The organism is Labrys sp. 22185 (assembly GCF_052045555.1).
Lineage (GTDB): Bacteria > Pseudomonadota > Alphaproteobacteria > Rhizobiales > Labraceae > Labrys > Labrys neptuniae.
Genome location: NZ_JBQEPH010000007.1, coordinates 56843 through 282417 on the forward strand (window position 1 = coordinate 56843; position 225575 = coordinate 282417).

Sequence of the window (225575 nt, forward strand, 5' to 3'; positions counted from 1 at the left end):
CGCCGGTGATTTCGGGACCGGCCAGCATCATTTCCGAGTGATCGGGGCGAGACAGCACCGAGTAATAGAAGGTGACGTCGCCGACGGTGGCGTCGACACGGCCGGCAGAGAGGTCGAGATCGGCCTCACCCACGGTCTTGTATTCGGTGATGGTGGCCACGTCCTTGAAGTTCTTGGCCAGCCATTCGGCATAGTTGGTGGCAACCTGCACGCCGATGGTCTTGCCCTTCACGGCATCGCGCAGGGCGTCGACCGTCGGCTTGTCATGCGCGGCATCGCCCGTCAGCGTCACGATGGTGCCGGTGCCGGCGAGCTTGGCGAGGTCGTTGGACTTCAGCGTGGCGAAACCGGCGCGTTCGCCGGCATAGGGACGCGAGAAATCGATCTGCTTCTTGCGTTCCTCGGTGATCGACATGCCGTCCATGATCACGTCGAACTTGCCGGCATTGAGGCTCGGGATCATGCCGTCCCAATCCTGGGCAATGAATTTGCACTCGACCTTGATGCGTCCGCAGATATCCTTGGCGAGGTCGATCTCGAAGCCGTCCATGGTGCCGTCGGGCTTGGTCAGGTTCCAGGGCTCATAGGCGCCCTCCAGGCCGATGGTGACGGTCTTCCACTCCTTGGCCTGGGCGGCCGGAACGCTCATCAGCGTCGCCAGCGCCAGGATGGCGGTGGAAATGAGGGTTTTCTTCATCATCAATTCCCCTATGTTGACAGCAACCCGCGCGCCTCAATGGCGGGCCAGGTTTCTGATCGCGGTCTTGAAGGCCGCATTGATGATGTCGTCCTGGTCGTGACGCCCGTTGCGGATACGCCACTGCCCCTCAACCATGACGTCACGCACCGTACGGTCGCCAAGCGCGAACAGCCAGCGATCGACAATAGCGTCATCCTTGGCGCTGTCCATGAAAGCATCGTCGCCGTCGAGGACGACCAGGCTGGCGAGCTTTCCGGGGGCAATGGCGCCGATGGGCTGGCCGAGGGCCTGGGCACCGCCAGCGAGGGCCGCATCGTATATGTCGCGCCCGACCGAGCGATGCGGGCCATTGGCGAGGCGGTTGCGTTTTTCGTCGCGCAGGCGCTGCGAATATTCGAGCGTGCGCAGCTCGTCGACGACGCTGGGGGAGACGTGGCTGTCGGTGCCGATGCCGAAACGGCCATTCTGGGCGCGATAGGCGACTGCGTCGAAGATGCCGTCGCCGAGATTGGCTTCCGTCGCCGGGCAGAGGCCCGCAATGGCGCCGCTCGCCGCCATGCGCTGGAGCTCGGACGGATCGGCATGGGTGGCGTGGATCAGGCACCAGCGTTCGTCCACGGGCATATGGTCGAACAGCCATTGCATCGGGCGCTTGCCGCTCCAGGCCAGGCTGTCGTCGACTTCCTTCTGCTGCTCGGCGATGTGGATGTGCAGCGGCCCGGTCTTGAGCAGGCTCGCCATCAGCGTGTTCATCTCCTCCGGCGTCGCCGCGCGCAGCGAATGGAAGGCGTAGCCGAGCGTTGCACCCTGTGCGGCACAGGCCGGGGCGAGCTCCGCCATCAGGCGCTGGAAGCCGTCGATATCGTGGATGAAGCGGCGCTGGCCTTCATGGGGAGCAACGCCGCCGAAATTGGCATGGGCGTAGAAGACGGGCAGCAGCGTCATGCCGATGCCGCTGGTCCTGGCCGCGGCCAGGATGCGCTTGGCCATCTCGGCGCGGTCGGCGAAGAGGGCGCCGTCCTTGTCGTGATGCAGATAGTGGAATTCGGCGATCGAGCCGAAGCCGGCCTTGAGCAGATCGACATAGAGCCGGGTGGCGATCGCCTCGGCGTCCTCGGGCGTGATCTGGCCGACGGTGCGGTACATTTCCTCGCGCCAGGTCCAGAAGCTGTCGCTGCCCGCGCCGGACACTTCCGCAAGGCCGGACATGGCACGCTGGAAGGCGTGGGAATGCAGGTTGGGCATGGCAGGTAGCACCGGGCCGGCGGCGATCTCGGCGCCATCTGGGGCGACATCGGGGGTTACGGCGCTGATCCGGCCTGAAGCATCGATCTCGATGCGCACATTCCGGGCCCAGCCATCGGGCAGCAGGGCCTGGCTGGCGTACAGGCTGTGGTTGCTCTGGAGTTGTGGGCGGAAATCGGGCATGTTTGTGTACCGACGAGTTCGCAACTTGTATGTATAAGTTTTATACATAATTTTGCGATCGTGGCAAGTGCCGTATGAAGCGGTGAGTCGATTTTTGAGGAATGACGTCGTCATGAGCATGCCGCCGGACAGGAAGCCGGAGCCCGCCATACCCGCCACGCCGCTCTATGCCGAGGTAAAGCAGCACATCCTCGCGCGGGTGCGCAGTGGCGAGTGGCCGCCGGATCATCGCATCCCTTCCGAAAGCGAATTGGTCGAGCAGCTCGGGGTCAGTCGCATGACGGTGAACCGGGCCTTGCGCGAGCTCAGTCTCGAAGGCGTGCTGGTGCGCATGCAGGGCAGGGGCTCCTTCGTCGCGGGCGGCAACAGCCATTCGGACGTGTTCGCCGTCACCAATATCGCCGAGGAGATCCGCGGTCGCGGCCACGACTACAGCGCGCAGGTGCTGCTGCTCGATACGTTGAAGGCGACGCCGGATATCGCCGATTTGCTCGAATTGCCGATCGGAAGCCCGGTTTTTCACTCGATTATCGTGCATTGCGACAATGAAGTGCCGATCCAGCTCGAGGATCGTTTCGTCAATCCCACGGTGGCGCCGGATTATCTCGATCACGATTTTTCCAAGGTGACGCCCAATGAAGTGCTCAGTGCGGTGGTGCCGTGGAGCGAGGCGGAGCATCGCATCGAGGCGGTGCTGCCGCAGGCCTGGGAATGCAAGCTGCTGGCGATCTCGCGGGCTGATCCCTGCCTGCTGATCCGTCGCCGCACCTTCGCGACCGGATGGGTGGGGGCGCCGGCCCCGGAGGCCGGCGGTGACGAGGGGGCCGTGCAGCATGTCGTCACCGCGGTGCGCCTGCTGTTGCCGGGCGGGCGCTATCGCATCGAGAACAGGCGGCATTCCAACCGCGTGGGGTAAATGTTCTGAACGGCTCAGCGGTCCTTGACAGCGGGGCCAATTTGCTGCTAACTTGTATATACAAGCAACAAGAGGTCATGTACATGCTCAGCAATGCCCGTTTCCGCGATGTCGAGATCCGCGCCCCGCGTGGCACCCAGCTCAATGCCAAGAGCTGGTTGACCGAAGCGCCGCTGCGCATGCTCATGAACAATCTCGATCCCGACGTCGCCGAGAACCCCAAGGAACTGGTGGTCTATGGCGGCATCGGCCGCGCCGCGCGCGACTGGGAGTGCTTCGACACCATCGTGCGCGAGTTGAAGAACCTCAACAATGACGAGACGCTGCTGGTGCAGTCCGGCAAGCCGGTCGGCGTGTTCAAGACCCATGCCGACGCCCCGCGCGTCCTCATCGCCAACTCCAACCTGGTGCCGCATTGGGCGACCTGGGAGAAGTTCAACCAGCTCGATGCCGAAGGCCTGATGATGTATGGCCAGATGACGGCCGGCTCCTGGATCTATATCGGCTCGCAGGGCATCGTGCAGGGCACCTATGAGACCTTCGTCGAAGCCGGCCGCCAGCATTATGGCGGCGACCTCGCCGGTCGCTGGGTGCTCACAGCCGGTCTCGGCGGCATGGGCGGCGCCCAGCCGCTGGCCGCGACCCTCGCCGGCGCCGTCTCGCTCAACATCGAATGCCAGCAGCAGAGCATCGATTTCCGCCTGCGCACCCGCTATGTCGACAAGCAGGCCAAGGATCTCGACGACGCGCTTGCGCTGATCAAGCATCATTGCGACCGCAAGGAAGCCGTCTCGATCGCCCTGCTCGGCAATGCCGCCGAGATCCTGCCCGAACTGGTGCGCCGCGGCGTCCGCCCGGACATGGTCACCGACCAGACCTCCGCCCATGACCCGCTGAACGGCTATCTGCCGATCGGCTGGACCTGGGAAGAATACAAGGAGCGCGCCCGCACCGAGCCGGCGCATGTCGTCGCCGAGGCCAAGAAGTCGATGGCGGTGCATGTGCGGGCCATGCTCGACTTCCAGAAGATGGGCGTGCCCACCTTCGACTACGGCAACAATATCCGCCAGATGGCCAAGGAAGTCGGCGTCGACAACGCCTTCGACTTCCCGGGCTTTGTGCCGGCCTATATCCGTCCGCTGTTCTGCCGCGGCATCGGCCCCTTCCGCTGGGCGGCCCTGTCGGGTGATCCGGCCGACATCGCCAAGACCGACGCCAAGGTCAAGGAACTGATCCCGGACGACAAGCACCTGCACAACTGGCTCGACATGGCCGCCGAGCGCATCGCCTTCCAGGGTCTGCCCGCCCGCATCTGCTGGGTCGGCCTCGGCCAGCGCCACCGCCTCGGCCTCGCCTTCAACGAGATGGTGCGCACCGGCGAACTCTCCGCGCCGGTCGTCATCGGCCGCGACCATCTCGATAGCGGCTCGGTCGCCTCGCCCAACCGCGAGACGGAATCCATGCGCGACGGCTCGGACGCCGTGTCCGACTGGCCACTGCTCAACGCCCTGCTCAACTGCGCCTCGGGCGCGACCTGGGTGTCGCTGCATCATGGCGGCGGCGTCGGCATGGGCTATTCGCAGCATTCAGGCATGGTCATCGTCTGCGACGGCAGCGAGGACGCCGACCGGCGTCTGGCTCGCGTGCTGGTCAACGATCCCGGCACCGGCGTGATGCGCCATGCCGACGCCGGCTACGACATTGCCATCGACTGGGCCAAGCAGCAGGGCATGAACCTGCCGATGCTGAACAAGTAAGGCAGCGTGCCGGCATCCTACCGGAAAGCGACCATGGCCAGCCGGTATCGATTGGCTGCAAGGCGGGTCCTCGGGCCCGCCTTTTTCGTGCCCAGAAGGGTGTCTTCCTTTGTTGCGCGGAGACCTCAGTTTACCGTCTGGTGCAAGGCGAGGTTGCATCATGCCGCTGCTGCATTGTGACTTTTCAGTAACAAGGAGGCTAAAAAGCGGCAGTTTTCGGACGTGTGGCAAGAATTTATATTGTCGGTCTGGCCTGGTTGGTTCAGATTCGAACCGTAAATTTTTTAATTTCGTACTTTTGCTTCTGTTGCCGATACGATTTTAATCCGAAGACCTTCTGTCTTTTGTCGAGCGGCAGATGTTTTCTTGGAGGAAATCATGGTGAAAAAATCATTTATTTTAGGGACTGTGGCCGCTCTTACCAGTTTTGCGGCCGCCCACGCGGCGGATCTTCCCATGACCAAGGGCGAGGCCGTCGAATATGTGAAGGTCTGCACGGCCTTTGGACCTGGCTTCTTCTATATTCCCGGCAGCGACACCTGTCTGCGCATCGGCAGCGAGTTCCGCATAGACTATCGCGTCTATGGCGGCGGCAAGTTCAATCGCGACGACAACCGCACCGCCTTCAATGCCCAGGCCCGTGTCTGGTTCGATGCCCGCACCGAGACCGAATATGGCTTGCTGCGCTCCTATTTCCAGATCAACGCGGACAGCAATACCGCCACGCGGGTCAACGGCACGGAGCAGCGCAACCGCTTCACCATCGACAAGGCCTTCATCCAGTTCGGCGGCCTGACGGCCGGTTATGCGCATTCCTTCTTCGGCTTCTACGACAACGACTATGGCAACACCATCTTCGGCCCCTATTACGCCCAGTCGAACACGGTGAACCTCATCGCCTACACGGCACAGTTCGGCGGCGGCTTCTCGGCCACCCTGTCGGTCGAAGATGGCCGCGATCACCGCCAGAACGACGTGTTCGCCTATCAGGGCGGCCAGCAGGTGCCGGATGTCGTCGGCGTCCTCAGGCTCGACCAGGAATGGGGTACGGTGGCGCTCCAGGCGGCGGCCCACCAGTTCCGCAGTGCCTCGCGCTACGACAATGGTACGCCGAACGATCCCACCGATGATGTCGCGCTGCGGCACCAGAACAAATGGGGCTATGCGATCGGCGGCGATGTGCTGATCAAGATCCCGCAGCTCCAGGATGGCCATCTGGTGATCGAAGGCCAATATGCCGATGGCGCGCTGGACTATCTCGGCGCCGACAACCTCTATGCCCTCCGCTCGCAGGACTTCTACTATCGCAATGGCTTTTCGAGGCTCGAAGCCGGCAAGGGCTGGTCTGTTACGGCCGAACTGGGCGGCAATTTCACGCCGCAATGGGGCTTCAACATCGTACCGAGCTATATCGACACACGCTATGACGGCGCCGGCAGCAATGGCCAGGACCTGAAGGCCAAGGAATATGCCATCACCGGCAACCTGACCTACATGATCGTCAAGGGCCTGTCGGTGACGGGCGAGGTCTCCTACATCCGCTCGGAGTTCGATCGCGAGCTCGGCAACGAGACCTTTGCCGACAACCGGCCGAAGGAGAAGCTCAACTCGGTGGTTGGCGGCATCCGCATCAAGCGGATGTTCTGAGGGCGCCGCGGCCCTTCGATGCCGGCTTGGCCCTGTGCGTGAGAGCAGCGAGCAGTGCCTCATCCGGGTGACCTAAGACGGGCAAAACACGCCGTCAGGGGGCGTGCAGCTCGATGACGCTTCGGTGAGCGGCATTAGGCGTCACGGCCCCTTTTTCGTCTATTGCAGGCATGCGCCCCCTGTTCTTCTTGTCCCTGTGGGCTCACAGCGTGTTTCGAAGAACGGGCGAGGACACCCGACTCCTCGCAAGGCACGTGTCCTAGGGGAAGTCGGCCATCGATACGCCAGCATTTTTGGAACGTGGCGTGGGAAGGGGGCATGGTACCGGTCTTTAGTGGCGGACCGGGATGTTGTAGAGCGAGATGTGCTTGCCCGCTCTGGAGCCTTGCCTTGAAGTTCGTCTACTTCTCCCCGCACTTTCCCGACAATGGCGCGGTGTTCTGCAGCCGCCTGGCCAGCGCTGGCGTGACCGTCCTCGGCATCGGCGATGCGTCCTACGAGACGCTACGGCCCGAACTCAAAAGCGCGCTTGCCGAATATTACCGCGTTTCCAGCATGGAGGATGGCGATCAGGTCCTGCGCGCCATGGGCCATTTCATCCATCGCTGGGGACGCATCGATCGCTTCGAATCCCTCAACGAGCATTGGCTCGAGCAGGATGCCGGCATCCGCACCGATTTCAACATTCCCGGCATCAAGCGCGATTTCGTCGACAATCTGAAGCAGAAGTCGAAGATGCGGGCCTTTTTCGACAAGGCGGGCGTCGAGACGATCCGCCAGCGCCCCTATGTCGACCGCGAGGGCGTGGAGGCTTTCATCGGCAAGGTCGGCTATCCCGTCGTGATCAAGCCCGATCAGGGCTCGGGGGCCAGCAACACCGTGAAGATCACCTCGGCCGCCGATCTCGATAGCTTCGAGGCCGGTCGGCGAGCGGGGATCACCTATGTGGTCGAGCAGTTCATCGACGGCATCGTGCTCACCTATGACGGGCTGGTTGATCGCGACGGCCGGATCGTATTCGCCGCCAGTCACCGCTTCGAGCAATCCATCATGGGCGTGGTCAACGCCGACAGCCATCTCAACTACTACTGCCTGCCCTACGTCGACCCGGCGATTGAGCAGGCGGGACGGGCCGCGATCGCCAGTTTCGGCATCCGCGAGAAATTCTTCCATATCGAGTTCTTCCAGACGCGGGCGGACAAACGCATCGTGGCGCTGGAGATCAACATGCGCCCTCCCGGTGCCTGGATGACGGATGCCATCAACTATGCCTATGACATGGACGTCTATCGTGAATGGGCCAGCATGGTGGCGGACAATACGGTCGGCGGCCCGTTCGAGGGGCGCTATTATGTCGGCTATGCCAGCCGCAAGAACCATATCCGCTATGTCAACGACCACCAGGTGGTCTTGAAGGCGCATGGCGACAAGATCGTGCATTTCGCGCCGATCGAGGCAGTCTTCAGCCGGGCCATGGGCAATTTCGCCTATCAGTTCCGTTCGCAGGATTTCGACGAGGTGAAGGCGATCGTGCGTTTCATCCAGGCCGTGGAGGATTGAGACGTTGCAGATCGCCTATCACAAGCGCGGCAGCGCCGAGCTCGGGCGCGAGATGGAATTCAAGGTCTACGGCCATGCCGGCCGGCCAGTCCTGGTCTTCCCCACCTCGAACGGGCGCTTCTATCAATATGAGGATTCGGGCGGCATCGGCGCGCTTGCCGACCGTATCGAGGCCGGCGAACTGCGGGTGTGGACGGTCGATGGCATCGATGGCGAGAGTTTCTTTGCCGAGCACGACGATATCCAGTACCGCATCGGCCGCCACGAGGCCTATTTCCGGTATGTCCGCCACGAATTGCTGCCGGAGATCCTGGACGTCGCGGGAGGCAGGGCGCCCCTGCTGACCGGATGCTCGATGGGGGCCTTCCATGCCAGCAATTTCCTGTTCCGTTTTCCGGAGACGGTGGCGGGCGTGATCGGCTTGAGCGGCGTCTACTCGACCCGGCACTTCTTCGGGAAGGCTCTCGACGGGCAGATCTACTTCAATTCGCCGCTCGCCTATCTCGCGGGCCTGGAAGAAGGCGAGTTGCTGGATCGGATCCGCTCGCGCCGCCTGTTCTTCTGTTGCGGGCGGGGAGCCTGGGAAGAGAGAATGGTCGAGGATACCGGCAATCTGGCACGGTTGCTGTCCGCCAAGCAGATCCCGGCCTGGGTCGATTTCTGGGGTGCCGACGTCAGCCATGACTGGCCCTGGTGGCACCGGCAGATCGTGTATTTCTTCGGCAAATGGCTGGATGCCGACCGCGCCAGCCCGGTGGGATAGCGCGGTGGGCCCTATTGGGATCAGGGGGAGGAGGACAGGGCGGCTGCCTCGTCCGCTTTAGTCCCTTCCGGCGCCGCGCGGCGCCCGAGGAAGACGAAGACCACGATGGCGGTGACCACGGTGATGGCGGCGAGCAGCAGGAGCAGCGTGGCGAACGCATCGCCATAGGCCTGGATCAGGGCGGGGCGGGCAAGCTGCGGCAGCGCGCCGGCAGCGCCGGCAACGTCTCCCGTCACCAGTTTCTGGGCTCCCTCCCTCACCTGCTCGCCGGCGAGGTGGCCGGCAGTCAGGGCCGAGAGCACGGCGCTGACGATGGCGAGCGCCACGCCTTCGCCGGCGACGCGGACCGTCGAGAAGATGCCGGTTGCCATGCCGGCGCGCTCGGCGGGCACCACGGAGACGGCGAGGCCGTCCATCAGGCCCCAGGGCAGGCTGATGCCGATGCCGATCACGGCCATGGGCGCGAGCATGGCCGATACATCGCCGCCAACCGGCATGAAGCTCAGCCAGGCAAGCCCGGCTGCGCAGACCAGCAGGCCGAGGCTTGAGATCACGGCCGGTGCGATCCAGCGCGAGAGCCAGCCCGCCAGGAGTGGGAGAACCAGCAGCGGCGCGGACAGGGCCATCATCATGCGGCCCGCGGCGACCTCGCCGACCCCTTCGATGCCGACGAAGCGGATCGGCAGGAGGATCAGCAACACCACGAAGGCATAGGCCGGCGCGGCTGCCAGCAATTGCACGCCCACGAAGCGCCCATAGCGGAACAGGCCGAGGTCGAGCATCGGGCGGGGCGAGTTGAGTTCGATGCGTACGAACAGCGCCATCAGGGCCGCGGCGCCGATGAGCAGGGTGATGACGAATGGATCGCCCCAACCGCTTTCAGGAGCCTGCAGCATGCCATAGGTGAACAGGGTCAAAGCGAGCGTGAAGCTGATGGCACCCGGCCAATCCAGTCCGCGTGCCTGGGGATCGCGGGATTCCCGCAGCACGAGGATGCCGATCAGGAAGGACACGACCGTCAAGGCGACGACGGCAAGGAAGATGCTGGGCCAGCCGAAGGTCTCGCTCATCAGGCCCGAACTGATCGGGCCGAAGGAGAGGCCGGCGCCGAAGCTCGCCCCGACGACGCTGAAGGCACGCATGCGGGCCGCATCGGAGAATTCCTGGGCCAGGGCCGCCATGCCGCCCGCGAAGGCCGCCGCGGCGGCGATGCCCTGGAGCGCGCGCAGGAAGTCGAAGACCAGGATGGAGCGGGCCCCCACCAGGGCCAGTGAGGCCAGGGCGAAGCCGGCGACTCCGGTGAGGAAGATGCGCTTGCGCCCGAAACTGTCGGCCAGGGCGCCGGCGGCCATCAGTGCGCTGCCGAAGGTCAGCATGAAGGCATTCGTCACCCAGTTCAGGGCGACCGGGCTGCCGCCCAACGTCTCGGCGATGGCGGTCAGCGCCACGGCCGGGCCGGTGAAGGTCAGCGGCATGGCGATGGCGGCCAGGCAGACGGATAGCAGGATGAGCGCCTTGTGGGCCGCGCTCGGAGCCAAGGTTCGGTCTGTCATGAAATCGGTGCTCGAAAATTGGTGGCAGATCGCCGGCCGGATTCAGGGGCCTCCGCCTGGAGACTTACCCTGGAGAAATGGCGCGATCCGTTGCGAGCAATCTATTCTTGCCGCATTATTGGTGAAATATGGGCTTCGTTCCGAAGATAACGGAACGAAATTCCGGAATGGCGAAGAGATTTACCGGACCTTCCCGACGGGACGGTCTCGCGGAGGGCCTATGGACAGGAGCGGCAATCTCACGGCCTTCGTGCGCACGGCGGACCTTGGCAGTTTCGCCGCAGCCGGACGGGTGCTCGGCCTTTCTGCCTCGGCCGTCGGCAAGTCGGTCGGCAAGCTGGAGCAGGATCTCGGCGTCCGGCTGTTCCAGCGCACCACCCGCACCATCCGCCTCACCGAGGAAGGGCGCCTGTTCCACGAACGCTGTCGCCGCATCCTCGACGATCTCGACGACGCCTGGGCCATCGTGGCGGGTTCGCGCGACGCTCCGCGGGGACGGCTGCGGGTGTCGACGCCGGTCGTCACCTACCACATCCTCATGCCCCTGATGCCGGAGTTCACAGCGCTCTATCCGGAGATCGAGCTCGACTTCGATTTCAACGACCGGTTGGTCGACCTGGTGGAGGAAGGGGTCGATGTCGCCATCCGCAGCGGCGATCTGCCGGATTCCCGGCTGATGTCGCGGGTGTTCTGCTCTTTCCGCCAGATGTTGTTCGCTTCGCCGGCCTATCTCGAGCGTCACGGCACGCCGCTGAAGCTGCGCGATCTCGACGGTCACCTTGCCATTCGCTACCGCTTCCTCAACAGCGGCAGGATGCTGGAATGGCCCTTGATCCTGCCACCGGACGAGCCCGAACCGCGCACGCGCATCATCTTCACCTGCAACAATATGGAAGCCATGCGCGGCGCCACGCTCGGCGGGCTCGGCATCGGCGTCATGCCGGACTTCCTGGTGCGCGATGCCGTCGAGGCCGGAACATTGCGGACCGTGCTGCCGGATCACGTCGGCGGGCCGCGAAACTTCAACATGATCTGGCCGTCCAACCGGCATCTCTCGCCGAAGGTTCGCGTCTTCGTGGACTTCATGCAGGCCCGGCTCACCGGCGTATGAGCATGAAGTCGGCAGTTAAATTCGCGACATTGTCGGATTGGCCGACCCTCCCTCGTCCTTGGGGCATCAGGCCGCGATGAGGCCTCAGAGGAGAACGTCATGTCCAAGATTTCGCCGTGCCTGTGGTTTGCGGGAGAGGCCGAGGAGGCCGCCAATTTCTATGTGTCGCTGCTGCCGGATTCGCGCATCGACCATGTGCAGCGCAACGTCGCCGATGGTCCGGGCGGCAAGGCCGGCACGGTGCTGATGGTCCGCTTTACCTTGGCGGGCGAGAGCTATCTCGCCCTCAATGGCGGCGAAAAATGCGACTATAATCACGCCGTCTCCTTCCACATCGACTGCGCCGACCAGGCCGAGATCGACCGGCTGTGGGCGACGCTGGGCGAGAAGGGCGAACTGATCCATTGCGGCTGGCTCAAGGACCGCTATGGCGTGCACTGGCAGATCGTGCCCTCGATCCTGCCCACGCTGCTGGCCGATCCCGACCAGGCCAAGGCTCAGCGCGTCATGGCCGCCGTGCTCGGGGCGATCAAGTTCGACATCGCGGCGCTGCAGAAGGCCTATAAAGGGGTGTGAGACCAGGTGCATAACTCAGGTTGCATGACGGTAACGTTTCCTGGGACCGCCAGCATCTTGCTGACTCTTGGAGGGGCGGCCTGTGCGGGCGAAAAAGCCAGCAGGATGCTGGCGATCCCAGGGGTAGTCCTGAACTCGCCGTGCCGGTCAGCGCCTTGGAGATCTGGTGTTAGCGGGCGGCGATTGCGGTTCCCCGCATGGGCTGGTGCGAAGGTGTCCGGCACGCGGCCGCCTTGCCTGGATTGGAGGCTGCAACACCTGCAACATGGCTGGGTGCCGGTGGCGGCTCCAGCGGCAAATCGGCCAGTTCCCGCAGGGACATGGCCTGCAGGCTGGGATGGTCGAGCGGCTCCAGGCTGCGGGCTGGCGTCAGCGGCTTGTGTGTCCAGTGCTGCTTAAGGGTCTTGAGTATCCTGGCAGTCAGCATGTTGACGATATCCTTGAATTCCTGCTGCCGAATCTCCGATAAAGGGGGCGGAAAAGAAATGGAGTTTTGCGCGGGCATGCTATAGAAAAACTATATGGAAAGCCTGCTGCGATATCAGCTTGGCGCCTTGCGCGCGGTCGAGGCTGCCGGACGCCTGGGCTCGATGGCGAAGGCCGCCGAAGAGCTTGGCGTCACCGTGGGCGCCGTCAGCCAGCAGGTGCTCAAGGCCGAGCAGCGATTGGGCCGGCCGATCTTCACGCGCGGGCCGAAGGGGCTCGTGCCGACACCGCTCGGTCAGTCCCTGCTCGCGGGCCTCACCCGCGGTTTCCGGGAGATCTCGCAGGCATTGACCACGGCCGAGGCCCGGGCCGAGCATGTGCTGACGGTGACGGTCGCGCCGGTTCTCGCCGCCAAATGGCTGGTGCCGCGCCTGCATCGCTTCCATGAGGCGCATCCGGGCCTGCAGCTGCGCATCGATGCCTCGGTCGAGCGGGTGGATTTCGATACCTCGGACGTCGATGTCGGCGTGCGCGTCGGCGCCGGGCCCTGGCCGGGCGTGCGGGCCGATTATCTCATGGATCAGAGCCTGTTCCCGCTCTGCTCGCCCGCACTTGCGGCTGGTATTCGGGACATCGAGGACCTGGTCAGGTTGCCGGCCATCATCGACTATAATTCGCCCGAGAGCTGGCCGATCTGGTTGGCCGCCTATGGCAAGGCGGATCTGTCGCTCGCGGCCGGTCCGGCCTTTTCGGATGCGGCGCTCTGCCTGGATGCCGCGATCGCCGGCCAGGGCGTCTCGATCGGTTGGCAGACCCTGGCCCAGGATGCGCTGCGCGACGGGCGCCTGGTCGCGCCTTTCCCGCGCCCGGTTCAAACCGGCTTGGCCTATTGGCTGGTGAGTTCGGCGCGGCGCAAGCCTTCAGCCAAGGTAAAGGCTTTCGAGACCTGGCTGCGAGCGGAGCTGGCCGATGTCGGGGCCGGGCCTCCTGGAGCAAAGCGTGTTCAGGACTGAACTCTTTTTTGCTCTTGCCCTTTGTTTCGACGCGTCTTTGCGATTCCAGACGACTCCATCAAATCGCAAAACGCTATAGCGAGGCGCCGAGATAGGCCAGCGTCGCCGCTGCGCCGAGAGCGGTGCGGACGGCGTGCAGCCAGCCCCAGCGCAGGATGAGCCGGCGCGTCTGCGCGCCCGCCTCATCGTTCGGCGTTGCCTCCAGGAGCCGGTTGGTCGGCATGATGCCCAAGAGCGTATAGGGCCAGTTCGCCAGCATCAGCACCGCCCCTACCAGCCAGAGCCAACTGCCGGCGAGCCAGGCGGCGGCGATGCCGGCAAGACCGGAGGCAACGGCGAGGCTGGCCTGCATGGCAAGGCCGCGCGCATAGCTCGGTTTCCATTGCGCCAGTAGGGAGGCGTCGTCGAGGGCGAGCCGCGCCGGCTGCTCGGCGATGTTGATATAGAAGGCTGCGCCGGCGAAGAGGGCTGCGAGGATGAGGGCAATCTGATCGATCAGCATGGATCTGCTCCAATTTGACAATATGTTGTCGAATTGGATATATATTGTCAATGAATGTATCGGATCCCGCCCTGGTCGGCGAAGGCGTCACGGCCCTCATCCTCGAAGTCTTCCGCCTGAACGGACGCCTGCTCGCGGCCGGCGACCGGCTGGTGGCCGGGCTGGGCCTGAGCAGTGCGCGCTGGCAGGTGCTGGGCGCCATTGCGCTGGCCGGTACCCCGCAGCCCGTGGCCCATCTTGCCCGTTCCATGGGGCTCAACCGACAGGGCGTGCAGCGTATCGTCAACGAACTGGCGGACGAGGACATTCTCGCCTTCCGCGACAATCCCCATCATCGCCGGGCCAAATTGGTGGTGATGACGGCAAAGGGGAGGGCTGCCTATGAAGCCGCGAACCAACTGCAGAAACCTTGGGTGGACACTCTTGCGCAGGGATTGGCGGCCGAGGATGTGGCGGCCTGCCTGCGTCTGATCGAAACCCTGCGCCGCCGGCTGGAGGTGGAGGCCGATCCGGAGTAGCGGAGGGGCCACGGGACGGTGACGAGAAGTGGCAGGCATCCGATGTCCGTTTCCGGACGATCCCCGACTTTTCAGGCCGGTGGCTCGCGCCTAATCATGATGAAAGCCCTGCCGGCATTCGCCGGAATGAAAACTGGAACGCTGCGGCGACAAGGATGGCGAAACATATGCTCTACCATTGAGCTACGGGCCCAAAGGGCGTGTCGTCGGTTATGGTTTCGGGTTTGACGGAGCGATTTTGACCGAGGAGAAGGAGGGTGAGGACGCAAGCCTTTCGGCTTGCTACGATACCCGACGTGCTCATCGGTCAAAAGCGCTCCGCCGCTGAAGGCGGTGAGGTGAAAAATGGCCATCTGCAGCGTCGCTTCGCTTGCCAAGACGGAAGTCTTGGCAGCGCTAGCTCCTCCCATCTAGCCATTTTTGACCTCATCAGACTCCAAACCATAACCGACGACACGCCCTTTTGGTGGACCCGACGGGACTCGAACCCGCATCACGTGGGGAATAGCCATGTAGTTCCGCCGGCATTCGCCGCAACGTTCCAAATCAGGTCGGGCAGGCGCGGCGACGAAAGGTGATGAAACTTCTACACCCGCGCGGGACCTTTCGGCCTGGCGCAAGGCTCTGGGTTCGAACCAGGAGGACCATGTAGTTCCATCGGCATTCGCCGCTCTGCTCGGTGTCGTCAAAGGGCCACGGCGACGAAGGTGATGAGAACGGGCTCCCGATAACGGTGAGTCGGGTGCAGTTCGCCGCTGCAGCGCCCCGGTGTTGCTGTATTCCCATCGGCATTCGCCGTGACGTGTCGAAATTCCTTTCAGTCGAGTGCGGCGACGAGGTTCGAGGGGGACGATTGCTGAGCTACCGCTTGCGCGGGGCGCCATCGAAAACGCCGACCTCCCCTTCGGATGAAAGGGCGCTCTAACCTGTAGTCCCGCCGGCATTCGCCGCTGATTGCAAAGAGCCATGATCGAGCCACGGCGACGAGAGTGACGAAACATCCTGCTCTATCCACTGAGCTACAGGCCTTGCGGCCTGGCGGGAATTGAACCCGCGACCTGGAGCGTGAAGGCTGTAGTTCCATCGGCATTCGCCGTGTCCGTATGAAATCTCCTGATGATAAGCGCCACGGCAACAAGAATGACGAAACGTTACCGCCTTGCGGCGGTCCGTGCTCTAACCGATTGAGCTATGCAGCTTGCGCTACAGCGGGATTTGAACCCGCAACCCCGGGATTCGCAGTCTGTAGTTCCGTCGGCATTTGCCGTGGCGTCTGAAAAACCTTCAATGAATAGGCCGCAGCGACAAGGCTGTGGGAAATGACGGCCGCCTTGCCCGCCTAAGCGGTCGAGACGGCATCGCGCCTGTTCCGGTCACCTCTGGTCTTGCGGCGAGAGGGCCGGGGGCCAACGATCACCTGAAGCTGTAATTCCCCAGGCATTCGCTGCGGCTTTGGTTCCGGCCGGCAGCATGAAGCCGCCGGCTGGAAATCGTGTCGTATCAGAGCTCGATCTTCTCGATCTCGTCGACCCAATGCTCGGCGCCCATCTCGCCCTTGGTGAAGGCCGCGATGGTGTCGAACACCGCATCCGAGAAGCCGCCGATGTTCATCACATCGGCACGCTCCTGCGCCTGGGTGGTCGTGTAGGGCTGGATGTCCAGGCAGACGAGCTTGGCACCGGGATTGCTGGTCTTCGCCCGCTCCCACTGCTTCATCATCTGCGTGGCCTCGCCGCCCCGGCGCGCATCGATCCAGGACTGGTTGTCCGAGACGAAGATCACCAGATCCACCTTGGCCTTCTCGTTCGCCAGCTTCTCCAGCGGCGCCGAGCAGTTTGTGCCGCCACCACCGATGGAGGCGAGCTTGCGGGCATTGGTCATCACCGTGTCGCGCGGCTCGAGGTCCACGCGGACCACGGTCTGCTCGAACGGGATCACCCGGGCCGACGGATTGGCCCGGAGCACCGAAGCCGCCACCAGGCCGGCCACGTCGATGCAGCGCACCTGCGTGGTCGCGCCCGGACGATAGCCGGTGACCGGCGAGGACATCGAACCCGACACGTCCGGGCAGACGACCACGCGGCCCTCGATCGCGGGCACGTTGGCGACCGCGGTTTCCATCGCATCGTGCAGCGCCTCGCGCACGACGGGCGGGATGTCCTGCCCGGCCTGCGCATAGGCCATCATCAGTTGATACGGGAACACCCGTGCCCGCTTGATGGCCTCGCGGTCGGCAAGCCGCGCGGCAAGCTTCTCGGCGAAACCCTCCACCTCGAACACGCCGTGGCGCGCGAAGGTGGCGAGATTCATCCGCAGCATCTGCCAGCCGGCCTTGTCGGCGATGGCTGCCCAGTGCTGCCGGGTGAGCGGCAGCGCCGTCAGCATCTGGAACGGCACCGCCGGTACCGGCAGCGTCGGATCCTGCTTGAAGGCCTCGAACGCCCGGGCGATCTCCGGCAAAGCCGTCACCTCATAGGGCCGCCCGATCAACCAGGCATAGAGCGCCTCGCGCGCCTTGTCGGCGGGCTTGGGGTGGACCATCTTGATCACATCCGCGAGCGAGGGCGCGTTGCCGACGCTGGCGCGCATGATCTCGATGTCCGAGGCGGTCTCGAGCCAGGCCTGGACCAGCTTCTTCGGCCGGGTCCCCAGGGACTTACGGCCGACAGCGCCCGAACGCATGACCTGCACGAAATTGCGCAGCATCTTGCCATTATCGACCACGCGCGGGAACGCCTTGGCAAAATCGCCCGTCTGCAGCATGGAGAGATAGGCGAGCAGCAAGGCCGGCATATCCTTCATGTGGCCGCGCTGGCGGGCATAGATCGCCGCCTTGGCGATGAACGCGCTCTCCACCTCGCAGACCACCTTGAGCGTCTCGTCGAGCTGCGCCGTGGCGCTCGCATAGAAGGTGCGGTTCAGCGTGCCGGTGACGGCGAGCTGGGCCAGCGCGTGGCGCGGGGTGAACTCATAGGCCGGGGCACCGTGCTTGTTGGCGGCATTGGTCTTCGGCAGCATCTTCCCCACAAAGGAGGCAAACAGCGACTTATTTGCCATGGCAATCATCCTCGTTTGTTACGGGGATCTGATTGCAGGGAGCGTGCCAGGTTGAGGGTGTGTGTGAAATTATTTTATAAGATGTTGATTTTGAACGGTAAAAAAACTCCAGCGAGCCTGGTGGGAATTTCTTGAACGGAAGACTTGAGTTCAGAATTTATATTTTTCGATAATAAAATATCCCATGATATAGGTTGCGGGGCGATGGGTCGTTCCTGGGATCGCAGGCTTCCAGCCTGCTCTTTCCTGAAAACACTGCGTTTCCAAGAGCAGGCTGGAAGCCTGCGATCCCAGGGGAGTCTCTATGAAAAAGCGTGTTGCCATCGGTTTTCTCGGCGTCAGCCTCGACAGTGGCAAGCGCGACAAGCGTTGGGAGCGCTGGCGGCCGACCGTGGCGCTCTGCCAGCAGGGCGATCTGCCGATCGACCGCCTCGAACTGATCCACGACATCAGGGCGACGTCGCTGGCCGAGCGGATCGTGGGCGACATCGCGGTGATCTCGCCGGGCACGCAAGTGGTCAGGCACATCATGAATCTCGCCGATGCCTGGGATTTCCAGGAGGTCTATGGCGCCCTCTACGATTTCGCCAGGGCCTATCCCTTCGATGTCGAGGAAGAGGATTATCTCGTCAACATCACCACCGGCACCCATGTCGCCCAGATCTGCTGGTTCCTCTTGACCGAGGCCCATTACGTGCCCGGCAAACTGATTCAGCTTTCGCCGCCCAAGCGCCAGGGCGAAGGCGTTGCCGGTTCCTATTCGATCGTGGATCTCGATCTCTCGCGCTACGATGCCATCGCCAGCCGTTTCAGGGCGGAGACGCATGAGGCGACCTCCTTCCTCAAATCCGGCATTCCGACCCGCAACACCGCCTTCAATGCCATGATCGACCAGATCGAGCGGGTGGCGATGCGCTCCCGCGCGCCGGTGCTGCTGACCGGGCCGACCGGGGCCGGCAAGTCGCTGCTGGCCCGCCGCATCTTCGAGCTCAAGCAGGCGCGGCGCCAGCTCACGGGCGATTTCGTCGAGGTCAACTGCGCGACCTTGCGCGGCGACCATACGATGTCGGCCCTGTTCGGCCATGTCCGCGGTGCCTTCACCGGCGCTCAGACCGACAGGGCCGGGCTCCTGCGGGCGGCCGATGGCGGATTGCTGTTCATGGACGAGATCGGCGAGCTCGGCCTCGACGAGCAGGCCATGATCCTCCGGGCTATCGAGGAGAAGCGCTTTCTGCCGGTCGGCGCCGACAAGGAGGCGGCCAGCGATTTCCAGCTGATCGCCGGCACCAATCGCGACCTGTCGGTGGATGTGCGTTCGGGCAAGTTCCGCGAGGACCTGCTGGCGCGCCTCAACCTGTGGACTTTCGAATTGCCGGGCCTGGCCGCGCGCCGCGAGGACATCGAGCCCAATCTCGACTTCGAGCTCACCCGCTATGCCGAGCGCGAGGGGGAAAACATCGCCTTCAACCGCGAGGCCCGTGCCCGCTACCTCACCTTCGCCACCGCGCCGGAAGCGCGCTGGACCGCCAATTTCCGCGATCTCTCCGCTTCAGTCACCCGCATGGCGACCCTGGCTCCGGGCGGGCGCATCACCGAGGATGGGGTTGCCGAGGAAATCGCCCGCCTCGTCAGGCACTGGCGAGCCGGCGACGTCGAGGGCGCGGACCGGCTGCTGGCCGATTTCCTCGGCGAGGAGCGTGTTGCCGGCATCGACCGTTTCGACCAGGTGCAGCTGGCCGAGGTGATCCGTGTTTGCCGCGCCAGTTCGTCCCTCAGTGCGGCCGGACGGGTGCTGTTCGCGGCATCGCGCCAAGCCAAGGCCAGCTCGAACGATGCCGATCGCCTGCGCAAATATCTGGCGCGCTTCGAGCTGGATTGGGAGGCGGTGAGGCAGGGCTGAGTGCCGCTGCCATCCGGCAAGCAAAGTACTTATTTGCTGGCTATTAAATTCCGGAACTGCGGTTGCAAAAAGGAATGTCGGATATGCGGAGTGTCAGCCTCCTGGCTGACATCCCGTTTACCGGCAAGCGCTTCTGTCAGCCAGGAGGCTGACACTCCAAATCCCTTCGCGTGAAAAACGCGACTGTCGTGCTAGAGCTTTTTTGCTTTTCGTTGAATCGCAAAAAAGCTCTATCTTTTTGTTTTTACGCGTTTTCTTAATCGAAAAGTCTGTCAACTTTTCTGGAAAACACTCTAGGCCGCTGGGCGCGCGCGCCGGGTTCTGCTTGCGAGAGCGGCGGTGATCAGCGTGGCGGCCGCCTTGCCGGCAGCCTCCATATAGTCGGGGTCGCGATGCAGCAGGACGACGGCAAAGCTGCCGTCGAGCAGCAGCACGACCTGCCGAGCCAGCAGGGCCGCGTCGCCGAGCCCTCCATTTTCCAGTTCGAGCCGCAGCCAGGCTTCGAAGCTCTTCTTATGGGCAGCTCCGATCTTGATGGCGGGGTGCCCCGGCAGGTCGGCAAGTTCGGCGGCGGTGCGCAGGAAGCCACAACCCTTCCAGCGCGGATGGCGGGCTGCCACGGCGAGGTTGCGGAAGATCGCCTCGACCTTGGCCGCGATATCTCCCTGCGCCTCCCCGAACCAGCGCCGGAACAGGGCGAGGTTGGGCTGGTCGCGGGCGGCCAGATAGGCGGCGATCAGGTCGTCCTTGCTGGTGAAATGATAATAGAGCGTACGCTTGGTGACGCCGGCCTTGGCAGCAACCGCGTCGACGCCGACATTGCGGATGCCCTTGTCGTAGAACAGGCGCGCTGCCGCCGAAACGATACGCTCGCGCGTGGTGGTCGCAGGCTCGGACATGGCTTGCCCTCAATGTATACTGACAAGTGAGTATAGTCGTTGCCGCCGGGCATGCTATCCCTTCATGCGGAGTGAGGACTGTCGATGGCGATGGACATGACACCGGCCGCGCCGGTCGAGATCACCTGCGGGGATGGAGTCGTTCTCGCCGGGCATCTCTGGCCGGCGGAAGGCGGAGGGGGAGCGGGCACGGTCGTCATCAATGCCGCGACAGGTGTGCTTGCCCGCTATTATCACCGCTATGCCCGTTTCCTCGCCGAGCAGGGTTTCGATGCCATTACCTATGACTATCGCGGCATCGGCCTGTCACGCCCGGCGAATCTGAGGCGCTGCGGCTATCGCTGGAGCGAGTGGGGAACGCGCGATTTCGAGGCCGTGCTGGGCTTTGCCCGACAGCGCCGGCCCGACGGGGCCCTCTTCGTGGTCGGTCATAGCATCGGTGGTTTCCTGCCGGGACTTGCCGGCAACGCCCACTGGATCGACCGCATGCTGACCGTCGGCGCCCAATATGCCTACTGGCCCGATTATGCGCGCAGTCGTCGCCTCGGGCTGGTCTGGCGCTGGCATGTGCTCATGCCCCTGTTTACGGCGATATTCGGCTATTTCCCGGGCCGGCGGCTGGGCTGGCTGGAGGACCTGCCGGCCGGTGTCGCCCTGGAATGGAGTTTCCGCGGCAGGCATGCCGAGAGCAGCCATCCGCGCCGGGAGCGGGCGGAGATCCTCGCGCGTTTTGCCGCCGTCTCCGCACCGATCCTGGCGGTGACCATGTCCGACGACGAGTTCGGCACGGTGCCAGCCATCCGGCGTGCGCTGGCCTATTACCGATCGAGCTCGGCGACCGCGGTGCGCCTGAAGCCGCAGGACTACGACTTGGCCGAGATCGGTCATTTCAGCCTGTTCCATGACCGGCACCGGGCCGGTTTCTGGCAGGATACGCTCGCCTGGCTGAGGGACGGGGTGAACCCCTGGCCGCACCGCCGTTTCGAGACGGCGGAATGAGTCGGGATCTGTCAGTGTCGCCCCAGCGGCAGAAACCGGCGCCTATTGCGGCGAGGCGGCGCCCTCGCAGGCCAGGCCGATCTGGTCCTTCAGTTCCTGGGCCTCGCGCGGGTCCTCCTTGGCCAACAGGACGCAGGTGGTGAAATTGCCCTGCAGCTTGCCGTCGCGATAATAGCCCCAGTCCCGGATCCGGCTCCTGAGGAAGGTGAGCTGCTGGCCGAACGCCACATTGCCCACCAGTTCCGGGCGGTTGTTGACCTTGCCGGTAAAGCGGTCACCCCGATGGCTGACCTCGTTGAGCCAGAAATATTCGGTCTGTGTGCCCTGTACGATCGGCACCTTTACGACAAAGCCGCTGGCGCCGCTGACCTTGCCGTCCAGGGCGTCGATGAAATCGGGCAGACTGTCCTGGGCCTTGGCGAAGGCGGCCTTCATGGCAGGATCGTCGTCCCTGGCCTTGAAGGTCGCGTCGCGGCCGGCCTTCTGGGTCACGGTTTCGGCACTGGCCGCGGACAGGCCCAGAAAGGCCAGGCTCGTCAGGGCGAGGAGGAGGGCTCTCGTCATCGGCGGCTCCGATTGCTAGAGCAAAACGCGTTCAGGCATGAACGCCTATTTTCTCTAGCTCTTCGTTCCGACGCGTCTTTGCGATTCGAGGCGATTCCGTCAAATCGTAAAACGCTTTAGCGCCATCGTAGCGGCAGGACTGGCTGGATCGCAACGGGGGTGAACTTCCCGGGATCGCAGGCGTCCTCGCCTGCACCTTGAGCCGCGTCGTTTCCNGAGGACGCCTGCGATCCCGGGAAACCAGGCCGTGGTGACGCACTATCTTTGAAACTTGGCCTCAGAAGGCCGCCAGCATTGCTGTGAAACGGCCCAAGGCCGGGGCATCGAAATTGCCCACGCCAGTGAGTTGGAGATCGATGGCGTAAGGCCGCAGCGCGGCGGCGGCCGGTAGGAGCGCGGGCTCCGTCAGCCCGAGAAAGCAGGGCAGGCCAGCCAGTTCGATCATGCGCCGGCAGGCGCTCAGATCATCCCCGCTGCCGACATGCAGATGCAGGGCATCGGCGAGGGAGGCATAGGCCTCCACCAAGACCTCGGCATCCGTGCCTCCAGGATCGATGGACTGGATGATCTTGCGGCCACGGATGATGCGCTTGAGGCCGGGATATTCGCCGGCGGCGATGGGCCTGGCCAGGCGAACGGCGAGCGCCGCCGAGGCGTCGACCTGCTGTGCCACGGTGCCGGCCGTCAGCGCGGGCGTGATCAGGACCGGCGTGACCGCCGGCGGCAGGCCGAGCGCGATCGCCGCCAGCATTTCGCTGCCTTCCGGACCCGCCTGCGGAAAGGCGGTGGGGTCGAGCCCGATGGCATCGGCACCCGCCGCGACCGCCATGCCGGCTTGTTCGCGGGAGGCGATCCCGCTGATCATCAGGCGAAGGCGGGGCACAGGCTCCGTCTCAGTCGATCGCTTCGCCGGGATAGGCGCCCCACAGATTGCTTTCCTGGATCCAGCCGTCGAAGCCCTCGCCCTGGATACGGCACCAGTTCGAGGCGCAATTCTTGATCGAGGCTTGCACGCCGGGCTGCAGCATGGCGACAGCCGTCGCCTTGGCGTCGGCGGTGGCATGGAGCGGCAGCGTCTGCTGCTTGGACCAGGGCGCGATCAGCGCCGTGCGCTTGCCCGAGAGCAGGTTCTGCAGCACCCAGCCTTCGGAGCCGTCGGCGTCGCGGATGCGCCGCCAGTTCTCGAATTCGGCGATCACTTCCACCGGCAGGTTGGACTTCTGGTAGATGAAGGACACGGTCTGGTCGCGCGAGGGGCCCTGGCGCACATTCACCCTGTCGGGCTTCAGGCTGACGAAGCGAGGCATCGGCAGTCCGGAGACCGGGCCGAGCTGGTCCTTGCCGGCCTTGGGGTCCGGCAGCGAACCGGTGACGTCATCGGCAGGCTTGTCCGGGATGGCGGCCTTGCCTGCGCCGGCGATGAAGGCGGCCACGGTGGGATCGGCCAGCGTATCGGCGCTGATGCCATCGCTCGCCGCACCCGTCGGCTGCTTCAGCCGCTTGTGGTGAAGATAGTAGACCCCGCCGGCGACGATGAGGGCGCAGAAGGCACCGGCAAAACCGATCTTGGCAATGGGACTCAAACGGGGCGCTTCTTCTTCGTAATGGGACATGCCGGACCTCGACGCACACACTCGCCCGCAACCTCTCTCTGTTGCTGCGCCTGCCTGTCTGTTAGAGGAAGGACAGTGATGGGCTGCGGGCTTATCGGCGCAGTTTGTCTGAGGGCGGTGAACGCCGTCTTAAAGTTTGCGGGAGGTCGGCATGTCGTTACGAAAAAAACCGCGGGTCGTGGTCACGCGCCGCCTGCCGGACAGCGTGGAAACCCGCATGCGCGAACTGTTCGACGCGCAACTGAACCTGACCGACGAGAAGATGTCGCAGGAGGCCCTGATCGAAGCGGTGAAGACGGCCGACGTGCTGGTGCCCACCATCAATGATCGCGTCGACAAGGCCTTGATCGAGGCGGCCGGCAGCAACCTCAAGCTGATCGCCAATTTCGGCAATGGCGTCGACAATATCGACGTCGAGGCGGCGGTCGCCCGCAAGATCACCGTGACGAATACGCCCCGTGTCCTCACCGAGGACACCGCCGACATGACCATGGCGCTGATTCTCGCCGTGGCCCGGCGCGTGACCGAGGGGGCCAGGGTGATTCCCGAAGGTGACAATGCCTGGCCCGGCTGGTCGCCGACCTGGATGCTCGGGCGCCGCATCACCGGCAAGCGCCTCGGCATCATCGGCATGGGCCGCATCGGCCAGGCCCTGGCGCGCCGGGCCAAGGCCTTCGGCCTGCAGGTGCATTACCACAATCGCCATCATGTCGACCCCGCCGTCGAGGCCGAGCTGGAGGCGACCTATTGGGATTCACTCGACCAGATGCTGGCCCGCATGGACATCATCTCGGTCAATTGTCCGCACACGCCGGCGACCTATCACCTGCTCTCGGCCCGGCGGCTGAAGCTGCTCAAGCGCGAGGCCCTGGTGATCAACACGGCGCGCGGCGAGGTGATCGACGAAACCACGCTTGCCAAGATGCTCGATGCCGGCGAGATCGCCGGCGCCGGGCTCGATGTGTTCGAGCATGAACCGGCGGTCAATCCCCGCCTGGTCAAGCTCGCCAAGAGCGGGCGCGTGGTGCTGCTGCCGCATATGGGCTCGGCCACCATCGAAGGCCGAACCGACATGGGCGAGAAGGTCATCGTCAATATCCGTGCCTTTATGGACGGGCATAGTCCGCCGGACAAGGTCCTGCCGGAGATGCTGTGAAACCAGGTGGGTCGATCTCCAGATCGACCCATGCATGCGAGTTGGGGCGCTGTCATTCCCGGCGCTGCCGAAGGCAGCGGGAAGGGAATCCAGGGGCACGAATGCGTCCCGCCGCTCCTGAATTCCCTTCCCCTCGCTGTGCTCGGCCGGGAATGACAGGTCGGACTTATGTAGATCGGTAAAAAAGGGCACCCCCCAATGCGCGTTTATCTGGCCGGCCCCGAAGTCTTCCTGCCCAACGCCCGCGAGGTGCTCGACGCCAAGATCGAGCTCACCCGGCGCCATGGTTTTATCCCGGTCTCGCCCGGCGACCTGGAAATCCCGGCGCAGCCGACCAAGCGCGATTTCGGCCTCGCCATCAGCGCCGTCAATGAAAGGCTGATGCTGAGTGCCGATGCCATCATCGCCAATCTCACGCCCTTCCGCGGCATCGCCGCCGATACCGGCACGGTCTATGAGCTTGGCTTCATGTGCGCCCGCGGCTGCCCCGCCTTCGCCTTCTCCAATGTGGCCCAATCGCATTTCGAGCGGCTGCAGATCTATTACGACGGCCGGATCGCCGATGATGCGCAGGGCCGGCCGCGCGGCTCGGATGGCCTGGCGGTCGAGGATTTCGACATGGCCGAGAACCTGATGCTCGACGGTGGCATCGAGGCACGCGGCGGCGCCTTCGTCACGCGTACGGCGGCGCCAGGCCGGCTCTTCGAGGATCTTGCCGCCTTCGAGGAATGCCTCGAAATCGCCGCCGGGCGGCTGCTCCGGGACGGCAAGCCGTCTTCTTCGTCATAGGCGATCGACATGGGCAGGCGAGGCCAGTTCGTCGCATGGCGGGGCCGCCTGCCCGGAATGGATGCGGTGATGGCCGAAAGCAGCCATCATTTTCCGCGTCACATGCATGACCAATATGGCATCGGGCTGATTGATCGCGGCAGCCAGAAGTCAGCCAGCGGGCGCGGTCCGGTCGAGGCTGGCGCAGGAGACGTCATCACGGTCAATCCCGGCGAGGTGCATGATGGCAGCCCCATCGGCGATCACGGCCGGGCCTGGCGCATGCTCTATTTCGATCCAGCCCTGATGCGAGAGGCGATCGGGGATATACGTGAAGGCGGGAGCGCAACCTTCGAGATCGCCGAGCCGGTGGTGCGTGACAGCCGGGTCGCCGGCCTCTTCGCCAGCCTGTTCCAAAGCCTTACCGGGGATGCGACAGATGTCGACGGCCTCCGCCGCGAGGAGGCCTTGCTGATGTTGCTGGCACATATTCCGGGGGCGGCCGCGGAGCGTTCCGCCATCCTTCCCGCCATCGGGCTTGCCCGCGAACATATCGACAGCGATCCAATCGCGCCCGTAAGCCTCTCTGATCTGGCCGGGATGACGGGCCTGAGCCGCTTCCAGGTGGTGCGCGGCTTCGCCCGTGCAACCGGCATGACGGCATATGCCTATGTGATGCAACGCCGGCTGCAACTGTCGCGACGCCATATTGCGGGAGGCATGGCGCTCGCCGAAGCCGCTGCGGCGGGCGGCTTTGCCGACCAGAGCCACATGACACGGCTGTTCGTGCGCAGCTACGGCATTTCGCCTGGTGCCTATGCGGCGGCACGGGTCTCCTGAACCGGGCTTCGCTCGCTGCAATTGTGTTCAAGACGGATCTGCCGTCGTCGGGGCATCCCTGTGTTTTTCACGGGAGCCGCTGCATGTCCCTCGACTATCTCGTCACCGCCCTCGTCATCATCCTTCTGCCCGGCACCGGCGTGCTCTACACGCTGGCACTCGGCCTGAGCCAGGGCTGGCGGGCCAGCGCCCTGGCCGCCTTCGGTTGCACGCTCGGCATCCTGCCTCATCTTGCTGTCGCCATTGTCGGCCTGGCGGCCCTGCTGCATGCCAGCGCCGTCGCCTTCCAGGTCCTGAGCTATCTCGGCGCCGCCTATCTTCTCTACATGGCCTGGAGCGTCTGGCGCGACGGCAGTACCCTGCAGTTGTCAGGCGAGCAGCAGCGCCTGCGGCCAGCCCGCATCATCCTGAAAGGCGTGGTCCTGAACATTCTCAATCCCAAATTGTCGCTGTTCTTCCTGGCCTTCCTGCCGCAGTTCGTTCCGCCCGCAGCGGAGTGGCCGATAGCCACCATGACCGAACTTTCCTTCTGGTTCATGGCCCTGACCTTCCTGGTCTTTCTCGGCTATGGCGCCTGCGCCTCGGCCGTCCGCAGCCAGGTGGCGCGGCGGCCGGTCACGCTCATCTGGCTGCGGCGTGGCTTTGCCCTGGTTTTTGCAGGCCTGGGATTGAAGCTGGCTTTCTCGCGGTTGTGATGTCGGAAATACGCCGGCGCCGACGTCCTTGTTGCAGAGGATGCGATGTGCCGGAGGACCTGCCGATGACCGATAAGACCCGAATCGAACTGCTGAACATCAATCACCCCGGCAAGGCCTGGGCGGCGGATGCGGCCATGTACGCGGCGATGAAGGCCGCCATTCTGGCCTTGCTGCCGGATGGCAAGCCGGGCCTGACCGTGGCGCAGATCCAGGCCCGGGTGCCGGCCCTACTGCCGGAGAATCTCTATCCCGGCGGTGCCAAGGCGGGCTGGTGGGTCAAGGCCGTGCAGCTCGACCTCGAGGCGCGGAGTATCATCCGGCGCGAGAAGGTCTCGCCGCTACGTCTTCACAAGGCCTGACTCGTTTGAGAAAGGCCTCCTGGCCCTTCTCAAAAAATACTTCGGCTCTTGTCAGAGCAGTCCGTTTTCCTGGGCCAACACGCGCAGATTGGTCTGCGGGCGGGCTCCGACATGCTGGATCACCTCGGCGGCGGCCAGCGCGCCGAGCTTGAGCGAGGCCAGATGCGGCAGGCCGCGGGCAAGGCCGAACAGGAAGCCTGAGGCGAAGAGGTCGCCGGCGCCGGTGGTATCGACCAGCTTGTCGATCGGGAAGGCCGGCACGGAGACGCGCGTGCCGCCCTCGATCGCCAGCGCCCCGTCTTCCGAGCGGGTCACGATGGCGAGGCGGCAGTCCTTCTCGACCTGGGCGAGCGCCGTCTCGAAATCAGAGGTCTCGTAGAGCGACTTGATCTCCTGGGTGTTGGCGAACACGGTGTCGACCACGCCCGAGCGCATGAGGTGGAGGAACTCGCCGCGGAAACGGTCGACGCAGAAGGAGTCGGACAGGGTGATCGCCACGCGCCGTCCGGCCTTGTGGGCGATATCAGCGGCTTTCAGGAAGGCGTCCTTGGCATCCTGGGGATCCCACAGATAGCCTTCCATATAGGTGATTGCGGCGCCTCGCACGACATCCTCTTCGATGTCGGCCGGGCCGAGCAGATGGCAGGCGCCGAGATAGGTGTTCATCGTGCGCTCGCCATCGGGCGTGATGAAGATGAAACTCTTGGCGGTGGAGGGACCCTCCGTCAGCGGCACCGTCTCGAAATGGGTGCCCTGGGCGCGCAGGTCGTGGGTGAAGACCTTGCCGGCTTCGTCACGCTTCACCTTGCCGAAATAGGCGGTCTTGCCACCCAGGGAGGCGACGCCGACTGCCGTATTGGCGGCCGACCCGCCCGAGATCTCGATGCTCTGGCCCATGGCTGCGTAAAGGTGGTCGGCCCGTTCCTCGCTGGTGAGGATCATGGCGCCCTTGGCGAGGCCTTCGCGGACCAGGAAATCGTCTTCGGTCTGGGCAAAGACATCGACAATGGCGTTGCCGATGGTGAGAACGTCGAAACGAGGTTTCGCGCTGGAAGGGGATTTGGGCATGCAGTATCTCTGTTTTGCGCGCGCGGACTATAGCGATGTGCTGCGTTGCGGCAAGGAAGAGTTGCGACGCAACCAGTGCCGTCGCTGTCGTTCGGAGTTCTGATGGCCTTCCTGCGTAACGCTGCCTCGGTCGGATTCGCGACTCTCGCCTCCCGCATTCTCGGTTTCATCCGTGACACCATGGTGGCGGCGGCGCTCGGGGCCGGGCCTGTGGCCGATGCCTTCGTGGTCGCCTTCCGCCTGCCGAGCCTGATGCGTCGGCTGTTTGCCGAAGGTGCCGTCAACACGGCTTTCGTACCTCTTCATGCCGAGGCCGAACGGCGCGGCGAGGGCGAGGCCTTTTCCGACCAGGTCTTCACGCAGGTCGCCCTGGCGTTCTTTCTGGCCTCGGCCCTGGCCCTCGTGGCGATGCCGCTGCTGATCGAGCTGATTGCACCCGGGTTCGGCAAAGGCGGCGGCCGTGTCGATCTTGCGGTTGCCCTGTCGCGTATCACTTTCACCTATTGCCTGGCGACGGCCGTGATGGTGGTGGCTTCGGCCGTGCTCAACGTGCATGGCCGTTTCACGGTGGCGGCCTATGCACCGGCTCTCGTCAATGTCGTTACCATCGCCGCCCTGCTCGGCGCCCCCTTGCTGGCCCGGCTCGACCAGGAGGCTTTGGCGCGCCTGCTGGCCTGGTCGATCTTCGTCGGAGGCCTCGCCCAGGGTGGACTGGTTTTCTGGGCCCTCCATCGGGCCCGCCTGCGGCTGCGGCTGGTCAAGCCACGTTGGACACCTGCAGTCCGGCGTTTCTTCCTGCTCGCATTGCCGGGGGTGCTGACGGCGGGGGCGACGCAGGTCAACGCCTTCATCGGCCTGATCGTGGCCTCCGCCGATCCCGGTGCCGTCACCTGGCTCTATTATGCCGATCGCCTCTACCAGCTGCCGCTGGGCATCATCGCGGTGGCGCTCGGCAACGCCCTGCTGCCGGAACTCGCCCGGGCCAGCAGCCAGGAAGACCGGCAGGCCGAGAGTGGTACTCTCAGCCGCGCGGTCGAATTCGCGGCCTTTCTCAGCTTACCGGCAGCGCTGGCCCTGATCGTGCTGGCCGGCCCCATTGTCTCCGTCCTGTTTGAGCGTGGCGCCTTCTCCGCCAATGACAGCGCCGCCACGGCGCTGGCGCTGGCGGGGTTTGCCGCCGGCCTGCCGGCCTTTGCCGGGGCCAAGGTGCTGCAGCCTCTCTTTTTCGCGCGCGCCCGCATGCGGCTGCCCTTCATCATCGCGCTGATCGGCGCCGTGGCCGACGTGGCCCTGTCGCTCGCGCTCTTTCCGGCCTGGCGCCAGGTCGGCATTGCCGCCGCCGCCGCGGCCTCCGGCTGGATCAATCTCGTCCTGCTGGCCCTGTTGGCCTGGCAAAGCGGGCTGTTGCAACTCGACAGACCCGCCTGCCGCCGACTGCCCCGGATCGCCGCCGCCGCCGTCCTGATGCTGGCCGCCCTTTATGGAGCGGCGGGGGCCGTGGAGAGCTGGCTGATCGCAGGGCAGCCCCTGGCTGTGCGCGTAGTGACCCTTGCACTCCTCTGCGGCGGCGGGCTGATTTTCTACCTGGGTGCCTGCCTGCTGCTGGGAGCCATCGATCGCAAGGCCGGACTGCGGGCGCTACTGGCACGCCGTGCGCCGGAGGCCGGCGGATAACCATCGGCCTTCATTGCGAATTCGGCTGTCGAAGCGCCCCATCCTGTCACGGCTTGAAGCCGGTGCGGTCGGCCGCAGTGATGGTCCTGATGACCTGGGCTGGAACGCCAGCGGCAATCACGTTCGGCGGGATGTCGCGCGTGACCACGCTGCCCGATCCGACGATGGCATTGTCGCCGATACTCACGCCCGGATTGATATGGACGCCGGCACCAACCCAGACCCGATTGCCGATTCGTACCGGCCTGGCCTGGCAGGCGCCGGCAGCACGCTCGATCGGATCGATGGCATGGTTGGCGGTGTAGATGCCGACCCGCGGTCCGAGCAGCACGTAATCCCCGATCTCGACGCTGGCGCCATCCAGGATTACGCAGTCGAAATTGGCGTAGAAGGAGCGTCCGATGCTGATGTTGAAGCCGAACTCGCAGCGAAAGCTTGGCTCGAACAGGGCGCCGGTGCCGACCGATTTCAACAGGCTGCGCAGAATGGCCTCGCGCGCTTCGGCCGGCTCGCCGATGCTGCGGTGATAGGCGCTGGTGAGTTCGACCGCCCTGGCACGAGCGGCGATCAGTTCAGGGGTAAGGTCGTTATACACGGCGCCGCTGAGCATCAGCGCGCATTGGGCCTCCAGATCCACCGGGACCTCCTGTTTTGAAGCAATGCGGCTCAGCCGAACACCGGGCGCATGAAGCTGCGTTCATAGCGCACGATGCTGCGAACCTGCTTTTCCTCGGCCAGGATGGCCTGGCATTCCGGATCGACGGCCAGGCGCTGGCGATAGTCCTCATAGGCGGCGAGGCTGGGGAAGCTGAACAGCGCATAAGCAAGGTCGCTGGCGCCCTCATGCGGCAGGAAATAGCCGTGATGCGTGCCGCCCATGCGGTTGACCACGGGAATCCAGGCCTTGGCATAGGCTTCGAAGGCATCGAGTTTCCAGGGATCGACAACATATTTCAGATAGCAGGTAATCACGGATGGCCTCGCAGCTATGGCGTTTCGCGATTTGACGGAGTCACCTCGAATCGCAAAGACGCGTCGAACCGAAGAGTTGGAGCAGCAAGCGTTCAGTCATGAACGCGCGTTGCTCTGGAGCATGGTGCCGGAAAGAGGGCGCCCGTTTCCTACAACATCGGATCCGATTCTGGATCAGGCCCGCTGCTGCCGCGCAGGCAGATCAATAGTCGACGCCGGTGAGGTAGAGCCCGTGCGGCGGCGCCAGCGCGGCGCAGCGGGTGCGGTCGCGGGCTTCCAGCACATCGACCAGATCCGCCTTGCTCCAGTCGCCGGAGCCGACCCGGCGCAGCGATCCCACCATGGAGCGGACCTGGTTGTGCAGGAAGGAGCGGGCCGTGGCGATGACATGGATCTCGTCGCCCACGCGCATCACGTCGAGGCGGTCTAGCGTCTTCATCGGGCTCTGGGCTTGGCAATCGGCCGAGCGGAAAGTGGTGAAGTCGTGGTGGCCGATGAGACCCTGCGCCGCATGATGCATGGCTTCGGCGTCCAGGGACTTGCGGATGTGCCAGGCGCGATGGCGCTCCAGCGCCAAGGGCGGGCGGCGGTCGATCAGCCGATAGAGATAGCGCCGGCCCCTGGCGGAGAAGCGCGCGTCGAAACTGTCGGGCATCTTCTCGACGCCGAGGATGGTGACGTAGTCGTCCTGCAGGGTCAGGTGAGCGTTGAGCGCGTCGCGTACCCTGTCGGTGGTCCAGTCCTTGGCCAGCATCACCGAGGCGACCTGCCCTGTGGCATGCACGCCGGCGTCGGTACGGCCGGCACCCTGGATGCGCAGGGTCTGGCCGGTGAAGGCGAGGATCGCCTCCTCGATCGCCTGCTGTGCAGACCGACCATTGGCCTGCGCCTGCCAGCCGACATAGGGCGTGCCGTCATATTCGATCAGGAGCTTGTAACGCGGCATTCGGGTACTTCGTTGCTGAAGTCAGGCCTCTACGCCATCAGGGCGCGGGAGTCACGCAAGCCGCGCGCCCTGCACCAGCGGCGCGCCCTTGAGGAATTCGGCGGCACCCATCGGAGTCTTGCCGGCGCGCTGGACCTGGACGAGGCGGATGGCGCCACTGCCGCAGGCGACCGTCAATTCGTCGTCGAGCAACGTGCCTGCGACGCCATAGCCATCGGCAAGCTGTGCGTGCAACACCTTCACCCGCTGCGGGCCCTGGCCCCAATCGGCTTCGAACCAGGCACCCGGAAAGGGAGATAGACCACAAATGTGGTTATGGATTTCCTGGGCCGGGCGCGACCAGTCGATACGGGCCTCTGCCTTGTCGATCTTGCGGGCGTAGGTCACGCCCTCTTCGCTCTGGGCCGTGAAGGTGAGTGTGCCGCGCGAAAGGGCGCCGAGCGCCCGGGCCATCAGGTCGGCGCCGAGGAGGGAAAGGCGGTCATGCAGCTCGCCCGCCGTCATGTCCGGCTCGATTTCGATGCTGTCGGCCAGCGCGACCGGGCCGGTATCGAGGCCTTCCTCCATGCGCATCACCATCACGCCGGTCTTGGTGTCGCCGGCCATGATGGCGCGCTGGATCGGGGCGGCGCCGCGCCAGCGCGGCAGCAGCGAGGCATGCAGATTGAGGCAGCCTTCCGCCGGGGCCTCCAGGGCCGCCTTGGGCAGGATCAGGCCATAGGCGACCACCACGGCGACATCGGCGCCGAGGCCGGCGAAGGTGGCGATGGTTTCTTCGTCGCGGAAGCTCTTGGGCGTGAACACGGGGATACCGAAGCCTTCGGCCAGTTTATGCACCGGCGAAGGCGCGAGAGTCATGCCGCGGCCAGCCGGTGCCGGCGGGCGCGTATAGACGGCAACGACCTCATGACCCTGGCTGAGGATCTCGGCCAGCACCGGGCGGGCGAACTCCGGCGTACCCATGAAAACGACGCGCAACGCCTCAGCCTTCCGCCGGGCGCGGTGCTTCGCGCTCGCGTTTCTCCCGCTTGAACTGCGGCAGTTCGCCGGTCTTGGCCGCCTTGGTGAATTTGCGGATCACCATGTCGCGCTTGAGTTTGGAGATGTGGTCGATGAACAATTCGCCGTTGAGGTGGTCGATCTCGTGCTGCAGGCAGGTCGCCATCAATCCATCGGCTTCGAGCTCGGCCTGCTTGCCCTCGCGGTCGATATAGGCGACGCGCACCGTGGCCGGCCGCTCGACATCGGCATAGTAGTCGGGGATGGAGAGGCACCCCTCCTCATAGACGCTGCGCTCGTCCGAGGACCACACGATCTCCGGATTGATGAAGACATGCGGCTCCGGCGGCTCGTCTTCCTTGGCGAGGTCGATGACGACAAGGCGGCGCGGCACGGCGATCTGGATCGCCGCCAGGCCGATGCCGGGCGCGTCATACATGGTTTCCAGCATGTCGTCGGCGAGCTGGAGCAGCTCCGCATCGACGCGCTCGATCGGCGCGGAGACGAGGCGGAGCTTGGAGTCGGGCAGGATGATGATCGGTTTGATGGCCATGTCAGGCAGATAGGATGCCGCGCGCGAGGCGTCAATGCGAAAGCGGGTTGGAGACGCTCCTGGGACCGCCGGCATCCTGCCGGCCTTTGGAACCACCGCGCTTGCAGGAGAGGAAGAAGCCGGCAGGATGCCGGCGGTCCCAGGAGAAACGGTACGAAACGCCCTATTCGAGCACGGTCATCACCTGTCCGCGCCGTTCCGGGCTGAAACGGATGACGACGATGATGCAGATGGCGACGACGCCGGCGAACAAGGCCAGGGCATAGCCGTAGCTGCTACCCGGCGCCTCGGCGATATAGGCTTGGATGACGTCACCTTTGGAGGCCGCTAGGTTCCCGGCTTGATAGATGAAGCCGGGTAGTGTTGCCCGGACCGAACCAGGCGAAAGCTCATTGAGATGTACTGGAATGACTCCCCAGGCACCCTGCACGGCTATTTGCATGACGAATGCTCCGGCGGCCAACATCATTGGGGTGGTGCTGTAGGCCCAGAGCGATAGGGAAGGCAGTGCGATCAGGCAGGCAATGGTGATAGCGTTGACGCGACCGATGCGTTCCGACAGCGTGCCAAACGCTAGGCCGCCCACGATGGCGCCGATATTGGCGACAATTGTGATCCAACTAACCGTATGAGCGTCCAGGCCGTGCTGCTTCTTCAGGAAGGTTGGATAGAGATCCTGCGTGCCATGACTGAACAGATTGAAGAACATCATCAGCACCACGGCATAGAGGGCGATGCCCCAATGGCGCTGCAGGGTTTCGCCGAGACTAGGCTTCGCCTGGTCCCGTGCCTCGGTGAAAGCCGGCGATTCCGGCACATGCGACCGGATGAAGAGCACGATCAGGGCGGGCAGGACGCTGAGCAGGAACATGGTGCGCCAGCCGACGACATGGCCGCCGATGGTCTGGCCATAGATCAATCCATAGACGATGGCCGCCAGCAGATAGCCGGCCGGATAGCCTGCCTGGAGCAGGCCCGACACCAGGCCGCGGGCCGATGGCGGGATAGATTCCATCGCAAGCGAGCTGCCAAGGCCCCATTCGCCGCCCATGGCGATGCCGAAGATGGCGCGCAGGATCAGGAATACCATGAGATTGGGCGAGAAGGCGGCCAGGGCGCCGATCACCGAATAGCTGACGATGTTGAGCATCAGGATCGGCTTGCGCCCGAAGCGGTCGGCCAGCCTGCCGAAGATGAAGGCACCGATGAAGCGGGTCGCCAGAGTGAAGAACAAGGCTTCGGAAACGGCGGGAACGCCGACCTGGAATTCGGCCGCGATATCCGTGAGCAGGAAGGTCAGGAGGAAGAAGTCGAAGGCGTCGAGTGTCCAGCCGAGAAAGGAGGCTAGGACGGTCTTCTTCTGTTGTGAACTGAGGGGCAAGCGATTTCTCCCTTATGGCCATCGGCCGGCCACAGGGAAGGGACAGTCATTTCCGTTCCTGCAGCCGCTTTTGCTTGGATCGACGCAATGAACGTCGCCAAGGAAGCCCCCTGCCGGCCATAGAAGTCCTGAAATCGTCGAAGCGCCACAAAAATATGCTGATTCAACTGATGCGTGTATTTGGTTGGGCATGCCCGCCGTCGAAGTTGAAACGCTCGACGATCACGCCGTCGTCTTGTCCTCGAACAGGCAGATGTCACGGATCAGGCAGGTGGGGCAGGCAGGCTTGATCGCCTTGCAGACATAGCGCCCATGCAGGATGAGCCAGTGATGGGCGTGGCGGGCATAGGTCGCCGGCACCACTTTCTCCAGCCCCAGTTCCACTGCCAGCGGCGTCTTGCCGGGCGCGAGGCCGGTGCGGTTGGCGACCCGGAAGAGATGGGTGTCCACGGCGATGGTCGGCAGGCCGAAGGCGATGTTGAGCACGACATTGGCGGTCTTGCGGCCGACGCCCGGCAGCGTTTCGAGGATCTCGCGCGAGCGCGGTACCTCCCCGCCATGGTCTTCCACCAGCAGCCGCGAAAGGGCGATGACGTTCTTGGCCTTGGTGCGGAACAGGCCGATGGTCTTGATGTGACCGATCAGCGCTTCCTCGCCGAGATCGATCATCTTGGCCGGCGTGTCGGCGATGGCGAACAGCGCCTTGGTTGCCTTGTTGACCCCGACATCGGTGGCCTGGGCCGAGAGCACCACCGCCACCAGCAAGGTATAGGCATTGACGTAGTCGAGTTCACCCTTGGGTTCGGGCAGGGCTTGCGAAAAGCGGCGGAAGATCTCGGTGATTTCGGCCTGCGGCAGGGCGGCGCGCTGGGTGCCGGCCGAGGCCGCGGCGGCGTTGGCCTTCGCCTTGGTCCGGCCTGCCGACTTTGTCGCAGGGGAGGCAACGGACAGGGCGGGCATTTGAGTCTGGCGGCGGGGCATGAAAGGCTTATAGTGGGCGACCATGCAAAGCGCCAACCCGAAAACGCCTCAGCAGGCGCCTCAAGAAGCGGTCCAAGAGGCGGCTCAAGAAGCGGTCTTGGAGGAGCCGGTCTTCGATGCCGTGCTCTATCCCCATCGCTCGCTCGGGCCGCGGGGCTTTCGCAACCTCCTCGTCGTGGTCGGCTGTGCCTCGACGCTGCTTTCCATCCCTTTCTACATGATGGGGGCTTGGCCCGTGGTCGGCTTCTTCGGGCTCGATGTCGGCCTGCTCTATGTGATGTTCAAGCTCAATTATCGCGGGGCGAGGCTGCGCGAACATGTGTTGCTTACGCCCATCAGGCTCTTGTTCTCGCGCATCGATCCCAAGGGGCAGCGCCGGGAATGGGTCTTCAACCCGCGCTGGGTGCGGCTGCAGCGCGACGAGCATGAGGAGTTCGGCGTGATGCGCCTGGCCCTGGTCCAGCGCGGCCGCGAGGTTGAAATCGCCCGTTTCCTAGGGGCCTCCGAGAAGGGCGAATTTGCCGATGCCTTTACCCGGGCCCTCAACAAGGCGCGGCGTGTCTGACGGCCTTGTCGTAGCTTTCGGGTGGGAAGCCCGGTGAAGCAGGTCTATCCAGGGCACAAGTGATGATGCCTGGAGACATCCGATGTCGATAACCCTGCCCGATTTTGCCGAAGTGCCGCTGGCTTCGCCGCTCGCCAATTCCCCCGAGGACTATGATCGCATCCGCAAGGCGGTCGCCTATATCACCAGGAAGGCGCAGCACCAGCCTTCGCTCGAGGACATTGCCGGCCATGTCGGCCTGTCGGTCTCGCATTTCCACCATCTCTTCCGGCGCTGGGCCGGCATCACGCCCAAGGATTTCCTGGCGGCGGTGACGCTCGACCGGGCCCGCGACCTCCTGCGCGATTCCGCCTCGATCCTGGATGCCACCTACGAGCTCGGCCTGTCGGGTCCGGCGCGCTTGCACGATCTGTTCGTGACCCACGAGGCAATGACACCAGGCTCGTTCAAGACGGGCGGGGCTGGCCTCACCATTTCCTATGGCTTCCATCCTTCGCCCTTCGGCACGGCGCTGGTGATGGTGGCGCCGCTGGGCCTGGCCGGCGTCGCCTTCGCCGATCCGGGCGAGGAGGCCGTTGCTTTGGCCGACATGCGCAAGCGCTGGCCCAATGCGGAACTGCGCGAGGATTCGATGGTGACGGCCCCCTATGCCGGCCGCATCTTCGATCCGAGCCGGTGGCAGGCCGACAGGCCGCTCAACGTGGTGATGATCGGCACCGATTTCGAAGTGCGGGTCTGGCGCACCTTGCTGAAGATCCCGATGGGGCGGGCCACCACCTATGGCAATATCGCCAGCCATATCGGCAATCCCAAGGCCTCGCGCGCTGTGGGCGCGGCGGTGGGCAAGAACCCGCTGTCCTTCGTGGTGCCCTGCCACCGTGTCATCGGCCGTTCCGGCGAATTGACCGGCTATCACTGGGGCCTCACCCGCAAGCAGGCCATGCTGGGCTGGGAAGGCGGACGGGTGCGCAGCGGGACGGCGTAAGATAAGGAGAGCGCGGACATCTCAGCGACTTGAAGACATGTCGCGATGTCCGCTCTTCCTTTCCGGAAACGTTGCGGTTCCAAGAGCGGACAGGATGTCCGCGCTCCAAGGCTTACGCCAGGCTGCTACGGCCGATCTGGTCGATGCGCTCCACGCCGGTGAGCGTCATCGCCACCCGCATCTCCTTGGCGATGATGTCGAGCAGGTTCTCGACGCCGGCCTGGCCGGCGCTCGCCAGCGCATAGGCGAAGGCACGGCCGAGCATGACGCCCTTGGCCCCCAGGGCCAGCATGCGCACCACGTCGAGGCCGGAGCGCACGCCGGAATCGGCGAGCACAGTCAGCTTGTCGCCGACGGCGTCAGCGATCGCCGGCAAGGCCCTCGCGCTGGAGAGCACGCCGTCGAGCTGGCGTCCGCCATGGTTGGAGACCACGATGCCGTCGGCGCCGAAGGCGACGGCATCACGCGCATCCTCGGGGTCGAGAATGCCCTTGATGATCATCGGTCCCTTCCAGAATTCGCGGATCCATTCGAGATCCGACCAACTGATCGAGGGATCGAAATTCTTGGCGAGCCAGCCGATATAGTCGGCCAGGCCTGTGGGCTTGCCGAGATAGCGCGAGACATTGCCGAGGTCGTGCGGCTTGCCCATCAGCCCGACATCGAGGGCCCATTGCGGCTTGAACATCGACTGCAGGATGCGGCGCTGCGGGCCGAACGGGCCCGACATGCCCGAATGCGGATCGCGATAGCGGGCGCCCGGGGTGGGCATGTCGACGGTGAAGACCAGCGTGGTGATGCCGGCGGCCTGGGCGCGCTCCAGGGCGTTCTTCATGAAGCCGCGGTCGCGTAGCACGTAGAGCTGGAACCAGATCGGGGCGGGGCTGGCCGGCACCACCTCCTCGATCGGGCAGATCGAGACGGTGGAGAGCGTCATAGCGATGCCTTTGGCAGCCGCGGCCTTGGCTACCTGCACCTCGCCGCGGCGGGCCAGCATGCCGGTGATGCCGACGGGGGCGAGGATCACCGGCATGGCGAATTTGCGCCCGAAGATCTCGGTTTCCAGGCTCAGCTTGTCGACATTCTTGAGAATGCGCTGCCTGAGGCTGATCCCTTCGAGATCGCTGACATTGGCCCGCAGCGTGTGCTCGGCATAGGCGCCGCCATCGACATAGTCGAACATGAAGCGCGGCAGCTTGCGCATGGCGGCGGCGCGATAGTCGGAGGGGGAGGCAATGATCATGGGAACGCAGGAAGCCGTAAGGAGATCGTTTCTCTCCGTTTAAGCATTATTGGAGGGGATGGCTATGCCTTCCCCTTCATTTTGTAAGACAAGTGCGCCGGAGCGCGCTTGCTTGCTGGAACCTCAGCCCTTCAGTTCCTGCTTGCTGGCGATGGTGGTATCCGGATTCAGGCGGTAGACGATCGGCACGCCGGTATCGAGCTCGCGCTTGACGATCTCCTCGCCCGTCAGGCCTTCGAGCGCCATGATCAAGGCGCGCAGCGAATTGCCATGGGCGCCGACCAGCACGGTCTTGCCGGCCATCACCTGGGGTTGGATACGGTAGATGTAATAGGGCAGCACGCGCGCGGCCGTATCCTTCAGACTCTCGCCGCCGGGCGGCGGCACATCGTAGGAGCGGCGCCAGATATGCACCTGTTCCTCGCCGAACTTCACCCGCGCCTCGTCCTTGTTGAGGCCGGAGAGATCGCCATAGTCGCGCTCGTTGAGGGCCTGGTCGCGGATGGTCTCGAGGTCTTCCTGGCCGAGTTCGCCGAGAATGATCTTGGTGGTATGCTGGGCGCGCGACAGCACGGAGGTGAAGGCGATGTCGGCCTTGAGCCCGAGCGCCTTGAGGCGACGCCCCGCCTCATGCGCTTCGGCCACGCCCTTCTCCGTCAGGCCGGGATCGCGCCAGCCCGTGAACAGGTTCTTAAGGTTCCAGTCGCTTTGGCCGTGGCGGCAGAGCACGAGAGTGGCGGTCATCAAAGGGGTCCCGTTTCAGGTCGCAATAGGGCTGACATAACCGGGATTGCAATTAATTGCACTGGCCGAATGCGCCGATGACTGGCAAAACGGTCGATGTCGCCGCCTCTGTTTTTCGTCGGGCCCGGTTTCAGGCGATGGCCCGATTGACGATCTTGTCCGGTTCTTCGCGTGCGTGATCAATCATCCCCTCTTCGCTATGGCTGGACCACGGGCGCCTGCGCCGCGGCGGCTGCGAAGGCTGCCTATGCGGCGTTGCTGGGCGAGGATTTTCCCGATCCCGTCGTCATTACCCTGCCGCGGGGCGAGCAGCCGGCCTTTGCCCTGGCCAGGCACGAGAGAGGCGAGGACTGTGCCAGCGCCACCATCGTCAAGGATGCCGGCGATGATCCCGACGTGACCCATGGCGCCCTGGTCTCCTCGACGGTCCGCCTGGGCGAGCCGGGCGCGGGCGTGACCTTCCGGGCGGGAGAGGGCGTGGGCACCGTCACGCGGCCGGGCCTGCCCTTGCCGGTGGGTGAGCCGGCCATCAATCCGGGGCCAAGGGGCATGATCGCCGCCGCCATCGCCGAGGTCGCGGCCGCGCATGGCGTTGCCGGGGATGTCGAGGTCACCGTCGCCATCGCCGATGGCGAGGCGATCGCGCGCAAGACCCTGAACGGCCGGCTCGGCATCGTCGGCGGCCTCTCTGTGCTGGGCACGACTGGCATCGTCGTGCCCTTCTCCTGCTCGGCCTGGATCCATTCGATCCATCGCGGCATCGACGTGGCACGCGGGGCCGGGCTTGATCATGTCGCTGGCGCTACCGGTGCCGCTTCGGAAGAGGCCGTGGCCAGGCTCTATGGCCTTCCGGAGATCGCACTGATCGACATGGGGGATTTCGTCGGCGGCATGCTGAAATATCTCAGGGTGCATCCGGTGCCGCGCGTCACCGTGGCCGGCGGCTTTGCCAAGATCACCAAGTTGGGCCAGGGCCTCCTGGACCTCCATTCGCGCGCCGGCCCGGTGGATTTCCGCTGGCTGGCGGAGCGGGTGGAGGAACTGGGCGGCAATGGCGAGACGGCCTCTCGCGTCTCGCAGGCCAATACCGCGATCGAGGCTCTGGAGATCGCCGGGGAGGCGGGGCTCGATCTGCCGCCCCTGGTGGCGCGATATGCCTTGAAGACGGCGAAGGCGGTGATGCGCGATGCGGAGATCAGCCTCGACATCGCCATTTTCGATCGTGACGGCCGGCTGTTGGCGCGTGCGGATTGAAATCCGGGTGCGCGGGCATCTTGCCCATGCTGTCTACCCACAACCGCTGCGCTTCCAAGAACGGGTAAGATGCCCGTGCACCCGGAAATATCGCCTTGCTCAGCCGTGGCCGGTATTGGTGATGATGCAGTTGAGGAACTTCACATAGGAGCCCAGGCCGGTGCGCGGAGCGGGCTGGTTGCGGGCAAAGCAGCGGTCCTGCACCTCGGCGGCGGGCGGCGCGCGCCAGATTCGGCGCAACTGGTTGTAGGACATGATTTCCTGCGTTTCGCAGTTCTGGACCATCACGGCATTTCCCTTGCCGAGCTGCTGGCAGAACAGCTTGTACTGGTAGACCGGCAAGGTGGTGGCCTGGGCGGGCTGGGCCCCCGCGCAGAAGGCGGACAGGCAGAGCAAGAGAGCGGCGAAACCGGACGCCGGACGCTTCATGATGGTATTCCTCGACCAAAAGGGCGTTGCCAAAAGGGCATCGCTCGGTCTGCTTACCGTGCCGGTGTTAAAAAAACGTCGCCGGGCGCCATGTAGCGTCCTCTTGATCAAGCCGCAGGCTCGAGCAAGAGGAAGCTACGAGATTTCAAATATTCTGCTTGCCGGGCAAGGTCGGGAATTGGGCATTCGCCGGCCGCGCCTGCCTTCTGAATAGGCTTGCCTAGTCGGCAGGCATGTCGCTACGCTGTGCATGTTTCTTGATCGGGGGTCCCATCTTGTCGATCGTTGCCGCCCTCTATCACCGCACGACCTATGACTACGACCGTCCGGTGATCCTGTCTCCCCAGATCATCCGGCTCCGGCCCGCTCCTCATTCCCGAACGCGTATCGTCAGCTATGCGCTGAAGGTCGAGCCTGCTCAACATTTCATCAACTGGCAGCAGGATCCGCACGGCAATTGGCTCGCCCGCTTCGTGTTTCCGGAACCGGCGACCCGTTTCCAGATCGAGGTCGACCTCGTTGCCGATTTTTCGGTGATCAATCCCTTCGATTTCTTCGTGGAGGAGTACGCCACCCATCTGCCCTTCGCCTATCCGGCCGAGCTGGCGCATGAACTGGCGCCCTATCTGGAGATCGAGCCGGCAGGAGAGGGGCTCGCTGCCTTCATGGCCTCGATCGACATGGGTGGCCAGCAGGTCGTCGATTTCCTCGTCGGGCTCAACCAGCGCCTGCAGAGCGAAGTCGCCTATACGATCCGTATGGAGCCGGGCGTGCAAAGCCCGGAGGAGACGCTGGCGTTGCGCTCGGGCTCCTGCCGCGACAGCGCCTGGCTGCTGGTGCAGGTCCTGCGCCGGCTCGGCCTCGCCGCGCGTTTCGTCTCCGGCTATTCGATCCAGCTCACCCATGATCTCAAGGCGCTCGACGGCCCGCGCGGCGTCGATGCCGATTTCGCCGACCTGCATGCCTGGGCCGAGGTCTATCTGCCGGGTGCGGGCTGGATCGGCATGGATGCCACCTCCGGGCTGCTCACCGGCGAAGGTCACATCCCGCTGGCGGCGACGCCTCATTATGTCTCGGCGGCCCCGATCAGCGGCTCGCTGAGCGCGGCCGGGCCCGTCAAGACCGAATTCTCCTTCGAGATGCCGGTGCGGCGCATCGCCGAATCCCCGCGCGTGACCTTCCCCTTCTCCGATGAGAGCTGGCGCGAGCTCGATGCGCTGGGCCAGGAGGTCGAGGCCGATCTCGTCAGCCAGGACGTGCGCCTGACGCTGGGCGGTGAGCCCACTTTCGTCTCCATCGACGACTATCAGGGTGAGGAGTGGAACACCGGTGCGGTCGGCCCGACCAAGCGCGGCCTTGCCGACAGTTTGATCCGCCGCCTGCGCGCGGCCTTCGCGCCCGGCGGGTTCCTGCATTACGGCCAGGGCAAATGGTATCCCGGCGAATCCCTGCCGCGCTGGGCCTTCGCGCTCTACTGGCGCAAGGACGGCCAGCCGATCTGGCGCAACGCCGAGCTGATCGCCCGCGAACCGAAGCCGGCGGGCGGGCCGAACGGCAAGCATCCGATCCGCAAGGTCTTCGATCCCGAGCCGATGCGCATCCTGGCCGAGGGCGTGGCGGAGCGCCTGGGCATCGAGCCCGACTTTGCCGTGCCGGCCTATGAGGATGCTGCCCACTGGATTCTGCAGGAGGGCCAGCTACCCGACAATGTCGATCCGATGGAGTCGAAGCTCGCCAATCCCGAGGACCGCGCCCGCATCGCCCGTGTCTTCGATCGCGGGCTCGACCAGCCGGCTGCCTATGTCCTGCCCGTGCAGCGCTGGAACGCGGAGCGGCGCGATGGCTGGGTCAGCGAACTCTGGCGCATGCGCAGGGGGCACCTGTTCCTGGTACCTGGCGATTCGCCGGCTGGCTACCGGCTGCCGCTGTCGAGCCTGCCCCACGTCCCGCCCGCCGCCTTTCCGCATGTGCATGCAGCCGATCCGATCGTGCCGCGTGGCCAGTTGCCGGACCGATCGGAGCTGTCGCGCCAATTCCGGCGCATCGACGCCAACAAGGAGGGCAGCCTCAAGCAGCAGACGCAGGTCGGCCAGGAGTTCGGCACCGGCGTGGTGCGCACGGCGATGACCTTCGAAATTCGCGACGGCGTTTTATGCGTGTTCATGCCGCCGGTGGCCGGCGTCCAGGATTATCTCGAATTGCTCGCCGCCGTCGAGGAGACGGCCGAGGCCAGCGGCCTGACCGTACATATCGAAGGCTACCCCCCGCCTTATGATCCACGCATCCAGGTGATCAAGGTCACGCCCGATCCCGGCGTGATCGAGGTCAATATCCAGCCTGGCGCCTCCTGGGCCGAGACCGTGGCAATCACCTCGACCATCTATGAGGAGGCCAGGCTCAGCCGGCTCGGCGCGGACAAGTTCATGATCGACGGTCGCCATGTCGGCACCGGCGGCGGCAACCATGTCGTGCTCGGCGGAGTCACGCCCGCCGATAGCCCCTTCCTCCGCCGGCCGGACCTGCTCAAGAGCATCGTGCTCTACTGGCAGCGCCATCCTTCGCTGTCCTATCTGTTCTCGGGGCTGTTCATCGGACCGACCAGCCAGGCGCCGCGCATCGACGAGGCCCGGCATGACAGCCTCTACGAACTCGAGATCGCCATGGAGCAAGTCAGGGGGCCGCATATCGGCAGGCCCGCCGGTGGTTCAGGTGACAACTTGCCGCCGCCCTGGCTGGTCGATCGCCTCTTCCGCAACCTCCTGGTCGACGTCTCCGGCAACACCCATCGTGCCGAGATCTGCATCGACAAGCTCTATTCGCCGGATTCGGCCACGGGCCGTCTCGGCCTGATCGAGTTCCGCTCCTTCGAGATGCCGCCGGACTATCGCATGTCGCTGGCCCAGCAGCTTCTGCTGCGGGCCCTGATCGCCTGGTTCTGGCGCGAGCCGCAGGAGGGCTCCTTCGTGCGCTGGGGCAGCCAGCTGCATGACCGCTTCATGCTGCCCCATTTCGTCTGGGCCGATTTCCAGGACGTACTCGCCGACCTCGCCCGGGCCGGCTATGCCTTCGATCCGGTGTGGTACCAGGCTCAGCTCGAATTCCGCTTCCCGTTCTACGGCAAGGTCGATTATGAAGGGGTGAGCCTGGAAGTGCGCCAGGCCCTCGAACCATGGCATGTGCTGGGCGAGGAGGGCTTTGCCGGGGGAACGGTGCGATACGTGGATAGTTCAACCGAGCGGCTGCAGGTCAAGGTCGAGGGCTTCAATCCCGCCCGCCATGTCATCGCCTGCAATGGCCGGCGCCTGCCGATGAACGCCACCGGCCGGGCCGGGGAGGCCGTTGCCGGCGTGCGCTTCAAGGCCTGGCAGCCCGCCTCCGGCCTGCATCCGACCATCCCGGCGCATGCACCGTTGACCTTCGATGTCATCGACACCTGGTCGAACCGCTCGCTAGGCGGCTGCACCTATCATGTCGCCCATCCGGGCGGGCGCAATTACGAGACCTTCCCGGTCAACGCCTATGAGGCACAGGCCCGGCGCCTCGCCCGCTTCCAGCCCATCGGCCATACGCCGGGCTGGCCGGCGGTTCCGTCCGAGGAAAGCAATGGGGAGTTTCCCTTCACCCTCGACCTGCGCAGGGCGGCTCGATGAGGGGGAGAAAGACAGCGGATGTTTTTCTTGGCGGATTGGATGCATTCACCCTTCTTCCCTTGTGGGAGAAGGGATCTTGTTCTGACAGGCTGGTCTTCCTGAGCCGCATTCACTGTGCTGGGCTGCCCTGATGCTCGCCCGGTCCCGCAATCCCGGTCTGCGTTCCCTGCTCGCGGACTATCGGCCCTTGCCCGGTGTTGCCGACGAGTTGATGACCGCGGCGGGGGAGGTGCGTCCGCACTGGCTGCCGGTGCTCAACGAAATGGCACGCTACCGGCCCGCCGTCGTCTCGCAGCGCTTTGCGGTTGCCGATCGCCAGATCAAGAATTCCGGCGTCTATTACCGCGTCTACGACACGCCGGACGGGCGCGACCGGCCCTGGCCCCTCGCCCATGTGCCGCTGGTGATCCCCGATGCCGAATGGCGCGGCATCGAGGCGGGCATCGCGCAGCGGGCCCAGCTGCTCGAAACCGTGCTGTCGGACCTCTACGGGCCGGCCACGCTGGTGCGGGATGGTGCGCTGCCGGCTGCGGTGATCGCCGGCAATCCCGATTTCCAGCGTGCCGTGGCCGGCAGCACGCCGCTCGGCGGCGAGCACCTGGTCATCTATGCCGCCGATCTCGGGCGGGGACCCGATGGTCGCTGGTGGGTGCTCAAGGACCGCGCCCAGGCTCCTTCCGGCATGGGGTACGCGCTGGAGAACCGACTCGCCATCTCGGCCGCATTGCCGGCTCTCTACCGCGACATGCAGGTCGAGCGGCTGGCAGGCTTCTTCCAGGCCATGCGCTCCACCCTTGCCGCAAAGGCCGGGCGGGAGGGATCGCGCATCGGCCTGCTGACGCCGGGGCCCGCCAACGAGACCTATTTCGAGCACGCCTATCTCGCCCGCTATCTCGGTCTGCTGCTGGTGGAGGGCGCCGATCTCACCGTGCAGGACGGCACGGTCTATGTCCGCACCATCGAGGGACTGAAACGCATCGATGCCCTGGTGCGGCGCCTCGATGCCGACTTTGCCGATCCGCTCGAACTCAATGCCGGTTCGCGGCTCGGCGTGCCTGGCCTGGTCCAGGCCGTCCGGCAGGGTTCGGTTGCCCTGGCCAACAGCCTGGGGGCCGGCCTGGTCGAGGCGCCGGCCATGCTGGCTTTCATGCCGGCTCTGGCGCGCCGGCTCACCGGCAGCGATCTCATCCTCCCGAATGTCGCCACCTGGTGGTGCGGCGAGGCCGGGGCACGCGAGGAGGTCCTGCGCGATTTCGAACGGTTGGCAGTCCTGCCGGCTTTCACGCGCGAGGTCGCCGGCCTGACGCGCGGCGGTGCGAGCGCCGTGGCCGACCTGGATAAAAAGGGCCAGGCACGCCTGCGCGAAGTCGTGAAGGCCCATCCCCTCGAGGTGGTGGCCCAGGAAGTCGTCAGGCTCTCGACCATGCCGGTCTGGAACGGCAAGCGCCTGGAACCGCACCCCTTCACGCTGCGGGTCTACGCCGTCGCGACGCCGGAGGGCTGGAAGGTGATGCGCGGCGGCTTCTGCCGTGTCGGCGACAGCAATGACCCGCGTGCCCTGTCGATGCAGTTTGGCGGGCGTTCCGCCGATGCCTGGGTGACGTCGGAACGGCCTGTCGATCATGTCAGCCTGTTGCCGGCGCCCGGCAAGGTGGCAATCAAGCGCAGCCTCGGCCATCTGCCGAGCCGGGCGGCCGACAATCTGTTCTGGCTCGGGCGCTATCTCGAGCGCGCCGAGGCGACCCTGCGCGTCGTGCGGGCCGTGGGCGAGATCGCGGCGGAAGCCGACGAGGAGGTCGTCGCCGCCACGCAGCGCCTCACCGACCTGCTGGTCGCCTGGGGAGCGGCCAAGAATTCGGGAGCTGCCAAGAGCGAGAAGGCGGAGCCTGCCGCCTCCCGCAGAGCCGCCAAGGCACCGGTCGAGCCGGTTGCGATCGCCGAAGGCATCCTGCGCGACGTGCTCGACGGTGAGGAATATGGCGGCATGCCCGCTTTGATCGGCGCGGCGGCGCGCACCGCTTCCGCCATTCGCGAAAGGCTGTCGCGTGATGCGACACAGGCCATCGCCGATCTCGGCGCCATGGTGGTTGGCGATCGCAACCTGCCGTCGGCCGATAGGGCGGATCGCTATCTGCACACGCTGGCGGCGCTGTCAGGCCTTGCCCATGAGAACATGAACCAGCTCTCGGGCTGGCGTTTCCTGCGCATCGGGCATCATATCGAACGCTCCATCCAGACCTGCCGCCTTGCCCGCCGCCTGGCCGACGAGAGCGCCAGCGCCGACATGCTCGACGCCCTGCTGCGCGTGACGGACAGCCGCATCACCTATCGGGCCCGCTATCTGATGGGAACGCTGCGCCTGCCGGTACTCGATCTCGTCCTGCTCGACGACGGCAATCCCCGCTCGGTCGCCTATCAGATCATTCACGCTGCCGAGCATCTTGCGGCCCTGCCTCGTACGTCTAGGGACGGCGAAGTGGACGCGCTCACCCGCGCCATCCGGCTGATGCGGGCGGAGATCGAGACGACGCAGGCCGCCGACGTCGACGACCGCCTGATTCTCGGTTTGGAAAACCGGCTGCTCGCTTTGTCCTCGGAGTTGTCGGCCCGCTATTTCAACCAAGACGAAGCCATGGCCGAGATCGCCGAGGGGCTGGGGTGATGTCGTCCACACCATCATGCGTGAGATGTTTCACAACGCTATAATTCCGAAACTTTTAGGCTGAAGCGGAACGACCGGTGCTCTATCTCATCCGCCACACCACGACCTATCTCTACCGCACCGAAGTCGCGGCGGCTCGCTGTACGTTGCACCTCCAGCCTGAGACTGGTGGCAATCAGCGGGTATTCTCGGCCCAGCTCACCATCGCCCCCAAGCCGCTGGAGCAGACCGAGGCGGTCGACTTCTTCGGCAACCGCACCACCCATGTCCGCTTTGCCGGCACGGCTACCCGGCATCGCTTCGAGTCGCGCGTGCGCATCGAGGTCCAGCCTCGCGAGACGCCCCATGCCCTGCTGACCCCGTCCTGGGGCGAGGTCACCCAGAGCGCGCTGCTGGTGCCCGACCTCTGCGGTTCGGCGCCGGCACATTATCTGTTCGCCAGCCGTTTCGTACCGCTGCTCGCCGAGGCGCGCGACTATGCGCTTGCCTCCTTCGAACCGGGACGCCCGGTACTTGACGGGGCGATCGAGATGATGAAGCGCATCCATCGCGATTTCGTCTATGATCCCAACGCCACCGATATTTCGACCCCGCTCGACGTGGTGGCCCGCACGCGCCACGGTGTCTGCCAGGACTTCGCGCATTGGATGTTGGCGGGACTGCGTGCGATCGGTATTCCCGCCGCCTATGTTTCGGGTTATCTGCGAACCCATCCGCCGCCCGGCCAGGAACGGCTGGTGGGAGCGGATGCCAGCCATGCATGGGTTTCGGTATGGTGCGGTGCCGGGCTCGGCTGGGTCGATCTCGATCCGACCAATGCGGTGCCCGCGAATGAGGACCATGTGCGCGTCGCGGTCGGGCGCGACTATGCCGATGTCGCCCCGGTGGACGGCGTCGTCGTCGCTTCGGCCGGCCACAGCCTGCGCGTCTCCGTGGATGTCGCGCCGTTAGGATGATCGAAATGACTGCCAGGATCGGAATTCTGACCATCTCGGATCGCGCCAGCGCCGGGATCTACGAGGACAAGAGCGGCCCGGCCATCGCCGGCTTCATGCAACGTGTGCTGACCTCGCCCTGGGAGCCGGTGGCGCGGGTCATCGCCGACGAGCAGGACCTGATCGAGCGGACGCTGATCGAACTCGCCGACGAGGCGGGTTGTTGCCTCGTCTGCACCACCGGTGGCACGGGCCCGGCCCGGCGCGACGTTACGCCGGAAGCCACCGAGGCGGTGTGTGCCAAGATGATGCCGGGCTTCGGCGAACTGATGCGCCAGGAAAGCCTGAAATATGTGCCGACCGCCATCCTGTCGCGCCAGACGGCGGGCATTCGCGGCCGGAGCCTGATCGTCAACCTGCCGGGCAAGCCGGCCTCGATCGAGCAATGCCTGATGGCGGTCTTCCCCGCCATCCCCTATTGCATCGACCTGATCGAAGGTCCGCGGCTGGAGACGGATCCGGCTCTCTGCAAGGCGTTCAGGCCCGGTGGCTGATCGGCAGGCCGGACCCAGCAAGGAGCAAGGCCATGTTCAGCCATGTCACGGTCGGCGTCGGCGACCTCGAGCGCGCTGCTCGCTTCTACGATGCCCTGCTGGCGCCGCTCGGGCTGCGCCAGCGCCCCGTCACGCCCGATGATGGCCCGGACGCCCGCTGCTGGGTCGACCCCACCAGGCCGTTACCGCGTTTTTATGCCTACAATCCCTTCAACCGGCATCCCGCCACGGTCGGCAATGGCAGCATGGTCGCCTTCCAGGCCGCTTCGCCCGAGGCGGTCGACGCCGCCTATGCCGCGGGCATGGCGGTAGGCGGCGCCGACGAGGGGCGGCCAGGCGAAAGGCCACATTACGGCAAGGGCTATTACGGTGCCTATCTGCGCGATCCCGATGGCAACAAGATCCATATTGTCTATCGTGGCGACTTGATTGCGCCATAGAGAAAATTGCGATTCGAAGAGATCGAGATTTTCTCTAATCCTTTGTTTTGACGCATTTTCTTAATCGAAAAGTCGATCAACTTTTCTCGAAAGTGCTTTGACCGCCCGGAGCCAATAGTCGTGTTCAAGCCGCATGCGGGGCCGGGGCCTATCCGGATCGATTTCCTGCTGGTGCCGCAATTCTCGATGATGGCGTTCTCGGCTGCCGTCGAGCCTTTGCGCGTCGCCAACCGCATGGCCAGGCGGCAGGTCTTCGACTGGCGGGCCTGGTCGATGGATGGCGAGCCGGTCAAGGCTTCCAATGGCTGGCCGATCCCAGTGGGAGGCGCTCTGCCCTCCAGCGGCGACATTCCTACCTTGATCGTCTGCTCCAGCTTCGAGCCGGAGCACTATGCCAGCAAGGCGATGCTGGCTCGCTTGCGCCATCTCGCGCGCCGCGGCACCGAGATCGGCGCACTCGATACCGGGGCTTGGATCCTCGCTGCAGCCGGTCTGCTCAGTGGCGGCAAGGTCACCATGCATTGGGAGGCGGCGCCCGGCTTCGCCGAAGCCTTTCCGGACATCGAGATCAGCGAGGCCCTGTTCGAGGTGTCGGCCAAGCATTTCACCTGTGCCGGCGGCACGGCGGCGCTCGACCTGATGCTCGACATGATCGCCCGCCAATATGGGCAGGCCCTGGCGGTGGCCGTGTCCGAGCAGTTCATCCACGACAGGCTGCGCCCGCGCCACGACCGCCAGCGCATGAGCCTGCCCAAGCGGCTGGGGGTCGCCAATGGCAAGCTGATCCGCGTGGTGGCGGCGATGGAGGCCAATCTGGAGACGCCGCTCGACGCCGAGGCCCTTGCCGCCCTGTCCGGTGTCTCCGCCCGGCAGCTCGAACGCCTGTTCCGGGCCGAGCTCAAGGATTCACCGGCCAATTACTATCTGCAGCTCAGGCTGCAGCGCGCCCGCCTGCTTTTGCGCCAGACCGACATGAGCGTGATGGAGATCGCTATGGCCTGCGGCTATTCCTCCGCATCATGTCTTTCGCGATCCTATCGCGCGCATTTTGCGATAACGCCGCGCGAAGATCGGCGGGAAGGCGAAAATCCCGGCGTTCAAAAGCGCTGACCATGCCGGGACGGGCATGTTGCCGGCCGCCCCCTGGCCTGCCGAGTCAGGGCTTGAGCAACTTCCCGATGACCTTTGCGGTATAATCGACCATCGGCACCACGCGGGCATAGTTCAGCCGCGTCGGCCCGATCACGCCGAGCACGCCCACGATCTTCTGGTTGGCATCGCGGAAGGGCGCGGCGATCATCGAGGAGCCCGAGAGCGAGAACAGCTTGTTCTCCGAGCCGATGAAGATGCGCACGCCGTCGCCGCCCTCGGCACGGCCGAGCAGGTCGATCAGGTCCTTCTTGGCCTCGATGTCGGCAAAGAGCAGGCGGATGCGCTCCAGGTCTTCGCCGGCATGCAGGTCTTCCAGGAGATTGGCCTGGCCGCGCACGATGAGCTGCTGCGGCATGTCGGAAGGGCCGCCGCTCCAGCTTGCCAGGCCGGTATTGATCAGCTTGGTGGTGAGATCGTCGAGTTCGGCGCGCCCGGCATCGAGGGCGCTGCTCATCTCGCGCTTGAGGTCCTCGATCGTCTTGCCGCGAGCGCGGGCGTTGAGATAGTTGGAGGCCTCCACCAGCGCCGATGTCGGCAGCCCGACCGGCACGGTGATGACCCGGTTTTCCACCGCGCCTTCCTCGGAGACCAGGATGACCAGGGCCTGGGTGGGTTCGAGGCGTACGAATTCGATATGCTTCAGCCGCTGGTCGCGCTTGCCGGTGACGACCACGCCGGCACCGCGCGACAGGCCGGACAGGGTGGCCGAAGCCTCGATCAGCACGTCCTCGAGGGAGCGCGAGGATGTCCTTGCCCGGATCTGCGCGTCGATCTGGGCGCGGTCCTGCGCGGCGAGGTCGCCGAATTCCAGCATGGCGTCGACGAAGAAGCGCAAGCCGAGTTCGGTCGGCAGCCGCCCGGCGCTGGTATGCGGCGCCTGGATCAGGCCGAGCACTTCCAGGTCCTGCATGACATTGCGCACCGACGCGGGCGACAGCGAGGTGGGCAGCAGGCGCGAAATGTTGCGGGAGCCGACGGGCTCCCCGGTCGCAAGATAGGAATCGACGATCTGACGGAATATCTCGCGCGAGCGTTCGTTCAGCTGGGCAAGTTCACTCGAAGGAATGGTCGGCGTCACAGCGGACAAGGTCTGTCTCCTCGACGCTAATGTGACGAGCATTCGGCGATTGTTCAATGGTGGAATTGTAGTTTCCGCAGCGCTATGCAGATTCCTCCCTCGTTCAAGTTTCGCCTCTAGTCTCGTCAGCGCAAGGAGAACATGGTCATGGTCGATTCGGTTCCACCTTCCGCGAGCGCCGTCGTCGATTTCTGGGTCGCGGCGGGTCCCGAACGCTGGTTCGAGAAGGATGAAGGGTTCGATCGCGATTTTCGCACACGTTTCCTAACCCTGCATCAGGCTGCCATGCGTGGCGAACTCGCGGACTGGGAGGCGACGGCGCCCGGTGCGCTCGCGCTGGTGCTGCTGCTCGACCAGTTTCCGCGCAATGCCTTTCGCGATACGCCGGCGATGTATGCCGGCGATCCCCTGGCACGACAGGTCGCCGCCGCGGCTCTGGCTCATGGCCATGACCGCCGCATTGCGCCGGAGCTGCGTATCTTCTTCTATCTGCCCTTCATGCATTCGGAGGAGCTCGCCGACCAGGAGCGCTGCCTCGCTCTGTGCCGGACGCTGGAAGGCGACTATCTGAAGTATGCCGAGGAGCATCGCGACATCATCGCCCGCTTCGGCCGCTTTCCTCATCGCAATGATATTCTTGGCCGCATCTGCACGCCGGAAGAACGCCGTTTTCTCGACGAGGGCGGCTTTGCGGGCTGAAGCCCTCCGTCATTGCGAGCGCAGCGAAGCAATCCAGGAGCCACGTGTTTTACCAAGACTGGATAGCTTCGCTGCGCTCGCAATGACGCAGGCGCGGTCTCTCTGCCAAATCACGACTGTGGAGTTAGGCCCTGTCGATCACATGGAAGAAGGAGCCGGTGACCCGGCCGCGATGGCTGCCGAGGGCCCCCAGGGAGGTGCCGTTGGCATCGCTGACCTCGAAGAGCGGCGTGTCGCCGGAGCGCAAGGTGGTCGAGTAGTGAAACTCATGGCCGCGCACCAGGCTGCCACGGTTGCCGAGCGGGCAATCCTGCTTCAGTTCGGCGAGACGATAGCCCAGATTCATCTTGCGCTTGGCGAAGCTGGTTTCGAGGTCGAGCAGGCCGGTCATGCGGTGGGCCGTGCCTTCCGCATCCGTCAGGACCTGGCCGAGCACCATGTAGCCCCCGCATTCGCCATGCACGGGACGGGTCTGCGCGAACTGGCGCAGGGCTCGCTGGAAACGGGTGGCGGTGGCGAGCCGCGCGCCGTGGAGTTCGGGATAGCCGCCCGGCAGCCAGGCGATATCGGCATCCTCCGCCGGCCCCTCATCGGCCAGCGGCGAGAAGGGGATGATCTCGGCGCCCTGGCGGCGCCAGCCGGCGATCAGATGCGGATAGACGAAGGAGAAGGCGGCGTCGCGGGCCAGCGCGATGCGCTGGCCGGGCGGGCGTAAGCCCGCATCCTTGATATCGGCCGGCGGAAGACCTGCCTGGTCCAGCCCCGTCGGCAGTTTGGTCGGCCCGGCGAGGGACCGGATGGCCTCGATGCTGCAATGGGCCTCGACGAAATCCGCCAAAGCTTCCAGCCGCTGGTCGAGTTCGGCGGTCTCGTCGGCCTGGACCAGGCCGAGATGGCGTTCGGGCAGCACGAGGTCGGCATTGCGGGGCAGGACGCCGACCACGGGCAGGCCGGCCTCCTCGATGCCCTTGCGTGCCAAAGCCTCGTGCCGGGAGCTGGCGGCCTTGTTGAGCACCACGCCGGCAATGCGCACATCGGGGCGGAAACTGGCAAAGCCCTTGGCGACGGCACCGGCAGACTGGGACTGGCCGGAAATGTCGAGAACCAGCAGCACTGGCCAGCCCTGCCGCGCCGCGAGGCCGGAGGAGGAGCCGTCCCCGCTGGCACCGTCGCTGACAACGCCGTCGAACAGCCCCATCAGCGCCTCGCCGATGAAGAGCTCGGCATCGCTGCCGGCCTGGTGGATCAGGCTGTCGAGGAGGGCTGGGCGCATCGCCCAGCTGTCGAGATTGTAGCTCACCCGCGCGGCGGCCGCGGCATGAAAGCCGGGATCGATATAGTCGGGGCCGCATTTCATCGGCTGTACGGCAATGCCGCTGCGGGCGAGGGCGCGCAGCAGGCCGAGCACCAGAGTGGTCTTGCCGGAGCCGGAGCGGGGCGCGGCAATGAGAAGGCCGGGAGGGATCATCTGCCGTTCCTGCCTCGCCCGGGAGCGGCGCGCAAGAGCGTTTTGCGATTGGGCGTAACGCGGAGAATGGCAAAGGCAGCTCGGACCAAGGAGTTCGAGCAAAAGGGCGTTTTCATCAAAAGGCCGCCTTGCTTCAGAAGGCTTTGTCTGGAAATCCTCACCCCATTTCGGGGGGCCCCTTGAAACCCCCTTGGGCTTGCCCATATTGAGATTGTTCCGGAGTTGCCGGAACGGGGATGCCGTCAGGGTCCCACTTCAAAGTCGCTTCCTGCGAGGGCTTTGCAATGTCGCGCGTACCAACCTTGAACTCGCCCTTCCTGCTCGGTTTCGATGAGATCGAACGAGCGCTGGACAGGGTCGCCAAAGCCGCCAATGACGGCTATCCGCCCTATAATATCGAGCGGGTCGGTTCCTGTGATCGACCACCCGAGCGGTTGAGAATCACCCTCGCCGTCGCTGGCTTCAGCCGCGAGGAGCTTGACGTCTCGATCGAGGAAAACCAGCTCGTCATCCGCGGGCGCCAGGTGGACGACAAATCCCGCGTCTTCCTGCATCGCGGCATCGCAGCCCGCCAGTTCCAGCGCACTTTCCTCCTCGCCGATGGCATGGAGGTGATGGGTGCGGATTTGAAGAACGGGCTGCTTTCCGTCGATCTGATCCGCCCGGAGCCCGAGCGCGTCGCCAAGCGCATCGACATCGCGGTGCGGGACTGACGAACCGCTTGCTTTTTTTCCATTGTATTCAACGTTCAGGAGGGTCCCATGATCCGGAACGATAAGACTGCTGTGCCTACTCCCGAGATGCTGGCCGCCCTGGGCGCCGGGCATGTCGCCTATGTCAAGCCGATCATGTCGGAGGATGCCATGCGGCTCTATCCGCAGCTCGGCGAAATCCGTCCCGGCTTGAAGCTGTTCACCCTCAATGCCGCCGACGGCACGCCGATCATGATCGCCGACTCGGCCGAGGGCGCGGTGGCCAATGCCTGGGAACAGGAACTGGTGCCGGTTTCCCTGCACTGAGCAGCTCACGAGAAGTGCATCCGCCAGGAGCGGATCCAGGGCGGCGAAGCGCAAGCTTCGTCGCCTTTTTTACGCCGAGACCAACCGGCGAAGCGCAAGCTTCGTCGCCTTTCTTATGTTGAGGCCAACCGGCGAAGTGCGGGCTTCGTCGCCTTCTCTATCGAGATATGCCCCGGCTTCGTCGCGCTTCAGGCGAGCGGGGGTGATGCGGCGGGCATCTCGATCTGGCCGGTGGTGGCCGGTGCGCTCGCCTGAGGGCGCTTGTACAGGAAGTACCAGGCGAGGCCGCCGACGACCAGGATGGCGATGATGAGATAGAGCCAGGTCATACTGCCGCTCGATTGTGGTGGCGGCGGGGGAGCGGCCTGGTGCTGGACCTGAGGGCTGGGAGACGGCTTGGTGTCGAGAGTCGAGCGGCTGGCTGGTGCTGCCGTTTCGCCGGATCCGAGGGTCGACGTGCCCGCCTGAGGTCCCGGTGCGGCCGAACCCAGCGTGGATTGCGGCGGCGTGGTCCGGAAGGCGCCGCTGACCGCCGTGTCCAGGCCTTGCAGAAAGCCACTATCGGCAAGTCCCGCCGCGAGGCTGGCCGGGAGTGCCGCCGTGATCGCCTGTTTTTCGCCCGCAAAGAGCGTGGCCACCGCATTGCCGTCCGCCCAATTCTCCGGCGACTGGTTGCCGAGGGCGCCGACGACGGCCGGGCCGACAAGACCGAGCACGGAAGCGGCGGCCTGCGGTGGGGCGCCGGTGGCCTGGCCGAGGACATTGGCCAACTGGTTGACGCCTTCGGCGCCGAGCAGGGAGGTCAGCACGTTGCCGCCGCTGGCCAGGGCATTGGCATCGCCGCTGGTCACGCCGGCAGACAGCGTGTCGAACAGGCCTGGATCCTGGCTGGAGATCAGGTCGGAAATGCCCTTGGCCCCGTCGGGAGAAGAGGCTTCGCTGGCGAAGGCCCCGAGCACGGAGGGAATCGCGGCACCGACCAGTTTTCCGGCCAGGGCCGGGTCGATGCCGATGATTGCAGCGGCGCGCTCGATGAGATCAGGGGTGATCAATTGGGAGACGAGGCTGGGAAGATTGATGGCCATTTCATTCCTCGTGTCAGAAAATTTATGGATACCTTAGTACCCAATCGTCTCCGTTGCAAAATTCAATGGCGTGGGGCCGGCTGTTCTTGCCGTCCGCCCAGTGCCCGGCGGAATGGCGTTTCACGAAGATTCAAATTCCTTTACGGAATAGGAAAGATTTGAATTTCGTATGTCGCGCCGAACCTCGTTTCGAGGATTGCCGCTTGGCTGATCGCCCGGCCAGGCGGTGCGCCATCATGGCCGAGCGAAGATTATCCTGCTCTTCGAGCGGTCAGGCCGAGCGGCTGGCACCTACCGGCAGCACGATCACCTTGGTGCCGACGGGAACGCGCTTGTAGAGATCGATGATGTCCTGGTTGGTCAGCCGGATGCAGCCGGACGAGACCTTGGTGCCGATGGCGGATGGGTTGGTGGTCCCATGCAGGCGATACAGCGTGTCGCGGCCGCCGCTATAGAGATAGAGCGCGCGGGCGCCCAGCGGGTTGCTGGGGCCGCCGGCCATGCCGGACCGATAGCGGCCATATTGCTTGGGATTGCGGGCGATCATGGTGGGGGTCGGGGTCCAGCGCGGCCAGGTGGCCTTGCGCGCGATGATCGCCTCGCCCTGGAAATTGTACTCCGCGACCTTGCCGACGCCGACCCCGTAGCGCAGCGCCTTGCCGTTGCCCTGGATCAGATAGAGGAAACGCTTGTTGGGGTCGACGACGATGGTGCCGGTCTTTTCCGATGATTGATAGGAAACCTCGCGGCGCCAGAAACGGGGCGCCACGCTGGCCAGATCCACGGCCTTGATCGGGTAGGCGCCATCCCTGGAGCCGGCATAGAGGGCGGCATAATGGGGGTCGAGCGCCTCGGCCGTTTCCGATGTGGCGGCGGGGGCGTTCCGGGCCTCCTCGGGCTTGACGATGGGCAGGGCGGCGAGCTGTGTGCTCGCGCCCGCCTGCGGGGCAACGGCCGGGGTTGCCAGAGAGGTGTCGATCTTCGCGCTCGTCGTGACGCAGCTTGCAAGCATCAGCGGCAAGGCCAGAAGGATAATGCTTCGTGCCAGTATCATTTTAGTCCAGATATGTGCTGTTCTTATTCGTCCGCGCCTGCCGGAGCTCGGAAGCTGCGGCGGCGTCTCGGTGAGACTGGGGCGTAGGCAGCCATTGCGGCAGGATTGTGCGCCCGCGGCGAGCTTGTCGGCGGCGGATGCAAAAGCGCCCGAGGGTGTGTTCTTCCGGCAACAAGATTGTCGTACCGCTTGCTCTAGCTGGTTCGGCCTTCCCCGAGGGGCCAGGTCACGCTGAAGCTGAAAGGCGCGAAGCGCGCATGGGGCAGGCCGGCGGCTGCGAGGGCCTCGGCCACCCATTGATTGCAGGTGTTGAACGGTCCGTAGCGCCCCCTGGCGAGATAGAAGGCTTCGAGCCCCGTGCCGCCGGGGCGCTGCTGGGCCTTGCCGGCGGTGTCCGGCTGCAGGCTCGCACGAATATGGGCGATCAGGGCCTGCCGGCCTTCCCTGTCAACCGCAAGCGGCAGGCAGTCGGGATTGGCAACCGGCGGATTGACGGCGACCACCCTGAGGGCGGTGTCGTGCCGGCCGGCAAGGGCCGCCAGGGCCGTCGATATCCTGGTGTCGGCCCAGGTCGGCGTGTCCTGGAAAAAGACGAGGTCGCCCCAACCGAAGGCCAGATAGGCCTCGCTGGGCAGGTCGGCGGGCGTGACGGCCGGAAACAGCCCCGCCCAATCGACCAGCGCGTCCCGGCTCGGCATCACGATGTCGGTATGGGCGAGGGAGGCGCACAGATAGAGGGGCGGCTCGCTGTCGGCCTGCTGGGCTCGCCCAGGCGCAGGCAGGAGTGCGAAGCCGATGGCGGCAAGCAAGAAGCCGAGAAGGGCGAGGAACGGCAGGGCGGCGATTGCGGACAGGAGGCGCAGGCTCTGCGAGAGCCGCGTGCGCCCCATCGTTCCGGCCACAACCCCGCTGGCGGGATCAGGCATGCTGCGAAGACGCCTGCAAGGCTCCCCCCATGATGGTCGAACGCTTTTTCGCGATTCGAGATGATTCCGCCGAATCGCAAAACGCCTCGTGCGCGCAAACCAACTGAACCGGTTCGATCATAAGGCTCGGATGGGAGAAAGACGAGGGCCGTCGCGAGACGGAGGTGTTCTCAGGCCTTGTCGGTCAGGCCGCGGTAGACCTTGGCTGGCCAGGTCAGGGCATCGGGAAGCGCTCGGGCGATGCTGCTGGCAAAATCGGAGGCCGAGCCGCTGCTCCACTGCCCTTGGACCACCGGGGCCAGTTGGACGCCCACCCCGATCAGATAGACGATGATCAACAAGGATAGAATGGCACGCATGGTGAACTCTCCCCAGACGGCCACACCCGACATGGCCCTGCATTCGGCCGGAGTGTCGCGGAACTTCGTGGCGGCAGCGTGATCGCCGGCACAATCCCGTAACGCAGCGGTTTGCGGGGACGGACCTTGTCGAGGCCGTCGTTCAATCGGGCCCTCGGCCGTTGCGCTCGGCCTCAATTGCCTTCAGGCGATCATGCACGCGCACCATGGCCTTGCGGACGGCGAGCTTGGCCTTCAGGGCAGCGATACCGCTCGTCGCGCAATTCGGAGAAGCAAAGTCGAGACAGGGAATGCCACGCTCCAGCCGCTCGGCGGAGAGAACACCGCAATCCTCGAACAACAGGCACGGCTCCTGGCCACTGCTCGGACCGGTCAGATGCATTCCCATCGTTACTCTCCCCTGGTTCTGTTTGTAAGCTAACAATCTCCCAGGGGCGTGATAGGGGCGTGACCGGGCTTTTCGGGACGTGCCGTCGCAGGCCTTGCGCAAAGCCGTCTGTCCCGGAGATAATCGCGAGCCTTGTAACGTGGCGGTCACACGCGATAAGCCAGTGCTCTCCAGAGCAAAGCGCGTTTAGACGGAAACGCTTGTTTGCTCTCACTCTTTGGTTCGATGCGTTTTGCGATTCTTGGCGTCACCGCTAAATCGCAAGACGCTCTGGCGCGCGGCTGAACGCAATTTGCCAGGCCTGCAACATCGCGACGGGGCTGCGGTATATGGCATTTCGACCCTTGGACTATGACGAGCACCCGACCGTTCTCGCGGCCGAGTATCAGCGTATCAAGGCGAGCCTGTCCGACAACGAGGCGATGCTGCTCGCCTGCCTCACCAATGTGCTGAACGAATTGCCGGATTGGCTGGACGGGGACTATGCCGCCGGCAGCGCGCTCGACCATGCCAACACGGCGATCGAGGCGATGCTGCGGGGCTCCGGCTTGCTGCCGATTCCCCCTGAAGCCCGCGAACGGGCCGAGAGGCTGCGCGACGACAGCTGAAACCCGAGACGATAGCTGAAACCTGGAGCAAAGCGCGTTCAAGCGTGAACGCTTATTTGCTCCCACTCTTTGTTTCCAAGCCAATCCAAAGGATTGGCTAAGGCGTTTTGCGATTCTTGGTGATTCCACCAAATCGCAGAACGCCTTAGGGCTCGGGCGTGAGCGATGCTCTGCGTCTCGAGGCCCCGAAATGCAAAAGGCTCGACGGGCCGTTAGCCACGTCGAGCCTTTCCGAAATTGGTGCCCAGAAGAGGACTCGAACCTCCACACCTTGCAGTACACGGACCTGAACCGTGCGCGTCTACCAATTCCGCCATCTGGGCGCGGGGGTCTTCTAGGGGGGCGGAGAGCCGATGTCAACGCCCATTTGCAGTTCTTGCGACAGCTTGATGAAACCGCCGCAAAACCGGCGTTCTGCCTTGCGTTTGACACCTTGCTGGGCTTGTCTGCGGCGGAGTTCGAATGGAGTGAATGCCTTGGCCGCAGCGATTCTCGACGAGGCCCTGCTTTATGATGGCTGGAACCGCCTGCTGATGGTCAAGGCCCGCACGCCCGGTGGCGCGGTGATTCACCGCAGCGTCGAGGATCACGGCGATGCGGTGACGGTTCTGCCCTTCGATCCCGAGCGCCGGCTGGCGTTGCTGGTGCGCCAGTTGCGCGTTGCGATTCTCAAGGGACATGGCGTGGAGGCCTCGCTCGAGGCACCGGCCGGTATCCTGGACGAGGACGATCCGGCCGATTGCGCCCGGCGCGAGGCGATGGAGGAGGCAGGGCTGGAACTGAAGGCCCTGGTCCCGCTCGGGGCGGCCTTCGTGATGCCGGGCATCTCGACCGAGAAGATGCACATGTTCCTGGCCGAATATGCGGCGGCGAGCCGCGTGGGCGCCGGCGGCGGCCTGGCGGAGGAGAACGAAGAGATCGAAGTGATCGAGATCGGGCTGAAGGATCTAGCCGCCATGGCCGACCGCGGCGAGCTTTCCGATCTCAAGACCTACGCCCTGGTGCAGACGCTCCGGCTGAAGCGGCCGGAGCTGTTCTGACCATCACGTCATCCCGTGCGCGATGCGCCACGCAGTGCTGCTTCGCAGACATGGGATCGCGTTAGGAGAAAGGCTCTTTATTCTGCTCGCGGTCCCGGATCTGCGCCGCATCACTGTGTGCTGCGGCTTGTCCGGGATGACGGTGAGCTTACTTCTTGACGCTGCGGGCGCCCTTGGCGATGTCGCCGACCAGCGCCAGCACGGCCGGCACCGTCTTCTCCGTCGCCTTGTTGTCGGCATCGAGGCTGCTGCGTACCGCTTCCACTAGGGCCGAACCCACTACCACGCCGTCGGCGCCCTCGGCGATGGCCCGGGCGTGCTCGGCGGTCTTGACGCCGAAGCCGACGCAGACCGGCAGGTCGGTGTGCTGCTTGATGCGGCCGACGGCGCCGGCCACCACGCCGAAATCGGGCGTGGCCGAGCCGGTGATACCGGTGATCGAGACATAATAGACGAAGCCCGAGGTGTTCTGCAGCACCTTGGGCAGGCGCTTGTCGTCGGTGGTCGGCGTCGCCAGGCGGATGAAGGCGATGCCGGCCTTCAGCGCCGGCAGGCAGAGCTCGTCATCCTCTTCCGGCGGCAGATCGACCACGATCAGGCCGTCGACCCCGGCGGCCTTGGCATCGACCAGGAAGCGTTCGACGCCATAGATGTAGATCGGGTTGAAATAGCCCATCAGGATGATCGGCGTGGCATCGTCGTTTTTGCGGAATTCGCGGATGACGCCGAGCGTCTTGGTCAGCGTCATGCCGGCCTTGAGGGCCCGCAGGCCCGCAGCCTGGATCGCCGGGCCGTCGGCCATTGGATCGGTGAAGGGCATGCCGAATTCGATGATGTCGGCGCCGGCAGCCGGCAGGCCGGCAAGGATCTTGGCGGAAGTCTCGATATCGGGATCGCCGGCGGTGACGAAGGTCACCAGGGCGGCGCGCTTTTCGGCGGCCAGGGTGGCGAAGCGGGCGGTGAGGCGGCTGGTCATGGGGTCACAGGCTCGGAGCAGGGGGCGGCAGGATGGGATGGCGCGAGGTCATAGCGACGTTCCCAAAATCTCGGCAACCTGCGGTACGTCCTTGTCGCCGCGGCCGGAGAGGCTGACCACCATCAGGTGATCCTTGGGCCGCTTCGGTGCGAGCTCGGCCACCCGCGCGAGGGCGTGGGCCGATTCGAGCGCGGGAATGATGCCCTCCAGGCGCGACAGTAGCTGGAAGGCGTCGAGCGCCTCCTGGTCCGTCGCGGACATGTAGGTGGCGCGGCCGACCTCGTGCAGCCAGGAATGTTCCGGCCCGATGCCGGGATAGTCGAGGCCGGCGGAGATGGAATGGGCTTCCTCGATCTGGCCGTCGGCATCCATCAACAGATAGGTGCGGTTGCCGTGCAGCACGCCGGGGCGGCCGCCGGCGATCGAGGCGGCGTGCAGGCTGGTGAGGCCGTGCCCGGCCGCTTCCACCCCGATGATCTCGACGGAGGGCTCGTCGAGGAAGGGATGGAACAGGCCCATGGCGTTGGAGCCGCCGCCGATGCAGGCGATCACGCTGTCGGGCAGGCGACCCTCGGTCTCCATCATCTGCTCGCGCGTCTCGCGGCCGATGATCGACTGGAAATCGCGCACCATGCCCGGATAGGGATGGGGCCCGGCCACGGTGCCGATGCAGTAGAAGGTGTCGTGCACATTGGTGACCCAGTCGCGCAGCGCCTCGTTCATGGCGTCCTTGAGCGTCTTGGCGCCGGACTGCACGGGAATGACCTCGGCGCCGAGCATCTTCATGCGGAAGACGTTGGGAGCCTGGCGGGCGACGTCGACGGCGCCCATATAGACCACGCATTTCAGGCCGAAGCGGGCGCAGAGCGTGGCGGTGGCGACGCCGTGCTGGCCGGCGCCGGTCTCGGCGATGATGCGCGGCTTGCCCATGCGGCGCGCCAGCATGATCTGGCCGAGCACATTGTTGACCTTGTGGGAGCCGGTGTGGTTCAGCTCCTCGCGCTTCAAATAGATCTTAGCGCCGCCGAAATGCTCGGTCAGCCGCTCGGCGAAATAGAGCGGGGAGGGGCGGCCGACATAGGTGGACAGGTGTCCCGCCATCTCCTTGTGGAAGGCAGGGTCCGCCTTGGCCTGCTTGTAGGCCTCCTCCAGCGACAGGATCAGCGGCATCAGCGTCTCGGCGACGAAGCGCCCGCCGAACTGCCCGAAATGACCGCGCTCATCGGGTCCGTTGCGGAAGGAATTGAGCTTGGGGGTCTCGGTCATCGTTGCGGCCTGTTGTCAGCGGGATGACGTGAAGGAGGCGCGCGCCCTCTCCACGAAAGCCCTGATCTTGTCGGGGTTCTTCACGCCGGGCCGGTCTTCGACGCCCGACGAGACGTCGACCCCGTCGGGGGTGCTGATGCGGATGGCTTCGGCAACATTGGCGGGATCGAGCCCGCCCGATAGCATGAAGGGCAGGGTGCGGTCGAGATGCTTGAGCAGCGTCCAGTCGAATGTCACGCCGTTGCCGCCGGGATGGGCGGCGTCCTTCGGGGGCTTGGCGTCGAGCAACAGCCAGTCGGCCACGCCGCGATAGGCGGCTGCCCCTTCGAGATCGGCGGCGCTGGAGACACCGATCGCCTTCAGGACCGGCAGGCCGTAGCGGGCCTTGACGGCCGCCACACGCTCGGGACTTTCCTTGCCATGCAGCTGCAGCCCGTCGGGGGCGAGGGCGGCTACGATGGCGTCGAGCCTGGCATCGTCGGCATCGACGGAGAGGGCAGTTTTGCGCGCACGGCCCGAGACCTGCGCGCCCAGCTGGGCCGCCAGATCATAGCCGATATGGCGGGGCGATTTCTCGAAGAACACGAAGCCGACCATGTCGGCGCCGGCGGCCAGAGCCGCTTCCAGCGTGTCGGGGGTGGAGAGACCGCAGATCTTGATCAATGCCATAATGGCGTCGAGATAGTTGCATCCGGCGCGCATTGCCAGTGAAATCAGGATGGAGCAGGGGAGAGAGTGCGAATGTTCCCGAAAGGGTGGTTCGTCGGCGGGGTCGCGGTGATGGCCGGGCTGGTGGTGATGGCGGGGCCGGCCGAGGCGTCGCTGTGCTATGCCCGCGACTACGATACCGCCCATCTCGTCAAGCATGTCGACCAGCGCGTGACCCGTATCACCGTGCGTCTCCTGGCCGACAATGGCTCGGGCATCGGTGTCGGCCTGTGGTTCCGGGGCGACAAGCGCCAATGGTGGGCGGGCGGCGGCTGCCGCCAGCAGGGAGCCGTGTTCGCCTGCACCCTGGACGGTGACGGCGGCAAGCTCACCGCGACGCAGAATGCCAAGGGCATCCGCCTCGACGTTCCCGCTGCGGGCATGCAGGTGGAGCATCCCGATGCGCAGGGCAACGCCACCTTCCAGGCCGTCGACGGGCCGGAACACCGGATCTTCCTGCTCTGGCCGGCGCCGGAGGCCACATGCGAGCCGCAGAATTGAGGGCTAGCCGCCACCCCTCATCCCCCTGCCGGGACCTTCTCCCGCAAGGGGAGAAGGGGATCTATCCTGCGGGTCCCGAGCGAAATGAACTCCATTCGACCAACGCGAGGTCTTACGACGTCTTGGCCCCTTCTCCCCTTGCGGGAGAAGGTCCCGGCAGGGGGATGAGGGGAGAATCGGCGCCCTTGCTTTTTCTGCTCGGGCTCGTTGCCACAACCCTTCTCCCTACCCCCGCCCTTGCCGCCGACCTGCCCCCAGGCTTCGTCCGCCTGGCCGAGGTCGCGCCCGGCATCCGGCAGGACATGCGCTATGCCGGTTCGCACAATTTCATCGGCCGGCCTGTCGCCGGCTATGACAGCCCGGCTTGCTGGCTCAAGCGCGAGGCGGCGCAGGCGCTGGCCGCGGCGGCCCGCGACCTCGAGAAGCGCCAGTGGCGGCTCGTCGTCCATGATTGCTACCGGCCCAGGCGTGCCGTTGCCGATTTCGTCGCCTGGGCCAGGGATGCCGCGGACCAGCGGACCAAGGCCGAATTCTATCCCCGCACACCCAAATCGCGATTGTTCGCGCTCGGCTATGTCGCCCGCGCTTCATCCCATTCCAAGGGCATTGCCGTCGATGTCGGGGCGGAACGGGTCGATGCGGCCGGGCAGGTCTCGCCTCTCGATTTCGGCGGCGGCTTCGACCTGTTCGACGAGATGTCGTGGACCGCGAGCAAGGCGGTTTCGACTGAGGCCGCCGCCAATCGCAAGGCCCTCGTCGCCGCCTTCGCCGCGCATGGCCTTGCCAATTATGCGCGGGAATGGTGGCATTTCAGCCTGCCCGGCGCCGTGGCGGCGCCGGCCTATGACGTGGTGATCAGGGAACCCTGAACGCTATTTCTTCGGGCGCTTGGCGCCCTGGGTGTTCAGATACACCGCATAGAGCGACGTGGTGCCGCAAATATAGAGGCGGTTGCGCTTGGGGCCGCCGAATTCGACATTGGCGACGACTTCGGGGATGAGCACCTTGCCGATCAGCGTGCCGTCGGGGGCGTAGCAGATCACGCCTTCGCCGGACGAGGTCCAGACATTGCCGTGGATGTCGACGCGCAGTCCGTCGAACAGGCCGGCCGGTGAGGTGGCGAAGACCTTGCCGCCCGAGAGCGTGATGCCGTCCTCGCCGACGTCGAAGACGCGGATGTGGCGCGGGCCGTCCTCGACATGGGTGGCGCCGGTGTCGACGATGTAGAGCCTGGATTCGTCGGGGGAGAAGGCAAGGCCGTTGGGCTTGACGAAATCGGTGGCCACGGCCGTGAGCTTCCCGCCGCGCGGGGGGATGCGATAGACATAGGAGGCGCCGATTTCTGAGGGCGCCGCGTCGCCCTCATATTCGGAATCGATGCCATAGGTCGGGTCGGTGAACCAGATCGAGCCGTCCGACTTCACCACCGCGTCATTGGGCGAGTTCAGGCGCTTGCCTTCATATTTGTCGGCCAGGATGGTGCGGCTGCCGTCATGCTCGATGCGGCTGACGCAGCGCCCGCGATGCTCGCAGGCGATCAGGCGGCCTTCGCGGTCGACGGTGTGGCCGTTCTGGTTGCGGCTGTCATGGTCGTAGACCGAGACCGAGCCGTCGGTCTCGTCATAGCGCATCAGCCGGTTGTTCGGGATATCCGACCAGATCAGATATTTGCCGGCCGGAAAATAGGCCGGACCCTCTGCCCAGCGCGTGCCGGTATAGAGCTTGTCGAGCTGGGAATTGCCGAAGATGAGCGCCTTGAAGCGCGGATCGACGACCACGAATTCCTTGGGGAGCATGTCGGTTCCTCGTTGTTTCATACCAAGCCTCGAGAATGCATCGGCATTTTCGAGGCTTGGTATTGGTTGGCCGCATGGAACGACAATTGCCCGGCAAAATCAATTCATCGGACAAAAGAAAACGGCGCGGAAACCGCGCCGTGGAGTGGATATTTTTCGGAGCGCGGACATCTTGTCCGCCCTTGGGAGCGCCGAACTTGACGGTGAAGCAAGAGGCGGACTGGAAGCCCGCGCTCCAAGACGCCCTCACTGGCCCGTCTTGACCCGGGTCCAGGTGCGGGTGACCAGCGTCTGCACCTTGGCCGCGTAGGGCTGCACGGTATAGGTCTTGGCCAGCATGTCGTCGTTGAGATAGATCTGCGGATTGTCGGTGATCGCCTTGTCGACCAAGGGCTTGGCCGCCAGCACGCCCGAGGCGAACTTGGTGGCATCGGCGTTCTTGGCCGCGACATCGGGACGGATCATGTAGTTGATGAAGGCATGAGCCGCATCGACATGCTTGGCGTCCTTGGGAATGGCCATGGTGTCCATCGACATCAGCGTACCTTCCTGGGGCACGACATAATCGACCTTCACGCCGTTCTTGGCTTCCTCGGCACGCGCCTTGGCCTGATAGGTGTCGCCGGCCCAGCCGATGGCGAGGCAGATGTCGCCATTGGCGAGCGCATTGATATATTCGGACGAGTGGAACTTCTTCACATAGGGGCGGACACCCTCGAGCAGCTTGCCGGCTGCCTCGATGTCCTTCTTGTCGGTCGAGCCCGGTTCCTTGCCGAGATATTTCAGGGCGGCGGTGAGGACGTCCTCAGGGCTGTCGAGGAAATAGACGCCGCAATCCTTGAACTTGGCGAGGTTCTCGGGCTTGAACACCACGTCCCAGCTGTTCATCGGTTTGTCGCCGTACACGGCCTTGGCCTTGTCGACATTGTAGGCGATGCCGGTGGTGAACCAGGTGTAATCGACGAGATACTCATTTCCAGGATCGTAGACCGCAAGATTTTCCATGATCTTGGGCCACAATTCCTTGTAGTTCGACAATTTGGACTTGTCTATTTTCTGGAATACGCCTGCCTTGATCTGGCGCGATGCGAAGGTCGCGGAGGGGAAGACGACGTCATAGCCGGAATTGCCGGCGAACAATTTGGTTTCCAGCACTTCGTTGGAATCCATGGTGTCGTAGACCACCTTGATTCCGGTTTCCTTGGTGAAATCTTCGAGCACAGTCGGGCCAATGTAATCCGACCAGTTATAGACGTTGACGACCTTGTCCTCGGCCATGGCCTGGCCCGCGAGCAACGCCACGGCCGTGGCCGCGAGAGCCAGTTTCTTGAAGGCTGACATCGGGAACACCTCCTCTGGGTGAGCGCCGCGCATTCCCGGACGCGACGCTGGCGTGCGAAAGCTAGAACCCCTGCTGAACTTGCTCAAGCCTTCCGAAGGGTTTTTGGTGACGTTTTATATAGCAAGTCCGTTACCGGTCAGGAGTGGGGCTGCGAAACTACAGATAGGTCTCATATTCCAGGCTCGAGATGCGGCGCTCGAACTCGGCGCATTCGAGTTCCTTCATCACCGCATAGACTTCGGCGAAGTGCTCGCCGAAATGCCGGCGGGCGAACTCCGAGGCCCGGAACAGGGTGACGGCCTCCTGCATCGAGCCCGACAGCCTGGGAGCGCCGAGATCATAGGCATTGCCGATGATCGGTTCGGGGGCCGGCATCTTCTTCTCCATGCCTTCATGCATGGCGGCCAGGATGGCGGCGAGGACGAGATAGGGATTGGCGTCGGCGCCGGCGATGCGGTGCTCGATGCGGGTGGCGGCCGGGCTGCCATTGGGGATGCGCACCGCCACCGAGCGGTTGTCATAGCCCCAGGTCAGCGAAACCGGCGCGTAGGAGCCCGGCATCAGGCGGCGGAAGCCATTATAGCTCGACACGAACAGCAGCGCCGTCTCGGGGATATGGGTCAGCATGCCGCCGACGGCATGGCGCAGGGTGTCGGCGCCGGTATCCGGTTTGGCGAAGACATTGGCACCCTCGGCATCGAGGAGGCTGGCATGGATGTGCATGCCCGAGCCGGCAGTGTCGAGATAGGGTTTGGGCATGAAGCTGGCGACGAGGCCGTGCTTGCGTGCCACGCCTTGGATCATGCGGCGCAGCAGCACGGCATCGTCGGCCGCCGCCATGGCATCGTCGCGATGGTAGAGATTGATCTCGAACTGGCCGGGCGCCGCCTCGGAAATCACCGAATCGGCCGGCAGGCCCTGGATCTTGGCGGCCTCACGCATCTCCTGGATCACCGGCGCGAAGGTGTCGAGATCGGAGATCGAATACATGTTCTGGCGAGCGGGGCCCGTATCGCGGTGGAATACCGTCTTGGGCGTCTCGCCTGGCTTGCTGCCGCCTTGCAGCAGATAGAATTCGAGCTCGAAGGCCACCACGGGCTTGAGGCCGAGGGCGGTGAGCTTGTCGAGCTGGGCCTTGAGGATATGGCGCGGATCGAGCATCCAGGGCCGGCCATCCGGCAGATACATCGAGATCAGCGCCTGCATGGCGGGCTGGGAGGACCAGGGCACCGGCTTGAGCGTACCAGGAATCAGGCGGCACAGGCCGTCCTTGTCGCCGGTCTCGATATGAATGCCGGTTTCCTCGACCTCGCGTCCCCAGACGTCGAGGCCGAACATGGATTGCGGCATCGCCACCCCGTCCTTGAGGACCTTGTCGATCGCCGAGCCGGGCAGCCATTTGCCGCGGAGAATGCCGTTGGTGTCGGGAAGCAGCACTTCGATGACGTCGACTTGCGGGGCCGAAGACAAGCCAGCCGCGTCGCCGGCGAGTTTGTTCACGCCGTGCGTTTGGAATCCCATGGTACACCGGGGTTGTGAATGCGTCGTATCTTGACGCATCCTTCATCTGCACTAATTGTGATCACAAATTTGTGCGGTGTCAAATGGAGTCCGTTTTGCCCATGCCGAGTTCGCCCAAGTCGAGCAGCAGCGAGCCCGCCAGCAAACTGGCACCCGTGCATGACAAGGTCTATGCGGCGATCCGCAGTGGCCTTGTCGGCGGGCAGTTCGTCCCAGGCAGGGCCGTGACCCTGCGGGGGCTGGCCGAGATGCTCGGCGTCAGTCCGATGCCCGTCCGGGCCGCGGTGACGCGATTGGTCACCGAGGGCGCCCTGACCCTGACCGCGACGCGCCGGGTCAGCGTTCCCCTGATGACGCCGGCCCGCTTCGAGGAACTGGTGCGCGTGCGCATGCTGCTGGAAGGAGAGGCGGCCGAAAGGGCGCTACCCGCCATCGACGCCGAACGCCTCGCCGCCATCCGGATGCATGACGACGAGGTCGAGCGTTGCCTCGCCGAAGACGATGCCGAAGGCTATATGCGGGCCAACCATGCCTTCCATTTCGCCATCTACACGGCGGTGCCCTCGTCGGTGCTGTTGCCGCTGATCGAGACGCTCTGGCTGCAATTCGGCCCGTTCATGCGCCTCGTCTATGAGGACCTCGACATGAGCGGCCTCGTCGACCAGCATCATCGCGCCATCACCGCCATCGAGCGGGGCGACGCCAAGGGGCTGCGCGATGCCATCGAGGCCGATATCGGCGACGGCATGCGCATCATCGGCAAGATGGCGTTGGGCTAGAAAGAAGGAGGGCGGGATGCGCGGAATGTCAGCCGAAAGCTGACACCCCTAGGCACGGTTCTTGCTAGCGTCCCTGCGATAAGAAAGGCCGCGAGGGGCCAAAGCGCGCTGCTAGGACGCAGCATTTTGTCCTCAAACTGTCGCAATCGCGGAGAAATATGCTCCAGCTTCCAAAGTGCATCGAACGGTGAAGCGCATGCGTTTGAACAAAATTCTCTATTTTGGCGATTTTGTACTCTGCCCTGCTGCGGCCTTCGGCCTGCTTGTCTTGACTCTTCTGCAGCATGACGCCACTGCCGTCGGCATCTGGGCGATGGCTTTCGTGCTGGGCTGCATCGGTTGGACTTTCGTGGAATATGCGGTGCATCGCTGGGTCTACCACGCGGTTCCCTTCTTCGACCGCATGCACGATGCCCATCACCAGGAGCCCAAGGGCATGATCGGCGCGCCCTCCTTCCTGAGCGTGGGCGTGATTTTCCTGGTGTTCTACGTGCCGCTTTATTTCGCCAATCATGCCTTTGCCGGCGGCTTCACCAGCGGGATCCTACTCGGCTATGTCGCCTATATGCTGGTGCACCACGCCTCGCATCACTGGCCGTCGAAGCCGGGAAGCCTGCTCTATCGCCTGCGTCTGGCCCATATGGTGCATCATTATCGCGGCGAGGAAGGCAATTACGGCGTGGTCACTTCCTTCTGGGACCACATCTTCTCCACCTATGTCGAGCCCCAGCGGCGGCGGGCATCCTGATCGAGCAAACGATTGGCTCGATGCCCCTCATTCGGGCATTGATCGCGCGTGCGCCCGTCGCGTAGGGTCGGAGCATCATGCCCGATCTCGTCCACGACATTGTCCGCTATCAGAACAAGCGCGGTGGCGCCCACCGAGCCGGTACCCTCACGACCGGGCCGCTCGAGCGCATGGAATATTATCTGAGGGATCATTTCAAAGGACAGCCGCTCCGCACCGTCGAGACGGGGTGCGGCGCCTCGACGATCCTGTTCTCCCATTACGCGCAGGCGCACACCGCCTATTGCTACGACGATACCGCAGAGGCGAATTCTAGCGTCAACTTCGCCCGCGGCTTTCCGGGGCTGAAGAGCAATGTGGAGTGGGTCTTTGGGCCGACGCAGCGCACGATCTTTGCGAACCCGCTCACGCATGACGTCGACATCATCCTGATCGACGGTCCCCACGGCTATCCGTTTCCGGAGCTGGAATATTTCGCCTTCTACGAACGCCTCAAGCCTGGCGGCATCCTGATCGTCGACGACATCCACATACCCACGATCAACAATCTCTATCGCTTCCTGATGCAGGACGATGGCTTCCACCCGCATGGGATCACGGGCGCGACGGCCTATTTCCAGCGCAGCGATCGCCCCGCCTTCAACATGGAAGGCGATGATTGGTGGCTGCAGCGCTACAATGTGCAAAAATTCCCCGCGCGCCGCTTCGATCGCATCGAGGAAAACTTCAAGCTCCCGATCAAGATCGACTTCCAGGGCAAGCTCAACGAATCGCTACCCCAGCTGGTACGCGGCTTTTCTCTTCAGAACGGGCGGCCGGTGACGGAAGGCTACACGTCGCTGGCCCAGCTGAAACTCGGTCTGAAGGCACCGACGAAGCTGACTTTCGATATCGAGCTGAGGCCGGTCGGTGTCGACGAGCGGCGCAAACGCCTGTCGGACTCTCCGGGCTTCAGCGTGGTCGTCGACAACAGAGAGATCGGCTCCTACGATTTCGAGGGCGCAGGCCGGCGCCGAATACGCTTCGAGGCGCAAACCCGCGGCAGCGATGTCGTCGATCTCGAATTCCGGCATCGCGGCCTCATGTCGGGCAATGCTCTGCCCGATTGGGAGAAGTCGGAATCCTTCGACAATCGCTATCCGAATTTCTGGCTCGATTCGATCGCCGTCGCTTCAGACGACGGGCTCGATGCCAGGCCCAATCACATCAGCCGGGTCGATGGCAGTGTGATTTCGTTTGATTACCAGGCCGAGCGCGTGAGCTTCCTCGTCAACGACGAGGCGGATTCGGTGCAGGCCTTCCATGCGAGCGGCCAGTTCTACGAAGCCGAGGAGCTGGAACGCATTCGGGCGCGCCTTCCTGAGAAGGCCAGCATCCTCGATGTCGGCGCGCATCTCGGCAATCACACGGTCTTCCTCGGCAAATTCGCCGATGCGGGCGTGATCGTGCCGATCGAGCCGCAGTCGGGGGCCGCTGCCTGCCTGCGCATCAATTGCGCCTTGAACCGCCTGGCCAATGTCGACTTCGCCTATCTTGGGGTCGCCCTGAGCGACCAGGCCGGTGCCGGCCAGACTTTCACCCACAGCAAACACAACACGGGCGGCACGGTGATCCAGCAGGCCGAGGAAGGCCCGGTGCAGATCGCCAAGGGGGACGACCTCTTCGCCGGGCACAGCTTCGATTTCATCAAGATCGATGTCGAGGGCATGGAGCTGAAGGTGCTGGGCGGGCTTGCAGCCACCATAGAGCGCTGCCGCCCGCTTCTTTTCGTCGAGGTCACCGACGCCAACGAAGCGCGGTTCCGCCGTCTCATGCGGGACTGGAACTATGCGATCCTATGGTCCGGCCAAACCTATCCCAAGCTCACCAATTTTCTGCTGGAGCCCGGCAAGCCGACCAAGCCAGCCAGGCGGTGGTTCTGGCGGTAATTTCCTGGGAAGAGCAGGCGTCCTCGCCTGCTCTTCCCATCGGCTTGCCGGAGCGCTTCCAAGATCAGGCGAGGACGCCTGCGATCCCAGGACGAGTGGCCTCAGGTCATGAAGGCAAAGCGGTTGGGGTCGTCGGCTTCCTCGGCCAGGGCCTTGCGATAGTCGGTGATGACGGCATGCGTCTGGCCATCGGCCCGGAGGCGGCCGCGGTCGATCCAGATCGTGCGCTCGCATAATTCCGCGACCTGGTCGAGGTCGTGCGAGACGAACAGGATGGTGCCGCGCTGGCGGAAGGCGCGGATCAGGGTCCGGCAGCGCTCGCGGAAGGCATCGTCGCCCACGGCGAGGGCCTCGTCGACGATCAGCACGTCGCCGTCGGCATGGGCGCAGATGGCGAAGGCGAGGCGGGCGCCCATGCCGCTGGAATAGAGCTTCACCGGCTGCTCGAAGAAATCGCCGAGGCCGCAGAGTTCCTGGATGGCGCCGAGCCTCTCGGTGACCTGCGTACGCTTGAGGCCGAGAATGGCGCCCGACAGATAGCAGTTCTCGCGCCCCGTCAGCTCGTAGTCGAAGGCGGCCCCGAGCGCCAGCACCGGGGCGATGCGGCCCTTGACGGTGAGCGAGCCGATGGTGGGCGCGGTGATGCCGCACAGAATCTGCAGGAGGGTCGACTTGCCCGAGCCGTTGCGTCCGACGATGCCGACCGCCGCGCCCTTGGGAATGGCGAAACCGATCTCCTTCAGCGCCCAATATTCGTCGTAATAGCGTTTCCTGCCGCCAAACAGCACCTGCTTCACCTGGTCGATCGGGCGCCGGTAGAACTGATAGGCCTTGCCGAGGTCGCGGCATTCGACCGCAACGTCCAAGGGACGATCCGGGGCGTGATCTCGGGCACGGCCCTGGGTGGGATCCTGGGCTGGATCTTGCGCGAGCGTCTGTTCAGATGATGTCGACAAGGATCGTCTTCTTTCGCATGAACAGGGTCTGGCCAGCATAGAATACCGCAAGCGAGGCCGCGAGGCAGGCCAGATAGAGCAGGCTGTCCGGCCAGGTGCCACGCAGGATGGCGGTGCGCATCATCTCGATGATGCCGGTGAGGGGATTGAGATAGGCAAGCCAGCGCCAGTTTTCCGGCACCTGCGCCGCCTCGTAGAACACCGGCGTCGCGAACATCGCCACCGGAATGATCGAGATGATCAGATGGTTGAGGTCGCTGGTCAGCGCGCCGATGGTGGAGAGGATCCAGACGATGCCGAGCAGGCAGAGGACGAGCGGCAGGAGGATGAAGGGCAACGCGAGCCAGGACCAGTGGATCGACTGGTCGATCAGGATCTGGCCGGTCAGCAGCACGCCGAGCGCGATCAGCATGTAGACGCCGCCACGTGCCACCGCGATCCAGGCCAGGATCTGCGGCGGGAAGATCGAACGGCGGATGATGTGCTTGTGCTCGGCCAGCAGCAGCGGGGCGCGATAGGCGATCTCGGCGAAGTAGTTGAAGACGATCAGGCCGACGAAGATCGAGAAGGCATAGCCGAAGCGCCCGCCGCTGTCCTGCGCGACGCCGACCTTGAGCGCGCCGGAGAAGACCAGCGTATAGATCGACAGCATCACCAGGGGCGCCAGCACGGCCCACGCCCAGCCGAACACCGAGCCGCGAAAGCGTACCTGCAGTTCGCGGGTCAGGATGGCGCGAAACAGTTCGCGCTGGCGCCAGATATCGGCAAAGGGCTGTAGCAAGACGAAATTCCAGATAGTCGAGGCTTCTTCCGCCCCTTCCTAGAGCAAAACGCGTTCAAGTGTGAACGCTTATTTGCTCTAACTCTTTGTTTAGACGCGTCTTTGCGATTCTTGGCGATTCCAGGAAATCACAAAACGCTATAGAGCAAAGTGCGTTTGAGTGTAAACGCTTCGCTGCCTGCGCCCGATTCCTGCGTGGGGACGGCAGCAGGCCGGCGCCTGCCGCCTGCCGCCATTCTCGTCATTTCCAGCGGCCGGTGCCGCCCCCGGTTCCGCCGACCGTGCTGACGCCGCCCGACATGAAGTTGCCCAGCAGGGCGTGGCCCTTGCTGAAGAAGTTCACATTCAGCATGACGGGGCTGGCGTTGAACTGGAAGCTCACGGTTTCCGCATAGAGGCGGTTGAGGTCCTTGGTGAATACCGTGCCGAACATCACGCCACCGCCGGGACTGGAAACGCCACCGGCATTGCCGGTGAAGGTCTTGAGGACATGGCCATATCCTCTGTCGGTCGTGACTTCGATCGTGAAGCGCAGATAGAAGATGGCGCTGATGATGGTGCATTTGGCCGGATATTGGTCGGCTGCCGCCGTGCCCATGATGTCGGCCGCGATGGCCTTGATCTGGTCCTGCTCGAGCAGCCCTGCCATTGAGTTTGCAAACTCGCGGGCGGCAAGGTCGGGGTCGTAGTTCAACTTGACGTCGTCCATGGAACTCTCCTGATCTTGATCCAAAGTTCAGGCGCGTAGGCGCTCTTTTTCTCGGTTCTCTCGCCAGGGGCTGCGGTCGGTGACGACAGGCCCTGGAACGGGACGGCAAGTCTCGCCATGGCGTTTTGATCGGCGGCCTCACGCGCGGAACGGGCATCATGGGCGAGGCTCAGGGGGCGGTCTCTGACTATTAAAATAGACCTGAATACCTCGAAGGTGGTAGGATAAGCGTCTCGATATATTTGGATAAACGTCTCTTCTGGATGAATTAATCTACAAAAATACAGGAAAGTGTAGTCTGAATATGGAAGTATTATTTATATATCTGTTTTTCGTTTTGCTAACGTTCAAGCATGGGTGAGGTGGTCTTTAGTTTTATTGAGGTGAATGTCGTAGCGGTGTTCCGTAAATGAAAATTCCATCACGGAATTCGAAGTAGGCGGCCGTTAAGCTGCTGATATTCGAATTTTGAAGAATGTGTTGTTATATTGTGATTGTCACTCACCCGTTCTTTGCCCAAGCACGTGCGGGCTGCCCTTGCAGCAGCATCGGAAGATGTTATTCGTTGCTGGATGTGAGGCCGTGCGGCAGGGCACGAGCCAACCCTGTTCGGGAGACATGCGTGAAGCGATCCACTGTCGACTGGAGCAAGGATGCGTGGAACTGGCGTCCCGGCGAGGGGCGGTGGTCGATGAGGCGCCATGGTCTGCCCAAGGCGGCCGTCTATGCGCGTCTCGATACTCGCGACCATCGCCCGCACGAGCGCTATGATTTCTGGCGCGAAGCCGCCCTCTACGAGATCGACGCGGACCGGCGCAGTGACCCCTCGCCGTTTCTGGCGGAGGGGGCAGGCGTGATCGGGCCGGGGGGCTCGATCTTCACCACGCGTTCCCATGCTTTGGCAGGAGGACGGCGCCGGGGGCAGAGCGAGCGGGACGGTGGTGACGATATCGCCATCGGCTTGGTTCTCTCTGGAAAGCGCCGGCACGAGGAAGGGGATGAGCGCAGCCTGGCCACGGCCGGACAATTTTTCGCCTTCGATGCCAGATCCGAGAGCCGGCTGTCCTGGACCGCCTTCGAAGCGGTGCATCTGGCGATGAGGCGCGAACGTGCTGAAGCGATCCTGGGGCCGCAGCTTCCGTCCTCGGCCGCGCTTGCCCGCTGGCTGGGGGCCTCGCCCGCCGGCCGCATCCTCGCCGCCCAGATGCGGGCGCTGGCCGGCGAGATCGACAATCTCCACCCCGACGAGCGCAGCAGCCTGCTCAAGATCACGCTCGATCTGGCCGATCTCGCCTTGCGCGACGTGGCGGGGCGGACAGAGGACGAGGATCTCGATGTCGCCGGCAGTGTCTTCACCGCGGCGATGCGGTTGATCGACGTCAATCTCGCCAACCCCGCTTTCGATCCCGACATGCTGGCAGGGCTGCTCGGCTGCTCGCGCGCCACGCTCTATCGCTGCTTTGCCGAGCAGGACATCGCCATTGCCGAGGCCATTCGCGCGCGGCGGCTGGCGCGTGCACGCGACATGCTGCTCCGCGCGCCGCGCAGCGTGTCGATTGCCGAGATCGCCATGCGCTGCGGCTATCTGGATCCGGCCCATTTCAGCCGATTGTTCCGCCAGGAATTCGGCGTCAGTCCGACGGATGCCCGCGGCTGAGCCGCTCTTGCCCGCCAGCCGTTGCCTTTCCCGTCCGAACTTGACAGAAGGGCGGCATGCAAGTCACCGTCCGTCCCGTCTCCTCCAAGCGCGAGCTCAAGCAATTTCTCGCTTTGCCGCGGCGGATCTATGCCTGTTACAGCGATTATGTCGCGCCGCTCGATCATGACCGGGCGCAATTGATCGATCCGGCCAGGAGTGCCTTCTGGACCCATGGCGAAGCCGCGTATTGGCTTGCCTATGACGGGGAGGGCCGCGCCGTCGGCCGCATCTCGGCGCAGATCGATCACCTCGCCACCGGCGCCCAGCATGAGGGCATCGGCTTCTTCGGCTGCCTCGATGCGGTGGATGACGAAGGGGTGGTGGTCGAGCTGGTACGCATTGCCGCTGCCTATCTCGCCGGCAAGGGCAGCAAGGTGATGCGCGGCCCCTTCACCTTGTCGATCAATGCCGAATCCGGCCTGCTGATCGACGGTTTCACCGCACCGCCCATGGTGCTGATGCCCTGGCACCCGCCCTATCTGCGCGCCCATCTGGAGGCTGCCGGCCTCAAGCTGGCGAAGACGCTGCATTCCTATGGCTTCGACCGGCGCCGCAGCGATCTTGCCGACAGGCTCGAAAAGCTCGGCATGGAGCGCCGCCGCAAGGGGTTCGACATCCGCGCCATGCGCATGGACAGGCTGGCCGAGGATGCCGAACTCGGGCGGTGCCTGTTCAATGGCTCCTGGGCAGCGAACTGGGGCTTCGTCCCGGTCTCGCAGGCCGAGATGGCGGCGATGATCAAGGCCTTCAAGCCGTTGCTGAAGGCGGAATATGGCGTTTTCGTCGAAAGGCAGGGGGAACTGGTCGGCTTCGCACTGTTCCTGCCCAATGTCTTCGAGATCACCGGCGATCTGGGAGGTTCGCCTTCTCCCTGGGGCTGGCTGAAACTGGCGTGGCGTGGCCTGACGCGGCGCTTCACCGGCGGCCGCGCCGTGCTGTTCGGCGTGGCGCCGCGCCTGGTCGGCTCGGTCTCCGGGGCCAGTGTCGCGCTCATCCTGGTGGATGAATTGATGCGCCGGGCGGCCATCACCGGTGTGCAAGATTTGGAATGCGGTTGGATTCTTGACGATAACTATGCCATGACGAGCGTAGTTGAATGGCTCGGGGCCCGGTCGACACGCCGTTTCGGCGTTTTTGAAGCATCGATTCAGTCCCATGACGCCCATAGTGTTTTGTGATTTGACGGCATTGCCTAGAATCGCAAAGCGCGTTGAAACAAAAAAGCTTGAGCAATCGAGCGGTTAGCTACAGCGCGCTTTGCTCAAGCGACGTGTCCAGGAAGAAGATGTCGACCGAAACCAAAGATAACATCCTGTCCGATCCGCAGCGTGTCTATGACGAGGTCGTCAACCTGATCGTATCCGAGGGCATGGTGGATCGCGAGAAGGTAACGCCTGACGCGACCTTCGAGACACTCGGCCTCAAATCCATCGATATCGTGATGATCCTCACGGCCGTGGAAGAAAAGTTCGACGTCTATATTCCGATGGACGGCTCGATCGCCGAAGCCAAGGATCTCAAATCCTTCATCGACGGCGTGCTGGCCCGCATTGCCAGTGAAAAGTCCTGATTTGAAGAGACGCGTTTATATTACCGGCATGGGGGCGGCGACGGCGGCGGGACTTGGGGTTCCGGCGCTGTGGGAGGCCGCGCGCGAGGGCCGAAGTGCCATCGGCCCGCTCGAGGTGGCACGGGAACTGCGCCACAACATCCGCATCGCCGGGCAGTTGCGTGGCTTCGATCCGGCCGATCATATCGAGCCCGATGTGCTGGCCTTCTGCGACCGCTTCACCCAGCTCGCCATCGTGGCCGGCGACGAGGCCCTGGCGCAGGCCGGCTTTGAACGCGGCGCGCGGCAGGGCGAACGCACGGCCACCATCGTCGGCACCGGCATCGGCGGCGGTGAAACCATCGAGATCGGCATCCACAACGCCTATGTCACCGGCCAGCGCCTCGATCCCTGGAGCGTGCCGCGCCTGATGCCCAATGGCGCCGCCTCGCAGCTGAGCGCCCGCTATGGCGCGCGCGGCCCGTCCTTCGCGATTGCCAGCGCCTGTGCCTCCGGCGCCCAGGCCATCGGCCTCGGTGCCCATTTCATCCGTGCCGGCATCGTCGATCGCACCGTGGTCGGCGGGGCCGAGGCCTGCATCACCGCCTCGGGCATGAAGGGCTGGGAAGCCCTGCGCGTGCTTTCTCCCAATGCCTGTCGTCCCTTCTCCAAGGATCGCAACGGCATGGTACTCGGAGAAGGTGCCGCCATTTTCGTACTGGAGAGCGAGGAGAGCGCTAGGGACAGGGGCGTGACTCCGCTGGCTGAGCTCTGCGGCTACGGCACCTCCAGCGATGCCGGCGACATCGTGCGCCCGGATGCCGGCGGTGCCGCTGCCGCGATGCGCCAGGCCCTGGCTGATGCCGGGCTCGGGCCGGAGGCGATCGACTATGTCAACGCCCACGGCACCGGCACGCTCGCCAATGATGCCACCGAGGCGGCCGCGCTGGCCGCTGTCTTCGACGCGCGCCTGCCCGGCCTGCCCGTCTCCTCCACCAAGCCGGTGCACGGCCATGCCCTCGGGGCGGCCGGCGCCATCGAGCTGGCGATCACGGTGATGGCTCTGCGCGAAGGCGTGGTACCGCCAACGCTCAACTGGACAACGCCCGATCCCCGATGCGATCTTGACTGCGTGCCGGGGCAGAAGAGGGCGGTGACGATGCGCCATGCCATGACGAATTCCTTCGCGTTTGGCGGCATCAATGCGGTGCTGATCGTCGGGCAGGCATGAGCGCGCCGCCGCCTCTCTCCATCGGCCCCATTGCGGCCCGGGTCGAGGCGGATGCCGTGCGGCGCTACCGCGAGGCGACGGCCTTCGACGGCAAGATGAGCCAAGGATTGACGGGCGATGGCGACGAGGTTCCCGCGACCTTTCCGGCGATCTGGCTGTGGCATCCGGCCGCCAAGGCTGCCTTCGACGATCTTGCCGGTGAGGAACATCTCATTCCCGTGCTGATCGCTCAGCGCTTCAGCTATCGGCGCGCCTTGCGCATCGGCGAGGAGATTCGCTTCGTGATCACCCGGCGGGCGGATGCCGCCATGCCCGACGATGTGCAGATCGAGGCGCATATCGAAGGCCGGGATGGCGAGGTCATCGCCGATTTCGCCGCGACCTACCGGTTGTTCCAGCCGGAGCTGGCGCAATGAGCGCCTCGATGCCGCCGCTCACCATCGGCCCGATCGGCGCGGCCGAGGTCGAGGCGTTCGCTCGGGCCTCGGGCGACACCAACCCCCTGCATGTCAGCGCGGCCATCGCCCGCACCATCGGCCTGGAGGCCGCGCCGGTGCATGGCATGCTGCTGGTCGCCTATCTCAATGAGGCGGTGCGGCGTTTCCTGCCGCAGGCTGTGATCGCAGGCCTGTCCACCCGCTTCATGGCACCGGTACCCGTCGGGGCCGAGGTCGAGATTTCCGGGCGAACGGTCAAGCGTCACGATAACGGCGAGCCGGCCGTGCTGCGCCTCTTCGTCAAGACGAGCGGCGGCGTCGTCGCCTGCATGGCGGAAGCGACTCTGTCGCGTGCGATGGAGGGTGGGTCATGAGCCGCAGGACCGTGCTGATCACCGGGGCCAGCAGCGGTATCGGCAGGGCCCTCGCCCTCGAATATGCCACGTCCGAAAATGCTCTCCTCCTCGTCGGCCGAGACGAGGCGCGGCTGGCCGACATCGCCGAACTCTGCCGGGCACGCGCGGCTGCGGTCGCCACTGGCCGCATCGATGTCCGTGATCGCGAGGCGCTTGCCGCCTGGATCGCAGCCCGGGACGGCGAGGCGCCGATCGACCTCGCCATCGCCTGTGCCGGCATCGTCTCGGGCACCAGCGCGCAAAGGCCGCTCGACCCCGCTGAGGCGATGCGGGCGGTGCTCGCCGTCGACCTGATGGGAGCGGTCAACACCATCGAGCCGGCGCTGGAAGCGATGCGTCGCCGAGGCCGCGGTCACATCGCTTTGGTCGGCTCGCTGGCCGGTTTACGCGGCTTTCCGTCCTCGCCGGCCTATTCCATGGCCAAGGCTGCCATTCACGCCTATGCCGAAGGCATCCGGCCGGCCCTGAAGCGCGAAGGCATCGCCGTCAGCCTGATCGCGCCGGGCTTCGTCACCACGCCGCTGAATGCCGAGCTCGTCGCGCCGCAGCCGTTCAAGCTCACCGCCACCAGAGCAGCCCGCATCATCCGCAGCGGCCTCGACCGCCGCAAGCCGGTGATCGCCTTTCCCTTCATCCTCTATGCGGGATTGCGCCTGCTCACTTTGCTGCCCGCGCGTTTCGGGGACTGGCTGCTCGATCGTCCCGGTGTCGATGTGCCGTTGACGAAGGAGCGGGAGACAAGCGGGCCATGACGCTCCTCGCGGCCCTGGCAGGCCTGTGGTGGGTCGCTCTCGTCTGCCTGCTGCTCGGCTCCACGCTGCTCGCTTTGCTCCAGCCGGCGCTCGCGGCACGCCGGGCTGTCGCCGGCGAACGCAGGCCCGTCTCGGTGCTGGTGCCGCTGCGGCAGGTTGAGGAAGCGGAGAGCGAAGCGAATCAGGCGCTCCTGCGGCTGGATCATCCCGGCCTCGAAATCCTGTTCTCGGTGAGCGACGCAGAGCCTTCTCCACGAAGTGGGGAAGGTGGCGTTGCGAAGCAACGACGGATGGGGTGCGGCCCGCTGCCAGTGTCCTATCCGGATGAAGCTGTGCAAGCCGACCACACCCCATCCGACCCTACTTCGTCGGGCCACCTTCCCCACTTCGTGGAGAAGGCTTTGACGATCAGCGTCCATGTCACCACGCCCATTCCCGGTGCCAATCCGAAGATCGCCAATCTGATCGAACCGGTGGAAGCGGCTGAGCACGATCTCCTGCTGATCAAGGATGCCGCCACCATTCTGCCGCCCGGCGCCCTGGCCGCGATGATGGCGAGCCTCACGCCCGGCGTCGGACTGGTCTCCTGTGTGCCGGTGGCGCGCAGGCCCGGCAATTTCCCGGCCCTGGTCGAGGCGAGCCTCGTCAACTCCTATGGCGGGCGGCTGTTGCTGGCGCTCTCCGCGCTCGGGGGCGGTGCCGGTATCGGCGCGGCTATGCTGCTGCGGCGTGGCGATCTCGAGGCCGCCGGCGGCATCTCCACGATCCTCCGTGCGGTCGCCGACGACCATGCCCTGGCCAAGCTTCTGCAGGCGAAGGGGCTGCGACCGGTCTTCGCCGCGGCCACCGTCGACCAGGACCTTGGCGCCCGCCGGCCCGGCGAGATCTGGCAGCGCCATCTGCGCTGGGCGATCTGCCGGCGCCTGGAAGAATCCCTGGCCTTCGCCGCCGAGCCCTTGACCGGCCTGCCCGCCGCCTGTCTTGCGGCGCTCGCCGGTGCCACTCTCCTCGGCCTGCCTGCCATTGCCCTGCTGGTGCTGACGATCCTCCTCTGGCCCGCGGCAGAATGCGCCCTCGCCTGGCGCAAGGGCTGGCCTCTCTCGCCAGCCATGCCGCTGGCTGTGCTGGCCAGGGAGGCGATCATGCCGGTGCTATGGCTAAACGCCCTCGCGGCGCGCCGCCTTGCCTGGGGCACGGCCACGATAGCGCTGTCGGGGCGGCACTGATGCTGCTGGTGATCGATGTCATCGGCCTTGTTGCCGGCCTTTTCCTTGTCGTGCTGCTGGGCCAGCATCTGCGCCTGGCCTGGCGCGCGCGCCGCTACCGGCCGCCGCCGATGCAGCCGGATGCCGAGTGCCCGCCTATTCTCCTGCAGATCCCGCTCTACAACGAGGCCGGTTCGGTCGAGGGGGCCCTGGCCTCGGCCCTGGCGCTGGACTGGCCGGCCGACCGGCTGACCATCCAGCTCCTCGATGACTCCACCGACGAGACGGCGGTCCTGGCCGCTGCCGCCATCACCGGCCTGCCGCCGGGAGGCCCGCTGGTGCAGCAGGTCAGGCGAGTGAACCGGGACGGCTTCAAGGCCGGCGCCCTGGCCGAAGGCATGCAGCGCTGCGATGCGCCCTTGATTGCCATTCTCGATGCCGATTTCAGGGCACCGCGCCAATGGCTGAGGCAAGCGGCAGCGGTACTGGCGGCCGACCAGGGGGCGGCCTTCGTGCAGTTCCGCTTCGAGTTCGGCAATCGCGACCAGAACTGGATGACTTTGGGCCAGCAATTCTCGGTCGATGCGCATTTCCTCGCCGAACAGGCGGGAAGGCAGGTCGGCGGCGACCTGTTCCAGTTCAACGGCACCGGTGCAGTCTGGCGCCGCGCCGCCATCGAGGCGGCCGGCGGCTGGTCCGCCGATACGCTGGCCGAGGATCTCGATCTGACGCTGCGCAGCTATGCCGCCGGCTGGCACGGCCAGCTGACGCTCGAGCCTCCGCTGACCTGCGAGGCGCCGGCCGACCTCGCCAGCTGGCGCGTACAGCAGGCCCGCTGGTCGACCGGCTTCGTCCAGGTCGCACGCAAGGGGCTGCCGCTGGTCTGGCATTCGAACTGGAACCTTGCTGCCAAATTCGGCACCAGCCTGCTCCTCGGCCTGCAGCTCGGCCTGCCCTGCCTCGTGCTGGCGGTCGCCGCCTTCGTCCTCGATGGCCTGCTGCGTGGTTTCGGCAGCGGACATGCCGTCCTGGCGACGGCAGCCGCCCTTTATGCCGGGACGTCGGCCCTTCTCATCACCCTGCCGCCATTTCTGCGCTTGCGCCGGGGTGGTATCATCCGCTACGGGGCAACCCTGATCGCAATTCCGGTCCTGCTCGTCTTTCTGGCTTTGGCCAATTCGGCGGGCGTGGTGACGGCGCCCTTCGCGGCAAGGCACGATTTCGTGCGCACGCCGAAACAGGGAGACCGGTAGCGGCGACAGGCTGGAACGGGGCTGAGAGACGGAGTTTGACGGGTTTGTGGGAGAGTTTGTGGGCGGTCGCCGGCTGGCTGGCGGTGATCTTGGCCGTGATATCGTTGCTCGGCTGGTCGGTCACCTTCGGCTCGACCCTGGCAACCTTCTATCTCGTCTTCAAGCATTGGCGCCTGCGCAAGGCCGGTGTCGAGGCCGAGCGCCTTCTGCTGGCGCGGGGCCTGCCTGACCGGCCCGACCTGCCGGATGTGGTGGTGCAGATCCCCACCTTCAATGAAGGCGCCATGGTCGCCCGTGCGCTCGACGCCGCCACCGCCCTCGACTGGCCGCGCGAGCGCCTGCATATCCAGATCCTCGACGATTCCACCGACGGCTCCACCGTCTTCGCCAATGAAGAGGTGGCGCGGCGCCGGGCGCGGGGCTTCGACGTGGTGCTGATCCATCGCAAGGATCGCACCGAATACAAGGCCGGCGCGCTTGCCAATGCGATGACGCTGACGCCGCATGGCTTTTTCGCCATTCTCGACGTCGATTACGTGCCCGACCCCGATTTCCTCAAGAAGACCATGACCTGCCTGTTGGCGGATCCCAAGCTCGCCTTCATCCAGGCCCGCTTCGACTATCTGAACCGGGATGCCAACCCGCTGACCCGCACCCAGGCGGTGCTGCTCGACGCCCATCTCGCCATCGAGCAGGGCACGCGCTGCTGGGCCGGCCATCCCCTGCCGTTCAACGGCACCTGCGGCGTCTGGCGCCGGGAGGCGATCGAGGCGGCCGGCGGCTGGCGCGGCGGCACCTTGGCCGAGGATCTCGACCTGTCCTACCGGGCCTGGCGCATCGGCCGGCGCGGCTCGTTCCTGATGAGCGTGCCTGTGCCCGGCGAACTTCCCGAGACGATGAAGGCCTGGATGACCCAGCAGCAGCGCTGGACCAAGGGTTTCGGCGAGGTGATGCTGCGCCTGCTCTGCCCGATCCTCGGCGACGGTTCGCTCTCGCTCACCGATCGCCTCAAGGCGGCGATGCATCTGGGGGTGTGGTGGTCGGGCCTGGCCTGGGCCGTGGCCCTGCCGGCCGGCATCGGCGCGATCGTGCTGGGCGCGCCTCTGCGCTGGGAGTTGGCCGGTGTCCTGGTCGGCCAGCTCTTGATCGGCTATATCGCGCTCTTCGTGTTCCTCAGGGCCGGCAACCTGTCCCTGCGGCCGGGGCAGACCAGCCTTTCCGATTTCCTGCGTGAATTCGTGCAGGTCTCCCGCGATCTCTTCCGGATCGGGGCCGTCATCGGCCCCGCCCAGCGCGAAGTGATCTTCGGAAAACGCAGCGAGTTCGTGCGCACCCCGAAATCCACCGCGGCGCCAAAGGTCGTCTGAGACTGGTCCGTTGTCTCAGGCCGCCGGCCTGAGCACGCCGGTCTGACGGCCGGCGGCGGCGATGATGTCGAGCGCACGCTCGATATCGGCGGCGCTGTGGGCGGCCGAGACCGAATAGCGCAGCACCACCTCGCCATTGGGCGTGGCCGGTGGGATCAGCATGTTGACGTAGAGCCCGGCGCGAAGCAGGGCGGTCCAGGTGTCGAGCCCTGCCTTGATGCCCGGCATGCGCACGGCGCCGACCGGGCCGGGCGGGGCCAGAGGCGGCAGGCCGAGGCTGGTCAGGCCGCGATGCAGGGCTTCGGCATGGCTGAACACGGTTGCGCGGCGCTCGTTGTCACGGGCGATGATCGAGAGCGCCTGACGGGCGGCGGCCACCACCGGCGGCGGCAGGGAGGCGGTATAGAGATAGCTGCGTGCGGCAAAACGCAGGGCCCGGAAGGCCGGATCATTGGTGACGCAATAGCCGCCGACCACGCCGACGCTCTTGGAGAAGGTGCCGACGATGACGTCGACCTTGTCTTCCACGCCCTGCGCTTCGGCGACGCCGCGCCCCCTGGCGCCGTAGAGCCCGAGCGAATGGGCTTCGTCGACCAGCAGCACGGCGCCGGTCTCGGACGTCACGGCGCTGATCGCCTCGAGCGTGGCGACATCGCCGAGTACGCTGTAGAGGCCCTCGACGATGACGAGCAGTCGGCTCGGCGCGATCTCGCTTGCCGCGATGACACGAGCGAGATCGGCGGCGTCATTGTGTTTGAAGGTGAGGATTTTCGCGCCCGAGAGCCGGCAGGCATCGAAGATCGAGGCATGGCAATGGGCATCGAGCACCACGGCGTCGCCTTCGCGCACCAGCCCGCCGATGGCACCGAGATTGGCCATGAAGCCGGTGGAGAACACCACGGCATCGCGCCGGCCGTAGAGCTCGGCGATGGCCTTTTCGAGCTCGACATGCAGGGCCTGGTTGCCGCTGGCGACGCGCGAGGCGGTCGAGCCCGTGCCGAAGCTCGCCAGCGCCATGCTGGCTGCCTCGATGCAGGTGGGATCGAAATTGAGGCCGAGATAGGAGTTGGTACCGAACATCAGGGTTTCGCGCCCCTCGATCACGGCCCGAACCGGGCTCAGTACTCGCTCGATCACCACGCTGAGCGGGGTGAGGGCGCCCCCGGTGGAGCGGTCGAATATATCGGCGAATCCCTGCGATCGTGCTCTGATGCCCGGCGGCCGTGCCATCGTTACTCCTTGTTTCCAAGCCAATCCCACGGATCGGCTGGAGTCTTTTTATGATTCCCGGCGATTTCGCCAGATCATGAAACTCAATCGCCCGGCAAGAGTTTCCACTGCTGCCGGCTCGTCTCGGTCATACCTTATTTTTTCGTATCGTCCATCCGGACCGGGGCGAATCTACTGCCTGAAGGGAGTTCGTGCCTTGAAACGCCTGATCGTCAGCCATCGCACGACCTATCGCTATGCCGAATCGGTCAGCTTTGGGCCGCACCGTATGATGCTGCGCCCACGCGACAGTCACGAGATGCGGCTGATCTCGGCTACCCTTACCACCTCGCTGCCGGCCGAGTTTGCCTGGACATACGATGTCTTCGGCAACGAGGTCTGTACCGGCGTGTTCACGGGGCGAGCCAGCGAATTGTCGATCGAGAGCCGGCTCGAGATCGAGCGCTTCGCCTCGGCGGCGCCGACCAACCACCTGACCGGCGGCGAGGCGCCTTTCCCGGTGACCTATTCGGCCGACGAGACCATCGATCTCGGTGCTGCCATGCTCGCCTCGGCCGACGACTATCCCGACGATCTCAGGCTCTGGATCGCCGGGGCGCCGAAGCGCCATCCGGGCGGTGCGCGGGATCTTCTCACCGGCCTGTGCCAGGAGATCCATGGCGAGTTCGCCTATGTCACCCGCTTCGAGCAATCGACCCAGGATCCGGCCGTCACCTTCGCAAACCGGAGCGGCGCCTGCCGTGACTTCGCGGCTCTGTTCATCGCCGCGGCCCGGCTGCTCGGCTTTGGAGCCCGCTTCGTCTCGGGCTATCTGTTCGACCCGCCGCCCGAGGGAGGGGCGCCGATCCTGCAGGGCGCCGGTGCGAGCCATGCCTGGGCCGACGTCTATCTGCCGGATATTGGCTGGATCGAGTTCGATCCTACCAATGGCCTGGTGGCGTCCGACCGCCTGATTCGCATCGCGGCGGTGCGCGAGCCGCATCAGGCGATACCGATCGCCGGCTCGTTCATCGGCACGCCCACCGCCTTCATCGGACTGTGGGTCGGCGTGGACGTCGAGGAGGTCGAGGTGGGGAGGCGGTCGTCGTAGAGGTGATTTTCGGCCCTGTTTAAAGGCCAATATTCTTTCCGAGCGGGGACCTTCGGGGCTAGAATGTCGACTATTCTCTCCGAATCGGAAGCAGTCCATGGAACGGCTCGAATGCGACCGCATGTTCGTGGCAGTATTGGAAGCCGGAAGCTTCTCCCGCGCGGCAGCCCGGCTCGGTACCAGCTCCGGCCAGGCTTCCAAGCTGGTGTCGCGACTGGAAGCCGATCTCGGCGTGCAATTGCTCAAGCGCACCACACGGGCCTTGTCGCCGACTGAGATCGGCCGCGCTTATTACGATCGCATCAAGGCCGTGCTGGAGGAGTTCGATGCCCTCGATGCCTCCGTGCGCAGCGCCTCGGGCCTCGCGGCGGGACGCATCAAACTCTCCGTGCCCCTCAGCTTCGGCACTATGCATCTGGCGCCGGCTTTCGTCGCCTTCGCCAAGCTGTATCCCGATATCCAGCTCGATGTCGGCTTCACCGACCGCGTGGTCAGCCTGGTCGACGAAGGCTTCGACATGGCAGTTCGCATCGGCAATCCCGGCGATTCCAGCCTGATCGCCCGCAAACTCTGCGAGGTCAGCATGGTGACGGTGGCGGCACCCGTCTATCTCGCCGAACATGGCGAGCCCCTGCACCCCCGCGAATTGGCGCGCCATGAATGCATCATCGATACCAATTACAGCGATCCGCTGAGCTGGCGTTTCCAGACGGATGGCGCGTCGCTGCAGGTGGCGGTCAGGGGACGGCTGCAATTCTCGAACGGGGAGGCGAGCTTCAAGGCGGCGGAGGCAGGGCTCGGCATTGCCTGTGGGCCGAGCTTCCTGGGCGGCGAGGCGCTGCGGGCGGGCCGCCTCAAGCCCGTGCTGCGCAGCTTCGAGGACAGGCCGCTCGGCGCCTATGCCCTCTATCCGCCCGGCCGGCATCTCGCGGCCAAGATCCGCGTTCTCGTCGATTTCCTGGCCGAACGCTATCGCGGCAGGCCGCCCTGGGAGCAGGGATGGTCCTGACATAAGTTCCACAATGGAATTAATGTTCTGTCTTGAGCCAGGATAATCGCCAGAACGGAAATGGTGCAATGTACAGGCAGCAATCCTGCCCCTGGAGACGATCATGTTCGACACCCGCACCGCCCCCTATGCCGCCCTGTTGCTGCGCCTGGCGCTCGGCGTTCTCTTCCTGGCCCATGCCGGGCTGAAGATCTTCGTGTTCACGCCGGCCGGCACCGCCCAGTTCTTCGGCTCGCTCGGCCTGCCGCCGGCGCTGGCCTATGTGACCATTGCCTGGGAGGTCATCGGCGCGCTTGCGCTCATTCTCGGCGTCTGGCCGCGCCTGGCTGCCCTGGCACTGATTCCGGTGCTGGCAGGCGCCATCGCCACTGTGCACGGCCCGGCCGGCTTCTTCTTCACCAATCCCAATGGCGGCTGGGAATTCCTGGCGCTGTGGATCGCCGGCCTTCTCGCGCTTGCCCTGATCGGCGACGGTGCCCTGGCGCTGAGGCCGACCCCTTCGCGCGCCGCCGCCAACTGACGCAATGCTTGGCGCGTTAACCCGCCCTCGTCCGGAGGATATCATGTCAGCCAGTGACGCTCCCCTCAGCATCGGCACGGTCGGCCTGACCGTGCACGACCTCGATGCGACAAGCCATTTCTACGAACAGGCGATCGGCCTGCAGGTGGTGTCGTCGGAGGCGGGCCTGCGCCGGCTCGGAACCGGCGAGACGGTGCTCCTGGAACTGCGGCATGATCCCAAGGCCCGGCAGCGTTCGCCCCGGGAGGCCGGCCTGTTCCACACGGCCTTCCTGCTGCCTGACAGGGCCGATCTCGGCCGCTGGCTCAAGCATGCCGTCGAGGCGCGGCTGCCGCTTCAGGGCGCTTCGGATCACCTGGTCAGCGAGGCGATCTATCTGTCCGATCCCGAAGGCAACGGCATCGAAGTCTATGCCGATCGCCCGCGCAGTGCCTGGACCGTCGACGGCGGCACGGTGACGATGTCGACCGAACGCCTGGACGTGCAGGACGTGATCGCCGCTGCCGGCACGACGCGCTGGCAAGGCTATCCGGCAGGCGGTATCGTCGGCCATGTGCATCTCCAGGTCGGCGCCACCGAGCCGGCGGATGCCTTCTTCGGCGGTGCGCTCGGCTTCGATCTCACCGCCCGCTATCCGGGCGCCAGCTTTTATGCGACGGGCGGCTATCACCATCATCTGGCCGCCAATATCTGGAACAGCCGAGGGGCGGGCCCGCGCGATTTCCCTTCGACGGGCCTGGCCGAGGTCGCGATGATCGCAGCCGATGAAGACATCCTTGCCGCCTTGCGGAACCGTGTACGGGCTGCCGGCGTTGCCACTACGGAAAAGCAAGGCGGTTTCGCCCTGCACGATCCCTGGGGAACCTCGTTCTCCATCGTCACCCGCAAAGGCTGAGTCATGCTGGTCAACGGAAAATGGAGCGCCGACTGGCACCCGGTGCAGGCGACCGACAAGCAGGGCGGTTTCGTGCGCCAGGTCTCGAAGTTCCGCAACTGGGTCACGCCCGACGGCAGTGCCGGGCCGACGGGCGAGGCCGGCTTCAAGGCCGAAACCGGACGCTATCATCTCTATGTCGCACTGATCTGCCCCTGGGCCTCGCGCACCCTGATCGGCCGCAGGCTCAAGGGGCTCGATGACGCCATCTCCGTCAGCGTGGTCGAACCTTCAACCACCGAACAGGGCTGGCGCTTCGGCACCTACCCCGGCGCGACGCCCGACACGGTGAACGGCGCCACCTATATCCACGAGATCTATACCCGGGCCGATCCCAACTATACCGGCCGCGCCACGGTGCCGGTCTTGTGGGACAAGCAGCGCGGCACGATCGTCAACAACGAGTCCGCCGATATCCTGCGCATGCTCAATGATGGTTTCGGCGCCCTCGCCCGCAATGACATCGACCTCTACCCCGCGGATCTGCGCCCGGAGATCGACGCCCTGAACGAGGCCATCTATCCCAGCCTCAACAACGGCGTCTATCGCGCCGGCTTCGCCACCACGCAAGAGGCCTATGAGGCCGCCTTCTGGGGCATTTTCGCCATGCTCGACCGGATCGAGCAGCGTCTTGCGGCCGGCGGCCCCTTCCTGTTCGGCACCCGCCTGACCGAAGCCGATATCCGCCTGTTCGTGACGCTGGTGCGCTTCGATGCCGCCTATCACGGGCTGTTCAAATGCAATCTCAGGCGGATTGCCGACTATCCGGCGCTCTCGGCCTATCTCGCCGCGATATTGGCAGTGCCCGGGATCCGCGAGACCGTCAGCATCGATCACATCAAGCGCGGCTATTATTCGATCAAGGCGCTCAATCCCAATGGCATCGTGCCTATCGGCCCCGACCTGCCGGGATTGACCACGGTCGAGGCCAAGGCGGCATGACGGAGAGCCTGATCATCCTCCTGCATGGTGTCGGCAGCAATGGCGGTGACCTCATGCATCTGGGTGACATCTGGCGCGAAATGTTGCCGGGCGCCACCTTGGCAGCGCCGGACGCGCCCTTCGTCTTCGAGGGCGGCCGGGGCCGGCAATGGTTCAGCGTCGCCGGTGTGAACGCGCAGAATCGCGGCGGGCGCATTGTCGCCGCCCGGGCCGCCTTCGACGCCACCGTTCAGGAGGCCATCGACAGGCACGGCTTTTCGCAGGCGCCCGAACGCGTGGCATTGGCGGGCTTTTCGCAGGGCGGGATCATGGCGCTCGATGCACTCGCTTCCGGCCGCTGGCCGCTGGCGGTCGTCGCCTTTTCCGCGAGGCTGGCGACACCGGACCCCCTGGCACCGGCGGCGGGAAGCGCCGCCTTGCTGGTCCATGGCGAGGCCGACAGGATCATTCCCGCGTGCGAAAGCGAGGCGGCGGCCGAGCGGCTCGATCGTGCAGGTGTCCACACCGAGCTCTTCATCGAGCCCGGCCTCGATCACACCATCTCATCGGAAGGCGCCATGAAGGCGGTGGATTTCCTGGCTCGGCGCCTGGGCACCCGAGCGCATGCCTAGCGTTGGCCCGGCACGTCTCTGAGATGTTTGCGCAGCCCCTCATCCTTACCCTCGCCCGTTCTTACGGGGAGAGGGTAAGGATGAGGGGCTGCGCGACGGTACATACGGTACTCATTCACGCCAGCGGCAGTTCCACCACGAAACGGCTGCCGCCGCCTTCGCGGCTTTCGCAGCGCACCGAGCCGCGGTGGCGTCCGGCAATCTGGCGCACCAGGGCCAGGCCCAGGCCCCAGCCGCCGGAGGTCTCGCTGCGGCCGGCGGGCCGGTAGAACGGCTCGAACAGATGATCTCGCTCTTTCTCGGCAATGCCGGGGCCGCGGTCGCACACCTCGATGCGGGCCCGCCCCTTATCGCTGGCAATGGTGATTTCCACCGGGGGCCGGCCATGCTTACCGGCATTCTCCAGGAGGTTGCGCATCAGCCGGCGCAGCAGCGTGGCATCGCCACGGATTTCAACAGGCTCGCCATCGGCCGCGGCGCCAGTACGGGCGGCCTCCTCCGCCGCCAGGCCCAACAGGTCGACCGGCGCCCCTTCGAGCGGCGTGGCGGTGGCATAGTCAAGCCGGCTGGCGAGCAGGATCTCGTCCACCAGTTGGTCGATCTCCTGCAGGTCCCGGTTGATCTCCTCGCGTACAGCCGGGCTGGGCTTGTCTGCACCGATTTCCACCGCCATGCGCAGCCTTGCCAGGGGCGAGCGCAATTCGTGGCTGGCATTGGCGAGCAGCGCCTTCTGGGAATTGACCAGGGCCTCGATCCGGCTGGCGGCGCCATTGAAGCTGCGGGCCACCATGGCGACCTCGTCGGTTCCCTGTTCCGCCACACGCCGGTTCAGGGCCCCGCTACCCCAGCTTTCGACACCGGCACGCAGCGTTTCAAGGCGGCGGGTCAGCCGGGCCGTGGCCGGCCAGGCCGCGATGCCGACGCCGCCGGCAACCAACAGGACCAGGAAGAGGACGCGCAGTCCCGGTTTCGGCGGTCTCGGCAATTGGGCCAGCACGGTGCGTCCCCCCGGCAGGTCGAGGCGGACGACATGGTCGAGCCAGCGCTGTGGCACATCGTCGTCTCCGGCCGGCAGGGCGATGGGAAAGCCGCGCGAGGCGATCAGCACGCGTTCCTTGCTGTAGACGGAGATCGAGGCGCCCATTTCCTCGCTGAGCTTGCGGATCTCGTTGGGCAGGTCCTCCGGCGTACGTTCCTGGAAACGCACCAACTCGTCGGTCAGCCGGACGCGCAGCGCGCCCCAGCGCTCCCCGGCCGTGTCGCCGGCTATGCGCCAGAGCGTACCGACCAGCAGCGCCAGCACCACCAGGCAGGCGAGCAGGGTGAGGTAGACCTGCCAGAACAGACGCTTGCGAAAGAATATCAGCATGGGCGCTGGCTCTTGGTCCCGATCAGGCTAGAGCGTTTTCCAAAAAGTTGATAGGCTTTCGATTAAGAAAACGCGTCAGAACAAAAGGTTAGAGAGAAAGTGCGATTCAGCGAAATCGCACTTTGCTCTAGTCCGCATCCTGCCGCTTGGCGAAGACATAGCCGGCACCGCGCACGGTGAGAATGCGGCGCGGATGCTTGGCATCGTCCTCGATGGCGGCGCGGATGCGGGAGATGTGCACGTCGATCGAACGATCGAAGACCTCGAGCTCCTCGCCCTTCACCAGATCCATCAATCTTTCGCGGTTGAGCACCCGGCCGGCATTATCGGCCAGCGCCAGGAGCAGATCGAACTGATGGCTGGTGAGCGGGCGTTCCTCGCCATCGATGCGGGCGCTGCGCGAACCGCGATCGATGGTGAGACGCCCGAAACGCAGGGTCTGGTTGTCGAGTTCGGCCGGCGCCGTGCGCCGGCGCAGCACGGCGCGCAGGCGGGCGAGCAGTTCACGCGGGTTGAAGGGCTTGGGCAGGTAGTCGTCGGCGCCGATCTCGAGCCCGACGATGCGATCGGTGTCGTCGCCCCTTGCAGTCAGCATCACCACGGGAATGTTGGAGCGCATGCGCAGGCGACGGCAGACCTCGAAGCCGTCGAAGTCCGGGAGCATGATGTCGAGTACCACGGCATCGTAGCCGTCGCGCTCGATGGCGCCGAGGCCTTCCGTGCCCGACGGCCTGTGGTCGACGTCGAAACCGGCCGCCGCCAGATAATCGCCGAGCATGGCGGCCAGCCTGGTGTCGTCGTCGATGATCAGGATGCGTTCCACGCCCACTGCCTGCTCCGCACGAATGCATTTTCTGGAAAAGACGGTCGGCTTTTCAATTGAGAAAATGCGTCAAAACAAAGAGTTGAAGAAAAATCCATTCGGCCGCTCCCCGGGAGGAGCGGCCGTCATTCTGTATCGATCCTAGAGCGTTTCGCGACTTGATGGAATTGCCATGTATCGCGAAGGCACACTCGCCAATCCGTTGGATTGGCCTGGCAACAGCGAGTTGGAGCAAAGCGTTGGTCTCCAAGCGCGCTCTGCTCCAGGGGCCTCAATTGTCGCCGTTCTCGCCGTCCTGGCCGCCATCATCCGGCCGTTCGGGGCGGCCTTGTCCGTCAGGGTGTCCGCGATGGCCGCCCATCATCGGGCCGTGCGGGCGCCAAAGATCGGCATGATCGGCCAGCTTGGCGCGCTGCTCGGGCGTCAGCACGTCGGCGGTAGCGAGCACGGCTTCGACGAAGCGTTTCGACTTGGCGTCCGTCCGCGCTACGAAGTCGCTGCGCAGTTTCTCGACCGCCGCCTTGTCGATCGTGGGCGCGCGCAGGAGATCGATGGCCTGTTTGCGGAAGGCGGCCCTGTCTTCCGGCTTGGGGGCGAGGTCGGTATAGGCGGCGGCGACGATGTCGTGCACCTTGGCCTCCTGCTCGGAGGTGGCCGCGACCGAATCCAGCGACATCCGCACGAAATTCTGGATGCGCTCGAGCCGGGGGCCGTGATGCCAGCCACCACCGCCCATTACGGCGGCAGCAGCCAATCCGCCGGCGCCGAGGGCGATGCCGGCCGCCATGGCGCTGCCGAGCACCAGCACGCGTGGCCAGCGGCGGGCGGGGACGGAAGCGTTCGGGCTTTCACTCATGTCAGTCTCCATCAAGGGCAGTGCCGCACGGCAAGGGCCGCGCCGGGCATTGCGGGATGACGAAGCCTAGCCGGGGGAGGTTTCGCGCCGTCCGGGCATTTGTAAAGTTAGATGAAGCACATAAGGAAAAACCGCGTCCCGCCGGAGCGGGAGCGCGGTTGGATGGAAAGGGCGTCGCTCGGATCGAGCCGGTCCTCAGAAGGTGACCACCGAGCGGATCGACTTGCCTTCATGCATCAGGTCGAAGGCGGTGTTGATCTCGTCGAGCGGCATGGTGTGGGTGATCAGGCTGTCGATCTCGATCTTGCCCTCCATGTACCAGTCGACGATCTTCGGCACGTCGGTGCGGCCGCGCGCGCCGCCGAAGGCGGTGCCCTTCCACACGCGCCCGGTGACGAGCTGGAACGGACGGGTGGAGATTTCCTGGCCCGAGGCCGCCACGCCGATGATGATCGATTCGCCCCAGCCGCGATGGCAGCATTCCAGGGCCTGGCGCATGGTCACCGGCAGGCCGATGCATTCGAAGGAGAAGTCGGCGCCGCCGCCGGTGAGATCGACGATGGCCTCAACCACCTTGTCATGGCCGACTTCCGCCGGATTGACGAAATGGGTCATGCCGAACTTCTTGGCCATCTCGACCTTGGCCGGATTGAGATCGACGCCGATGATCTTGTCGGCCCCGACCATGCGGGCGCCCTGGATCACGTTGAGGCCGATGCCGCCGAGGCCGAACACCACGACATTGGCGCCGGGCCAGACCTTGCCCGTATTGATCACCGCGCCGATGCCGGTGGTGACGCCGCAGCCGATGTAGCAGATCTTGTCGAAGGGAGCGTCCTCGCGCACCTTGGCCAGCGCGATCTCCGGCAGCACCGTGAAGTTCGAGAAGGTCGAGCAGCCCATATAGTGGAAGACTTCGCCGCCGTCACAGGCGAAGCGGCTGGTGCCGTCGGGCATCACGCCCTTGCCCTGGGTGCTGCGGATGGCGGTGCACAGGTTCGATCGCTGCGACAGGCAGGTTTTGCACTGGCGGCATTCGGGCGTGTACAGCGGAATGACGTGGTCGCCCGGCTTCAGGCTGGTGACACCGGCACCCACCTCGCGCACGATGCCCGCACCCTCATGGCCCAGAATGGCAGGGAACAGGCCTTCCGGATCGGCGCCGGACAGCGTGTAGGCATCGGTATGGCACACGCCCGTGGCCATGATCTCGACCAGCACCTCGCCCGCCTTGGGGCCGCCGATCTCGATGGTCTCGACCGTCAGGGGCGCACCCGCCTTCCATGCCACAGCCGCTCTCGTCTTCATGATTCACTCCCTCAAGCGTTTTGCGATGTGCCGGGATCGGCAAGATCCGCAAAGACGCGCCGAACCTAAGAGCCGGAACAGATGAGCATTCTTGCTTGAATGCGTCCTGCTCCGGAATTCGCCAAAGGGCTAGCCGGATGCGGCATGAAGCGCAAGCATCGCGGGAGTGCGATGTTTCCCTCGCGGCTTAGAAGTGTCTTATGGCCGGTGAAAGTACGACAAACTATCGTGGCGCGCGCTTGGCCAGGATGCGCTGCAGGGTGCGCCGGTGCATGGCCAGGCGTCGCGCGGTCTCGGAGACGTTGCGGCCGCAGAGCTCATAGACACGCTGGATGTGCTCCCAGCGCACCCTGTCGGCGGACATCGGGTTCTCGGGCAGCTCCGGCTTGTGGCTGGGATCGGCCATCAGCGCCGCATGGATGTCGTCGGCATCGGCCGGTTTGGCGATATAGTCGAAGGCACCCAGCTTCACCGCCGTGACGGCGGTGGCAATGTTGCCGTAACCGGTGAGGATGATGCCGCGCGCATCGGGGCGCTTCACCTTCAGGCGCGAGATCACGTCGAGGCCGGAGCCGTCGGTGAGTTTCATGTCGATCACGGCGAAGGCGGGCGGCGAGCCTTCCACCTGCGCCAGTCCCTCGGCGACCGTGTCGGCCGTGGTGACGGTGTAGCCCCTGGCTTCCATGGCTCGGCCCAAACGCTGCAGGAACGCCTTGTCGTCATCGACGAGAAGGAGTGAACGATCGGGAAATTCAGGGGCAACCATAATGCGGACTCACCTATCCTTGGTTCGAGCGAAGGGGCTCCGTTTCGCGTGAAGGGAAAGCATCTCGCCAATTCAGCGCGAGACCCCCGCTCCCTCCGGACCTTATCGTCGGCAACGCATCGCAGACCGACCCGTTGCTGACGATATGGTCAAGTGATCGAAGACCCCGATCGCCTCCTTTGGCGCGACAGTTCGCCACAGTGGGGACTATAGCGGCAAAGTGAAGAAATTTCACTGGCGACAGCCAGCTATCGTTTATTCGGTTATGCGCCGATTGCAATCCCCAGAGATTATTATGGGGCGTGGCCGGGGTAACGATGCATGCGATCAGGGCCTGCGGAAAGAATTCGAGCAGCGAAGCCCGCGCGTTGCTGTCGGGCGCGACCTGCATACCAGCTGCATATCCTTGCCGCCGCACGGCACCGAGAAGACCGGCACAAGTCCTGGCAGTACTCGCTGTTCCCGCTTGGTTGATCGCGGCCTCCACCAGTTTTTTCTCGCGGCTCGACGAGCAGTCTTGGAGGCATTGTAACGCAAATTTTCCTTAAGTCTTTGTTTTGATGCATTTTCTTGAATGAAAGGTCTTACAAATAATCTGGAGAATGCAATCGCTTAGGGGTATCGGAGGCGATTTGTCCATGTCCGAGCGAAGCCCTGCGAGCCCTTAGCGCTCGAAGACGTCGCGCGGCCATTCCAGCCTGACGACGGCGCCGCTGTCCGGCCAGGAGCGGTTCGCCAGGGCGATCGCGGCGCCGGAACGCTCGAGCAGCGTCTTGGCGATGAAGAAGCCGAGGCCGAGGCCGCCGCCCGGCTGGCCCGGCAGGCGTGGGCGACGCTGGGTGACATAGGGATCGCCGAGGCGTCCCATGATTTCGGAAGGAAAGCCGGGGCCGTCGTCACCGACGATCAGCGTCACCGTCTTGGCATCCCAGCTGGCGGTGATGCTCACCTTGGATTTGGCGAAATCGACAGCGTTCTCGACGATATTGCCGAGACCGTAGAGCATGCCGGGATTGCGTGGGGCGGAGGGAGCATCCTCCTCCAGGCCTTGGAATTCGGCCGAGATGGCAATGCCGAAATCGCGATGCGGCGCGGACACTTCCTCGATCAGCAGCGGCAGGGGCAGGCGGGCGAAGGGCGTGCCGCCATCGTCGCCCAGCGAGGCGAGCTTGCCCAGAATCTCGCGGCAGCGCTCGACCTGGCTGCGCAGCAGGCGGATGTCGTCGACGAAATCGCCTTCCGGCGGGGCGGCAACCTCCAGCTCCTTGGCCACCAGCGCGATGGTGGCGAGCGGCGTACCCAGTTCATGTGCAGCGGCGGCGGCCATGCCGTCGAGCTGGGACAGATGCTGCTCGCGCGCCAGCACCAGTTCGGTGGCGGCCAGGGCATTGGAGAGCAGGCGGGCTTCCTCGGCCACCCGCCAGGCATAGACGCCGATGAAAGCCAGGCCTAGCAGCACCGAGAACCACATGCCGATGACATAGAGCATCGGCATGTCGAACTCTTTCCCCTCGAACCAGGGCAGGGGCAGGTGCCAGGCCGTGAGCAGGGAGGCGCAGCCGATGGCCAGGAGCCCGAGCGCGAGGGTCATCAGGGGCGGCAGCGAGGTCGCCGAGATCATCACCGGCGCAAGGAACAGGAAGGAGAAGGGGTTCTGCAGGCCGCCGGTGAGGAAGAGCAGTGCCGCAAGCTGCACGATATCGAATCCGAGCAGGGTAGCGGCGCGGGCCGGGTCGACACGCTCGGTCGCCGGATAGCGCAGCCGCAAGGCGACATTGACCAGGATGGAGACGCCGATCAGCGGCAGGCAGGCCTGCAGAGGCACGGGGAAGCCGAGACCGTAGCGTACGCCGAGAACCGCGACCAGCTGGCCGGCGATCGCCATCCAGCGCAGCCGGATCAGGGTTTCCAGGCGCAGCGTATCGAGGCCGAGGCCATCATGGGGCATCACAGAGGCGGTCATCTGCTCACGGGTCGCTCGACGGAATGCTCTTTGGTGGGCGGATGAAACGGCGAAGTCATCCTTCAGGGTTGCGCCGCAATGCCAGCTCCTCCCTGATTCCAGCCGATCTTCTGCGAGAGCCGGCTTCGGAGCAAGCCTCCCTTAGGGCCTGCGGGCGTCGCTGCTAAAGGTTCAAGCCTCGGGAGGTGGTTCGCCCCATGGCCGCCCGATCAAAATGAGAGGCGTGGTGAGGCGGCTGCCGAAAGAGACCAGTGCCTGTTCGAGTGCCACCATCGCTAGGCGCGCAGCCGCTCCGGCCTGTTGCATGAATTGGCTCATCCACAGGCGGATGGCGCCTATGAGACTGGTTGTTATCTTGCCGACGTTCTGTTTGATGTCTTCGAACGTCACAGGCATCTGGCGAAGCGCTTCCATGGTGCGCTGAGCCAGTGGGTGTGCCCGTGGCAGCAGCGTCGCATCCACGCCCTGCCTGAGTTGGGATTGAAGCGCTGGAGTCTTCAATTGTTCCGACGGCAACGACGATAGGGTGCGCGCCACATTGCCGCCGGGGCCGCCCTCGAAAAATTGCACGCCCTGAAAGCGCGTCCCGTTGCTCACCTTGAGTTCGGCGGCCAGCGTCTCGGTCTCGGTAATGGCAGCACGCAGCTGGCCCGTCCTGTTGAACAAGTTGTCGTCGAGAATCCTGCTAAGACGGGCCGAGACCTGCGGACTTTGAAATCCTATGATGTCCACGATCTTACGAATGCCTTGCTCGGTGTTCACCAGCATCGCGCGCGCGTCGGTCAGTTCCTTCAGGTGATTTCCCGTAGAGCCGCCGACCCAAGTCGCTCCTTGGGCTTCAACCAATGCCGCCTCGAAGGTTCCGCGCAAAAACTGGCCTCGCGCAAGCTGATTGAGCAGCGCGCTGATGCTGTCGAACAGCTTCATGAAATCGACGATCGGCACTTCCGTCATCTGGATATATCGCGGTTCTGGCGAAGTCGGTCGATCCGCACGATGTTCAGCTCGCTCGTTGGCAGAACGAGGTTCTCATATTCCAGCGGAATAACGGTTGTCGGGATGCCGAGGGAAATGAAACCAAGCGCCTCGTTGACATAGGGTGCGGCGAACTCTCTCAAGGCCCGATGTGCCCTGCCGCCTGGGTCAACGCGCCCATCGACCCATTTCGTGACATCGTGTTGGAACTTCTCGATTGCTGCGATTGTCTCGGGACCGACGATCCCATCTTCGCGGATCTCTCTCAGCTCCTTGCTCGCGCGCCAGACATTGAGCAGCAGTTGCACGCAAAAGACGTCACATTTCGCGTTGGTTCCGCCGCTTCCAACCGACTGCGCGATATCCATTGGGCGTCTCCATGGATAAAGTATGCGAGAAATTGTGAGATGCGGCGGATTAAAAGTAAAGCGGATGCTTCCGGCCCACTCTGCGTTGCCCGATGTTTCGTCTGCGTGGCGGGAGGCAACCCAGGGGGCGCTTATTGCTCTATACAGTCCCGGCCTGCCGCGCTAAGGAAAACCCAATCGTCCATTCTCGAAGGTTTCTAGCAAATGGCGCCAGTCAGCGATCGCTTGGTCACGGTTTTCGGTGGATCGGGATTTGTGGGCCGCAATCTCGTGCGCTCGCTCGCCAAGCGCGGCTTTCGCGTGCGCGTGGCCGTGCGCCGCCCGGATCTCGCCCAATATCTGATGACCGCGGGCGCCGTCGGCCAGATCCACGGCGTGCAGGCGAACCTGCGTTATCCGGCGTCGGTTGCCGCCGCCGTCGAGGGTGCCGAAGCGGTGGTCAATCTGGTCGGCGTCATGCATGAGCACGGCGCCAACAGTTTCGACGCGGTGCAGGCTTTCGGCCCCGGCGCGATCGCCCGCGCTGCCAAGGCCGCCGGCGTGCAGCGCTTCGTGCATGTCTCGGCCCTCGGCCTGCATGCGGGCTCCGATTCGCTCTATGCCAAGAGCAAGCTCAAGGGCGAGGAAGCGGCCCGTACCGCTTTCGAGGACACCATCATCCTCAGGCCTTCGGTGATGTTCGGGCCGGATGATGATTTCTTCAACAAGTTCGCCGGTCTGGCGCGGATGTCGCCGGTGCTGCCCTTGATCGGCGGTGGCGAGACCAAGTTCCAGCCGGTTTTCGTCGGCGATGTCGCCGAAGTGCTGGCCCGCGGCGCCGAGGGGGCCCTGAAGCCGTGCGCGACCTACGAACTCGGCGGCCAGGAAGTGCTGACCCTGCGCCAGATCTTCGAATATGTGCTCAAGACCACCAACCGCAAGCGCCTGCTGGTGCCGATGCCTTTCGCCATCGCCAATGTGCAGGCGACCGTGTTCGAGCTGCTGGGGACCTTGTCGCTCGGCCTGTTCACGCCGCCCTTGACGCGCGATCAGGTCACGCTGCTGCGCCACGACAATGTCGTGACGGAGGACGCCAGCAAGGCCGGCCTGACGCTGGAAGGACTGGGCATCCAGCCGGCGACGGTGGAAGCGATCGCGCCGAGCTATCTGTGGCGCTTTCGCAAGGCTGGCCAGTTCGAGAACAAGGTGGCCTGACGACCGGAAACGGCAGTCGGAACGGAAAAGGGCCGGTCCATGGACCGGCCCTTTGCATTGGAGCTCGTCTTCAGCCCATCGTGTAGTAGGCTGCGAGGCCGAGGACGCCGACCACGATGCGCCACCATCCGAACAGGGCGAGACCGCGCTTGGATACGAAATCCAGCAAAGTCTTCACCACGAACCAGCCCGAGATGAAGGCCGTGACGAAGCCGATGGCGGTCAGGCCGAGATTGTCGGTCGTCATCGTCTTGTAGGATTTGGCGAATTCATAGACGAAGGCGCCGACCATGGTCGGCATCGCCAGGAAGAAGGAGAATTCCGCCGCCGAGCGCTTGTCGAGGCCGAGCAGCATGCCGCCGACGATGGTGGAGCCCGAGCGCGAAACACCGGGGATCATCGACAGGCACTGGAACAGGCCGATCTTCAGATAGACCGGCAGGGGCAGCACATAGCAATTGGAGAAGCGCTTCTCGATCTTGAACTGTTCGATGGCAAGCAGGACCAGGCCGCCGGCGATCAGGGCGTAGCAGACCACCGGCACATTGAAGAGATATTGCTTCATCTTGTGCTCGAGCAGCACGCCGAGGACGACGGCCGGCAGGAAGGCAACCAGCACGCCGAGGACGAAATGCTGGGCCTCCCGGTCCTTGGGCAGGGCGGTGGCGATGCGCCACAGCCTCTCGGCATAGACGGCGAGCAAGGCCAGGATCGCGCCGAGCTGGATGAGGATCACGAAAGAATCGTCGCCCTCGAATTTCAGGTAACGCGCCGCAAGCAGGAGATGGCCGGTCGAGGAGACCGGAATGAATTCGGTCAGGCCTTCGACCACGCCTAGGATGATCGCTTCCAGAATATTGGCCAGGGTCATGGGATGCCTTCGCGAGAATCGGGCGCCGATGCGGCCACAGGTCGCCCGTGCGGATGATGGGAGCGGCCCGCGCCTCGCTGGTGCGAGGCGGAAGCCGGAATCGCGGTGATTCTAGGCGCGAGTTATAACCAAACAGTAACCATGACGCAGCGGTGCGGGCATCCCTGCGACGAGAAGCGGGCGGTTCGCGATGCGGTCGTGGCCTTCGCAGCGTCTAAGTCAGGGGGATGCCGTTATTCTCATGCGTCCCAACCTCGCCAAGGCTCTCGCGGCAGGCATTTCGAGAGAATGACGTCGACATGCCGTTTGGGAATGAATTAGGAAGAGCGCGGAAATGTTGCAAAGTAATAGATTAGGTCGGATATAATCCTATGTTTGGATATGATTTTGTCCAAGTAAATTTTATTTAGACATTATTTTGTCTTGGTGGGGGCGGGGCGCTCTGGAAGAAAGATTTCCCGTTCCGAAGCTCGTTTTCGGTTTACGTCAAATTTAGTACTTAAGTAGTATATTTACCACTTAGTTAGGTGTAGGTGGCAATGAAAATTCATTAGGTATTGTAATCGATATCGTAGGGTAAAATTTTCTTTTAAATTTTCACCGACATGATAGGAACTGTGGAGCTGCAATGATGTTGTTGCAGTGGGAGTGAACGCCCGGCCGATCCGGGCCGTCTTCTTACTTGTCCTCAGTTGTTACACCACAAGCCCATGCAAAAAGAGGCGGTGATTGACCGAGTTGTCTTGGAGAAGCGCAGGGTCTCTATCGGAGTGCGCCAAGATTCATACGACCGACCATTTCGGTTTGCAGAACCCGCTCAACGTTCCGTTGCCGAATTACCAGTCAGCTGTGATTGCACAAGCCCAGGCCCTGAGAGCGCATAGCGGCTTCAAAGCTGCGCGGACCCTCTTCGCGCGCCGTTATGTCGCCATTCTCAAGACCCATCTGCCGCTGATCCATATGGCGACGGATGAGATCCGCTTGATCGTGGGCGCCTATGTGCTGAGCCGTCATTTCGCGGCCTCGCCCCATGATCCGCCGGCCGGTGTCACGGTAGCGGATGTTCAGACCTTCTGTACCGTGCATGCCCTGGCCGGGCACAACCGCATCGGGGCCATGTTGAACCTGCTGCGCCAGGCCGGCTATCTGCGCCAGATCAAGGATCTGCGCGACAAGCGCATCAAACGCCTGGAGGCGACGCGCGCCGGCATCACCATCGCCAAGCAGGTCATCACGCCCTATCTGCAGGCGCTGGCGCAATTGCAGCATGTCGACTACGCCGTTCGGCGGGTGGAGATCGACGATGCCTTTCTCGGCACGCTGGCGCGTTATTGCAGCAATTACTTCCTGATGCACGGCACCCTGGTCGACCTGGTGCCCGAGATGCGCCTTTTCATGGCGCGCGATGCCGGTTTCGAGATCCTGCTCAGGCTGATTGCAACGGAAATGCCGGGCGAAATCCTGAAGGATCGTACCGTCCATTTTCACTATGGCGCCGTCGCCGATTGCTTTGGCGTTTCGCGTGTCCATGTCCGCCGTTTACTCGAGGACGCGGCCGAAGAGGGCTATGTCACCCTGCACGCTCCGGGGGGACGGGCGATCGAGATCCATGCGAGCTTGTTCGAACTCGTCGACACCTTCATCGCCCTGCAGATGTCATTGCTGCTGCAGGCGGTCCTCCATGCCGGCGGCAAGGCCTGAGCGGCGAGGGGCACCCCGGCGCAAGCCTTGATGGCTGGAATGCGCCCTGGTCCGGAACGCCTTGTCATGCCGTTCGAATAAAAGGCGGGCCGGGACTGTAATACGGTTCACTTAAGCAGGGACCGTTCCGAATTTGTCATAGCCGGGCTTGACCCGGCTACCCAGAAGCCCCACGGACGAACCGTCGGGGAGCCGGATTGCCGGGTCAAGCCCGGCAATGACAAAGGTCGAGCCCCCCGAAACGCTTAAGTGAACCGCAATAGGGTCCGGTCCGCCTCTTTCTTCCCGACAGCACAGGCGCGCGCCAAGGGCGGCGGCCTGTCTTATCCGCGCAGCGTCGCTCCGGTCTTCTTGCCGACTTCGGCGACGATCTTGGCGGCAACGGCATCGATTTCGACATCGGTCAGCGTGCGGTCCTGCGGTTGCAGCACCACTTCGACGGCGACCGATTTCTGATCTTCGCCGATGCCCTTGCCTTCATAGATGTCGAAGATCGACACGCCCGAGATCAGTTTCTTGTCGACGCCCTGCGCGGCCTTGATGATGTCGGCGGCCCTGACTTTGCGCGCGACCAGGAAGGCGAAGTCGCGGGTGACCGGCTGGAAGGGCGAGAGGGCCAGCACGCCGCGCGTCTTGGTTGCCTTGGGCTTGGGCACCGGGATGGCGTCGAGGATGATCTCGAAGCCGACCACCGGTCCACCGGCATCCAGCGCTTCCAGGGCCAAGGGATGCAGTTCGCCGAACCAGCCGATGATGTTCTGCGGGCCGAGCTGGATCGTGCCGGAGCGGCCGGGGTGATACCAGGAAGGCGCCCCTGAGACGATCTGGAAGCTGGCGACCGGTGCGCCGAGCGCGGCCAGCAGCGTGAGGGCATCTTCCTTTGCGTCGAACACGTCAACGGGACTTGCCGGCGCCGACCAATGACGGCCGAAGCCGCCGGGGCGCGCCTGGCCGCGGCGGATGCCGCTTGCGGCGATCTTCTGGTCCTCGGGCCGGTCGCCGCGGAAGATCTGGCCGACCTCGAATAGGGCGACGTCACCGGTGCCGCGATCGGCATTGCGCTGGCCGGCCGCGATCAGCCCCGGCAGCAGGCTGGGGCGCATGTCGGAAAGATCGGCGGCGATCGGATTGGCGAGCGACAGTGTCGGCTGGCCGCCGCCGAAGCGCTCGGCCTCACCCTTGGCGATGAAGGACCAGGTCACCGCTTCCATCAGGCCGCGGGCGGCGAGGCTGCGCTTGGCCAGGCGGGTGCGCTTCTGCAGCACGGTGAGTACCGGCAGCGGCACATGGGCCTCGCGTGGCAGAGGCGTCACCGGAATGGCGTCGACGCCGACGATGCGCATCACTTCCTCGACGAGATCGGCCTTGCCCTCGATATCGGGGCGCCAGCTCGGCGCCGTCACCGCCAGCGAATCGGGTTTGCGGATGACCCCGAAGCCGAGGCGCTCGAGGATGTCGGCGCTTTCGGAGAGGCTGGTCGACAGGCCCGTCAGGCGTGCAACCTCGTGGGCCGGCAGGTCCAGGACCTCGGGCGCGGCGGTGACGCCGCCCACCACGAAGGTCTCGCTCGGCTTGCCGCCGCACAGTTCCGTCACCAACTGGGTGGCGAGGTCGACGCCCGGCACCATGAAGGCGGGATCGACGCCGCGCTCGAACCGGTAGCGGGCATCGGTGTTGATGCCGAGCGCACGTCCGGTGCGGGCAATGTTCAGCGGCTCCCACAGCGCCGATTCGATCAGCACGTCGGTGGTATCGTCGTCACAGCCCGAATGCTCGCCGCCCATGATGCCGGCGATCGATTCCAGGCCCTTGCCGTCTGCGATCACGCAGATGCTGTCGTTGAGCGCATAGGTCTTGCCGTCGAGCGCCACGATGCTCTCGCCCTCGCGGGCGCGCCGGACGGTGAGATTGCCCACGATCTTGGCAGCGTCGAAGACATGCAACGGCCGGCCGCGATCGAAGGTGACGTAATTGGTGATGTCGACCAGCGCATTGATCGGGCGCAGCCCGATGGCGCTGAGGCGGCGCTGCATCCAGGTGGGCGAGGGACCGTTCTTGACGCCACGCACCAGGCGAAGCGCGAAACCCGGGCAGAGCGAGGGCGTGTCACCAAAATCGAGCGTCACCGTGACCGGGCAGGGGCCTTCGCCGGCGACGGAGGGCACGGCGGGCGTCTTCAGCCGGCCGAGACCGGCGGCGGCGAGGTCGCGGGCAATGCCGGCGACGCCGGTGCAGTCGGGCCGGTTCGGCGTGAGGTTCACGTCGATGACCGGGTCGTTGAGGCCGGCATACTCCGCAAAGGACATGCCCACAGGCGCGTCGGCCGGCAGGTCGATGATGCCGTCATGCTCGTTGGAGATCTCGAGCTCGAATTCCGAGCACAGCATGCCGCGGCTCTCGACCCCGCGCACGGGGGCGATGGCGAGCGTGATGTTCTTGGCCGGAATATAGGTGCCGGGCGGCGAGAACACCGATTTCATGCCGGTCCGCGCATTGGGCGCGCCGCAGACCACCTGCACGGGCTCGCCCTTGCCGGTGTCGACCATGCAGACCCTGAGCTTGTCGGCATTGGGATGCTGTTCGGCCGAGACGACATAGGCGATCGAAAAGCCCGAGAGCTTCTTGGCGGGATCCTCCACCCCTTCGACCTCCAGGCCGATGCGGGTGAGGGTGTCGACGATCTCGTCGAGCGTGGCGTCGGTCTCGAGGTGATCCTTGAGCCAGGAAAGCGTGAACTTCATTGCGGGCAGCCTAGTCCAATCGATTTGGCCATGCGGATAGCGCGTCGGGCGCGAAGATGCAAAGAAATCCCAGCTGTCGGCGAAAACGGCCAACGTTGCGGGATGCCCGTGCTGTTCCCGAGCCGCCGTCCCAGCAGGATTTCATCCGGTCGGCTGGCACAACTCGCTGGCTCCGCAATTCCAGGTGGAGGACCGTCCCTCGACATCAATGATGTCCCTGTCATCTGAACTTCTTGTTTCAACAAGGGCACAGTCCGGCAGTTTGGCGCGAGCCAGCCAAGCACTCGCACGCCACGATCCTGTTCGCCGGCGCTGGCCGGACCAGTTCCTCAATGACCTGCCCGCTACTTCCCGACTGACTCCATTCCACTTGCCGTCACGACGGCAGCTGCCCGCGGCGACGCCAGGAACCGTATCAGTTCGCGCGCCGCCGCTTGGTTGTGGCTCGTCGACACCGTGCCGGCCGAGAAGATGGTGACCTTCTGCACCTCAGCCGGAATCGGCCCAAGGAGATCGATCCCGTTCACCGGCTTCAATTCGCTGATCTGCTGGAAGCCGAGTTCGGCGTCGCCCCGGGCTACGACCTCTCCCACCGGCTCGGCCGGAACCATGCGCGCCTTGGTTGTCATTTGGTCTGCGATGCCCATGCGCTTGAACATCTCCGACTGAATGTAAACGCCGCTGGCGCTGTCGGAGTAAACGACACTTTTGGCATTCAAAAGGGTCTGACGGAATGCCTCGACAGTGCTGATATCTGGATGGGGTGCGCCCCGCCGGACCGCTGCGCCGATCAGAGAGCGCGCCAGCTCGGCACGGCTGTCTGGAACGACCTTGCCCTGCCTTGCGAGATCGTCCAGGGCGTAGCCAACCATGATCACGACATCGATACGCTCGTTGCGGGCCAGGCGCTGGGGAACGGCATTGGGCGTGTTACCCATCGACGGTCCCCATTCCGTCACCAGGGTGTGTCCGCTCTGCCGCTGGAATTCGGAGGCCAGTTCTCGAAAGGCGGCCGCAAAGCCGCCTGAACAAACGACGCGGAGTTCGACGGCTTGGGCCGCTGAACCTGCGAGGACACACGCCGCAACGAGGGCAAAGAGCACGCGCCGGGAGATCGAAGGAGGTCTCATGTTCTTCTCCACCAACAGTGTGCCCAGGGTCGGGGTATCAGGCGGGTCTGCCAGGTTGAGCCGACTCGCGGGCGGTATACCGGCGATAGACGAAGAGCGTTGCGGTCAGGCCTGCCGCGCCGTCGAAGGCTATTCGGGGACCCGCGTTACGGGGGCGGGGCCTGCTTGAGGGACCAGACTTCGATCTTTTGCAATTGGAAGCGCGCCGTCTCCGATCTCTTCCCAAATCAAGGTTACGGCGACACTGCACTTAATACCTCATCCCATTTGCATGGCGTAGCGCTTGGCTTCGGCGATCAGGGCGGCGACCAGAGGGGTCTGGGTTTCGCGCTTGGGCGTGATCAGGCCGACCTTGTGGTGCGCCTGCGGCTCGACGATGGGGATCGAGCGCACATGGTCGCCCGCGCCCAGCATCTCGATCAGGATCGACGGCATCACGCTGGACCAGCGCCCCGTGCGCACATGCGAGAGCAGCACCTGCATCGAGTTGGAGACCAGGGTCGGGGCCACCGGCGTCTCGGCATTGCGCAGGAGATGGTCGACGATGCGCCGGTTCTGCATGTCGGGTGTGAGCAGGCAGAGCGGCACATGGCCGAGCTCCTCCCAGCTCACCGTGCTGCGGCCGGCAAATTCGCCGTTGACGTCGGTCAGCAGGCAATAGGTCTCGCGATAGAGCTCCACCGTCGAGACCTTCCCCAAGGGCTCGTTGTCGAGATAGGTGATGCCGGCATCGATGGCCAGGTCCTCCAGTTCCTGCAGCACCGTGGTCGAGGGACGCGAGAGGATGGAGAACGTCACGTTGGGGTGGCGGGCTCGAAAGGGCGTGGTGATCGAGGCGACCATGGAGAGCGCCGTCGGGATCACCGAGATGGTGAGGTGCCCATTGAGGCCGCGCTTGAGCGACTCCACCTCCTGGCGCATGGCGCGGCTGTCGCCGACGATGCGCCGGGCCCATTCCAGTACCCGGTCGCCCTCCGGCGTGAAGCCCTGGAAACGCGAGCCGCGCGCCACCAGCAACACGCCGAGTTCGCCTTCGAGCTGCTTGATGCCGGCCGATAGGGTGGGCTGGGTCACCCCGCAGATCTCGGCGGCCCGGCCGAAATGGCGCTCGCGCGAGAGGGCGATCAGGAATTCGAGCTTGTCGATCATGGCGCGGCCTTCCGATCGGGGATGGAAGATCGCGGCGTCCGTAAGTTCGATTCTCTGCTCATGCGGCTACTATGTCGCCATGGCCGGTGAAGGGCAATCGGCGCCCGCCTGATCGTCTTGAGCCCGGACACGCCTCGGTTGCATCCCGTGACGAATCGCACGGAGAGGCCGGGGCGGCGGTGGCATTGTCCTCCCATCAGATCAAGCGCAGCACCGCGCAAGACAAGAACGGGAACGAGACGATGTTCAAGAAGATCCTGACCGGAGCCCTGGTCGCCGCCACGCTGGCCGGCACCGCAATCGCCACCACCGGCACCGCCGAGGCCCGCTATGGCCGTGGTGGCGCCTTCGCCGCCGGCGCCGGCATCGGCCTGCTGGGCGGCCTCCTCGCCGGTTCCGCCTACAACAACAGCTATTACGGTGGCCGCTATTATTATGACGACTACCGCCCGGTCTATTATCGCCGCTGCCACATCGAGAAGCGTTGGGTCGATGGCTACTACGGCGGTTTCTGGAAGCGCGTGAAGGTCTGCTACTAAGCCCGCCTTCGGGTTATCGGACCCTGCGCCCCGACACCAGCCCGGTAGCCCGTAGGAAGCCCCGCCCCCGGCGGGGCTTCCGCTTTTTGTCACGGCTCGTTGGCCGGAACCCTCTCGCCAAACACCAGTTCGCAGCAATCCGCATCGAAGGCCAGGACCTGGGCCGGCTGGTACAGCCAAGGCGTATTTTGCCGCCACCATCGCGCGGCTTCCGGGGAATGGTTCTCGAGCAGGCGCAGAGCGCTCGCGGCCTGCACCGTGTAGGCCTGCCAAATCGCCGTCGGCGGCTTGAAGCCCAGGCGTTGCTTCAGCGTGCCGAGGAGGCCGGCCGGATTGCGAAACCCGATCTCGACGACCATGGTCTCCGGCGCCGACGGCGCCGTTTCCAGGAGCGGCAGCGTCAGGCCGATCCAGGCCTGCCTGATGGCGAGGGGCGCTTCCCCCCGGGGTGTCGAACCGATCCTGATGCCGCGCCATGGGGGCAGTGAGGCCATCGACATTTGCTCCGTCACGAAGGAAGGGCGGGCTCGTTCGCCCTCTTGAACAAATAAGCGAACAAAACGGCGAACGTCGACATTTCATCGCTGGCGGAACGCGTAGGATTTACCGACGCGGGAAAGCATTTGCATCGCTCTTCGCATTGCAACATAAATTCCCCACCCCCCCCCTCCAGACCGCGAGTGCTCATGCGACCTTCCTTCCGCCGCCTGCTCGTCGCCAATCGTTCCGAGATCGCCATCCGCGTGTTCCGGGCCGCCACGGAACTCGGCATCTCCACCATTGCCGTCTATGCGGAGGAGGACAAACTTTCGCTGCACCGCTTCAAGGCGGACGAAGCCTACCAGATCGGCAGGGGGAAGGGCCCCGTGGAGGCCTATCTTTCCATCGACGAGGTGATCCGCGTCGCCAAGGAAGCCAGGGCCGATGCCATCCATCCCGGCTATGGCCTCCTGTCCGAGAGCCCGGAATTCGCCGAGGCCTGCGCCGCCGCCGGCATCGTCTTCATCGGGCCCAGCCCCAAGACGCTGCGCACGCTCGGCAACAAGGTCGATGCGCGCAACCTCGCCATCTCGGTCGGCGTTCCCGTGATGCCGGCGACCGACCCGCTCCCCGACGATCCCGAAGCGATCAAGGCAGCGGCGCAAGCCGTCGGCTATCCGGTGATGCTCAAGGCCTCCTGGGGCGGCGGCGGGCGCGGCATGCGTCCGATCGAGAGCGAGGACAAGCTGCTCGACGCCGTCTTCACCGCCAAGCGCGAGGCCAAGGCCGCCTTCGGCAAGGACGAGGTCTATCTCGAAAAGCTGGTGCGCCGCGCCCGCCACGTCGAGGTGCAGATCCTCGGCGACGGCAATGGCACGTTGGTGCATCTGTTCGAGCGCGACTGCTCGATCCAGCGCCGCAACCAGAAGGTGATCGAGCGCGCGCCCGCGCCCTATCTCGACGAGGAGACCCGCCAGGGCCTGTGCGAGGCGGCGCTCAAGATCGGCCGCGGCACCGATTATGCCGGCGCCGGCACCGTCGAGTTCCTGATGGATGCCGATACCGGCAAGTTCTACTTCATCGAGGTCAATCCGCGCGTCCAGGTCGAGCACACGGTTACCGAGGTCGTCACCGATCTCGACATCGTCAAGGCGCAGATCCGCATCGCCGAGGGGGGGCGCATCGGCGTCATCGGCGCCGATGGCGAGCTGGAGACCGGCATCCCCGCCCAGGCCGACATCTTCATGCGCGGGCACGCACTGCAGTGCCGGCTGACCACGGAGAATCCCGAGAACAATTTCATCCCGGACTATGGCCGTATCACCGCCTATCGCGGCGCCATGGGTTTCGGCATCCGCATCGACGGCGGCACCGCCTATTCCGGCGCGGTGGTGACGCGCTGGTACGATCCGCTGCTCGAAAAGGTCACGGCCTGGGCCTCTACCCCGCAGGAAGCCATCGCCCGCATGACCCGGGCCCTGCGCGAATATCGCATCCGCGGCGTCGCCACCAACCTGCCCTTCCTGGAGGCAGTGCTGGCACATGAGAAGTTCCGCTCCAACCAGTACACCACGCGCTTCATCGACGAGACGCCCGAACTGTTCCAGTTCGCCAAGCGCCGCGACCGCGCCACCAAGCTCCTGACCTATATCGCCGACGTCACCGTCAATGGCCACCCCGAGGCGCGCGGCCGGGCCAGGCCGCCGGCCGAGGCGCGTACGCCGCATGCGCCGGAATTCAAGGTGAGGCCCGTCTCCGGCACCAAGCAACTGCTCGACACGCTGGGGCCCGAGAAGTTCGCGAGCTGGATGAAGGAGGAAAAGCGCGTCCTCGTCACCGACACCACCATGCGCGATGCCCACCAGTCGCTGCTGGCGACGCGCATGCGCACCTATGACATCGCCGGTGTCGCCTCGGCCTATGCCAGCGGCCTGCCGCAGCTGCTCTCGCTCGAATGCTGGGGCGGCGCCACCTTCGACGTCGCCATGCGCTTCCTCACCGAGGATCCCTGGGAGCGCCTCGCTTTGATCCGCGAGCGCGCACCGAACATCCTCACCCAGATGCTGCTGCGCGGGGCCAATGGCGTCGGCTACACCAACTATCCCGACAATGTCGTGCGCCTCTTCGTCAAGCAGGCCGCCGATGCCGGCATGGATCTCTTCCGCATCTTCGACTGCCTGAACTGGGTCGAGAACATGCGGGTGTCGATCGATGCCGTGCTGGAGGCGGGCAAGCTCGCCGAAGGCGCGATCTGCTACACGGCCGATCTCTTCGATGCTTCGCGCTCGAAATATGACCTGGCCTATTACGTCCGCATGGCGCGCGAGCTCGAAAAGGCCGGCTGCCACATCCTGGCGATCAAGGACATGGCCGGCCTGCTCAAGCCGGCCCAGGCGCGCAAGCTGGTGAGCGAACTCAAGCAGGAGATCGGCCTGCCGATCCACCTGCACACCCACGACACCTCCGGCATTGCCGGCGCCACGGTGCTGGCAGCGATCGAGGCCGGCGTTGATGCGGTCGACGCCGCCATGGATGCGATGTCGGGCACGACGTCGCAGGCCTGCCTCGGTTCCATCGTCGAGGCGCTCCGCCATTCCGAGCGCGACCCCGGCCTCGACCCGGAGGCGATCCGCCAGATCTCCTTCTACTGGGAGGCGGTGCGCACGCAATACACCGCCTTCGAGAGCGACCTGAAGGCCGGCGCCTCCGAGGTCTATCTGCACGAAATGCCGGGCGGCCAGTTCACCAATCTCAAGGAGCAGGCGCGCTCGCTCGGCCTGGAGACGCGCTGGCACGAGGTGGCCAAGGCCTATCGCGCCGCCAATGATCTGTTCGGCGACATCGTCAAGGTGACGCCGTCCTCCAAGGTGGTCGGCGACATGGCGCTGATGATGGTGGCGCAGGGCCTCACCCCCGAGGATGTCGCCGATCCCGCCCGCGAGGTGGCCTTCCCGGCCTCCGTCGTCGAGATGATGCGCGGCGATCTCGGCCAGCCCGAAGGCGGCTGGCCGGCCGCTTTGCAGAAGAAGATCCTCAAGGAGGGCGCGCCGATCGCCGTGCGCCCCGGCTCGCTGCTGCTGCCGGCCGACATTCCGGCGCTGAAGGCGGAGGCGGAGAAGAAGATCGGCCGCGCCGTCGAGGGCAACGAGATCTCCTCCTACCTGATGTATCCCAAGGTCTTCACCGACTATGCCGTCACCGCCCGCAAATACGGGCCGGTCTCGGTGCTGCCGACGGCGACCTATTTCTACGGCATGGTGCCGGGCGACGAGCTCACCATCGAGATCGAGCGCGGCAAGGCCTTGGTGATTCGCCTGCAGACGATGGGCGAGACCGACGAGGAGGGCCAGATCCGCGTCTTCTTCGAGCTCAACGGCCAGCCGCGCATCATCCGGGTGCCCAATCGCCTGGCGGCGGGCAGCGTCAAGGCGCGCCGCAAGGCCGAGGACGGCAACGAGGCCCATATCGCGGCACCGATGCCGGGCGCCATTTCCACCGTGGCGGTGAAGCCGGGGCAGGCGGTGAAGGCCGGCGACGTGCTCCTGACCATCGAGGCGATGAAGATGGAGACGGCGCTCCATGCGCCCCAGGACGGCAAGATCGCCGAAATACTGGTCTCTCCGGGTGCCCAGATCGATGCCAAGGACCTGTTGATGGTGATGGGGTAAGAGCGGGCCAAACGGCCATGAGTTGTTGGACGCGACGCCAGCCGTTCCTTCGTCCCGTTCTTACGGGGAGAAGGTAAGGATGAGGGGCGGCTCGCCGTTGCAAATTGATCGCATGGCTTAGCCCCTCACCTCCATCCTCTCCCCGTAAGAACGGGGAGAGGGGGCGCAAGTGTTGTGCCTTATTCTTACCTGTGTCATCTCGCCCACCCCTTACTTCTGGTGCCGATAAGCATCTCGTCCGCCCTTGGAACCGCCATGCTCTGGGGATAGAAATGGCGGACAAGTCCTCCCATTGCGCGAATCGCCATGCCCCCCGCCTTCACCCTGCATCCCCAGCTCGCCGGGGACTCCCTTCCCATCGGCGACCTCGCCCTCTCGCATCTGCGCCTGTCCAACGATGCCGGCTTTCCCTGGCTGATCCTCATCCCCAAACGGGCCGACATCAGTGAGATCATCGAGCTTGACGAGGCGGACAGGGGGGTACTCATGCAGGAGATCGCCGCGGTTTCGCAGGCCTTGAAGACTCTCACGGGCTGCGACAAGCTCAATGTCGCGGCTCTCGGCAACATGGTGCCGCAGCTCCATGTCCACGTCATCGCACGCTTCAAAGGCGATCCCGCCTGGCCGAAACCCATCTGGGGCCAGGTGCCGGCCCGGCCCTATGCCGAGGCTGTCGCCGCCGATTTGATTAGCCAGCTTCGTACATTGCTCCCGATTTCATGAAGATCTTGCCGGAAGACATTGCCATGAGCCTGCATACCCTGTTCGACCGTTCCGCCGCCATCGCCTATTCGCTCAATCCGCTCGATCGCGCCTCCGGCCAGCGCGAGGACGAAGCTTTCATTGCCGACAAGCTGGCACACTCGTCCTGCCGCTTCTTCGCCTTTTCCGGTGACATCCCGCTCCTGCGCATCCGCGACGGCGCCCACGAGGCCCTGTTCGATCGCGAGGAGATCGAGTCCTTCAAAGATAGTCGGCAAATCATATTCCTGGGTCTGCAGCCGGATGGCAGCGCCGTCTTCGCCCGGGCTTTCGACAAGGGGCTGATCGACGATCTTGCCTGGCGCCCGGACGTGGAGGCGATGGATCTGCGCTCCCTCGCCATGCGCGGGCTGGTGGCGCCCGAGATCCTCGGAGAGCTCTCCACCGCGAAGGAAGTGCTGGACTGGCACCAGCGCCATCGCTTCTGCGCCAATTGCGGCCAGGAGACCCGGATCACCGCCAGCGGCTGGCGGCGCGATTGCGCCAATTGCAACACCCAGCATTTTCCCCGCGTCGACCCGGTGGTGATCATGCTGGCCATCGATGGCGAGCGCTGCCTGATGGGCCGGCAGACCCGCTTTCCCGAGAAGATGTATTCGGCGCTGGCCGGCTTCCTGGAGCCGGGCGAGACCATCGAGGACGCGGTGCGCCGGGAGATCCTGGAGGAATCCGGCATCGCCTGCTCGCATGTGTGTTATTTCGCCTCCCAGCCCTGGCCCTTCCCCTCCTCGCTGATGGTGGGCTGCTTTGCCCGCGCCACCGGCCGCGACATCAATGTCGATATCAAGGAACTGGAGGATGCGCGCTGGTTCACGCGCGAGGAGGTGGTGCAAATGCTGCTCGACGAGCATCCCGCCGGCTTCAACGCCCCCAAGCCGATGGCGATCGCCCATCACCTCCTGAAGGAATTCGCGGAGAAGGGCGGCGCCGTGGTGCCGTAGAAATCCTGGGACCGCCGGCTTCCAGCCGGCTCTTGGAAGCGATGCGCGTTATGAGAAGAGTCGGCTGGAAGCCGGCGGTCCCAGGGATATTACTCTGCCGGCGGGGCGTGGTCGTCGCGGGCCGGATCGGCCGGAAACACACCGAAGATGCGCATCTTGGTCGAGAAGAAGCCGAGTTCCTCCAAGGCGCGCTTGAGGTTCTTCTCCTCGGGATGGCCGTCGACCTCGGCATAGAACTGGGTGGCGGAGAAATGCCCGCCGACCATGTAGCTCTCCAGCTTGGTCATGTTGATGCCGTTGGTGGCGAAGCCGCCCATCGCTTTGTAGAGCGCGGCCGGCAGGTTGCGCACCGTGAAGATCAGCGAGGTCACCGTCGGCCCCTGGCCGACCGGCACCCAGTCGGGCTCGCGCGACAGCACCACGAAGCGGGTGGTGTTGTAGGGCTCGTCCTCGACATCGGGCTTGAGGATATCGAGGCCGTAGATCTCCGCGGCCAAAGTGGAGGCGAGGGCGGCCTTGCCCGGGTCCTGCCAGTCGCGCACCAGCCGGGCGGCGCCGGCGGTGTCGCTTTCGGTCACCGGCGTGAGGCCGAGCCCGCGCATGGTGATGCGGCACTGGCCGAGGGCCTGGGGATGGCTGTGCACCGTGCGGATGGTCTTGAGGCTCGCACCCGGGACGGCCATGAGCTGGTGGTGGATCGGCAGGAAATATTCGCCGATGATATGCAGGTCCGAGGTCGGCAGGAGATGGTGGATGTCGGCGACGCGCCCGGCCACCGAGTTCTCGATCGGGATCATGGCGAGGTCCGCTTCCCCGGAGGATACCGCATTGAAGGCGTCCTCGAAGGTCGGGCAGGGCAACGCCTCCGCATCGGGATAGACATTGTTGCAGGCGATATGGGAATTGGCCCCGGGCTCGCCCTGGAACGAAACTTTCAGCTTGGACTCAGTCATACGCTAGGTTCTTTCGAGAATTTGGCGGGCGCGATCGAGGTCTTCCTGAGTGTCCACACCTAGCGGCACGGCAGGGACGACCGCAACATCGATGCGCATGCCCGCTTCCAAGGCCCGCAGCTGTTCGAGGCGCTCGCGCTGCTCCAGGGAGGCAGGAGGCAGGGTGACGAAACGCTCCAGCGCGGCCCGGCGATAGGCGTAGAGGCCGATGTGGTGAAAGAGCTCGCCCTCGCCCCAGGGCGCGGTGGCACGGGTAAAATACAGCGCCCGTAGCACGCCGGGCTCGATCGGCGTGCCCACCACCTTCACCACGCTGGAATTGGTCTTCTCCTCCTCGCGCGTGATCACCGCGGCGAGGGTGGCGATATCCACAGCCTCGTTGGAGAGCGGGCCGAACACGGCGCGAATGGTCTCCGGCTCGATGGTCGGCAGGTCGCCCTGGACATTGATGATGGTGTCGTGCCGGCCCTCGGGGTCGATGGCGCTCAAAGCCTCGTAAATGCGATCGGAGCCGGTGGGATGGTCGGGCCGCGTCATCACCGCTTCGCCGCCGGCGGCGCGGATCGCCTCGGCCACCTCGGCCGTATCGGTGGCGACCACCGCCCGGCCCAGGCGCGATTCGCAGGCCCGGCGCCAGACATGCACGATCATCGCTTCGCCTGCGATCGGGGCGAGCGGTTTGCCCGGCAGGCGGGTCGAGGCCATGCGAGCGGGGATCAGGATGAGGGGATGGGACAAGGACAACAGCCTCTGAACAGCCGCTTCCGGAGCGGGGCGGCGAAAAGTAGCAAGCGCGCGCGATTTATACGAGTTGCAAACTACCGGTCAAACCGGATAGAGGGTCCCATGCGGTTTGCCGCTTGACAGAGCGGCTACCGGAGTTTGTGTTTGAGGCTATAGGTGCGGGGGCATCTTGTGCCTTTCGTCAGATTGATCTCGAGTCGGAGCCGGGGATGAGTTCGTCGTCATCGTTTGAACTGAACAAGATTGCCGGCGCAGTCCTGGGCACGCTGATGCTGACCTTGGGACTCAGCATCGTCGCCGAGGAGATTTTCAAGCAGGAAAAACCGGAGAAGGCTGGCTACGAACTCGCCGACGCCGCGCCTGCCGCCACGGCCGAGGCGCCTGCCGCCTCCCAGGATCCGCCGCTGGCCGAGCTGGTCGCCAAGGCTTCGGTTGAAAAGGGCGCCGCCATCTTCAAGAAATGCGCTGCTTGCCACACCGACGACCAGAGCGGCAAGAACGGCGTGGGCCCGAACCTGTTCGGCGTGATCGGCGGCCCGAAGGGCCATAAGTCGGACTTCGCCTATTCCGATGCCATTAAGGCGCTGCACGACAAGGGCGAGACCTGGACGCCCGACGATTTCTACCACTTCATCAAGAGCCCGCAGGCCTTCGCCAAGGGCACCAAGATGTCCTTCGCCGGCCTGCCCAAGCCGCAGGATCGCGCCGACATCCTGGCTTATCTCAATTCCAAGAGCGACAAGCCGATCGATCTGCCGAAGTAAGCAGCGGCGCTCCTGCCAGAAATACCGAAGCCGGGCTCTGTGCCCGGCTTTTTGCTGTGATGTGATCTCGATCTCTCCGAATGAGCCGCGATCAGCCTTCTCCCGCAAGGGGAGAAGGCGGGTCGCGTCTTGCTGGGATGGGCGTGCAGCCCCTATTTCCGCCGGATGCCCAGCGGTACGCCCACGGTGGCTTGCACCGGCAGGTCGGCATGGGCCTTGGCGATCGCCTCGATCCGCTCGACGATTTCGGGCGGGAAGGGCGAGGAGCGTCCGGCCTGCATGTCGACATGCACCAGGATCTGCTCGGCAGTGGCGAGCACCTCGCCGCTGGCCTCGTTGGTCATGGCATGAAAGATATGCAGGCGCTTGGCGTCGTGGTCGATGAGCTGCAGCGTCAGCGCCAGGGGATCGCCGATATGGGCCTCGCGCAGGTTCCGGATCCGCGTTTCCATGGTGTAGATCGAGGAGCCTGCGGCACGGTAGGCCTCGTCGACGCCGATCATGCGGAAAAAGGCGTCCGAGGAATCCCCGAACACCAGCAGGAAGGCGCTCTCGGTCATGTGGTCGTTATAGTCGGTCCAGGCCTCGACCACCGGCGTGCGGTGCAAGGCCAGAGGGGCCGGGATCGGCTTGGCCCGATCCCAGCCCTCGAAGGGCCTGCCCTCGTTGGGGGTGGTGACCCGGCTCATTTCTGCTTCTTGAGGCCGAGCTTGTCGCGTGCTTCCGCTGGGGTAAGCGCTCGTCCGCCCAGGCGCTCGATGACTTCCTTGGCCCGGGCCGTGAGCGACTGGTTGGTCGCGTGCACGCCGCGGTCGAGCCAGATATTGTCCTCCAGGCCGACGCGGACATTGCCGCCCAGCAGCATGGACTGGGCCACGAAGGGCATCTGCATGCGGCCGATGGCGAAGGCGGCCCAGTTGGCGCCCGGCGGCAGGTGGTTGCGCATCGCGACCATGGTCTCGGTGGTGGCTTCCGCGCCCCAGGGAATGCCGAGGCAGAGCTGGAACATCGGCGGGGCATCGATCAGGCCGCGCTTGATCAGGTCCTTGGCCTGCCAGATATGGCCGAGTTCGAAGCACTCGATTTCGGGCTTTACGCCGACGGCCTGGATGCGTTCGGCCATTTCGCGCAGCGTCTCGCCGGTGGCCATGAACAGGCCATCGCCGAAATTCACCGAGCCGCAATCCAGCGTGCAGATCTCGGGCCTGAGTTCCTCGACATGGGCGACGCGCTCGGCCGCATTGGCGATGTCGGTGCCGGCGCCGCCGGTGCGCGGATTGGCCGGATCGAAGAAGAAGTCGCCGCCCATGCCGGCGGTGAGGTTGATCACCACGTCAACACCCGAATCGCGGATGCGCTCGACGGCCTCGCGATAATGTTCGAGCTTGCGCCCGGCCTTACCGGTGTCAACATCGCGGACATGCAGATGGGCGATGGCGGCGCCCGCCTTGGCCGCCTCGATGGCGGAATCGGCAATCTGCTTGGGCGTGACCGGGATGGCCGGGTGCTTGCCGACGGTGTCGCCGGCTCCGGTGATCGCGCAGGATATGATGACGTCGGTATTCACGGTGCTTCCTCCCTGGAGAGGCGATGTTAGGCCAGCCCCGTCTACGCACGTGACCTGTCGCGACAGGCATGGTGCAGAATGCGACAGGCAGGGCGCCTCTGGGACCGCCGGCATCCTGCCGGCTCTTGGAAACGCCGCGTGTCCAGAGATGGAGAGCCGGCAGGATACCGGCGGTCCCAGGAAGAGATCACCCCACTGTCCGCAGGCGTTCTACAAAGCCCCTGGCATTGTCGAGCGCCTCGCGCCGGTCCCGCCAGAAACGCTCGTTGAGTTCGTGGATGGCGATGATTTCGGCAGGAAAGGCACAGTGCTCGGCCAGGGCGTCCCAGGGCAGGCTGCCCCAACCCAGCGGCAGATGCAGGTCGCCGAGGCCGAAGGCATTGGCCTCGGCGCTGTCATAGACCCAGGGCAGGTCGGGCTGGCCGAAGGAATCGTGCAGATGCAGGTGCTTGGCGAAGGGCGCCAGCGCCTTGGCTTCCTCCAGGAAGTCATAGCCATACTGGCTGGCATGGATGAGGCCGTGGCTGAAGTCGAACGTGGCCCGGACCTGCGGGTGGTCGATCAGAGCGAGTTCCTCGGCCAGGCGCGCAATGCTCGGCGTCGCTGCATAGGGGCCGAAATCGAACAGGTTCTCGACGCAGAGAACGACATTATGCGCGGCCGCGACATCGCCGGCCCGGCTGAGATAGTCACGCTGGCGGGCGGCCGCATTCTCGGCGTCGTGGCGCTCGTCGGCCTGCATCATGCCGGCATGGATGACGAGGTGAGGCGCCCCGATGCGGGCCGCGATTTCGATGAAGGCCTCGGTGGTTTCCAGGAAGCGCGGCAGCAGCGCCGGCGGGGCCATGAAATTGATCGGCAGCGGGCCATGCACGGTGAAGCCGAAGGGGCGGTCTCGGCATATGGCTTCGAATTCGGCGACGCGCGAGGCCATCGGGCGCCCGGCGAGCACGAGATCGTAGTGGTAAGCGGGTAGTTCGACAAAGGCGAGGCCGAGATCGGCAACCTCATCGAGCCTGGCGGCGAGGTCGGACAGATCCGGCTGGCCCTCGCGCGAGGTCAGGCCGAGGGCGGGTTGGGTGGGCATTTCGAACTCCCTTGGTCGTGTCGGAGCAGCATAGGCTTCCTGCCCGCTGCCGGTATCAGATTGTTGACGATATCGCTTCTACACTCCGGAATATTTGTTGCGTCGCAATAATCCTGCTATGACAAATCCGTGACGAGCATTCAGCGACGGACCTGCAATCTGTAGTTTGGTGGTGCTATGTTTGAAGAACTTAAGGGCATGATGGGGTTGGGCGCGATTTCCGCGCCCGTCTACACCATCTACGAAGCGACTCATGCGGCGCTTGGCCCGACTAGAGCCTTTTCCGATGCGACTCGGGCGTTTTTTGAAAATCCCGGCAATCCTTTTTCTATGACCACCTGGGGCAAGTCGGTTGCGGCGGCCTGCGAGGTCTTCGAGCGCGTTACACGCCGTTACGGCAAGCCTGAATTCGGCATCAAGGACGTGCTGGTCGGCGGCGAGCGTGTCGCCGTGCACGAGGAAGTCGTCTGGCGCCGGCCCTTCTGCAATCTCCTGCGTTTTTCCCGCGCCATTCGCGGCAATCACCGTCCGGACCCCAAGCTTCTGATCGTGGCGCCGATGTCGGGCCATTACGCCACGCTGCTGCGCGGCACGGTCGAGGCCTTCCTGCCCAATCACGAAGTCTACATCACCGACTGGACCGACGCCCGCCTGGTGCCGGTATCGGAAGGACGCTTCGATCTCGACGACTATATCGACTACATCATCTCGATGCTGCATGTGCTCGGCCCCGATACCCATGTGATCGGCGTCTGCCAGCCTTCGGTGCCGGTGATGGCGGCCGTTTCCCGCATGGAAGCGGAAAACGACCCCTATGCACCGCTGACCATGACGCTGATGGGCGGCCCGATCGATACCCGCCTCTCGCCGACCAAGGTCAACGACGTCGCCGTCGAGAAGGGTGTCGACTGGTTCCGGTCGAACGTCATCACCAAGGTGCCGTTCCCCAATCCCGGCTTCATGCGTGACGTCTATCCCGGTTTCCTGCAGTTGACCGGCTTCATGACGATGAATCTGAGCCGCCATTTCGACGCCCATAAGACGCTCTATTTCGATCTGGTGCGCGGCGATGGCGACAGTGCCCAGAAGCATCGCGAATTCTATGACGAATATCTCTCAGTGATGGACCTGACGGCAGAATTCTACCTGCAGACGGTCGACACCGTGTTCGTCAAATACGCCCTCGCCAAGGGCGAGATGACCCATCGCGGCAAGCCTGTCGATCCGGGCGCCATCCGCAACACCGCGCTCTTCACCATCGAGGGCGAGAACGACGATATCACCGGCCACGGCCAGACCCATGCGGCCCATGGCTTGTGCGTGAACCTGCCGGCCGACAAGCGGGCCCATTATACCCAGCTGGGCGTCGGCCATTACGGCGTCTTCAACGGCTCGCGCTTCCGCGCCGAGATCGCGCCGCGCATTTCCGACTTCATTCGCTCCAATCTGGCGCCGACCAAGCCGACGAGCCGCGGCACCAACGATCCGATCCCGCTGGATTCAAAGCGCGGCAAGGGCCCGGTGCGGCCGGTCTCGGTCTGACCGGGCTCGATTGAAGCGCTGCTTTGCCATGCCCGGACTTGTCCCGGGCATGGCCGCAATGGCGAAGCCGACGGCACTTTTGGGGCTTTCATGCCGGCGTACCGGTCCGTTGACGGCTGTCCGCCGAGGCCGCATAGGGGTGGAGACGGTCGAAACGCGAGGCGGTTGATCCCATGCGCAAACTGATGGGCTTTGTCCTGATTGTCCTGCCTTGCCTCGTTGGCGCCATGCCGGGCGCCCTGGCGCAGGACTACATCAAGGGCGGAGGCGACATCACCATTCGCACCGAGCGCTATGCCCGCCCGCCTTATTCCAGCGCCACCTACTACATCTACGAGCAGGGCGGGGCGATCGTCTGCACCAAGCTCGCCGTCTGCAATAAATATGACGAATGCACCACGCGTTATGACAGCGGCTTCTTCAAGGATGCCCTGGATGCCGACGAAGGCGAACCCTCCGGCACCACGCCGGCGGTGGTCATACCCCGGAACAAGATCGCCAAGCATGTCTGCCTGACGAAATATCCGCCTCGCCGGCAGTAGCATCGACGGATCTGTCGCTCCGGGCCGGCGAGTTGCCGCAACCTTGGGGAATGATGCTAAAGCGTTTTGCGATTACGCCAAGAATCGCAAAGACGCGTCGAAACAAGGAGTTAGAGCAAACAAGCGTTTCCGTCCAAACGCGTTTTGCTCTATGGTGCGCGGGCAAAATCTGTTCCTCTCCCATAGAGATCCTGCTTGTCCCATTCCATCTTGCGCCTGCGGCTTGCCCATCGCCTGATCGCGGCGGCCCTGCTTTGCCTGTCCGTCGCTCCTTTTTCCGCCCAAGCTGAAACCGCGACCAAGGTCACCGCCTGGCCGCAGGCCGACAGCGACCTCAAGCCGGAAGCCGGCATCCGCTTCGGCGTGCTCGGCAACGGCATGCGCTTTGCGGTGATGCGCAACACCACGCCGGCGGGGCAGGCCGCCATCCGGCTGCGCATCGGATCCGGCTCGCTGCAGGAGGCCGACGACCAGCAGGGCCTCGCCCATATGCTCGAGCACATGGCCTTCAAGGGTTCGACCCGGGTGCCGGAAGGGGAGATGGTGCGCATCCTGCAGCGCAAGGGGCTGGCCTTCGGGGCCGACACCAACGCCCATACCAGCTATGATGAGACGGTCTATGCGCTCGACCTGCCGGAGGTCGATGCCGATACCGTCTCCACCGGCCTGATGCTGATGCGCGAGACGGCGAGCGAGTTGACGCTCAGTGCCTCCGCCCTCGATCGCGAGCGCGGCGTCGTCCTCTCCGAGGAGCGCCTGCGCGACACGCCCGGCTATCGCAGCGTCATGGGCCTGTTCAACGTCCTGCTCGCCGGACAGCGCGTGCCGGAACGCGCCCCGATCGGCAAGACCGAGATCATCCGCACCGCTCCCATCGAGCGGCTGCGTGCCTATTACCAGGCCAATTACCGCCCGGATCGCGCGACCTTGCTGGTGGTCGGCGACATCGATCCCGCCGCCATGGAGGCGGAGATCCGCCGGCGCTTCGAGGACTGGAAGCCGGTCGGACCTGCCGTGGCCGAGCCGGATCTGGGCCAGCCGCTCAAGCGCGGCGTCGGCGCCGATGTCGTCAAGGTTCCGGGCGCCAACACCAAGATCTATCTCAGCTGGATCCGTCCCTTCGACGCCGCGCCCGACAGCTATGCCAAGCGGCGGCAGACCGCGATCGAATATGTCGGCCTGTCCGTGCTCAAGCGTCGCCTCCAGGCCCTGTCGCGCAAGGCCAGTCCGCCCTTCATCGCCGCCGATGTCGGCTTGCAGGACCTCTATGAATCGGCCCGCGCCAGCCTGCTGTCCGCCGATGTCGAGGCCGGGGCCTGGGACAAGGGCCTGGCCGCGCTCGACCAGGAACAGCGCCGTCTCGTGCAGTTCGGCGCGCAACAGGCCGAGGTTGACCGCGAGGTGGCGGAATATCGTTCCGCCCTGCAATCGCTGGCCGATGGTGCGGCGACCCGCACCAGCCCGGATCTTGCCGCGATGCTCGCCAACAGTGTCGATGAAAGCAAGGTCTTCACCTCGCCGGCCGACGATCTCGCTCTGTTCGAGCGCATGGTGAAGGGATTGACCGCCGCCGAGGTCGACAAGGCTGTCCAGGCCGTGTTCTCCGGCAGCGGTCCGCGCCTGGTGCTGCAGGGCGCCGAACCGCCGGAACCGGCCGCGGTCGAGAAGGCCTATGCGCAGTCGCAGTCCGTTGTCGTGACCGCGCCGGCCGATGCCGCGGCAGTGGCCTGGCCCTACACGAATTTCGGCAACCCGGGCACCATCGTCGAGCGCCGTACCGTCGAGGATATCGGCGCGACCATGGTGCGTTTCGCCAATGGCGCCCGCCTTACCGTCAAGCCCACCAAATTCCGGGCCGACGAGATCCAGGTCCGCCTCGATATCGGCCGCGGCCGGCTCGATCTGCCGCATGACCGGCCGATCCCGACCTGGACCGCCCAGGCGGTCGAACTCTCCGGCCTGAAGGCGATCGACTATGACGACATGCAGAAGGTGCTGGCGCCCAAGATCGCCAGCATCGGCTTCTCGCTGGAGGACAATGCCTTCAAGTTCGAGGGCACGACCCGCCCGGCCGACCTTGCCACCCAGCTGCAGATCTTCGCCGCCTATGCCTCCGATCCTGCCTGGCGGCCGGAGGTCTTCGAGCGGATCCGCCAGCTCTATCTCGCCAATCTGCCGCAATATGAGGCGACGGCCGGCGTGGTGGTCAGCCGGGATTTCCAGGGGCTGATCCATTCCGGCGATCCGCGCTGGATCTTCCCCGACCGTCCGCAATTGCTGGCGGCCAAACCTGAGGATTTCCAGAACCTGTTCGCACCGGTCTTTGCCGGGGGCGCCCTCGACATCACCATTGTCGGCGATGTCGGCGTGGATGATGCCATCCGTGAAGTCGCGGCGACCTTCGGTGCCCTGCCGTCCCGTCCGGCGCCGCAGGCACCGGTCGCCGACAAGGCCGGAGCCTTTCCCGCCGTCACGGCCGAACCGGTCGTTCATACCCATTCCGGGCGTCCGGACAATGCCGCCGTGCTGGTGGCCATACCGGTCGGCGACATGCTGTCGGACATCCCGCGCAGCTTCACGGCCGACCTCGCCAGCTCGATCCTGGTCAATCGCCTGATCGACGAGTTCCGCATTGCCGAGGGAGCGACCTACTCTCCCCAGGGCTCGGTCGACCTGTCTTCTTCCCTGCCGGGCTTCGGCTATGTCTATGCCATGGTCGAGACCACGCCGGCCAAGGTCGCTTCCTTCTATGCGCTGGTGGACAAGATCGCCGCGGATCTGGCGGACAAGCCCGTCTCCGCCGACGAACTTGCCCGCGCCCGGGCCCCGAAGATCGAGACGATCCGACGCCGGCGACAGGAAAACGACTATTGGCTCGGCAAGTTGAGCGGCAGCCAGACCGATCCGCGGCGCCTGGATCTGATCCGCGCCGGCCAGGACGGCTACGACAAGGTCGGCCCCGAGGATATCCGCGCCTTTGCCCAGACCTATTTCAAGCCCGGCAGCGTCTGGAAGCTGACGGTACTGCCGGCCGGGGTTGCCGCAGCGCGCTGAGGCTCGCGGCAAGACACGTCGATCAGGCGCGGGCCTGTTCCTTCCTGGCTGGCACCAGGTCGGCAAAGGCCCGTTCGGCCAGCCTGGCGGTCTCGGCCTCCACCGAGCGATAGGCGGCCAGCAGGTCTTCGCCGAAGGCGGTGAGGCGCGCGCCGCCGCCATGGCTGCCGCCGGCCGAGGTCTCGATGGCGGGCTGGCCGAACATGGTGTTGACCGCGTCGAGCAACAGCCAGGCCCGACGATAGGACATGCCGAGTTCGCGGCCCGCCGCCGAGATCGAGCCGGCCCGTTTCACCGCCTCCAGCAGGTCCATCTTGCCCGGGCCGAGCCGGGCGTTCTCGTCGAAGGCGATCTTGAGGCGGATGACGGGCGGGCCGGACATGATCGGTCTCCTGAGAGCGTTTTTCGATTTGGCGGAGTGTAATTGCTCCCCCTTGCCTTTGAGGTCACGTAGCCCCTCACCCTTACCCTCGCCCCGCAAGAGGCGGGGCGAGGGGGCGCAGTCGTCGCGAATGCTCCTCCAGCCTTTCATCTCGCCCCACGGTCGGGCGAGATGGCGCGTTTCCAGCATGAGACGGCCGGTCGAAGTCACCCTCTCCCCGCCTCTTGCGGGGAGAGGGTAAGGGTGAGGGGTGGCTCATCCCTGCGTAATTACGACGGAGTCACGGAATCGCAAAGGCGCGTCGAAACAAAGAATTGGAGCAATTCAGCCTTCACACCTCAACGCGTTTTGCTCCAAGGGCAGAGGGTGTGATTGCGATTGCAGGCGAAGCGCCCTATTCAGGAGAATATAGCGTAGTCGGGCATAGGTGAAGGAGCGGGGCGTGCTTTCGCCTGAAGAATGGACGGCCCTGTGGCTCAGCCTCGAGATTGCCGGTCTTGCCACCGTGATTTCGCTGCCCTTCGCGGTCGCCGCCGCCTGGATTCTCGCCCGCCGGCGTTTTCCTGGCAAGGCGCTGTTCGACGCCCTCGTCCATCTGCCGCTGGTGCTGCCGCCGGTGGTCACCGGCTATGTCCTGCTGGTGATGCTGGGACGCAACGGCCTGATCGGTTCCTTCCTCGCTTCGCATCTCGGCATCGTCTTCGCCTTCCGCTGGACCGGGGCTGCCATTGCCTGCGCCGTAATGGGCTTTCCCTTGATGGTGCGCGCCATCCGCCTCGCCATCGAGGCGGTGGATCCCCGGCTCGAATCGGCGGCCGGCACGCTTGGGGCCAATCCCTTCTTTTCCTTCCTCACCGTGACGCTGCCCCTCGCCATTCCCGGCATCATCGCCGGCATGGTGCTGGCCTTCGCCAAGGCGCTGGGTGAGTTCGGCGCCACCATCACCTTCGTCTCCAACATTCCCGGCGAGACGCAGACCCTGTCGGCCGCGATCTATACGGCGCTGCAGGATCCCTATGGCGAGGGCACCGTGATTCGCCTGACCCTGGTCTCGGTGATCATGGCCTTCGGTGCGCTGATCGTCTCCGAGGCGATGGCCCGGCGCGCCCGCTCGCGGCTCGGACAGGCGGCGCAGGGCTGAGGACGAGCCCGCCTCTCGGTCTTGCAATGGACAGCGGGAAGCGACACCAGTAGGGGCCAGGACGATTCTTCGGAGACGCAAAGTGAGCCTCGAAACGCCCGACAAGCAGCCGGTCAAAGGCCCCGCTTCCTATTTTCCCTCCATCGAGAAGACATACGGCCAGCCGATCGCGCATTGGCTGGCGTTGATCGAGGGCAAGCGCGGCACCAAGCATATGGAAATCGTCAACTGGCTGAAGGGTGAGTTCAAGCTCGGCCATGGCCACGCCAATGCCCTGGTGGCCTACGCCCTCGCCAAGGATGGCAAGGCGGACTGACGAGCTGTCTTCATGCGATAAGCGGCATGATTGAAGCGCGAATAGGGGCACCGCATGACGATCCTGCGTAGGGCCAATCCGCAGGATGCTGCCAAGCTCGGCGCCTTGCATGTCGCTTCGTGGCGGGAGACCTATGCCGGTCTGATGCCCGATGCCATGCTTGCGAAGCTGTCGGTGAGGGCGCGTTCGACGATGTGGACCAGGATCCTCGCTGATCCGCCTGCCGTCGGCAATGTCGCCGTCTATGTGGCTGAGGACGGTGGCGATGTCGTCGGCCTGGGCTCATGTGGCTGGCAGCGTGACCAGGACCTCGGGCATCAGGGTTTCGACGCGGAAATCGGCGCCATCTACATCCTGCGGTCGCATCAGCGCGGCGGTATCGGCCGCGCCTTGATGCGTGAAATGGCGCGGGCGCTGCACGCCCATGGCCTCCGGGCCGTCTCGTTGTGGGTTCTGCGCGGGAATATCACGGCCCGCTCGTTCTATGAGCGCCAAGGGGGCGAATGGGTCGCCGAGAAAGAAGATAGGCGGGGGCGCTTCGTTCTCGTCGAGGATGCCTATGGATGGCGCGATCTCGCGCATCTCGCCGACCCCTGATCGGGATTGCCGGTGCAGCCGCAATGCCGGCGCAGGAAGGCGCCAGCACAAAATCCGATTCAATCCGCCCCGATTCTGCGCTAGGCCTTGGCGATGGCTTCTTCGGCACCGCTTCTTCAGGTTCGCGACCTTTCCGTGGCTTTCCGGACGGAGGGACAGCCGGAACTGGCGGTCGACAAGGTCTCCTTCAGCCTCGACAAGGGCGAGACCCTGGCGCTGGTGGGCGAATCGGGCTCGGGCAAGTCGGTCACGGCCCTGTCGATCGTGCAGCTGCTCAACTATCCTGCAGCCTCCCACCCCTCGGGCGAAGTGCTGTTTCGCGGTGAAAACCTAGTTGGTGCCCCGGAAAGGACGCTGCAGCGCGTGCGAGGCGCCGACATCACCATGGTGTTCCAGGAGCCGATGACCTCGCTCAACCCGCTCCACACCATCGAGCGGCAGGTCGGCGAGATTCTCAGCGTGCATCGCGGCCTGTCGAAGAAGGAGGCGCGCGCGCGGTCGCTGGAACTCCTGACCCAGGTCGGCATCCGCGAACCGGAAAAGCGCCTCGATGCCTATCCTCACCAGCTCTCCGGCGGCCAACGCCAGCGTGTGATGATCGCCATGGCGCTCGCCAACGATCCCGACCTGCTGATCGCGGACGAGCCCACCACGGCGCTCGATGTCACCGTCCAGGCCCAGATCCTCGCGCTTCTGAAGGAGATGCAGGCCAGGACCGGCATGGCCATGCTGTTCATCACCCATGACCTGTCGATCGTGCGCAAGCTCGCCGACCGGGTCTGCGTGATGCTGAAGGGACGCATCGTCGATGCCGGCCCGACGGGGCAGGTCTTCGCCAATCCGACCAGCGACTATACCAGGCGGCTGCTGGCGGCCGAGCCCAAGGGCAAGGCCACGCCCTTCGATCCCGAGGCCCGCACCATCGTCTCTGCCGACGATCTCAAGGTCTGGTTCCCGATCAGGGCCGGGCTGATGCGCAGCACGGTCGGTCACGTCAAGGCGGTGGATGGCGTCAGCCTCGCGGTGAAGGAAGGCCAGACCCTCGGCGTCGTCGGTGAATCCGGCTCGGGCAAGACCACGCTTGGCCTCGCCCTGTTACGGCTGATCTCCTCGACCGGGCCGATCGCCTATCTCGGCAAGCCGATCCAGGGCCTCGACCGGCGGGCGATGATCCCGCTGCGCAAGGAGATGCAGATCGTCTTCCAGGATCCCTATGGCTCGCTGTCGCCGCGCCTGTCGGTGGCCGAGATCGTCGAGGAGGGGCTGCTGGTCCTGGGGCGGCGGCTCGGTCCCGCCGAGCAGCGCGCCGCCATCGAGCGGCTGCTGGCCGCGCTGGGGCTCGACCCTGCCCTGGCCGATCGGATCGAGACGATGCTGACCAGGCTCGGCCGGCGCGCCAGCCTGGACGAGGCATTGCGCCAGCTCGGCCTGGGCGAAACGGCCATCGAATTGGTCGAGGAGGGGCTGCGCCGGCTCGGCTGGGGCATGGACCCGGCCAAGAGGCGGCAAGCGGTCGCCCGGGCGCTTGCCGATGTCGGCCTTGATGCCAAGGCGATGGACCGCTATCCGCATGAATTCTCCGGCGGGCAGCGCCAGCGCATCGCCATTGCGCGCGCCATGGTGCTGCAGCCGAAATTCCTGGTGCTGGACGAGCCGACCTCGGCGCTCGACATGTCGGTGCAGGCCCAGATCGTCGACCTGCTGCGCGAGCTGCAGCAGCGTCACAGACTGGCCTATCTCTTCATCAGCCACGATCTGAAGGTGGTGCGGGCGCTCGCCAACGAGGTGATGGTGATGCAGGCCGGCAAGATCGTCGAGCACGGCCCGGCCAGCGAGATCTTCGAGCGCCCGCGCGAGGACTATACCAAGGCGCTGTTCGCTGCCGCCTTCGCCATGGCGGCCGCGCCGGAGGGCGTGGTCGGGCAGTAGGGGGCGCTATTCTCCCCTCATCCCCCTGCCGGGACCTCTAGCCAACTCAAGAGAGTTGGCGACACCCCCGCAAGGGGAGAAGGGAAAAGTTTTGCGAGTTCTGCGCACTTTGAACGGTGGTCGGCACACGCGACCTAATATCGGTTAAACCCCTTCTCCCCTTGCGGGAGAAGGTCCCGGCAGGGGGATGAGGGGTGCCCTTACCCCTTCAATTTCTCCTGCAACGCCTTCCAGCCGGCAGCAAACACATGGGTCGAGACGATCTCGACATATTTGCCGGCGTCGGCGGGTGCCTCGTCGAAGGTCGCGCTCCATTCGGCGAAGGTGCGGTTGCCGTCGGTGATGGGGATCAGGCGGATGACGGCCACGTAGTTCTCGACCGGGAAGGCCGGCTTGACGAAATTATAGCTGAGGGTGTGCCCGGCATCGTCGAGCGCCAGCAGGCGCTCGCGCACATGGGCGCCATCGGTGAGATGGAAGGAGCGGATGGAACCGACGGCATCGGCGCTGCGGCCATCCTCGATCTCGCTCGAGGCGATGGCGGGATGCCAGTCCGGCAGGGCGTTGAAGTCGCGCACGGTCTTCCACACGGTTTCGATCGGCGCGTCGATCACCGCGCTCGCATAGGCCTTGGCCATGGTCTCCCCCTATTTGCTGATGTTGAGGTTCTTGAACGCCTGGGTCTGGGCGACCAGGGCTTTTTCCACCGGCAGGCGCTCCATGCTGGAGGCACCGTAGAAGCCGTGGCAGCCCGGGCAGTTCGCCAGGATGAAGCGGGCATCCTCCGGTTCGGCGATCGGCCCGCCATGGCAGAGCACGATGATCCCGGGCGAGACCTCGCGCGCGGCGGCGGCGATGGCGTTGATCTCGGCCACGCAGCCTTCCAGGGTGAGCGCGGTGTCCGCGCCGATCGAGCCGCCCGTGGTCAGGCCCATATGGGCGACGATGATGTCGGCCCCGGCCCGGGCCATGGCACGCGCATCGTCCGGATTGAAGACATAGGGCGTGGTGAGCAGGTCCTTCTCGCGCGCCAGGCGGATGAGATCGACCTCCAGGCCATAGCCCATGCCGGTCTCCTCCAGATTGGCCCGGAACTTGCCGTCGATCAGCCCCACGGTCGGGAAATTCTGGATGCCGGCAAAGCCCATCGCCTTGAGCTGGTCGAGAAAGGGGCCGAACTGGCAGAAGGGGTCGGTGCCGTTGACGCCGGCGAGCACCGGCGTGTGCCTGACCACCGGCAGCACCTCGCGGGCCATGTCGACCACGATCTCGTTGGCATTGCCATAGGCGAGCAGGCCGGCAAGCGAGCCGCGGCCGGCCATGCGGTAGCGGCCGGAATTGTAGATCACGATGAGGTCGATGCCGCCCGCTTCCTCGCATTTGGCCGAGAGGCCGGTGCCGGCGCCGCCGCCGATGATCGGTCGTCCCTCGGCGACCATGCCGCGAAACCGGGCTAAAATCCTCTCGCGCTCGCTTCCAGCCATATCAATGCTCTCCAACAATGCTTTTGAAATTCGCCAGCAGCGCCTGCACGAAGGCTGGGTCGTTCACGCCGGCCGGCACGCGAATGAGCTGGCGTTGCGGCGTCTGCTGGATCGTCGCCTCCAGCGCCGCGAACAGGGCTGCGTCGGCCTGCGGGTCATGGAAGGGCATGTCGGGCGCGTCGAGGAGCGAAACACCGCCCTCGGGGATGAGGAAGCGCACCTCGCCCTCGCACTGGTTGAGCTTGTTGCCGATCCAGCGGCCCATTTCGGCATTCTCCGCCGCCGTGGTGCGCATCAGCGTGACCTGCGGGTTGTGGACATAGAGGTTGCGGCCGCGATAGCGCTCCGGCACGCTGTCGAGCGATCCGAAATTGACCATGTCGAGCGCGCCGCAGGAGCCGACATAGGGCACCTTGGTGCGGGCGATGGCGCCGAAGCGGTGCTCGGTCGCCGCCAGCACGCCGCCGAACAGCAGGTCGCAGACCTCGGTGGTGGTGACGTCGAGCACGCCGGCGATCAGGCCGGAATCGACCAGCTTCTCCATCGACTGGCCGCCGATGCCGGTGGCGTGGAAGACGAGGCAGTCATAGTCGGCGGAAAGGTCGGCCACCAGCTGGTTCACGCAGGGCGTCGTCACCCCGAACATGGTAAGGCCGACGGCCGGCTTGTCGTCGACCTCGGCGGCCGCCTCGGCCCGCCCCCGTGCCATGCCGGCCATGGCATTGGCGGCATTGGTCATCACCACGCGGGAGATGCGGTTGAGCCCGGCCACGTCCGTGACCGAATGCATCATGGTGATGTCGGTCGGGCCGACATAGGCGGCGACATTGCCCGAAGCGACGGTGGACACCATCAGCTTGGGCGTGCCGACCGGCAATTCGCGCATGGCGGGGGCAACGAGGGCGGTGCCGCCCGAGCCGCCGAGGCCGATCAGGCCGGCGACATCGTCCCTGGTTGCGATGAAGCGGGCAAAGGCGAGCGCCATGGCGCTGACGGCCGAGCCCCGATCGCCGGTGAACACGGCCTCCGCCCCGCCGGGATGGCTGGCCGCGACGGTTGCGGGCGGGACCTCGACCTCGCTGGCGGTGCCGCCGGTGGAAAGGTCGACCCTGATAACATCGAGGCCGTGGGCTCGGATGACGTCCGCCACGAAATTGAGCTCGGTACCCTTGGTATCGAAGGTTCCCGCCACATAGACGCTCGACCCGGCCATCCCTACGCTCCCAATTGTCTTATCATTGTGGCGGGACGCTAGCACAGTCCTGGCGGCGGCGTTAAGACGGGCCTTGCGGCAAGTTGTCTTGGTAATGCCGCCGAGGAGAGGACGTCATGGCCGTGCTGCGTATCGTCGCCAATCTCGCTGCCGCCGACCCGCAGGCGGCCCGTGCCTTCTACCAGGACCTGCTCGGGCTGGAGGTGGTGATGGACCATGGCTGGATCCTCACTTTTGCCGGCCAGGGTCAGCAGACACCCCAGCTCAGCTTTGCCAGCGAGGGTGGCAACGGCACGCCGGTGCCGGATCTCTCGATCGAGGTCGATGATGTCGACGCGGTCCATGCCCGCGCTCGGGCCGCCGGCCAGGCGATCGTCTATGGCCCGGCCGACGAGCCCTGGGGCGTCCGCCGTTTCTTCCTGCGCGATCCGCTCGGGCGCCTCGTCAACATCCTCGCACATGCCGGGTGAGGCAGAGACGGGATTGCGACGCGAGGGATTGGAGAACGCGACGCCGGCCAACCCTTCTCCCCGTCCTTACGGGGAGAAGGTGAGGATGAGGGGCAGCACATTGTTTGCAGAACAGGGCGTTGCTTAGCCCCTCACCTTTATCCTCTCCCCGTAAGGACGGGGCGAGGAGGCACCTGCGTCGAGCTTGTTCGGCATCGGATCATCTCGCCCAATCTTTCCCAACCTATGAAAAGCCGTCATGGCCTCAATAGACCTCGGCGTAGCGGCGGCAGATTTCGGCATCCGACCAGGCCGACGTCATCTCGATCTCGGCGCGCTTCATGGCCAGGAAGCCCTGGATGATCTCCGGATGGAACCAGTCTTGCACGATTGAGTCGCGCATGAAAGCGTCAAGTGCAGTGGGCAGGGTCTCGGGAAGGCGGCGCAGGCCGAGGCGTTCGCGCTCGGAGGGCGGCAGCGTGTCGGGATCGTTGGCGATCAGCGGCGGCTGTGCCAGCCCTTCGCGGATGCCCGCCAGCCCGGCGCGGATCATCACGCCCAGGGCCCAATAGGGGCTCGCCGTGTTGTCGGCCGCGCGATATTCGAGATTGAAGGCCTTGGCGATGTTGGCGCCGGGGGTTTCCGCTGTCGGGCAGATGCGCACCGAGGCCTCGCGATTGAGGGCGCCGAAAGCCGTGTAGGCGGCGCTCCAGTGATGGGGACGCAGGCGGAAATAGGACACCACGCTCGGGGCGGTCAGCGCCACCAAAGCGGGCATGTGCCGGACCAGTCCCGCCACGAACTGGCCGGTGGCTTCCGAGACGCGTCCCGGCCGCGCCGGATCGAAACTGGCGGGTGCCCCGTCCCTCGTCCGGAACGAGAAATGGATGTGGAGGCCGTTGCCGACTCCGTCCGGCGTGGATTTGGGCACGAAGGTCGAGCGCAGGCCGCAGCAGCGCGCGACCTCGCGCGTCACTTCCCGGATCACCACGGCCCGATCGGCAGCGGCAACGGCGTCGGCCGGGCCGCAGACGATTTCGAACTGGTCCCGGCCGTATTCGGCGAGCACCATTTCGGGCTCCACACCGGCTTCGCGCAGGGCAGCCATCAGCAGGGGGCCGAAGGGATCGGCCCGGCGCATCGAGGCGAGCGAGAAGGAGGGCGCATGCTCCCAGGCCGCCCCCTCGATCTGGAATTCCATTTCAAAGGCGGCCGTGACCTTGAGGCCGGTTTCCGCCTCGAAATCGGCAAGCGCCGCCTTCAGGAACGAGCGCCCGCAGCCATGCCAGGGCGTGCCGTCGAGCGCGGTGATGTCGCACAGGACGCCGTTGAGAGGCGTCTTGCCCGGCAGGCTCGAGACCCGGAAGCGGCTGGCCTCGTCCGGCATCAGGCGCAGATCGCCCGCCGATCCCCAGGGATTGTCCGCCGGGATGCTATCGAACGGCGTCAAAGCGAGGTTTGCCGGCACCCAGCCGCAGCCCTTGCGCAAGGCCGCTTCTCCCGCCCCGGCCGGAATCCAGCGTCCGCGCGTCAGGCCGATCATGTCGGTGGTGAGGAGGGCGACGAGTTCGTCGCCGATCATGCCCAGATCCTGATTCATACCCTGGTCCTGGCTCATGCCGACAATCCGTTCAGGCGCCTGACCACTTCTTCGGTATCGCTGACCCAGCAATAGCCGCCCATGGCCGAGAGGGCAGCCCGGTGCCGCTCCTCCGAATAGGTGCTGCAGGCGTCCTGCACCAGCGTGACGAGGTAGCCCCGGTCTGCGCCATCACGCACGGCCATGTCGACGCACTGGTCGGTGAGCTGGCCGGCGATCACCAGATTGTGGGTGTCGAGGTTCCTCAGCACATAGTCGATATTGGTGGAGTTGAAGACGCCGGAGGAGGATTTGGGCAGCACGATCTCGTTGTCGATCGGCTGCAGTTCGTCGATGACGTCGCCATTGGGATCGTCGACCGCGATGTGGATCGGCGTCAGCTTGTGGTCGAGCGAGCGGTCGCGGCCATCCTTGGTCAGGCTGCGGATGATGGTGTGCAGCACGTTGGCGCCGCCGGCGCGGGCGGCGGCGAGCAGGCGCTGCTGGTTGGGCACGACGAGCTCGCGGTTGCGCTTGTAGAAATAGCTGTCCGGATCGGCGTCGGGATGGGCTGGGTCTCGGCCCGGGATGGTCCAGATCTTCTGCACATCGACGAACAGGATCGAGGTCCTGCCCGGAAGGAAGGCGGAATCCCGGCTGGCGGACGTCGGCATGGGTGGCTCCTCTCAATCGGCCTGTCTTTGTAACGGAAGCCGGAGCGCGCGGATGCGCCCCGGCTGAATTGGCGTCAGCTCTTGCTGGGTGCTCCCAGTTCGCCGGCGAGGCGGTTGCCGATGCTGCGCACCATGCTCGGCGCGCAGAGCGTGACCAGCAATCCCAGGACGCACCAGCCGAGCGCCAGCACCGGCGCCGCGAAGGGATCGAACGGTCCGACGAGGTTGAAATAGAGCGCGGTCACGATCACGGCCATGCCCAGGACGGGAATGACGAGTTCCCATTTGGGAATGGCGACCTGGCCGCTGAGGATCAGCCTGGTAACGCCGACCTCGACCATCAGATAGACCACCATCAGGCAGACCGAGCCGATGATGGCGAAGTGGAAATAGGCGTCGATGGCGAGGTCCCCCGTGCCGATATTCGGGCGGGCGGTGAGATAGGCGATGAGATCGACGATGGCCGTCACCGCCAGCACCACCCATACGGCGTTGCGCGGCTGGCCGTGCCGGCTGTCGAGCGCGCCGAGGATCCGGGGGCCGAAGCCGTCCCGGGACAGAGCGAACAACAGGCGGCTGGCGGTGGCGACGGAGGAAAGATGCGAGCCGAAGGCGGCTAGGACGGCCGAGAAGATCAGGATCAACGCCACCGGCCGGCCGAGATAGGTCTCGGCCAGGGCGCCGAGCGTGTTGCCGGAGCCCTTGAAGGCCGCCAGGCCCGCCGCATCCGTGCCGAAGCCGATGGTCTGGGCGAACATCACGATGACGAACAAGGCACCCGTCAGCACGACCGAGCCGAGCAAGGCGAGGGGGATGTTGCGCTTGGGATCGTCGGTTTCCTCGCCCAGCGTCGCGCAGCCTTCGAAGCCGGCCCAGGACAGGAAGGCAGCCACAACGGCGGCAGCGACAGCCTGGAAGCCGACGCCATCCAGGCTGAAGCTGGAGAAGTCGACATGGGTCGTCGGCGCGCCGCCCTTGGCGAAGATCGTCGCGGTGAGGATGATCATGAAGACGATACCGATGCCCTCGACCAGCAGCAGGACCTTGGAGATGGTGCGGGTGTCGCGCGTGCTGAAATAGACGGAAAGCAGGGCTCCGGCGAGGGCTGGCACGATCCAGGGCAGCTGGTAGGGCTTGTCAGCGCCGTGCTGCAGGGCGGCCAGCAAGGCGTTCGCGAAGGCGCCCAGCGCCGCCAGCGTGCAGATCGAGAAGAAGACATAGGTGCCGAGCAGGGCAAAACCGGAAAAGAAGCCGGCGCGGGGCCCGACGGTCGCGCCGACCAGGGCATAGGCACTGCCGGCATGGTTGTAGTAGCGGGTCAGCCGGATGAAGCCATAGGCGATCAGCGCCACGCCGACCAGGCCGAAGACGAAGACGAGGGGGATGGCCTTGCCGACGGAATCGATCAGCCCCTGGCCGTTGCCGCCCATCGCCAGGGTCGGTCCCATCAATCCCAGGGAGAGCGCCAGGGCCTCCCACAATTTCAGCTTGCGTGATGTCTTCCCGTCATTCCCGCTCATGCTACCCCACAGTTTCAGGACACGCGGCGCGCCGGCATGGCGTGCGACGAGGCCATGATGTTTTCGGATGGACGACAGCCGTCATTGTTTGCGCGCGGCATGACTGCCGAAGCCACGCGCATTGTGCGGACAGAATTCGTGGAACGCGGAAACGGCAGGCCGGGGACCGGGATCCCCGCGTATCGCTTGCTTTTTCGCACGAGCTGCTTGCTGAAAGCGAAGAAAGCATCGCAGGCCATGCCTGTCAATATTTTTTCATATTTGACGGGCAATCGATATTTATGTCAAAACTCTAACATAACGAGGGCCGCCGATCATGCCTCTGAAAGACCTGCTGACGCAGAGCGGACTCAACCTCACGCCGGCCGAGGGCAAGATCGTGCAGGCCCTGCTGGCCGACTATCCGACCTCAGGCCTGGGGACGGCCTCCAACCTCGCCAAGCGGGCCGGCGTCAGCGATCCGACCGTGGCGCGGCTATCCGCCAAGCTGGGCTTCGAGAGCTTCGCCGATTTGCAGGCCATGCTGATCACCGAAATCGAGGCGAGGCTGCAATCGCCCTTGCTGATGTTCGAAACCAAGCGGACGGCCGGCGACGGCCCGGCCACGGTACAGACCTATCTTCAGTCGGTCGCCCATCGCGTTGCCGAGACCGAAACGGCGGTGCCGGCGCAGAACTACGACCAGGCCGTGGATCTCATCATGGCGGCGAAGGGGCGGGTGCTGCTGCTCGGCGGCCGTTTCAGCCGGCATCTGGCCGGCATCCTCGCGGGCTATCTCGGCCAGTTCCGGGGGCAGGTGACGGACCTCGCGCGCTTTTCGGCCGAAAGCTTCGATCTCCTGCTGGAACTTGGCAACCGCGACGTGCTGATCGTCTTCGACTACCGCCGCTACCAGACCGACATCGTCCGCTTTGCCACCCAGGCGGCTGAGCGCGGTGTCAGGCTGATCCTGTTCACCGATCAATGGCTGTCGCCGGTGGCTGAAAAGGCCGAGGTTGTCTTCATCGCGCCGAGCGAGGTGAATTCGCCTTATGACACGCTGGTGCCGGCCCTCGCCCAGTTGGAGGCCCTGTCCCTGCACGCCGTCATGCGCAGCGGCGATGCCGTCAAGCGGCGCATCCAGGCGCTTGAGGACATTCGCAGCAGCGTTGGCGTCACGGTCAGCGAAAAGGGCGCGCAACAACCTATCCCCAATGATGTCCAGGACCATTGAATGCCGAATTCCCGGATGCAGCACGAGCCCGCCCTCGACAATGCCGATTGGCCGCCCGCCCTCGAGATCGTCAACCAAGCAGGGCGTTCGCCGATCGTGCTGATCTGCGAGCATGCCTCCAACCATATGCCGGCCGAGTATGGCGGGCTGGGCCTGGGGCCGGTGGATCTGGGCCGGCATATCGCCTGGGATGTCGGCGCGGCAGAGGTCACGCGCCATCTGGCGCGCCTGCTCGACGCGCCCGCTTTCCTGGCCGGCTATTCGCGCCTGCTGATCGATTTGAACCGGCCGCTCGGCGCGGCGAGCAGCATCCCGTTGGTGTCGGAGGCGACGGAAATCCCCGGCAATCGCGACCTCGGCCTGGCCGAGCGGGAAAGGCGCGAAGCCGTGATGTTCCACCCTTTCCACCAGGGCGTGGCGCGCTTTCTCGATGCCCGGCAGGCGCGCGGAGAAGGGAGCGTGATCGTGGCGATCCACTCCTATACCCCGGTCTTCCATGGGAAACAGCGCCCCTGGCATGCCGGGGTGCTGTTTGCGCAGGCCGCTGCGATGGGCCAGGAGGTGATCGATGGGCTGCGCGGCGCCGCGCCCGGGCTGCTGGTCGAGGCCAATGTGCCCTATGTCATCGACGGCAACGACTATGCCATCCCTGTTCATGGCGACCAGCGCGGCAATCCGGCCATCCTGATCGAGATCCGCAACGACCTGATCGCCACGCCCGACGGCGCCGCGCGCTGGGCCGGCTATCTGGCTGGCGCGCTGCCGGCCTGAGGGGTGCCATCCGCCAGGAAGCGGTCGACCACGCGCTGCAGCAGCGGGGCATAGTCGCCGAAGCGGCGGGTCTTGAGGCCGGCGACCTTGCCGGCTTCGTCCCAGAGCCGGACCCGCACGGCCTCCTTGTAGAAGGGACTGGAGCGGAATTGCGCAATCTCGGCCGCGTCCATCGGGCCGCCCTGCAGCTGTAACGTATGGCGCGAGGCGGGAGAGAGCTTGGCGTCGTAGCTCGGATCGGTGGCGCACAGATAGCGCTTGGCCGCCACATGCAGCCGCACGCATTCCGTGACGACCTTGGGGAAGAACGGCGCCAGCACCTCGGCACCGGCATCGTCATGATGCTTGTCCTCGGTGTCATCGGGCGAATAGGCGCCGAACTCGCTGGTGAAATGGCCGACATCGTGGAGCAGCGCGGCGGCGACCAGTTCGTCGCTGGCGCCTTCCTGCTCGGCGAACCAGGCGCCCTGCAGCATGTGCTCGGCCATGGTCACGGGCTCGCCGAGATATTCCTCGGCGCCCCGCCGCTCGAAGATGTCGGCGAGGAAGGGCACGATGGTGACGGCGTCGAGAGTTGGCGTGGTCATTCGGCGGCCTCCCGGCGGGTTTCGGCCCGGATGGCCGCGAGGGTGGAGAGCAGGCCGTCCTTGTCGGCATAGCAGCCCTGGAGCCAGCGCTTGCCGCTGCCCGAGAAAGCCTTGCGGGCATGCATGACGCGGGTGTTGTCGACGATGAAGAGTTCGCCCGGCCTGAGCTTGAAGCTCACTTCCATGGTGGGATCTTCCAGGATCTCGGCAAAGAGCCGATAGGCGGCATAGAAGGCGGCCATTTCCTCATAGGGTATGTCGGTGAAGGCGGCGGCCGAGCGGTTGTTGAAGCGGATGGCGATCATCTCGCCATCGGGGCCGAGTTCGATGAAGGGACGCTTGGAGCGCAGGCACACGCCCGAGGAGCCGGCATATTCGAAGCGCACGGCATGGCGGCTCAGCAAGTCGAAAGCCTTGGGATCCTCGGCCTGCAGGCGCCTGGCCACGGCGAAGCCGTCGACCACGATGGAATCGCCGCCCTCGACGGAGTTTTCCAGGCAGGCCAGCAATTGCAGCGTCGGCACCGGGTCGCGATAGGGATTGTCGGTATGGGCTTGCAGGCCGAGATTGGTGTAAGCGAGGTTGGTCGGGTTGACCTCGGCCCGTACCTCGAACCAGCGGCCGTAATTGGTCTCGCGCACATAGCCGAACAGGTCGGCGACCTCGCACAATCCGCCCGAATGGGTCGGCATATCAGTCACCACGGCAAAGCCGAAACGCTGCACCGCGCCGAGCCAGGCGCCGAGCGCGGCCCGGTCCTGGCGCAGACGGTCATAAGAGGCGGTGGGAACCTGGCCCTGCAGGCCGGCGTCCCAGGGCTCGATCTCAGGGCCGAGCCAGCCATTCCCGGCGGGAGCCGGCTTGTCGTAGCCGTGTTTGCGCAGCCAGAAGGCGGGAAACACGGCCTGGTACTGCTCGGGGGCGAAGGTGATGGCGATATCGCCCCCGGCGGTGAGTTCGGCCGAGGCGATCACTGTATCGGCCGGAATGTCGAGCACCGTGATCAGGCGCTGGCCATTGGCGCTGCTGCGGGTGCGGGGATCGAGGGCATTGTCGCGCAGCCAGATCGCGTGGAAGCGAGCGCTTTCGCCATCGCTCCAGCGCACACGCAGGGCACGCCCTTTGTCCAGGATTTCAATTGTTTCCGCCGTCATCGCATGGCCTCCCATCTGGATCGCGACCATTGTGCGAGAGCATCTGCCATCGTACAAATAATGAAAAATGTGCAGATGACATCATTTCCATTATGGCAGAATCATCCCGCCTTCCGCCGCTCGCCTGGCTGCGCACCTTCGAGGCCTGTGCCCGCCACCTCAATTTCACCGCGGCCGGCGAGGAACTCGGCCTGACCCAGGCCGCGGTCAGCCAGCATATCCGCAACCTGGAGGCCGAACTCGGTGCGGCGTTGTTCACGCGCCAGCGGAGGGGCGTGGAACTGACGCCGGAGGCCGGCGCCTATCTGCCCCATATCCAGGGGGTGTTCAGGGCGCTTGCGCGCAGCACCACAGAATTGTTCGGTCGGCGCGGCGGCCAGACGGTCGACCTGCGTTGCCCGATCTCCTTTGCCCTACTCTGGCTGGCGCCGCGTGTACCGGCCTTTGCTGCCGCCTTTCCGCAGATCCGCCTGACCCTCTCGACCGTGCATGTCCCGGCCGACTATGCCGATGATCGCGAAGGCTTCGACATCCGTTTCGGCATGGGGGCGTTCGAAGGACGTGACAGCCATCGCCTGACCTGGGAACGCCTGGTGCCGGCGGCGGCGCCTGCACTGCTGGGAGGTCTGCCGGATCTCCGGCACTGGACACGCCTGCCCCTGCTCTCGGTCGCCGGCGGCCGGGAGATGTGGCCGGACTGGTTCGCCCGGGCCGGCATCGGGACGCCGGGCCGGCCCGCCTTGGTCTTCGACAGTTTCGTGGTGGCGCTGGAAGCAGCCAAGGCCGGAGCGGGGGTGGTTTTGGCCTCTCGTCCCCTGGCGGATGCGATCCTGGCGGAAGGCCGACTCCGGTCGCTGTCGGACATCGAACTTGCCGGCGAGCGCGGCCATTTCGTCACCAGCCCGGCCGGCCGGGCGCTTGCACCGCATGAGCAGGCCGTGCTGGACTGGATCCTGGACGAGGCAAGGCCCCAGGCCTGAGCGCGTCAGGAAAGGGCGGTCCGCAGGTCTCTGTTCTCCTCGCGAGCTTCCCAGGAAGAGCCGGTCGGCCCGCCGGAGCGAGACGTGCCGCCGGGAGGCTTCGTGTCCAGATTGCCGGGCACTTTCGTAGACGCGAACGGGTCGCCCGACCGGCCATTGCCAACCCAGTCGGTGAATTGCAGGAGCTGGGCGAGGCTGGCGGGGCCTGGACCTGCCGGAAGCCAGCGGCGCAATTCATAGGGATTGACCGTCATGTAGCGGACGGTGAAGCCCTGCGCCTTGCCCGCCTCGCGCCAATCGGCCACCAGGCGCAGCCAATCCGCATAAGGTATATGCAGAGACAATAATTCTTCGAGGAACGGGTAATGTGTTCTCGTAACTCGGGGAAGAAACAGGAAACGCATAGTATTCCCCCGCAGATTTGAGAGATGACTGGGCCTTATCTGTCGGGCAGCATACCCCGTAATTTCCTACCTCTGAAAGCTGCCCAGACGGATTAGAGAATTAAACCGGCAGCTTAATACTTGTTGGTTATAGTGGCGTGGCGCTTCACGTCGCCGTGATAGTCAACGGTATTAAGTTGCGAGGAGATCCGCGACCTGGAGTTGTGCCCAGGCGGCGCGGCGGGGTCCGCCGGCCCGAATCACGGCCCCGGTGCCGGAGCTCGCAGGCCGGATGGTTGCGACAGTAACGACCATGAAAAGATGATCATCGCGCTGGCGCGAACGCTTTCTCTACTGAGCATGGATCTGTTCCAATGCTTTGTTTCGATGTGTTTTGGTGAGGCCTGCCGAACGCGATGAACCCCGGAGCAAAACGCGTTCAAGTGCGGGCGCTCGCTTGCTCTAACTCTCTGGTTCGACGCGTCTTTGCGGCTGTTGGTGATTCCATCAAAACGCAAAACGCTCCGGGGGGCTTTAGGCGGACGGTGCGGGCATGCTATCGGGAGGGCCGCCCGCTGCCCACCCAGGAGGCTTCCCTTGCCGATCGATCTCAATGGACTTGGAAACCTGTTCATCCTCTATGGCATCAACTGCCTGGGGGCCCTCGTGATCATGCTGGTCGGCTGGTGGGCCGCCGGCATGCTGGAGCGTCTGACGACCAGGGCCCTCACGGCGACATCGCGCATGGATCCGATCGTCACCGCCTTCCTGTCGAGCCTGGTGCGCTATGGGGTGCTGGTGCTGGTCTTCATCCTGATCCTGCAGGTGATCGGCATCCAGGCCACCAGCCTCGTCGCCGTGCTGGGTGCCGCTTCGCTGGCCATCGGGCTGGCTTTGCAGGGCACGCTTTCCAACATGGCGGCCGGCGTGATGCTGCTGCTGTTCCGGCCTTTCCAGCTCGGCGACAGCATCGAGGTGGCCGGTAAGGCCGGCACGGTCAAGAACCTCAACCTGTTCATGACCGAACTCGCCAGCGGCGACAATGTGCAGGTTCTGATTCCGAACGGGCAGGTCTGGGGCTCTCCGATCACCAATGTCTCGGCCTATCCCACCCGCAGCGTCAATGTGAAGGTGCCCGTGCCCTATGGCGGCAATGCCGAGGCGGTGTCGGGCGCGATCCGCGATTTCCTCAGCCGCGACGGCCGGGTGCTGCCGCTGCCGGCAGCCTCGATCGTGTTGTCCGGCTTCACCGAAAAGGGCGTCGACATCGCCGTCCAGGCCTGGGCCAAGGCCGGCGATGCCAATGACCTCAAGGCCGAGATCCTGCAGCGGGCCTCGACGGCCCTGGAGGCCGCCGCATCCGCGGCCTGATCGCTCGCTCTGCGATCACTTCTGCGCAGCGCGCCGTTCGGCGACGCGCGAGAGCGCGGCCCAGTCGAGATGGCCTTCGCCATGGGCGAGGGCGTCGAGATGGTTGTCGCGCAGCACGCCGGCGAAGGGCAGGGGCACGTTGACGGCATCGGCCGCCTCGAGAGCGAGGCGCACATCCTTCAGGCCGAGCGAGAGCTTGAAGCCGGCGGGCTCGAAGCGCTCCTCCGCAATGGCGGCGCCATAGCCCTTATAGGGCGGCGCGGCGAAGATGGTGGAGGTCAGCATCTCCAGGAAGGCGGTTTTGGCGACGCCGTGGCCCGCTGCCAGCGTCGACGCCTCGGCCATGGTCTCGATGGCGCTGGCGATCATGAAATTGGCGGCGAGCTTCACGGCAGCCGCCTGCTCGGGCCGGTCGCCGAAGCGCCAGGTCTTCTGGCCCAGCACGTCGAACAGCGGCTGGACGCGATCGAACTGGGCGGCTTCGCCGGCCGCCAGGATGTTGAGCTGGCCGGCCTCCGCCACATTCACGCGCCCGAGCACCGGGGCGGCGATATAGGAGAGGCTGCGGGCCGCATGCTCGGCGGCGATGTCGCGGGTGAAGGCGACCGAGACGGTCGCCATATTCACGACGACGGCGCCGTTGGCGAGGGCGTCCAAGGTGCCCTGGGCAAGCAGGACATCCCGGCTCGCCGCGTCATCGGCCAGCATGGCGATCAGCACCTCGGCGCCATCAGCCGCATCGGCCGGCGCGGCGGCCGGCTCGGCCCCCAGTGCCGCGAGGCGGGCAACCGGCTCCTGCGAGCGATTCCAGGCCCGCACGCGGTGGCCCGCCTTGACCAGATTGGCGGCCATGGGAAAACCCATGGTGCCCAGACCGAGAAAACCCACTTGCATGATCGAGAGCTCCTTATTTGGAAATGATCGTTTCCGAATTGGTCAAAAAAAATCAGTCGAGCACTTTTAGCGCGAGATCCGTGATATCGGCCATGTCGTCATGCCGGCGGCCGGTCTTGCCGATCACCCGCATGCCGAGCAGGACGCACAGGAGGGTGCGCGCCGCCTGATGGACCCCGAGATGCGGATTGACGGAGCCGTCTGCCTGCCCCTGCCGGATCAACTCGATCAGCAGCGCCTCGTTGCGACGCAGGGCCAGCGAGACCAGTTCGGAGAGGTCCTCGTCGAAGGTCACCAATTCGACGGCGCTGCCGACGACAAGGCAGCCGCGGCGGCCTTCGAGATCATGGGCGGAATCGACATAGAAATCGAGCACGGCGCGCAGCCTTTCGCGGCCGGTGGCCAGGCCCTGGATGCGGGTGCGCAGGCCGGTATTGCGCAGCGAGGTATAGCGCTCGAGCGCTGCCACGAAGATGGCGCGCTTGTCCTTGAAGGCCTTGTAGAGGCTGCCCGCCGACACCTCCATCGCCTTGCCGAGATCGGCGATCGAGGCGGCATGATAGCCGCGCTCGCGAAAGGCAAGGATGGCCTTGTCGAGCGCGGCATCGAGATCGAACTCCCGGGGGCGGCCAGCCTGGCGGGGGGAATCGGTGAGGGAAATGGACATGCAGCGAGATTAGGAAATGATCGTTTCCTAATCAAGCGCCCCAATGAAGTGAAGAGGCGGACAGGATGTCCGCGGTCCCAGCCATATCGTTTCCGGCGCGACACTGACAAGGCTCGCACGTGAACGGCCGCGGCTGGGACCGCGGACGCCTCGTCCGCCTCTTGCCGCTTCAGCCCGTGACGGCCCCTTCACTGGCCGGGCGGGCCAGCGCCGCGAACTTGGCGAGCACGCCGCGGGTATAGCGCGGGGCGGGCTGGCGCCAGGCGGCGCGGCGCTTGGCGAGCTCGGCCTCGTCGACTTCCAGCTGCAAGCTCTGGCGGCGGGCATCGATGGTGATGGTGTCGCCTTCCTGGACCAGGGCGATGGTGCCGCCCTCATAGGCCTCCGGCGTGACATGGCCGACCACCATGCCCCAGGTGCCGCCCGAGAAGCGCCCGTCGGTGATCAGGCCGACGCTGTCGCCGAGGCCGCGGCCGATGATGGCCGAGGTCGGCGCCAGCATTTCCGGCATGCCCGGCCCGCCCTTGGGGCCGAGATAACGCAGCACCACGACGTCGCCAGGCTTGATCGCGTCCGATAGAATCGCGTCCATCGCCGACTTTTCGTCGTCGAAGACCCGGGCTGGGCCGCTGATATAGGGGCTCTTCAGGCCGGTGATCTTGGCGACGGCGCCGCCCTCGGCGAGATTGCCCTTGAGGATGGCTAGGTGCCCCTCGCGGTAGAGCGCCTTGTCGATCGGGTGGATGACGTCCTGGTCGGCGCGCGGCGCGTCCGGGACCCCGGCCAGTTCCTCGGCCAGGGTACGCCCGGTGATGGTGAGGCAATCGCCGTGGAGGAGGCCGGCATTGAGCAGGAGCTTGAGCACCTGCGGCACGCCGCCGGCCTTGTGCAGGTCGACTGCCATGTATTTGCCGGACGGCTTGAGGTCGCAGAACACCGGCACCTTGCGGCGCATGCGTTCGAAATCGTCGAGCGTCCATTCGACCTCGGCGGCATGGGCGATGGCGAGGTAATGCAGCACGGCATTGGTCGAGCCGCCGGTCGCCATGATCAGAGCCACGGCGTTCTCGATCGCCTTGCGGGTGACGATGTCGCGCGGCTTGATGCCCTTCTTCACCGCTTCCACCAGCACGCGGCCGGCCTCGGCGGCGCTGTCGATGATCTCCTGGTCGGGATTGGCCATGTTGGCCGAGTTGAGCAGGGCCATGCCGAGCGCCTCGAAGGAGGAGCTCATAGTGTTGGCGGTGTACATGCCGCCGCAGGAGCCGGTGGTGGGGCAGGCATTGCGCTCGATGCCCTCGAAATCCTCCTGGCTCATGGTGCCGGCCATGAAAGAGCCGACCGCCTCGAAGGCGGAGACGATGGAGAGGTCCTGGCCCTTCCAGCGGCCGGGCTTGATGGTGCCGCCATAGACATAGATCGCCGGGGCATTGGCGCGCAGGATGCCGATCATGCCGCCCGGCATGTTCTTGTCGCAGCCGCCGAGCACCAGCACGCCATCCATCCACTGGCCCTGCACGGAGGTCTCGACGCAATCGGCGATGACTTCGCGGGAGACCAGCGAATATTTCATGCCCTCGGTGCCCATCGACATGCCGTCCGAGATGGTCGGCGTGCCGAAGAGCTGCGGATTGCCGCCGGCTTCCTTGATGGCGGCCGCGGCCGCATCGGCCAGCGGCTGCAGGCCCGCATTGCAGGGCGTGATGGTGGAATGGCCGTTGGCGATGCCGATCATCGGCTTGTCGAAATCGGCTTTTTCATAGCCGAGGGCATAGTACATGGCCCGGTTGGGGGAGCGGGCAACGCCCTGGGTGATGTGCTGGGAACGCTCGTTGAACGGCATGGGGTCCTCCATCGACGGGCAAGGCCCGCCTTCAAAATCCCACCCATGCTAGAGCCGTTCCAATCGTTGGTAAAATATATGTTTCTGGCTATATTAGGTCGAAAAATATATTAATGAGCGATGGTACCTCATCGTGGAGGAACACCATGGATCTGCGGCAGCTGCGTTATTTCCTCACCGTGGCGGAGGAACTGCATTTCGGCCGTGCCGCCGAGCGCCTGGCGATGACGCAGCCGCCTCTCAGCCAGGCCATCCAGGCGCTTGAGGCCGAACTCGGCGTCAGGCTGTTCGTCCGCACCAAGCGCCATGTCGCACTCACGCCGGTCGGGCGCGAATGGCAGCTGCATGCCCGGCGGGTGCTGGAGGACGCCAATGCCTTGCCGGAGATTGCCCGCCGCCTCTCGCGCGGGGAGGCGGGCCTGCTGCGGCTCGCCTTCGTCTCGACCGCCGACTACAGCCTGCTGCCTGACATGGTCAGCGCTTTCCGGGAGCGATACCCGGCCGTGCAACTGGCCCTCATGGAAATGACCAGCGACCTCCAGGTCGAGGCGCTGCTGGAAGGGACGATCGATGTCGGCATGGTGATTGCCTCTTCGCGCACGAGCCTGCCTGCGGCGCTCGACTACCGGCCACTGCTGCGCGAACCGCTGGTCGCGGCCGTGCCCGAGGCCTGGATCGAGCGGAGGCGCGTGGGTTTCACGGGACAGGCACTGCCGATCGACGCGCTGATGGCGGCGCCCCTGATCCTGTTTCCGCGGCGCAGCGCGCCGGCTTTCCATGACCTCGTCTCCGGCTATTATGCCGCCCATGGCGTGCTGCTGCCGGTCAGGCAGGAGGCGATCCAGATGCAGACGATCATCAGCCTCGTCTCGGCCGGCATGGGGCTGGCGCTGGTGCCGCAGTCGTTGCGGCGCCTGCAGCGCCAGGGCGTGCGCTATCTGGCCTTGCGCGATGCCGCGCCCGTGATCGAGACCGGGCTGGCCTGGCGTCACGGCGATGGCGCGCCGGCCTTGCGGCGTTTCCTGGATGTCGCGGAAAAGCAAGCAAGCGGGAAGGAAGTCATCTGAATGTCCGTCATCATCCGACGCCTCGGCCCCGCTGATGGCGACGATTATCGAACCATTCGCCTCGCCGCGCTCGCCACGGCGCCGGAGGCGTTCGGCAGCACCTATGCGGCCGAGGTCGTCAGGCCGGCAGCCGCCTTCGCCGAGCGGCTGTCGCAGTCCGTGGTGTTCGGCGCCTATGGGGACGGTCAGATCGTCGGCATGGCCGGCTATTGGCGACAGGACGGGCTCAAGGACAGGCATAAAGGTCAGGTCTGGGGCGTCTATGTCGAGCCGGGGTGGCGCGGGCAGGGCGTTGCCGGCGCGCTGATGGCGGCGGTGATCGAAGCCGCCCGCGGCGAGGTGGAGCAACTGCTCCTGGCAGTCGTGCAGGGCAATGACAATGCCCTGGCGCTCTATCGCCGTCTCGGCTTTGAGGTCTATGGCGTGGAACCGCGGGCGCTCAAGGCCGGGAACACCTATCTCGACGAGGCGCTGATGGTGCTTTTTCTTAAGCGCTGAGGGCCGCGCCGATACCCTATCCGGCCGGGAATTTCCTGGTTATAACCGATGTGTGGGCACCGCCTCACCGATTTCAACATGGAAGCGTGGAACCGTTCCGGCACCGCCCGAACAGGGGCTGCACGCTCCAAAGATCGAGGTTGAGCGATGAACGACATCGCCCCCACACGGCATCCGCTTCGGGCGGATCGCCGCCATGCTGCCCGTCAAGGACATCCGGCGCGCCCATGATTTCTACGTCGGCGTCCTCGGCTTCGCCAAGACCTTCGAAAACGGCAATCAGGTCGGCTTCATGATACTCAAGCGCGACGATGCGGAACTGCATCTGACGCTGCAGCCGGGCCACAAGGCGCCGCCCTTCAACGTGGCGCATCTGATGGTCGATGATGCCGATGCGCTCCATGCCCTGTGCGAGGCCAATGGGCGGCGGATCATCAAACGCCTGCAGAACGAGGATTACGGCCTGCGAGCCTTCGTTTTCGAGGATCCCGACGGCAACCGCATCGATGTCGGGCAGCGCCTGTAACAGGTCGCAGGAATCGGGTTGCCGGCCCGCGGCCGGCAACGCACTCTCGCGCCTTTCGAGGCAGGACGAGCTGGCATGCATGCGTGGAGCGAGGACGAGGACTGGGCCGAGGCGGGCTCGAGGCGCGAACAGGAGGTGCGCGAGGCCCTGATTCGCGCGGTGGAGGAAACCCCGCCCCAACTCAAGGGGCGCGACCTCCTCAAGGCTGATTGGATCGACACGCCCATCGGCGCCATGCTTGCAGTCGGCGATCGCCACGCTTTGCATCTCGTCGAGTTCTTCGATCGCAAGGCCCTGCCGGGCGAGTTGGCGCGCCTGCGCAAGGCGGCACGCTCGGCCATCGCCTTCGGGCGATCGGCGGCGATCGACGGCATAGAGGCCGAGCTGGCCGCTTATTTTGCCGGCCGCTCGCCGGTTTTCACCACGCCGCTCGCCATGCATGGCTCGGAGTTCACCAGGCAGGTCTGGCAGGGATTGAGGCGGATTCCGGCCGGCATCTGCCTGTCCTATGCCACCTTGGCCGGAAGCCTGGAGCGCCCGTCCGCCTTCCGCGCCGTGGCCCGGGCCAATGGCGCCAATCCGTTCGCCATCGTCGTGCCCTGCCACCGCCTGGTCGGCTCCGACGGAGCGCTCACCGGCTATGGCGGCGGCATCTGGCGCAAACGCTGGCTGATCGATCACGAAAAGCGCTGGGCTTGATTGCGAAAGGGCTGGGAGCGCCGGTTGAACGTCCATCGGTGTTGGGACGAAGGATTGGGCGAGATGATCGGATGCCGGTGATACTCGACGTGTGTGCCCCCTCGCCCCGTTCTTACGGGGAGAGGATAGAGGTGAGTGGCTACGCAGCGCTCAATTCCATGATGTCGCGCCGCCCCTCATCCTCACCTTCTCCTCGTAAGAACGGGGCGAAGGAGGCGGCTGGCGTCGCGTCTTTCGCTTTCTCCACAAAGCAATGGACGAGCAAGTCCGCCCCAGGGAAGTGGCTTTGCAGGGCCTCGCTTGCTCTGTAAGAGGGGCGGGCCCTTTCCTCCAGAGCGGGATTTGGTGGAAAAGGCAGGAATCGCAAAGGCGCGCTTTGCTTCAGGAGACTTCCCCCATGGCCCTACTTCTGTGCATCACCCAGTGGGAAGTCGAGCCCTGGCTCGAGCGCCTGCGCCGCCTGGCGCCGGAGCGCGACATTAGGGCCTGGCCCGATGTCGGCAATCCCGCCGACATCACCTATGCGGCCGTCTGGAAGCAGCCGCCGGGCCTGCTGGCGAGCCTGCCCAATCTGAAGGGCATCATCTCGCTCGGTGCTGGCGTCGACCATGTCTTGTCCGATCCGACCTTGCCCAACCTGCCGCTCGGCCGCGTGGTGGACGATAATCTCACCACCCGCATGAGCGAATGGGTAGTGATGCATGCCCTCATCCATCTGCGCAACCAGGCCGACTACTATCTGCTGCAGCGCCAGAAGCTCTGGCGCGAGGTGATGCCCTCGCCGGCGGCCCACGAGTTGCGGGTGGGGGTGATGGGGCTGGGTGTGCTCGGCGTCGATGCCATCGGCAAACTCAAGACCATGGGCTTCGATGTCGCCGGCTGGAGCCGGACGCCCAAGCAGATCGAGGGCGTGAAGACCTATGCCGGCGACGAGCTCGATGCCTTCCTTGGCCGCACGGATCTCCTGGTCAGCCTCCTGCCGCTGACGCCGGAGACCAGGGGCATCCTCAACCGGGCCCTGTTCGAGAAGCTTGCCCATGACGGCGTGCTCGGCGCCCCCATCCTGATGAATGCCGGCCGCGGCGGCCTGCAGGTGGAGGCCGACATCATCTCGGCGCTCGACGAAGGCGTGCTGCGGGCCGCGACGCTGGACGTGTTCGAGACGGAGCCGCTTCCGGTGGATAACCCGCTCTGGGAGCACCCGCGCGTGACGATTACGCCCCACAACTCGGCGATCTCGGACGAAGACGCGGTGGGGCGTTTCGTGCTGCGCCAGATCGAGCGCCATGAGCGCGGGCTGCCCTTCGATGCGCCTGTGGACGCCGCACGCCACTATTGATGCGAAAATGACCTGCTATTTCCCATAGTATTTTGATTTTGTTTGGGAAATTGAAGCCTGGGGACGTTTCGCGCGGATCGCTCCTTCAGCCTTCGGATGGCGGCGTGAAAATAATGTAACGTTGACGCCGCCGCCATACGGTCTTACCTAATGAGGGGGTGATCGCAGGGTGTGTCGCCAGTCATGGCTTGGGTTTGGCGGAGGCGATTTGGCCTCATCGACACAAGCCATGACTGACGACACACGCTAAGGGTCACCACCCGGATGCAGGCCCCTTGGCCTGCCGTCTCAAGAAGCGGAGCGAAGCATGACGCTGCGTGTCTCAGGACAAAATCTCGACATTGGCGAAGCCTTGCGGACCCACGTTCAAGCGCGGGTCGCCGATAGCCTGTCGAAATATTTTGACCAATCCTACACCGGCCAAGTCACCGTAAAGAAGGAGGGCACAGGTTTTCGGACTGATTGCCGCATTCACCTTCCCACCGGGCTCACCCTTCAGACCGAATCGATCGCGCATGACCCGCATGCCAGCGTCGATCTGGCGACGGAACGCCTGACCAAGCGGCTCAAACGCTACAAGCATCGCATCAAGGATTATCATGCCGGTCCGGACAACGCGACCGCGGCCGAGTCCACCGACTACGTCATTACGGCGCCGAGCGATGAGGAAAGCGCCGCCGAGGAGTTCACTCCGGTGATCGTGGCCGAGAACACCACCAAGATGAAGCGCCTGTCGGTGAGCGAGGCCGTTGTCGACCTCGATTTGACCGGCGCCGCGGCCCTCGTCTTCCGTCACGCTGGACATGGCCGCGTGAACGTGGTTTACCGCCGCCCCGACGGCCATATTGGCTGGATCGACCTGCCGCAGACAACGGCAGAGTCGACCTGACAGGCCCACCCGATCAAGCGCCCGCCTCCGAAGAATAGTTCTGAAGGGGCGGGCGCCAAGCTATTGAGCCGGCCCTTTCGCATGGGCTCCCGGCTCGAACCCCCACGAGGAATGCGATGCCTTTGAGTGATCTGCTGCCGCAGGATGCTGTGCTTCCGGCGCTGAGAGTAAACTCGAAAAAGCAGGCTCTGCAGGAAATCGCCGACCGTGCTGCTGCACTGACCGGCCTGGGCGAGCGAGAAATCTTCGATACGCTGCTCCAGAGAGAGCGCCTGGGATCGACCGGCGTCGGCAGCGGCATTGCCATTCCGCATGGCAAGCTGGCCAAGTTCAACCGGATCTTCGGCCTGTTCGCCCGCCTTGAGCGCCCGATCGACTTCGAGGCCCTGGATGGCCAGCCGGTCGACATCATCTTCCTGCTGCTGGCGCCCGAAAGCGCCGGTGCCGATCATCTGCGCGCCTTGTCGCGCATTGCCCGCATGCTGCGCGATCCCGGCATCGTGCAGAAGCTGCGGGCCACCAGCGACGCGGCCGGCCTCTATTCGATCCTGTGCGAGGAGCCGGCATCGCACGCGGCTTGATTGATCGGAGCGCGGGCTTCCAGCCCGCTCTTTGAATGCAGATGCATGCAGGGGAGCAAGAGCGGGCAGGATGCCCGCGCTCCGCCCGTTCAGAAATCTCCAAGCCCCAGCACGTCCGCCATCGAATAATAACCCGGCTTGCGGCCGAAGCCCCAGAGTACGGCCTTGAGGGCGCCCCTGGCGAACATGGTGCGGCTTTCGGCCTTGTGCGAGAATTCGAGCCGTTCGTTCTCGCCGGCGAAGATCACGCTGTGCTCGCCCACCACGGTGCCGCCGCGCAGTGTCGCAAAGCCGATATGACCCTTTTCGCGGGCGCCCGGATGGCCGTCGCGCACCCGGTCGGCATTGGCGTCGAGATCGATGCCGCGCCCCTCGGCGGCGGCCTGGCCTAGCATCAGGGCCGTGCCCGAGGGGGCGTCGACCTTGCGGTTGTGGTGCATTTCCAGGACTTCGATGTCGAAATCGGCATCCAGACTCTTGGCGACGCGCTTGACCACGGCGGCGAGCAGGTTGACGCCCAGGCTCATATTGCCGGACTGCACGATCACCGCATGGCGTGCCGCTGCCTTGAGACGGGCAAAGTCCTCCTTGGACAGGCCGGTGGTGCCGATCACATGCACGATACGCATCTGCGCCGCGAGAGCGGCCAGCTCGACGGTGGCGGCCGGGGCCGTGAAGTCGATGATGCCCTCGGCCGAGGTCAGCAGGCTGAGCGGATCGTCGGTAACGATGACGCCGTTGGCGTCGAGCCCGGCAAGCCGGCCCGCATCCTGGCCGATGGCGGGTGATCCCGTTCGCTCGATGGCGCCGGCGAGCACGACGCCCGACGTCTCCGCGATCATGCGGATCAGGGTCTGCCCCATGCGCCCGGAGGCGCCTGCTACGACGAGCCGCATATCGGCCATGGTGAACTCCTTGCTTGCCGGGCGCGCGGACGTTCCATCCATAGGCGCTGGGAAAAGTGAAGGGCGCGACGCCAGCCACCCCTTCGCCCCGTTCTTACGGGGAGAGGGTAAGGATGAGGGGCGGCGCGACCGGATAGTCTGGACGCTTTGCGCAGCCCCTCACCCTTACCCTCTCCCCGCTTCGCAGGGCGAGGGAGACCTGACCGTTGCGCTTCTTCGCCGGTCTACCATCTCGCCCGACCGTTGTCCTAGAGCGTTTTTCAGAAAAGTTGATAGAGCTTTCGATGAAGAAAACGCACCAAAACAAGGAGTTAGAGAAAAGGTGCGATTAGCTGCGCGTGCGGGGTCATCTCAATGCCAACTCCATGATGATCGCCGTCGCCGGCGGTCCCTTGGCCCGGGCATAATAGGCTTGCCGCCTTGCGATCTCGTTGAAGCCATGGCGCTGATAAAGGTGGAGCGCCGCGACATTGTCTTCGGCGACCTCCAGGAACACCTTGTGCGCCCCTGCCGCTGCCAGCCGGCCGAGATGATGCTGCAGCAACAGGGTCGCCAGTCCCGCGCGTCGCGAGGATGGCGCGACGGCGACGGTGAGGATCTCGGCCTCATCAACCACCAGGCGCGACAGGGCAAAGCCCGTCGGCGCTCCCTTGCCGCCCGGGCGGGAGAGATGGGCGATCGTCAGGCGATCGGCCAGCATGCGCTCGAACTCATGCGCATCCCAGCCGCGTTCGAAACCCGAGGCATGGATGGCGGCAAGACCTGCTGCATCGCCGGCCCTGGCATCGGTGACGACGGGAGGCTGTTTGCGGCCGAACCAGCTCATCGCCGTCTCCTCATAGCCGCGCGATCTGGCCGTTCTGCTGCGGCGTCGCGTCGGCCGGCTTGAGGTAGGTCGGTCTGGGCGGCGAGTCCGCGGGGTCGGCGAGTAGGCCGAGCCTGGCCACCCAGTCGATATCCGGCGCCGGGCTGGCATCGACGATCTGGCCGGCCGTACCGGCGGCCTTGGCTTCCTCGAACAGCAGCGGGGCAGCCGGCCCGGCCATCTTCACCGTCGCGGGGCCGAGCACGCGGGCCGCCTCGCGCAAGGGGATGCAGCCGGCCTCGACGATGCTGCGGCCGCGATTGGAGAAGAGTTCGAAATAGACATGGCCATGGCGCGCATCGATGGCGACGGCGACATGCTGGCCGTCATTCTCGTCGATATGGGGCGCGGCGATCGCCGCCAGGGTGGAGATGCCGACACAGGGCACGCGCAGCGACAAGGCGAAGGCCCGCGCCGCCGAGATGGCGACGCGCAGCCCGGTGAAGGAACCCGGCCCGACCGTGGTGGCGACCCGGTCGATCAGGGCAAACCCGCCCGAACGCTCGACGACATCGCGCACCAGTGGAATCAGCGCCTCGGCCTGGCCGCGCGCCATCGGCAATGTCTGCGAGACGATGGCGCCGTCGTCGGAATCGAACACGCTGGCCGAGCAGGCTTCGAGGGCTGTGTCGATGGCCAGGATACGCATGGAAAACACCTATGGCGCTTTACGATTTGGTGGATACCGGCAATCGCAACGACGCGTTCGAACGAGGAGCGAGAGCAAAAGAGCGCTTCCGTTTAAACGCGCTTTGCTCCAGGGGAGGGCCGGACCGTCCGGCAGCCGCCAAATTCCAGCGATATCGCAGGAGTTGGTGCCTGTGCAACGCTTTCCTGGGAATGCAGGCATTACAGGGGGCTCTCTCCCGGCAGTGCCCTCTCCCAGGCATTTCATTCTCCAAATGCGACGCGCCCTAAAGCGTTTTGCGATTTGATGGAATCACTTCGAATCGCAAAGACGCGTCTGAACAAAAAGTTAGAGAAAATAAGCGTTTATACTTGAACGCGTTTTGCCCTAAGGCACCAGCAGGTAGATCGGCAGATAGCCCTGGTTCTGCAGCAGTTCGACCAGTTCGGCTACCGGAAAGGCGGCCAGGAACAGGCAGGCGTCGAGGAAGGTGCGTGTCACCAGCGAGGTCTGGATCTCCAGCGTCGGCACCGAGCGCCAGAGCGCGAAATTCGGCACGAAGCGCGGAACGCGGGCGCAATAGGCGTCATAGACCGCGCCGAACTTGTCGTGGAGGAACTGCTCCTCCTTGTGCGTCACGATGGTGAAGATCACCACCGTGATGGTGAAGACCAATGCCGCGGTGGTGACCGTGCCGAACTGGGCCCCGGCGCCGGCGGCACCGATGAAGGAGAAGACATAGAGCGGATTGCGGCAGATCGAATAGGGACCGTCCTCGACGATCAGCTGCTTCTTGCGTCCGCCGATATAGAGGGAGCACCAGGTGCGTCCGACGATGGCCACCACGATCAGCACCAGCCCGACGCTTTCGATGGTCTCGTGGAAGCCGTGGCCGGCTTCGTCCTGCCACAGGGAGTCGGTGAACAGCAGCACCACGAAGCCGAGTATGCCCAGGAGGCCGAGGACGATCCGGCGTATGGTCTGCACGGCATTGATGTCGACGGGAGTGCCGACATTGCCGCTGTCCTTGATATTGTTCATGAATCTGCTCGATTGGGGTTCTGGCTTCGCGCGACCAGCTCCCCGGCGTCACGCCAATGCCATCGTCCCGACACGGGACCGTCACGACTCTAGAGCAAAGCGCGTCTGGACGAAACGCCGTTTTGCTCCAACTCTTTGCTTCCAAGCCAATCCTTTCGGATTGGCTGAAACGTCTTTGCGATTCCTGGCGATTCCGCCAAATCGCACTTTGCTCTAGCGCGCCGCGTCGCGATCGTCCCTGCCGGCGCGTTGCCGATGCTTCAAGCCGGGCGGTCGGGAATGGTGATCCGGAACGTCGCGCCGCCTCGGTCCGCCGTCTGCTCGAGCAGAAAGAGCGTGCCGCCATGGGCGCGCACGAGCTCGGCGGCGATCGCGAGGCCGAGGCCGGAGCCACCGGGGCGTGTGGAGCCCGAAAAGGCCTCGAACAGCTTCTGGCCGGCCTTCACCGAGACACCCGGACCATTGTCTGCCACGTCGATGGTCACGACGGCACCGTTCCGCCGCCCGCCGATCTCGATCCGGTTCGGCGAGGCGTCGGGTGCGACATGGCCGTCCAGGGCCTGCACGGCATTGCGGCACAGATTGAGCAGGACGCGTGAGAGCTGATCGGCGTCGGCATCGATCTGGAGGTCGGGCTCGAGCGTCTCCACCCAGATCAGCCGATCGTTCGCCTCGCCGAGGCCGAGCAACTGGCGTGTATCGGCGACGATGGGGGCGAGGGCGATCCGCCGTCGCGTGGGCAGTGGTTCGGAGGCGAGCCCATAGGACAGCGTCGACTGGCAGAAGGCGATGGCCCGGCCGATGGTCTGGATCAGTTTCGGCGCCAGCCGCTGCACGATGGGATCGTCGGTCTCGGTCAGGCGGTCGGAAAAGAGCTGCGCGGCCGCCAGCATGTTGCGCAGGTCGTGATTGATCTTGGAAACGGCGAGACCGAGCGCCGCCAGGCGGCTCTTTTGCTGCAGCATGCCGTGGAGCTGGCGCTGCATGGCGGCGAATTCGCGTTCCGCCACGCCGATTTCGTCGCTGCGGCCGGAAGCACGGATCACGCCTGCCTCATCCTCGGGATCGGCGGCAAAACGCATCATGGCGCCGGTGAGCCGGCGCATCGGGCGCACGATGAACAAGCTGAGGGTGAGATAGATCAGGCCGGCGGTGATGGTGGAAATGGCGAGCGTGATCACCAGCCAGCGCCGGGCGAAGTCGTACATGCCCTGCTGGAGCGGCGTCTCGTCGACGACGATCTCGACATATTGCCCGTGCATGGGTGCATCGCCGACGACGCGGATGAAGCGACCCCTGGGCGCCAGCAGCGTGTCGAGCGCGTCGCCGATCGCCTCCATCGCCGTGAGGCTGCGCAGATCGGTGGCGATGGCCACGGTGGGGGGCATGTCGGAGGAAGCGAGCAATCGCTTGCTGTCGTCGGTCTTCAACGCCACCATCTTGGCGCCGACCGAGGCAAGGATCTGCCGGGCGAGATCATCGGAAACCATGCCGTCGGGCGCCGCTTCCAGCACCAGCGCGGCGGTGATGGCGGAAGCGATGCGGTTGGAAAGCCAGTTGCGCCGATAGTTCGCCACCACCGGCAGGTAGACCAGCACCTCAGCCAGCAGGCCGAACAGGATGGTGAGCACGAGCAGGCGGGCCGACAGTCCGAAGCGGCCGGGCCTGTTGCCGGGCGGGGGGCTGGTGGTGGTGGAACGGGGCACGTCTTTGCCTTAAAGGAATTTAGGGAGGCTCGCCAGTGGGCTTGATGCGGTACACTTGCGTGTCTTCGAGTTGGCACGACCTTTGTCATTGCCGGGCTTGACCCGGCAATCCAGCCTGTTGCTCGATTGCGTTGGGAGGACTGGATAGCCCGGTCAAGCCCGGCTATGACAAATCGGAGCGGTGTCTCCTCAAGCGAACGGCGTTCCACCCGCGCTTGCTTTTTTCTGGCTTTTTGGCCGCGCTTCGACTATAGGGCCGCATCCCGGCGCTGATGCGCTGGTTTTTGCCCGCCCCCGCCGACCCCGCTGGACGACATCCCGGCCGGGCCTTGGTGGACGGCGATCCTGGCCAGACGGCCCTTTCGTCGCAAGACGGTATCAGCAATCGCGCGCTCCGCGCCGCGATGCTTCATGAAAGGACGACCCGATGTCGATCAGCCAAGAGCGCAAGACCGCGCTCATCAAGGAATATGGCGCCAAGGCCGGTGACACCGGTTCTTCGGAAGTCCAGATCGCGATTCTCACCGAGCGCATCGTCAATCTGACCGGCCATTTCAAGTCGCATGTGAAGGACAACCACTCCCGTCGTGGCCTTCTCAAGATGGTGGCTCTGCGCCGCTCGCTGCTCGACTATCTCAAGTCGCGCGACGAAGCCCGCTACAAGTCGATCATCGAGCGTCTCGGCATCCGCCGCTAAGACTGATCAAGCCCGGAAGGCTCCATGCCTTTCGGGCTGTTCCATTTCAAGACCGGGACGCGGCGGCATGGGGCCGGCGCGAAAGCCCACGAGACCGGATAGGCAGCAGGCCATGGCAGGATCGCAGGAAGCAACCCTCGGACGTTGAACGCCAGGATGCTTCCCGCCATCTTGCGATGGCTGCTTTTGTTTCAGGCGCCATTGGTGACGCCCTGCCTCATCCGGTCGATCCACAAGAGTAGGATTGATCCTTAATGTTCACAATTTATCGCGAAGAGCTGGAATGGGCCGGCCGCAAGCTGACCCTCGAAACCGGCAAGATCGCCCGTCAGGCCGACGGCGCCGTGCTTGCCACCTATGGCGACACCACGGTACTGGCCACTGTCGTCTCGGCCAAGGAGCCGAAGGCCGGCGTCGATTTCTTCCCGCTGACCGTCAACTACCAGGAAAAGGCCTTCGCGGCCGGCCGCATCCCCGGCGGCTATTTCAAGCGTGAAGGCCGCCCCTCCGAGCGCGAGACCCTGATCTCCCGCCTGATCGACCGCCCGATCCGCCCGCTCTTCGTCGACGGCTATCGCAACGACACCCAGGTCATCGTCACTGTCCTGTCGCATGACCTGATCAACGACACCGACGTCGTCTCGATGGTCGCCGCCTCGGCCGCCCTCACGCTGTCCGGCGTGCCCTTCATGGGCCCGGTCGGCGCTGCCAGCGTCGGCTTCATCGACGGCGCCCTCAAGCTCAACCCGACCATCGACGAGATGAAGGAGTCCTCGCTCGAGCTCGTGGTCGCCGGCACCGCCGACGCCGTGCTGATGGTCGAGTCGGAAGCCAAGGAACTCTCCGAGCAGACCATGCTCGAGGCCGTGATGCTCGGCCACAAGGGCTTCCAGCCGGTGATCGAGGCGATCATCCGCCTGGCCGAAAAGGCCGCCAAGGAGCCGCGCGACTTCCAGCCTGCCGATCGTTCCGAGCTGGAGAAGGCCATGCTCGGCGTGGTCGAGGCCGATCTGCGCGCCGCCTATGCGATCACCGCCAAGCAGCAGCGCTATGCCGCCGTCGACGCCGCCAAGGCCAAGGTCGTCGCCCACTTCCTGCCGGAAGGCGTCGAGAATCCTGCCTACACCAAGCAGGAAATCGCCGAGGTGTTCAAGGAGCTGCAGGCCAAGGTCGTGCGCTGGAACATCCTCGACACCGGCACCCGCATCGACGGCCGCGACGTGAAGACGGTGCGCGCCATCGTCGCCGAAGCCGGCATCCTGCCGCGTACCCATGGTTCGGCCCTGTTCACCCGCGGCGAGACCCAGGCCCTGGCCGTCGCGACGCTGGGCACCGGCGATGACGAGCAGTTCGTCGACAGCCTGGAAGGCACCTACAAGCAGCGCTTCATGCTGCATTACAACTTCCCGCCTTATTCGGTCGGCGAGACCGGCCGCATGGGTTCGCCCGGCCGCCGCGAGATCGGCCATGGCAAGCTGGCTTGGCGCGCCGTCCATCCGATGCTGCCCCCGCAGCACGAGTTCCCCTACACCATCCGCGTCGTCTCCGAGATCACCGAGTCCAACGGCTCGTCCTCGATGGCCACGGTTTGCGGCACCTCGCTGGCCCTGATGGACGCCGGCGTGCCGCTGCGCGCCCCGGTTGCCGGCATCGCCATGGGCCTGATCCTGGAAGGCGAGCGCTTTGCCGTGCTCTCCGACATCCTGGGTGACGAGGACCATCTCGGTGACATGGACTTCAAGGTGGCCGGCACCGAAGGCGGCATCACCTCGCTGCAGATGGACATCAAGATCGCCGGCATCACCGAAGAGATCATGAAGGTCGCGCTGGAGCAGGCCAAGGGTGGCCGCCTCCACATCCTCGGCGAGATGGCCAAGGCCCTGTCCGGCGCCCGCGCCGAGCTCGGCGAGCATGCCCCGCGCATCGAAGTGATCACCATCCCGGTCGACAAGATCCGCGAAGTGATCGGTTCGGGCGGCAAGGTCATCCGCGAGATCGTCGAGAAGACCGGCGCCAAGGTCGACATCCAGGACGACGGCACCATCAAGGTCGCCTCGGCTTCGGGCACCGCGATCAAGGCCGCGATCAACTGGATCAAGTCGATCGCTTCCGAGCCCGAGCTCAATGCCATCTATGACGGCACCGTGGTCAAGACCACCGATTTCGGCGCCTTCGTCAACTTCTTCGGCGCCAAGGACGGCCTGGTTCACATCTCGCAGCTGGCTGCGAACCGCGTGAACAAGGTCACCGACGTGGTCAAGGAAGGCGACAAGGTCAAGGTCAAGCTGCTCGGCTTCGACGAGCGCGGCAAGGTCCGCCTGTCGATGAAGGCCGTCGACCAGGCCACCGGCGAAGACCTGGAAAAGAAGGCCAAGGCCGAAGGCGAAGCCGCTGCCGAGTAAGGCAGGCTTTCAAGGCTATGAATCAGAAAGGGTGGCCCCGGCGGGCCGCCCTTTTTGTTGTCGCCCCGTTCAGGCTGCGTTGGCCTGTCCGACCCGATAACGTGCGGCCGGCTTGGGATGCGAGAGGTTCGGCGACAACGCCTTGCGGGCCGCCTCATAGGCATCCCAGTCGGCGATGTCGGGCAGGGCCGGGATGGTGGCGAGTTCGCCCTGGTTGAGGCCGGCGAGGGCGGCATCCACCATGTTCTCGGCCGACATCACGCCGACGCTTTCCGGCAATTGCTCGACGGGCACGCCGAGGACGTTCCAGAAATCGGTGGCGGTGGCACCGGGCAGGACCGCTTGGACGCGGATGTTCTTGTCGGCAAGTTCGTGGTGCAGGCTCTGGCTGAAGGCGAGCACATAGGCCTTGCTGCCGCCATAGACCCCGTTCAGCAGCTCCGGCGCGATCGCCACGATGGAGGCGATGTTGACGATGGTGCCGCCGCCGCGTTCGACCAGGCCGGGGACTGCGGCGTAGGTCAGCCGGGTAAGCGCGGTGACGTTGAGGCTGATCATCTCCTCCATCTTCTCGACCGAGGCCTGGAGCAAGGGCGCCGCGCTGCCGAAGCCGGCATTGTTGACGAGCCCGGTGATGCTCTTGTCGCTCTTCAGCACGGCCTCGACGGCGGCAAGGCCCTCCTTGGCGTTGAGATCGGCGGCGAGGATGCGGACCTCGCGGCCGGTCGTCCTGCCGAGGCGATCGGCGAGGGCCTTGAGCTTGTCCTCGCTGCGGGCGACCAGGATCAGGTCATAGCCGCTATGGGCGAGACGGTCGGCATAGACGGCGCCGATGCCGGAGGAGGCGCCCGTGATCAGTACGGTGCCCTTTGGGGTGGTGGACACTTTGGAGGTGGAGGACATGGGAAATCTCCATGGGTTGCAATGGCTGGAGATTAGATCCGCTGGCTTTTGTCTCAAATGTCATATATGCCACCTTTCAGGACAAGAACGGAGGCGCTCATGCAACGCGTCGGCTTTCTGATTTCACCCAATTTCCAGATGATGAGCTTTGCCGCGCTTTCGGCCTTCGAATTCGCCAATTATGCGGCGGACAAGGCGCTCTACGACATCGTCATCGTCTCGGAGAGCGGCGGCCCCGTGCGAAGTTCGATCGGCCCCAAGCTCGACAGTCTTTGCTTCGGCGAGCCTGACTTCGATACGCTGGTGGTCTGCGGCACGCCCGATGTCGATCCGCCGACGCCTGAGGTCGTCGATTATGTGCGGAGGTCGCCGGGGCGGTCGCGACGTGTCGCTTCAATCTGCACCGGCGCCTTCGTGCTCGCCGAGGCGGGGCTGCTCGATGGCCGGCGCGTGACCACCCATTGGCTTTGGGCACGCGATCTGCAGGCCCGCTTCCCGCGGCTCAAGGTGGATGAGGACCGCATCTTCATCGCCGACGGCCAGATCTGGACCTCGGCGGGCATGAGCGCGGGAGTCGATCTCGCCCTCGGCATGGTGGAGGAGGACCACGGCGCCGAGCTCGCCCGCATCGTGGCCCGCCAGCTCGTGCTCTATCACCGGCGTGGCGGCGGCCAGTCGCAGCATTCCAACCTGCTCGACCTCGACGCGAAGTCGGACCGGATCCAGACGGCGCTCACCTATGCCAGGCGCAATCTGCACACGCCGCTGACGGTGGAGCAGCTTGCCGAGGTCGCCCATCTCAGCCCGCGCCAGTTCAGCCGCGCCTTTCGCGCCGAGACGGGCCAGTCGCCGGCCAAGGCCGTGGAGACTCTGCGCGTCGAGGCGGCACGGCTGATGATGGAGCAGACCCTCCATCCCATCGACATCGTGGCTCAGGAAACCGGATTCGCCGATCGCGAGCGCATGCGCCGCGCCTTCCTGCGCGCCTTCGGCCAGCCGCCACAGGCGATCCGGCGGCTGGCCAAGGGCGCTGCGGCGTGACGGTGCCGGCGCTCGACTGTTTCGGACGTATCCTGGCAGCGGGCATGGCCGTGTTAGAGACGAGCCTGGGGCGGCGGAAGCGCCGGCCGATCATCCGGAGAGAATTCATGTCGCGCTGTCTGCGTCTTCTATTCCTCGCTTTTTCCTGCGTTTCCTCGCCAGCCCTGGCCGCGCAGGACAAGGCCGGTATGCCCTATCCCGCCGAGGCGCAGGGCGTGTGGACCCGCGACGTCGAGAGTTGCACCAGCAAGAAGGATTTGCGGGGCGAGGACCCGATCCGGATCGCGGTCGAGGGTAGGGAATGGACGGAGGAGGGCAGCATCGGGCGGGCCGGTGCCGTCACGCAGATCGCCAAGGATCCGCCGACCTGGCGCCTGCAGGTCTCCGAAGACAGCGAGGGGGAGACCTTCGACTACACGGTCATCCTGGTGAAGATCGGCAAGGAGCTGGCGACGGTTTCCCATGCGACCGTCGACGGCGAGAAAACGCCGCTGGTGCATACCTATCGCAAATGCGGATAGGATCGACCTATGGCGTTTTTGCTGAAAGCCGCTCGATGCCCGCGAAATGCGCCGAAATCGGGCGTTTGCGCCACCCTGCCTGTTGCTTTTCTCCCTGCTTGTCGCTATAGACCCGGCTTCCCCGCATCGACCGGCTGATAAGGGCTGCCGTGGCGATGTTGTTGGCTCGGGCGCTTTTCCAAAAGCACACGGCTTACCGGTGGCGGAACCCACAAGGTTTCGGCGCCTTTTTTATTCGGAGACGAGCAAAATGCCCAAGATGAAGACCAAGTCGGGCGCCAAAAAGCGCTTCAAGATCACGGGATCGGGCAAAGTGGTGCACGCTCAGCAGGGCAAGCGCCACGGCATGATCAAGCGTACCAACAAGCAGATCCGCAAGCTTCGCGGCACGCGCGTCCTCTTCAAGACGGACGGCGAAAACGTGAAGAAGTATTTCCTGCCGAACGGCTGATCGCCACGGCAACGCGAAACCTTAAGGAGATCAGCAGATGGCACGCGTGAAACGGGGCGTTACCGCCCATGCGAAGCACAAGAAGACACTCGACGCGGCGAAGGGCTTTTACGGCCGCCGCAAGAATACGATCCGTATCGCCAAGCAGGCGGTCGATCGTTCGATGCAATACGCCTATATCGGCCGCAAGCTCAAGAAGCGCAACATGCGCGCTCTGTGGATCCAGCGCGTCAATGCCGCTGTCCGCGAGCTCGGCCTGACCTACTCGAAGTTCATTGCCGGCCTGGCCAAGGCTGGTATCGAGATCGACCGCAAGGTGCTTTCCGACCTCGCCATCCGCGAGCCGGAAGCCTTCAAGGCCCTGGTCGAGAAGGTCAAGGCTGCCGCCTGAGCGCCCTTGATCGAACATGTTTCCTGAAAAACCCGCCGCGGCAACGCGGCGGGTTTTTCTTTTGGGCTTTCGAACCACGCCGAAGCCTGCACACTGAGGCAAGCCCCGGCAGCGATTCGGAGGTGCCGGCATGGCGGCGAAGTCGAAATTCACGGCAGCAACCCTTGCCGAACTCGGACCGGCCAAGCTGGCGGAGCTGATTGTCGAGGAGGCGCAGGCCAATCCCGCCTTCCGCAAGCGGGTGATCGCGGCGTTGGCCGGCACGCAGGGGCCCGAGGCCGTCGCCAAGCTGGTGGAACGGCGCCTTGCGGCCCTGGAGAAAGCGCGCTCCTTCATCGACTGGCCCAGGATCAAGGAATTCGAGAAGGATCTGGCGGCGACGCTGGCCAGCATCACCGACGAGATCGGCCCCGCCTCGGCTCCGCTCGCCATCGATCTCCTGCTGCGTTTCCTTGCCACTGCCGGCGGTGTTTTCGCGCGAACCTTGTCCTCCGGCCGCCTGGAAGACCTCTATGGCGCGGCGGCTGCAGCGCTCGGACCGCTGGCGGTTCGGCTCGAACCGGCCGATCGGGCCGGCCTGCCCGACAGGGTGATGACCTTCGTTGACCGGGCCGGCGATGTCGCGCCCGGCATAATCGCCTCTCTCCTGGAGCGGGCCTCGGCGCATGATCTCGATCGATGGGATCGCCTGCTGGCGGACAAGGTCGTGGCGCTGAAATCGGCCTATGCGGCGCATTCCTATCGGGAGTTGCGGCAGACCATCGCTCTGCAGCGGGGCGATCTCGATGGCTGGGTCGCCCTGGAAAGCCAGAAGCCCGGCCAGCTCCGCGACGGGCTCGCCGTTGCCGAAAGGCTGCTCGATGCCGGGCGGGCCGAGGAAGCGCTGGCCTGGCTCGATATCGAGGAGCCGTCACGGCTGGCTTATGCCGATGCCCTGGATCAGGCGGACGGCGTGACAAAACGGGATTTCCGTCTGCCTGCTCGGATCGCCCTCAAGGCTCGCATCCTAGAGGCGCTCGGCCGCGGGCAGGAGGCCCAGGATCTGCGCTGGGCGACTTTCGAGGCGACGCTCAATCCCGATATTCTGCGCGCTTATCTGGCCAGGCTCGACGATTTCGCCGAGTTCGAGGTTCTCGACAGGGCGTTCTCCCATGCCCTGGCCGCGAAGACGCGCTACCGGGCCCTCTATTTCCTGAGTGAGTGGCCGCGACTGGATTACGCCGCCCGGCTGGTGCTCGACTTCGGGCTGGTCTGGGATGGTAGGCACTACCAGGTGCTGCAATCGGTTGCGGATCGGCTGCAGGAAGAGCAGCCTTTGGCCGCGACCCTGCTCTACCGCGTCCTGGTGGAAGAGATCCTGACGAAAGGCAAATCGGCCGCCTATGGCCATGGTGCCGCCTATCTAGCCAGGCTGGACGATCTGGCGACACGGCTCGATCCCGTAGCGCTGGCGAAGCTCGGCCGGCTCAGCCATGCCGATTGGCAGGCTTATCTACGCCAGCAGCATGGCCGCAAGGCGAGTTTCTGGGCGCATGTCGCCAAATAGACGATACGAGCCCGATCTTGCGATGATGAAGGCGGTGGGTTTCCTGTTCCCTGGAGAATGGCGGCCATATCTACGCGTCGATAGATAGGTTCGGTTGCGGAACCGTCCGGGAGGGCTGCATGGCCGGCAAGTCACTCATGATCGGATTGCTCGTCGCCATCGCCGCCAGCCAGGTGCAGGCGGAGGAGGCGCTTCCCGAGCCGTTCGTGCGGGCCTGGCAGGCCTGCCAGGACAGGATGGCGAGCCAGCCCGATGACTGGATCGGCTGGCGGCGCGACTTCTTCAACGGCTATGGCGACAACTTCGCCTATTGGAGCCAGGAAATGGCCATTGCCGGGCAGCCGGCGGTGTTGCGGACGGAGACGCTGATCGACGGCATGCACGCGGTTTCCGCGATCTATTGTTTCCAGGCCGATGGCCGGCCTGCGCTCACGCATACCGTCATGACGACGGTCAACAGTGCGGAAGGGCCGAACCGGGACGCCCGCCTGAAGCGTGAAGGCTGGGTTTTCTTCAAGCCCGATGGCTTGCTCGACAGGGTGATCGGCCGGCTCGTCGACGACACTGGCACACGCCGTCGTCTCGACGAGGCCGGCTGGGTGCCGGGACGCGGCTGCGACCAGCAGAAAGTCTTCCTGTTCGAGCGCGCCGATGACGTCACCAAGGCCTATGTGGCCGAGATGGGCAACATCGAAGGCCAAAGGCCGGCGTTCAAGCCGAAGGAGCTGAACTGGTGCGACAAGGCGCAGACGCCTTGAGAGCAGCTATTCCGACGGTGCCGTCAAACCCTTGCGCTCCAGGATCGACCAGCACTCCTCCGCCGTCTCGGCGAAGTCGAACAGGGTCAGGTCCTCGGCCTTGATGAAGCCTTCCTCGACCATCGCCTCGAAATTGATGATCCTGGTCCAATAGGCCTTGTCCATCAGCACGATCGGGCAGAAGGACATCTTGCCGGTCTGGCGCAGGGTGATGATCTCGAACAATTCGTCGAGCGTGCCGAAACCGCCCGGAAACACCACCAGCGCCGCCGAATGCATGGCGAGGTGCATCTTGCGCATGGCGAAGTAGTGGAAGCGGAAGGTAAGGGACGGCGTGGTGTAGGGATTGGGATATTGCTCATGCGGCAGGGTGATGTTGAAGCCGATGGTGGGCGCGCCGGCCTCGGCGGCGCCACGATTGGCCGCCTCCATGATGCCCGGGCCGCCGCCGGTGGCGATCACGTTGAAGCGCCCGCCGCCATCCTCGTTGAGGGCGCCGCCGCGACGCGAGGCGATGTAGCCGAAATCGCGGGCTTCCTTGTACCAGCGGCCGCGATTGCCCGGGGCGTTTTCGCTGACGCGGGCCGAGCCGAACACCACGATGGTGGAGCGGATATGGGCCGCCTTCATCCCCTCCTGCGCCTTGGCATATTCGAGCTGGAAGCGCACGCCGCGGGTGGAGTCACCCAGCATGAAATCGGGATCGAGCGCGGCCAGGCGGTAGGCGGGCGCTTCGGTCCGCTGCAGTTCATCGACCTTCGCGCGCGTCTCGGGGGCCAGGGCCTCGACGGTGGACAGCATGTTGGTGGGCGCGGAATTGTCGGGAGACGGCATGGAAACCTTGCATCAAACGATATGACAGTCCGACTCTATTGAGCCGTTGTGCCCGACACTGCAAGACCCCAGGGGTTGCAGGGCAAGATGCCCGTGCACCCGGCGACAGCTAGAGCCCGCGCCCTGACAGCATGTTGCGGCGGATGCGTTCGAGCGCCGAGTCGGCACCGTCGGGTTTGGCGGCCGGCTCGAAGGCGGACAGGAATTCCAGAAGCGTGTTGGCGAGTGCGTCGCGCTTGAGGCCGTAGTGCACATTCTGGCCGCGCCGCTCGCGTCGGACCAGCCCGGCATTCTCCAGGATGGAAAGATGCTTGGACACTGAGGGCGCCGACATGGAGTCGGCGAGCGTTTCGACCACCTGTCCGGCGGTCATGTCCGCCCTCGACAGGTCGGCCAAAATTTGCCGCCGCGGAGGCGAGGAAAGCGCTTCGAAGACCTTGTCGATTGTCATTGTTCGTTCGCCGTTTCCATCACTTTGACCTCAAGTCTTTGATAACACGTATTTTTAAATATTTGCAATATTGATTAATTAGCTAATTAACGAATAAGTGAACGACTCATATCGGCGAAGAGAGGGGGTGAAAATGCGCATGGGAAGCGCATCGCAGCCGGTTGCGGGACTCGAAGGGCGCCATTTTGCATGGGCTATCGGCCTGCTTGATTCCCACTTTTCCCGGTGATGCGAGCGCAAAACCGTTATTTGGCGCGCCAAATCGGTTTTGCCCAACCTGTCGAATGCGGTTCCCTTTTCCGCCCGAAATAGGCTAGAAGGCACCTCGATTTGAGGAAGTGACGATGAACGACCTGACCAGCCTGGAAACGACCCTGTTGTCCGAGATTGCCGCTGCCGCCGACGAGGCGGCCCTGGAGGCGGTGCGTGTCTCGGCGCTCGGCAAGAAGGGCTCGATCTCCGAGCGCCTGGCCACCCTTGGCAAGATGGCGCCGGAAGAGCGCCGGGAAGCCGGCGCCGCCATCAATGTGGTGAAGGATCGCGTCACCGCGGCGCTGGCCGAGCGCAGGACCGTGCTGAAGGCGGCGGCGCTGGAGGCGCGCCTGGTAGCCGAGGCCCTCGACGTCACGCTGCCGGTGCGCGAGACCGGCACCGAACTCGGCCGCATCCATCCGATCAGCCAGGTGATCGACGAGATCACCGCCATCTTCGCCGATATGGGCTTCGCCATCGCCGAAGGTCCGGATATCGAAACGGACGAATACAACTTCACTTTGCTCAACTTCCCGCCCGGCCATCCGGCCCGCGAGATGCACGACACCTTCTTCCTGGCGCCCGACGAAAAGGGCGAGCGCAAGGTGCTGCGTACCCATACCAGCCCGGTGCAGATCCGCACCATGCTGAGCCAGAAGCCGCCGATCCGCATCGTCGTGCCCGGGCGCACCTATCGCCATGACAGCGACCAGACCCACACCCCGATGTTCCATCAGGTCGAGGGGCTGGTCATCGACAAGGTGAGCCATGTCGGCCACATGAAGTGGGTGCTGGAGGAATTCTGCCGCGCCTTCTTCGAGGTGCCGTCGGTGAAGATGCGCTTTCGCCCCTCCTTCTTTCCCTTCACCGAGCCGTCGATGGAAGTCGACATCCAGTGCTCGCGCAAGGGTGGCGAGATCCGCTTCGGCGAGGGCGAGGACTGGCTGGAGATCCTGGGCTGCGGCATGGTGCATCCCAACGTGCTGCGCAATTGCGGCCTCGATCCCGACGAATATCAGGGTTTTGCCTGGGGCATGGGTATCGATCGCATCGCCATGCTGAAATATGGCATGCCGGACCTGCGCCCGTTCTTCGACGCCGATGTGCGCTGGCTCTCCCATTTCGGCTTCCGCCCCTTCGACCTGCCGAGCCTGGCCGGCGGCCTGACGGCCTGAGATCGCTGGGCGTCTCAACCAGACGTGAAAAGCCCTCCCGGTGTGCCGGGGAGGGCTATTTGCCGGCCATTGTGCTGCCCCTCACCCTTACCCTCTCCCCGTAAGAACGGGGCGAGGGGACGCAGTCGTCGCGCTTTGTTCTTACATACCTGCATCTCGCCTAGCCGTTCCGCGAGGTGAAGCGTTTTCAGTTTTGAGCGCCACGCCGATGCCCCCTCGCCCCGTTCTTACGGGGAGAGGGTAAGGGTGAGGGGCAGCGCAACGCTTCAGGTCGCAATTGTCAGATCGCACACACAAGCGGCTTGCGCCCGATCCAGGGGGCGGCTTCCTCCGCCTGGGCAGCGAGCTGCAGGATCGTCGCCTCGTCGCCATGGCGGCCGACGAACTGGATGCCCACGGGTTTGTTGCCGTCGGCCATGCCGAGCGGCACCGACATTGCCGGCAGGCCGGAGATGTTGAAGGCGAACATGAAGGCGGCATCCGACCAGCGCGCCAGGTAGCGCTCGCGATGGCCATCCTCCATCGACCAATAGCCGACGGGGCGCGGCGGCTGGGTCAAAGTGGGCGTGATGAAGACGTCGAAGGGGGCGAGTTCGGTGGCGATGCGCTGGGCCGCCTTGCGCACGGCGCCGATGCTGGCCGAATACTGCGTCGCCGACAGGGTCTTGGCATATTGCAGCATCGACCAGTTGAAGGGTTGGAGATCGGCCTCTTCCGGCGGGCGCCCGGCGAATTGGGCGTGCTGGGTGAATTCGGTCGAGGTCTCCACCGCGATGATGTCGTTGTAGCGCCACCAGGCCTCCTCGAGATCGACCTCGAAGCGATATTCCTCGGTGTCGTGGCCGAGGCTCTCCAGCAGCCGGACGGTGTCTTCGACGGCCGCCTTCACCTCGGGGGCATAGGGCTCGCCGAAGGGGGCGGTGAGCGTATAGCCGATCTTCAGCCCCTTGGGGCGCCTGGCGAGCAGCGACAGCCAGCTCTCCTCGGGGCGCGGCGCCGTATAAGGATCGCCCGGCAGGTTGCCGGCGACCACGTCGAGGAAGGCAGCGGTGTCGCGCACGCTGCGGCTGTTGCAGAGGAAATAGATGCAGCCGAACCACAGATCCGCATCGAATGGCCCGTAGCTGACCCGGCCGCGCGAAGGCTTCAGGCCGACCACGCCGCAACAGGAGGCCGGTACGCGGATCGAACCGCCGCCATCGGAGGCATCGGCGATCGGCACGATGCGGGCGGCGACGGCCGCCGCCGAGCCGCCGCTCGAGCCACCGGCGGTAACGGCCGGATTCCAGGGATTGACGGTCGGGCCGTAGAGGCGCGGCTCGGTCGAAATGCACCAGCCATATTCGGGCGTGTTGCTGCGCCCGATCGGTGCCAGGCCGGAGGCGCGCATGCGGCCGCCGATTTCGGAATCGGCAGGGCAGACATAGTTCTGGAGATAAGCGAGCCCCGAAGTCAGCGGCGTGCCCTGCCATTGCGTGCCGAGATTCTTGAGCAGGAACGGCACGCCCGCGAACGGGCCGGAGCCCGGTGCCTCCGCGACCTGCCGCGCGACGTCGAAGGTCGGGATGACAACGCTGTTCAGCTTGGGATCGAGACGGCCGACGAGTTCGATCGCCGTCTCGACCAGTTCCGAAGCCTTGACCTGCTTGGCCCGCACCAGCTCTCCGAGCGCCAAGGCATCGGACTGAGCATAGAGCTTGACGAGATCCTCCGTGACGGCAGCCATTTCCTCACCCATTTCTTCGATCGGCCTGCGATGGCCGCCAGTCTGGAAGGAAATGAAGTGGAATTGGATGCCCCTCCTTCCACGATCTCTTGCCTTGCCCGCTGCGCCTTTGCGGTTCCGGGGCCTGCGTCAAATCGCGAAACGCCGCAGTACTACAGTCGCATTTCCCGGATTGGGAGTGTCAGCCTCCGGCTGACATCTTGAAAGCCAAGCCCTTGCGGCTCGGTAAGGTGTCGGCCGGAGGCTGACACTCCGCACATCCTGCACTCCGTCGTGCAAACCAACCGTGATGCTAGCGCAGCGCCTGTGGCCCTAGGGCGCCTTCGACGGTGACGGCGACCTTGGTCAGCGGTGCTGCGATGTCTTCCAGGCCCTTGCCTTCGGCATCGACGCCGTAGAGCAGGGCCACCACGCCGCCGAAGATCATCACTCCCGAGCCGACGACATAGCCCCAGAACAGCGGATCGCGCTCGGTGCCCTCGCCGACCAGATAGCCGAAGATCAGCGGCCCCATCGAACCGACGATCTGGGCGACGGCGAAGAAATAGGAGATCGCCTGGCCGCGCACTTCCAGGGGGAAGATCTCGCTGACGGTGAGATAGGCCGAGGAAGCCCCCGCCGAGGCAAAGAAGAAGGAGACGCACCAGAACAGCGTATGGGTGTTCGCCGTCAGGCTGCCCTGCTTGAACAGATAGGCCGAGACCAGTAGCACCGCCCCCGCCAGCACATAGGTGCCGAAGATCATCTTGCGCCGGCCGACGGTGTCGAACAGCGGCCCGAGCAGCAGCGGCCCGATCAGATTGCCGATGGCGAAGGGGAAGAAATAGAGCGCCGTCTGCGACTCGTTGAGATGATAGAAATTCTTCAGCACCAAGGCGTAGGTGAAGAAAATCGCGTTGTAGAGGAAGGACTGCGTCACCATCATGGTGATGCCGAGGAAGGTGCGCGAGGGATATTCGCGGAAGAACACGTCGATCAGCTTGGCGAAAGGCACCGATTCCTCGGGCTTGATATACATCGCCTTGCTCTCGTCGACCGGCGGCAGCGTCACGCCCTGGGCGCGCACGCTGGCCTCGATGCCCTCGACGATGGTCTCGGCTTCCTTGTCCTGGCCATGGGTGACCATCCAGCGCGGGCTTTCAGGGATGTGCCGGCGCAGGAAGATGATGACGAGACCGAGCACCGGCCCGATGAAGAAGGCGATGCGCCAGCCGACATTCTCGGCAAACAAGGTGTGGTCGAGCAGAAAGAAGCTGCCGACGGCGCCCAGCATGGCGCCGGCCCAATAGGTGCCGTTGACGGCGATGTCGACTCGGCCGCGATATTTGGCCGGGATGAGCTCGTCGATGGCCGAATTGATCGCGGTATATTCTCCGCCGATGCCGAGACCCGCCACGAAGCGCCAGAGATAGAGGAACCAGGGCGTCCAGGCCAAGCCCGCCACGCCGGAGCCGACCAGATAGATCGCCAGGGTGATGATGAACAGTTTCTTGCGGCCCCAGCGGTCGGTCAGCCGCCCGAAAAACAAGGCGCCGACCACCTGGCCGATCAGGTAGATCGTGCCGGCGAAGCCGACTTCGGCGCTGGTCATGCCCAGGCTCTTCTGGAAACCGGAGGCTGAAACGAGCTGTATCTCGATGCCGTCGAGGATCCAGCTGATGCCCAGGCCCACCACGACCATCCAGTGGAAACGAGCCCAGGGCAGTCGGTCCATGCGAGCCGGAATGAGGCTGCGGATGGCTTTGCCGTCGGTCATGTCTACCGGCATGATCATGCTCCTTGCAGCGTGATGTTCGTTCCACACTATTGTTTGTTAATTTTTTGTAACAATTCGACCCTGAATGGCCTCGTGTCAATGCTTCCAATGATACCTCTGAGCAATGACATAACAGACGGATAGGTTGATGACTGCGGAATGGACCGCTCGCAGATTGCGAGATCTGCCGCCTTCCATCGTCGCCGTATTCCTGGTCTCCAATTTATTTCGCCATATGGTGCAATGACGAACGCGCCCGATGGAAGTTGGTTTGAAAGGCGGTCTCGTGTCAGGTCGAGGGTCACGAAGTGCCGGGCCCTCGCGGCGTCAATTTTTCGTTAACCTCTGCCGCCCATTTTCCGCCGCCGACCGCAGAGCCTGTGTTCTATTCGCGCAAGGCGGTTGCCGGGCGGTTGTACGGGGGGGTATACCGGTTATCCGCTTCGCCCCATCCGGGCCTCCATCCGCGGTTTCCAGATTCACGGTTCAATGGCCAAGCTTTTTCATCATCCTGTCGACCCGCAATCGCGCTTCATCCGCCTCGTGCTCAGCGAAATGGACGTGGCGACCGATCTGGTCGAGGAAAAGCCCTGGGAGCGGCGCGAGGCCTTCCTGCACATGAACCCGGCCGGCGTGCTTCCCGTGATGATCGACGCCACCGGCCTGATCGTGCCCGGCGCCTCGCCGATCTGCGAATATCTCGACGAAGCCTATGGCGATGCCCTCGGCGAGCAGCGCCTGCTGCCGCGCGACGCCAGGGCGCGTGTGGAGACCCGCCGCCTGATCGAATGGTTCAGCATCAAATTCTATGCCGAGGTCAGTGAATATCTGATCACGGAGAAGATCCTGAAGCGTTTCCTGCCGATCGGCGAGGGCGGTTCCTCGCCGGATACGGCCGCGATCCGTGCGGCCAAATCGAATGTGCGCTATCATCTGCGCTATGTCGGATATCTGGTGCGGCGGCGGAACTGGCTGGCGGGAGACAGGCTCTCCTACGCCGATTTCGTGGCAGCGGCGCATCTGTCGATCGTCGACTATCTCGGCGACGTGCCCTGGGACGAGGACCAGGCCGCCAAGGAATGGTATGCGCGCCTCAAATCGCGTCCCTCTTTCCGCCCGCTCCTGGCCGAGACGCTGCGGGGAACGCCGCCTTCGGCAACCTATGCGGATCTCGATTTCTAGTTTCCGGGACCGCCGGCATCCTTGCCGGCTTCTGCTTCTGCGGCGAGCGCGACGGCTCCAGGAGCCGGCTGGAAGCCGGCGGTCCCGGGCAGGCTCGCCGTGAGCGCCCTCAAGACAGAACTCCTCCAGCGCGCCGAAGCGGAAGGCTTCGATGTCGTCCGCGTGACCGCGCCCGACGCCATCCCTGAAGCGCCTGCGCGCCTGCGCCGCTTCCTGGAGGAGGGCTTCCATGGCGAGATGGGCTGGATGCAGGAGCGCGCCGACCAGCGCGGCACCCCAGCCACGCTCTGGCCGGAGGTGCGCAGCATCATCATGCTCGGCGTCAATTACGGCCCCGACCGGGACCCGATGGCTGGGCTTGCCGATCGGTCCGGCGGCCTGATCTCGGTCTATGCCCAGGGCGACGACTATCACGACGTCATCAAGAAGCGGCTGAAAAGCCTGGGGCGCTGGTGGGGCGAGGTGACGGGCGCGCCGCTCAAGGTCTTCGTCGATACCGCGCCGGTGATGGAAAAGCCCCTGGCCGCGGCGGCGGGCCTGGGCTGGCAGGGCAAGCATACCAATCTGGTCAGCCGGGATTTCGGCTCCTGGCTCTTTCTGGGCTCGATCTTCAGCGCCACCGAGATCGAGGCCGATGCGCCGGAGCGGGATCGTTGCGGTTCCTGCCGCGCCTGCCTCGATGCCTGCCCGACCGCCGCCTTTCCTGCGCCCTACCGGCTCGATGCCCGGCGCTGCATTTCCTATCTCACCATCGAGAACAAGGGCCCCATCCCGGCCGAGTTCAGGGAGGCGATCGGCAACCGGATCTATGGCTGCGACGATTGCCTGGCGGCCTGCCCGTGGAACAAGTTCGCGGTGACGGCCCGCGAACACAAGCTCAAGGCGCGCGAGGACTTGCGAGCCCCGCGCCTGGCGGACTTGGCGCGCCTGGACGATCCGGCCTTTCGGGCGCTGTTCGCCAAGAACCCGGTGAAGCGCATCGGGCGGGACCGCTTCATCCGCAACGTGCTCATCGCCATCGGCAATTCCGGCGATCCGGGCCTGATCGAGGTGGTCGAGGGGCTCCTCGGCGATGAAGCGGCCCTGGTGCGCGCCATGGCGGTCTGGGCGCTCGCCAGACTCGCTCCAGCTCGCCTGGCAGCCCAGGCCTGGCGACGGGACGATGAAACCGATGCCGATGTGAAGGCGGAATGGCGGGCGGCGGGTCATGCGGCGCCGATGCATCAAGGCGCCTAATATTGACGGTGATATTAAGAACGGACGCAGGGACCGCTTGACGGCGGCGGCGTTCGCCAATAGCGATGCGAACGGGGCAAGCAAGGAGCAGGCCGATGGTCCATAAGGGCGGCGCGCGACGGGACAATTGCAAGCCATCCAGACGTTTCGGTGAAGCCGCCCAGTTTTTCCGCAGCTGGACCGAAAAGCCCCTGCAGATGGGGTCGATCACCCCCTCCAGCCCCTTCCTGTCCAAGGCGATGGCCAATTGCGTCGATCCCGCCTCGGAAGGCCCGGTGGTGGAAATCGGGCCCGGCACAGGTCCGATCACCCAGGCCTTGGTGGAGCGCGGCGTCGCCGAGGACCGCTTGGTGCTGGTCGAATACAGCCCGCAATTTTGCGATCTCCTGTCGCAGCGTTTTCCCAAGGCAACGGTGGTGCAGGGCGATGCCTATGCTCTCGCCAAGACACTGGAGGGTCGGCTTGCCGACAAGGCGGCCGCCGTGGTCTGTGGCCTGCCGCTGCTGACCAAGCCCGAGCGGCAGCGCCTCGACCTCCTGGCCCAGGCCTTCACGCTGATGCAGCCCGACGCCGCTTTCATCCAGTTCACCTATTCGCTGGCCTCGCCGATTCCCACCAAGAACGCCTTCTTCACCTGGCAGGCGTCGCCGAGGATCTGGCGCAACGTGCCGCCCGCCCGCGTCTGGACCTATCGCCAACTCCTGAGGAACTGATTTGAATACGAAAGACCGCCTGATCTGTGGCCTGGATGTCGACAGCGTCGCCAAGGCCGAAGCCCTGGTAACCGAGCTCGGCGACAGCGTGACCTTCTACAAGATCGGCTATCAGCTCGTCTTCAATGGCGGTCTGCCCTTCGCCCAGGACCTGGCGCGTTCGGGCAAGAAGATCTTCCTCGACATGAAGCTGCACGACATCGGCAACACCGTGACCAAGGCGGTCGAGGCCATTGCCGGAATGGGCATGACTTTCCTCACCATCCACGCCTTTCCGCAGACCATGCGGGCTGCCGTGGAAGGTGCCCGCGGCTCGGACCTGAAGATCCTCGCCGTCACTGTCCTGACCTCCTATGACGATGCCGACCTGGCCGAAGCCGGCTATGGCAAGGGTGTCGGCGAACTCGTGGCCCAGCGGGTGACCCAGGCCATGGCGATCGGCGTGCCCGGCCTGGTGATGTCGCCGGAAGAGGTTGCCTCGACCCGCAACCGGGTCGGCGACAGCATGCTGCTGGTGACCCCGGGCGTACGCCCCGCCGGCAGCGACAGCGGCGACCAGAAGCGGGTGATGACGCCCGGTGACGCCATCCGCGCCGGGGCCGACCATTTGGTGGTAGCCCGGCCCATCGTGGCGGCCCCCGATCCCAAGGCGGCGGCCGAGGCGATCCAGGCGGAGATCGCGGCGGCGGTATAGAGTTGGAGCGCGGACATCGCGACATGAAGACATGTCGCGATGTCCGCTCTTGGAAACACCAATCAAAACAACAAGAGCGCAGACCTCATCGGCTGCGCCCTTTCCTTTGAGTTCAATCTTTCCAAGAGCGGACTTCGCGAGTCGCTGAGAAGTCCGCGCTTCGGATCAGTCCTTGGCGCGTTCGACGTAGGAACCGTCTTCCGTCATGATCACCACGCGGGTGCCGGCGCTGATGTGCGGCGGCACGGTGGTGCGCACGCCGTTGGAGAGGGTGGCGGGCTTGTAGGAGGAGGAAGCGGTCTGACCCTTGGTCACCGGCTCGGTCTCCGTCACTTCCAGCACGACGCGGGCGGGCAGTTCGATCGCCACGGGCACGCCGTTATAGAGGCTGATCTGGCATTCCATGTTCTCGGCCAGATAGACCGACTGCTCGCCGATCACGTCGGCGGGCACCGAGACCTGCTCATAGCTGTCCATGTTCATGAAGGCGTAGCCATGCGTGTCTTCATACAGATAGGTGTGCGACTTGGTCTCGATGAAGGCGCGCTCCACCTGCTCGGTGGTGCGGTAGCGCTGCACGGTCTTCACGCCGTCCGACAGGCGGCGCATGTCGATCTGGGTGGTGGGCGTGCCCTTGCCCGGGAAGAAACTCTCGGCCTTGAGCACGACGTAGAGCTGATTGTCGATCTCGACGACGTTGCCCTTGCGGATCTGGCTGGCGATGACCTTCACGATGATGTCCTGAAACTTTTCAAGTGAGCTAAAGCGTTTCCGTGATCTGGCGCAATCACCCCAAATCGCAAGAACGCGTTGAACCAAGGCGCTAGAGAAAAGGCGCGTTTTCATCAAAACGCGCTTTGCCCTAGGAACGATTGTGGGCGCCTCTTACACCGCCCCGCCGCCGAACGAAAGCGTGAAGCGCCAGGAATCGGTGAAACAGCAGCGAATTCACGCCTCATCACGCGCTTTCCCACGATTTCCGAGATCGAAACGCCACGGCATCACGAGGCCGTGAGCGTGTAACGCGCCTCGATTTGCCGACGAATAACCTTAGGAAGCGACCTCTCTCGGGTCGAATACTGATGAGGCAATCGATGAGGGCATCGACAAAGAGGCCAGGTGCCGGCCTGTCACGGCTGGCTCTGCTGGGATTGGGCCTGGCCCTGCCGCTGCTCGGGAGTGCCGCGCCGGCTCAGGCGGGGCGGCTCACCGTGGTGGAGCTCTTCACCAGCCAGGGTTGCTCGTCCTGCCCGCCGGCCAATGCCAATCTCGCCGCGATCAGCCGGCGGCCCGGCGTGCTGGCCCTGAGCTTCGGTGTCACCTATTGGGACCGGCTGGGCTGGAAGGACGTCTTCGCGCGCCCTGACTACACGCAGCGCCAGGTCGCCTATGAGAAGCCTCTCGGACAGAGCGGTCCCTTCACGCCGCAGATGGTGGTGAATGGCCGGGCGTCCCTGATCGGCAACGAGCTTGCCGAGCTGGATGCGGCGATCGCGGGCGCGGCTGTGTTGCGAGCAGGTCCGAGCCTGGCCGTCTCGGGCGGCCATGTCGTCATCGGTGGCCAGCGCTCGTCCCCGGTCAGCCTCGACATCTGGCTGGTGCGCTATGACCCGAGGCAGGTCGAGGTGCCGGTACGCGCCGGCGAGAATGCCGGCCGCACCCTGGCTCACAAGAATGTCGTGCACGATCTGGTCCGGCTCGGACTTTGGAAGGGCGAGGCACTCGATCTGCCGATCGCGCGGGCGCCCGCCGGCCAGCACACGGCGATCCTGCTGCAGGCGCCGGATGGCGGCGCCATCCAGGCTGCCGCAACCGACTGAGGAACCTCGAACCGTCACAGCTCTTCGACCCGCCGGACGGCTCGTCCGGCTTTCCCTGCGCCGAGGCGCAATCACAGAAAGGAACGGATCATGAATCGTATTGCCAAACTCGCCTCCGCGGGCTTGCTGGGCCTGGGGCTTGCTTTCGCCGCCGCCCCCTTGGCGCAGGCCCAGGACGCGATGCCGCAGACGAACACGATGCAATCGCAAACGATGAAACCGAATGCGATGCAGGGCGAGGCCATGAAGGGCGACACCATGAAGAAGCCGATGAAGAAGATGGCCAAGAAGAAGATGATGAAGAAGCATCACAAGGCCATGAAGGCGATGTGATCCCAGCGCCACCCTCTTCACCCTCCCCCTTCAGGGGAGGGTGAAGAAGCTGCCGTGTAAGTATGACCATCGATCGATTGTCCGCTCGGAAACCGCGCTTTGCCTCCCCTCAGCTCCGGGGCTCCGCCACCAGCCAGCCCTTGTAGCGCACGATCAGGCCGAACAGGGGATGGGCGATCTCGACATGGAAGTTGAATCGTCCGTCCTCGGCGCTCTCGAAACTGTCGCCGGAGGGGGCGAGGAAACGCGGCAGTCTCAGGCCGAGGAAGCGCCAGTTGCGTACGACGAGCTTGAGCCTGCCGTCTTCGGCGAGGAGGGCAAGCCCGAAGCTGAAAGGTCCGAAGCGTTCGTCGACCAGGCCGGCATTGCGGTCGCGGCCGGCGGTCTGGACCGAACGGAAGCGGCGCCCGGCAAAGTTCCGCGTCCACACTTCCCGCTTGTTCTGGATTTCGAACGATACGCGCACCGGAATATCCGCACCGGCCTGGGGGAAGCCGACGAGAGCGCCCACCAGCCGCGACAACAACCCCTTGCCGCGCTCGACGCTGGCGCGGCCGGTGACCGCATGGCTGGTTTCGTGCCGATGCAAGGCCTGGATGGCCGGTGGCAGGCTCGCATAGGCCGAGCCCAGAATGGCCGGGTAAAGCGGCAGGCTCGCCTCGGCCGTGACCTCACGCGTGCCATGGGCGAAGGGCCGGCCGTCAAAGACGTGATCATAGTCGGCCAAGGCGAGCGCTCCCGTTGCGGGACGGGCGCCCGGTTCCGGCCTGATGCCTTCGAGGCGCTGGCGGATCAGGGCTTCGATCGCCATCGCCGGAATATAGGGTCCATCGTCGCCCTCGGCGTTCAGATGCCAGCTGCGGACCAGCCTTTCCCCGCGATGCCCTGCGCCCTCGACCTCGACGATCATGCCACCGCGATGGGCGCCCCAGCGCAGGATGCGGTTCACCCTGTGAAACAGGCCGGCGAGGGGCGCTAGGGAGGGCAGCATTTTCCAGCGCACCAGCAGGCTCAGCCCGATCAGGCAGCGATGCAGGATCTCCGGGCGCGGCCCGGCGCCGACCCAGACCGAGCGCACGCTTGGCCACAGGTCGGAGAGCAGCAGGAGGTCGGGTACCTCCACCAGGGAGAACAGCGTGTTCGGCAGCGGCAACTTTCCAGGCGGGGCGATGGTGAAGCGGCGGGTTTCGGTGAGGGGATGCACCAGCAGGGTCTGGCTCTGCCGCCGGGCCGGCACGGCCTGGCCGGCATAGCCCGCGATGGCCTTGAGCACGTTCTCGCCGACGACCGCATGCGGCGAGGGGGCGATACCGGCGCGGATGATGTCGATGCGCGAGAAGGCACCGGCGAGATGCCTGACGATTGCTGCGGTCAGGACAGGAAAGCTGCTTACGCCCGACAGGATGGCGACGCCGCGCTGCCGGGCCGCTGCATCGAGGCTGGCGATGCCGCGCACGAACGCGGCCCCGTCCGAGAAATCGAAATAGTCGGCCCCATGGGCGATCGTGGCCTCAACCAGGCGATAGGGCTGTTTGCCGTAGCCCTGGAAGGGGCCGCTGGCATCGACGACGATGTCGGGCTTCAGGGCCTGCAATTGCGGCTCGAGCGGCCGGTCGCGATCGAACTCAGCCGGAAACAGGCGGGCCCGCACCGGACGGCTGGCGCAGAAGAATTCCGCCTTGGCGAGAGAGCGGCCCGCGATGATGAGGGTGAGGCGGGGTTCGTCGGCCAGCAATTCCGCCAGCCGCCCGCCAAAGATGCCGTAGCCGCCGACGATCAGCACGCGCAGGGAGGATGGGGATGCGGTCACGGGTTACTCCAGCCCCGCATGCGTACAGGGAGCGACCGGAACCGGCAAGATGGAGCCTCGCACCGGTGCCGGAGCGGATGGCCGCACTTGCGTCTTGCGCCGTCGCCCGCCATAAGCGCTAGCCTGAGCACGATTTTCCGGCGAGACCCGCGGGCGGGCTTTGCCGGAAAATCGTGCACATTTTCGATATCTTTCAGCTTGTTCTTGATCGCGCCCGTGGCTCGATCAAGAACAAGCTGCTCGGACAATATGGAATCCTCTCGCCATGACGAAGTTCGTGGAGCGCGTCTTTTCGGGCGTTCAGCCGACCGGCAACCTGCATCTGGGCAATTATCTCGGCGCGATCCAGCGCTTCGTCGAGATGCAGAAGAGCCATCAATGCATCTATTGCGTGGTGGATCAGCACGCCATCACGCTGTGGCAGGATCCCAAGAGCCTGGCGAGTGCCATCCGCGAGGTCACCGCCGCCTTCCTGGCCGCGGGCATCGACCCGAAGGCCCATATCGTCTTCAACCAGAGCCAGGTGGCCGAGCATGCCGAGCTCGCCTGGGTGTTCAACTGCGTGGCGCGCATGGGCTGGCTCAACCGCATGACCCAGTTCAAGGAGAAGGCCGGCAAGGACAAGGAGGCGGCCTCGGTGGGCCTGTTCGCCTATCCCACGCTGATGGCCGCCGACATCCTGGTCTATCGTGCCACCCATGTGCCCGTCGGCGAGGACCAGAAGCAGCATCTGGAACTCGCCCGCGACATCGCGGCGAAGTTCAACAATGATTTCGGCGATTCCATTGCTGCCAACGGTTTCAATGGCGGCTTCTTCCCGCTGCCCGAACCCCTGATCCAGGGCGCGGCCACCCGCGTGATGAGCCTGCGCGACGGCTCCAAGAAGATGTCGAAATCGGATCCCTCCGACCTGTCGCGCATCAACATGACCGACGATGCCGATACCATCGCCGCCAAGATCCGCAAGGCCCGCACCGATCCCGAGCCGCTGCCTGGTGAGGAGGAGGGGCTGAAGGGACGCCCCGAGGCCGACAATCTGGTCTCGATCTTCGCGGCCCTGTCGGGGCGGACGGTGGCGGAGGTTCTCGCCGAGTTCGGCGGCGGCCAGTTCTCCACCTTCAAGACGGCGCTCGCCGATCTCACCGTCGCCAAGATCTCGCCGATCACCGCCGAGATGAAGCGCCTGATGGCCGATCCCGGCCATATCGACGCAGTGCTGGCGGAAGGTTCGGGCAGGGCCCGGGCGATCGCCGCCCCGATCATGGCCTCGGTGAAGGATATCGTCGGCTTCATCCGGGCGAAGTGAGGCGGCGTCAGGGAAGAACCGAGCCTCGTTCGGAAATAGTTCAGGCGCTTGCTTTGTCATGCCCGGGCTTGACCCGGGCATCCAGGGGCCCCGTCTTTGATGTATGGCGGGAAGAGCTGGATTGCCGGGTCAGCCCTGCAATGACAAAGGTCGGGCGGGGTGAACCTCAATGTCCTGTGGGAAGGAACCGACATGCTGAAGATCTGGGGCCGCACCAATTCCTCCAATGTGAAGAAGGTGCTGTGGTGCGCCGAGGAACTCGGGCTCACCTATGAGCGCATCGATGCGGGCGGCGCTTTCGGGGTGGTCAACGACCCCGCCTACCGCGCTCTCAATCCCAACGGGCTGGTGCCTTGCATCGAGGATGACGGCTTCGTGCTGTGGGAATCCAATGCCATCGTGCGGTATCTGGCCGAAGGCGATGTCGATCGCCGGCTGGTGCCCGCAACGCGCCAGGCCAAGGCTTCCGCCGAGCGCTGGATGGATTGGACAACCTCGACCATCGCCGGCCCCTTCCGTGACGTGTTCTGGAATGTCGTGCGTCGTACCGCCCAGGACCGGGTGGAGACCGAGCTCTCCCGGGGCCTCGACAGCTGTGGCCGCCTGCTGGCCATCGCCGACAAGGCTCTGGCCAGCCAGCCCTATTTGTCGGGCGACAAATTCGGCATCGGCGACATTCCGCTCGGCTGCCTCGCCTATGGCTGGTTCAACATGCCGATCGAGCGGCCGGACCTGCCCCATCTCGCCGCCTGGTATGAGCGCCTGACCGAGCGCCCGGCCTATCGCAAGGCGGTGATGATCCCCCTGACCTGACGAACGGGAACATCCGGGCCGACATCCGCGTTACCGAGCCGACCATGGTTGTCATGGTTGCTCGGGGAATGTGTGCATGCTGTCTGGTGTGATCTCGCTGCTGATCGGTATCGTTGTCATCGGTCTCGTCTGCTGGCTGTTGATGTATGTGATCGATCGCCTACCCATGGACGGACGTTTCAAGCAGATCCTGCGTATTCTGATCATCCTCATCGCGGTGCTCGCCATCCTGCAACGCGTCGTGGTGCTGATGGAGCCCGTGCCGACATTGTAAGGAACGGCTCCGCCTTGAAGGCGGCTTGCCTGCGCGAGGCATCGTGACAGGCACACATCCGACATGTTCGGGAAAACCCTGAAAAAGCTGCGGGATGGCTTGCCTTTCGCCCGAGCAAATTGCATGGTCTTCGCCCTTTTTCCACCGTTTGCGGCAGCTCGGTCCGCTTGCGGGTCGCTATGCCAGGACGCACTCCATGAAGGTTACGCTCGAACGGACTGCCCTTCTCAAATCGCTGGGCCACGTCCACCGCGTCGTCGAGCGGCGCAACACCATCCCGATCCTGTCCAACGTGCTGATCGAGGCCCAGGGCGCCAGCCTGCTCCTGAAAGCGACCGACCTCGATCTGGAGGTGGTGGAATCCTCTCCTGCCGACGTCACCATGGACGGCGCCACCACGGTGCCGGCGCATACCCTCTACGACATCGTCCGCAAGCTGCCCGACGGCGCCCAGGTCTCGCTGGAAGGCGGCGGCGAGGCGACCCAGCTGATCGTGCGTTCCGGCCGCTCGCGCTTCACCCTGCAGACGCTGCCGCCTTCCGATTTCCCGGACCTGGCGGCGGGCGAGTTTCCGCATAATTTCCAGCTCAAGGCTGCCGATCTGCGCAAGCTGATCGAGAAGACCCAGTTCGCGATCTCCACCGAGGAGACGCGCTATTATCTCAACGGCATCTATCTGCACACGCTGGATGTCGAGGGCGAGACCCGCATCCGCGCCGTGGCGACCGACGGCCATCGCCTCGCCCGCGTCGAACTGCCGGCGCCCGAGGGTTCCAACGGCATGCCGGGCGTGATCCTGCCGCGCAAGGCGGTGGGCGAGATCCAGAAGCTGATGGAGGATGCCGAGGCGATCGTCTCGATCGAGCTGTCCCAGGCCAAGGTGCGGTTCACCATCGGTCCGGTGGTGCTGACCTCCAAGCTGATCGACGGCACCTTCCCCGATTACGCCCGCGTCATTCCGACCGGCAACGACAAGGCGCTGATCGTCGAGCGCGCCGACTTCACCGCCGCCGTCGACCGTGTCTCGACCATCTCCTCCGAGCGCGGCCGCGCCGTGAAGCTGTCGCTGGCCGACAGGCGCCTCGTCCTCACCGTCACCAACCCCGATTCCGGCACGGCGACCGAGGAGATCGAGGTCGATTACGATGCCACGCCGCTCGATATCGGCTTCAATTCGCGCTATCTGCTCGACATCGCCGCGCAGCTCGACGGCGATACCGCCCTGCTGAAATTCGCCGATCCGGGCTCGCCGACCCTGGTGCAGGACCGCGAAGGCGCTGCCGCGCTCTACGTCCTGATGCCGATGCGGGTGTAAGCTCGGAGCGCGGACATCTTGTCCGCATCCTGGAAACGATGCGTTCGATTGAGAGGAAGAGCGGACAGGATGTCCGCGCTCCAAAAATGATCTCGCCCCGCATCACCCGCCTGATCCTCACCTCGTTTCGGTCCTATCCGCGGCTCGATCTCGCCGTGGATGCCGGCATGGTGGTGCTGACCGGGCAGAACGGCGCCGGCAAGACCAATGTGCTCGAGGCCATCTCGCTGTTCACCCAGGGTAAGGGCCTACGCCGGGCGGATCTGGAGGACATGGCCAGCGAGGACGGGCCCGGCAGCTTCGCCGTCGCCGCCGAAGTCGAGGGGGCGCTTGGCCTCGCGCATCTCGGCACCGGGCTGGAAGGCCCCGACAGCGGGCCGCGCAAATATCGTGTCGACCGCCAGCCGGTTTCCTCGGCCACGAGCTTTGCCGACCATCTGCGCCTCGTCTGGCTGACGCCCTCGATGGACGGGCTGTTCTCCGGTTCGGCCGGCGAGCGGCGGCGCTTTCTCGACCGGCTGGTGCTGGCCGTCGATGCCGGCCATGGCACCCGGGTCAACGCGCTCGAACGCGCGCTACGCTCGCGCAACCGGCTGCTGGAGGATCCGCGCGCCGACCAGCGCTGGCTCGATGCTGCCGAGCATGAGGTCGCCGATCTCGCCATCGCGGTGGCGGCGTCGCGCGCCGATACGGTGCGTCGTCTCGCCGGCCTGATCGAGGAGGAGATCGATCCTGCCTCTCCCTTCCCCCATGCGCGCATTGCCCTCGATGGCGCCATCGAGAATGCCGTGCTGGACGAGCCGGCGCTGGCCGTGGAGGAGCGCTATCGCCAGACCCTGCGTGAAGGCCGGGCCCGGGACAGGGTCGCCGGCCGCACGCTCGACGGGCCGCATCTGACCGATCTCCTCGTCGTGCACGGTCCCAAGGGCATCGCGGCCGAGCGCGCTTCCACCGGCGAGCAGAAAGCCCTGCTGCTCGGCCTGGTGCTGGCGCATGCCAGGCTGGTCGCCCGTCTCGCCGGCATGACGCCGATCGTCCTGCTCGATGAAGTCGCTGCCCATCTTGATCCGATGCGGCGGGCGGCCCTCTATGACCGGCTCGAAAGTTTCGGCGCCCAGGTCTGGCTGACCGGCGCCGATCCCTCCGCCTTCGAGGCCATCGCCGGCAGAGCCGCGATCTATCGGGTCACGCCGGGGCGGGTCGAGGGGTGAGGTTTCGGGCGAGGGGGATCAGAGGGGAAATCCGGCTGGTGGAGTAGCCCCTCACCTCCATCCTCTCCCCGTAAGAACGGGGCGAGGGGGCGCAATCGTTGCGATTGGTCGTCGGAGCTTTCATCTCGCCCTACCGTTGAGCGAGATGAAAGATTTCCGACATAAAACTTGAGGTCAAAGTCTCCTCGCCCCGTTCTTACGGGGAGAGGTAAGGTGAGGGGCAGCGCCGTCCTCGGAAGAGTCCGTTCTTTCGCGATCTCCAAGCTCAATGCTTGAGCAGCACGTCGAAGCGGGGATTGATTTCGTCGAAGATCGGCAGCGAGGCGGCGCCGAGCACCACGGTGTGATGGCCCACCGAACCGGCCATCAGGCGTGGGAGGCGGCGGTCGCTGCGCGAGCCCACCGACATCGGCAGCGGCATGGCCTTTTCGATCAGGTTGGCCAGAACGCCGGCTGGCGCCAGTCCCCCAAGCAGGATGGTTTCCGGATCCAGGGTCGATTCCAGGATGTTGACGGCGCCGGCAAGATAAGGGGCGGCCTCCGCCACCCAGCGCTCGACGGGGGCGGATAGCGCGCCGTCCAGTTCGGAAAAAGCAGGCGCCCCGGGCTGATCTGCAAGGAATTCCTGGGCCGCGCTCAAAGAGAGATAGCGTTCCAGGCAGCCGCGATTCCCGCAGGGGCAGGGTTTGCCGTTCGGCGCCACGATCATGTGGCCGATCTCGCCGGCGTTGAGCGAGGCCCCGCGCCAGGGCTGCCCGCCGAGGAAAACGCCGGCGCCGAGCCCCTCGTCCAGGAACAGGAAGACGAAGCTGTCGATCGCGCGGGCGACGCCATGCAGGCGTTCGCCTATCGCCGCCGCCATGGCGTCGTTTTCGATCTGCACGGGCTGTTCGAGGGCTTCGGCGATATGCTGCCCGGCATCGGGATCGTCCCATCCGGGCAGGGTTGTCGGACCGGCGGTGGTGATGGCGCCGACCCCGAAGCGCACCGGCAGGGCGACCCCGGCGCCGAGCAGGCGCGAGGCGGGAACGCCGGCTTCCTCGATCAGTTCGTCGGCGAGCTGCCGCAAGGCGGGCGCTGCACTGCGGGGCGAGGGGCGCTGGGCGGGGATCTCCCGGATCGCAACCGGCTTGCCGGTGAGGTCGACCAGCGCCGCGATGATGGCGCTGTGGTCGACATGGAAGCCGAGCGACCAGGCCCCCTCGGGATTGATGGCATAGGGAATGGAGGGCTGGCCCCGCCCTTCGCGCTTGGGTTCGCCAGCCAGGACAAAGCCGGCCTGCTCCAACTCCTCGACGATGTTGGAGATCGTCTGGTTGGTCAGGGCGGTTTCGCGGGCGATCTCGGCCCGCGAGACCGGCCCGAGCCGGCGTATGGTGTCGAGCACGACACGCCGGTTGTGGGAGCGGGTGAATTCGAGATTGGTCCCCGCAACGCTCCGGCTCGGTTGGGGTGTCCTGTCTGCCTCGCGTCTCGCCATGTCCGCTCACTCCCTAGATCAAAACGCGTTCGGATGGGAACGCATTTTTGCTCTAACTCTTTGGTTCGACGCGACTTTGCGATTCCAGCGGATCCGTCAAATCGCAAAACGCTTTCCGATTTCACTTGCGACTATGGCAGCATGTTTACATTCAAACAAATTGAGTTAATAATTTTTCCGGGTCGCAGAAAAGGATCGGGAGCCATCGAGAACTCTCCGCGCCCCTGAACCATGCAGGGCGGCTACGGGCTGCCGATCGAATTGCAAGCGGGAGATGATTGCAATGTCTGGAATTCACAAATCGGTGCTGGCCGGGCTGGCGATGACGGCCCTGGCAGGATTGTCGCCGGCAGCGGCCGAGACTCTCAATGCCCTGTTCATGGCGCAGGCCGCCTATAGCGACGCCGACGTCAAGGCGATGACGGCGGCCTTCGAGAAGGAAAATCCCGGCGTTACCGTCAATGCCGAATTCGTGCCCTATGAAGCCCTCTACGACAAGATCGTGGCTTCCAAGGCCGCCGGCGGTGCCGGCTATGACGTGGTGCTCTACGACGTGATCTGGCCGGCCGCTTTCGCGCAGAACGGTGTCCTGGTCGATGTCACCGACCGGTTGAAGGATCTCGATCGCTCCAAGGTGTTCGATGGGGCCTGGGCCACGGTGAACTATGACGGCAAGACCTATGGCATGCCGTGGATCCTCGACACCAAATATCTGTTCTACAACACCGAGATCCTGCAGAAGGCCGGCATCACCGAGCCGCCCAAGACCTGGGATGAACTGGCCAAGGACGCCAAGATCATCAAGGACAAGGGCCTGGTGCAATATCCCATCGTCTGGAGCTGGTCGCAGGCCGAGGCGGTGATCTGCGATTACGTGACCCTGACCGCGGCCTATGGCGGCAAGTTCTTCGACGGGGACAAGCCGGTCTTCGACAAGGGCGGTTCGCTCGATGCCGTAACCTATATGGCCGACAGCCTCAAGAACGGCCTCTCCAACCCCAATTCCAAGGAATATCTGGAAGAGGACGTGCGGAAAGTGTTCTCGGCGGGGGATGCGGCCTTCGCGCTCAACTGGACCTATATGTATGCCAAGGCCAATGATCCGGCCGAAAGCAAGGTGGTCGGCAAGGTCGGCGTAGTGCCGGCGCCCGGCGTCGAGGGCAAGAGCACGGCCTCGGGTGTGAACGGCTCGATGGGGCTGGGCATCACGGCGGGCTCGACCAAGCCGGATCTGGCCTGGAAATACATCGTCTATCTGACGTCCAAGCCGGTGCAGAACCAGTATGCCAAGCTCAGTCTGCCGATTTGGAAGGCGTCCTACAGCGATCCGGCCGTCACCAAGGGGCAGGAGGCACTGGTCAAGGCCGCCGACGTCTCCATCGGCCTGATGACGCCGCGCCCGACGGTGGCCTCCTACCAGGAACTCTCCACTATCCTGCAGGCGCAGATCCAGAACGCGCTGGCCGGCAAGGCTTCGCCCGCCGACGCGCTGGCGGCCGCGGTCAAGGATGCCGCGCGCATCCGGTGAGAGCTGGTGGGCCGGTCTTCAGACCGGCCTTCGCAGATTTGGGGGTTGAGCGAGATGATAGGCGCGTTTGAAGGTGGGACGTCTGTGCCTCCTCGCCCCGTTCTTACGGGGAGAGGATAGAGGTGAGGGGCTACACAAGCCTTTCCTTTTGCCTCCTGCGCTGCCCCTCATCCTTACCTCTAGTCAACTCAAGCGAGTTGACGACACCCCGTAAGAACGGGGCGAAGGGGCGGCTGATGTCGCGTTCTCCGTTCCTTCGTTACCAATTGTTCCACTGGAAGGAATCTGCCTGATGATGAGCGGCCGCGTCGGCATGCCCTCACCATGGCTTCTGCTCGGCCCGATGCTGGTCATCGTGTTCGCGGCAGTCGGCTATCCCATCCTGATGACCCTGTGGCTGGCCTTCACCGATACCCGCCTGATGGCGGGACCGGGAGCGGCGCATTTCATCGGGCTGGAAAACTTCGCCTTTGCCTTCAGCGATTCCGAATTCCTCGCCGCGGCGGGGCGGACGATCTATTTCACCGTCGTCTCGATCAGTGCCGAGGCGCTGCTCGGTATCGCGGTCGCCCTGCTGCTCAACGAGAAGTTCCGTGGCCGTACCTTCTGCCGGGCCCTGTTGGTGCTGCCCTGGGCCGTGCCCACCATCGTCAACGCCTTGATGTGGCGTCTGATCTACCAGCCCGATTTCGGCGTGCTCAATGCGGTGTTGACCCAGAGCGGGCTGATGGAAAGCTATCGCAGCTGGCTCGGCAGCGAAGGCAGCGCCATGAATGCGGTGATCGTCGCCGATGTCTGGAAGAACTATCCGCTGGTGGCGCTGATCGTGCTGGCCGCGCTGCAGTCGGCGCCGCTGGAACTCTACGGCGCCGCCACGCTCGACGGCGCCAATGCCTGGCAGCGCTTCAAGGCCGTCACCTGGCCGGTGATAGCGCCGCCCTTGCTGGTGGCGCTGGTGCTGCGCTCGATCGAGGCCCTGAAAGTCTTCGACATTTTCTATGTGATGACCCGGGGCGGGCCGGCGAGCTCGACCAAGACCATGAGCTTCTTCGTCTATGAGGAATCCTTCCGCTTCATGCGGGTGGGATCAGGCGCCTCCTACGCCCTCATCGTGGTGCTGATCTGCATGGTCTTCGTCGGCTTCTATGTTCGGCTGATGCGTCGGCAGGAGGCCTGATCATGCAAAGGAGCTCCATCGCAACTTTCTTCCTGTATTGCGGCGTCGCCCTGTTCCTGGTGGTGACGCTGGCGCCGGTGGCCTGGCTCGGCGTGATGAGCATCTCGCTGCCATCCGACCTCACCACCAAGCCGCTGTCGCTCATCCCGCACCAGGTCGACTTCAGCCGCTATGCCCGCCTGCTCACCTTCGAGGCCAACAGCCCGGGCGAGGCCTTCCTGATGGCGCTGCGCAACAGCCTGCTGAGCTCGCTCGGTGCGACGGCCCTGTCGCTGCTGGTGGCGGTGCCGGCGGGCTGGGCCTTTTCGCGCTACCGCAATCGCGGCGTCTCGGTGGTGCTCTACTCCATCCTCGCCACCTATATGACACCCGCCGTGGCGCTGATCCTGCCGCTCTATTTCCTGCTCTCGATGCTCGGGCTGCTCAACAATGTGGTCGGCCTGATCATCGTCTATTGCTCCATCCTGACGCCCTTCACCGCCTGGTTCATCAAATCCTCTTTCGACGCGGTGCCCGGCGAACTCGAAAGCGCGGCGGCGATCGACGGCGCCTCGACGCTGCAGACGCTGTGGTGGGTCACGCTGCCCTATGCCCGGGCCGGCGTCGCCACCGCGGCCCTGTTCGCCATCCTGCTGGCCTGGGACGAGTTCTTCTACGCCTTGCTCTTCACCTCCAACCAGAACGCCAAGACCCTCACCGTCACCATCGCCGATTTCGCCGCCGGCCGCGCCACGGATTTCGGCCTGGTCTCGGCCGCGGGCCTGCTGACGGCGCTGCCGCCGGTCCTGATCGCCTTCATCCTGCAAAAATCACTGGTTGCCGGGCTCACCGCTGGCAGCGTCAAGGGTTGATATCATGAGCACAATCGTGCCGGGCACGGGCCTGGCGATGATCGAGGCCGAAATGGCCCGCCAACACGCCGATGCGCTGGCCTCCTTCCACGGCGCCGGGCCGATGGCGGCGCGGCTGGCGGACAGCATCCGCCGCACGGGACGGCTGACGCTGGCGGCCATGGGCGGCTCGCACTGGGTCAACCGCGCGGCGGCCGTGCTCTATCGCCGGCTCGGCATCGAGGTCGAGACCGAGGTGGTCTCCGAACTCCTGATCACGCCGCAGCCCGACCGCGAGCGCACCGTGCTGCTGGTGTCCCAATCCGGCAATTCGGGCGAGATCGTCGCCTTTCTCGAGCGGCCCGCCGGCCGGCAGGAGCGCTTCGGCCTCACCCTCGACGCCGATAGCGCGCTCGGTCGCGGCGTGCCCGCCCTCGTCGGTGTCGGCGGCTCGGAAAAGGCCTTCGCCGCCACGCGCAGCCTCCTCGTCAGCCATGCCCTGCATCTTGCCGTACTTGCGGCGCTGGGCCTGCCGCCGGAACGGGCGCTCGCAACGCTCGATGCCCCCGTCCGGCCCGACATCGGGGGCGCGCTATCAGCTCTCGCCGCCTGTACCTCCCTGATCCTCAGCGGCCGGGCCGAGCTGCAGGGCGTGGCCGAATCCGGGGCGCTCTGCGTGATGGAACTCGCCCGCCTGCCGGCCCTGGCGCTGGAGGGCGGCCAGTTGCGGCATGGCCCGATGGAGATGCTGTCGCCGACTAGCGGCATCGTGCTCCTGCGTGCCGCCGGCCCTTCGGCTGGCCTCGCCCCGGGTTTGGTCGCGGCCTGCCGCGCGGCCGGATCGCCGGTGGTGGTGTTCGATCTTTCCGGCGAGGCCGACATCGCCGATGTCATCACCATCCGCCTGTCGCGCGAGGAGGGCATGGCGGCCATCTTCGCGCTGCTGCCGGCACTGCAGGCCTTCCTGGTGACCTTCGCGGCCGGCCGGGTCGAGCATGTCGGCGAGCCCCTGCGCTCGACCAAGGTGACGACGGAATTATGAGGGAACCGCTGTTTTTGATCGGCAACGTCAATGTCGATCTCGTGATGGGCCCGCAGGCGCCCTGGCCGCAGCCGGGTACGGAAGTGATCGTGCCCGAAAGCGAATTTCGGGTCGGTGGCGCCGCCGGCAACACGGCGCTGGCGCTCGATGCCCTCGGCATCGACTATCGGCTGATCACCAGCCGCGGCAACGACATGCTCGGTCACTGGCTCGCCGAGCCCTTTGGGGCGCGGGCCGAGGGCTGGACGGTGGCCGAGGGGGCAACCACGGTTTCGGTCGGCATCGGCCATCCCGACGGGGACCGCACTTTCTTCACCACCACGGGCCACCTGCATTCGTTTGGACTCGAGGATGTACTGGCGCAGCTCGACGAGGTCGGGGAGGGCTGCGTCGCCCTGCTGGTCGGTCCCTTCGTGATTCCGGCCTTGCTCGCCGATTATGACGAGTTGATCGCCATTCTGCAGCGCCGGAACTATCGCATCGCCCTCGATACGGGCTGGCCGGATGGCGGCTGGACGCCCGGGGTACGCACGCGGGTGAACGCCTGGATCGGCCATTGCGAGCACGTCCTGATCAACGACATCGAGGCCAAGGGGCTCACCGGCACCGACACGGTCGAGGCTGCCGCCGGGATGATCCGGCCGCTGCTGCCAGCAGGTGCCAGCCTGGTGATCAAATGCGGGGCCCGGGGCGCCCTGGCCTGGCGCGGAAACGAGCATTTCGCCGTCCCGGCGCCGAAGGTCGACGTCGTCGACACCATCGGGGCCGGCGACACCTTCTCGGCCGGCTATTTCGCTAGCCTAGTCGAGAGCGAGGATCTGGAAAAGGCAGTGGCGAATGGCGTTGCGGTCGCCTCTCTGGCGGTCTCGACGCGGCCGCGGCGTTATCGGTGAGGACAGTGTTGCCACCCCTCATCCCCCTGCCGGGACCTTCTCCCGCAAGGGGAGAAGGGGTTTTAGTGGGTTAGATCGAGCTTAACTGCCCGGTGCCGAGTACCGCATCCCAAGTCCAATAAGTCCCCTTCTCCCCTTGCGGGAGAAGGTGGCGGCAGCCGGATGAGGGGTGTTATCGCGCGCCCTCAGACATACCCCCGGCGCTTCACCTCGGCCCAGCTGTCGTCGAGCGTCTTCTTGGCTGCGGCGATCAGGGCATCGACTTCCTCATGGCTGATCACCAGCGGCGGGGCGATGATCAGCGTGTCGCGGGTGGCGCGCATGACGAGGCCGTTCTGGAAGGAGAAGTCGCGGGCGATCAGGCCGACCGTGCCCGTCTCCACCGGCCAGGAAGCGCGGGTCTTCTTGTTCGGCGTCAGTTCCAGGGCGCCGATCAGGCCGACCATGCGGGCTTCGCCCACCATGGGATGGTCGCCCAGCGCCAGCCACTGCTTCTGCATATAGGGGCCGATATCGCTCTTCACGCGCTCGACGATCTTCTCTTCGCGCAGGATCTTGATGTTGGCGATCGCCGCCGCCGCGCAGGCCGGATGGCCCGAATAGGTGTAGCCGTGGTTGAAGTCGCCGGCATTGGCGATCACTTCGGCCACCTTTTCCGTCACCATCACGCCGCCGATCGGCAAATAGCCGGAGGAGATGCCCTTGGCCATGGCCATGATATCGGGCTGCACGCCGAAATATTCGCAGCCGAACCATTCGCCGGTGCGCCCGAAGCCGCAGATCACCTCGTCCGAGACCAGCAGGATGTCGCGCTCGCGGCAGATGCGCTGGATTTCCGGCCAGTAGGTGGCGGGCGGGATCACCACGGCGCCGGCGCCCTGGATCGGCTCGGCGATGAAGGCGGCGATGGCGTCGGCGCCGAGCTCGTCGATGGTGCGCTCGAGTTCACGCGCCGCCCACAGGCCGAATTCCTCCGGGCTGCGGTCGCCGCCCTCGGCATACCAATAGGGTTGGGCGATATGGACGATGCCGGGGATCGGCAGGCCGCCCTGGGCATGCATCGGCGTCATGCCGCCGAGCGAGGCGCCGCCGATTGTCGAGCCGTGATAGCCGTTCTTGCGGGCGATGATGGTCGATTTGCCGGGCTTATCCTGGGCCGCCCAGTAATGGCGCACCATGCGGATGATGGTGTCGTTGGATTCCGAGCCCGAACCGGTGAAGAACACCCGGCTGAACTGCGGCGGCGTCACTTCCGCCAGCAGGCGCGACAGCTCGATCGCCGGCAGATGGGTGGTCTTGAAGAAGGTGTTGTAGAAGGGCAGTTCGCGCATCTGCTGCGCCACCACCTCGACGATCTCCTCGCGGCCATAGCCGATATTGACGTTCCACAGGCCCGACATGCCGTCGATGATCTGGTTGCCTTCGGAATCCCACAGATGCACGCCCTTGGCCTTGACGATGACGCGCGCGCCCTCGGCGTTCAGGCCCTTGGTGTCGGTGAAGGGATGCAAATGATGCGCGGCATCGATCGCACGCAGTTCCGCTGTGGTGAGGTTGGTCTGGTGCAGGGTCATGATGCGCGTTTCCTGAAAAATGTGATCCCAATTTTGTGATCACAAATTACGGAAGTCAAGGGGGAAGCGTTGTTATAGGGATTGCGGAGGCGGACGGGACGTCCATAGGCGCTAGGATAAGGACTGGGGCGAGGTGATCGACCTGGAGATGAGGCTCAGCGTTTGAGCCCCCTCGCCCCGTTTACGGGGAGAGGGCAAGGGTGAGGGGCTACGCACTGGTTGGTTTTGTGGGTTCCGCGCTGCCCCTCATCCGTACCTTCTCCCCGTAAGAACGGGGCGAAGGGATGGCCGGTGTCGCGCCAGTCGCCTTGACCTAGTATCTATGGACGTTTCGTCCGCTCTATCGTCCCACCAACGCGTCCCCAGATAACCGATCGAAAAGCCTCTACGCCCCTGCCAGGACGATCTCCGCCTCATGCTCGACCGGAAAATTCACCGAGCGGGCGATGAAGCACATCTCATGCGCCTTTTCGTGCAAATCATGCGCCTTCTGTAGGTCCGAGCCGGCGGCAACCACGATGTGCGGACGCAGGGTGACCTTCTCGAACTGGCCGGCACCGCCAGCCACTTCGACCATCACGCCCTCGGCCTCATCCTCATAGGAGAGCACGTTCACGCCCATCTGCGAGCACAGGCCGAGATACCAGAGCTTGTGGCAGGCCGAGAGCGAGGCGACCAAGAGGTCCTCGGGGTTCCAGCGGGTGGCATCGCCGCGAAAGCTCGGGTCTGACGAGCCTTCGATCGTCGGTTTGCCCTCGGCCAGGATCTGGTGAGCACGGCTGTAGCCGCGATAGGTCGAGGTCCCCTCGCCCTCATTGCCGGTCCACACGATTGTGACCTTGTAGCGATGTTCGCGCCCAGCCATGCCTTCCTCCTCGTGTCGTTGCGTGGCGGGAGGATGCCCTGTTGACGGGCTGTGTCGCAAGGACGGGGAGCGGAATGTCAATCGCCTGCACCGGCCGGCCGCAGCGAACCGGCCAGGAAGTCGACCACGGCGCGCACCGCGGGCAATTGCCCGCGCCGGTGGGTCGTCAGCACCGTGGTGGTGACCTCGCCCGCCTGCCATTGCGGCAGTACGGGCACGACCAGGCCGCCGGCGACGGCTGCCGCGCTGATCGAGCGGGGCAGGGCGGTGATGCCGAGGCCGGCCTTGGCCGCTGCCAGCAGGGCGGTTGATTCGTCGGCGAAAAAACGAGTGCGCGGAATGACCTCGACCACGCGCTCGCCCGCCGTCAGCTTCCATGTCGGCGTCCTGGGCTGGGCGAGGAGGCCGTCATGGCCGGCGAGATCCTCTGGTGTGGCCGGTATTCCCGCGGCGGCGAGATAGCCGGGCGCGGCGACCAGGCCGATCGTCTCGCGATGAATGGGGCGGGCCATCAGATCGGAATCGGCGAGCGGCCCGAAATGGCTCCGGAGCGCGATGTCGAAGCCTTCCTGGATGAGGTCGACGAAACGGTCGGTGACATGGAGTTGGATCTGCAGTTTGGGCAGGGTGACCGCGAGCCTGGGCAGCTGGCCGGCGAGGTGGAACTGCGCGGTGGGTACCGAGGCGGTGATGCGGACGATGCCGCTCGGTTCCGCCCGCCGGGCCAGCACGGCGCTTTCCGCCGCCTCGACCTCGATCATCGCCGCCCGCGCATGCTCGAACACCTCCCGGCCGGCATCGGTCAGCACGAAGCTGCGCGAGGTGCGATGGAGCAGCCTGGCATCGAGCCGCGCCTCCAATTCGGCCACCCGCTTGCTCACCGTGGACTTCGGCAGGCCCAGGTGCCGCGCGGCGGCGGCAAAGCCGCCCTGCTCGACGGCCTGGGCGAACAGGATGAAATCGTTGAGGTTGGACAAAGAAAGTCTCCAGGTATGGACTTTAGATCCATAATTGGCAGTCTAGAGTATCAAAGTCCATGCATGCATATAGTCATCATCACCAAACAGGAGATATGACTATGGAACCGATCATCTTCGCCGGCTACCCCGCGGGCAGTTCCCTCGGCCTCGTCGCCGCCTTCGAATGGCTCGGCAAGCCCTATCGCGCCACCCGGGTGCACATGCCCGACGCCATGCTGACCGAGGCCTATAGCCGGGTGAACGGTCGCCAGGAAACGCCGGTGCTGATCCGCGAGGACGGCAGCGTGCTGACCGAGACCATGGCGATCGCCCGCTGGCTCGAACTGCGCGACGATGAGCATCGCATCAGCTTTGCTGCGGGCAGCGCCGAGGCGCATCGCATGCACCAGTTCATCGGCTTCCTGAACACAGGCTTCACTGGTGCCTTCACCCCGCTCTGGGTCGCTTTGGAAATGCAGGATGGCCGCGAGGACTACAAGCAGGCGTTGCGCCGTTTCGGCCGCGACCTTGTCGCCCGCCGCCATCATCAGCTCGAGGCGATGATCGGCTCCTCGCCCTACCTCGTCGGCGACAGGCCGAGCCTTGCCGATGCGGTCTTCGTCGGCGTCGCCCGTTGGGCCGAGTTCCACCAGGCGCTCGATCTCACGCCTTTCCCGAAGATCCAGGCGCTCAAGGCAAGGCTCGAGGCCGATCCGGCGGTGCGCTTCGCCCATGCCATCGAGGACGGCGTCCCCGCCACCGGCAGCGGTGCCCTGCGCGGCCTGTTGCCGCTGGACGAGGTGTTGGGCGGGGTAGCAGCGCCGCTGGCGGCATAATCTTCCTGGGATCGCCGGCTTCCAGCCGGCTCTTAGACCAGTCGGCTCCTGGAAACATCGCGCCGACCGGAAGGAAGAGCCGGCTGGAAGCCGGCGGTCCCAGGGAACACCTCACATCGCGCGGGTGCCGTTCTTGTGGTAGCGGGCGAGCACGGCGCGCAGACGCGCTTCGGCGTCCGCATGGGGCGGCAGGCCGAAGCGCAGCCAGCGCGGATTGGCGGAAAAGCGCCGCACCCAGATGCCGGCCTGGCCGAGTTGGCGGAACAGGGCAGGGGCGTGCGCAGTCTGCAGCAGGCGATAGAGATCGGTACCGCCGATCACCGCGCCGGCCTTGGCCAGCTCCTCGTCGAGATTCTGGCGCGCCGTGCGCAGCGAGGTGCGCGTGCCGTTCTGCCAGAGGATATCGGCGAGTGCGGCGCGGCCGATGGCGATGGCCTCGCCCGAAACCGCCCAGGCTCCCATCGCCTGGCGCAGCTTGCCGGTCAGCGAAGGCTCGGCCAGTACGAAGCCGAGCCGAATGCCGGCCAGGCCGAAGAATTTGCCGAAGGAGCGCAGCATGACCAGGCCCTGCGTGCCGGCCATGGGGGCCAGGCTCACCTGCGGCATCACATCCGCGAAGGCCTCGTCGACGATGAGGGCGCCGCCCCGGGCATATTTCTCGGCGGCGAGCGCCAGCAATTCCTCGCGGCCGAAAAAATTGCCGTCGGGATTGTTCGGATTGACCAGGACGGCGATCTCGGAGCCGGCCAGTTCCTCGAAACGGCGAGCCTCCCGTACGTGATGGCCGCCCAGCGCCCAACTGCGGGCATGTTCGGCGTAGGTCGGGCTCAGCACGCTCACCGTGCCGGCGGCGAATAGATGCGGCAGCCACTGGATGGCGGCCTGCGTGCCCGGCGTCGCAACGACGCAGGCATCGAAGGGCACACCGTAGCATTGCGCCGCCACCGCCTCCAATTCGCGGGCTTCGTCGGGGGAGGGCAGCGCGGCCCAGGATTCAGCCGGAATCGCCGGGATCGGATAGGGCCAGGGATTGATGCCGGTGGAAAGATCGATCCAGGGCCCGGAGGCCTGCGGGAAGAGGCGACGTGCCTCGCCGAGATTGCCGCCATGCTCCACTGCGCTCATTCGCCTGCCACTCTTGTCTTGACGCCTGAAACCGGCGCGACCAATGTCGCGCCAAATTTATTCATTGGAGGGTATGGCCATGGTGGACGCTGCGATCAAGCTTCATGACGCCGGCGAAGCGATCAAAAAGGCTGGTGAAGCCTTCGACTGGTCGGATCCGCTCGATCTCGAATCACTGTTGACGGAAGAAGAGCGGCTGGTCCGCGACACCGCCCGCGACTACGCGCAGGACAGGCTGATGCCGCGCGTGCTCAAGGCCTATCGCGACGAGGATTTCGATCGCGCCATCATGTCGGAGATGGGCGAGCTCGGCCTGCTCGGCGCCACGATTCCGGAAGCCTATGGCGGCGCCGGCCTCGGCCATGTCGCCTATGGCCTCGTCGCCCGCGAAGTGGAGCGGGTTGATTCGGGCTATCGCTCGGCCATGTCGGTGCAGTCCTCGCTGGTGATGCACCCGATCCATGCCTATGGCAGCGAGGAGCAGCGCAAGAAGTACCTGCCCAAGCTTGCCAGCGGCGAACTCGTCGGCTGTTTCGGCCTCACCGAGCCGGATGCCGGCTCCGATCCGGGCTCGATGAAGACCCGCGCGGTCAAGGTCGCTGGCGGCTACCAGCTCAACGGCACCAAGATGTGGATCACCAATTCGCCGATCGCCGACATCGCTGTGGTCTGGGCCAAGCTGGACGACGTGATCCGCGGTTTCATCGTCGAGCGCGGCACCAAGGGTTTCTCCACGCCCAAGATCGAGGGCAAGCTTTCGCTGCGCGCTTCGATCACCGGCGAGATCGTGCTCGACGGCGCCGTGGTGCCGGAAGAAAACCTGCTGCCCAACGCCAAGGGCCTGTCCGGGCCGTTCGGCTGCCTCAACAAGGCGCGCTACGGCATTGCCTGGGGCGCCATGGGCGCCGCCGAATTCTGCTGGCACCGTGCCCGCCAGTACACGCTGGATCGCAAGCAGTTCGGCCGGCCGCTGGCGGCGACGCAGCTCGTGCAGAAGAAGCTCGCCGACATGCAGACCGAGATCGCGCTCGGCCTGCTCGGCGCGCTGCAACTCGGGCGCCTGCTCGATGCCCATACCGCCGCGCCGCCGGCGATCAGCCTGATGAAGCGCAACAATTGCGGCAAGGCACTCGACATTGCCCGCGTCGCCCGCGACATGCATGGCGGCAACGGCATCGCCGACGAGTTCCACGTGCTGCGCGTGGCGCAGAACCTGGAGACGGTGAACACCTATGAGGGCACGCATGACGTGCACGCCCTTATCCTCGGCCGCGCCCAGACCGGTATCCAGGCCTTCTTCTGAGGTGTGCCGTTTAGCGTTCTTAAATGTCTGATTTATACAGAAAAGAACGCAATCCTTGTCATGCCCGGGCTTGACCCGGGCATCCAGCGCAACGGCATGTGCTGGATTGCCGGGTCGAGCCCGGCAATGACAAAGGTCGAGCTAGTTCGCCTGTTGATCTGCCACCCCTGTGGTGGCGATCGAAAGGTCGCACCCCGGTTTCCTGCGATACATCTTCCAATTTAATACAGCTTGGCCTCAGCTGCCGGGCGCGCTCTTATGCGCGCAATCAAGATCAGCTTCCGAGGAAAAATCATGCGCCTGTGGCTGAAGGACCCGCTCGCCATTCTCGCCGAGGGCGCCGAGCGCGGCATCGTCGTCGAGGGCAGCCGTATCGTCGAGCTGGTGCCGGCCGGGCGTGAACCGGTCACGCCGGTCGACAAGGTCTTCGATGCGTCCAGGCATGTCGTGCTGCCGGGCCTGGTCAACACCCACCATCATTTCTACCAGACGCTCACCCGCGCCCATCCGGACGCCTGCGACCAACCGTTGTTTCCCTGGCTGAAGACACTTTATCCGATCTGGTCGCGCCTCGATCCCGACAGCTTCCGCCTGTCCGTCCGCCTGGCACTGGTCGAACTCCTGATGTCCGGCTGTACCACGGCGGCCGACCATCACTATGTCTTTCCCAGAGGGCTGGAAAACGCCGTCGACATCGAGGTCGAGGAAGCCCGCAAGCTCGGCATCCGCATGACGGTGTCGCGCGGCTCGATGAACCTGTCGCAGAAGGATGGCGGTCTGCCGCCCGATTCGGTGGTGCAGGACGAGGACACCATCCTGGCCGATTGCGAACGGGTGGCGAGCGCCTATCACGACACCAGGCCGGGCGCGATGACGCGCATCGCCTTCTCGCCCTGCTCGCCCTTCTCGGTGACCAAGAGCCTGATGCGCAAGACGGCCGAACTGGCCGAGCGTTTCGACTGCCGCCTGCACACCCATCTGGCCGAAACCCATGACGAGGACGATTTCTGCCTCGCCACCTACAAGTGCCGGCCGATCGAACTGCTGGACGAAGTGGGCTGGATGAGCCCGCGCACCTGGCTCGCCCACGGCATTCATTTCAGCGCCGACGACTGCACCACACTCGGTCGCCACGGCGTCGGCGTCTGCCATTGCCCGACCTCCAACGCCGTGCTTGCCTCCGGTTTCTGCCATACCGGCCTGCTCGAAAAGGCCGGCGCGCCCGTCGGCCTCGGCGTCGATGGCTCGGCCTCCAACGATTCCTCCAACCTGATGGAAGGCGTGCGTCACGCTTTGATGATCAACCGCCTATCGCATGGGGCGGAGGCGGTGTCCTGGCGTGATTGCCTGCGCTGGGCCAGCGAAGGCTCGGCCCGGTGCCTGGGCCGTGACGACATCGGCGCTGTCAGGGTGGGGCTCGAAGCGGACCTGGCCCTCTATACGCTGGACGAATTGCGCTTTTCCGGCGCTCATCATCCCATCGCCGCTTTGGTCCATTGCGGTGCCCATCGCGCCGACCGCGTGATGGTGGCGGGCCAGTGGCGGGTCGAGGACGGCCTGCCCGTCGGCGTCGACCTCGGCGCGCTGCGACAGGCGCATGGCAAAGTGGCTGCGAAGTTTCTTTAGGTCTCCGGGTGCACGGGCATCTTGCCCGTTCTTTCCTGTCCTGCCAGCTTGACGGTGCAAGAATGGGCACGAAGCCCATGGACCCGGAGTGAAGCATGGAGGCGGAGCAAAACCGATCTCCTCTGAAACCGCGAGGCGAGTGGCATTCGCGCGGATTTCTCCCGCATTGGGAAGCTGGTGAAACCCCGCAGGCGCTCTTCTTCCGTCTGGCGGATTCCATGCCTCACCATATCCGCGAACGATGGGCGGAGGAATTGCAAACCCGGCCCGAAGCGATTCCGCCGGGCGAACGCAGAAGGCGCCTGGAAACCGTTCTGGATGCCGGCTTCGGCGAAGCCTTTCTGTGCCATGCCGCCATCGGCCCCATCATTGAGACCGCCCTGCTTCATTACGATGGCGATCGTTACAGGTTGCATGCCTGGTGCGTGATGCCGAACCATGTCCATGCTCTGATCACGCCGCTCAGCGGCCATGCGCTTTCGGCCATCGTGCACGGCTGGAAGTCCTACACCGCCAAGCAGATCAACAGGATCTTGGAGCGCACGGGCAAGGTGTGGTTTGAGGAATATTTCGATCGTAGGATCCGCAACGAGAAGCATTTCGAGGATTCCCGCCACTATATCGAGCAGAATCCGGTGAAGGCGGCACTTTGCGCGGAGCCGGCGCAATGGCGCTATTCGAGCGCTTCTTTTTCTGAACGCGCTCGGTGCTGAACGAGTGTCCTGCGCGCTCTGGTTTGGGGCTGCCGATCCTCGACCTGGGAAATCATAAGGGTTCAACTTTCTCCTTGAACCATTGAGCCTGTGGGATAGGAAGGGACGGGCAAGATGCCCGTGCACCCGGATTGCCATGCCCGATCTCCACGCTCGCCTGCACCTCCGTCCCGACCCGAATGGCACGCCCGTCGAGTACCGGTGGATCCCCTTCGACCGTGCCGATCCGCGCTGGAACGAACCGCTGGTCGACATGGCGGCGGAGGGGCTGCTCACCGAAGCCTGGTATGCCCGCACCGATGGCGGCAACGCGCCCTATTTCATGCCGATCGCCGGCGCGGTGAAGACGGTGGCGGCCCGCGCCAGTGTGGCACGCCTGGTGCGCGAGGCCGATGCTGCCGTCTCCGGCCTGGGGCTGCGGCTCAAGGTGCTCGATGCCTACAGGCCGATCGAGACCCAGGCCGGCCTGTGGACCTTCTTCGAAAGGCAGGTGGCGATCGAGCGTCCGGAGCTTTCCGCGGCCGAGCAGGAAGCGATCGTCCGCACCTTCGTCTCCGACCCGCGCCGCTTCAATCGCGAGGACGAGACCACCTGGCCGATCCATTCGACGGGCGGCTCCGTCGACGTCGTGCTGGTGGATGCGGCCAGTGGCGCCGTGCTCGATCATGGCGCCGCCTTCGACGAGGGCCACGAGCGCTCCTACACCGATCACTATGAGCGCCTGCTGCAGCACGGCGAAATCGCCGCCGACGATGCCCGCCTGGTCAATCGCCGCATTCTGGTCAACGCCATGGTTAACGTGGGCTTTACCAACTACGCGTACGAATTCTGGCACTTCGATTGGGGAACGCAGGCCCATATCCTGACCCTGCAGGATGAAGGCCAGGCCGGCGCCCCCCAAGCTGCGTGGTATGGAACCACGGACCTGCCGGAAGGACTATGCTGATCCAATCGACTTTCTCCGCCAAGGGTGCCCCGCATGCCATCGTCTCGCTGGGCAAGCCGCTCGAAGCCGGGGCTCCGCATGTCATCTGGGCCCATGGCTGGGGCCAGGATCATCGCGCCTTCCAGGCCCTGGCGGTCTCCCTGGAACGGGCGGCCCATCACACGCTGATCGACTTTCCCGGCTTCGGCCAGAGCCCGGTGCCGCCTGAGACAGGCCATGGCGGCATCTGGGATACGGCTGACTACGCCGATGCCGTCGCCGAATGGCTTGGAACCCTGCCGCGCGGCAAACGCATCTGGGTGGGGCATTCCTTCGGCGGGCGCGTCGGCCTCCGGCTGGCGGCCCGTCATCCCGATGTCCTCGACGGCATGGTGCTGGTCGGCTCCCACGGCCTCAAACCCATCCGCAGCCTGATGACCCGGCTGAAGATCTTCTTGCGCGTGCGTACCTTCAAGGCCCTCAAGCTTCTCGAAAGGCTCGGTGTCGACGTCTCGGCCCGCAAGGCCAGGTATGGCTCTGCCGATTATCGCAATGCCGGCGGCATGCGCCCTGTTTTCGTCAAGGTGATCGGCGAGGACCAGAGCGAAGCCATCAAGGCCATCCGCATTCCCGTCCGCATCATCTGCGGCGCGCTCGACGACCAGGCCCCGCCGGAGATGAGCGAACGCATGGGCCGGCTCATCCCGGGCGCCAGCGTCAGCATCCTGCCGGGCCTCGACCATTACACCGTTCTGTCCGATGGCGGCCCCCAGATCGCCCATACGGTTGCCAAGCTGCTGGAGGCTTGATGCTGGAAACACTGGCCCCCGTGCTGAATTCGGCTCATCTCGCCGCCGCTCTGGTGTTGGTGGCCTTCGTCCCTTTCGCCTGGAAGCGCTTCCTGACCTATCTGCATATCTTCCAGCAGGAGGAATATGACGGCCGGCGCTTCCTGCACTGGCTCTTCTACAACGTGGTTGTCGATACCAAGGCGAGCCTTGCCATCGTCCTCCTCTCGGTGATGGCCAAGCTCTACCCCTCGCCGGTGCTGGTGCTCGCGCTGTTCATCGCCGTGATCCTGCTGGTGGTGGCACGGCGGGAGCGCGATCCGCGCCAGACGGGCAAGAAGAAGCTGGCGATGACGCAGCGCGCCACCCGTATCCTGCGCGTCGCCTTCGCCCTGGTCCTGGTGATCGGCCTCGTCGGGGTCGGCTTCGGCGTGGCACCGGTCTGGGTCGTGCTGTTGATCCAGCTGATCCCCTTCGCCCTGGTCGCGGCGGTAATGATCCTGCAGCCCGGCGAGAACCGCATCCAGCAGGGCTTCTGGAACGAGGCGCATGAGAAACTCAAGCGCCTGTCGCCGGTCATCGTCGGCGTCACCGGCTCCTATGGCAAGACCTCGACCAAGCACATCCTCGGCCACCTCCTGGAAAGCGCCGGCTCGGCGCTGATCACGCCCGGCTCGGTCAACACGCCGATGGGCATTGCCCGCATCGTGCGCGAACGCCTGGAGCCCTATCACCGCCATTTCGTGGTGGAGATGGGCGCCTACGGACCAGGCTCGATCGAGCGCCTCTGCCGCCTCGCCCCGCCCGACATCGCGGTGGTGACGGCTGTCGGTGCGGCCCATTACGAGCGCTTCAAGTCGCTCGATACCGTGGCCAAGACCAAGTTCGAATTGCCGACGGCGGCGATCGCGCGGGGCGGCAAGGCGATCATCAACGATGCCGTGCTCGCCTTCAAGGATGCCCGCGACTTCACCGATGCGCACCGCTCCTCGATGGTGCTGGTCGGCAATGGCGAGGGCAGCGAGGCTCGCATCAACGCCGTCACCCAGGAAAAGGACGGGCTCAAGGTCTCGCTGACCTATCTCGGCAAGGACTACCAGCTCTCCGCCCCGCTCTACGGCCTGCATCACGGCAGCAACATGGCGATCGCCTTCGTCACGGCGCTCGCCATGGACATCGACGCCGAGACGGCCGAAATCGCCATGCGTTCGACGCCGCAGATCAGCCATCGCCTCGAGGTGAAACGCCAGGCGGACGGCACGGTCATCGTCGACGATGCCTATAATTCCAATCCGGCGGGCTTCGCCTCGGCCCTGGAGATCCTGCCCTTGCTGGTCTCGGGGGAGGGGCGGCGCATCCTGGTGACGCCGGGCATGGTCGAACTTGGCGCTGCCCATGCCGAGGAGCATCGCAAGATCGGCACTAAGGCCGGTGAGACGGTCGACATATTGCTGGCCGTGGCGCCCGATCGCATCCGCGACCTCATCGACGTCTACAAGGCGGCGAAACCCGATGGCCAGGTGGTGGAATGTGCCAGCTTCGCTGCGGCGCAGGCCTGGATGGGCACCAATCTGAAGGCCGGGGACGTGGTGCTGCTCGAAAATGACCTGCCCGACCTCTATGAGCGCCAGTTGCGGCTGTGATCATGGCTCGTGAAGGCACGATCCGGGACAGAAGAAGCTTCATCACCGCCAATACGCGCCCGCTGCCGGTGCCGCATGCGCCGGAAATCAGCCTCTATCTTGCGGACGAGGTCACGCCGCTCTGGCTGAAGACCGAGGAGGAGCTCGGCGAAATGGGGCTGCCGCCGCCCTTCTGGGCCTTCGCCTGGGCCGGCGGCCAGGCCCTGGCGCGCTATATCCTCGACCATCCCGACCATGTGGCCGGCCGCCGCGTCCTCGACTTCGCCTCGGGCTCGGGCCTGGTGGCGATCGCGGCGATGAAGGCGGGAGCGACGCACGCCCTTGCCGCCGACATCGACGAATTCGCCGTCGAGGCCATCCAGCTCAACGCCGAACTCAATGGCGTGGCGATCGAGCCCTGCAGCGAGAATGTGCTCGGCCGCTTCGATCCGCCGGTCGACGTCGTCCTGGCGGGTGACATCTTCTACGACCGCGAGATCTCGGCCGAAGTCCTGGGCTGGCTCAAGGGCTGGCGCGAACGCGGCGCCACAATCCTGGTGGGCGATCCTGGCCGGACCTATCTGCCCAAGGACGAACTCAGCCTGCTGGCGACCTATCAGGTGCCGGTTTCGCGTGACCTGGAGGATCTGGAGATCAAGAAGACCAGCGTGTGGACGCTGAAGGCGTGAGCCGCCTGGATGTGGCTAGTCATCGGGAAACAATATCCTTTCGTAGTCCCGAGCTCCGTGGAGTACGTGCAAGATTTCCACATTGCTGACAGTGAGACGACAGAAAATCAGATAGTTGCCGTAAGGGCGGCGGCGAATACCCGCCTTTTCCCTGTTTGGTATGAGCGGATAAGCCTTCGGCATCGTGCCGAGCTGCAAGCATCGCTCATAAAGTTAGCCCAAGAAGCTGTCAGCTCGGGTCGGATTGTCATCGGCAATGGTTCGCCCGATCGCCAGCATGTCGTTCCAGGCCTGTTCGGTAGCGACGACCTTCATTTGGTGGAATTGGCAGCGGGAAGGTTCAACTTTTTGCGCAATTTCCGGAAGGCCTCATCCAGCGGCATGGTTCGCCCCGCTTCGGCATCTGCGATACCGCGCGCCAGGGCAGTGTCCAGCGCCTTCAGCTTCTCCTCATGATCCCGCTGCTTAAGGTAGCTCTCGCGGATCAGTGAGCGGACATATTCGCTGCTGGAGGCGAACGCCCCTCGGCGCACTTCTTCGCGGACGAACTGTTCAAGCTCGTCCGTCAATGTCAGCGTCATCTGTCCAGCCGGTTTCATCGGGGATCCTCGCTTGAAGGAAGTTGCAGTGTATCACACTGCTTTTCACTTCATCAACGCCAGCGAGAAAGGCTGAAATACGCGCGATCATCGCAGCTTTGCCAGCATCACCGGGGTCTTGTAGTCATTCCCGGGTACGCCTTTCAGGAAGGCGAGCGCATCCGTGATGCCTTTGAGGGAAGGCCTGTCCTTTTCCACGGGCGATAGAGGCGCGACCAACTTTGTCCAATTCCGGATCGCGTCCAGATGGTCGAACCGGATACGCTCGCCGAGATTGGCCACGGATGGATAATCTTTGACGTATCTGGGATCCCGAGGCTTGCCGCTGCATTTGAAACCATCGGCGCGCATGCCGTTGGCATCGCATTTTTCCTCATATTCGTCGGGCAGGCCGATCATATGCACGAATTCGTGGATAGCGGGGCGCTGCTTGTAGGATTTGTTGTCCGCCTGCCGGGTGATGGGACCGAGGTCGTTGCTGAAAAGCGTCGTCCGGCCGACGATGTTGCCATGAGCATGCTCGACATTGCTGGTATAGAATTGGCCCTTGGGGACTTTGACGACGTCTATCGTCCAGTGATCCCCCGGCTCCCAGCTATACAATCCCGATCCGAAATGGAATTCGAGGCCGACGATGCGGCCACTCGATGTCGTGGTCAGGGATTTCATATTGAATTTGTTCTGAATGTCGGCTTGCCACCGCGTCGCGAAACCGACCATTTCCTGCTGGCTGGTCCAGGTCTCGCTCTTGCCGGCAACAAAGCGAAAATACAGCTTCATGAAGCAGATCGTACGCGGGCCACCCAGCGTCTCGACAAAATAGATGTCGTAGAGGGGGCCTTTGACACCGACGGCCCACATCTGGCCATAGGTAGCGAGGCTGGCAGGAAGGGCGGTATTCGAAACGGCCTTGACCTGGTCGGCGAAGATCCCGGGCACCACTGTCGGCATGCGGCTCTTTCCATTCGGCTATCGGCCCTTTCGAGCCGGCAGGCAACGTTAGGTAACCCAACATACTATGCCTGATGGTCGTGCCGATATTCTCTCCGGTGCCCCGGGTCATCGCCCGCCCGAGGCTCAAGGTGCCGTCAAGGCCCGGGGACGCCGACCCGGATGAGGGCGGAAAAATCGGGGCTGTCGCCGGCGGCCTTGGCGCGCGTCTCGATCTGGCCGCGCTGGCGCAGCTCGCTGAGCGGCACTTGATGGCTCAGGGCGCCGATGTCGTAGAGATAGTCGGGCAGATAGCCGCTGACGAGCACGCGCCAGTCGACAGGCAGGTCGGGATCGAGTTTCTGGGCGAGATGGAAGGGTACCGTGGTGCAATTGGTGGTCGCCGTGTTGTAAAAGCGCGGCTTGGCGGCGAGATCGTTGGCTTCCGAGAGGAGATAGAGGAACAGCTCCTTGGCCTGGGGCGGGCTGGTGCGCAGCCGGAAGAGCTGAACATCCTCGCCCCTGACATTGGAACGCACGCGAATGACGTCGCGCTCGTCGGCGGCGATCACCACGAGTTCGTTCTGCTTGAAGAAGCCGGATATCGCCGAATACACCTCGTTTTTCTGGCGTCTCACCTCCACGGAAAAGGCGAGGTGGCGCCCGTCGGCGAAGCCGAAGCTCAGTATGGTATGGGCGATGGCCGGGCCGGACCAATAGGAGGCGAACAGGTCGACGCTGGTGATGGTGTCGAGATCGTAGCTGCGGTCGTCCCAGTGCTCGGTAAAATCGTTGTCGGAGCGCCAGTCGAAATCGCGCACATTGGTGAGCCGGGCGGTGGAGCCCTCCACGGTGGCGGTGAACTGGCGCGCCACGTCATCAGCCCAATCACCCTTGCCGGTCGGCTGGATGGTGGACCACCAGATCAGCAAGCCGGCAAAGGCGGCGACGAAGGGCAGGAGCAGCCGCCAGCGCGCCGCGATCACGGCGGCCAGGGCGAGGAAGGCAAGGACGATCCATAGAGCGGGGAGGGCATAGCGGCCAAACTCCCCGAGTGGCAGGCGATACCACAGCGCCAGCGTGCCCCACAGCGCGGCGAGCGCCGCCGCCAGGACCAGCAGGAGGCGGCCGGCGATGCTGAGCAGCCTGGCGGTCATCGGCGCTTTCTCATCCCAGCTTCAGCTGCCCGCGCGCGATCTCGAACAGCATCACGCCGGTCGCCACCGCCAGATTGAGCGAATCGGCCTGGCCGCGCATCGGGATCTTGACGAGATGGCTGCAGGCTGCCGCCAGATCGTCGGGCAGGCCCTGCTGCTCGTTGCCCATCAGGAGGAGGCAGGGCCGGCCGGCATAGGCGACGTCGCGATAGTCATGCGTGCCGGACAGATGGGTGCCGATGACGAGGCCGTCGAAGCCCTTGCGCCAGGCGAGGAAGGCCTGCGGCGTCGCTGTCGCCAGGCGGACATTGAAGATCGAGCCCATGGTGGCCCTGACGGCCTCGATGCCGAAGGGATCGGTGGTGTCGCCGATCAGCACGATGCCCTCGGCGCCGACCGCATCGGCGGTACGGATGATGGTGCCGAGATTGCCGGGATCGCGCACCCGGTCGAGCCCGATCCAGATCTGATCGCGCGCGATCTTGACGCTGTCGACTTTTTCCAGGCGCTGCTCGAAGACGCCGATCACCGTCTGCGGATTGTCGCGGCGCGACAGCTTTTCCAGGATCTCGCCGGTAACCTCCAATACCTCTCCGCCGGCCTGACGGGTGGCGCGTACGGCGCGGGCCAGCATCGGTTTGTCCTCGCCAGAGCGGTGCACCAGGATGCGGATCGGCCAGCCGGCCTCGATGGCGTCGGCCACCAGCTTCAACCCTTCGGCGATGAACAGGCCGGCCTCCTGGCGGACCTTGCGCATCTCGAGCGCACGGATGTCCTTGATCAGGGGATTGGTCAGGCTGGTCACGACGCGGGAGACGGGCGCGACCGGCGCTGCGGGGCGCGGGCGTTGAAAGCGGGGCTTCATGCCAGCGTCCTTTCGAAGGGGGCCGTCATCCCCGGCCGGGCCACTCGCGAGCGCAGCGAGAGAGGGAGAGGGAGAGGGGAAGGGGATCCAGGGGCCGTGCACATTCCTTTTGGCCCCTGGATCCCCTTCCCTCGGCCTGCGGCCTCGCCGGGGATGACAGTCCGCTGCGAATTGGTAGGAGCTTTCGGCCTCATGCGGCGCTCCAGCGCGAATAGAGCGAGGTCGAGAGCAGGCGCCCCGAACCCTCCTCGGACACCACGAGTTCGCCGGAGGTGATGTCGCCGCCGAGTTCGCCGAACACCTCGCGGGTGAGTTCGTGCACGGCCACGAAGGAAGCGCGGATGGCATAGGCGGTGACGATCACGAAGGCCGGCTTGTCGGTGAGCACGGCCCGGCAGAGGTCCAGCATCTTGGGCAGGTCGCGGAAGAGGTCCCACACCTCGCCGCCGGGGCCGCGGCCATATTTGGGCGGATCGAGTAGCACGATGTCGTATTGCGAGCCGCGGCGCTGCTCGCGTGCGGTGAACTTCATGGCGTCGTCGACAATCCAGCGGATCGGGGCATCGGCGAGGCCCGCCAGGGCCTGGTTCTCGCGCGCGAAGCCGATCGATTTCTTGGAGGCGTCGACATGGGTGACCTGGGCGCCGTGCTTGGCCGCGAGCAGGGAGGCGACCCCGGTATAGCCGAACAGATTGAGCACCCGGGCCGGGCGGTTCAGGGCCTGGAGAGCCTCGATCATGTAGTCCCAATGCGGCGCCTGCTCGGGAAAGAAGCCGAGATGGCGGAAGGGCGTGAAGCGGCCGTGGAAGGCGACGCCGCGATAGGAGACGGGGAAGGTCTCGACCGGCCTGCCGGCGAATTTCCAGCGCCCGTCCGATCCCTCATCCTCGGCATTCATGCCCAGGAAGACGGCATCGGCCTTGTCCCAGGCCTCGGGCTTCAGGCGCAGGCCCATGGCCTGCGGCTCGGGACGGTCGACGAGGAGCTTGCCGAAGCGTTCGAGCTTGCGGCCTTCGCCGCAATCGACCAGGCGATAATCGGCGAAGCCGGGTGTCACCAGCAATTGCGGCAGAGTCTGGATAACGGAATGTCGTAGGTCGGGCATGCGCGGACCAAACAGGAGTTTTTCGCGCGCGGCAAGTGCGTTCTTGCCGGCCCATGGGACCTAGTCCCCATGCAGTTTACTTCAGTGGCGGTAAGTTTGCGCACGTTTTTCATTGTAAGCGAACTACATGGAAACTAGACCGCTGCCACGACGATGTGCGCCTGAATCTTGGCGGCAACCTCGTCATGGCCGTGCCGGGCTGCAATCGCGGCTGCCGCATGATCGGTTGCCGCGTCGAGCGTTCCTGCCGCCCTGGCCTCGATTTCGGTGCGAAGCAGGGTTCCGTGGCAATAGGCAAGGGCCGGCAGTCGCGGTGAGGAGGCACGGCTTTGCTCGGCCCTCGTCTCGATCAGCACGCGGGCGAAGCCGGCCCCCTCCAGATCGCTGCGGATCAGTCCGGTATCGTGATAGCCATGCGGTGTGCGCGCCAGGAAGCGCGGCGGATCGTCCGGGAAGATCTCCGCCAGGGCCTTCGTCACCTCATCGGCAAAGACATTTTCCTCGATCCGATCCCAGACGTTGAACAGGAAATGGCCGCCGGGTCTGAGCAGCCGCCTTGCTTCGCGATAGGCGGCCGGCCGGTCGGGAAAGAACATCGCGCCGAACTGGCAGCAGACGAGATCGAAGGCCGCATCGTCGAAAGGCAGGGCCAGGGCATCGGCCTGGCGCCAGGTGATGCGGCTGTCGGGAGCCTGCCGCGAAGCGGCGTAGTCGAGCATCGGCTGGTTGAGGTCGGTGACGACATAGTGGGCGTCGGGAGACAGTTTTGGCGCGAGTTCGCGGGTGACGACCCCCGTGCCCGCGGCGATTTCCAGGACCGAAATGGGCGATAGGGACGCGGCCCGTCGCGCCAGGTCCGCGGCAAACGCCTCGAAAATCAGCGGCACCATATAGCGGTCGTAGTTTTCCGGAATGGAGCCCGTGAACAGCTTGTCCGCTTCCAACATGGCGATCACCCACCGTCGGTTCGGTTGCGCCAGCTTAGCATGAATGGCGTGTTCCTGCCTGTTTTCGACCGAGCGCCTTGGGCGTCAGGCCGGTCCCTCCGCCTTGCGCTCGCCGCCGCGCAGGGCCTCCAGCGAGCGCAGCATCTTTCGCTTCAGCGGCGGCGTGACGTTGACGAGGCGCATGGCGGTGCGCTGGCAAGCCAGCAAGACACGCCCGATCACCGGCCTGTGGATCGCCGTGCGGCCGTCCATCTGCCGGCGCGACCGTTCGACCGCCTCGGCACTGTATCGACGCATCTCGGCCTCATAGGCACCGATCGCCGCCACCAGGCCCGAGCGTCCCTCCTGAACCGCCTGAAGATGCCGGGTTAGCAGCGCGGCATCGCGTAGCGCCGTATTGGCGCCGACCCCGCGTCCCGGGGTCATGGTGTGGATGGCATCACCCAGCAAGGTGACATTGGAAGGCGCCCAGGGTTCGATGGGCACCGAGGTGCGGATGACAACCGGAAACACCGAATTCGGATCGGAAGCGGCCAACAGCTTGCGCCAGTCCGGATGCCATGTTGCGGTGAGGCGCCGGCTCAGAGCCAGCAGGGCTTCCCCGTTCATCGTGCGCAGGTCTTCGGGAAACTTGTCGGCGGCCGCCCAGATGCCCCAGCTGATATAGTCGCGGCTGTTGTCGAAGCGCAGGCCGGGCCATTGGGCGATCAGGTCGGCATCCGTCGCGCCGATGCCGTGCTTGGGGGCACCAGCCTCGTCCCAGGGAAACTCCATGACATGGAGAATGCCGCCGAAACCCCTTGGGGCCAGGATCAGCGTTACGCCGCGGTGAATCTTGGGGGTGAGAAGTGCCAGGGTCTCGGGGGTGGCCGGCACCTTTCCTCCGATCGAGCGGATCAGCGTGTCGTCCATGCCGGCTTGCGGCAGATATTGCCGGCGGATGCGCGAGTTGGAGCCGTCGGCCGCGACCAGCACGTCGGCGACCGCGCTCGAACCATCCTCGAAGAAGGCCTCGACCTTGCCGTCCGCCCGCTGCTCGTAGCGGGAAAACACCTTGTCGAAATGGGTGACGTCTTCCAGCCCCGTCAGCAGGACCTGGCGGAGCGTCATGCGGCTGACGGAACGTTCGCCATGGCGAGGATCCCTGGGCGGGCTGGGCTTCAGGCTCAGCAATTCGCCGTAGTGCTCGCTGAGCATGTTGAACCATTGCGGGGAGATGGCACAGGTCGCCAGAAAGGTCTCGTACAACGCCGGCGGCAGGTTGGCGTCGAGCGCGCGGCAGCCATCGGGGTCGATGCCGACCCGGAAGCCCTGCAGCCCGTCCTTGCGGGTGCGGTCGCGTTCGAACACGTTGACGGCGATGCCGGCCCGCTTGAGGCCATGGGCAAGGCAGAGGCCACCGGTGCCGGCTCCGACGATGATGACGCTCAGATTTCGCTTCTCGGGGACATTGGGCATGGTTCCTCCTTTCCCGCGCGGGGCGCCCCAGCGGGTGGCTGGCGGTCGATGAAGGCCGCGCGACATCCGCCTCGAAAGAGGCTGGCCGCGGTTTTCCTTGGGATTATGGGTGGAGCGCCGGGGAGCGGGCTTATCCGGGGCGGGGCGGCTGTTCGCCCTCGAACTGTGCGGCGGCCTTTTCGAGTTCCTCGATCGACCAGGCAAGTCGGCCCGAGTGGAGATCGGCGACGACCCCCTCGATCCAGTTCCGCTCGGCGCTCACGATGGCCAGCATATACTGGCTTTCCAGCAGCACGACGCGTGGCAGCACGGTGAGATAGTTCTCCAGCTCCGCTGCAAGCTCGAATTCACGCCTGCGCAAGGCGGTCAGCCTGGTTTCGAGCAGCGGGACAACTTCCTCCGGCGAAAGCAGGGGGAGGAAGGACATGGCGACCGGGAATTCCGGGAATTCGTTATGAGGTTCGGCCAGCATGGTGCGCAGCCAATCGACGGCAACCGTGCGCCCGAGAGGGGTTGCTTCATAAATGGTCCGCTCCGGCCGCCCCTCGCTCTTCTCGGTGCTGCCGGGGGCGATCAGGCCTTCGCGTTCGAGCCGCTCGATGGTCTGATAGAGCGAGCCGCGCTGGCGGATATTGATGACCTCCTCCTTGCCGCGCGATTTCAGCAATTGCTGCATGCGATAGGGATGCATGGGCGCTTCGATCAGAAGCGCGAGCACGGCGAGGGCAAGCGGCGAGCGTTTGAAATTTGCCATAGTCATATTATTACTAGATTTGGCAAGGTTAGTCAATTTATAACTATGTGAACATCCAAGAAAGTGGCCTGAAATGCGCAACGCCCCGGCATTGGGGCCGGGGCGTCGAGCAGAAGGGCGGCGGGGCGCCGCGTGCGATCAGTTGGCCGGCAGGCTGACCGAGACGGGAATGGTCTTGATCGTTACCGTCCTGCTGGCAGGCGCCTTCACGGTCACGGCCTTGACGCTCGCAGGCTTGACGGTGGCCGGTTTGCCCGGGGCGACAGGCATGGAGAAGGACGCTGGCTTGGAGGCGGAAATCGGTTTGGCTGCGGCGGGCTTGGACGCCGCCGGCTTTGCCGTCTTGGGCGGTGCAACCGGCACCGAGCCGGTACGGTCCACCGGGGTGGGCTGGGCACTGGCGTCCTTGGCCACGAGCTGATCGGCCGGCGTGTCGAAATTGTAGACGTCCGGGCGGAACTGCACGCTGCCGTCGGGGCCGCCCCAGCCCGTCAGGTAGACCCAGGCGACGGGAATCGGCTTGGCCGGCTTGATGGTCTTGGGTTCGCCGGAATCGATCTGGTCCTGGATTGCCTGACCGCTCCAGTCGGAACCTTCCATGATCCAGGCAGCGAGATCCTGTGCGCCGGCGACGCGGATGCAGCCCGAGGACTGGAAGCGAACATCGTTGCGGAAGAGCTCGCGGTGTGAGGTGTCGTGCATGTAGACGGCATCGGAGTTGGGCATGTCGATGCGCAGGAAGCCGAGCGAGTTCCACACCCCGGGATCCTGCTTGGCGAGGAAATCGGAAGCGCGCGCCTTGCTCCAGTCCACGGTGGTCGGATCGATCTCCTGGCGGCCGCGATAGAGCCTGAGATGGTTGGCCTTCAGATAGCCCGGGTCCTTCTGAAGCTTGGGCATGATGTCGGCCTTGAAGATCGACTGCGGCGCGTTCCAGTAGGGCAGGATGTTGACGGCGATGACCCTGGTCTGCAGCGTCGGCGAGGCGCGGTCGGGCCGGCCGACCACGGTGGTGTAGGTGCGCGCCACCACGCCATTGTCGACCGCCTCCAGGGCGGCGGCGGGAATGTTGGAGACGATGTAGCGTTCGCCGAACTTGAACTTGAGGGCGGCCAGGCGGTTGGCGGAGGCGTCGAGCTCGCGCAGCCGCTGCTCCACCGGCACGTTGAGTGCCAGCATGGTGAGGCGGCCGACCGAGCCGGTCTCGCTCAGGCCGTGCCGGGCCTGGAAGTGCTTGAGCGCATCCTGCGTGGCCTGGTCGAACTCGCTGCTGGGCGGCAGGGACGGATCGAGGTCGCGGGTGGCGGTGAGCCGGTCGCGCAGGGCCTTGGCGAACTTGCCCTTGGCGCCGATCCTCAGGCCGGCAGCGGCCGGCGGCAAGGCCTGCCAGCCGCCACTGTCGGCGATCTCCTCATAGGCGGAGATCGCCCGCAAGGTCAGTTCATAGGTGCGCGGGGAATAGTTGGGTTCCTCGTTGGCGAAAGCCGGGATGGTGAAGGCGACGACGAGGGCGGAAGTCAGGGCGCTCAGGCGGCGCAATGTGGCGCCGGACCAGGAAGAAGGGCAGGGGGACGATGTCTCCCGGTCTTGAAACGAATACGAAAGCCAGGAGGAGGTCATGAAATCACTCAAACGCAACTGGAGACACTTTCAGGCCCGCAGACTAGCGCGAGGATAGTGAATCTTTCCTTACGGGAGGTCCCTGGCGCGTTAACGATGATCCGATGGCCGTCATTGCGGGCTCTGCCAATCCGCAGGATTGGCATGGCGAAGCAATCCAGGCTCTGCGCCATGGGAGAAACTGAATTGCTTCGCTGCGCTCGCAATGACGGCGCGCCATCGATGGGAGCGGCGAGCCGGGGGCATGACGCCGGTGATCGTCCCCGTCAGGGGCAGGCCTGGCGCAGGCGCGCCATCGCCTTGGTCACGCCGTCGAGCGAAAAGACGTAATGGGTCTTGTTGCCCCGGCCCGAGACCGCGTCGACGGTCATGGTGCGCTCCTGCTTCAGCGCGGTGAGGAATTCCGTCTCCCGCGTGCCCGTCCGCCGCAACCAGGCGCCATTGCCGGACGAGATCATGTGGAAGGGCTGGGCCCCCACACTGACCAGGATGTCGGCATTGCCGGCAAGGGCATAGCCGGTCTGCAGGCTTGCCTCGCTGCGGGCTTCCGTCTGCCTAGCGGCACGAATGAAGAAGGAAACATCGCCATGATTGAGCGATGCAGGCTCCTTGCTGATCGGGCTCGAATAGATGAAACAGTGGTTCCCAGAGTTGTCACTATAGGACCACGTGCTCCATTTGCCGAATACACCCAAAGATTTTGGTGATGATGCAAGTACACCTGTGGTCGAAAGAACGAAAATGACCAGCGCGAAAATCGATAGTTGAGTCATGTTTGCATGAATTCCTCGTTTCTTGCCCCCGCACGACAATGTTTGGGCACAGGTGTTAACGAGGAGCTAAGGTATCATTACAATTAGATTACTTTTGAGCGCTGCCATTCATGGCGGTTTCAGTCATGGCGACGAGATCGGGGAAGAAGGCGTCGAAATCGTCGAGAAATCCCTGCTGCTGGCGTTCCAGCGCAGCCTGGAGCCCGACGAATTCCACTGGCCGGCGCAGGCGCTTGCCGAGTTCGGTCATGGCGGTGCTGACGCCTGCGATGGTCTCGTAGTCGCCGAGCCATTGCGTGAGGGAATCGATGCGCCGATAGGCCTTGTCCGGCAAATCCTCGCGCAGCTCGGGCAAGGATGCCCGCACCTCGGCCAGGAAGAGCGGCAGGGGCTGTTCGTGATAGTGCTCCCAGCGCTGGATCAGGCAATGGTCGTAAACGACATCCACGATCACGCCAGAAAAGCGCCTGAAAGTCGGCCACAGGCGTTGCCGGCTGCGCCGCGTGAGGGGATGGGCATCGGTGAAGGCATCGATGCGCCGATGCAGCGCGATGCCGTCACGATAGCGGCCGTCGAACTGTTCGAGTTGCGGCAGTCGCAGCAGGTCCGGCAGGAGATTGCCGACCCGGAACGCCGCATCGGGCGGCGAGAGCAGGAGATGGGCGAGATAGTTCATGCGGATCCGGGGGCGAAACAGATGCCCGTTTGCGCAAGATATGAGGGCCGGCGCGCTGGGACGCAAGACGCGCCGGCCCTCGGGCAGGGTCCCCCTCTGCTTGGGAGAGAAGACGAGGGACGTTCCCTGCCTATGCTTTGACCTGTTGGACGGAAGATCGGAGCCGCCCGAGCAGGAAAACGCTGCTTGCGGGCGATAGGGTTGACTTGAGCCTTGTCGGGGTTGCACGATCTTTGTCATTGCCGGGCTTGACCCTGCAATCCAGCCTCGACCCCGGTTGTGCGGGCGGCTTCCGGATAGCCGGGTCAAGCCCGGCTATGACAATTCGGAGTGTTTTTCTCTCTCAGCGAGCCGCCTTCCTGCTTGGGGCCTTATTTGCGATAGCCCGGCGTCAGCAGCACCTTGATCGAGTCGGTGGAGTTGGCGAGCTTGAGGGCCTCGTCCCAGTCGGCAAGGTCATATTGATGGGTGACGATGCCCTTCGAGGTCACCAGCCCCCGCGTCAGCAGGTCGATGGCGATCGGGTAGCAATAGGGGCCGAGATGGGCGCCGCGGATGTCGAGCTCCTTGCGATCGCCGATGATCGACCAGTCCGCCGAGGTCTCCTTGCCGAAGACCGAGAATTCGACGAAGCGCCCGAGCTTGCGGATGATCTGCAGGCCCTGGGTAACGCCCGAGGGATGGCCGGTGGTCTCGATATAGACGTCGCAGCCATAACCGTCGGTGAGGGAGCGCACGACCTCGTCGACATCCTGCGTCTTGGGATTGATGGTGACGTCGGCCCCGAAGCCCCGGGCGAGTTCGAGCCGGTCTTCGATCAGATCGACCACTACCAGCTTCTTGGGCGTCTTCAGGCGGGCGACCTGCGTCATCAGCAGGCCGAGCGGGCCGGCGCCGGCGATCACCACCACGTCGGCAAGCTGGATGTCGCCGCGCTGCACCGTGTGGATGGCGCAGGACAAGGGCTCGATCACCGCGGCGTCGGCCAGCGGCATCTCCGCCGGGATCTTGTGCACACGGGCGGTGGAGGGGAACTTCATATATTCGCTCATGCCGCCATCGGCGACTTCGCGCTGGAAGCCGAAGATGTTGTGCACCTCGCACATCCAGTAGCTGCCCGAGCGGCAATAGCGGCAGCGGTCGCAGGGCACGATCTGCTCGGCGATCACCATGTCGCCGGCCTTCACGCCGAAATGCTCGGCCGCTCCTGCACCCAGTTCCTCGACATAGCCGAAGAATTCATGGCCGGGGATGACGGGCGGCTTCACATAGGGGTTCTTGCCGCCCCAGAACATGGCGGCGCCCGACCAGCATTTGCAGTCGCTGGCGCAGATGCCGCAGGCGCCGATCTTCACGACCAGCTCGTTCTGGCCGGCCACCGGACGGCCGACTTCCTCGACGCGGTAGTCCTCGGGGCCGTGGCAGACGATGGCCGTCATTCTCGAATTGCTGGCAGGCATGGCGTTCCTCTGGGCTGGGGTATCGATTGTTCGTGGTCGCGGTCTGCTGATGGAACCCCCGTCACGCCGCGAAATTGGCGGTGCGGTTTTCGTTGAACAGGGCGCGGAAGCGGCTCGGCGACATGCCCTTCTGCAGGGCGAAATGCCGGTTGAAATTCGACAGGTTGTTGAAGCCGATCCGGAAGCAGATGTCGGTCACAGGGCTCTTCTCGCTCATCAGCAGCTGGCAGGCCAGGTTGATGCGCATGCGGTTGACATAGTGCACGAAGGTCATGCCGGTGTGGCGCTTGAAGGCGCGCGAGAAGCCGCCCGGCGTCATCCCGGCAATGGCGGCGATCGCGCCTTCGCTCATATTGCCCTCGAGATGTTCCCCGACATAGGCGAGCGCTCGGTTCATGCCGCCGGACATATAGGCCGAGGGGTCGGGCAGATAGCCTGCGCTGGTGAGGTTCTTGCGGCCCCTGTCGGCGGTGAGCAGGCCGAGCAGCTGCACGAACAGGGCGATGCGCTCCGCCCCATGGGCATTGAGAAGCGCCGTCAGGACCTTGCGGGCAGTTTCGCCGGCCTCGGGCCGGAACAGGAGGCCGCGCCGGCTCTCGTCCAGCAGGGTGGCGACCGGCTCGAGCTCAGGGAACACGCCGATGCAGGATTCGATGAAGGTCTGGGTGAATTGCAGCACGATGCAGCGGCGCGGGATGGTGGTGCCCTCGGGAACGTCGCTGATCCAGTTGTGCGGCAGGTTGGGGCCCGTCATCACCAGATTGCCGGGCACGAAGTCGCCGATGAAATCGCCGACGAAGTAGTGCCCGTTGGTATCGGTGATCAGGTGAATCTCGTATTCGGGATGAAAATGCCAGCGAACCGTACGGAAGGGGTAGCCATGCGCCCAGACGATGAAGGATTCGCCGCTATGGATCTGCACCAGTTCGAGCTGTGGCTCCATCGCCTTCACCTCCCCTATCCCGGAGCTTGGCATCTTTCTTTTCGAGGCTTGCCCGGTATGAGGAAGCCTACTGCATGGCGGTGGCGCCAGCTACCAGCCATCGATGTGAAGACCGATACTTTTTTGATCGACGATGCCGGCCAACGGCCGAACACATGCCGGTCCGGCCCCGGCGATCAGGCGTGACGCGACCATGACATCCGCAAAGGTCAAGCGCAAAATCTGCCGTATGATTTGAAATAATTCAAAGCTACCCACTTGCGATTGAAACAAAAAAAAGGTGCTATTCGCCACCGCGTCGTTTTGCCCATGTGAGGGAGAACTGTATGAAACGTTTCGTTATTGCCGCCGCTCTGGTTGCTGTCGGCGCCGCTTCGGCTTTCGCCGGCCCGATCGAGGATCGTCAGGCCTTGATGAAGACCATGGCCAAGAACACCAAGGAACTGGCGGCGGTCGCCAAGGGCGAGACGCCGTTCGACGCGGCCAAGGTCAAGGCGTTGCTGCAGGTTTATATCGACGACTCGGCCAAGCTGCCCACGCTCTTCCCCGACGACAGCAAGACCGGCGGCACCGATCCGACCACCGCCGCGCCGAAGATCTGGGAGGACCAGGCTGGCTTCAAGACTGCAGCCGCCAAGCTCGGCACCGATGCAACCGCTGCTCTCGCCGCCGCCGACCAGGCCAGCTTCGCCAAGGCTTTCGGCACGGTTGCTTCCAATTGCAATGCCTGCCACGGCACCTACCGCATCAAGAAGAACTGAGGTTGGAGCAGACCTGTCGGGATGCTTCACCGAAAATTGATCTCAAGCTGACATTGCCGGGCTCGTCCCGGTAATGTCGTTTTGAGGCGTCTTCGCGGTGGCTGGCGGCTCCGCCACATCACACGACGCCTCGATGACCCGGGGACATGCCGCAACGGGACGGCCGGGTCAAAAGACGATAAGGGCCGGGAATCCTGCGGGCGGGTGCGGACCGGGAATAAAACCGGGGCGGCGGCTGTCGGGCGAGACAGGCCTGGACAATGGCGTTCAAGCCGGAAAAGGGGGCTTTCCCGGATGTCACTCAAGCGAATACTCGGTGGGTTGGTGGTGCTCGGCCTGATCGGGCTGGGCATATTCTGGTTCGTCACGCAACCCTCGCCCTTGCCGGCCTCCGTTCTCACGGCCGACTACAAGCCGAACCTTGCCAATGGCGAGACCATTTTCAACGTCGGTGGCTGCGTCTCCTGCCACAAGTCGCCCGGCCAGGAAGAGCGGCTTAAGCTCGGCGGTGGCCTGGCTCTGGGCTCACCCTTCGGCACCTTCTACGCCCCCAATATTTCCCCCGATGCCAAGCAGGGTATCGGCGCCTGGAGCGAATTGGAGTTCGTCAACGCCCTGCAGCGCGGCGTCGGGCGCGAGGGCGAGCATCTTTATCCGGCTCTTCCCTTCACCTCCTACGCCAAGCTGAAGCTGGAGGATGTGCGCGATCTCTATGCCTATATGAAGACGCTGCCGGCGGTCGATACCGTCGACAAGCCGCATGCGATCGGCTTTCCCTTCAACATCCGCCGGCTGCTCGGCGGCTGGAAGTTCCTGTTCTTCGACGACAAGCCCTTCAAGCCCGATCCGTCCAAAAGCGCCGAGTGGAATCGCGGCGCCTATCTGGTGCTCGGTCCGGGGCACTGTTCCGAATGTCACAGCCCGCGCAACGCCTTTGGCGGTATTGAAGCGGATAAACGCTTCTCGGGCGGGCCCGATCCGGAAGGCAAGGGCTGGGTGCCCAACATCACCCCCCATGCCGACGGCATCGGCAGCTGGACCGAGGCACAGATCGCGAGTTTCCTGAAGGATGGCTTCACGCCTGACTACGATTCGGCCGGTGGCAGCATGGCTGAGGTGATCCAGAATACGGGCCATCTCAGCGACGACGACCGCAAGGCGATGGCGGCCTTCCTGGTGACGCTGCCGGCGATCCCGGGCAAGGCGCCGAAGAAGCCCTAGAACATGGTTCCAAGAAGCTGCACGGCTTTTTGGATAGGATTATGCGTTGAAACAAAGGCTTGGAGCCTGGTCCGATCGATTGATCGGATCAGGCTCCAAGCAGGTTTTCCGGGGCGGGACGCTCCTGTCCCGGAGGAATCACGCAGAGCGCGTCAAAACAAAGAGTAAGAGCCAGGCGGCGTTTTTCATAAGCGCGCTTTGCTTCAGGCAGGGACGACACGTGGTGCGAGCGCCGAGAATACTGACGTCGATCAGGGCGGTTCTGACCGGGGCGGGGCTGGTTCTCGCTTCACCGGTGCTGGCTGCCGATTCCTATGCGCTGGTGGTGGGTATCGACGCCTATGACGCGCCGATCAACTCCCTGCACGGCGCCGTCAACGATGCCAAGGATATCGCCCAGGCGCTGACCAAGGCCGGCGTCAAGAAGCTGACCCTGATCACGGACAAGCAGGCGACCAAGCCCAATATCCTGGCCGCCTGGAAGGAGCTGATGGATCAGGCCCAGCCCGGCGACACCTTCTACTTCACCTATGCCGGCCATGGCTCGCGCGAGCCAGGCAAGCCGAACGATCCCGATTCACCGGACGGCTTGAACAACATCCTGGTGATGACGGATTTCGCCCCCAAGCTGCCAGGCGCTCTCAACCGCATCGTCGACAAGGAAATGGCCGTGCTGCTCAAGCAGGCTGCGGCCAGGCAGGTCTATCCCATCGTCGTCATCGATGCCTGCAACTCCGGCACGATGTATCGTTCGGTCACCTTGGGCTTGACCTACAGAGCGACGCCCCAGGCCAAGATCTCGCGCGAGGAATTGCTGGAATTCGCCCCGCCCGTGCCCGACGTCTCCACCAAGATCGCCGCCAACGATCCGTTCACCTTCCTGGCGGGCGTTGCCGACGACAAGCTGGTGCCGGAGGTGGCGATCGACGGCCAGCCGCGCGGCGCCCTGTCCTATGCCTTTTCGCGCGCGCTGGAGGGCAAGGCGGACGCCAATCATGACGGCGTGACCACCGAGAAGGAACTCGTCGCCTTCGTGCGCGCTTTCGTGCTGCAGGCGACGCAGAGCCAGCAGGTCTCGCAGTCCTTCCCCGATATCAGCCGCGACATTCCCGTCTTCCGATCCGTCGCGGCCGGCCCGGCGGGGAGCCAGGACGATATCGTGAAGGCGATCGCCGTTGCCGAACAGGTCGCGGCCAATACCCAGCTCAAGCTCGCCGTGCGCAATGGCAACCTCGCCGAAGCGCCACCCGGCGCGACGCTGGTGAGCGACGAGGCCGGGGCCGACCTCGTCTATGATGCGGCGGCCGGCACGGTGGAAAAGCGCGTGGCCGGCGTGGTGGCCGAGGGCGTGCAGCCTTCCGGTCTCGGCGGCATCGTCGCCAAATGGCGTGCGATCTCTTTCCTGCAGGCCATGGCGGGGGGCTCGATCCAGCCTTTCGAAGTGGCGGGCGGCTCGCGTACCTTCAACCGCGGCGAAAAGCTGACCGTGGGCCTGGCCGCCTCCAACCACCGTTTCATGACGCTGTTCAACCTGCCGCCCAACGGCAAGGTCGAATTCCTCTATCCGACCTCCCAGGCCGAACGCGACGAGGATTGGAACGGCAAGCCGTTCACCCTGCCGCTGCAGGTGCGCGATCCTCCTTTCGGTGCCGAGCATCTGGTCGCCATCCTGTCCGACCAGCCACTGGACCAGCTGCATACCGCCCTGCAGAAATTGTCGAGCCCGCAGGCCGCCCAGGACCTGCCCGACACGCTGAAGAACGCCCTTAGCGGCCAGTCGGTCACGGTCGGCATCGCCAATGTCTTCACCAGCGCGGGGACGCCATGATGCGCTTCATGCGGCACCTCCAGATCGCTACGGGCCTGATCGGTACGGGCTTGGCGGCCCTGGTGACCGCCGGCCCGGCCTTGGCCGACAGGGCCCTGATCGTCGGCATCGACACCTATCGGGAAAGCAAGCTTTCGGCCGAGCTCGGGGGCGGGGCCCGTGCCGATGCCCTGCGCATGCAGGCCCTGCTGACGGGCACGCTCGGCTACGGCCAGAACGACATCCGGCTCCTTGTCGACGATCAGGCCACCACGGCGGCCATTCGCACCGGCCTGCAGGACTGGCTCGGCCGCAGCAAGCCGGGCGAGCGGGTGTTCTTCTATTTCGCCGGCCAGGGCCAGTCCGCCAAGACGGGCGGCGGGCGCGAGGACATTCTTCTGCCGTTCGACGCCACCACGAAGCCGGGCGGTTTCGGCAATGCGCTGAGTCGCAACGAGATCGACCGGCAGCTCGGCAGGCTTGCCGGCCGCCGGATTACGGAAGTGATCGATTCCAGCCATGCCGGCACCGTGACGCGGGCGATCAGCGTGGAAGCCAGCGTCGGGGGGAACCCGGCGGCCCGCTCGCCGCAGCTCGATGGCTCCACCCGTTCGATCGTGGTCGAACCCGCGCTCGGTGAGGAGCCGGTGGCCGCCCCCGAGCCGGCAGGAGCGGATTTCGTCAAGTGGCAGGCGGTCTCGCCCGCACAGACCGCCTTGGTCGACGAGGAAGCCGCGCCCGCCTATCGCGGTGTCTTCACCACGGCCTTTGCCGATGGCATCGAGAAGGGACTGGCCGACGCCAATGGCAACGGCACCGTCTCGAACCAGGAACTGCTCGACTATGTCAGGGTGCAATCCTTGGCCTATTGCGGGCGTCATCGCGACCGTTGCGAGATGGGCCTGACGCCGATGCTGTCGGGGGAGGGCGCTGCCCTCAAGGTCGCGGCCGACAAGACAGGCAGTGGCGAGGCGCTCAACCAGGGCAAGCCGACGGCAGACAAGATCCTCGACCTGCTGGGCGCCAAGCTGTCGGACAGCGTCAGCGTCGAACAGATTCCGCCTTCGCCCGTGCGTTTGGGTACCAAGGACATGCGCTTCAAGGTGACCTCGTCGCAGGACGGCTTCCTGATCCTGCTGTCGGTCTCCGACGAGGGTGAAGTGGTGCAGCTCTTCCCCAATGCCATCGCCGCAGCCCATGGCAAGGATGGCCGCATCCGTGCGGGCAGCCCGATCATGGTGCCGGATGCCAGCTACGGCATGCGCTTCGATGCGACCTCTGTGACAAAAGGTACAGTCCTGGCGCTGGTTGCGATCGATCCTCTGAAGCTGTCGAAAGGCTTCGTCACGCGCAAGATCGATGTGATCCCGCAGGACGAAGTCAATGACCAGGTGCTGCCCGAACTTGCCGACAGCCTTGCCAGGCCTGCCAATGCGGACAGTGTCAAGGCCAATGCCAAGGCGGTTGGACGCTCCGTCGCGACCATGCGCTATGAAATCGTGCCGTGAGGAGTTCGCGATGACCTGCCGCCAGAACGACTTTACCGCCGGTCCGATGGTAGCAATCATGCGGCCGAAACCGTCGACCGGCAGGGCGCTGCCCGGTTCGGGCCGCTGGCTCGTCCTTGCCGGGCAGGCGGCAGACGCCCAGGCCAACAAGCAATTCGGATGGCGCGGCTTCGCCGCTCCCTTCCGCCAAATCGTCCCGTGAGGAGACCGTCATGTTTTACCGCAATCCCTTGCGCATCGCCGGCCTGATGGTCGCGGGCGCCCTGCTGACGGTGGGGCTGGCGGCCTCGACCTCGCAGGTCTTTGCCCAGACCAGTACCCAGAATAGCGCCGCTCCAGCACCTGCCGAGACACCGGCACAGGCCAAGCCCGCGGCTCCGGCCGCCGCCGCCCCGGCACAGACCGAGGCTCCTGCCCCTGCGCCGACCGCAGCCGCGCCCGAGACGCCTAAGCCCGCCCCGGCACCTGCGGCGGCGCCTGCCGCACCGGTGGTGGAGCCCGAGCCCGAACCGGCCACTGCCCCTGCCGTGACCCCTGCGCCGGCTCCTGCGGCCGCCGCCGCTCCAGCAGCCGCTCCAGCAGCCGCTCCTGCAGCCTCTCCTGCACCTGCCGCACCGGCTCCCGAGCCGGCACCTGCACCGGTGCCGACCCCGGCCGCGGCTCCCGCCCCCGCGGCACCTGCGCCTGCGCCCGCTCCGGCCGCTGCTGCCGGCATCCCCGCGGACATCAAGGTGCCGAGCGATCCGATCGCCAAGGCCGCCTTCGACGTCCTGGACAAGCATTGCTCGCGCTGCCACCAGAACGGCATGCTCAACCGCGAGAAGCCGGCCAAGAATTTCGGCAATATTCTGCATCTGGACGAGATCGCCGCGGATCCGCATCTCGTTCAGGCCGGCAATCCCGAGGGCTCCAAGCTGTTCCAGCAGGTGCTCAACAAGGAGATGCCGTATGACGTGAACTATGAGTTCGACACCACGAAACCGGAAGTCACGACGGCGGATATCGAGGCGCTGCGCACCTGGATCAAGGCCACCGGCGACCAGGAGGCCGCCGCCTGCACCGGGCGCAAATTCGTCACATCCGAGGACATCGTCGCCGCGATCTCGGCCGACCTGCAGAAGCAGGACGATCATCGCGTGCGCGGCATGCGCTATTTCACGCTGACCAATCTCTACAATGCCTGCGCCAGCGACGAGGCGATGAACGTCTATCGCCAAGGCCTGGTCAAGCTGATCAACGGCCTCGGCCGGCGCTCCGACGTGGTGAAGCTCGCCACCGTCGACGAGGCCAAGACCATCGTGGCGGTCAATCTCGAGGACCTGGGCTGGCAGGAAAGCGACTGGAACACGGTGCTCGCCAACTATCCCTACGCCGCCAAGCCGGATGTGCGGGCCTACGATTTCATCGCCCAGCAGACCAATACCGAACTGCCCTATGTGCGTGGCGACTGGTTTGCCTTCACGGCCTCCCAGCCCCCGCTCTATGACACGCTGCTGCAACTGCCCAACGACTTTCCCGGCCTGACCGACAAGCTCGGCGTGCCGATGGCGGACAACATCAACAAGTTCATTGCCCAGCGTGCCGGCTTCCAGAAGTCGGGCGTGTCGCAGAACAACCGCCTGATCGAACGCCATCCCATCAGCACCGGCTATTTCTGGACCTCCTACGACTTCGCCGGTTCGAAGGGCAAGCAGAGCCTGTTCCTGCATCCGCTCGGTCCGGAGCAGGACGGCATCGCCAACGGCTTCCATCATGATGGCGGCGAAAGCATCTTCTCCCTGCCCAACGGCTTCCAGGGTTATTACCTCAACAAGTCCAACGGCGAGCGCCTCGACAAGGGACCGACGCAGATCGTGCGCGATCCCTCGCGGCGCGACCTTTCGGTGACCAACGGCATTTCCTGCATGGGCTGCCATGACCAGGGCATGCGCAAGGCCAAGGACGAGGTGCGCAAGGCGGTGACCGCCGACCGTTCCTTCTCTAAGGACATCCGCGATACCGTCGCCTCGCTCTATCCCGACAATGCCAAGATGGATGCGATCATCGAGGACGACTTCCAGCGCTTCAATTCGGCGATGAAGCGGGCCGGCCTCGATCCGACGCTGAAGCTGGCCGGCGTCGAGATGACCAATGCCCTGTTTAAGCGCTATGAGGACGACCTTTCGCTGCGCCGGGCTGCTGCCGAATACGGCTATCCGCCGGAAGAGTTCAAGCAGCGCTTCATCGATGCCGGTCCCGAAGCCATCGCCCTGATGCGGCGCCTGGAGCAGGGCATCGTGCCGCGCGACCAGTTCGAGCAGCTCTTCTTGAAATTCGTGGAAGGCGCCACCGAGGATCGTGTGCTCGATACCTCTAAGCTCGAAGGTGCCCAGGCTGTGGCGCCGCCGATCGACAAGCCTGCGTCTGGCGGTTCCTTCGATCTGCAGCTGACCTCGGACAAGAGCGCCTATAACATCGGCGACAAGGCGGTGTTGCAGGTGATCTCCACCCGTGACTGCAACCTTTTCGTGGTGAATGTCGACAAGATGGGCACCGGCACCATCATCTTCCCCAACAAGTTCCAGACCGAAAATGCGGTTCGGGCGGGAGAGCGGGTGGTGCTGGGCGGTTCCGGCTCGAAATTCGCCTTCAAGCTGCGCGATCCCGGCCAGGAGAAGGTGGTGGCTGTCTGCCGCGTGGGCAATGCAACGCGCAGCATCGCCGGCACGACGGTCGATCCGGTGGCCAACAGCTTTGCCTCGATCCCCAATTTCGAGCAGGGCCTGACCCGCCAGATCATCGTCGAAGCCAATGAGGACCGCCAAGAAGCCTCCGGCCTCGACAATGACAGCCGCAAACAGGCCCAGTTCGCCAAGATCCAGCAGGCCCTGGGCAACAAGGTGGCCCCGGGCGCTCCCGACGCCGCCAAGCAGTCGGTCGCGTCCACCGCCATCGTGATCCCGGTGCGGTGAGGGAGGTGGAGATGGGCGTCTCCTTCATCCTGAAGCTCGGCGCCGCCACGGCCATCGGCCTGGCGGCGGCAAGCGCGGCCCTGGCCGATTGCGCCAGCCTGGATGCGCAGGTGAAGGCGGCGATCGGGGCCGGCAAGGCCGATGCCCTGCCGGCGCTGGCGGATGCCATCGCCAAGGATACGACCTGCGACAGTGCCTATGTCGCCAAGGCGCGCC

Annotated in this window: 219 protein-coding genes and 1 tRNA gene (2 of these 220 running past the window's edge); 119 read left to right on the plus strand and 101 right to left on the minus strand. The window is 64.9% G+C overall.

Translation table 11 applies throughout. From position 1 onward, the window contains the following. Both ACTJKX_RS15555 and ACTJKX_RS15560 read right to left on the minus strand, forming a co-directional pair. Positions 1-697 carry the 5' portion of a transporter substrate-binding domain-containing protein gene (locus tag ACTJKX_RS15555; RefSeq protein ID WP_367625509.1) on the minus strand. Its footprint begins 161 nt before the window's first position, so only the first 697 of its 858 coding nucleotides appear in the window; it begins with the start codon at positions 695-697; its stop codon lies off the left edge, out of view. A 36-nt stretch (positions 698-733) separates the two neighbouring features. Further along, the gene (locus tag ACTJKX_RS15560) at positions 734-2128 is read right to left on the minus strand and encodes a formimidoylglutamate deiminase (RefSeq protein ID WP_311938554.1); all 1395 of its coding nucleotides are present in this window, start codon (positions 2126-2128) and stop codon (positions 734-736) included. 112 nt (positions 2129-2240) lie between these two features. Between ACTJKX_RS15560 and hutC the strand changes: the two genes are divergently transcribed. The 5 genes from hutC to ACTJKX_RS15585 all read left to right on the plus strand — a co-directional run bounded on the left by hutC (position 2241) and on the right by ACTJKX_RS15585 (position 8771). Then, positions 2241-3044 carry a histidine utilization repressor gene (gene hutC / locus ACTJKX_RS15565; protein WP_440725807.1) on the plus strand — a complete coding sequence of 268 codons (804 nt, stop codon included), beginning with the start codon at positions 2241-2243 and terminating at the stop codon, positions 3042-3044. Between the two features lie 83 nt (positions 3045-3127). Beyond that, positions 3128-4801, plus strand: a complete 1674-nt coding sequence (gene hutU / locus ACTJKX_RS15570; protein WP_311938558.1) for a urocanate hydratase — start codon at positions 3128-3130, stop codon at positions 4799-4801. A gap of 456 nt (positions 4802-5257) precedes the next feature. Then, on the plus strand, positions 5258-6448 hold the full coding sequence (locus ACTJKX_RS15575) for a porin (protein ID WP_440725808.1): 1191 nt from the start codon (positions 5258-5260) through the stop codon (positions 6446-6448). Positions 6449-6838: 390 nt separating this feature from the next. After that, positions 6839-8008 carry an ATP-grasp domain-containing protein gene (locus tag ACTJKX_RS15580; protein WP_440725809.1) on the plus strand — a complete coding sequence of 390 codons (1170 nt, stop codon included), beginning with the start codon at positions 6839-6841 and terminating at the stop codon, positions 8006-8008. Between the two features lie 4 nt (positions 8009-8012). Further along, on the plus strand, positions 8013-8771 hold the full coding sequence (locus ACTJKX_RS15585; RefSeq protein ID WP_149253436.1) for an esterase family protein: 759 nt from the start codon (positions 8013-8015) through the stop codon (positions 8769-8771). Between the two features lie 20 nt (positions 8772-8791). On the opposite strand, the gene ACTJKX_RS15590 is transcribed toward ACTJKX_RS15585, so the two are convergent. Next, on the minus strand, positions 8792-10324 hold the full coding sequence (locus ACTJKX_RS15590) for an MFS transporter (protein WP_440725810.1): 1533 nt from the start codon (positions 10322-10324) through the stop codon (positions 8792-8794). A 220-nt stretch (positions 10325-10544) separates the two neighbouring features. On the opposite strand from ACTJKX_RS15590, the gene ACTJKX_RS15595 reads away from it, so the two are divergent. Beyond that, positions 10545-11435, plus strand: a complete 891-nt coding sequence (locus tag ACTJKX_RS15595; protein ID WP_440725811.1) for a LysR family transcriptional regulator — start codon at positions 10545-10547, stop codon at positions 11433-11435. Positions 11436-11534: 99 nt separating this feature from the next. Then, the gene (locus ACTJKX_RS15600; RefSeq protein ID WP_440725812.1) at positions 11535-12011 is read left to right on the plus strand and encodes a VOC family protein; all 477 of its coding nucleotides are present in this window, start codon (positions 11535-11537) and stop codon (positions 12009-12011) included. 169 nt (positions 12012-12180) lie between these two features. Here the strand turns inward: ACTJKX_RS15600 and ACTJKX_RS15605 are convergent, their stop codons facing one another. Further along, on the minus strand, positions 12181-12438 hold the full coding sequence (locus ACTJKX_RS15605; RefSeq protein WP_311938567.1) for a hypothetical protein: 258 nt from the start codon (positions 12436-12438) through the stop codon (positions 12181-12183). A 94-nt stretch (positions 12439-12532) separates the two neighbouring features. Between ACTJKX_RS15605 and ACTJKX_RS15610 the strand changes: the two genes are divergently transcribed. Next, entirely contained in the window at positions 12533-13450 is a 918-nt protein-coding gene (locus ACTJKX_RS15610) for a LysR substrate-binding domain-containing protein (protein WP_440725813.1), read from the plus strand. A 73-nt stretch (positions 13451-13523) separates the two neighbouring features. Here the strand turns inward: ACTJKX_RS15610 and ACTJKX_RS15615 are convergent, their stop codons facing one another. Then, positions 13524-13949 (minus strand): DUF1772 domain-containing protein, encoded by a 426-nt coding sequence (locus tag ACTJKX_RS15615; protein ID WP_440725946.1) that lies wholly within the window; start codon positions 13947-13949, stop codon positions 13524-13526. A gap of 53 nt (positions 13950-14002) precedes the next feature. Here ACTJKX_RS15615 and ACTJKX_RS15620 point away from each other — a divergent pair, with 53 nt between their 5' ends. Further along, complete coding sequence (locus tag ACTJKX_RS15620; protein ID WP_440725814.1) at positions 14003-14470, plus strand: MarR family winged helix-turn-helix transcriptional regulator; 468 nt, start codon at positions 14003-14005, stop codon at positions 14468-14470. Between the two features lie 1500 nt (positions 14471-15970). On the opposite strand, the gene ACTJKX_RS15625 is transcribed toward ACTJKX_RS15620, so the two are convergent. Further along, positions 15971-17527 carry a vWA domain-containing protein gene (locus ACTJKX_RS15625; RefSeq protein WP_440725815.1) on the minus strand — a complete coding sequence of 519 codons (1557 nt, stop codon included), beginning with the start codon at positions 17525-17527 and terminating at the stop codon, positions 15971-15973. A gap of 304 nt (positions 17528-17831) precedes the next feature. Between ACTJKX_RS15625 and rtcR the strand changes: the two genes are divergently transcribed. Continuing rightward, on the plus strand, positions 17832-19427 hold the full coding sequence (rtcR, locus tag ACTJKX_RS15630) for an RNA repair transcriptional activator RtcR (RefSeq protein ID WP_440725816.1): 1596 nt from the start codon (positions 17832-17834) through the stop codon (positions 19425-19427). 293 nt (positions 19428-19720) lie between these two features. On the opposite strand, the gene ACTJKX_RS15635 is transcribed toward rtcR, so the two are convergent. Further along, complete coding sequence (locus ACTJKX_RS15635; RefSeq protein ID WP_440725817.1) at positions 19721-20326, minus strand: TetR/AcrR family transcriptional regulator; 606 nt, start codon at positions 20324-20326, stop codon at positions 19721-19723. A gap of 84 nt (positions 20327-20410) precedes the next feature. Here ACTJKX_RS15635 and ACTJKX_RS15640 point away from each other — a divergent pair, with 84 nt between their 5' ends. Then, the gene (locus tag ACTJKX_RS15640; RefSeq protein ID WP_440725818.1) at positions 20411-21325 is read left to right on the plus strand and encodes an alpha/beta hydrolase family protein; all 915 of its coding nucleotides are present in this window, start codon (positions 20411-20413) and stop codon (positions 21323-21325) included. Positions 21326-21367: 42 nt separating this feature from the next. On the opposite strand, the gene ACTJKX_RS15645 is transcribed toward ACTJKX_RS15640, so the two are convergent. The 3 genes from ACTJKX_RS15645 to ACTJKX_RS15655 form a co-directional block, all read right to left on the minus strand. Continuing rightward, the gene (locus tag ACTJKX_RS15645; RefSeq protein ID WP_367625522.1) at positions 21368-21889 is read right to left on the minus strand and encodes a YegJ family protein; all 522 of its coding nucleotides are present in this window, start codon (positions 21887-21889) and stop codon (positions 21368-21370) included. A gap of 277 nt (positions 21890-22166) precedes the next feature. Next, the gene (locus ACTJKX_RS15650; RefSeq protein ID WP_440725819.1) at positions 22167-22772 is read right to left on the minus strand and encodes a hypothetical protein; all 606 of its coding nucleotides are present in this window, start codon (positions 22770-22772) and stop codon (positions 22167-22169) included. Positions 22773-22782: 10 nt separating this feature from the next. Next, a complete protein-coding gene (locus ACTJKX_RS15655; protein ID WP_311938582.1) occupies positions 22783-23502 on the minus strand; it encodes an SH3 domain-containing protein in 720 nt (239 codons plus the stop codon). Between the two features lie 151 nt (positions 23503-23653). Between ACTJKX_RS15655 and ACTJKX_RS15660 the strand changes: the two genes are divergently transcribed. From ACTJKX_RS15660 to ACTJKX_RS15680, 5 genes are all read left to right on the plus strand, one after another. Beyond that, positions 23654-24658, plus strand: coding sequence for a 2-hydroxyacid dehydrogenase (locus tag ACTJKX_RS15660; protein WP_311938584.1), 1005 nt, complete (start codon positions 23654-23656; stop codon positions 24656-24658). Between the two features lie 198 nt (positions 24659-24856). Next, complete coding sequence (locus tag ACTJKX_RS15665) at positions 24857-25447, plus strand: nucleoside 2-deoxyribosyltransferase (protein ID WP_311938586.1); 591 nt, start codon at positions 24857-24859, stop codon at positions 25445-25447. A gap of 9 nt (positions 25448-25456) precedes the next feature. Then, positions 25457-26266 carry an AraC family ligand binding domain-containing protein gene (locus ACTJKX_RS15670; RefSeq protein WP_440725820.1) on the plus strand — a complete coding sequence of 270 codons (810 nt, stop codon included), beginning with the start codon at positions 25457-25459 and terminating at the stop codon, positions 26264-26266. Between the two features lie 83 nt (positions 26267-26349). Then, the gene (locus ACTJKX_RS15675) at positions 26350-26961 is read left to right on the plus strand and encodes a LysE family translocator (RefSeq protein WP_440725821.1); all 612 of its coding nucleotides are present in this window, start codon (positions 26350-26352) and stop codon (positions 26959-26961) included. Positions 26962-27026: 65 nt separating this feature from the next. Then, the gene (locus ACTJKX_RS15680) at positions 27027-27323 is read left to right on the plus strand and encodes a DUF6958 family protein (protein WP_367625525.1); all 297 of its coding nucleotides are present in this window, start codon (positions 27027-27029) and stop codon (positions 27321-27323) included. Positions 27324-27374: 51 nt separating this feature from the next. Here ACTJKX_RS15680 and ACTJKX_RS15685 read toward each other — a convergent pair whose 3' ends face one another. Next, on the minus strand, positions 27375-28391 hold the full coding sequence (locus ACTJKX_RS15685) for an adenosine kinase (RefSeq protein WP_367625526.1): 1017 nt from the start codon (positions 28389-28391) through the stop codon (positions 27375-27377). 102 nt (positions 28392-28493) lie between these two features. On the opposite strand from ACTJKX_RS15685, the gene murJ reads away from it, so the two are divergent. Beyond that, positions 28494-30065 (plus strand): murein biosynthesis integral membrane protein MurJ, encoded by a 1572-nt coding sequence (gene murJ, locus ACTJKX_RS15690; RefSeq protein ID WP_440725822.1) that lies wholly within the window; start codon positions 28494-28496, stop codon positions 30063-30065. Positions 30066-30111: 46 nt separating this feature from the next. Here the strand turns inward: murJ and ACTJKX_RS15695 are convergent, their stop codons facing one another. From ACTJKX_RS15695 to nth, 7 genes are all read right to left on the minus strand, one after another. Continuing rightward, complete coding sequence (locus ACTJKX_RS15695; protein ID WP_394314670.1) at positions 30112-30675, minus strand: sugar O-acetyltransferase; 564 nt, start codon at positions 30673-30675, stop codon at positions 30112-30114. A 56-nt stretch (positions 30676-30731) separates the two neighbouring features. Then, the gene (locus ACTJKX_RS15700; RefSeq protein WP_367625528.1) at positions 30732-31037 is read right to left on the minus strand and encodes an NIPSNAP family protein; all 306 of its coding nucleotides are present in this window, start codon (positions 31035-31037) and stop codon (positions 30732-30734) included. Positions 31038-31239: 202 nt separating this feature from the next. Next, a complete protein-coding gene (truA, locus tag ACTJKX_RS15705) occupies positions 31240-31983 on the minus strand; it encodes a tRNA pseudouridine(38-40) synthase TruA (protein WP_415083239.1) in 744 nt (247 codons plus the stop codon). A 51-nt stretch (positions 31984-32034) separates the two neighbouring features. After that, positions 32035-32961, minus strand: coding sequence for a methionyl-tRNA formyltransferase (fmt, locus tag ACTJKX_RS15710; protein WP_394314620.1), 927 nt, complete (start codon positions 32959-32961; stop codon positions 32035-32037). A 4-nt stretch (positions 32962-32965) separates the two neighbouring features. Beyond that, complete coding sequence (gene def / locus ACTJKX_RS15715) at positions 32966-33535, minus strand: peptide deformylase (RefSeq protein WP_394314619.1); 570 nt, start codon at positions 33533-33535, stop codon at positions 32966-32968. Between the two features lie 163 nt (positions 33536-33698). After that, complete coding sequence (locus ACTJKX_RS15720) at positions 33699-34916, minus strand: MFS transporter (RefSeq protein ID WP_440725823.1); 1218 nt, start codon at positions 34914-34916, stop codon at positions 33699-33701. A 222-nt stretch (positions 34917-35138) separates the two neighbouring features. After that, on the minus strand, positions 35139-35876 hold the full coding sequence (gene nth, locus ACTJKX_RS15725; RefSeq protein WP_440725824.1) for an endonuclease III: 738 nt from the start codon (positions 35874-35876) through the stop codon (positions 35139-35141). Between the two features lie 118 nt (positions 35877-35994). Between nth and ACTJKX_RS15730 the strand changes: the two genes are divergently transcribed. Together ACTJKX_RS15730 and ACTJKX_RS15735 are read left to right on the plus strand one after the other, a co-directional pair. After that, positions 35995-36462 (plus strand): DUF2244 domain-containing protein, encoded by a 468-nt coding sequence (locus ACTJKX_RS15730; protein ID WP_311938610.1) that lies wholly within the window; start codon positions 35995-35997, stop codon positions 36460-36462. A gap of 82 nt (positions 36463-36544) precedes the next feature. After that, positions 36545-37447: a methylated-DNA--[protein]-cysteine S-methyltransferase gene (locus ACTJKX_RS15735; protein ID WP_394314617.1), complete on the plus strand. Its 903-nt coding sequence runs from the start codon at positions 36545-36547 to the stop codon at positions 37445-37447. Between the two features lie 112 nt (positions 37448-37559). On the opposite strand, the gene lldD is transcribed toward ACTJKX_RS15735, so the two are convergent. Together lldD and ACTJKX_RS15745 are read right to left on the minus strand one after the other, a co-directional pair. Beyond that, positions 37560-38690: an FMN-dependent L-lactate dehydrogenase LldD gene (gene lldD / locus ACTJKX_RS15740; RefSeq protein WP_394314616.1), complete on the minus strand. Its 1131-nt coding sequence runs from the start codon at positions 38688-38690 to the stop codon at positions 37560-37562. A gap of 123 nt (positions 38691-38813) precedes the next feature. Then, the gene (locus ACTJKX_RS15745) at positions 38814-39434 is read right to left on the minus strand and encodes a 2,3-bisphosphoglycerate-dependent phosphoglycerate mutase (protein WP_311943636.1); all 621 of its coding nucleotides are present in this window, start codon (positions 39432-39434) and stop codon (positions 38814-38816) included. Positions 39435-39605: 171 nt separating this feature from the next. Here ACTJKX_RS15745 and ACTJKX_RS15750 point away from each other — a divergent pair, with 171 nt between their 5' ends. Beyond that, positions 39606-40688: a cobalt-precorrin-5B (C(1))-methyltransferase gene (locus ACTJKX_RS15750; RefSeq protein WP_440725825.1), complete on the plus strand. Its 1083-nt coding sequence runs from the start codon at positions 39606-39608 to the stop codon at positions 40686-40688. Positions 40689-40787: 99 nt separating this feature from the next. Here the strand turns inward: ACTJKX_RS15750 and ACTJKX_RS15755 are convergent, their stop codons facing one another. Then, a complete protein-coding gene (locus ACTJKX_RS15755; RefSeq protein ID WP_311943640.1) occupies positions 40788-41117 on the minus strand; it encodes a hypothetical protein in 330 nt (109 codons plus the stop codon). Here ACTJKX_RS15755 and ACTJKX_RS15760 point away from each other — a divergent pair. The 7 genes from ACTJKX_RS15760 (at position 41116) to ACTJKX_RS15790 (ending at position 50468) form a co-directional block, all read left to right on the plus strand. Continuing rightward, positions 41116-41331, plus strand: coding sequence for a hypothetical protein (locus ACTJKX_RS15760; RefSeq protein ID WP_440725826.1), 216 nt, complete (start codon positions 41116-41118; stop codon positions 41329-41331). The genes ACTJKX_RS15755 and ACTJKX_RS15760 overlap by 2 nt on opposite strands. Positions 41332-41392: 61 nt before the next feature. Beyond that, positions 41393-44767, plus strand: a complete 3375-nt coding sequence (locus ACTJKX_RS15765; protein ID WP_440725827.1) for a DUF2126 domain-containing protein — start codon at positions 41393-41395, stop codon at positions 44765-44767. Between the two features lie 130 nt (positions 44768-44897). Further along, entirely contained in the window at positions 44898-47429 is a 2532-nt protein-coding gene (locus ACTJKX_RS15770; RefSeq protein WP_394314201.1) for a circularly permuted type 2 ATP-grasp protein, read from the plus strand. A gap of 77 nt (positions 47430-47506) precedes the next feature. Then, positions 47507-48385 (plus strand): transglutaminase family protein, encoded by an 879-nt coding sequence (locus tag ACTJKX_RS15775; RefSeq protein ID WP_440725828.1) that lies wholly within the window; start codon positions 47507-47509, stop codon positions 48383-48385. Positions 48386-48390: 5 nt separating this feature from the next. Beyond that, the gene (gene mog, locus ACTJKX_RS15780; protein ID WP_394314198.1) at positions 48391-48918 is read left to right on the plus strand and encodes a molybdopterin adenylyltransferase; all 528 of its coding nucleotides are present in this window, start codon (positions 48391-48393) and stop codon (positions 48916-48918) included. A gap of 32 nt (positions 48919-48950) precedes the next feature. Next, positions 48951-49358 carry a VOC family protein gene (locus ACTJKX_RS15785; RefSeq protein ID WP_394314197.1) on the plus strand — a complete coding sequence of 136 codons (408 nt, stop codon included), beginning with the start codon at positions 48951-48953 and terminating at the stop codon, positions 49356-49358. A 120-nt stretch (positions 49359-49478) separates the two neighbouring features. Then, positions 49479-50468: a GlxA family transcriptional regulator gene (locus ACTJKX_RS15790; RefSeq protein WP_440725829.1), complete on the plus strand. Its 990-nt coding sequence runs from the start codon at positions 49479-49481 to the stop codon at positions 50466-50468. Between the two features lie 46 nt (positions 50469-50514). Here ACTJKX_RS15790 and hrcA read toward each other — a convergent pair whose 3' ends face one another. Continuing rightward, complete coding sequence (hrcA, locus tag ACTJKX_RS15795) at positions 50515-51588, minus strand: heat-inducible transcriptional repressor HrcA (protein ID WP_394314208.1); 1074 nt, start codon at positions 51586-51588, stop codon at positions 50515-50517. Positions 51589-51735: 147 nt separating this feature from the next. On the opposite strand from hrcA, the gene ACTJKX_RS15800 reads away from it, so the two are divergent. Next, positions 51736-52287 (plus strand): DUF924 family protein, encoded by a 552-nt coding sequence (locus ACTJKX_RS15800; RefSeq protein ID WP_440725830.1) that lies wholly within the window; start codon positions 51736-51738, stop codon positions 52285-52287. A gap of 124 nt (positions 52288-52411) precedes the next feature. On the opposite strand, the gene ACTJKX_RS15805 is transcribed toward ACTJKX_RS15800, so the two are convergent. After that, positions 52412-53755, minus strand: coding sequence for a cobyrinate a,c-diamide synthase (locus ACTJKX_RS15805; RefSeq protein WP_440725831.1), 1344 nt, complete (start codon positions 53753-53755; stop codon positions 52412-52414). A 284-nt stretch (positions 53756-54039) separates the two neighbouring features. Here ACTJKX_RS15805 and ACTJKX_RS15810 point away from each other — a divergent pair, with 284 nt between their 5' ends. Beyond that, positions 54040-54468, plus strand: a complete 429-nt coding sequence (locus ACTJKX_RS15810; protein WP_068293755.1) for an Hsp20 family protein — start codon at positions 54040-54042, stop codon at positions 54466-54468. A 48-nt stretch (positions 54469-54516) separates the two neighbouring features. Next, positions 54517-54774: a DUF1150 domain-containing protein gene (locus tag ACTJKX_RS15815; protein WP_311943662.1), complete on the plus strand. Its 258-nt coding sequence runs from the start codon at positions 54517-54519 to the stop codon at positions 54772-54774. A gap of 188 nt (positions 54775-54962) precedes the next feature. Here the strand turns inward: ACTJKX_RS15815 and ACTJKX_RS15820 are convergent, their stop codons facing one another. The 5 genes from ACTJKX_RS15820 to ACTJKX_RS15840 all read right to left on the minus strand — a co-directional run bounded on the left by ACTJKX_RS15820 (position 54963) and on the right by ACTJKX_RS15840 (position 58586). Further along, positions 54963-55859 carry a DUF937 domain-containing protein gene (locus ACTJKX_RS15820; protein ID WP_440725832.1) on the minus strand — a complete coding sequence of 299 codons (897 nt, stop codon included), beginning with the start codon at positions 55857-55859 and terminating at the stop codon, positions 54963-54965. A 271-nt stretch (positions 55860-56130) separates the two neighbouring features. Next, a complete protein-coding gene (locus ACTJKX_RS15825; RefSeq protein WP_440725833.1) occupies positions 56131-56871 on the minus strand; it encodes a L,D-transpeptidase in 741 nt (246 codons plus the stop codon). A 236-nt stretch (positions 56872-57107) separates the two neighbouring features. Next, entirely contained in the window at positions 57108-57839 is a 732-nt protein-coding gene (locus ACTJKX_RS15830) for a DUF2459 domain-containing protein (protein WP_440725834.1), read from the minus strand. Between the two features lie 170 nt (positions 57840-58009). After that, the gene (locus tag ACTJKX_RS15835; protein WP_394314189.1) at positions 58010-58231 is read right to left on the minus strand and encodes a hypothetical protein; all 222 of its coding nucleotides are present in this window, start codon (positions 58229-58231) and stop codon (positions 58010-58012) included. A gap of 109 nt (positions 58232-58340) precedes the next feature. Continuing rightward, positions 58341-58586 (minus strand): hypothetical protein, encoded by a 246-nt coding sequence (locus ACTJKX_RS15840; RefSeq protein ID WP_394314187.1) that lies wholly within the window; start codon positions 58584-58586, stop codon positions 58341-58343. Positions 58587-58915: 329 nt separating this feature from the next. Between ACTJKX_RS15840 and ACTJKX_RS15845 the strand changes: the two genes are divergently transcribed. Then, positions 58916-59194 carry a hypothetical protein gene (locus ACTJKX_RS15845; protein ID WP_146126940.1) on the plus strand — a complete coding sequence of 93 codons (279 nt, stop codon included), beginning with the start codon at positions 58916-58918 and terminating at the stop codon, positions 59192-59194. 238 nt (positions 59195-59432) lie between these two features. On the opposite strand, the gene ACTJKX_RS15850 is transcribed toward ACTJKX_RS15845, so the two are convergent. Continuing rightward, a tRNA-Leu gene (locus tag ACTJKX_RS15850) sits at positions 59433-59517 on the minus strand. A gap of 153 nt (positions 59518-59670) precedes the next feature. Here ACTJKX_RS15850 and ACTJKX_RS15855 point away from each other — a divergent pair. Next, positions 59671-60234, plus strand: coding sequence for an NUDIX domain-containing protein (locus tag ACTJKX_RS15855; RefSeq protein ID WP_440725835.1), 564 nt, complete (start codon positions 59671-59673; stop codon positions 60232-60234). Positions 60235-60382: 148 nt separating this feature from the next. On the opposite strand, the gene trpA is transcribed toward ACTJKX_RS15855, so the two are convergent. From trpA to ACTJKX_RS15870, 3 genes are read right to left on the minus strand one after another with little or no spacing between them, the layout of a single operon-like run. Next, positions 60383-61210 (minus strand): tryptophan synthase subunit alpha, encoded by an 828-nt coding sequence (gene trpA, locus ACTJKX_RS15860; RefSeq protein ID WP_440725836.1) that lies wholly within the window; start codon positions 61208-61210, stop codon positions 60383-60385. Between the two features lie 48 nt (positions 61211-61258). After that, positions 61259-62476 (minus strand): tryptophan synthase subunit beta, encoded by a 1218-nt coding sequence (gene trpB / locus ACTJKX_RS15865; RefSeq protein ID WP_440725837.1) that lies wholly within the window; start codon positions 62474-62476, stop codon positions 61259-61261. Between the two features lie 15 nt (positions 62477-62491). After that, positions 62492-63148, minus strand: coding sequence for a phosphoribosylanthranilate isomerase (locus ACTJKX_RS15870; protein ID WP_437178696.1), 657 nt, complete (start codon positions 63146-63148; stop codon positions 62492-62494). Between the two features lie 69 nt (positions 63149-63217). Between ACTJKX_RS15870 and ACTJKX_RS15875 the strand changes: the two genes are divergently transcribed. Continuing rightward, positions 63218-63685: a hypothetical protein gene (locus ACTJKX_RS15875; protein ID WP_440725838.1), complete on the plus strand. Its 468-nt coding sequence runs from the start codon at positions 63218-63220 to the stop codon at positions 63683-63685. 185 nt (positions 63686-63870) lie between these two features. After that, the gene (locus tag ACTJKX_RS15880; protein WP_394314181.1) at positions 63871-64554 is read left to right on the plus strand and encodes a M15 family metallopeptidase; all 684 of its coding nucleotides are present in this window, start codon (positions 63871-63873) and stop codon (positions 64552-64554) included. A gap of 3 nt (positions 64555-64557) precedes the next feature. Here the strand turns inward: ACTJKX_RS15880 and ACTJKX_RS15885 are convergent, their stop codons facing one another. From ACTJKX_RS15885 to ACTJKX_RS15895, 3 genes are all read right to left on the minus strand, one after another. Next, positions 64558-65481 carry an SMP-30/gluconolactonase/LRE family protein gene (locus tag ACTJKX_RS15885; RefSeq protein WP_311943687.1) on the minus strand — a complete coding sequence of 308 codons (924 nt, stop codon included), beginning with the start codon at positions 65479-65481 and terminating at the stop codon, positions 64558-64560. A 246-nt stretch (positions 65482-65727) separates the two neighbouring features. After that, positions 65728-66822 (minus strand): polyamine ABC transporter substrate-binding protein, encoded by a 1095-nt coding sequence (locus ACTJKX_RS15890; protein WP_376717763.1) that lies wholly within the window; start codon positions 66820-66822, stop codon positions 65728-65730. 157 nt (positions 66823-66979) lie between these two features. Continuing rightward, on the minus strand, positions 66980-68323 hold the full coding sequence (locus ACTJKX_RS15895) for a glutamine synthetase family protein (protein WP_440725839.1): 1344 nt from the start codon (positions 68321-68323) through the stop codon (positions 66980-66982). Positions 68324-68445: 122 nt separating this feature from the next. Between ACTJKX_RS15895 and ACTJKX_RS15900 the strand changes: the two genes are divergently transcribed. From ACTJKX_RS15900 to ACTJKX_RS15910, 3 genes are all read left to right on the plus strand, one after another. Further along, positions 68446-69123, plus strand: a complete 678-nt coding sequence (locus ACTJKX_RS15900) for a GntR family transcriptional regulator (protein WP_440725840.1) — start codon at positions 68446-68448, stop codon at positions 69121-69123. 196 nt (positions 69124-69319) lie between these two features. Continuing rightward, positions 69320-69871, plus strand: a complete 552-nt coding sequence (locus ACTJKX_RS15905; protein WP_440725841.1) for a sterol desaturase family protein — start codon at positions 69320-69322, stop codon at positions 69869-69871. Between the two features lie 77 nt (positions 69872-69948). Next, entirely contained in the window at positions 69949-71799 is a 1851-nt protein-coding gene (locus tag ACTJKX_RS15910) for a class I SAM-dependent methyltransferase (protein ID WP_440725842.1), read from the plus strand. Between the two features lie 101 nt (positions 71800-71900). Here ACTJKX_RS15910 and ACTJKX_RS15915 read toward each other — a convergent pair whose 3' ends face one another. From ACTJKX_RS15915 to ACTJKX_RS15925, 3 genes are all read right to left on the minus strand, one after another. Further along, positions 71901-72755, minus strand: coding sequence for an ABC transporter ATP-binding protein (locus ACTJKX_RS15915; protein WP_440725843.1), 855 nt, complete (start codon positions 72753-72755; stop codon positions 71901-71903). Then, entirely contained in the window at positions 72739-73536 is a 798-nt protein-coding gene (locus ACTJKX_RS15920) for an ABC transporter permease (RefSeq protein WP_311943708.1), read from the minus strand. The genes ACTJKX_RS15915 and ACTJKX_RS15920 overlap by 17 nt, the downstream gene beginning before the upstream one ends. Positions 73537-73777: 241 nt before the next feature. Next, positions 73778-74245, minus strand: coding sequence for a VapA/VapB family virulence-associated protein (locus tag ACTJKX_RS15925; protein WP_311943710.1), 468 nt, complete (start codon positions 74243-74245; stop codon positions 73778-73780). A 622-nt stretch (positions 74246-74867) separates the two neighbouring features. Here ACTJKX_RS15925 and ACTJKX_RS15930 point away from each other — a divergent pair. The 10 genes from ACTJKX_RS15930 to ACTJKX_RS15975 all read left to right on the plus strand — a co-directional run bounded on the left by ACTJKX_RS15930 (position 74868) and on the right by ACTJKX_RS15975 (position 84154). Then, the gene (locus tag ACTJKX_RS15930; RefSeq protein WP_440725844.1) at positions 74868-75902 is read left to right on the plus strand and encodes a helix-turn-helix domain-containing protein; all 1035 of its coding nucleotides are present in this window, start codon (positions 74868-74870) and stop codon (positions 75900-75902) included. 56 nt (positions 75903-75958) lie between these two features. Then, positions 75959-77122: a hypothetical protein gene (locus ACTJKX_RS15935; protein WP_440725845.1), complete on the plus strand. Its 1164-nt coding sequence runs from the start codon at positions 75959-75961 to the stop codon at positions 77120-77122. Between the two features lie 107 nt (positions 77123-77229). Beyond that, a complete protein-coding gene (locus ACTJKX_RS15940) occupies positions 77230-77514 on the plus strand; it encodes an acyl carrier protein (RefSeq protein WP_068285961.1) in 285 nt (94 codons plus the stop codon). Between the two features lies 1 nt (position 77515). After that, positions 77516-78724 (plus strand): beta-ketoacyl-[acyl-carrier-protein] synthase family protein, encoded by a 1209-nt coding sequence (locus ACTJKX_RS15945; protein ID WP_440725846.1) that lies wholly within the window; start codon positions 77516-77518, stop codon positions 78722-78724. Beyond that, positions 78721-79140: a hypothetical protein gene (locus ACTJKX_RS15950; RefSeq protein WP_440725847.1), complete on the plus strand. Its 420-nt coding sequence runs from the start codon at positions 78721-78723 to the stop codon at positions 79138-79140. Before ACTJKX_RS15945 ends, ACTJKX_RS15950 begins: the two co-directional genes overlap by 4 nt. Continuing rightward, entirely contained in the window at positions 79137-79535 is a 399-nt protein-coding gene (locus ACTJKX_RS15955) for a MaoC family dehydratase (protein WP_394314160.1), read from the plus strand. Before ACTJKX_RS15950 ends, ACTJKX_RS15955 begins: the two co-directional genes overlap by 4 nt. Further along, entirely contained in the window at positions 79532-80329 is a 798-nt protein-coding gene (locus ACTJKX_RS15960) for an SDR family NAD(P)-dependent oxidoreductase (RefSeq protein ID WP_440725848.1), read from the plus strand. Before ACTJKX_RS15955 ends, ACTJKX_RS15960 begins: the two co-directional genes overlap by 4 nt. Then, positions 80326-81555, plus strand: coding sequence for a glycosyltransferase (locus tag ACTJKX_RS15965; protein ID WP_440725849.1), 1230 nt, complete (start codon positions 80326-80328; stop codon positions 81553-81555). The genes ACTJKX_RS15960 and ACTJKX_RS15965 overlap by 4 nt, the downstream gene beginning before the upstream one ends. Further along, positions 81555-82787 (plus strand): glycosyltransferase family 2 protein, encoded by a 1233-nt coding sequence (locus ACTJKX_RS15970; protein WP_440725850.1) that lies wholly within the window; start codon positions 81555-81557, stop codon positions 82785-82787. The genes ACTJKX_RS15965 and ACTJKX_RS15970 overlap by 1 nt, the downstream gene beginning before the upstream one ends. Before the next feature lie 35 nt (positions 82788-82822). Then, a complete protein-coding gene (locus ACTJKX_RS15975) occupies positions 82823-84154 on the plus strand; it encodes a glycosyltransferase family 2 protein (RefSeq protein ID WP_440725851.1) in 1332 nt (443 codons plus the stop codon). A 15-nt stretch (positions 84155-84169) separates the two neighbouring features. Here ACTJKX_RS15975 and ACTJKX_RS15980 read toward each other — a convergent pair whose 3' ends face one another. Next, a complete protein-coding gene (locus tag ACTJKX_RS15980; protein ID WP_440725852.1) occupies positions 84170-85384 on the minus strand; it encodes an aminotransferase class I/II-fold pyridoxal phosphate-dependent enzyme in 1215 nt (404 codons plus the stop codon). 196 nt (positions 85385-85580) lie between these two features. Here ACTJKX_RS15980 and ACTJKX_RS15985 point away from each other — a divergent pair, with 196 nt between their 5' ends. From ACTJKX_RS15985 to ACTJKX_RS16010, 6 genes are all read left to right on the plus strand, one after another. Continuing rightward, positions 85581-86474, plus strand: coding sequence for a transglutaminase family protein (locus tag ACTJKX_RS15985; RefSeq protein WP_440725853.1), 894 nt, complete (start codon positions 85581-85583; stop codon positions 86472-86474). 97 nt (positions 86475-86571) lie between these two features. Next, on the plus strand, positions 86572-87483 hold the full coding sequence (locus ACTJKX_RS15990) for a LysR family transcriptional regulator (protein ID WP_440725854.1): 912 nt from the start codon (positions 86572-86574) through the stop codon (positions 87481-87483). Positions 87484-87586: 103 nt separating this feature from the next. Beyond that, positions 87587-88003, plus strand: a complete 417-nt coding sequence (locus tag ACTJKX_RS15995; RefSeq protein WP_311943743.1) for a DoxX family protein — start codon at positions 87587-87589, stop codon at positions 88001-88003. Between the two features lie 43 nt (positions 88004-88046). Continuing rightward, on the plus strand, positions 88047-88898 hold the full coding sequence (locus ACTJKX_RS16000; RefSeq protein WP_311943745.1) for a VOC family protein: 852 nt from the start codon (positions 88047-88049) through the stop codon (positions 88896-88898). 3 nt (positions 88899-88901) lie between these two features. Beyond that, positions 88902-89879 carry a glutathione S-transferase family protein gene (locus ACTJKX_RS16005; RefSeq protein ID WP_440725855.1) on the plus strand — a complete coding sequence of 326 codons (978 nt, stop codon included), beginning with the start codon at positions 88902-88904 and terminating at the stop codon, positions 89877-89879. Beyond that, a complete protein-coding gene (locus ACTJKX_RS16010; protein ID WP_440725856.1) occupies positions 89876-90490 on the plus strand; it encodes an alpha/beta hydrolase in 615 nt (204 codons plus the stop codon). The genes ACTJKX_RS16005 and ACTJKX_RS16010 overlap by 4 nt, the downstream gene beginning before the upstream one ends. Positions 90491-90605: 115 nt before the next feature. Here ACTJKX_RS16010 and ACTJKX_RS16015 read toward each other — a convergent pair whose 3' ends face one another. From ACTJKX_RS16015 to ACTJKX_RS16050, 8 genes are all read right to left on the minus strand, one after another. Then, positions 90606-91859, minus strand: coding sequence for a sensor histidine kinase (locus tag ACTJKX_RS16015; RefSeq protein WP_440725857.1), 1254 nt, complete (start codon positions 91857-91859; stop codon positions 90606-90608). Between the two features lie 127 nt (positions 91860-91986). Continuing rightward, entirely contained in the window at positions 91987-92688 is a 702-nt protein-coding gene (locus ACTJKX_RS16020) for a response regulator (RefSeq protein WP_256390538.1), read from the minus strand. Between the two features lie 265 nt (positions 92689-92953). After that, entirely contained in the window at positions 92954-93538 is a 585-nt protein-coding gene (locus tag ACTJKX_RS16025) for a Spy/CpxP family protein refolding chaperone (RefSeq protein ID WP_440725858.1), read from the minus strand. Between the two features lie 195 nt (positions 93539-93733). Further along, the gene (locus tag ACTJKX_RS16030) at positions 93734-94846 is read right to left on the minus strand and encodes an S-(hydroxymethyl)glutathione dehydrogenase/class III alcohol dehydrogenase (protein ID WP_311943758.1); all 1113 of its coding nucleotides are present in this window, start codon (positions 94844-94846) and stop codon (positions 93734-93736) included. A 223-nt stretch (positions 94847-95069) separates the two neighbouring features. After that, the gene (locus tag ACTJKX_RS16035; RefSeq protein WP_068290777.1) at positions 95070-95612 is read right to left on the minus strand and encodes an ActR/PrrA/RegA family redox response regulator transcription factor; all 543 of its coding nucleotides are present in this window, start codon (positions 95610-95612) and stop codon (positions 95070-95072) included. Positions 95613-96276: 664 nt separating this feature from the next. Then, positions 96277-97575 (minus strand): ActS/PrrB/RegB family redox-sensitive histidine kinase, encoded by a 1299-nt coding sequence (locus tag ACTJKX_RS16040; RefSeq protein ID WP_311943762.1) that lies wholly within the window; start codon positions 97573-97575, stop codon positions 96277-96279. Between the two features lie 171 nt (positions 97576-97746). Beyond that, positions 97747-98529: a hypothetical protein gene (locus ACTJKX_RS16045; protein WP_311943765.1), complete on the minus strand. Its 783-nt coding sequence runs from the start codon at positions 98527-98529 to the stop codon at positions 97747-97749. After that, positions 98526-98918, minus strand: a complete 393-nt coding sequence (locus ACTJKX_RS16050; protein ID WP_311943768.1) for a peptidoglycan-binding domain-containing protein — start codon at positions 98916-98918, stop codon at positions 98526-98528. The genes ACTJKX_RS16045 and ACTJKX_RS16050 overlap by 4 nt, the downstream gene beginning before the upstream one ends. A 204-nt stretch (positions 98919-99122) precedes the next feature. Here ACTJKX_RS16050 and ACTJKX_RS16055 point away from each other — a divergent pair, with 204 nt between their 5' ends. Continuing rightward, on the plus strand, positions 99123-100112 hold the full coding sequence (locus ACTJKX_RS16055; protein WP_440725859.1) for a complex I NDUFA9 subunit family protein: 990 nt from the start codon (positions 99123-99125) through the stop codon (positions 100110-100112). 70 nt (positions 100113-100182) lie between these two features. Here ACTJKX_RS16055 and ACTJKX_RS16060 read toward each other — a convergent pair whose 3' ends face one another. Further along, on the minus strand, positions 100183-100983 hold the full coding sequence (locus ACTJKX_RS16060) for an undecaprenyl-diphosphate phosphatase (RefSeq protein WP_311943774.1): 801 nt from the start codon (positions 100981-100983) through the stop codon (positions 100183-100185). A gap of 849 nt (positions 100984-101832) precedes the next feature. Here ACTJKX_RS16060 and ACTJKX_RS16065 point away from each other — a divergent pair. Beyond that, a complete protein-coding gene (locus tag ACTJKX_RS16065) occupies positions 101833-102684 on the plus strand; it encodes a hypothetical protein (protein ID WP_311943777.1) in 852 nt (283 codons plus the stop codon). 323 nt (positions 102685-103007) lie between these two features. On the opposite strand, the gene pheT is transcribed toward ACTJKX_RS16065, so the two are convergent. The 3 genes from pheT to ACTJKX_RS16080 form a co-directional block, all read right to left on the minus strand. Beyond that, positions 103008-105425 carry a phenylalanine--tRNA ligase subunit beta gene (pheT, locus tag ACTJKX_RS16070; RefSeq protein ID WP_440725860.1) on the minus strand — a complete coding sequence of 806 codons (2418 nt, stop codon included), beginning with the start codon at positions 105423-105425 and terminating at the stop codon, positions 103008-103010. A gap of 344 nt (positions 105426-105769) precedes the next feature. Continuing rightward, the gene (locus tag ACTJKX_RS16075; protein WP_440725861.1) at positions 105770-106555 is read right to left on the minus strand and encodes a substrate-binding domain-containing protein; all 786 of its coding nucleotides are present in this window, start codon (positions 106553-106555) and stop codon (positions 105770-105772) included. A gap of 258 nt (positions 106556-106813) precedes the next feature. Beyond that, entirely contained in the window at positions 106814-107704 is an 891-nt protein-coding gene (locus tag ACTJKX_RS16080) for a LysR family transcriptional regulator (RefSeq protein ID WP_311943785.1), read from the minus strand. A gap of 242 nt (positions 107705-107946) precedes the next feature. On the opposite strand from ACTJKX_RS16080, the gene ACTJKX_RS16085 reads away from it, so the two are divergent. Then, complete coding sequence (locus ACTJKX_RS16085) at positions 107947-108243, plus strand: hypothetical protein (RefSeq protein ID WP_068290808.1); 297 nt, start codon at positions 107947-107949, stop codon at positions 108241-108243. 89 nt (positions 108244-108332) lie between these two features. Here the strand turns inward: ACTJKX_RS16085 and ACTJKX_RS16090 are convergent, their stop codons facing one another. Then, positions 108333-108737, minus strand: coding sequence for a hypothetical protein (locus ACTJKX_RS16090; RefSeq protein ID WP_440725862.1), 405 nt, complete (start codon positions 108735-108737; stop codon positions 108333-108335). A gap of 192 nt (positions 108738-108929) precedes the next feature. Here ACTJKX_RS16090 and pyc point away from each other — a divergent pair, with 192 nt between their 5' ends. From pyc to nudC, 3 genes are all read left to right on the plus strand, one after another. Next, positions 108930-112391: a pyruvate carboxylase gene (gene pyc, locus ACTJKX_RS16095; RefSeq protein ID WP_440725863.1), complete on the plus strand. Its 3462-nt coding sequence runs from the start codon at positions 108930-108932 to the stop codon at positions 112389-112391. Positions 112392-112697: 306 nt separating this feature from the next. Continuing rightward, complete coding sequence (locus ACTJKX_RS16100; RefSeq protein ID WP_440725864.1) at positions 112698-113114, plus strand: HIT family protein; 417 nt, start codon at positions 112698-112700, stop codon at positions 113112-113114. A 23-nt stretch (positions 113115-113137) separates the two neighbouring features. Further along, positions 113138-114094, plus strand: a complete 957-nt coding sequence (gene nudC / locus ACTJKX_RS16105) for an NAD(+) diphosphatase (protein ID WP_440725865.1) — start codon at positions 113138-113140, stop codon at positions 114092-114094. 89 nt (positions 114095-114183) lie between these two features. Here nudC and ACTJKX_RS16110 read toward each other — a convergent pair whose 3' ends face one another. Then, positions 114184-115047, minus strand: a complete 864-nt coding sequence (locus ACTJKX_RS16110; RefSeq protein WP_394314132.1) for a prephenate dehydratase — start codon at positions 115045-115047, stop codon at positions 114184-114186. A 3-nt stretch (positions 115048-115050) separates the two neighbouring features. Further along, entirely contained in the window at positions 115051-115785 is a 735-nt protein-coding gene (locus ACTJKX_RS16115) for a 3-deoxy-manno-octulosonate cytidylyltransferase (protein WP_440725866.1), read from the minus strand. 215 nt (positions 115786-116000) lie between these two features. On the opposite strand from ACTJKX_RS16115, the gene ACTJKX_RS16120 reads away from it, so the two are divergent. Beyond that, complete coding sequence (locus tag ACTJKX_RS16120; protein WP_311943803.1) at positions 116001-116555, plus strand: c-type cytochrome; 555 nt, start codon at positions 116001-116003, stop codon at positions 116553-116555. A gap of 152 nt (positions 116556-116707) precedes the next feature. On the opposite strand, the gene ACTJKX_RS16125 is transcribed toward ACTJKX_RS16120, so the two are convergent. The 3 genes from ACTJKX_RS16125 to ACTJKX_RS16135 form a co-directional block, all read right to left on the minus strand. Continuing rightward, complete coding sequence (locus tag ACTJKX_RS16125) at positions 116708-117244, minus strand: thioesterase family protein (protein ID WP_440725867.1); 537 nt, start codon at positions 117242-117244, stop codon at positions 116708-116710. Further along, complete coding sequence (locus ACTJKX_RS16130; protein ID WP_311943808.1) at positions 117241-118122, minus strand: 3-keto-5-aminohexanoate cleavage protein; 882 nt, start codon at positions 118120-118122, stop codon at positions 117241-117243. The genes ACTJKX_RS16125 and ACTJKX_RS16130 overlap by 4 nt, the downstream gene beginning before the upstream one ends. Before the next feature lie 187 nt (positions 118123-118309). After that, positions 118310-119209, minus strand: coding sequence for a sugar phosphate isomerase/epimerase family protein (locus tag ACTJKX_RS16135; RefSeq protein WP_440725868.1), 900 nt, complete (start codon positions 119207-119209; stop codon positions 118310-118312). 177 nt (positions 119210-119386) lie between these two features. On the opposite strand from ACTJKX_RS16135, the gene ACTJKX_RS16140 reads away from it, so the two are divergent. From ACTJKX_RS16140 to ACTJKX_RS16150, 3 genes are all read left to right on the plus strand, one after another. Then, positions 119387-120751, plus strand: a complete 1365-nt coding sequence (locus tag ACTJKX_RS16140) for a polyhydroxyalkanoate depolymerase (protein ID WP_367625574.1) — start codon at positions 119387-119389, stop codon at positions 120749-120751. Positions 120752-120924: 173 nt separating this feature from the next. After that, positions 120925-121293 carry a hypothetical protein gene (locus ACTJKX_RS16145; protein ID WP_311943813.1) on the plus strand — a complete coding sequence of 123 codons (369 nt, stop codon included), beginning with the start codon at positions 120925-120927 and terminating at the stop codon, positions 121291-121293. 195 nt (positions 121294-121488) lie between these two features. Then, positions 121489-124347 (plus strand): M16 family metallopeptidase, encoded by a 2859-nt coding sequence (locus ACTJKX_RS16150; protein ID WP_394314124.1) that lies wholly within the window; start codon positions 121489-121491, stop codon positions 124345-124347. Positions 124348-124369: 22 nt separating this feature from the next. On the opposite strand, the gene ACTJKX_RS16155 is transcribed toward ACTJKX_RS16150, so the two are convergent. Next, entirely contained in the window at positions 124370-124729 is a 360-nt protein-coding gene (locus tag ACTJKX_RS16155; RefSeq protein WP_311943815.1) for a winged helix-turn-helix domain-containing protein, read from the minus strand. A gap of 442 nt (positions 124730-125171) precedes the next feature. Between ACTJKX_RS16155 and modB the strand changes: the two genes are divergently transcribed. From modB to ACTJKX_RS16175, 4 genes are all read left to right on the plus strand, one after another. Further along, complete coding sequence (gene modB, locus ACTJKX_RS16160) at positions 125172-125870, plus strand: molybdate ABC transporter permease subunit (protein ID WP_440725869.1); 699 nt, start codon at positions 125172-125174, stop codon at positions 125868-125870. Between the two features lie 82 nt (positions 125871-125952). Next, a complete protein-coding gene (locus ACTJKX_RS16165) occupies positions 125953-126186 on the plus strand; it encodes a DUF4287 domain-containing protein (RefSeq protein ID WP_440725870.1) in 234 nt (77 codons plus the stop codon). A 54-nt stretch (positions 126187-126240) separates the two neighbouring features. Next, entirely contained in the window at positions 126241-126783 is a 543-nt protein-coding gene (locus ACTJKX_RS16170; RefSeq protein WP_440725871.1) for an N-acetyltransferase family protein, read from the plus strand. A 93-nt stretch (positions 126784-126876) separates the two neighbouring features. Next, positions 126877-128712 (plus strand): ABC transporter ATP-binding protein, encoded by a 1836-nt coding sequence (locus ACTJKX_RS16175; protein WP_415087320.1) that lies wholly within the window; start codon positions 126877-126879, stop codon positions 128710-128712. A gap of 200 nt (positions 128713-128912) precedes the next feature. Here the strand turns inward: ACTJKX_RS16175 and ACTJKX_RS16180 are convergent, their stop codons facing one another. The 3 genes from ACTJKX_RS16180 to ACTJKX_RS16190 are packed head-to-tail and all read right to left on the minus strand — an operon-like array spanning position 128913 to position 131409. Next, complete coding sequence (locus tag ACTJKX_RS16180) at positions 128913-129350, minus strand: SRPBCC family protein (protein ID WP_311943822.1); 438 nt, start codon at positions 129348-129350, stop codon at positions 128913-128915. Positions 129351-129359: 9 nt separating this feature from the next. After that, on the minus strand, positions 129360-130196 hold the full coding sequence (locus ACTJKX_RS16185) for a phosphoenolpyruvate hydrolase family protein (RefSeq protein ID WP_440725872.1): 837 nt from the start codon (positions 130194-130196) through the stop codon (positions 129360-129362). Position 130197: 1 nt separating this feature from the next. Continuing rightward, positions 130198-131409: a Tm-1-like ATP-binding domain-containing protein gene (locus ACTJKX_RS16190; RefSeq protein WP_440725873.1), complete on the minus strand. Its 1212-nt coding sequence runs from the start codon at positions 131407-131409 to the stop codon at positions 130198-130200. Positions 131410-131525: 116 nt separating this feature from the next. Between ACTJKX_RS16190 and ACTJKX_RS16195 the strand changes: the two genes are divergently transcribed. Next, the gene (locus ACTJKX_RS16195; protein WP_440725874.1) at positions 131526-131879 is read left to right on the plus strand and encodes a VOC family protein; all 354 of its coding nucleotides are present in this window, start codon (positions 131526-131528) and stop codon (positions 131877-131879) included. 244 nt (positions 131880-132123) lie between these two features. Here ACTJKX_RS16195 and ACTJKX_RS16200 read toward each other — a convergent pair whose 3' ends face one another. The 3 genes from ACTJKX_RS16200 to ACTJKX_RS16210 all read right to left on the minus strand — a co-directional run bounded on the left by ACTJKX_RS16200 (position 132124) and on the right by ACTJKX_RS16210 (position 135631). Next, positions 132124-133458, minus strand: a complete 1335-nt coding sequence (locus tag ACTJKX_RS16200; RefSeq protein ID WP_440725875.1) for a glutamine synthetase — start codon at positions 133456-133458, stop codon at positions 132124-132126. Positions 133459-133472: 14 nt separating this feature from the next. Further along, entirely contained in the window at positions 133473-134111 is a 639-nt protein-coding gene (locus ACTJKX_RS16205; RefSeq protein ID WP_394314107.1) for a cysteine hydrolase family protein, read from the minus strand. Positions 134112-134185: 74 nt separating this feature from the next. After that, positions 134186-135631 carry an APC family permease gene (locus ACTJKX_RS16210; protein WP_440725876.1) on the minus strand — a complete coding sequence of 482 codons (1446 nt, stop codon included), beginning with the start codon at positions 135629-135631 and terminating at the stop codon, positions 134186-134188. 316 nt (positions 135632-135947) lie between these two features. Here ACTJKX_RS16210 and ACTJKX_RS16215 point away from each other — a divergent pair, with 316 nt between their 5' ends. Both ACTJKX_RS16215 and ACTJKX_RS16220 read left to right on the plus strand, forming a co-directional pair. Continuing rightward, entirely contained in the window at positions 135948-136844 is an 897-nt protein-coding gene (locus tag ACTJKX_RS16215) for a MurR/RpiR family transcriptional regulator (protein ID WP_394314104.1), read from the plus strand. Next, positions 136845-137615: an N-formylglutamate amidohydrolase gene (locus ACTJKX_RS16220; protein WP_440725877.1), complete on the plus strand. Its 771-nt coding sequence runs from the start codon at positions 136845-136847 to the stop codon at positions 137613-137615. Here ACTJKX_RS16220 and tmpB read toward each other — a convergent pair. Together tmpB and tmpA are read right to left on the minus strand one after the other, a co-directional pair. Next, positions 137588-138202, minus strand: coding sequence for a (R)-1-hydroxy-2-trimethylaminoethylphosphonate oxygenase (tmpB, locus tag ACTJKX_RS16225; RefSeq protein WP_440725878.1), 615 nt, complete (start codon positions 138200-138202; stop codon positions 137588-137590). The genes ACTJKX_RS16220 and tmpB overlap by 28 nt on opposite strands. Beyond that, complete coding sequence (gene tmpA / locus ACTJKX_RS16230) at positions 138199-139356, minus strand: 2-trimethylaminoethylphosphonate dioxygenase (protein WP_440725879.1); 1158 nt, start codon at positions 139354-139356, stop codon at positions 138199-138201. The genes tmpB and tmpA overlap by 4 nt, the downstream gene beginning before the upstream one ends. A 92-nt stretch (positions 139357-139448) precedes the next feature. On the opposite strand from tmpA, the gene ACTJKX_RS16235 reads away from it, so the two are divergent. Continuing rightward, on the plus strand, positions 139449-140336 hold the full coding sequence (locus tag ACTJKX_RS16235) for a LysR family transcriptional regulator (protein ID WP_394314097.1): 888 nt from the start codon (positions 139449-139451) through the stop codon (positions 140334-140336). 5 nt (positions 140337-140341) lie between these two features. On the opposite strand, the gene ACTJKX_RS16240 is transcribed toward ACTJKX_RS16235, so the two are convergent. Next, positions 140342-140680, minus strand: coding sequence for a hypothetical protein (locus tag ACTJKX_RS16240; protein WP_394314096.1), 339 nt, complete (start codon positions 140678-140680; stop codon positions 140342-140344). 636 nt (positions 140681-141316) lie between these two features. On the opposite strand from ACTJKX_RS16240, the gene ACTJKX_RS16245 reads away from it, so the two are divergent. After that, positions 141317-142090, plus strand: coding sequence for a mechanosensitive ion channel family protein (locus ACTJKX_RS16245; protein WP_440725880.1), 774 nt, complete (start codon positions 141317-141319; stop codon positions 142088-142090). A gap of 15 nt (positions 142091-142105) precedes the next feature. Here the strand turns inward: ACTJKX_RS16245 and ACTJKX_RS16250 are convergent, their stop codons facing one another. From ACTJKX_RS16250 to ilvD, 3 genes are all read right to left on the minus strand, one after another. Beyond that, entirely contained in the window at positions 142106-143023 is a 918-nt protein-coding gene (locus tag ACTJKX_RS16250; RefSeq protein WP_440725947.1) for an NAD(P)-dependent oxidoreductase, read from the minus strand. Between the two features lie 13 nt (positions 143024-143036). Continuing rightward, the gene (locus ACTJKX_RS16255) at positions 143037-143651 is read right to left on the minus strand and encodes a TetR/AcrR family transcriptional regulator (RefSeq protein ID WP_440725881.1); all 615 of its coding nucleotides are present in this window, start codon (positions 143649-143651) and stop codon (positions 143037-143039) included. 169 nt (positions 143652-143820) lie between these two features. Further along, positions 143821-145494, minus strand: a complete 1674-nt coding sequence (ilvD, locus tag ACTJKX_RS16260; RefSeq protein ID WP_440725882.1) for a dihydroxy-acid dehydratase — start codon at positions 145492-145494, stop codon at positions 143821-143823. 146 nt (positions 145495-145640) lie between these two features. On the opposite strand from ilvD, the gene ACTJKX_RS16265 reads away from it, so the two are divergent. The 7 genes from ACTJKX_RS16265 to ptsN all read left to right on the plus strand — a co-directional run bounded on the left by ACTJKX_RS16265 (position 145641) and on the right by ptsN (position 151093). Continuing rightward, positions 145641-146561, plus strand: a complete 921-nt coding sequence (locus tag ACTJKX_RS16265; protein WP_440725883.1) for a LysR family transcriptional regulator — start codon at positions 145641-145643, stop codon at positions 146559-146561. Continuing rightward, the gene (locus ACTJKX_RS16270; protein ID WP_440725884.1) at positions 146562-147059 is read left to right on the plus strand and encodes an N-acetyltransferase family protein; all 498 of its coding nucleotides are present in this window, start codon (positions 146562-146564) and stop codon (positions 147057-147059) included. 196 nt (positions 147060-147255) lie between these two features. Continuing rightward, positions 147256-147585 (plus strand): VOC family protein, encoded by a 330-nt coding sequence (locus tag ACTJKX_RS16275; protein ID WP_440725885.1) that lies wholly within the window; start codon positions 147256-147258, stop codon positions 147583-147585. Between the two features lie 75 nt (positions 147586-147660). Further along, entirely contained in the window at positions 147661-148284 is a 624-nt protein-coding gene (locus ACTJKX_RS16280; protein WP_415087300.1) for a methylated-DNA--[protein]-cysteine S-methyltransferase, read from the plus strand. 397 nt (positions 148285-148681) lie between these two features. Then, entirely contained in the window at positions 148682-149623 is a 942-nt protein-coding gene (locus ACTJKX_RS16285; protein WP_394314082.1) for a 2-hydroxyacid dehydrogenase, read from the plus strand. 307 nt (positions 149624-149930) lie between these two features. Then, positions 149931-150512, plus strand: coding sequence for a ribosome hibernation-promoting factor, HPF/YfiA family (hpf, locus tag ACTJKX_RS16290; protein ID WP_068290666.1), 582 nt, complete (start codon positions 149931-149933; stop codon positions 150510-150512). Between the two features lie 116 nt (positions 150513-150628). Further along, a complete protein-coding gene (gene ptsN / locus ACTJKX_RS16295) occupies positions 150629-151093 on the plus strand; it encodes a PTS IIA-like nitrogen regulatory protein PtsN (RefSeq protein WP_311943858.1) in 465 nt (154 codons plus the stop codon). A gap of 89 nt (positions 151094-151182) precedes the next feature. Here ptsN and dapB read toward each other — a convergent pair whose 3' ends face one another. The 5 genes from dapB to ACTJKX_RS16320 all read right to left on the minus strand — a co-directional run bounded on the left by dapB (position 151183) and on the right by ACTJKX_RS16320 (position 156238). Then, positions 151183-151998: a 4-hydroxy-tetrahydrodipicolinate reductase gene (dapB, locus tag ACTJKX_RS16300; protein ID WP_394314080.1), complete on the minus strand. Its 816-nt coding sequence runs from the start codon at positions 151996-151998 to the stop codon at positions 151183-151185. A gap of 346 nt (positions 151999-152344) precedes the next feature. Continuing rightward, on the minus strand, positions 152345-152824 hold the full coding sequence (rimI, locus tag ACTJKX_RS16305) for a ribosomal protein S18-alanine N-acetyltransferase (RefSeq protein ID WP_394315263.1): 480 nt from the start codon (positions 152822-152824) through the stop codon (positions 152345-152347). A gap of 10 nt (positions 152825-152834) precedes the next feature. Beyond that, positions 152835-153512: a tRNA (adenosine(37)-N6)-threonylcarbamoyltransferase complex dimerization subunit type 1 TsaB gene (gene tsaB, locus ACTJKX_RS16310; RefSeq protein WP_311943862.1), complete on the minus strand. Its 678-nt coding sequence runs from the start codon at positions 153510-153512 to the stop codon at positions 152835-152837. Between the two features lie 366 nt (positions 153513-153878). Continuing rightward, positions 153879-154532, minus strand: coding sequence for a methyltransferase family protein (locus tag ACTJKX_RS16315; protein ID WP_394315262.1), 654 nt, complete (start codon positions 154530-154532; stop codon positions 153879-153881). Between the two features lie 260 nt (positions 154533-154792). Next, entirely contained in the window at positions 154793-156238 is a 1446-nt protein-coding gene (locus ACTJKX_RS16320; protein ID WP_440725886.1) for a sensor histidine kinase, read from the minus strand. A gap of 427 nt (positions 156239-156665) precedes the next feature. Here ACTJKX_RS16320 and rpsO point away from each other — a divergent pair, with 427 nt between their 5' ends. Together rpsO and pnp are read left to right on the plus strand one after the other, a co-directional pair. Further along, positions 156666-156935 (plus strand): 30S ribosomal protein S15, encoded by a 270-nt coding sequence (rpsO, locus tag ACTJKX_RS16325; RefSeq protein WP_311943867.1) that lies wholly within the window; start codon positions 156666-156668, stop codon positions 156933-156935. A 254-nt stretch (positions 156936-157189) separates the two neighbouring features. Then, on the plus strand, positions 157190-159337 hold the full coding sequence (gene pnp, locus ACTJKX_RS16330) for a polyribonucleotide nucleotidyltransferase (protein WP_367625595.1): 2148 nt from the start codon (positions 157190-157192) through the stop codon (positions 159335-159337). 69 nt (positions 159338-159406) lie between these two features. Here the strand turns inward: pnp and ACTJKX_RS16335 are convergent, their stop codons facing one another. After that, positions 159407-160240: an SDR family NAD(P)-dependent oxidoreductase gene (locus tag ACTJKX_RS16335; RefSeq protein ID WP_394315260.1), complete on the minus strand. Its 834-nt coding sequence runs from the start codon at positions 160238-160240 to the stop codon at positions 159407-159409. Positions 160241-160339: 99 nt separating this feature from the next. Here ACTJKX_RS16335 and ACTJKX_RS16340 point away from each other — a divergent pair, with 99 nt between their 5' ends. From ACTJKX_RS16340 to ACTJKX_RS16365, 6 genes are all read left to right on the plus strand, one after another. Beyond that, positions 160340-161281, plus strand: coding sequence for a GlxA family transcriptional regulator (locus ACTJKX_RS16340; RefSeq protein WP_440725887.1), 942 nt, complete (start codon positions 160340-160342; stop codon positions 161279-161281). 107 nt (positions 161282-161388) lie between these two features. Further along, positions 161389-161802 (plus strand): hypothetical protein, encoded by a 414-nt coding sequence (locus tag ACTJKX_RS16345; RefSeq protein ID WP_311943871.1) that lies wholly within the window; start codon positions 161389-161391, stop codon positions 161800-161802. Positions 161803-162052: 250 nt separating this feature from the next. Continuing rightward, positions 162053-162253 carry a 50S ribosomal protein L35 gene (gene rpmI, locus ACTJKX_RS16350; RefSeq protein WP_311943873.1) on the plus strand — a complete coding sequence of 67 codons (201 nt, stop codon included), beginning with the start codon at positions 162053-162055 and terminating at the stop codon, positions 162251-162253. Positions 162254-162290: 37 nt separating this feature from the next. Continuing rightward, the gene (gene rplT, locus ACTJKX_RS16355) at positions 162291-162644 is read left to right on the plus strand and encodes a 50S ribosomal protein L20 (protein WP_311943875.1); all 354 of its coding nucleotides are present in this window, start codon (positions 162291-162293) and stop codon (positions 162642-162644) included. 130 nt (positions 162645-162774) lie between these two features. Further along, the gene (locus ACTJKX_RS16360; protein ID WP_440725888.1) at positions 162775-164190 is read left to right on the plus strand and encodes a DUF6880 family protein; all 1416 of its coding nucleotides are present in this window, start codon (positions 162775-162777) and stop codon (positions 164188-164190) included. A gap of 119 nt (positions 164191-164309) precedes the next feature. Further along, positions 164310-164948, plus strand: a complete 639-nt coding sequence (locus tag ACTJKX_RS16365; RefSeq protein ID WP_440725889.1) for a hypothetical protein — start codon at positions 164310-164312, stop codon at positions 164946-164948. Positions 164949-164954: 6 nt separating this feature from the next. On the opposite strand, the gene ACTJKX_RS16370 is transcribed toward ACTJKX_RS16365, so the two are convergent. Both ACTJKX_RS16370 and ACTJKX_RS16375 read right to left on the minus strand, forming a co-directional pair. Continuing rightward, on the minus strand, positions 164955-165782 hold the full coding sequence (locus ACTJKX_RS16370; protein WP_440725890.1) for a TIGR00730 family Rossman fold protein: 828 nt from the start codon (positions 165780-165782) through the stop codon (positions 164955-164957). A 109-nt stretch (positions 165783-165891) separates the two neighbouring features. Next, on the minus strand, positions 165892-166233 hold the full coding sequence (locus tag ACTJKX_RS16375; RefSeq protein ID WP_367625600.1) for a metalloregulator ArsR/SmtB family transcription factor: 342 nt from the start codon (positions 166231-166233) through the stop codon (positions 165892-165894). A gap of 344 nt (positions 166234-166577) precedes the next feature. Here ACTJKX_RS16375 and pheS point away from each other — a divergent pair, with 344 nt between their 5' ends. Further along, complete coding sequence (gene pheS / locus ACTJKX_RS16380) at positions 166578-167660, plus strand: phenylalanine--tRNA ligase subunit alpha (RefSeq protein WP_311943882.1); 1083 nt, start codon at positions 166578-166580, stop codon at positions 167658-167660. Between the two features lie 280 nt (positions 167661-167940). Here pheS and ACTJKX_RS16385 read toward each other — a convergent pair whose 3' ends face one another. Further along, the gene (locus ACTJKX_RS16385; RefSeq protein ID WP_440725891.1) at positions 167941-169386 is read right to left on the minus strand and encodes an amidase; all 1446 of its coding nucleotides are present in this window, start codon (positions 169384-169386) and stop codon (positions 167941-167943) included. A gap of 292 nt (positions 169387-169678) precedes the next feature. Next, positions 169679-171154 carry an MFS transporter gene (locus ACTJKX_RS16390; protein WP_440725892.1) on the minus strand — a complete coding sequence of 492 codons (1476 nt, stop codon included), beginning with the start codon at positions 171152-171154 and terminating at the stop codon, positions 169679-169681. Between the two features lie 477 nt (positions 171155-171631). Here ACTJKX_RS16390 and ACTJKX_RS16395 point away from each other — a divergent pair, with 477 nt between their 5' ends. From ACTJKX_RS16395 to pyrF, 4 genes are all read left to right on the plus strand, one after another. Then, positions 171632-172324, plus strand: coding sequence for a glutathione S-transferase family protein (locus tag ACTJKX_RS16395; RefSeq protein WP_068297410.1), 693 nt, complete (start codon positions 171632-171634; stop codon positions 172322-172324). Positions 172325-172423: 99 nt separating this feature from the next. Beyond that, positions 172424-173560, plus strand: coding sequence for a tRNA epoxyqueuosine(34) reductase QueG (gene queG / locus ACTJKX_RS16400; RefSeq protein WP_440725893.1), 1137 nt, complete (start codon positions 172424-172426; stop codon positions 173558-173560). A gap of 95 nt (positions 173561-173655) precedes the next feature. Beyond that, on the plus strand, positions 173656-174273 hold the full coding sequence (locus tag ACTJKX_RS16405; protein ID WP_311943889.1) for a class I SAM-dependent methyltransferase: 618 nt from the start codon (positions 173656-173658) through the stop codon (positions 174271-174273). 1 nt (position 174274) lies between these two features. Next, positions 174275-174967 carry an orotidine-5'-phosphate decarboxylase gene (gene pyrF / locus ACTJKX_RS16410; RefSeq protein ID WP_394315251.1) on the plus strand — a complete coding sequence of 231 codons (693 nt, stop codon included), beginning with the start codon at positions 174275-174277 and terminating at the stop codon, positions 174965-174967. Between the two features lie 165 nt (positions 174968-175132). On the opposite strand, the gene efp is transcribed toward pyrF, so the two are convergent. Next, complete coding sequence (gene efp, locus ACTJKX_RS16415; protein WP_311943894.1) at positions 175133-175699, minus strand: elongation factor P; 567 nt, start codon at positions 175697-175699, stop codon at positions 175133-175135. A gap of 362 nt (positions 175700-176061) precedes the next feature. On the opposite strand from efp, the gene ACTJKX_RS16420 reads away from it, so the two are divergent. Both ACTJKX_RS16420 and ACTJKX_RS16425 read left to right on the plus strand, forming a co-directional pair. Further along, complete coding sequence (locus ACTJKX_RS16420; protein WP_440725894.1) at positions 176062-176787, plus strand: DUF1223 domain-containing protein; 726 nt, start codon at positions 176062-176064, stop codon at positions 176785-176787. Between the two features lie 90 nt (positions 176788-176877). After that, positions 176878-177120 (plus strand): hypothetical protein, encoded by a 243-nt coding sequence (locus tag ACTJKX_RS16425; protein WP_440725895.1) that lies wholly within the window; start codon positions 176878-176880, stop codon positions 177118-177120. Positions 177121-177229: 109 nt separating this feature from the next. On the opposite strand, the gene ACTJKX_RS16430 is transcribed toward ACTJKX_RS16425, so the two are convergent. After that, complete coding sequence (locus tag ACTJKX_RS16430; protein ID WP_440725896.1) at positions 177230-178930, minus strand: DUF4166 domain-containing protein; 1701 nt, start codon at positions 178928-178930, stop codon at positions 177230-177232. Between the two features lie 265 nt (positions 178931-179195). Between ACTJKX_RS16430 and trpS the strand changes: the two genes are divergently transcribed. The 5 genes from trpS to recF all read left to right on the plus strand — a co-directional run bounded on the left by trpS (position 179196) and on the right by recF (position 183849). Continuing rightward, positions 179196-180236 (plus strand): tryptophan--tRNA ligase, encoded by a 1041-nt coding sequence (gene trpS, locus ACTJKX_RS16435; RefSeq protein WP_440725897.1) that lies wholly within the window; start codon positions 179196-179198, stop codon positions 180234-180236. A gap of 192 nt (positions 180237-180428) precedes the next feature. Beyond that, the gene (locus tag ACTJKX_RS16440; RefSeq protein WP_440725898.1) at positions 180429-181049 is read left to right on the plus strand and encodes a glutathione S-transferase family protein; all 621 of its coding nucleotides are present in this window, start codon (positions 180429-180431) and stop codon (positions 181047-181049) included. A 76-nt stretch (positions 181050-181125) separates the two neighbouring features. Further along, the gene (locus tag ACTJKX_RS16445) at positions 181126-181323 is read left to right on the plus strand and encodes a hypothetical protein (RefSeq protein WP_367625609.1); all 198 of its coding nucleotides are present in this window, start codon (positions 181126-181128) and stop codon (positions 181321-181323) included. A gap of 196 nt (positions 181324-181519) precedes the next feature. Next, positions 181520-182638, plus strand: coding sequence for a DNA polymerase III subunit beta (gene dnaN / locus ACTJKX_RS16450; RefSeq protein WP_440725899.1), 1119 nt, complete (start codon positions 181520-181522; stop codon positions 182636-182638). An 86-nt stretch (positions 182639-182724) separates the two neighbouring features. Continuing rightward, on the plus strand, positions 182725-183849 hold the full coding sequence (gene recF / locus ACTJKX_RS16455) for a DNA replication/repair protein RecF (RefSeq protein WP_440725948.1): 1125 nt from the start codon (positions 182725-182727) through the stop codon (positions 183847-183849). A gap of 265 nt (positions 183850-184114) precedes the next feature. Here recF and ACTJKX_RS16460 read toward each other — a convergent pair whose 3' ends face one another. Further along, positions 184115-185329: an ROK family transcriptional regulator gene (locus tag ACTJKX_RS16460; protein WP_440725900.1), complete on the minus strand. Its 1215-nt coding sequence runs from the start codon at positions 185327-185329 to the stop codon at positions 184115-184117. Positions 185330-185612: 283 nt separating this feature from the next. Between ACTJKX_RS16460 and ACTJKX_RS16465 the strand changes: the two genes are divergently transcribed. The 5 genes from ACTJKX_RS16465 to ACTJKX_RS16485 all read left to right on the plus strand — a co-directional run bounded on the left by ACTJKX_RS16465 (position 185613) and on the right by ACTJKX_RS16485 (position 190799). Beyond that, a complete protein-coding gene (locus ACTJKX_RS16465) occupies positions 185613-186857 on the plus strand; it encodes an extracellular solute-binding protein (protein ID WP_440725901.1) in 1245 nt (414 codons plus the stop codon). 295 nt (positions 186858-187152) lie between these two features. Continuing rightward, positions 187153-188034 carry a carbohydrate ABC transporter permease gene (locus ACTJKX_RS16470; protein ID WP_376717769.1) on the plus strand — a complete coding sequence of 294 codons (882 nt, stop codon included), beginning with the start codon at positions 187153-187155 and terminating at the stop codon, positions 188032-188034. Then, a complete protein-coding gene (locus ACTJKX_RS16475) occupies positions 188034-188885 on the plus strand; it encodes a carbohydrate ABC transporter permease (RefSeq protein WP_440725949.1) in 852 nt (283 codons plus the stop codon). Before ACTJKX_RS16470 ends, ACTJKX_RS16475 begins: the two co-directional genes overlap by 1 nt. Before the next feature lie 4 nt (positions 188886-188889). Further along, positions 188890-189906, plus strand: coding sequence for an SIS domain-containing protein (locus ACTJKX_RS16480; protein ID WP_440725902.1), 1017 nt, complete (start codon positions 188890-188892; stop codon positions 189904-189906). Further along, positions 189903-190799, plus strand: a complete 897-nt coding sequence (locus ACTJKX_RS16485) for a carbohydrate kinase family protein (RefSeq protein WP_440725903.1) — start codon at positions 189903-189905, stop codon at positions 190797-190799. Before ACTJKX_RS16480 ends, ACTJKX_RS16485 begins: the two co-directional genes overlap by 4 nt. A 185-nt stretch (positions 190800-190984) precedes the next feature. Here the strand turns inward: ACTJKX_RS16485 and ACTJKX_RS16490 are convergent, their stop codons facing one another. The 3 genes from ACTJKX_RS16490 to ACTJKX_RS16500 all read right to left on the minus strand — a co-directional run bounded on the left by ACTJKX_RS16490 (position 190985) and on the right by ACTJKX_RS16500 (position 194215). Then, a complete protein-coding gene (locus ACTJKX_RS16490; RefSeq protein ID WP_440725904.1) occupies positions 190985-192373 on the minus strand; it encodes an aspartate aminotransferase family protein in 1389 nt (462 codons plus the stop codon). 385 nt (positions 192374-192758) lie between these two features. Further along, positions 192759-193238 carry an OsmC family protein gene (locus ACTJKX_RS16495; RefSeq protein WP_440725905.1) on the minus strand — a complete coding sequence of 160 codons (480 nt, stop codon included), beginning with the start codon at positions 193236-193238 and terminating at the stop codon, positions 192759-192761. A gap of 77 nt (positions 193239-193315) precedes the next feature. Then, the gene (locus ACTJKX_RS16500) at positions 193316-194215 is read right to left on the minus strand and encodes a LysR substrate-binding domain-containing protein (protein WP_440725906.1); all 900 of its coding nucleotides are present in this window, start codon (positions 194213-194215) and stop codon (positions 193316-193318) included. Between the two features lie 101 nt (positions 194216-194316). Between ACTJKX_RS16500 and ACTJKX_RS16505 the strand changes: the two genes are divergently transcribed. After that, positions 194317-195033 (plus strand): glutathione S-transferase family protein, encoded by a 717-nt coding sequence (locus ACTJKX_RS16505; RefSeq protein WP_440725907.1) that lies wholly within the window; start codon positions 194317-194319, stop codon positions 195031-195033. A 111-nt stretch (positions 195034-195144) separates the two neighbouring features. On the opposite strand, the gene cobD is transcribed toward ACTJKX_RS16505, so the two are convergent. Then, entirely contained in the window at positions 195145-196158 is a 1014-nt protein-coding gene (cobD, locus tag ACTJKX_RS16510; protein ID WP_394315511.1) for a threonine-phosphate decarboxylase CobD, read from the minus strand. Between the two features lie 79 nt (positions 196159-196237). On the opposite strand from cobD, the gene ACTJKX_RS16515 reads away from it, so the two are divergent. The 7 genes from ACTJKX_RS16515 to ACTJKX_RS16545 all read left to right on the plus strand — a co-directional run bounded on the left by ACTJKX_RS16515 (position 196238) and on the right by ACTJKX_RS16545 (position 203824). Continuing rightward, positions 196238-197461 carry an acyl-CoA dehydrogenase gene (locus ACTJKX_RS16515; protein ID WP_440725908.1) on the plus strand — a complete coding sequence of 408 codons (1224 nt, stop codon included), beginning with the start codon at positions 196238-196240 and terminating at the stop codon, positions 197459-197461. 294 nt (positions 197462-197755) lie between these two features. Then, the gene (locus ACTJKX_RS16520) at positions 197756-199087 is read left to right on the plus strand and encodes an 8-oxoguanine deaminase (protein WP_440725909.1); all 1332 of its coding nucleotides are present in this window, start codon (positions 197756-197758) and stop codon (positions 199085-199087) included. A gap of 95 nt (positions 199088-199182) precedes the next feature. Beyond that, complete coding sequence (locus tag ACTJKX_RS16525; RefSeq protein WP_149253613.1) at positions 199183-199800, plus strand: REP-associated tyrosine transposase; 618 nt, start codon at positions 199183-199185, stop codon at positions 199798-199800. A 136-nt stretch (positions 199801-199936) separates the two neighbouring features. Continuing rightward, on the plus strand, positions 199937-200746 hold the full coding sequence (locus ACTJKX_RS16530) for a M15 family metallopeptidase (protein WP_440725910.1): 810 nt from the start codon (positions 199937-199939) through the stop codon (positions 200744-200746). After that, the gene (locus ACTJKX_RS16535) at positions 200740-201534 is read left to right on the plus strand and encodes an alpha/beta fold hydrolase (protein WP_440725911.1); all 795 of its coding nucleotides are present in this window, start codon (positions 200740-200742) and stop codon (positions 201532-201534) included. Before ACTJKX_RS16530 ends, ACTJKX_RS16535 begins: the two co-directional genes overlap by 7 nt. Further along, a complete protein-coding gene (locus ACTJKX_RS16540; RefSeq protein ID WP_440725912.1) occupies positions 201534-203156 on the plus strand; it encodes a Mur ligase family protein in 1623 nt (540 codons plus the stop codon). The genes ACTJKX_RS16535 and ACTJKX_RS16540 overlap by 1 nt, the downstream gene beginning before the upstream one ends. Before the next feature lie 2 nt (positions 203157-203158). After that, a complete protein-coding gene (locus ACTJKX_RS16545) occupies positions 203159-203824 on the plus strand; it encodes a class I SAM-dependent methyltransferase (RefSeq protein ID WP_440725913.1) in 666 nt (221 codons plus the stop codon). 15 nt (positions 203825-203839) lie between these two features. Here the strand turns inward: ACTJKX_RS16545 and ACTJKX_RS16550 are convergent, their stop codons facing one another. From ACTJKX_RS16550 to ACTJKX_RS16615, 14 genes are all read right to left on the minus strand, one after another. After that, complete coding sequence (locus ACTJKX_RS16550) at positions 203840-204022, minus strand: type II toxin-antitoxin system RelE/ParE family toxin (protein ID WP_440725914.1); 183 nt, start codon at positions 204020-204022, stop codon at positions 203840-203842. 113 nt (positions 204023-204135) lie between these two features. Then, positions 204136-204405, minus strand: a complete 270-nt coding sequence (locus ACTJKX_RS16555) for a type II toxin-antitoxin system ParD family antitoxin (RefSeq protein ID WP_440725915.1) — start codon at positions 204403-204405, stop codon at positions 204136-204138. A gap of 105 nt (positions 204406-204510) precedes the next feature. Next, on the minus strand, positions 204511-205374 hold the full coding sequence (locus ACTJKX_RS16560; protein ID WP_440725916.1) for a hypothetical protein: 864 nt from the start codon (positions 205372-205374) through the stop codon (positions 204511-204513). Positions 205375-205511: 137 nt separating this feature from the next. Then, a complete protein-coding gene (locus ACTJKX_RS16565) occupies positions 205512-206510 on the minus strand; it encodes an Lnb N-terminal periplasmic domain-containing protein (protein ID WP_440725917.1) in 999 nt (332 codons plus the stop codon). 10 nt (positions 206511-206520) lie between these two features. Next, positions 206521-207375 (minus strand): TrmH family RNA methyltransferase, encoded by an 855-nt coding sequence (locus ACTJKX_RS16570; RefSeq protein WP_394315522.1) that lies wholly within the window; start codon positions 207373-207375, stop codon positions 206521-206523. Positions 207376-207565: 190 nt separating this feature from the next. Beyond that, complete coding sequence (locus ACTJKX_RS16575) at positions 207566-208480, minus strand: class I SAM-dependent methyltransferase (protein ID WP_440725918.1); 915 nt, start codon at positions 208478-208480, stop codon at positions 207566-207568. A gap of 134 nt (positions 208481-208614) precedes the next feature. After that, positions 208615-209427, minus strand: coding sequence for a class I SAM-dependent methyltransferase (locus ACTJKX_RS16580; RefSeq protein WP_394315009.1), 813 nt, complete (start codon positions 209425-209427; stop codon positions 208615-208617). An 84-nt stretch (positions 209428-209511) separates the two neighbouring features. Further along, positions 209512-210885 carry an FAD-dependent oxidoreductase gene (locus tag ACTJKX_RS16585; protein WP_440725919.1) on the minus strand — a complete coding sequence of 458 codons (1374 nt, stop codon included), beginning with the start codon at positions 210883-210885 and terminating at the stop codon, positions 209512-209514. A 130-nt stretch (positions 210886-211015) separates the two neighbouring features. Then, positions 211016-211639 (minus strand): PadR family transcriptional regulator, encoded by a 624-nt coding sequence (locus ACTJKX_RS16590; RefSeq protein ID WP_440725920.1) that lies wholly within the window; start codon positions 211637-211639, stop codon positions 211016-211018. Between the two features lie 138 nt (positions 211640-211777). Then, complete coding sequence (locus tag ACTJKX_RS16595; protein WP_394315006.1) at positions 211778-213178, minus strand: L,D-transpeptidase family protein; 1401 nt, start codon at positions 213176-213178, stop codon at positions 211778-211780. A gap of 347 nt (positions 213179-213525) precedes the next feature. After that, the gene (locus ACTJKX_RS16600) at positions 213526-213954 is read right to left on the minus strand and encodes an invasion associated locus B family protein (protein ID WP_311944270.1); all 429 of its coding nucleotides are present in this window, start codon (positions 213952-213954) and stop codon (positions 213526-213528) included. Positions 213955-214120: 166 nt separating this feature from the next. Next, the gene (locus ACTJKX_RS16605) at positions 214121-214708 is read right to left on the minus strand and encodes an ACP phosphodiesterase (RefSeq protein WP_440725921.1); all 588 of its coding nucleotides are present in this window, start codon (positions 214706-214708) and stop codon (positions 214121-214123) included. Positions 214709-215079: 371 nt separating this feature from the next. Continuing rightward, positions 215080-216168: an alcohol dehydrogenase catalytic domain-containing protein gene (locus ACTJKX_RS16610; RefSeq protein ID WP_440725922.1), complete on the minus strand. Its 1089-nt coding sequence runs from the start codon at positions 216166-216168 to the stop codon at positions 215080-215082. A gap of 61 nt (positions 216169-216229) precedes the next feature. After that, the gene (locus ACTJKX_RS16615; protein WP_311944266.1) at positions 216230-217111 is read right to left on the minus strand and encodes an AraC family transcriptional regulator; all 882 of its coding nucleotides are present in this window, start codon (positions 217109-217111) and stop codon (positions 216230-216232) included. Between the two features lie 326 nt (positions 217112-217437). Between ACTJKX_RS16615 and ACTJKX_RS16620 the strand changes: the two genes are divergently transcribed. The 7 genes from ACTJKX_RS16620 to ACTJKX_RS16650 all read left to right on the plus strand — a co-directional run. Continuing rightward, on the plus strand, positions 217438-217872 hold the full coding sequence (locus ACTJKX_RS16620; protein ID WP_311944265.1) for a c-type cytochrome: 435 nt from the start codon (positions 217438-217440) through the stop codon (positions 217870-217872). 294 nt (positions 217873-218166) lie between these two features. Next, entirely contained in the window at positions 218167-219093 is a 927-nt protein-coding gene (locus ACTJKX_RS16625; RefSeq protein ID WP_440725923.1) for a c-type cytochrome, read from the plus strand. A 220-nt stretch (positions 219094-219313) separates the two neighbouring features. After that, complete coding sequence (locus ACTJKX_RS16630) at positions 219314-220921, plus strand: caspase family protein (protein WP_440725924.1); 1608 nt, start codon at positions 219314-219316, stop codon at positions 220919-220921. Continuing rightward, on the plus strand, positions 220918-222408 hold the full coding sequence (locus tag ACTJKX_RS16635) for a caspase family protein (RefSeq protein WP_440725925.1): 1491 nt from the start codon (positions 220918-220920) through the stop codon (positions 222406-222408). Before ACTJKX_RS16630 ends, ACTJKX_RS16635 begins: the two co-directional genes overlap by 4 nt. Before the next feature lie 10 nt (positions 222409-222418). Further along, a complete protein-coding gene (locus ACTJKX_RS16640) occupies positions 222419-222610 on the plus strand; it encodes a hypothetical protein (RefSeq protein ID WP_440725926.1) in 192 nt (63 codons plus the stop codon). Positions 222611-222620: 10 nt separating this feature from the next. Beyond that, the gene (locus ACTJKX_RS16645; RefSeq protein WP_440725927.1) at positions 222621-225359 is read left to right on the plus strand and encodes a DUF4384 domain-containing protein; all 2739 of its coding nucleotides are present in this window, start codon (positions 222621-222623) and stop codon (positions 225357-225359) included. 11 nt (positions 225360-225370) lie between these two features. Beyond that, positions 225371-225575: the start of an OmpA family protein gene (locus ACTJKX_RS16650; protein ID WP_367626800.1), read on the plus strand. Its footprint extends 698 nt past the window's final position; the window shows 205 of its 903 coding nt (coding positions 1-205); its start codon is at positions 225371-225373; the stop codon falls past the right edge of the window.

Coding starts and splice junctions, on each gene's coding strand:
- ACTJKX_RS15560 (WP_311938554.1), bottom strand. CDS start 2,128: ATGCCCGATTTCCGCCCACAACTCCAGAGCAACCACAGCCTGTACGCC.
- hutC (WP_440725807.1), top strand. CDS start 2,241: ATGAGCATGCCGCCGGACAGGAAGCCGGAGCCCGCCATACCCGCCACG.
- hutU (WP_311938558.1), top strand. CDS start 3,128: ATGCTCAGCAATGCCCGTTTCCGCGATGTCGAGATCCGCGCCCCGCGT.
- ACTJKX_RS15575 (WP_440725808.1), top strand. CDS start 5,258: ATGACCAAGGGCGAGGCCGTCGAATATGTGAAGGTCTGCACGGCCTTT.
- ACTJKX_RS15590 (WP_440725810.1), bottom strand. CDS start 10,324: ATGACAGACCGAACCTTGGCTCCGAGCGCGGCCCACAAGGCGCTCATC.
- ACTJKX_RS15595 (WP_440725811.1), top strand. CDS start 10,545: ATGGACAGGAGCGGCAATCTCACGGCCTTCGTGCGCACGGCGGACCTT.
- ACTJKX_RS15600 (WP_440725812.1), top strand. CDS start 11,535: ATGTCCAAGATTTCGCCGTGCCTGTGGTTTGCGGGAGAGGCCGAGGAG.
- ACTJKX_RS15605 (WP_311938567.1), bottom strand. CDS start 12,438: ATGCTGACTGCCAGGATACTCAAGACCCTTAAGCAGCACTGGACACAC.
- ACTJKX_RS15610 (WP_440725813.1), top strand. CDS start 12,533: ATGGAAAGCCTGCTGCGATATCAGCTTGGCGCCTTGCGCGCGGTCGAG.
- ACTJKX_RS15620 (WP_440725814.1), top strand. CDS start 14,003: ATGAATGTATCGGATCCCGCCCTGGTCGGCGAAGGCGTCACGGCCCTC.
- ACTJKX_RS15625 (WP_440725815.1), bottom strand. CDS start 17,527: ATGGCAAATAAGTCGCTGTTTGCCTCCTTTGTGGGGAAGATGCTGCCG.
- rtcR (WP_440725816.1), top strand. CDS start 17,832: ATGAAAAAGCGTGTTGCCATCGGTTTTCTCGGCGTCAGCCTCGACAGT.
- ACTJKX_RS15635 (WP_440725817.1), bottom strand. CDS start 20,326: ATGTCCGAGCCTGCGACCACCACGCGCGAGCGTATCGTTTCGGCGGCA.
- ACTJKX_RS15640 (WP_440725818.1), top strand. CDS start 20,411: ATGGCGATGGACATGACACCGGCCGCGCCGGTCGAGATCACCTGCGGG.
- ACTJKX_RS15645 (WP_367625522.1), bottom strand. CDS start 21,889: ATGACGAGAGCCCTCCTCCTCGCCCTGACGAGCCTGGCCTTTCTGGGC.
- ACTJKX_RS15655 (WP_311938582.1), bottom strand. CDS start 23,502: ATGTCCCATTACGAAGAAGAAGCGCCCCGTTTGAGTCCCATTGCCAAG.
- ACTJKX_RS15660 (WP_311938584.1), top strand. CDS start 23,654: ATGTCGTTACGAAAAAAACCGCGGGTCGTGGTCACGCGCCGCCTGCCG.
- ACTJKX_RS15665 (WP_311938586.1), top strand. CDS start 24,857: ATGCGCGTTTATCTGGCCGGCCCCGAAGTCTTCCTGCCCAACGCCCGC.
- ACTJKX_RS15670 (WP_440725820.1), top strand. CDS start 25,457: ATGGGCAGGCGAGGCCAGTTCGTCGCATGGCGGGGCCGCCTGCCCGGA.
- ACTJKX_RS15675 (WP_440725821.1), top strand. CDS start 26,350: ATGTCCCTCGACTATCTCGTCACCGCCCTCGTCATCATCCTTCTGCCC.
- ACTJKX_RS15680 (WP_367625525.1), top strand. CDS start 27,027: ATGACCGATAAGACCCGAATCGAACTGCTGAACATCAATCACCCCGGC.
- ACTJKX_RS15685 (WP_367625526.1), bottom strand. CDS start 28,391: ATGCCCAAATCCCCTTCCAGCGCGAAACCTCGTTTCGACGTTCTCACC.
- murJ (WP_440725822.1), top strand. CDS start 28,494: ATGGCCTTCCTGCGTAACGCTGCCTCGGTCGGATTCGCGACTCTCGCC.
- ACTJKX_RS15695 (WP_394314670.1), bottom strand. CDS start 30,675: ATGCTCAGCGGCGCCGTGTATAACGACCTTACCCCTGAACTGATCGCC.
- truA (WP_415083239.1), bottom strand. CDS start 31,983: ATGCCGCGTTACAAGCTCCTGATCGAATATGACGGCACGCCCTATGTC.
- def (WP_394314619.1), bottom strand. CDS start 33,535: ATGGCCATCAAACCGATCATCATCCTGCCCGACTCCAAGCTCCGCCTC.
- nth (WP_440725824.1), bottom strand. CDS start 35,876: ATGCCCGCCCTGTCCGTTGCCTCCCCTGCGACAAAGTCGGCAGGCCGG.
- ACTJKX_RS15735 (WP_394314617.1), top strand. CDS start 36,545: ATGTCGATAACCCTGCCCGATTTTGCCGAAGTGCCGCTGGCTTCGCCG.
- lldD (WP_394314616.1), bottom strand. CDS start 38,690: ATGATCATTGCCTCCCCCTCCGACTATCGCGCCGCCGCCATGCGCAAG.
- ACTJKX_RS15745 (WP_311943636.1), bottom strand. CDS start 39,434: ATGACCGCCACTCTCGTGCTCTGCCGCCACGGCCAAAGCGACTGGAAC.
- ACTJKX_RS15760 (WP_440725826.1), top strand. CDS start 41,116: ATGATGGTATTCCTCGACCAAAAGGGCGTTGCCAAAAGGGCATCGCTC.
- ACTJKX_RS15755 (WP_311943640.1), bottom strand. CDS start 41,117: ATGAAGCGTCCGGCGTCCGGTTTCGCCGCTCTCTTGCTCTGCCTGTCC.
- ACTJKX_RS15770 (WP_394314201.1), top strand. CDS start 44,898: ATGCTCGCCCGGTCCCGCAATCCCGGTCTGCGTTCCCTGCTCGCGGAC.
- mog (WP_394314198.1), top strand. CDS start 48,391: ATGACTGCCAGGATCGGAATTCTGACCATCTCGGATCGCGCCAGCGCC.
- ACTJKX_RS15785 (WP_394314197.1), top strand. CDS start 48,951: ATGTTCAGCCATGTCACGGTCGGCGTCGGCGACCTCGAGCGCGCTGCT.
- ACTJKX_RS15800 (WP_440725830.1), top strand. CDS start 51,736: ATGGTCGATTCGGTTCCACCTTCCGCGAGCGCCGTCGTCGATTTCTGG.
- ACTJKX_RS15805 (WP_440725831.1), bottom strand. CDS start 53,755: ATGATCCCTCCCGGCCTTCTCATTGCCGCGCCCCGCTCCGGCTCCGGC.
- ACTJKX_RS15810 (WP_068293755.1), top strand. CDS start 54,040: ATGTCGCGCGTACCAACCTTGAACTCGCCCTTCCTGCTCGGTTTCGAT.
- ACTJKX_RS15815 (WP_311943662.1), top strand. CDS start 54,517: ATGATCCGGAACGATAAGACTGCTGTGCCTACTCCCGAGATGCTGGCC.
- ACTJKX_RS15820 (WP_440725832.1), bottom strand. CDS start 55,859: ATGGCCATCAATCTTCCCAGCCTCGTCTCCCAATTGATCACCCCTGAT.
- ACTJKX_RS15825 (WP_440725833.1), bottom strand. CDS start 56,871: ATGCTTGCAAGCTGCGTCACGACGAGCGCGAAGATCGACACCTCTCTG.
- ACTJKX_RS15830 (WP_440725834.1), bottom strand. CDS start 57,839: ATGCCTGATCCCGCCAGCGGGGTTGTGGCCGGAACGATGGGGCGCACG.
- ACTJKX_RS15835 (WP_394314189.1), bottom strand. CDS start 58,231: ATGTCGGGTGTGGCCGTCTGGGGAGAGTTCACCATGCGTGCCATTCTA.
- ACTJKX_RS15840 (WP_394314187.1), bottom strand. CDS start 58,586: ATGGGAATGCATCTGACCGGTCCGAGCAGTGGCCAGGAGCCGTGCCTG.
- ACTJKX_RS15845 (WP_146126940.1), top strand. CDS start 58,916: ATGGCATTTCGACCCTTGGACTATGACGAGCACCCGACCGTTCTCGCG.
- trpA (WP_440725836.1), bottom strand. CDS start 61,210: ATGACCAGCCGCCTCACCGCCCGCTTCGCCACCCTGGCCGCCGAAAAG.
- trpB (WP_440725837.1), bottom strand. CDS start 62,476: ATGACCGAGACCCCCAAGCTCAATTCCTTCCGCAACGGACCCGATGAG.
- ACTJKX_RS15875 (WP_440725838.1), top strand. CDS start 63,218: ATGTTCCCGAAAGGGTGGTTCGTCGGCGGGGTCGCGGTGATGGCCGGG.
- ACTJKX_RS15885 (WP_311943687.1), bottom strand. CDS start 65,481: ATGCTCCCCAAGGAATTCGTGGTCGTCGATCCGCGCTTCAAGGCGCTC.
- ACTJKX_RS15890 (WP_376717763.1), bottom strand. CDS start 66,822: ATGTCAGCCTTCAAGAAACTGGCTCTCGCGGCCACGGCCGTGGCGTTG.
- ACTJKX_RS15900 (WP_440725840.1), top strand. CDS start 68,446: ATGCCGAGTTCGCCCAAGTCGAGCAGCAGCGAGCCCGCCAGCAAACTG.
- ACTJKX_RS15905 (WP_440725841.1), top strand. CDS start 69,320: ATGCGTTTGAACAAAATTCTCTATTTTGGCGATTTTGTACTCTGCCCT.
- ACTJKX_RS15910 (WP_440725842.1), top strand. CDS start 69,949: ATGCCCGATCTCGTCCACGACATTGTCCGCTATCAGAACAAGCGCGGT.
- ACTJKX_RS15925 (WP_311943710.1), bottom strand. CDS start 74,245: ATGGACGACGTCAAGTTGAACTACGACCCCGACCTTGCCGCCCGCGAG.
- ACTJKX_RS15935 (WP_440725845.1), top strand. CDS start 75,959: ATGCAAGTCACCGTCCGTCCCGTCTCCTCCAAGCGCGAGCTCAAGCAA.
- ACTJKX_RS15940 (WP_068285961.1), top strand. CDS start 77,230: ATGTCGACCGAAACCAAAGATAACATCCTGTCCGATCCGCAGCGTGTC.
- ACTJKX_RS15950 (WP_440725847.1), top strand. CDS start 78,721: ATGAGCGCGCCGCCGCCTCTCTCCATCGGCCCCATTGCGGCCCGGGTC.
- ACTJKX_RS15955 (WP_394314160.1), top strand. CDS start 79,137: ATGAGCGCCTCGATGCCGCCGCTCACCATCGGCCCGATCGGCGCGGCC.
- ACTJKX_RS15960 (WP_440725848.1), top strand. CDS start 79,532: ATGAGCCGCAGGACCGTGCTGATCACCGGGGCCAGCAGCGGTATCGGC.
- ACTJKX_RS15965 (WP_440725849.1), top strand. CDS start 80,326: ATGACGCTCCTCGCGGCCCTGGCAGGCCTGTGGTGGGTCGCTCTCGTC.
- ACTJKX_RS15970 (WP_440725850.1), top strand. CDS start 81,555: ATGCTGCTGGTGATCGATGTCATCGGCCTTGTTGCCGGCCTTTTCCTT.
- ACTJKX_RS15980 (WP_440725852.1), bottom strand. CDS start 85,384: ATGGCACGGCCGCCGGGCATCAGAGCACGATCGCAGGGATTCGCCGAT.
- ACTJKX_RS15990 (WP_440725854.1), top strand. CDS start 86,572: ATGGAACGGCTCGAATGCGACCGCATGTTCGTGGCAGTATTGGAAGCC.
- ACTJKX_RS15995 (WP_311943743.1), top strand. CDS start 87,587: ATGTTCGACACCCGCACCGCCCCCTATGCCGCCCTGTTGCTGCGCCTG.
- ACTJKX_RS16000 (WP_311943745.1), top strand. CDS start 88,047: ATGTCAGCCAGTGACGCTCCCCTCAGCATCGGCACGGTCGGCCTGACC.
- ACTJKX_RS16005 (WP_440725855.1), top strand. CDS start 88,902: ATGCTGGTCAACGGAAAATGGAGCGCCGACTGGCACCCGGTGCAGGCG.
- ACTJKX_RS16010 (WP_440725856.1), top strand. CDS start 89,876: ATGACGGAGAGCCTGATCATCCTCCTGCATGGTGTCGGCAGCAATGGC.
- ACTJKX_RS16015 (WP_440725857.1), bottom strand. CDS start 91,859: ATGCTGATATTCTTTCGCAAGCGTCTGTTCTGGCAGGTCTACCTCACC.
- ACTJKX_RS16025 (WP_440725858.1), bottom strand. CDS start 93,538: ATGAGTGAAAGCCCGAACGCTTCCGTCCCCGCCCGCCGCTGGCCACGC.
- ACTJKX_RS16030 (WP_311943758.1), bottom strand. CDS start 94,846: ATGAAGACGAGAGCGGCTGTGGCATGGAAGGCGGGTGCGCCCCTGACG.
- ACTJKX_RS16035 (WP_068290777.1), bottom strand. CDS start 95,612: ATGGTTGCCCCTGAATTTCCCGATCGTTCACTCCTTCTCGTCGATGAC.
- ACTJKX_RS16040 (WP_311943762.1), bottom strand. CDS start 97,575: ATGACCGCCTCTGTGATGCCCCATGATGGCCTCGGCCTCGATACGCTG.
- ACTJKX_RS16045 (WP_311943765.1), bottom strand. CDS start 98,529: ATGACGGAAGTGCCGATCGTCGATTTCATGAAGCTGTTCGACAGCATC.
- ACTJKX_RS16050 (WP_311943768.1), bottom strand. CDS start 98,918: ATGGATATCGCGCAGTCGGTTGGAAGCGGCGGAACCAACGCGAAATGT.
- ACTJKX_RS16055 (WP_440725859.1), top strand. CDS start 99,123: ATGGCGCCAGTCAGCGATCGCTTGGTCACGGTTTTCGGTGGATCGGGA.
- ACTJKX_RS16060 (WP_311943774.1), bottom strand. CDS start 100,983: ATGACCCTGGCCAATATTCTGGAAGCGATCATCCTAGGCGTGGTCGAA.
- pheT (WP_440725860.1), bottom strand. CDS start 105,425: ATGAAGTTCACGCTTTCCTGGCTCAAGGATCACCTCGAGACCGACGCC.
- ACTJKX_RS16075 (WP_440725861.1), bottom strand. CDS start 106,555: ATGAGACCTCCTTCGATCTCCCGGCGCGTGCTCTTTGCCCTCGTTGCG.
- ACTJKX_RS16080 (WP_311943785.1), bottom strand. CDS start 107,704: ATGATCGACAAGCTCGAATTCCTGATCGCCCTCTCGCGCGAGCGCCAT.
- ACTJKX_RS16085 (WP_068290808.1), top strand. CDS start 107,947: ATGTTCAAGAAGATCCTGACCGGAGCCCTGGTCGCCGCCACGCTGGCC.
- ACTJKX_RS16090 (WP_440725862.1), bottom strand. CDS start 108,737: ATGGCCTCACTGCCCCCATGGCGCGGCATCAGGATCGGTTCGACACCC.
- pyc (WP_440725863.1), top strand. CDS start 108,930: ATGCGACCTTCCTTCCGCCGCCTGCTCGTCGCCAATCGTTCCGAGATC.
- ACTJKX_RS16100 (WP_440725864.1), top strand. CDS start 112,698: ATGCCCCCCGCCTTCACCCTGCATCCCCAGCTCGCCGGGGACTCCCTT.
- nudC (WP_440725865.1), top strand. CDS start 113,138: ATGAGCCTGCATACCCTGTTCGACCGTTCCGCCGCCATCGCCTATTCG.
- ACTJKX_RS16110 (WP_394314132.1), bottom strand. CDS start 115,047: ATGACTGAGTCCAAGCTGAAAGTTTCGTTCCAGGGCGAGCCCGGGGCC.
- ACTJKX_RS16120 (WP_311943803.1), top strand. CDS start 116,001: ATGAGTTCGTCGTCATCGTTTGAACTGAACAAGATTGCCGGCGCAGTC.
- ACTJKX_RS16125 (WP_440725867.1), bottom strand. CDS start 117,244: ATGAGCCGGGTCACCACCCCCAACGAGGGCAGGCCCTTCGAGGGCTGG.
- ACTJKX_RS16135 (WP_440725868.1), bottom strand. CDS start 119,209: ATGCCCACCCAACCCGCCCTCGGCCTGACCTCGCGCGAGGGCCAGCCG.
- ACTJKX_RS16140 (WP_367625574.1), top strand. CDS start 119,387: ATGTTTGAAGAACTTAAGGGCATGATGGGGTTGGGCGCGATTTCCGCG.
- ACTJKX_RS16145 (WP_311943813.1), top strand. CDS start 120,925: ATGCGCAAACTGATGGGCTTTGTCCTGATTGTCCTGCCTTGCCTCGTT.
- ACTJKX_RS16155 (WP_311943815.1), bottom strand. CDS start 124,729: ATGTCCGGCCCGCCCGTCATCCGCCTCAAGATCGCCTTCGACGAGAAC.
- ACTJKX_RS16170 (WP_440725871.1), top strand. CDS start 126,241: ATGACGATCCTGCGTAGGGCCAATCCGCAGGATGCTGCCAAGCTCGGC.
- ACTJKX_RS16175 (WP_415087320.1), top strand. CDS start 126,877: ATGGCTTCTTCGGCACCGCTTCTTCAGGTTCGCGACCTTTCCGTGGCT.
- ACTJKX_RS16180 (WP_311943822.1), bottom strand. CDS start 129,350: ATGGCCAAGGCCTATGCGAGCGCGGTGATCGACGCGCCGATCGAAACC.
- ACTJKX_RS16185 (WP_440725872.1), bottom strand. CDS start 130,196: ATGGCTGGAAGCGAGCGCGAGAGGATTTTAGCCCGGTTTCGCGGCATG.
- ACTJKX_RS16190 (WP_440725873.1), bottom strand. CDS start 131,409: ATGGCCGGGTCGAGCGTCTATGTGGCGGGAACCTTCGATACCAAGGGT.
- ACTJKX_RS16195 (WP_440725874.1), top strand. CDS start 131,526: ATGGCCGTGCTGCGTATCGTCGCCAATCTCGCTGCCGCCGACCCGCAG.
- ACTJKX_RS16200 (WP_440725875.1), bottom strand. CDS start 133,458: ATGAATCAGGATCTGGGCATGATCGGCGACGAACTCGTCGCCCTCCTC.
- ACTJKX_RS16205 (WP_394314107.1), bottom strand. CDS start 134,111: ATGCCGACGTCCGCCAGCCGGGATTCCGCCTTCCTTCCGGGCAGGACC.
- ACTJKX_RS16210 (WP_440725876.1), bottom strand. CDS start 135,631: ATGAGCGGGAATGACGGGAAGACATCACGCAAGCTGAAATTGTGGGAG.
- ACTJKX_RS16215 (WP_394314104.1), top strand. CDS start 135,948: ATGCCTCTGAAAGACCTGCTGACGCAGAGCGGACTCAACCTCACGCCG.
- ACTJKX_RS16220 (WP_440725877.1), top strand. CDS start 136,845: ATGCCGAATTCCCGGATGCAGCACGAGCCCGCCCTCGACAATGCCGAT.
- tmpB (WP_440725878.1), bottom strand. CDS start 138,202: ATGACCACGCCAACTCTCGACGCCGTCACCATCGTGCCCTTCCTCGCC.
- tmpA (WP_440725879.1), bottom strand. CDS start 139,356: ATGACGGCGGAAACAATTGAAATCCTGGACAAAGGGCGTGCCCTGCGT.
- ACTJKX_RS16235 (WP_394314097.1), top strand. CDS start 139,449: ATGGCAGAATCATCCCGCCTTCCGCCGCTCGCCTGGCTGCGCACCTTC.
- ACTJKX_RS16255 (WP_440725881.1), bottom strand. CDS start 143,651: ATGTCCATTTCCCTCACCGATTCCCCCCGCCAGGCTGGCCGCCCCCGG.
- ilvD (WP_440725882.1), bottom strand. CDS start 145,494: ATGCCGTTCAACGAGCGTTCCCAGCACATCACCCAGGGCGTTGCCCGC.
- ACTJKX_RS16265 (WP_440725883.1), top strand. CDS start 145,641: ATGGATCTGCGGCAGCTGCGTTATTTCCTCACCGTGGCGGAGGAACTG.
- ACTJKX_RS16270 (WP_440725884.1), top strand. CDS start 146,562: ATGTCCGTCATCATCCGACGCCTCGGCCCCGCTGATGGCGACGATTAT.
- ACTJKX_RS16275 (WP_440725885.1), top strand. CDS start 147,256: ATGCTGCCCGTCAAGGACATCCGGCGCGCCCATGATTTCTACGTCGGC.
- ACTJKX_RS16280 (WP_415087300.1), top strand. CDS start 147,661: ATGCATGCGTGGAGCGAGGACGAGGACTGGGCCGAGGCGGGCTCGAGG.
- ACTJKX_RS16285 (WP_394314082.1), top strand. CDS start 148,682: ATGGCCCTACTTCTGTGCATCACCCAGTGGGAAGTCGAGCCCTGGCTC.
- hpf (WP_068290666.1), top strand. CDS start 149,931: ATGACGCTGCGTGTCTCAGGACAAAATCTCGACATTGGCGAAGCCTTG.
- ptsN (WP_311943858.1), top strand. CDS start 150,629: ATGCCTTTGAGTGATCTGCTGCCGCAGGATGCTGTGCTTCCGGCGCTG.
- dapB (WP_394314080.1), bottom strand. CDS start 151,998: ATGGCCGATATGCGGCTCGTCGTAGCAGGCGCCTCCGGGCGCATGGGG.
- rimI (WP_394315263.1), bottom strand. CDS start 152,824: ATGAGCTGGTTCGGCCGCAAACAGCCTCCCGTCGTCACCGATGCCAGG.
- tsaB (WP_311943862.1), bottom strand. CDS start 153,512: ATGCGTATCCTGGCCATCGACACAGCCCTCGAAGCCTGCTCGGCCAGC.
- ACTJKX_RS16315 (WP_394315262.1), bottom strand. CDS start 154,532: ATGAACAATATCAAGGACAGCGGCAATGTCGGCACTCCCGTCGACATC.
- rpsO (WP_311943867.1), top strand. CDS start 156,666: ATGTCGATCAGCCAAGAGCGCAAGACCGCGCTCATCAAGGAATATGGC.
- pnp (WP_367625595.1), top strand. CDS start 157,190: ATGTTCACAATTTATCGCGAAGAGCTGGAATGGGCCGGCCGCAAGCTG.
- ACTJKX_RS16335 (WP_394315260.1), bottom strand. CDS start 160,240: ATGTCCTCCACCTCCAAAGTGTCCACCACCCCAAAGGGCACCGTACTG.
- ACTJKX_RS16340 (WP_440725887.1), top strand. CDS start 160,340: ATGCAACGCGTCGGCTTTCTGATTTCACCCAATTTCCAGATGATGAGC.
- ACTJKX_RS16345 (WP_311943871.1), top strand. CDS start 161,389: ATGTCGCGCTGTCTGCGTCTTCTATTCCTCGCTTTTTCCTGCGTTTCC.
- rpmI (WP_311943873.1), top strand. CDS start 162,053: ATGCCCAAGATGAAGACCAAGTCGGGCGCCAAAAAGCGCTTCAAGATC.
- rplT (WP_311943875.1), top strand. CDS start 162,291: ATGGCACGCGTGAAACGGGGCGTTACCGCCCATGCGAAGCACAAGAAG.
- ACTJKX_RS16360 (WP_440725888.1), top strand. CDS start 162,775: ATGGCGGCGAAGTCGAAATTCACGGCAGCAACCCTTGCCGAACTCGGA.
- ACTJKX_RS16365 (WP_440725889.1), top strand. CDS start 164,310: ATGGCCGGCAAGTCACTCATGATCGGATTGCTCGTCGCCATCGCCGCC.
- ACTJKX_RS16370 (WP_440725890.1), bottom strand. CDS start 165,782: ATGCCGTCTCCCGACAATTCCGCGCCCACCAACATGCTGTCCACCGTC.
- ACTJKX_RS16375 (WP_367625600.1), bottom strand. CDS start 166,233: ATGACAATCGACAAGGTCTTCGAAGCGCTTTCCTCGCCTCCGCGGCGG.
- pheS (WP_311943882.1), top strand. CDS start 166,578: ATGAACGACCTGACCAGCCTGGAAACGACCCTGTTGTCCGAGATTGCC.
- ACTJKX_RS16385 (WP_440725891.1), bottom strand. CDS start 169,386: ATGGCTGCCGTCACGGAGGATCTCGTCAAGCTCTATGCTCAGTCCGAT.
- ACTJKX_RS16390 (WP_440725892.1), bottom strand. CDS start 171,154: ATGCCGGTAGACATGACCGACGGCAAAGCCATCCGCAGCCTCATTCCG.
- ACTJKX_RS16395 (WP_068297410.1), top strand. CDS start 171,632: ATGGCCAAGCTTTTTCATCATCCTGTCGACCCGCAATCGCGCTTCATC.
- ACTJKX_RS16405 (WP_311943889.1), top strand. CDS start 173,656: ATGGTCCATAAGGGCGGCGCGCGACGGGACAATTGCAAGCCATCCAGA.
- ACTJKX_RS16420 (WP_440725894.1), top strand. CDS start 176,062: ATGAGGGCATCGACAAAGAGGCCAGGTGCCGGCCTGTCACGGCTGGCT.
- ACTJKX_RS16425 (WP_440725895.1), top strand. CDS start 176,878: ATGAATCGTATTGCCAAACTCGCCTCCGCGGGCTTGCTGGGCCTGGGG.
- trpS (WP_440725897.1), top strand. CDS start 179,196: ATGACGAAGTTCGTGGAGCGCGTCTTTTCGGGCGTTCAGCCGACCGGC.
- ACTJKX_RS16440 (WP_440725898.1), top strand. CDS start 180,429: ATGCTGAAGATCTGGGGCCGCACCAATTCCTCCAATGTGAAGAAGGTG.
- ACTJKX_RS16445 (WP_367625609.1), top strand. CDS start 181,126: ATGCTGTCTGGTGTGATCTCGCTGCTGATCGGTATCGTTGTCATCGGT.
- dnaN (WP_440725899.1), top strand. CDS start 181,520: ATGAAGGTTACGCTCGAACGGACTGCCCTTCTCAAATCGCTGGGCCAC.
- recF (WP_440725948.1), top strand. CDS start 182,725: ATGATCTCGCCCCGCATCACCCGCCTGATCCTCACCTCGTTTCGGTCC.
- ACTJKX_RS16460 (WP_440725900.1), bottom strand. CDS start 185,329: ATGGCGAGACGCGAGGCAGACAGGACACCCCAACCGAGCCGGAGCGTT.
- ACTJKX_RS16465 (WP_440725901.1), top strand. CDS start 185,613: ATGTCTGGAATTCACAAATCGGTGCTGGCCGGGCTGGCGATGACGGCC.
- ACTJKX_RS16470 (WP_376717769.1), top strand. CDS start 187,153: ATGAGCGGCCGCGTCGGCATGCCCTCACCATGGCTTCTGCTCGGCCCG.
- ACTJKX_RS16480 (WP_440725902.1), top strand. CDS start 188,890: ATGAGCACAATCGTGCCGGGCACGGGCCTGGCGATGATCGAGGCCGAA.
- ACTJKX_RS16485 (WP_440725903.1), top strand. CDS start 189,903: ATGAGGGAACCGCTGTTTTTGATCGGCAACGTCAATGTCGATCTCGTG.
- ACTJKX_RS16490 (WP_440725904.1), bottom strand. CDS start 192,373: ATGACCCTGCACCAGACCAACCTCACCACAGCGGAACTGCGTGCGATC.
- ACTJKX_RS16495 (WP_440725905.1), bottom strand. CDS start 193,238: ATGGCTGGGCGCGAACATCGCTACAAGGTCACAATCGTGTGGACCGGC.
- ACTJKX_RS16505 (WP_440725907.1), top strand. CDS start 194,317: ATGGAACCGATCATCTTCGCCGGCTACCCCGCGGGCAGTTCCCTCGGC.
- cobD (WP_394315511.1), bottom strand. CDS start 196,158: ATGAGCGCAGTGGAGCATGGCGGCAATCTCGGCGAGGCACGTCGCCTC.
- ACTJKX_RS16515 (WP_440725908.1), top strand. CDS start 196,238: ATGGTGGACGCTGCGATCAAGCTTCATGACGCCGGCGAAGCGATCAAA.
- ACTJKX_RS16520 (WP_440725909.1), top strand. CDS start 197,756: ATGCGCCTGTGGCTGAAGGACCCGCTCGCCATTCTCGCCGAGGGCGCC.
- ACTJKX_RS16525 (WP_149253613.1), top strand. CDS start 199,183: ATGGAGGCGGAGCAAAACCGATCTCCTCTGAAACCGCGAGGCGAGTGG.
- ACTJKX_RS16530 (WP_440725910.1), top strand. CDS start 199,937: ATGCCCGATCTCCACGCTCGCCTGCACCTCCGTCCCGACCCGAATGGC.
- ACTJKX_RS16535 (WP_440725911.1), top strand. CDS start 200,740: ATGCTGATCCAATCGACTTTCTCCGCCAAGGGTGCCCCGCATGCCATC.
- ACTJKX_RS16540 (WP_440725912.1), top strand. CDS start 201,534: ATGCTGGAAACACTGGCCCCCGTGCTGAATTCGGCTCATCTCGCCGCC.
- ACTJKX_RS16545 (WP_440725913.1), top strand. CDS start 203,159: ATGGCTCGTGAAGGCACGATCCGGGACAGAAGAAGCTTCATCACCGCC.
- ACTJKX_RS16555 (WP_440725915.1), bottom strand. CDS start 204,405: ATGACGCTGACATTGACGGACGAGCTTGAACAGTTCGTCCGCGAAGAA.
- ACTJKX_RS16560 (WP_440725916.1), bottom strand. CDS start 205,374: ATGCCGACAGTGGTGCCCGGGATCTTCGCCGACCAGGTCAAGGCCGTT.
- ACTJKX_RS16565 (WP_440725917.1), bottom strand. CDS start 206,510: ATGACCGCCAGGCTGCTCAGCATCGCCGGCCGCCTCCTGCTGGTCCTG.
- ACTJKX_RS16570 (WP_394315522.1), bottom strand. CDS start 207,375: ATGAAGCCCCGCTTTCAACGCCCGCGCCCCGCAGCGCCGGTCGCGCCC.
- ACTJKX_RS16575 (WP_440725918.1), bottom strand. CDS start 208,480: ATGCCCGACCTACGACATTCCGTTATCCAGACTCTGCCGCAATTGCTG.
- ACTJKX_RS16580 (WP_394315009.1), bottom strand. CDS start 209,427: ATGTTGGAAGCGGACAAGCTGTTCACGGGCTCCATTCCGGAAAACTAC.
- ACTJKX_RS16585 (WP_440725919.1), bottom strand. CDS start 210,885: ATGCCCAATGTCCCCGAGAAGCGAAATCTGAGCGTCATCATCGTCGGA.
- ACTJKX_RS16590 (WP_440725920.1), bottom strand. CDS start 211,639: ATGGCAAATTTCAAACGCTCGCCGCTTGCCCTCGCCGTGCTCGCGCTT.
- ACTJKX_RS16605 (WP_440725921.1), bottom strand. CDS start 214,708: ATGAACTATCTCGCCCATCTCCTGCTCTCGCCGCCCGATGCGGCGTTC.
- ACTJKX_RS16610 (WP_440725922.1), bottom strand. CDS start 216,168: ATGCCTGCCAGCAATTCGAGAATGACGGCCATCGTCTGCCACGGCCCC.
- ACTJKX_RS16615 (WP_311944266.1), bottom strand. CDS start 217,111: ATGGAGCCACAGCTCGAACTGGTGCAGATCCATAGCGGCGAATCCTTC.
- ACTJKX_RS16620 (WP_311944265.1), top strand. CDS start 217,438: ATGAAACGTTTCGTTATTGCCGCCGCTCTGGTTGCTGTCGGCGCCGCT.
- ACTJKX_RS16625 (WP_440725923.1), top strand. CDS start 218,167: ATGTCACTCAAGCGAATACTCGGTGGGTTGGTGGTGCTCGGCCTGATC.
- ACTJKX_RS16635 (WP_440725925.1), top strand. CDS start 220,918: ATGATGCGCTTCATGCGGCACCTCCAGATCGCTACGGGCCTGATCGGT.
- ACTJKX_RS16640 (WP_440725926.1), top strand. CDS start 222,419: ATGACCTGCCGCCAGAACGACTTTACCGCCGGTCCGATGGTAGCAATC.
- ACTJKX_RS16645 (WP_440725927.1), top strand. CDS start 222,621: ATGTTTTACCGCAATCCCTTGCGCATCGCCGGCCTGATGGTCGCGGGC.